The organism is Edwardsiella anguillarum ET080813 (assembly GCF_000264765.2).
GTDB lineage: Bacteria > Pseudomonadota > Gammaproteobacteria > Enterobacterales > Enterobacteriaceae > Edwardsiella > Edwardsiella anguillarum.
In genome coordinates, this window is sequence record NZ_CP006664.1 from 2,012,486 (window position 1) to 2,239,330 (window position 226,845).

Here is a 226,845-nt window from a genome sequence, read left to right on the forward strand (position 1 = left end):
AATAATAATTCTCCGGACCGTAGAAATAAAAAACATAAACAACAAAAAATATATCATGCCGCGTTTTTATAAAAAAAACTTTTATATCAACGCCGTCGCAGTGACACTGCGTAAAACTGAGCGCGCGCGATATCGGACTCAGGGAAGGGTAAAGTAGACATGGATCTTATTTTAGCGATCGAACACTGGCCGCTGCGTCAGGCGATAGTGGCGCTGTACCGGCGGCAGTTCACCATTATTTCGCTGCCGGACGCGGTTCCGTTTTCGCCCCGCACACTCAGCGCGCTGCATCGAACCGGCAGCCTGCTGGTCACGGATCGGCAGCGTAATCATTTGCTGCAGACCGTGGAGAGGGTGCGCCGTCATAGTCTGATTCCGGTGATCATCATTAATCGGCGGGAGAGCTACCTGACTCAGCTGATTGCCCGTTTTTTTAACGGTGCTCACGCGCTGAGCTATGACGCGTTTTACCACCATATTCAGCGGCGGACGTTTCATCCGTTGGATCTCTATTTTCTGCCCTATTCGCGTGGCGCGCCGGACGCTTGCTGGGGCGCGGGCGAGACGGTGTACGCTCGGCTAAATGCCTTTGGCCTGATGACGCTCTATCAGCGCGGGGTGACCCTGCGCGAAGCCGCGGTGCTGGTCAGTCTCTCTTTCCATAACAGTACGGCCATGACCGCTCGCCTACTGGGGATCCATGAGCAGGCGGTGGTACACTGCAAGCGGATGCTAGGAAATAAGCTGGGGCTGGACCATAACCGGCCCGATTTTATCAGCCACATTTTCCTCTCTTCGGGCGTGCGGTCGGGGCCGTGTGAGATGGAGTAGGGTGTGGCGCAGGGGCGCGGGCCCGATGTGCGCTTTTTGCACGCAGGGCTGGTATGCTAGAATCGCCGCCCCGCGCGCTACCCGGCGCGCCGGTGGGTAAATGAGGCACATCTATCATATGGGATACGGCGAACAAGCAATGACTCAGGCAGCACATATTGAACAAGCGACGGGTGCCCGCGGGCGGGATCAGGCGGGCGCATTTCCCTCACAGCGGTTCTCCATCGCCCCGATGCTGGATTGGACCGATCGCCATTGCCGCTATTTTCACCGCTTGCTGAGCCGTCAAGCCCTGCTGTATACCGAAATGGTGACCACCGGCGCGATTATCCACGGTAAGGGTGACTATCTGGCCTACAGCGAAGAGGAGCACCCGCTGGCGCTGCAGCTGGGCGGCAGCAACCCGATCGATCTGGCCCACTGCGCCCGGCTTGCCGAAGCGCGCGGCTACGATGAGATCAACCTGAACGTGGGCTGTCCGTCGGATCGGGTGCAAAACGGCCGCTTTGGCGCCTGCCTGATGGGTGAGGCGCAGCTGGTGGCCGACTGTGTGAAGGCGATGCGCGATGTCGTTTCAATCCCGGTGACCGTGAAGACCCGCATCGGTATCGATGAGCAGGATAGCTACCCGTTTCTGTGCGACTTTATCGGTACCGTTGCCGGACAGGGGGAGTGTGACACCTTTATCGTCCATGCGCGCAAGGCGTGGCTGTCGGGGCTGAGTCCCAAGGAGAATCGTGAGGTGCCGCCGCTGGACTATCCGCGGGTGTATCGCCTCAAGCAGGATTTTCCGCAGTTGACTATCGCCCTTAACGGCGGCGTAAAGTGTCTGGATGAGGCACAGACGCATCTACAGCATGTCGACGGGGTAATGATGGGGCGCGAGGCCTACCATAATCCGGGCATCCTGGCCCTGGTCGATCGCCAGCTGTTCGATACCGACGCGGCAGTGCCGCGCAGCGTGGCGGTGGTGCGGGCGCTCTACCCCTATATCGAGCGGGAGCTGGCGCAGGGGACCTACCTGGGCCATATCACACGCCATATTCTGGGGCTCTTTCAGGGGATCCCCGGCGCGCGCCAGTGGCGCCGCCACCTGAGTGAGAACGCCCATCGCCCGGGCGCCGGTGTTGACGTCGTGGAGCAGGCGCTGCGCTTCGTGGAGCGCCGCGCTGAGTAATTTGACCAACAGTTGGTTATTTTCATTACACTCTATCCCCCTCTGCCAGCGCAGTGTCGCTGGCATTTTTATTGAATCAATGGGTTAGCGTTGTTTTAAACATTGGCATGGATTTTGGATATTCTCGGAGAGACCGTCGTCGTGACGGAATGGAGAGAAGTCGATGCTGGAAGTGATGTTTGTCTTGGCTTTTTTTATGGCGCTGCTGCTGACCGGCATATCGCTGCTGGGGGTGATCGCCGCGCTGGCCGTCGCGGCGCTGCTGTTGGTATTTGGCGGGCTGTTTGTGCTGGTCATCAAGCTGCTGCCGTGGCTGGCCTTGGCGATCGTGGTGGTCTGGCTGTACCGCGCGCTGCGAAAACCCCAGCCGCACCGCTATTAGGCGAGGCGCTCCCCCGTGCTGCCGCGGCGCTGCGGCACGCATGGAGAGGGCCGCGCGCCTTTCCCCCCGCTTACCGTGAACGCCTATGACTTATCCATGCGCCGGGCGCCGGCATTGGTTATACTGTCGCGCGTCACAGGCTCACAACAGGTAAAGCATTTCCACTATGGCAGGAAACAATCCCGGCAGTAAATCCCGCGAGGCACCCCGCGATCGCCAGATGGAGGGGCTTAAGCTGCCCCCGCACTCTCTGGAGGCTGAACAGTCCGTTCTCGGCGGTCTGATGCTGGATAACGAACGCTGGGATCATGTGGCTGAACGGGTGGTCTCCAATGACTTTTACAGTCGCCCCCATCGTCTGATCTTCGGCGAGATGCAGCGCCTGCTGGAGCAGGGTCGCCCAATCGATCTGATCACCCTATCGGAGTCGTTGGAGCAGCAGGGACACCTGGATAACGTCGGCGGCTTCGCCTATCTGGCCGAGTTGTCCAAGAATACCCCCAGTGCCGCCAACATTAACGCCTACGCTGATATCGTACGTGAGCGCGCGGTGGTGCGGGAGATGATCGCGGTCGCCAATGAGATCGCCGACGCCGGCTACGATCCGCAGGGGCGCAGCAGCGAAGACCTGCTGGATCTGGCGGAGTCCCGAGTGTTTCAGATCGCAGAAAACCGCGCCAGCAAAGATGAGGGGCCGAAGAGCATCGACCGGATCCTGGAAGATACGGTGTCGCGCATTGAGCAGCTGTACCAGCGGCCCCACGACGGGGTGACAGGGGTATCGACCGGCTATCAGGATCTGGACAAAAAGACCGCCGGGCTGCAGAAGTCTGATTTAATCATCGTGGCGGCGCGCCCGTCGATGGGTAAGACCACCTTCGCGATGAACCTGTGTGAAAATGCGGCGATGACCCAGGAAAAGCCGGTGCTGATCTTCAGCCTGGAGATGCCCGGTGAACAGATTATGATGCGTATGCTGGCGTCGCTCTCCCGCGTCGATCAGACCCGTATCCGTACCGGACAGCTGGACGATGAGGACTGGGCGCGGATCTCCAGCACCATGGGGCTGCTGCTGGAGAAGCGCAATATGTATATTGACGACTCCTCTGGCCTGACCCCGACGGAGGTACGTTCGCGTGCGCGGCGCATCTTCCGCGAACATGATGGCTTAAGCCTGATCATGATCGACTACCTGCAGCTGATGCGGGTGCCGTCGTTGTCGGATAACCGCACGCTGGAGATCGCCGAGATCTCCCGTTCGCTCAAGGCGTTGGCCAAAGAACTGCAGGTGCCGGTGGTGGCTCTGTCGCAGCTGAACCGTTCATTGGAGCAGCGCGCCGATAAGCGCCCGGTCAACTCTGACCTGCGCGAGTCCGGCTCGATCGAACAGGACGCCGACCTGATCATGTTCATCTATCGTGATGAGGTCTATCACGAAAACAGCGATCTGAAGGGCATCGCCGAGATCATCCTTGGCAAGCAGCGTAACGGCCCCATCGGGACGGTGCGCCTGACCTTTAACGGCCAGTGGTCGCGCTTTGATAACTACGCGGGCCCGGCCTATAACGATGAAGATTAAGCGCCCGATGCGGATCGCGTCTCTGCCTGTGGGACAATTTCATGAGCCGGGCGCCGCGCGCCCGACCCGATATCCAACCAAGCTCATTAATGGAACCAAGGAAGCAACATGAAAGCGGCAACCGCCATCATTGATCGCCGCGCTCTGCGACATAACTTTCAGCAGATCCGTAAGTTTGCGCCGCACAGTCGCCTTATCGCCGTGGTGAAGGCCAACGCCTACGGGCACGGCCTGCTGGAGACCGCCAAAATCCTCAACCAGGCCGATTGCTACGGCGTGGCGCGCATCGGCGAAGCGCTGATGCTGCGCTCCGGCGGGATCGTTAAACCGATCCTGCTGCTGGAGGGCTTTTTCTCCGCCAGCGATCTGCCGGTGCTGGTGGCCAATAACATCGAAACGGCGGTACACAGCGAAGAACAGCTGCAGGCGTTGGAGAATGCCTGTCTGGAGCGCCCGATTAAGGTATGGATGAAGCTGGACACCGGCATGCATCGCCTTGGGGTGCGCCCGGAGCAGGCCGAGGCGTTTTATCGCCGTCTGTGCGTCTGCCCTAACGTGGCTCAGCCGGTAAACTTTATGAGCCACTTCAGCCGGGCCGATGAGCCAGAGAGCGGGCGTACCGAGCAGCAGCTGGCCTGTTTCGACGACTTTGTGCAGGGGAAAGCGGGCGAGCAGTCTATCGCTGCCTCGGGCGGGATCCTGCTGTGGCCGCAGTCGCACCGTGACATGGTACGGCCGGGGATTATTATGTACGGCGTCTCGCCGCAGGCGGATTTGTCGCTGGCGGCCGATCACTACGGACTGCAGCCGGCGATGACCCTGCAGTCTAGCCTGATCGCGGTGCGCGAGCATAAGGTCGGCGAACCGGTGGGCTACGGCGGCGCCTGGGTGGCGCAACGTGATACTCGTCTCGGGGTGGTGGCGATCGGCTATGGCGACGGCTATCCGCGCAGCGCACCGTCGGGCACGCCGGTGCTGATCAATGGTCGAGAGGTGCCGATTGTGGGGCGGGTCTCTATGGATATGATCTCGGTCGATCTGGGGCCGCAGGCGGCGGATCGCGTGGGTGATAACGTGATCATGTGGGGACCAGGGCTGCCGGTTGAAAAAGTGGCCGCCTGTACCGGTATCAGCGCCTATGAGCTGATCACCAAGCTAACCTCACGCGTTGCGATGGAATATATCGGTGAAGAGGCGTAGCGCACCGTTGACGCACCATCGATAGCGCGGGCCGGCAAATGCCGGCCCGCGCTGTTTTTCGCGGCCAGGATCAGCGGGCCGCCTGATAGATCTGGCGGCTCTGCTCCAGCGTGATGTCGCCGTGCTCGCCCAGGGCGGTCATACGGTGCTCCTGCAGCTTATCGAGCAGCGCCGGAATGGTGCTGCCGTCCAGGCCGTAGTCGCTCAGGCGAGTTTTTACCCCCATCTGCTCAAAGAAGGCTCGCGTCGCGGCGATGGCGGCGTCAATGCGCTGCTCGTCGCTGCCGCTGTGGATATTCCAGACCCGCTCGGCGTACTGCAGCAGCTTGGCGTGTTTTTTATCACGCTTCAGCTGCAGCACGTTGGGCAGCACGATGGCCAGGGTCTGGGCATGATCCAGCCCGTGCATGGCAGTCAGCTCATGGCCAAGCATATGGGTAGACCAATCCTGCGGAACCCCGGCGCCGATCAGCCCGTTGAGCGCCATGGTGGCACACCACATGATATTGGCGCGCACCCCATAGTTTTCCGGCTCCTGCAGCGCTCGCGGACCCTCTTCGATCAGGGTCTGCAGCAGCCCTTCCGCGAAGCGATCCTGCACGCGGGCATCGACCGGATAGGTCAGATACTGTTCCACGATGTGTACAAAGGCATCCACGACCCCGTTGGCGATCTGACGCGGCGGCAGGGTGTAGGTGACTTGTGGATCCAGCACGGCAAAGCGTGGCATGACAAAGGGGGACATAAAGTGCAGCTTATCACCGGTTGCGCTGCGGGTGATCACGGCTCCCATATTCATTTCAGAGCCGGTGGCCGGCAGGGTGAGAACCACCCCCATCGGAATGGCACGGGTGACGTCGCTGCCGACGGTTTCCATGATATGCCAGGGATCGCCGACGTAGTCTGCGGCGGCGGCGATAAACTTGGTTCCGTCAATGACCGAGCCGCCGCCGACGGCGAGCAGGTAGTCGATCTTCTCGTTATGCACTATCTCCACCGCCTGCATCAGGGTTTCATAGTGGGGATTCGGCTCAATACCGCCAAACTCAAAAACATGACGGCCGTGTAGGGCGGCGTGTACCTGATCCAGTACGCCGTTGCGTTTAATGCTGCCGCCGCCGTAGGTGATCAGGACGCGCGCCTGTGGCGGGATCTCATCGCGCAGGTTGGCAATCTGATCTCGGCCAAACAGAATTTTGGTCGGGGTGTGAAGAACAAAGTTTTCCATGATGCAACCCTCACTCATATACCTAAAAAGCATGAATATGTCCGGCGTCAGCGCCGGTATGAAATTTGAGTGCTATTGTGGGCGCATTGCGTCATCGGCTCAATGCACATTTCTGTAGGTTGTTTGCCTATTCCTACAAAAAAATGTAGAAAAACATGTCAAACAGGCAGATTAATTGCCAATTAAGTTGGTTGGATGGAGACCGCTACATGGTTATCGACGATAGATGGAAACAGTTGGCCGCACAGGTTCAGCGCCTGCATCAACAGCCGGGGGTCAAGCCCTCGCCGGTCGAGCATGTTAACCTCATCTATGTCAACGCACATCAACCCCGCACGCCGGTCATGTACCAACCCAGTCTGATCATTATATTGCAGGGGCGCAAAGTCGGGTATCTGGGAGAGCGGGTGTTTCACTATGATCCGAGCAATTATTTGCTGATGACGCTGCCGTTGCCCTGCGAATGTGAGACCTTTGCCTCGCCGCAGGAGCCGTTGATCGGCCTGGCGCTGCGGGTTGACGTGCAGATGCTGCAGGATCTGCTGATGGATATCGGCGATGGGATGCGTACGGCGGTGCGCCCGCACGCTGAGGGGGTACGCTCGGTTGCGCTGGACGATGCCATGCTGTGCGCCTGCGAACGCCTGGTGGAGGTGATGGAGGATCCCCTGCATGCCCGGGTGCTCGGCCCGCAGATCGTGCGTGAGATGCTGTTCCATGCCCTGTGCGGGGCGGGCGGCGACGCCCTGCTGGCGCTGGCCAGCCGTCATAGCCACTTTAGTCAGATTGCCAAGGCGCTGCGTCTGATTGAGCAGAACTACGCCAGCAGTCTGAACGTCGACAGGCTGGCGCAGTCGGTCAATATGAGCATCTCGTCGTTTCACCACAACTTTAAGGCAGTGACGGCGACCTCGCCGCTGCAGTACATTAAATCGTATCGGCTACACAAGGCGCGCATGATGATCTTGCACGATGGGCTGAAGGCCAGCACGGCGGCGAGCCGGGTCGGTTATGAGAGCCCGTCGCAGTTTAGCCGTGAATACAAACGGTTTTTTGGCAATACCCCCAGCGATCAGGCCAGCCGCTACCGCAGCGGCGGACTGCGCATCGCGGAACTGTGAGTCTGGACAGACTGATGCCCGTAGGGAGGGTGGTCTGCATGCCAAGGAGTGTCGACAGATGATTGAACGAGCGTTTTTAGTACCGGGGATGGCGGTGCGGGAGTTCCGCACTGAGGTGCCTTTGAACTGGCGCGACCCCAGCGATGGGCGTCGGCTGACGCTGTTTGCCCGTGAGCTGTGCGCTCCGGGCCGCGAGGCGGATGAGATGCCCTGTCTGCTGTTCCTGCAGGGAGGCCCCGGCGGGAAATGCCCGCGGCCGACCTCCTGCAGCGGCTGGCTGGCGGAGGCGCTGCGCGATTATCGGGTGATCCTGATGGATCAGCGCGGCACCGGCAACAGCAGCCGGATTGAGGCCAGCGTCCTGCGCGATATGACCCCGCAGCAGGCGGCGGACTACCTGAGCCACTTCCGCGCCGATGCTATGGTGCGCGATGCGGAGCATCTGCGGCTGCGCCACTTTGGCGGACGGCGCTGGACGACGCTGGGCCAAAGCTACGGCGGTTTTATTACGCTGACCTACCTATCCCAGGCGCCGCAGGGGTTGCATGCCTGCTATATCACCGGCGGCCTGCCGGCGATAGCGCCGGATGCCACCCAGCTGTATGAAGCGACCTATCGCCGGGTGGCACAGCGCAATCAGCACTTTTTCACCCGTTACCCGCAGGCGCGCGAGCAGCTCGATCGTATCGTCGCCCTGCTGCGCGAACAGGCGGTATACCTTCCCGACGGCGATCTGCTCAGCGTAGAGCGTCTGCTGACGCTGGGGCTGGATATGGGCATGAGCGAGGGCTATGAACGCCTGCTGTGGCTGCTGGATGAGGCCTTCAACCCGGAGGGCGAGCTGAGCGATACCTTCCTGAACCAGGTGATGCAGCGCAGCGGTTTTGCCGACAATCCGCTGTATGCGGTGCTGCATGAGAGTATCTATGCCGATGACGCCAGCGGTGCGACCCGCTGGGCCGCTCAGCGGGTGCGCGATGGCCTGCCGGCGTTCTCTTTGGAGCGGAGTTCGCCCCTGCTGACCGGTGAGATGATCTACCCGTGGATGTTTGATCAGATGCAGTCACTGCGTCCGTTTCGCGCGGCGGCGGAGCTGTTGGCCCGGCGTGAGACGTGGCCGGTGCTTTACGATACCGTGCGTCTGCGCGACAACGACATACCGGTGATGGCGGCGGTGTATTACCACGACATGTATGTCGACGCCGACCTGTCGCTGGAGAGCGCGGCGCAGATCGGTAATCTCCAGACCTGGATCACCAGCGAGTACGATCACAACGGTCTGCGTGTGGCGCCGGTGTTTCGGCGGCTGCGGGAAATGATGGCCGAGCGCGGCGTCGCGGCCGAATAGCAAAACGGCTCCCATAGGGAGCCGTTGGTTTTCGTCACCGAACCACTTAGAAGTAGTAGTTCACACCCAGCGTAACGTCATGGGTGGTCACTTTGGCCTGGGAGTTACCGGCGCTGGCTTTGCCTGCGTCCAGGTATTTGTAGCCCAGATCCAGATCCAGACGTTCGTTAACGTTGTAGATCACACCGGTGCCGACGCTCCAGGCAAAGTTGTTGCTGTTGCTCTGTACGTTGTCGCCGTTCATGTCGTTTTTCAGGCTGACGTTAGCATAACCGATGCCGGCGCCGACGTACGGGGTGAAAGGTGTACCGGTTTTGATGTCATAGTAACCGTTAACCATCAGCGTCTGCAGACCCAGACGGCTGTCGTTGGTCTCTGCGGCATCGTTGGTATGGCTGGAGGTGGCGTTAGCGCGGAAGGTGTAGTCCAGCTCGGCGCGAACCGGCAGGCTGAACTGGTTTTCGAAGTTATAGCCGAAAACCAGGCCGGCGTTACCGACGCCTTTGTTATCGTTGCTCATGCCGTTGCCGTTAACATCTTTCTGATCGAACAGATGCTCGGCGCTGATACCCATTTTGGCACCGGCATAGTAACCGGTGTTGTTGATGCCGGCGGCGTTGACCAGAGTTGCGCCAGAGACCAGACCTACGAACAGGGCCAGTTTAGTGAATGCTTTCATGATGGATTCCTGATTATCAACTATCGCGTGACAGAGGACCTATCGGGTGACCTGTGTCACAAAAAAAGAACACGCGGCATAATGATAGCCAGCAATGAAGAAAATTTGAATTTATTTAATATGAATAAAATCAACGGGAAAAATAAAATTGTATCGAATGTTTTCCATTCGTTGAAAATAACAAGCGACGAGCGGGGATGAATGCGACAAAAACGGTTTACGAGCGCTCACTATTTATCCTGAAGAGTGTGTTGGCGAGACATAGAAATATGATCCGGTTAGCTTTTTAGAGAATTAAAATAAACTCCGATATAACTTATAAAGCTGAATTAGCCCATCTTATCGCCAGGCCGGCGTTTATTTTTGGACATAACGGGGCGTATTTCTGTTATTTCCTCTGCCGGTGCGGCGTCAAGAACACAGCGGCAGAGCGCTCCAGCATCCCCGCGAAGAGGGCTGGTGCTGACCTTGGCGGACGCACGGTTTGTTGATGGGATAGCTACGCTTTGTGCGGCAGGTCTATTGTCGTCGGTAAGCATGGGTAGCTATACGTCTATTTTTGCTTTGTCCAATACTTATTTCTTTTTGTTTTGAGCTGGTATAGAAAAATAATTTATTGCGCCTCGCCGGGTGGGTACCTATTCCATTTTTTCTCGCGCTGATAGCACAGGACGGCGGTATGGGCACGTGCCGAGCAAAGCAACGCATATTCGGAGTATTCTTTGCGCTGAGTCGAAAAAATAACGGCGCGGCTCTTTTTTATCTGTCATTTCATCGCGTCACACCGAGCGGTGGCGCGTGGGGGTGGGTGCGGGCAGAGTGACTTTTGTCACCCTTACGTCAATACGGCCTTTTTTTTGTTAGTAAACGGTTTTTTTTTGTTAGCATGAAAATGGAGTGCAGAGATTACAAGAAACAATATGGAGATAACGATATGAAAAAAATGAAAATATTGGTACTGGCCACCGCGTTGATGAGCGGGGCTGCCTACAGCGCCTCTGAGTCGATAACGCTGTATGAAGCGGGGCCGCAGGGGGCGGGACCGACGATCGGTGAGGTGACGGTCAGCGAAACGCCCTATGGCCTGCTGTTTACGCCCAGCCTGCGCGGTCTCCCGCAGGGGATCCACGGTTTTCATGTCCATGAAAACGCCAGCTGCCTGCCGGGTGTCAAAGAGGGTAAACCGGTGCCGGCCCTGATGGCCGGTGGTCACTGGGATCCCGAGAAGCGCGGTAAGCATATGGGGCCCTACAGCGATGCCGGGCATCTGGGCGATCTGCCGGGACTGGTGGTCAATGCGGACGGTACGGCGAACTATGCCGTGCTGGCACCGCGTCTGAAATCGCTCGCCCAGCTGAAGGGGCATGCGCTGATGGTGCACGTCGGCGGCGATAACTATGACGATCATCCGCACGCGCTGGGCGGCGGCGGTGCGCGTATGGCCTGCGGCGTTATTCAGTAACGTGGACGGCGGCGTCAGCGGGTTTAGGGCTGGCGCCGCGTCGAGGCGGAAAAGCGCGTTTAGCGCAGGGTTTTAACGACCTGGCGTCGCCGTAGGAGATAGCCCAGCGGCAGGCTGCAGATATGCACCAGACGGGTAAAGGGGAAGATCAGGAAAATGGTCAGCCCCAGCACCATATGCACCTTGAACAGCCAGTTGACCTCTTGCAGATACTGGGCAGGATCGGGACGGAAGGTCACGATCCCCTGGCTCCAGCTGATCAGGTTTTGCAGCGTGGCGCCGGAGGGGTGCAGCAGATCGACCGGGATCGTCAGCATGCCCAGGCAGATCTGGATCGTCAGCAGGATCAGGATCAGCTTGTCGGAAAACGGCGAGGTGGCGGCGACCCGGGCGCAGAAGAGGCGGCGGGCCAAGAGCATCAGCGCGCCGATCAGTAGCAGGGTGCCGAAGACGCTGCCGGCGATCAGCTCCAGGATCTGATGCGTCTGGCTGGAGATATAGGCATCATACCAAGAGCGTGGCGTCAGCAGTCCGGCCACGTGGCCGAAGAAAACTCCCAGCATGCCGACGTGAAACAGGTTAAGCGCATAGCGGCTATAGCGCCCGTTGGCCATCAGCAGCGAAGAGCCGCTTTTCCACGTGTATTGACCATAGTCGAACCGATAGAGACACCCCAGCAACAGCACCGTGATGGCGATATAGGGGTAGATGTTGAATAAAAAATAGGACAGTGCGGACATTCAATCCTCCTTATCGCTCAAGATCCAGGTAGTGAACCGGCGCCGAACGGCCCTGGGGCATGTCGGGGAGCTCAACGCGGGCCGGGGCGTGCGCGCGATCCCACTCCGCATCGATCGCCATCGTCGGCGCACCGTCGGCCTCCGGCGTCAGGCCATCGGTCTCTCTGCCGGCCAGCTGCAGCAGTAGCTGGAACAGTATGCTATAGATACCGTCGTGGGTGCGGCGGTATAGAATCTCCGCCACACCGGCAATTTGCGTCAGGATACGCCGGCCCTCCTCAGGCTGGCGCTGTGACTGCAGGTAGGCAAACTCCAGCACCATCGGCAGATAGTCGGGCAGCTCTCGCGGCGCGGGCTCCAGCGCGGCCTGGCGATAGTGGCTCAGGATATTGACCATCGCCTGCCCGCGGTTTTTGGACTCGGCTAGCTGGTGTTCGCACAGATACAGGGCGCAGCGGCGGGTGTGATCGAACTGCGTGATGTAATCGCTTTGACGGGTTGCCAGCGGGGCCTCCCAGTAATGGGCGATAAACGCCTGCAGGCGCCCCTGCTGCTGCGCCGTCATTTCGCGACACTGCGGCAGCGCCGCCTCCAGCTCACCGCGCGCCTGCCACAGCGCCTCATCGGGGTAGTCCAGTAGGCGGGCCAATATTAACAGGCTCAGCATGGCTTACTCCTTGCTATGGGTGTTGATCACCAGGCGATCGTCGGGGCGATAGCCGGTGAGGTTGGCGCCGTCGGTATCGTGGGGCGCATTGAAGCTGAAGCCACAGCTGCCGTGCTCAATATATTCGCGATCGCCTCCCGGGCGATGCATCCCGGTGGGGATCACGAAGCGTTCATGGTACGGCGCCAGCGCCAGAAGGCGGTACATGGCCTCGGCCTGCGGAGCGCTGAGATCGGCCTGCTGCAGCCACTGCGGCGCCTGTGGGCTGAGCAGGCTGCGGCGGTAGTGACGCAGTGCGATCAGGCGGGTCAACGCCGCCTCTACCGGCTTACGGTTACCGGCGCACAGCAGGTTGGCCAGATAGTCGATCGGAATACGCATCTGCGCCAGCTCCGCCAGGTGGATATCGTGGGGTTCGGCCAGGCCGGCGTCATCGAAGCGGATCGGCGACAGGGGCGGCACGTACCACACCATCGGCAGCGTACGGAACTCCGGATGCAGCGGCAGCGCCAGGCGCCACTCCTTAATCAGACGGTAGACCGGCGAACGTTGGGCATGCTCCAGGATCTCATCGCTGATGCCGTCGCGGCGGGCCTGCGCAATGACGTCCGGATCGCCGGGATCGAGGAAGATCTTCATCTGCGCCTCATACAGCGCCTGCGGATCCGCCTCTGCCGCCGCGGCGGGGATCGCCTCGGCATCGTACAGCATGACGCCGATATAGCGGATACGTCCGACGCAGCTCTCGGAGCACAGGGTCGGCAGTCCGGCCTCGATGCGCGGGTAGCAGAAAATACACTTCTCCGATTTCCCGCTTTTCCAGTTGTAGTAGATCTTCTTGTAGGGGCAGGCGCTGACGCACATGCGCCAGCCGCGGCACTGATCCTGATTGATCAGCACCACGCCGTCTTCGGCCCGTTTATAGATGGCGCCGCTGGGGCAAGAGGCGACGCAGGCCGGGTTAAGGCAGTGTTCGCACAAGCGCGGCAGGTACATCATGAAGGTCTGTTCAAACTGGGCATACCGCTGCTTGTCCAGCCCATCCAGATTGCGATCGCCCTGACGGACGCGGGCTTCGCCGCCCAGGTCATCCTCCCAGTTGGCGCTGCCCTCAATTTTCTCCAGCGTCTTGCCGGTGAGCAGCGAATAGGGGCGCGCCGTCGGCTGGTGGCGTGCGCCGGCGGGGGCGTTGTGCAAATGCGCGTAGTCGAAGGAGTAAGGTTCATAGTAGTCCCCTATCGCCGGCATATGCGGATTGGCGAAGATTTTGGCCAGCAGGCTGAGTTTGCCGCCCATGCGCGGCGTCAGTTGGCCGTTGACTCGCTGCCAGCCGCCGTGCCACTTATCCTGATCCTCCCAGTCGCGGGGAAAGCCGCGCCCCGGCTTGGTTTCTACGTTGTTGAACCAGCCGTATTCAATGCCCTCACGGCTGGTCCAAACGTTTTTGCACACCACCGAGCAGGTGTGGCAACCGATGCACTTATCGAGGTTTAGCACCATGGAAACCTGTGCACGAATTTTCATTTTTTTCTCCCTCTTCCCGATCGGTTTCAGTCCCACTCCACCCGGTTCAGTCTGCGGATAATCACAGTCTCATCCCGGTTGGAGCCGATGGTGCCGTAATAGTTGTAGCCCCATGACAGGTGGGCATAGCCGCCGATCATGTGGATCGGGTTGGGACAAATCCGGGTAATGGAGTTGTGGATCCCACCGCGTTCCCCGGTGACCTCCGACAGGGGCATGTTCAGCGTACGCTCCTGGGCGTGGTACATCAGCGCCAGCCCGGCGGGAATGCGCTGGCTGACCACCGCACGCGCCACCATGGCGCCGTTACCGTTAAACAGCTCTACCCAGTCGTTGTCGGCGATGGCGCCGCGCTGTGCATCGTGCTCGCTGATCCAGATCAGCGGGCCGCCGCGCGACAGGGTCTGCATGATCTGGTTGTCGGTATAGGTGGAATGGATCCCCCATTTCTGATGGGCGGTGCCAAAGTTCAGCACCAGCTCCGGCTGCCCGTTGGCCGTATGTTCGCGTACGCTGCGGCAGCTTTGGGTATCCAGCGGGGGTTTATAGCAGGCGAAGCCTTCGCCGAAGGCCTGCATCCAGGCGTGATCCTGATAGGCCTGCTGACGGCCGGTCAGGGTGCGCCAGGGGACGGCGTGGGTGATATTCAGGCTGCCGGCGGTGTAGGCGTGCCGATCGCTGTCAATACCCGACCACAGCGGGCTGGCGATCACCCGTCCCGGCTGGCGCTGAATATCGGCGAAACGGTAGTGCACGCCTTTCTTGTCGGCGGCCAGTCCGGCTATCTCTTGCTGGCCGGTTTTGGCGGCCAGATCGCGCCAGGCGCGATCGGCGACCTGGCCGTTGGTTTCCGGCGCCAGAGTGAGAATGGTCTCCAGCGCCTGGGTGGCATCCTGCATGTTGGCACAGGGGCCGACGCCGTCCAGCGTCTCGCTGCCGTGACGCGCGCACAGGCTGTCGATCTCTGGTCGGGTGTCCCAGTGTACGCCCTTGCCGCCGTTGCCGTGGACCGCCAGCGCCGGGCCGAGGTGGGTATATTTAAAATAGGTCTGCGGATAGTCGCGCTCCACGACGGCGATGGCGGGCGCGGTTTTTCCGGCGACAAAGGTCTGCGGATCGTTTTTCCAGTCGCTGACGCCGCAGGCCTGGCCCAGCTCTGCCGGCGAGTCATGCAGCAGCGGCGTGAGCATGACGTCGCGCTCTTTGCCCAGATGCCCCTCGCACAGCGCGGAGAACTGCCGGGCGATCCCTTTGAATATCTCCCAGTCCGAGCGCGCCTCCCACATGGGATCGATGGCGCGGGTAAAGGGATGAACGTAGGGATGCATGTCGGTACTGCTGAGATCTTCCTTCTCATACCAGGTGGCGGACGGCAGGATCACGTCTGAATAGAGGCAGGTGGTGGACATTCTGAAGTCGAGCGTCACCAGCAGGTCCAGCTTACCCTCTACGCTGTCGCGCCAGGCGACCTGCTGCGGCAGCGGTAGCCCCTTTTGCTGCAGATCCTGCTCCATGACGCCGTGGCTGGTGCCCAACAGATGTTTCAGAAAGTATTCATGTCCTTTACTGGAGGAGCCGAGCAGGTTGGCCCGCCAGACAAACAGTACGCGCGGATAGTTTCCCGGCGCGTCGGGATCTTCGCTGGCGATGCGTAGGGAGCCCTGTTTCAGCGCCTGCGCGACTCCGGCCTTGACATCGCCCTCCGCCGACCCGGCGGCCAGCGTGAGCGGGTTACGATCCAACTGGGGAGAGGAGGGCAGCCAGCCCAGGCGTTCGGCGATGACGTTGAAGTCGATCAGGCTATGGGGGAACCGGTCACGTTCGGCCAGCGGTGACAGCAGCGTATGGGCATCCACGTTTTCATAGCGCCACTGGCTGGTGTGATTGTAGAAGAATGAGGTGCCGTTCATCAGCCGCGCCGGGCTTTGCCAGTCTCCCGCCAGGGCGACCGGCGCCCACCCGGCCAGCGGCCGTAGCTTTTCCTGACCGACGTAGTGCGCCCAGCCGCCACCGTTGACGCCGATGGTTCCGCACATCATCAGCACGTTGATGATGCTGCGATAGGTCATATCGCTATGGAACCAGTGGTTGATCCCAGCGCCGACGATGATCAGCGAGCGGCCATGGGTTAAGCGGGCGTTGTTGGCAAACTCCTGCGCCAGACGGATGATCTGCTGGCGCGGCACGCCGGTAATGGCCTCGGCCCAGGCCGGAGAGCAGGGGGCATCTTCTGCGGGGCTCTCCCCTGTGCGCGGGCGCAGGCCGTAGTGGGCCAGCATCAGATCGAAGACGGTGGCGACGGCGATGCGCTCGCCGCTGACCGTGGTGATCCAGTGCACCGGCACCTGACCATGGGTATAGCGGTCGTTGGCGTTGTCATGGCTGAAGTCAGGCTGAACGACGCAGAGTTCGCCTTCATCCAGCGTCTGTAGGCTCAGTAGCGGATCGATCGCGGCGCCGCTGAGGGCATCCTGCTGTACGGTGTTCCACTGTCCCCCTTGATCCCAGCGAAATCCCGCCGAGCCGCGGGGAATGACGATCTGCCGTGAGTCCTGGTCGAATGCCAGCGTTTTCCACTGGGCCAACGGCTGGTCTCGCCATGCCGCCAGATCGGCGGCACGCAGGTAGCGTCCGGACTGATAGGTGTTCTCTTGGCCGGAGCAGGGCGTTAGCATCACCAGCATCGGAAAATCGGTAAAGCGTTTGGCATAGCGGACAAAGTAGTCGCAGGGCTGCCGTAGGTAAAACTGCTGCAGAATAACCTGCCCCAATGCCAGTGCCAGCGCGGAATCGGTGCCGGCCCGCGGTGCCAGCCACTCATCGGCGAACTTACAGTTTTCCGCATAGTCGGCGCTGATGGCCACCACCTTGGTGCCGTTGTAGCGCGCCTCGGTCATAAAGTGGGCGTCCGGCGTACGGGTCTGCGGCACGTTGGATCCCCACATCACTAAATACTGTGCGTTATACCAGTCGGCGGACTCCGGCACGTCGGTCTGTTCGCCCCAGGTTTGCGGAGAGGAGGGCGGCAGATCGCAGTACCAGTCGTAGAAGCTCAGGCAGGTGCCGCCGATCAGCGACAGGTAGCGGGAGCCGGAGGCGAACGAGAGCATGGCGTGAGCCGGGATCGGCGAAAATCCGGCGACGCGATCGGGGCCAAAGCGTTTGACGGTAGCGATATTGGACGCCGCGATCAGTTCGTTGGCCTCTTGCCATGAGACGCGGACCAGGCCGCCCATACCGCGCTCGCGCTTATAGCGCTGGCTCAGCTCGGGGTTGTCCAGAATGGCCTGCCAGGCGTCGACGGCGTCGGGGTGCTGCGCTTTCTGCTCACGCCACAGATCCCGCAGCGCCCTGCGCATTAGCGGGTATTTAATCCGGTTGGCGCTATAGATATACCAGGAGTAGCTGGCGCCGCGCGGGCAGCCGCGCGGCTCGTGATTGGGCAGATCGATGGGCGTTTCTGGGTAGTCGGTATACTGTGTCTCCCAGGTAATCAGCCCGCTTTTGACATAGATTTTCCAGCTGCAGGAGCCGGTACAGTTCACCCCATGGGTGGATCGCACCACCTTATCGTACTGCCAGCGGCTGCGGTAGCTCTGCTCCCAGTCGGAGCTGTCCTGCAGGTACAGCTCATGGGCATTGGCGGCCATGGGCTTGCCTGCGGTGAAGTAGCGGATCTTTTTTAGAAAGGTACTCATGTCCGTTTCTCCCGACGATTAATGGTGCCTTCCATAGGACAGCCAGGTGACGCCCATGCACAGCAGGTAAAAGACGCTGAAGCAAACCAGCGGCAACAGCACGGAGTGGGTCAGAGTAATGGCGCTGCCGAAGGTTTTGGGAATGATAAAGCCGCCGAAGGCGCCGATGGCGGAGGTAAAGCCGAGCGCCGCCGAGCTCATCACATCGGCATACTGCTCGACATGTTTACCCTGCATCCCCTGCTGCTGCGCTTCCTGCGCGGATTTTTGGTGGAAAATCTGTGAAATAAGCTGGAAGCTGGAGCCGCTGCCAAGGTTGGTAAAGATAAACAGCCCCATGAAGACGATGTAGAACAGAATAAAGGAGCCGCTGCTGCGCTCGCTCGGCAGGGTCGGCACGATCAGCAGGCTAAAGATAATCATGAAGAAGAAAGCCACCTGCGTGATGCGATAGCCGCTGAATTTATCAGAGAGGCGTCCGCCGATGGGACGGGCGATAGCGCCCAGCAGCGGACCGACAAACGCGTAGTCGATGATGTCGATATCCGGAAACTGGGTCTTGGTCAGCAGCGCAAATCCCGCGGAGAAACCGACGAAAGAACCGAAGGTGGCCAAGTAAATCAGGCTGGTTATCCAGGTATCTTTCTTACCCAAAATGACGAACTGGGAAGAGAGCGATGACTGCATACCCGCAATGTCGTTCATCATGAACCAGGAGAGCAGGCAGGCGATAATGATAAAGGGAACCCAGAGGAAGGCCGCATTTTGTAGCCAAATCATCGTATTATGATCAACATGCTGCGGTGCTCCGCCCAGGCTGCCGAACAGTCCGATGCCGATCACCAGCGGGACGCACAGCTGTACGACGCCGATCCCGCCATCGCCCAGCCCGCCGTTGATCCCCAGGCCATACCCCTGCAGGCGTTTAGGGAAAAAGAAGCTGATATTCGCCATGCTCGAGGCAAAGTTGCCGCCCCCGATACCGCACAGGATGGCGATACAGGCAAACGAATAGAACGACGTCTGCGGGTCCTGAATCGCGCAGCCCAGCCAAACGCTGGGGATTAGCAGCAGCGCGGTGCTGATCGTGGTCCAGCGGCGTCCGCCAAAAATGGGGACGACGAAAGAGAATGGAATACGCAGAATGGCGCCGGAGATCGAGGGTAAGGCCGCCAGCCAGAAGAGTTGATTGGTCGTAAAATTAAATCCGATGTGATTAAGCTTGATAACGACAGAACTGAATACCATCCAAATACAGAACGCCAGTACGAGACAGAATACGGAGACCCATAGGTTCCTTTTTGCAATACTGTTTCCCGTTGCTTTCCAAAAGTTTTCGTCTTCAGGATCCCAATTTTTTAATACGCGCGCGTTTTGGCTCTCTAACGGTTGATTACTCATATCGACACCTTTTTTTTGCATATCGATGATGCTTTTAGTCTGTGAAGCCGCGTAACAACCTGTTTAGCTACGAGCAGACCTGCCCGCATTCAGCGCCGCCCATTTATGTTTCCCCGACTTATCCGTTTCACAATATCGCGTTATACCGATGATTACAAAGTGACACCCATTTATGAAATAGCATAGATAGCGGAATTAGCCAGTGAGAAAAACAGTTATAATTTCAGTATGTTGATTGAGGATAATTGGTTTCTGTTTCGGCCTATAATAACCATGGGCTAACTGAGTGATTATATTAGGGTAAAATCATTGCCGCCGAATAAGCAAAGCAAATGCTTGGTTATTTAGTGGCTGATATCGATAGAGTACGCCGCGACATGGCAGTTTTTCTTTCCGCACAGATTGATCAGAACTGCGCAGCGACGTTGAGGAAAAAAGATATTAATGAAAATAAGAATTATTATTCTTTTCCATGAATGGGTGTGGCGTTATCATCGATATCAAATGAACCTGGGCGATCAGCGGAGGGGGGCACCGATATTTTATTGCGCTCCCCACGCTAACGCCCTCGTTCCGTAATCGCTGTGACCCCATTCACAGGCTTCCCGCTGAGTGGGCGCATCGCGCTGTCATGATGAATTAGATACAGATACCGCGATTAGTTTACAAATAGTTTCGGATTGTCACTGTCGCCAAGAGTAGGGTTAATAAATAACTATGCAGTCGAGGTGCGTTTAATCCGCATTTTATTGTCTGCACGTATGGAAATACGCCTTTATTTATTTCAGCAGAGCCACAGTCGGAGAGGGCGGATGTCCTCTGTCGCAATGTCTATTCCGCGGCACCATATCGCGCTGTCCTTTATTGGTCTCAACGAATAGGGTGAATATATATTGATTAATACTTGAGTAAATAGCTCTGGTATTGAACGGGGACGACAGGAACCGTGGTCCGTCAGGGAGGTTAGGGAGGTAATTGGCAAGTGGGGTTATTAAATTATATTTTCTGAGGATTAGTATGAAAAAGGGTTATTCTATCCTGATACCTTTTATCGTGGGCGGCGCATTGGCCTGTCTACCCGCTCCGGCGGGGCTCAGCCACCACGCATGGCTCTATTTTTCTATTTTTATCGGCTCAATTGTCGGTTTGATTATAGAACCCTTACCGGGCGCGGTTATTGGTCTGATCGCGATCGTTATTATTGCGGGGCTGGGGCGCTGGGTGCTGTTCTCTCCGGAGCAGCTGGCGCTGCCGCATTTTCATGCTGCGTCGGCGGCGTTTAGGTGGGCGGTCTCCGGTTTCTCCAATTCAACGGTATGGCTGATCTTCAGCGCCTTTATGTTTGCATTGGGATATGAAAAAACCGGGCTGGGTCGGCGTATTTCACTGCTGCTGGTCAAATCCCTGGGACGGCGCTCGCTGACCCTGGGGTATGCCATCGCCATTGCCGATTTGGTACTGGCGCCCTTTACTCCGTCGAATACGGCGCGTAGCGCCGGAACCATCTACCCGGTGATCAGTAACCTGCCGCCGCTGTATGACTCGAAACCCAACGATCCCAGCGCCCGGCGGATCGGCTCCTATCTGATGTGGGTTTCCATTTCGATCACCTGCGTTACCAGCTCCATGTTTCTTTCCGCCCTGGCACCCAATCTGCTGTCCAGCGCGCTGATTAACCAGATGACGGGGCTACAGATTTCCTGGGGCAGCTGGTTTATTGCCTTTTTACCGTGCGGGATTGTTCTGTGGCTGCTGACGCCGCTGCTGGGTTACTGGCTGTATACACCGGAGGTGAAAATCAATGATGAGGTGCCTAAATGGGCCAAACAGGAGCTGACGAATTTAGGGGGGCTGTCACGCCGAGAGAAGCTACTGCTCCTGTTCGTCGCGCTTGCGCTGTTGCTGTGGGTATTCGGCGGAGGATTAATCAACTCAGCCATCGCGGCGCTATTGGTTATTGCGCTGATGCTGATAACCAATGTGATTAGCTGGGATGATGTCATCGGCAATAAAGCGGCGTGGAATACGCTATTCTGGTTCGGCACGCTGGTCTCTCTGGCCTCAGGGCTGTCCACCGTCGGCTTTGTACATTGGTTTGGGCTCGTTATCTCTCATTATCTCAATGGGATGTCAGTGGTGGTTGCCAGCGTATCGCTGCTCCTGTGTTTTTATCTGTTGCACTACTTCTTTGCTAGCACGACGGCTCATGCCACGGCGCTGATCCCGGTGATGATCGCAGCCGCTATGGATATTCATGGGATTAATATGATGGAGTTCTCTCTGGCTATCTCTCTGTCATTGGGGATCATGGGGATTATCACACCCTATGGAACGGGGCCAAGCCCAATCTATTTTGGCAGCGGTTATCTGCCCTCTAAAGACTTCTGGCGGCTGGGGGCCATCTTCGGTCTGGTCAATCTGTTGGCATATCTATTTATCTGTTTACCTTGGATTAACTACCTTTATCGTTAATTTATGTCCCTTGGTTAAAAAGATAGGATAGATATAAATAGGCCGCCCTTGAGGGTGGCTTATTTGGTCTGTTGAGGCTAATTTCTGGTAATGATAAAAGCAAAAAACAAGCCATCATAATGAGGATTTTAAATCAGCTAGCCATACTCGCTGGCGCCATTGGCTTGTGTATTACCATTAGCTCCAGGGGGCCCAGTCTACGGGATCTTTCTGTGAAGAATGGCACGTTACTGCATAATTTTTCATGTTTATTCCGGCTATGGTACAGCCGTTTTGATGGGAGGCGATGGGGGGATGCGGCGCATCTTGCCAGTGATATGAGAGCCATGCCGGCCAGAATAGAAAAGATAGAACGCTTCATATAATTCGCCTTGCGGGTTGAATGGGAATGTTTAAATAGGGTGTTATCAGTAATGGAATATCGACTCCTGTACATCGCTGCCAATCTTGATATAGTACGGCATGTTTTTATAAAGCATACCAGGTATCTATCTCGGTTTGTTTATATAAGCGATGGCTTATATTTAACGCCTATGGATTAAAATTAACGATTGTATTTTGTAATATCTATCGCGGCTTAGTGAAAATACATTGCGACATATGAATGTATATCAAATTATACTCTGTTTTGGGGATGGCGCGTGCTGTGGCGGAGATAGATATAACGCAATCGGCTATGCGAATATTGGCATTCGCTTTTATAAAATATCGTGATGTAATTCGCAACAGGCAGCCCGGGATTTCTCGATAGCGCGCTGAACGCCTGGTCTTGCCGAGGGCAGTTGCCTCAATGGCCAATGAGTACGCCTGTTATACCGCTGGCCACATAGGCGTTCAATCCGCGCCGGTCCCAAGAGGAGGCTACAGCGTATGATGAAGGCAACCCGAGGGGCCTGGGGAAATAATATGAGCGAGCGAAGACGATCGGCCACAGGGATATGGGCGATGAGGGTGGCCAAAAAGCAAAAACCCCGCCATAAGGCAGGGTTTTCAGAAGAAGTGGTGCCCGGACTCGGAATCGAACCAAGGACACGGGGATTTTCAATCCCCTGCTCTACCGACTGAGCTATCCGGGCAACGAGGCGCATTAAACCTGATTCTGGCCTCGGCGTCAACGTTATTTCCCGCCGCGCCGTGCGAGTGCCTATTTATTGCACTGGCGCTCGCGGTGCGTGGCGGCTGCGTTTGCCAGCGGCGCACGGTGCATCGATGTCATAACGGCGATTTCTACGATCTTTATCACAGAATTGGATTGCGTATAAAATAATAAGCATGAATATTTATTCATTAAAAATGGTTTGATTGTCAATGGTGATCGTGTTTGTTTTTTGTTCTGCTTTTGTTGTTGTATGGTGAGGTGTGACAGGATTTGGCCGTTATGTGCAAGGTACGTGTGCGGCTAAAATGGCGCATATTTATGTTGTAAAATAGATCTATTCTCTGGTGCATTGCCATTTTTGAGTGAATTAATATGCTATGTCGATTGCTTTTTAGATCTATGTATCGCCATGGTGGCTGTCTGTTAGTGATATGTATCACAGCAGTCCGCCGGTAATTGATTACAATAGAACCAGTTTCCAGGTAAAAGGGGAAATTAAAATGGAAAATAACAATCGATTTTGGCCACATATCCGGCGGGTGACCCATATCATGATGATGGCGCACCGTAGCTGTTTTGATTTTCATCTGTTCAACGCAAGATAATTCTCTTCATGTCATGACATCCGTTGTCGCGGAGTGTCATGTCTCTTCTTCCGTTTGCGTATTTCTGCGCGTTAGCCGCAGGGTATTCATGCGGACAGATCTCTATTGACACACCACGATAAGCGTTTGTCGTCACGGTAGCCTCGTGCTGCTTGGCATGGCATATTTCCATTAATAACAATGATTTAATTATATAAATCGTTGCGGGAAAGTCTTGCCGTGAGAAAATGCTGTGGATGATGGATTTAATTACATTTAAATCCACGGGATTGTTTTGCTCAAAATAAATACATGAGAGTGAGTGATATGAATAGTTTAAAAATTGCAGTAAGTCTAAATGTCATTGCATATTTTAATACCTCACGTATGACGGTAGATATTAATGATAGCGATCTTACCGACGTTGCCGCCGTGGTGCTGTCGGTACAGGATGCGCTGGGCGGCGCGCTGGAGAAGGTCGAGCAGAGCGCCTTTGGCCTGCCCGTCTTTGTCGCCGAGGCGTGCGATCAGCGTCTGCCGGCCGAATATCTGCCGCGCCTGACCGGCGTATTTGCCTGCGGCGATGGCAATCAGGACTTTTATGGCAAGCAGCTGGAAAGCGCGGCGCAGAAATATGAGGCCGAGCTGCTGCCGCCGTTTTTCGGCAGCCTGCAGGCCTATGTCCAGCAGGGCAACGCTGCCTTTGACTGCCCGGGGCATCAGGGCGGGCAGTTCTTCCGCCGCCATCCCACCGGCCGCCGGTTCTTCGACTACTTCGGCGAGGCCCTGTTCCGCTCCGATCTGTGCAACGCCGACGTCTCCATGGGCGACCTGCTGATCCACGAAGGCGCCCCCTGCGCCGCCCAGCAGCATGCGGCCAAGGTGTTCAACGCCGACAAGACCTACTTTGTGCTCAACGGCACCTCCTCCTCCAATAAAGTGGTGCTCAACGCGCTGCTGGCGCCCGGTGATCTGGTCCTCTTTGACCGTAATAACCATAAATCTAACCACCACGGCGCATTGATTCAGGCCGGCGCTACGCCGGTCTACCTGGAAACCGCACGCAACCCGTTCGGTTTCATCGGGGGCATCGACGCACACTGCTTTGAAGAGAAATACCTGCGTGACCTGGTGCGTGAGGTCGCCCCGGCGCGCGCCGGGGAACAGCGGCCGTTCCGCCTGGCGGTTATCCAGCTCGGTACCTACGACGGCACTATTTACAATGCCCGCCAGGTGGTGGACAAGATAGGTCACCTGTGCGACTACATCCTGTTCGACTCCGCCTGGGTCGGCTATGAGCAGTTCATCCCGATGATGAAAGAGTGCTCGCCGCTGCTGCTGGAGCTGAACGAGAACGATCCGGGGATCCTGGTGACCCAGTCGGTGCACAAACAGCAGGCCGGCTTCTCCCAGACCTCGCAGATCCACAAGAAAGACCGGCATATCAAGGGGCAGGCGCGCTATGTCAACCATAAACGGCTGAACAACGCCTTTATGATGCACGCCTCCACCAGCCCGTTCTACCCGCTGTTCGCCGCCCTGGACGTCAACGCCCGCATGCACGCCGGCGACAGCGGCAAGCGCATGTGGATGGAGTGCGTCCGGGTGGGCATTGAAACCCGTAAGCTGCTGCTGAAGACCTGCCAGCACATCCGCCCCTTCATCCCGGAGACCGTGGACGGCCGCCCGTGGGACGCCTTCGACACCGAGGAGATGGCCAACGATCTGCGCTTCTTTAACTTCATCCCCGGCGATCGCTGGCACGCCTTTGAGGGCTATGCCGAGCATCAGTACTTTGTCGACCCGTGCAAGCTGATGCTGACCACTCCGGGCATCGACGCCAAGAGCGGCGAATACCAGGCCTTTGGGGTGCCGGCGACCATTCTGGCCAACTTCCTGCGCGAAAACGGCATCGTGCCGGAGAAATGCGACCTGAACTCGATCCTGTTCCTGCTGACCCCGGCGGAGGACATGGCCAAGATGCAGCATTTGGTGGCCCAGATCGCCCGCTTCGAGCGCCTGCTGGAGCAGGACGCCCCGCTGGTCGAGGTGCTGCCGTCCCTCTACCGCGCCAACGAGGCGCGCTACCGCGGCTACACCCTGCGTCAGCTGTGCCAGGAGATGCACGACCTGTACGTCAGCCACGACGTGAAGCAGCTGCAGAAGGAGATGTTCCGCAAGGCGCACTTCCCACGGGTGGCGATGAACCCGCAGCAGGCCAACATCGCGTTCGTGCGCGGCAACGTCGAGCTGGTCTCCCTGGCGCAGGCCGAAGGCCGCATCGCGGCGGAAGGGGCACTGCCGTACCCGCCGGGGGTGCTGTGCGTGGTGCCGGGCGAGATCTGGGGCGGCTCGGTGCAGCGCTACTTCCTGGCGCTGGAAGAGGGCATCAACCTGCTGCCGGGCTTCGCGCCGGAGCTGCAGGGGGTCTACATCCAGCAGGATGAGGATGGTCGCAAGCGCGCCTATGGCTATGTGATCAAGCAGTAACAGCCTTTAATCGACATTACCAATAAAACAAGGTTGGCGGGGGGCCGCGGCTCCTGGGTTGCTCCTGCCCGGCTCCCCGCATTTTGAGAGAGAGAAACTATGAGTACGTCTAGCGGCAATAAGATGGGCGTCGTGCAGTTAACCATACTGACGGCGGTGAACATGATGGGGTCCGGCATCATCATGCTGCCGACCAAGCTAGCGGAGGTGGGTACCATCTCCATCGTCTCCTGGCTGGTGACCGCCGTGGGTTCGATGGCGCTGGCCTACGCCTTCGCCAAGTGCGGGATGTATAGCCGCAAGTCCGGCGGGATGGGTGGCTACGCCGAGTATGCTTTCGGCAAGTCCGGCAACTTTATGGCCAACTATACCTACGGCGTTTCGCTTCTGATCGCCAACGTGGCCATCGCCATCTCCGCCGTCGGCTACGGCACGGAGCTTATCGGTGCCTCGCTGAGCCCGCTGGGGATCTGCCTGGCGACCATCGGAGTACTGTGGCTGTGTACCGCGGCCAACTTCGGCGGGGCGCGGATTACCGGGCGCATCAGCAGCGTGACGGTCTGGGGGGTGATCATCCCGGTGGTCGGTATCTCGGTGATCGGGTGGTTCTGGTTCAGCCCCACGCTGTACGTCGACTCCTGGAACCCACATCACCTACCGACCTTTGAGGCCATCGGCTCCTCTATTGCCATGACCCTGTGGGCGTTTCTGGGGCTGGAGTCCGCCTGTGCCAATACCGACGTGGTAGAGAATCCGGAGCGCAACGTCCCGATCGCCGTACTCGGCGGCACCCTGGGCGCGGCGGTGATCTACATTGTCTCCACCAACGTGATCGCCGGTATCGTACCGAATATGGATCTGGCCAACTCGACCGCGCCGTTCGGCATGGCGTTTGCCCAGATGTTTGATCCGACGGTGGGTAAGATCATCATGGCACTGATGGTGATGTCCTGCTGCGGCTCTCTGCTGGGCTGGCAGTTCACCATCGCGCAGGTGTTTAAGTCCTCCGCCGATGAGGGCTATTTCCCGGCGATCTTCCGCAGGGTAACTCAGTCCGGCGCGCCGGTGAAAGGGATGTTGGCCATCGTCGCGATCCAGAGCGTGCTGTCGCTGATGACCATCAGCCCGTCGCTCAATGCACAGTTTAACGTGCTGGTTAATCTGGCGGTGGTCACCAACCTGATCCCCTATATCCTCTCCATGGCGGCGGTGCTGATCATCCAGCGCGTCGCGGGGATCGATCCGGCCAGGGCGCGTCTGCCCAATATCCTGGCCTTTGTCGGCGCAATGTACAGCTTCTATGCGCTCTACTCCTCCGGCGAACAGGCGATGATGTGGGGGGCGATCGCCACCTTCCTCGGTTGGACGCTGTACGGTTTTGTCTCTCCGCGCTTTGAGATGCGTGACAGGCAGGCCTGAACCGCGGCGGGCATGTCGTGAACTCGTTCTTTCCGGCCGGCGTCGCGCGCTAGCGCACGCTGGTTTTTTCGCGCGCGGATCTTTGTCATACTGCAGCCATCAAACCGCGACAGGAGCCGAATGATGCAACGCGTAACCCTTTCTCTCGATGACGATCTGATGGCGGAAATCGATGCCATCATCAAGGCGCGCAACTACCAGAACCGCTCCGAGGCCATCCGCGATCTGGCGCGGGCCGGGCTACAGAGCATGACGGAGACGCCGTCCCAGAGCGGCCACTGCGTGGCGGCGCTGTTCTATGTTTACGATCATGAATCGCGCGAACTCTCCAAGCGCCTGACGCGCACCTTTCACGATCATCACGATCTTTCGCTGGCCAGCCTGCATGTGCACCTGGATCACGGCCGCTGCCTGGAGGTTTCGCTGCTGAAGGGGGCCGGGGGCGAGGTGACGCGCTTTGCCGAGCAGGTGATCGCCGAACGCGGGGTGCGTCACGGTAAGCTGGTGGTGGTGCCGGGGGACGACGGGGAGGCGCATGCGCATCCCCATCCCCACGCGCACGACTGAGGCGCCGCCGCGCCCTTAGCGGATGCGGCGGTAGTTTTTCTGGGTGCTGTTGACCTTGTACAGATAGCGTCGCGATTCGGCGGACGGGTGACGCTGGGTCAGCGCCTCATACACATCGCCGGGCGACATCTGGTTGATGATGTTGACCGCCTGCCCTTTATCGCTGGAGAAGACGCGCAGCACGCTGCCGGCGCCGCCGTTGTAGGCGGTGATCACCGCGTAGCGGCGTGAGGTGGCGTTCTGGATCCCGCCCAGATAGGTGTTCTGCAGGATAGCCAGATAGGCGGTGCCGGTATCGATGTTTTTCTCCGGGTCAAACAGATAGCTGCGGCTAGGAGTGCCCCACTTGCCTTTGGAGACGAACACATCCTTGCCGGCGGTGTGCTGCATCACCTGCATCAGCCCCAGCGCGTCGGAGCGGCTGACGGCGTAAGGGTTAAAGCTGGACTCCGTCTGCATAATGGCCAGGATCAGCGACTCGTCGACGCCATAGCGCTCCGAGGCGCGCCGTACCATCCCCAGATATTTGTGCGCCCGCTTATCCAGATGGTTGGGCACTAGCTGAATGGTGACGGAGTAGATGACATGCAGCCCGGAGGTGCGTTTCATCAGCTTGTTTTGCAAAAGGTAGCTGGCGAAGCTGTTGGCGCGGCCAGACCAGCGGATCGGCTGGCCGGTGTTGTCCAGGACCTGACCGTAGAGGAAGGGCTCCCGGCTGGGCTTGATGTCGTTGGCGTCGGAGTAGAGGTCGATCGAGCCGGGATCGTCGCCCATCAGCAGCGTGGTGACGATGGCCTGACGCAGGCTTTCCGCCGGGTCAAGGGTGGCGATGGTCTCGATGGTGATCTGCCCGGTCTCAAAGTTGATATGGCTACGGGTCAGATAGCGATCGCTGTATTTTACATAGTCCTTGGGCCCGGCGATCAGAACCTCGTTAATCCCCCAGATATTCTCAATATTGTGGGCAAATTGCCCCATGAGAATATCGAACCCGTTGGTATCTTTTATATATTCTTCACCGTTGCTATCGGGCTTCTTGCCGGAGCAGGAGATCAACAACGGGGCGATTAATGCCAGCGCAAGGACTTTCTTCATTGTAACAGCCATATCTGAATGACATCAGGGCGCGGCTGCGCCCGCTTTTACTGACTCGGCGGCGTATAGCCTTCGATGTGGACATCGTGGCCTTCGAACAGAAACTTCTCCATCTCCTGGGCCAGCAGGCTACGGTCATCAGGGTTCATCATATTCAGTTTCTTTTCGTTGATCAGCATGGTTTGCTTGGTCATCCACTGACCCCAGGCCTCTTTGGATATGTGGTCATAGATGCGCTTGCCCAGATCGCCGGGATAGCTTTGAAAGTCCAGCCCCTCGGCCTCGCGGTTGAGGAACGTACAAAACACGGTTCTGCTCATGCTTACTCCTTCTCTGTCGCATCGCCGGTCGTCGCGCTGGCCGGCGGCTGCTTGCGCAGCTGCTGTAAAAGACGCTCGGTTGGCGCCGCCAGCCCTACGGAGGGCGGCTGCGCTAAGTTATACCAGAGTCCGTCCCCTTCATCCATGCAGGCCGACGCCGTCGTGTAGGCTGACCATACCGGGATGATATCCAAATGAAAATGGCTAAACGTGTGGCGGAACGCCGTCAGGGTCTGGGCCGCGGCGGAATCCTGCCCCAGGCGGCGCAGCTGAGCGCGCAGCGCCGCCTCGCTGTCATATTGTGGAAAGCAGAACAGACCGCCCCACAGGCCGCTGGCGGGTCGCTGCTGTAGCCATACCGTCTCACCGTTCTGCAGCAGCAGCAGGTAGGCCTGGCGCTCGGGCAATGTCTGCTTAGGTTTTTTGCCTGGGAAGTCAGCCCAACTGCCGTCGGCATAGGCGAGGCAGCCTGGGTTGAGCGGACATAGCTCGCACTTGGGGCGGCTGCGGGTGCACACCAGCGCGCCGAGATCCATCATCGCCTGGTTAAACTGGCTGACGCCGTCGGCAGGAGTCACCTCGTCGCTCAGCTGCCACAGACGCGTTTCCACCTCTTTACGCCCCGGCCAGCCGGGGACGGCGTAGCAGCGGGCCAAAACCCGTTTGACGTTGCCGTCCAGGATGGGGTGATGCTGCCCCAGCGACAGTGAGAGAATGGCGCCGGCCGTCGAGCGGCCAATGCCCGGCAGCGCCGCAACTTGTTCGAAGTGGTGCGGAAACTCGCCGTGATGCAGCGAGACGATGAGCTGGGCCGCCTTATGCAGGTTGCGCGCCCGGGCGTAGTAGCCCAGTCCGGTCCACAGGTGCAGCACTTCATCCAGGGGCGCCGCCGCCAGCGCCTGCACATCGGGAAAGCGTTGGGTAAAACGCTGGAAATAGGGCAGCACCGTGGCGACCTGGGTCTGTTGCAGCATCACCTCGGAGAGCCATACCCGATAGGGGGTCTTGGGGTGTTGCCACGGCAGCGTTTTGCGCCCGAAGCGCGCGTACCAGGCCAGCACGGCGTGGGCGAACTGTTGCGCCTGCATCATAAATCCGTCATATCCTCAGTGTGTAGCGCCGAAAACGGGACAGGATTGCAGCACAGCCTGTCCGGCCTGTAAACCGGATCTTGCCAGTGCGAGGCGCCGGCGGCACGGAGAGGGGCGGGTTTCCACGTTCAGCGGGGGCGCCGTGGCACAAAATATGGGGGCGATGGCATGGATTTTCCCCGCTGGGTTAGCGTTGCTGGTAAAATCAGCGCTTGTGTAAACGGGGTAACTTTGCATAATGCCCTGACCTTGATTATCCAGACAGATGAAAACGCGACATGAATGATGTGATCACAGCGGAATTTGATGAAAACGGCCGGGCGATTCGCCGTATTCGCAGCTTTGTACGCCGTCAGGGGCGCCTGACCAAAGGGCAGCAGCTGGCGCTGGAGCAGCACTGGCCGCTGATGGGTGTCGAGTTTACGCCCGAGGCGCTGGATCTGCCGGCGCTGTTTGGGCGCCAGGCGCCGGTGGTGCTGGAGATCGGCTTCGGCATGGGGGCCTCGCTGGTCGCCATGGCACAGCAGCACCCCGAGCGTGATTTCCTGGGGATCGAAGTGCATTCGCCGGGCGTGGGCGCCTGCCTCTCCTCTGCCCATGAGGCCGGAGTAAACAACCTGCGCGTGATGTGTCACGACGCGGTAGAGGTGTTGGAGCGAATGATCCCGGACGCGTCGCTGGATATGGTGCAGCTGTTTTTCCCCGATCCCTGGCATAAGGCGCGTCACCATAAGCGTCGTATCGTGCAGCCGGCGTTTGCCGAGCGGATCCGCGGTAAGCTGAAGATCGGCGGCGTCTTCCATATGGCGACTGACTGGGAAAACTACGCCGAGCATATGCTGGAAGTAATGAATCATGCGCCGGGCTACAGAAATCTGTCCGACGATAATACCTATGTCCCGCGCCCTGACTCGCGTCCGGTCACCAAGTTTGAGCTGCGCGGTCAGCGTCTGGGGCATGGCAACTGGGACCTGATGTTTGAGAGGGTAGAGTAATGGCGAAAAATCGTAGTCGTCGTCTGCGCAAAAAGCTGCATATTGACGAGTTTCAGGAAGTGGGCTTCAGTGCCAGCTGGCGTTTTGCCGAGGGTACGCCGGTAGAGACGGTGGATACGCTGCTCGATCGTCTGATCGATGAAGTGATCGAGCCGAATGGCTTGGCGTTTGACGGCAGCGGCTACCTGCGCTGGGAAGGGCTGATCTGTCTGCAGCAGATTGGCCGCTGCACCGATGAACAGCGTCAGCTGGTGAAAGGCTGGCTGGAAAGCCAGGGTATGCTGGACGTTGTGGTCAGCGACCTGTTTGATGTGTGGTGGGAGTAACCTCCGCCTTTGGCGCCGCCGCACCGGCGGCGCAGTTTCCCCTTCGCTGTTCCGTTCTCCCTCATTGTCTCTCCTGCGTCTGGCGCTCTGCGTCGGGAGGCGCCGCATCGGGAAAATAGGGAGCGTCCGCCGGACGGCGTTGGTCGTAACCCTAGCGTGATGGCGCCCAAGGCGCCGCGTGGAGTCAATGGCCTTGCCATGCAAACTGAATTAAGCGATCAACTGTTAGACGAGATCTTGGATCAGGTTCGTCCGCTGCTCGGGCAGGGGCGGGTCGCCAACTATATTCCGGCGCTGGCCGAGGTTGCGCCGGGCAGGCTGGGTATCGCGCTCTGCACCGTAGACGGACGGATGTTCAGCGCCGGCGACGCCGGCGAACGTTTCTCCATCCAGTCGATCTCCAAGGTGCTGAGCCTGACGCTGGCGATGCACCGCTACAGCGAGGCAGAGATCTGGCAGCGGGTCGGCAAGGAGCCCTCGGGACAGCCATTTAACTCGCTGGTGCAGCTGGAGCTGGAGCAGGGCAAGCCGCGCAACCCCTTTATCAACGCCGGCGCGCTGGTGGTGTGCGATATGCTGCAGTCGCGCCTGAGCGCGCCGCGTCAGCGTATGCTGGAGGTGGTGCGGGCGCTGAGCGGTAGCACGGACATCTGCTATGATACCCGGGTGGCGCGCTCCGAGTTTGAGCATTCGGACCGCAATGCGGCGATCGCCTATCTGATGAAGTCGTTTGGTAACTTTGATAACGACGTGATTACCGTCCTGCATAACTATTTCCACTACTGCGCTTTAAGAATGAACTGTATGGAACTGGCGCGCACTTTTGTTTATCTTGCCAATCGGGGGCGGGCGTTGGTGCTGGATGAGCCGGTGATCGGCGAGCGTCAGGCGCGCCAGATCAATGCGTTGATGGTGACCAGCGGCCTGTATGACGGCGCGGGCGAATTTGCCTATCGCGTCGGGATGCCGGGGAAGTCCGGCGTCGGCGGCGGCGTGGTGGCCGTGGTGCCTCAGGAGATGATCATTGCCGTCTGGAGCCCGCAGCTGGATAGCTGCGGCAATTCACTGGCCGGAATCGCGGCGCTGGAGCTGTTGGCCCAGCGCATTGGCCGCTCAATATTTTAACGAGGTCATGATGGGTAAATGGGGATGCTCCCTGCTGTTGCTGCTGACCGCCGCGCAGGCGCAGGCCGCCTGGCAGTGCCAGGTTAAACCGCAGGACGATATCATTATCAGCGCGCAGCAGGTACAGATCGTCGGTGCCAGCGGTAATCTGCAGATATCCCGCGACGGCGCGGTGACGCGGGACGGCCATCCGTTGGCGCTGAGCGCCGATGCTCGCCGTCAGGCCGAGACGCTGCAGCGGGATCTGCGGCGCGATGTGCCGTGGATCGACCAAGGGGTGCAGACGCGCCTGGATCGCGCGCGCGGCGCGCTGGACAATATCATCGTCGAGCAGCTGGGCCGTGACAGCAACGTACGCAATCGTCTAAGTACGCTGGATACCCAGCTTAAGGCGCAGATGAACCGGGTGCTGGAGAAACGCAGCGACGGTTACGCCTTCCACCATCAGGCGATCGCCCAGGTCGAGAAAGAGGGGCAGACATTGGTGAATCAGACGCTGGGCGGCGTACTGCAGGACAGCATCAACGAGATGGGGGCCAAGGGGCTGCTGCAAGCTGGCAAGTCGGATAATCCGCTGCAGGCGGTGCTGGGCAACCTCGGTGGTCTGCAGCAGTCTATCCGCACGGAATGGGATAAGCAGGATAATGATCTGCGCGCCTTCGGCCAGCAGGCCTGTGAGCGAGTGCAGGCGTTGGACAGCCAGCGTAAGGCCTTGCTGAAGGCGCTGCCCGCCTCCTGAGCGTGATCGGTACTTCAGAATATGACCCGGCCCGCGCGCCGGGTTTTTTGTGCCATTTTTTGCCCTGCCGTACGCCTGGCTTTGCTGCTTTAATATTTGCCATGTCAGCCAAGGAGGGTAATTATATGAAAAATAAATATAATTTATTGTTTGGGTTCGGGGTTTTTATTCTTTCGCTCGGCGCGCTGCACGCCGCCGTGGTGCCGCCGGGGGTATCGCTGGCCCCGATCCAGACGCTGACGCGCAATAACGGCAGCGAGCCGGCCTCTCTCGATCCGCACCGGTCGGAAAGCGATGTCGAATTCAATATCCTTCGTGACTTCTTCGAGGGTTTACTGACGCTCGACGGCGAGGGGCAACTGCGCCCGGGGCTGGCCGAGCGCTGGCAGAGTGATGAGGGGCGGATATGGACCTTTTCGCTGCGTCCCGATCTGCACTGGTCTAACGGCGAGGCGCTGACGGCGCAGGATCTGGTGCTGAGCTGGCGGCGACTGATCGACCCGGCTACCGCCTCACCTTACGGGACCTATCTGGTCAACATGGGGGTGGAGAGCGCCGCTGCGATCCAGGAGGGTAAGCTGCCGCCCAGCGCGTTGGGTATCGCGGCGCCGGATGAGCGCACGCTGCGTATCACGCTGGCACAGCCGCTGTCCACCTTCCTATCGATGATGGTGCATCCGGCGCTAGTGCCGGTCAACTCACGGGCGATCGCTCGCTATGGTGACAAATGGACCCAACCGGGCAATTTTGTGGGCAACGGCGCCTACACCCTCGGCGATTGGATCGTGAACGAGCGGGTGAGCGGAGTACGCAACCCGCGCTACTGGGATGACGCCCACACGGTTATCGATCGGGTCACTTACCTGCCGATCGCCTCGGAGGCGGCGAGTTTTAACCGCTACCGCGCCGGGGAGCTCGACATTAGCAGCATCCCGAGCCCGCAGTTCGCCGCCCTGCGCCAGGCGCTGGGCGATGAGATTCAAATCTTCCCCAAGCTCGGCACCTACTATTACCACTTCAATACTCGCAAGGCGCCCTTCGATGACACGCGGGTACGCCTGGCCCTCAATCTGGGGCTGGACAAGGATGTCATTGCTGAGAAGGTGCTCGGCCAGGGACAGCGTCCGGCTTGGCTACTCAGCGCCGAGCATATCGGCGGCATGGCGCTCCATGGCCCGGATTACGCCAGTTGGCCGCGTGAGACGCGCTTTGCGCGAGCCAAGGCGCTGCTGGCTGAGGCCGGGTTTGGGCCCGGAAACCCACTGCGTTTTACGCTGCTGTATAACACCTCCGAGGGACATCAGCGTATCGCCATCGCCGCTGCCTCCATGTGGAAGAAGAACCTGGGTGTCGAGGCTAAGTTGAATAATCAGGAGTGGAAATCCCTGCTGGATACCATGCGCAATGGCGACTTCGAGCTGGTACGGACCTCTTGGATTGCCGACTATGACGATCCGGCGGCGATGCTGAACGCCTTTCGCCGCGGCGACAGCAACAACACCCCGCAGTACAGCAATCCCCGCTTCGATGCCGTGCTGGCACAGGCGTCAGCCAATCAGGATCCGGCGGCGCGTCAGCGGCTGTTCCAGCAGGCGGAGGCCATCCTCGCCGGGGATGTACCCACGATTCCACTCTATCACTACGTCAGCGTGCGGCTGGTGAAGCCCTATGTCGGTGGGTTTAATCCCGGCAATATGGACTATATCTACACGCGGGATATGTATATCCGTGCCCATTGAGTCCGCGCGCGGCGCCCCGCCACAGTGACGAGGGCGCCGGGGAGGGCGCGGGTTTAGAGGAACAGCTCCAGCAGCGAGTTGAGGAACAGCTTGCCGTGGGGGGTGACCTGCCAGTGGCTGGGGGTCTCGCTGATGTAGCCCTGCGCCAGCGCCGCCTCCAGCTGTGGGCGAATCGTGGCCTGGTCCACGCCGGTATAGGCGCTGAAATCGGCGCGCGGCGCTGGCTCCAGTAGGCGGAAACGGTTCATGAAGAACTCAAACGGCCTCTCCGCCATGGCCACCTGCTGTTGCTGATCCAGGTAGTTGCCCTGCATATAGCCGCGCGGGTGGCGGGTTTTGGCGCGTCGCTCGATGCGTCCGTCGGCGAAGGTCAGCTTGCCGTGTGCGCCGCAGCCGATCCCCAGATAGTCACCGAAGCGCCAGTAGTTGAGGTTGTGCTGACACTGGCGTCCCGGCAGGGCATAGGCGGAGGTTTCATACTGCTGGTAGCCTGACTCGCGCAGCAGGCGGTCGCCCTGCTCAAAGATCTCCCACAGCGCGTCGTCGTCCGGCAGGCGCGGCGGGCGCGATCCGAACAGGGTGTTGGGCTCGATGGTGAGCTGATACCACGACAGGTGCGGTGGGTTCAGGGCGATGGCCTGACGCAGATCGTCCAACGCCTCTTCCCGGCTCTGCTGCGGCAGGCCGTGCATTAAGTCCAGATTAAAGCTGCGCAGCCCTAACGCCTCGGCCAGCCGGGCGGCGGCGACGGCCTCCTGCGGCCCGTGAATGCGTCCCAGGCGCTGCAGTTTATCGGCGCTGAAGCTTTGCACCCCGATGGAGATACGGTTGACCCCGGCGCGCTGATAGGCGTCGAAGCGCTCGGCCTCGACGGTGCCCGGGTTGGCCTCCAGGGTGATCTCGGCATCGGCGGCCAGCGGCAGGCGGGCGCGTACGCCGTCCAGCAGGCGCTGCAGCGCTTCGCCGCTGAGTAGGCTGGGCGTTCCGCCCCCGATGAACAGGGTGCTCAGCGGCCGCCCGGCGGCCCGCGGCAGCTCCTGATCCAGATCGGCCAGCAGATGATCGACATAGGCCTGCTGGGGGATTTCGCCCTTCTGCGCATGGGAGTTAAAGTCGCAGTAGGGGCATTTCTGCACGCACCACGGGATGTGGATATACAGGCTCAGCGGCGGCAGCTTAAGCATGGCGCATCCGATCCAGCAGCTGCTGTAGGGCCTGGCCACGGTGGGAAATGGCGCGCTTTTGCTCTCGGCTCAGCTGCGCCGCGGTGCAGCCCTGCGCCGGGACGAAGAAGATGGGATCATAGCCAAAGCCGCCGTCGCCGCTGGGTGCCGCTGCTATCTCGCCCTCCCAGACGCCGTGGCAGACCAGCGGGGTCGGGTCGTCGGCATGACGCAGGTAGACCAGTACGCAGTGGAAGCGCGCCTGGCGCTGGCCGGCCGGAACATCGCGCAGCGCGTGCAGCAGCTTTTCTAGATTGGCGCGATCGCTGGCGTCTTCCCCGGCGTAGCGTGCGGAGTAGATCCCCGGCGCCCCGCCCAGGGCATCCACCGCCAGGCCCGAGTCGTCGGCGATCGCCGGCAGTCCGCTGAGGCGCGCGGCGTGGCGGGCTTTGAGGATAGCGTTTTCGATAAAGGTCAGCCCGGTCTCTTCGGCGCCCTCGATGCCCAGCGTGCTCTGGGCGACGATATCCAGGCCAAAATCGGTCAGCAGGGAGGCGAGCTCCCGAACTTTACCGGCGTTACCGGTGGCGAGTACCACGTGTTGCATGATTCGGATCCTATTGAGGACAGCGGCAGGCCGTAGTGGCCTGCCGCTGTGTCGTGTCAGAGTGCGGCGTCGGTGTCCCGCTTATTCGAGCGCCGCCGCCACCGCGTCGGGGATCTGCTGCGGCTGGCTGATGCGCAGTTGTTTATGGCGTCCCAGCTCACCCTTTTCCAGCGTGATGCGGCTTTTGGCGACGCGAAACTGCTTGGCGATGAATTTTAGCAGGTGGGCGTTAGCCTGACCATCGACCGGCGGCGCGGTGATGGCGACCTTTAGCTCATCGCCGTGCAGCCCGATGATGAGGTCCCGGCTGGCCTTCGGCTGAATATACAGTCGCAGGATCCAGTCGTCGCCCTCCCGGCTGACTGCGCTCACAGCAGGAACCACAGCTGGCCGAATAGATCGATACCCAGGTAGTTGAGCAGGTACAGCACCAGGATCACCACCATGGCGGAGAAATCCAGTCCGCCCATCGCCGGGATGATGCGCCGGATCGGCGCCATCATCGGCTCGGTCAGTTGGTAGAGCACGTAGTCCATCGGGCTGCGCCCCTGGCTAATCCAGCTCATGATCGAACGGATGATGATCACCCAGAACACCAGGTAGCCGGCAGACTTGACCACCGAGATCAGGCCAAACAGCAGGTTATAGGGGCTGAGGGAGAGGGAACCGCTCTGGATCAGCAGTAGCAGCGGGTATTTGACGGTCATCAGGATGAACGCCAGCAGCAGCGAGGCGGAGTCGATAGGCCCCAAAGGCGGCAGAATGCGGCGCAGCGGCGCCACCACCGGCTGGGTTAGCTTCACGATAAACTGCGAAAGCGGGTTGTAGAAATCGCTGCGCGCCCACTGCATCCAGATGCGCAACAGCAGCACCATGACATACAGATCGAGCAGCGTTTTGACCAAAAACGTCAGTGTTAGCATGAAAAGCCCTTTTTCCGTCGGTAGTAAAGCTTACCCGCCCGCGATCTGGCGCCGGGGGTAAGTAAAAAGCGCTGCCAGCGGCAGCCGTGGGTAGTCGCGCCGCGTTTAGGCCGTGCCGTAGTCGCGGGCGCCGAAAATGGCGGTACCGATGCGTACCAGGGTACTGCCGGCCGTAATGGCGGCCTCCATATCATGGGTCATCCCCAGCGACAGGGTATCCAGCTGGGGGTAGCGCCGCTGCAGGGCAGACAGCGCCTGCGCCATACGGGTACAGACCGCCAGCTGGCGGGCCGGATCGTCCTCCGGTGCCGGAATGGCCATCAGACCGCGCAGACGCAGGCGGGGCAGCTGACTGATGGCGTCGGCCAGCGCGTCGATCTGCTCCAGCGCGATGCCGGACTTGCTCTGCTCATCGCTGATATTCACTTGAATCAATACGTTAAGCGGCTCAAGCTGTGCCGGGCGCTGTTCGTTTAAACGCTGAGCGATTTTCACACGATCGACGGTGTGGATCCAATCAAAATGCTCGGCCACCGGGCGGCTTTTATTGGACTGCAGCGGCCCGATAAAGTGCCATTCCAACGCGTCGCCCTGCGGCTGCTGGCGGTAGTGCTGGATTTTACTGACGCCCTCCTGAACATAGTTTTCGCCAAAGGCGCGCTGCCCAGCGGCGATGGCGGCGTCGATGTCCTCAATGGGTTTAGTCTTGCTGACGGCCAGCAGGGTGATGTCCCGCGGGTTGCGTCCGCACTGTTCGGCCGCGCGGACAATGCGCTGCCGGACCGCGTCGAGATTGTGTTTAATGGTGGTATTCATGGTGCCTCGTCCCGGGGAGTGGGAAAAACGTCGCGGCCAGCGTCGTGACCGCGAACCGTGCCGTGTAGTGTAAAGCAAAACGGCGTCGCGCTGCACCTTTGCCGCCGGCGCCGCCCTGTGCAGTGTACATGGGGGCAATTATGGCAGAGTCAATCCGTGCCCGGCGCGCATCAGTATGCCTGGTGCTCGAACCAGCTCTCCAGGATCAGCGCGGCAGAGGCGGCGTCGACGCGGCCTTTCTCCAGTGCGCGGTAGCCGCCGCCGGCAAACAGGTGGGCGCGGGCCTCCACGGTGCTCAGGCGCTCATCCTGCAGGGCGACCTGTACGCCAAAGCGGCCGTGCAGGCGATTGGCGAACTTTCGCGCCATCTGCGTCAGCGGCTGCTCGCTGCCGTCCATGTTCAGCGGCAGGCCGACCACCACCAGATTCGGCTGCCATTCGCGCAGCACCTTCTCAATCTGCTGCCAGTCCGGAACGCCGTCGTTGGCCTTGAAGGATTGCAGCGGGCGGGCGCTGCCGGTGAGCTCCTGTCCGATGGCGCAGCCGATGCTGCGGGTGCCGAAGTCGAAGGCGAGAATAGTTCGGGGATTCATCAGGCGTGTCCTGCGTTACAAGGCATATTACGGATATCGACCCCCAGCTTTTTCGCCGCGCAAATCCAGCGGTCGGCCAGCGGGGTGCGAAATAGGATCTGACTGTCGGCCTCTACCGTGAGCCAGGCATTGTCCAGCAGCTCCTGCTCCAGCTGTCCCTTGCTCCAGCTGCAGTAGCCCAGGGTGACCAGAATCTCCTGCGGCTGGCGGTCGGTGCCCAGAGTCTCCAGCACGTCGCGTGAGGTGGTCAGCATACAGCCCGGACCAATGTCGGCGCTGGAGCCAAAGGTATCCGTCGGGCTGTGCAGGACAAAACCGCGATCCTCCGCCAGCGGGCCGCCGGCTAGCACCGGCTTGTCCAGGCGGATGGCGACATCGCGCGGGGAGGGGGTAATGTCGAGCTTTTCCAGCAGGCTGGACAGCGTGAGCTGCTCCAGGGGTTTATTGATGATCATGCCCATGGCGCCATCCTCATTGTGTTCGCACACATAGATGACGGTGCGTTTGAAGCGACTGTCCTGCATGGCGGGCATGGCAATCAGAAAATGGTGCGCTAGTTTCATGGTGATATTTTCAACTCGCTGTTTTTGTCGGTGTCAGTATGCGAATTTTTCCCGCTCAAGTCACGGGGGGCGCGGCGGCTATTCGACCTTGCGCATGTCTTGGCCGCCGGATCGTCCCGGCGGTAGCGACGCTGATAACGCGATAGACGGCGGTGCGCCGGAAAAGCGGGGGGACGATGATGCGGGGCACGCGGATACGCGCCCCGCCGGTCGGTGAATGCCGAGGGGATCAGCGGGCGGCCAGACGCGCCTCAATGGCGTCCATCAGCATACCGGTGATGGAGACCGGGAAGGCCGCTTCGATCTCGCGGGCGCAGGTCGGGCTGGTGACGTTGATCTCAGTCAGGCGGTCGCCAATGATATCGAGGCCGACGAAGATCAGCCCCTTCTCTTTGAGCACCGGGGCAACCTTACGTGCGATGGCCCAGTCGCTCTCGCTCAGGGGGCGTGCCTCGCCGCGGCCGCCGGCCGCCAGGTTGCCGCGGGTTTCGCCGCTTTTGGGAATGCGCGCCAGGCAGTAGGGCACCGGTTCGCCGTCGACCACCAGAACGCGCTTATCGCCGTCGACGATCGCCGGCAGGTAGTTTTGCGCCATGCAGAAGCGTTTACCGTGCTCGGTGAGGGTTTCGATGATCACCGACAGGTTGGGGTCATCCTGCTTGATGCGGAAGATGGAGGCGCCGCCCATGCCGTCCAGCGGCTTGAGGATCACGTCGCCGTGGCGGGCGTGAAAGTCACGCAGGTGCGCGGCGCTGCGGCTGACCAGGGTATCCGGCGTCAGGTCGGCGAACCAGGCGGTAAACAGCTTTTCATTGCAGTCGCGCAGGCTTTGCGGCTTGTTGACGATCAGTGTGCCGCGGGCCTCCGCGCGCTCCAGAATGTAGGTGGCGTAGATAAACTCGGTGTCGAACGGCGGATCCTTACGCATCAGGATCACGTCGAGATCGGCCAGGGCAATATCCTGTTTGCCGTCGAAGCGGTACCAGCTGGCCTTGTCATCGCTGACGCTGAGCAGACGGGTTTGCGCGCGCGCCTCTCCCTGCCGCAGATAGAGTGAGTCCATCTCCATATAGTGCAGCTGGTAGCCCCGGCGCTGGGCCTCCAGCAGCATGGCAAAACTGGTGTCTTTCTTGATGTTAATGGATGCGATGGGATCCATTACAATACCGAGCTTAATCATACTATTCTCCTGTCTCTTTCGCGGATTCTGCCTCAGCCCAAATCGCCAAAGCGGACCTGAAGTGCGGTGATGGCGGTGAGCGCCGTCGTCTCGGTGCGCAGTACGCGCGGCCCCAATAGGATATCAGTAAAGTGGTAGTCGGCGGTCATGGCAATCTCTGCCGCCGACAGGCCGCCTTCGGGGCCGATCAATAGCCGAACGCGGGTCAGGGGCTGCGGCAGGGTATTGATGCTGGCGCTGGCGCGCGGATGCAGGTTAAGACGCAGGCAGGCGTCTTCTTCAGCGCACCAGGCCTCCAGATCCATTGCCGGACGGATCTGGGGAATGCGGTTGCGCCCGCACTGTTCGCAGGCGGCGATGGCGATTTTCTGCCACTGCTGCTGTTTTTTGGCCATCCGCTCGGCGTCCAGACGCACCCCACAGCGCTCGGAGATCAGCGGCGTAATGACGCTGACGCCCAGCTCGATCGACTTCTGAATAGTGAACTCCATTTTTTCACCGCGCGACATCACCTGGCCTAGATGCAGGTGAAGAGGGGACTCGCGATCCTCCTCCTGCGCGTGAGTAAGACGTACGCGCACGCTTTTTTTGTCTGCGCTGATGATCTCGGCGTCGAAGACCCGGTTGCTGCCATCGAACAGCTGCAGGGCCTGGCTGGGCCCCATGCGCAGTACCCGGCCAACGTGGTTGGCGGCATCGTCGCACAGGCTGACTTCGCCGGGAATGCTCAGGGGCTGTGGGTGGTAAATACGGGGAATTCGCATGGGGGGATCCTCAGGCAGGGTGAAAGGCGTACGCCGGTACGCCGATAGATACAGGGTGCGATTATATACCCGCCCTGCGCCGAGTGGCAGAGGCGGGATCGGGCTACGGTTTACGCGCTGCGCAGGCTTGCTGTACGTAGGGGTTATGGTTTCCCTGCACCGCGGCGACGCGCGCTTCGCGCTGGCACTCCCAGGCGGTGACCGGATACTGGCGATCCCAGACCTCAAACAGGCGGGTCTGCTGCGGGGAGAGGCGGATATGGTAGCGATCGCGCATGTAGAAGTAAGTACGAGCGATAGCGCCGCGTGCGCGCTCCGGCGGTTCGGCCTGCTTGTTTTTGAAATCGACCTTCATGGTGCACTGGCCATACTGCCCCTCGCCGCCGCGCCACTGGCTGAAGGCGAAGTTATTGCGATCGCCGTTGACCTCGCCGATGGCCGGCTGCAGGTTGTGCAGATCGGTCTCGATACGCACATAGTCGGGGTTCTTGGCGCAGTTTTTTCGTCCACCCTCCTGCCAGCACTGCAGCTGGTGGCCGAATTGCCAGGCCGGCATGACGTGCTCCCACTCGATGCGTCCGGCGCGGTGGGCGTTTTTACGCACCTGGTAGCCGCAGCTGGCCAGGTCGGGAGTGCCTTTTTTCCCCCGCCAGTCGATGCGGCAGCCGCAGTAAAAGGTGCCGGGGGCGTCGCGGTTGATTTTGACCGCGGCGGCCTTGGCCTGGGAGAAGTTATGGATAGTTTCTGCCTGGGCGCCTGACGTCAGCAGCAGGCTGCCCAGCAGGGCGGAGAGAGCGATGAAGGATTTGGGCGACATATTCTAAAACGGTGTTGGAATGAGAAAGTCAGCAGAGTAGACAATACGCGGTTTGCGGGCAACCTTTTGCGCCCGGCGCGTTTAATTTTTAGAAAGTGTGGGAAAGCGTCGCGCGCCTACGCCGCGTCGGGGGTGAAGCTCAGCGCGGCGCCGCACTGGCGGCAGCGGTAGTTGGACTCGCCGCGCTGAACGCGGTTATGGCGGCGCAGGGTCAGCTGGTGCTGCTGGCAGGCGCAGCGGTAGGTGAAGGTGCGCCCGCGCACCGAATCGACGCTGAAGCGGTGGGTTCGCTGCGGCTCCACGCCCAGTATCTCCGCCATCATCCAGCGCCACTCTCTGCCGTGGGGCGCGACGCGGCCAAAGCGGCGGTAGACCAGCAGATGCGCCAGCTCATGGGGGATGACGCTGTCGATAAACGCCTGCCCGTTTTCCAGCAGCAGCACCGGGTTCAGCCGGATTTGCCACTGCTGTGGCCAGGCGGTGCCCGCGACGGTGCCGCGCTGGCGGTAATCAATCTGGGGCAGCGGGAGGGGGTGATTCAGGCGCTGTTCGGCCTGGCTAAGGCAATGGCGCAGGGTGTGCATGACGGCCTGCTGTAGGGCGATGGGGAGTCGTGGCGTGTTCATGGCGGCCAGCATAGCGATGACGGGGAGGATGTTCAAGGGGGAGGCGCGCCGTCAAAAAAATCGATTAATTAATGTACATCGTTCAGCGTGTCTTCACGTATTGACGGGAAATAGGACGCGTCGCCGGGAAAGCGCCTGCGGGGGGAAATAATTATCTTGATGATTATATTGTATATTTATTTTCATTTATTTTACGTGGAAATGTGTCCATGCAACACATTGAATTTAAAAGTAAAAAATGATTGTAAAAATATTGTTTATCACGGGAAAAGATGACTTTCTTTTCTATAATTATCTGCGGAGCCTGCCCGTTTACTGACATGCGCTCCAGTGGGCCTGCGTTATGGCCAGTCATCATCACAGGGGAGCGCAGACTATGGCTTCTGTAAAAAAAATCGGGCTTATCGCCTGTACCGGGGTGGTTGCCGGCAACATGATGGGCAGCGGTATCGCGCTGCTGCCCGCCAACCTGGCAAGCCTGGGGTCAATTGCCGTATGGGGCTGGCTGATCGCGCTGGTGGGCGCCGTTTCTCTGGCCTATGTGTATGCCCGACTGGCCACCAAAAACCCCCAGGAGGGGGGCCCGGTTGCCTACGCCGGTGAGGTCGGTGCCGCCTTCGGGTTCCAGACCGGGGTGCTGTACTACCATGCCAACTGGATCGGTAACCTAGCTATCGGTATTACCGCCGTCTCTTATTTATCGACCTTCTTTCCGGTGCTTAACAGCCCGGTACCGGCGGGTATCGCCTGTATCGCTATCGTGTGGATTTTCACCTTCGTTAACATGCTGGGGGGCGCCTGGGTCAGCCGCCTGACCACCCTGGGGCTGGTGTTGGTACTGATCCCGGTTATCGGGACCGGGATCGCCGGCTGGTTCTGGTTTGAGCCAACCACCTATATGGCGAACTGGAACACCTCCGGCGGCACGGATTATCACGCCGTTATTAAAAGTATTCTGCTCTGCCTGTGGGCGTTTATCGGGGTGGAGTCAGCGTCCGTCAGTACCGGGATGGTGAAGGATCCACAGCGTAACGTCCCGCTGGCAACCATGATGGGGACTTTCCTGGCCGGTATCGTCTATATTGCGGCGACTCAGGCTATTGCCGGGATGTATCCGGCCCATCAGATGGCCGCCTCCGGTGCACCGTTCGCCATCAGCGCCTCGACCATGGTGGGTAGCTGGGCCGGGCCTGTGGTGTCCGCCTTCACCGCCTTCGCTTGTCTGACGTCGCTGGGTTCCTGGATGATGCTGGTCGGTCAGGCCGGCGCGCGTGCGGCCCATGACGGCAACTTCCCGAAAATCTACGGTGAGCTGGACAAGAATGGCCTGCCGAAGAAAGGGCTGTTCCTGGCTGCGATCAAGATGACCGTCCTGATGGTGCTGATCACCGTGATGAATGCCAGCGGCGGTAAGGCCTCTGACCTGTTCGGCGAGCTGACTGGCATCGCGGTGCTGTTGACCATGCTACCTTACTTCTACTCCTGTATTGACCTGATCCGCTTTGATGGCGCCAACATCAAGAACGTACTGAGTCTGCTGGCGTCCATTCTCGGCTGTGTGTTCTGCTTTATCGCTTTGATGGGGGCCAACTCGATCGAGCTGTCCGGTACCTTTATCGTCAGCCTGATCATTCTGATGTTCTACTCACGTAAGCTGGGCTCCGCACAGGATAAAGGCAGTGCCCCGCGTACCTAACCTCAACCGTGGTTAACCCACCGGCGGCCTGGCGCCGCCGGTGAAGCCAGTGAATTGGTCTGGAGAGTTCGCATGAATATCATTGCCATAATGAATGACATGAGCGCGTATTTTAAGGAAGAGCCGCTGCGCGAGCTGCAACAGGAGCTGGAGAAGGCGGGCTTTCGCATCGCCTATCCGCACGATCGCAACGACCTGCTCAAGCTGATAGAGAACAACGCTCGCCTGTGCGGGGTGATTTTCGACTGGGACAAGTACAACCTGGCGCTGTGTGAGGAGATCAGCGCCCTGAACAAGATGCTGCCGATCTACGCCTTCGCCAATACCTACTCCACGCTGGACGTGAGCATGAGCGATCTGCGTCTGAACGTGCGCTTCTTTGAGTACACCTTAGGCAGCGCGCAGGACATCGCCCTGAAGATCCGCCAGAGCACCGATCAGTATATCGATGCGATAATGCCGCCCCTGACCAAGGCGCTGTTTAAGTATGTTCATGAGGAGAAGTACACCTTCTGTACCCCGGGGCATATGGGGGGGACCGCCTTTGAGAAAAGCCCGGTCGGCACCCTGTTTTATGATTTCTACGGCGAGAATACCCTGCGATCCGACATCTCTATCTCGGTCGCCGAGCTGGGATCGCTGCTGGATCACAGCGGCCCACACCGCGAGGCGGAAGAGTATATCGCCCGCACCTTTAACGCCGATCGCAGCTATATCGTCACCAACGGGACCTCGACGGCAAACAAGATCGTCGGGATGTATTCGTCGCCGGCGGGCGCCTCGATCCTCATCGATCGTAACTGCCATAAGTCGCTGACCCATCTGATGATGATGAGTAGCGTGGTGCCGCTGTATCTGCGCCCGACCCGTAACGCCTACGGCATTCTGGGCGGGATCCCGCGCCAGGAGTTTACCCGTGAGGCCATTGAGGAGAAGGTGCGTAATACCCCGAACGCCAGCTGGCCGGTGCATGCGGTCGTCACCAACTCGACCTATGACGGGCTGTTCTATAACACCGACTATATCAAGCAGACCCTGGACGTGAAGTCGATCCACTTCGATTCCGCCTGGGTTCCCTATACCAACTTCCACCCCATCTATCAGGGGAAGGCGGGGATGAGCGGTGAGCGGGTGCCGGGTAAAGTGATCTATGAAACCCAGTCGACCCATAAGCTTTTAGCGGCATTCTCACAGGCATCCATGATTCATGTGAAAGGGATCATCAATGAGGAGACCTTTAACGAAGCCTATATGATGCATACCTCCACCTCGCCTCACTATGGCATTGTGGCGTCGGCTGAGATGTCGGCGGCGATGATGAAGGGCAATACGGGTAAGCGACTGATCGCGAACTCGATCGAACGTGCGATCCGCTTTCGTAAAGAGATCAAGCGTCTGCGTACCGAATCGGAGGGATGGTTCTTTGATGTCTGGCAGCCGGATAACATCGATGAGGTGGCCTGCTGGCCGCTGAATTCGCGCAACGACTGGCACGGCTTTAAGAACATCGACGACGATCATATGTACCTGGACCCGATCAAGGTGACGCTGCTGACGCCGGGGATGAAGGCCGACGGCACCATGGACAGCTGGGGGATCCCGGCATCGATCGTTTCCAAGTATCTGGATGAGCACGGGATCATCGTAGAGAAGACCGGGCCGTATAACCTGCTGTTCCTGTTCAGTATCGGGATCGATAAGACCAAGGCGCTCAGCCTGCTGCGCGCCCTGACGGACTTTAAACGGGTGTACGATCTCAACCTGCGGGTGAAGAATGTGCTGCCGTCGCTGTATCAGGAGGCGCCGGAGTTCTATGAGAACATGCGCATTCAGGAGCTGGCGCAGGGGATCCATACGCTGACCAGCGAGTCTCGTCTGCCGGATCTGATGTACAGCGCCTTCGACGTGCTGCCGACGCTGGTATTGACGCCGCACGACGCCTTCCAGGAGGAGGTGCGCGGCAATATTGAAAGCTGTCCGCTACAGCAGATGATCGGCCGGGTCAGCGCCAATATGATCCTGCCCTATCCTCCGGGCGTGCCGCTGATCATGCCGGGCGAGATGATCACCGAGGCCAGTAAGCCGGTGCTGGACTTCCTGCAGCTGCTGTGCGACATCGGCGCCCACTATCCGGGCTTTGAAACCGATATTCACGGGGTGCAGTGTAACGGTAAGGGAGAATATGAGGTGGTGGTGCTGAAGAATCACGGCGCGCAGGGATAATCCGACGTCGCCGTAGCGAAAAAGGCACCGCCTGTTAGGGCGGTGCCTTTTTGATCGGCCGCGGTTCGCGGCGCTAGTCCAGAATGATGTGCGGGTAGTAGCGCGACAGATCCTGGGTGATGCGGCTGCGATCCTCGCGCAGGCCGATCCCGGCCGGGCTGTCGTTGACCAGCCAGCTGCCGATCAGGGTGTAGCTGTCGCCAAACCTGGGCAGCGGGTGGTACTGCTGCACAATCATGCCCTCTTCGCCGTAGGGGCCGTCGACCCGCTCGATCTCTTGACCGTTTTCGACGATGCGGATGTTGGCGCCCTCGCGGGAAAACAGCGGTTTCACTACATAGCGATCCAGCGGCGGCTGGCTGCCGTCGGCAAAGTAGGCCGGCAGCAGGTTGGGGTGATTGGGGAACATCTCCCACAGCATCGGCAGCAGGGCCTTGTTGGATAGAATGCTCTTCCAGGCCGGCTCCAGCCAACGTACTCCGGCGTCCTCCAGCTTGGTGGAGAAGATCTCGCGCAGCATAAATTCCCAGGGATAGAGCTTGAACAGGTTGCTGATCACCTGATCCTGGGGATCGGTAAACTGCCCCTTCTCGCCCAGGCCGATCTCGTCCATGTACAGGAACTCCGTGGCCAGCCCGGCCTCTGCGGCGCAGTCCTGCAGGTACTGTACCGTACCGCGATCTTCGTCGCTGTCCTGGCAGCAGGCCATGTGCAGCAGCTGGAAGCCGTGGTTAGCCTTCAGCTCGGCGAAGCGGGCGATCAGCTGCTCCTGCAGGCTGTTGAACTGATCCGCCGCCGCGGGCAGCTTGCCGGCGCGCACCTGATCCTCCAGCCAGATCCACTGGAAAAACGCGGACTCATACAGCGAGGTCGGCGTATCGGCGTTATTCTCCAGCAGCTTGGCCGGCCCCTGACCGTCGTAGGCCAGATCGAGGCGCGAATAGAGCGACGGCTGGCCGGAGCGCCAGGAGGCGCGCACAAAGTCCCAGGTATGTTTGGGGATCTGGAAGCGGCTCAGCAGCGCTTCGCTGTTGACGACCTTCTCGACCACCTGCAGACACATCTGGTGCAGCTCGGCGGTGGTCTCCTCCAGGGCTTCTACCTGCGCCATGGAAAACTGATAGTAGGCATCCTCACACCAGTAGGGCTCGCCGTACATGGTATGAAACTGGAAGCCGAACTCGCTGGCTTTGGCGCGCCAGTCCGGGCGCTCGCTGATGGCAATACGTTTCATGGCTTAGCCGCCCATGCTGCGTGAGCCGGTGCCCGTACCGGACGCGCTGCTGCGCTGCAGGCTGTTCTGCTTGGCGACTGTTTCGCCAAAGCCGCCGCGGGTGACCGTGGTGGTGGTCGCCGGCTTGGGCGCCATCGCTGTTTTAGGTACGTTCATGGTGCGGCCGCCGGCGGTGGCCGGGCCGTAGCTCTTGCCGCTGGCGTCGACGAACTGGCCGTTGGCCGGGCTGGCGGCGCCGCGCGGGGTAAACAGCGGCTGTTGGTTAAAGCCGCCGCCCATCAGACGCCCCATCATGTAGCCGGCCATCAGCGGCATCCAGAAGCTGCCGCCGCTCTGGGCGGCTTCGGCGTTGGTCGTGCCCGTTGTCGGCGCCATGCCCGCCTGCGCCGGTGTCTGAGTACACTGGCCCTCGCCGAACTCAGCGATGCAGTCCTCGCGCGTGGCGTACTTGGGTGCGGTTTTCGCCGCCTCTTTCAGCGCGTCGTCGTAAGAGGCCTTGCACTGCGCGCTCATGGAGGGGTTCGCCTTGCTGCAGTCGTCGGCGTTTTGATACAGCGATACCGTTTCATCGCTCTTTTCACAGCCGGCCAGCAGGAATACTGCGCTGACGGCCAGCGCTAGCGGTGCCATCTGCCAGCGCTTGCGAAATGCGCTGCGATTAATGTGTTTGGTCCGTTTCATGATGAGGTTCCCCGTTGCGGGTCAAGCAAAAGCCGTGCCCGTCTTTCCCAGATTGCCGATAGCATAGGGGAAAGCTGGTTACATTTAAAGCGCGCCGGGGCGGCGGCGGCGGGATTTACATACGCTGAAGCGGGAATGTGCCACAGCTCTCTCTTTCGCCCCGTCGCCGTTAGACGCCGCCGTCGTGCATATCGGAGATCACCTGCGCGACGTCGTCCAGCGTGCCGATTTGGATTTCGCCGGCGCGGTTGAACTTGCTCTTATCGATCAGCAGCAGGGACTGCGCGGCGCGCTTGAGCAGCAGCGCCTTGAAGTCGGCGTTATAGGCATTGGACTCCCACAGCCCGCCGCGTCCGTCGATCCCCTCACAGGAGAAGATGAACAGATCGATCTCCAGCGCCTTGAGCTGGGAGAGGATCGCCGGGTTGACGTAGCAGGCGTATTTGCGCTGCAGCAGGCCGCCGGAGCTGATCAGCTGAATACGCTGGCGTTTGGCGAGTTCCTGACAGATACGCAGGCTGTTGGTGAACACGGTGATCTCCACGTCGGGGAGCTGTTTGGCCAGGTAGTAGCAGGTGGAGCTGGCATCGAGGGCGAGGGTCATGCCGCTGTCTATCCACTCCAGCGCCTGACGAGCGATCTCCGCCTTGCCGGAGAGGTGGCTCTTGAGCCGGGCGTTGAACGGGTCGCCGCTGTCCTGGGTTTCCCCCCCGAGGCCCGTGGCGCGCCCGTGACGACGCACGATTTTCCCCTGCTTTTGCAGGGTATTCAGATCGCGGCGAATGGTTTCACGGCTGACGTCCAGGCGCTGCGCCAGCGCCTCGGTGCTTAGCGTTCCGTGCTCGGCCACCAGTTGGACGATGGCCTGATGACGATCGTGTTTCATCTTCTGCTCCCGGGAGAGGCCGCCCGCGTCATGGCGGGCGGCGACGGGGAGAGATTACGGGGTCACGCCTTTTTTTAACAGGATATTGCCATACTTGGCACGCTCTCCTGTGATAACGATCGCAAAGGCCTGCTGCGCGCGCTGGTAGAAGGCGAAGCGGTCGATGCGGGTCACCGGCTGCGCCGGCGCATCGCCAAACAGGGCAGTGAGGTAGCGCGCCTCAACGGCCGGATCGAGCGCGTCGCCCTCGACCGCCGCCATCATCACCAGCGGCGGCGCATAGCTGTCCAGCTCGAACAGCGGGATGATCGCCGCCAGCAGATCGCTGACGCTCAGGCCGTCGGCGCGGATCACCTGCGGCCCCATGGCGTGGGCCGGGAAGTGGGCGTCGGCGAAGATGATCTCATCGCCGTGGCCCATCTCGGCCAGGGTTTTCAGTAGCTGAGGGGAGATCAGCGGGGAGATATTTTTCAGCATGTGTGGCTCCTGATGGGCGCCGTGGGCTGCAGCGCCTGATACTGCGCCCGCTGTTCACCCGGGATATAGTCGTGATAGGTAAAGGTGACGGCCTCGCGCGCCCGATCGGCCGAGGCGTAATAGCCGGCGCCGCTCCAGGCGAACAGCGCCGCGCCCAGTACGGTGGTTTCCGCGTTGGCCAGCACGCGCACCGGAATGCCGAGAATATCGGCCTTAATCTGGTTCCATAGGGCGTTGCGGCTGCCGCCGCCCACCAGCAGCAGGCTCTGGGCCTGAAAGCCCCCCAGGGTCTGTAGGGTGTGCAGGTTGTGGCGCAGCTGCCAGCCCAGACTTTCCAGCGCGGAGCGGTAGAAGTGGCCGCGCCCGCTATGCAGACTCACCCCCTGCCAGCCGGCTTGACCGTCGGCTTGGAGTAGTTGGCTGTTCATGCGTAGCCCGTCGCAGCCGGGGGCGACGGCGGCGGCCTCGGCAATCATCCGGGTATAGGCGTCTTGGCGTGGCACGTCATGCCAGTAGAGCTGGCGGATCCACTCTAGGACGCCGGAGGCCAGCCACTGTAGTCCGGGGTTAAACAGCCCTTGGCAGCTGTCCAGCTCGCAGGTGGAGCCGCGGTGCTGCGGTAGCAGGGCGGTGTTGACCTGCGGGGTGCGTACCATCAGGATCTCCCAGGTCCCGGAGGAGAGCACCGGCTGCTCCAGCCCGGCGCCGGAGCCGAACAGGGCGAACTGGGTGTCGTGGCCGGCGGCGATCACCGGGATCCCCGCCGGCAGGCCGAGGAACTGCGCCATCGTCGGCAGCAGGTGGCCGATGGGCTCTCCGGCAGCGACCATGCGCGGGAACAGGTCGCTGCGCAGGCCGGTGCTGCGCAGAATGGTGTCGCTAAAGAGCTCGTTGCGCACGTCCAGCAGCTGACTGGTGCCGGCCATGGTGCGGTCGGTGGTGAACTCGCCGGTCAGGCGCTGGTTGAGCAGCGAGGAGATGAATAGCCAGGCGTGCGCTTTCTCCAGCAGCTCCGGGTGGTGGTGTTTGAACCACAGCAGCTTGTACAGGGTATTAAAGCTGAACTGCCCGATCCCGGACAGGGTTTGCAGCGTTTCGGCGGAGATATAGCGTTCGATCCCCTCCATTTCGGCGGTGGTGCGCGGGCATTTCCAGCTGATGACCGGGTAAAGCAGCTCGCCGTGGCGATCCACCAGGGCGCCGTCGACGCCAAAGGTGGTGACCGTCAGCGCATGTATGCGCGCGTGGGCGAGCTGCGGTGCAATCTGGCGGCAGCAGTCGGCGAAGCGCTGCAGAATGGCCTCCAGCGACCAGACATGCCAGCGGGCGTCTTCGGCTCCAGCCTGGCTGGCGTTGGCCTGCGCGGCCTGGGCGACGACGTTGCCGTGCGCATCGACGGCGATGGCGCGTACGTTGGTTGCGCCGCAGTCCAGAACCAAAACAACATCATGAGTCATACCGCCTCCTTGGCAAAAAAGCGGGCGGCATGGCGCCGCCCGGCAGCATCAGGCGCGCTTGTACAGCGGGCCGTAGTTCTGGCAGGCGCGATAGTCCTGACCCTCGCTGTCCATCCCGTGGGCGGCCCAGGCGGAGGGGCGGTAGATGGCGTCGTCGGTGACGTTGTGCATACATACCGGAATGCGCAGCATGGAGGCCAGGGTAATCAGGTCGGCGCCGACGTGGCCGATGGTCAGCACTCCGTGGTTGGCGCCCCAGTTGGCCATCACCGAATAGACATCCTTGAACGGGCCATTGCCGGTCAGGCGCGGCACGAACCAGGTGGTCGGCCAGGTGGCGTTGGTGCGGTTGTCGAGGATATCGTGCATCTCCTCCGGCAGCTCGACGCTCCAGCCTTCGGCGATCTGCAGCACCGGCCCGACGCCCTTGATCAGGTTGACGCGGCTCATGGTGAAGGGGACGCCGCCGCGGGTCAGGAAGCGCGAGGAGAAGCCACCGCCTCGGAAATATTCGTGGATAGCCGGGCACCACTCCGTGGCGGCCAGACAGGCGTCGGCCTCCCGCGGGCTGATCTGCCAGTGCGGTTTGATGGTCGGCTGTCCTGCGGCGTCCTGCTGACGGCAGGTGCCGTCCAGCGCGGCAGAGCCGGAGTTGATCAGGTGGATGATGCCGTGCTCGGCCAGCCCCTGCAGCGGTTGACCAGTGACGCGCTCGACCGCCTGCGGCGACCAGTAGGTGCGGACGTCGGCAAAAATCTGGGCGGTGCCGGTGAGCATGTGGCCGAACAGCATGGCGACGCCGTTGAGGCTGTCATTTTCGGTCGCCACCACCAGCGGACGACGTACGCCGTTCCAGTCAAAGGCGCTGTTGAGCAGCGCCTCGGCGGTGTCGCCGTTGGGGTATTGATCGGTCCAGTGGCGCTGCCCCTGGAACCCGGCGGCCACGGCGTTATAGCCCAGCGCCTCCTCCTCCCAGCCCTGTTCGGCCAGCTTCGGGTTGCCCTGCATCATGTCGCGGATACAGATAGCCATCAGCAGGCTTTCGCGCAGCACCCGGCGGTTCTCCTCCGGCGAGCGGCGATACTGCTCGGCGTTGAGATCCGGTCCGTAGCGGAAGTGCGCGTCAGCCCACTCAAGGGCCAGGGCCAGCTCATCCTGGTCATAGATGTGATTATCGATGCGGCGGCGTAGCTCGGTCATATCGACGGCCTGCACCTTCATGCCCAGCCAGGACTCAAAGAAGTCGTGATCGACGATGGAGCCGGCGATGCCCATCGACACGCCGCCCAGCGACAGGTAGCTTTTCCCTTTGATTCCGGCCACCGCCAGCCCGGCGCGGGTAAAGCGCAGCAGCTTCTGCTGCACGTCGGCCGGGATGCTGTCATCACCGGAGTCCTGCACATCATGGCCATAGATGGAGAAGGCCGGGATCCCTTTCTGGCTGTGGGCGGCCAGCGCCGCGGCCAGATAGACAGCGCCGGGGCGTTCGGTGCCGTTGAAGCCCCAGATCGCCTTCGGACGCAGCGGATCCATGTCGATGGTTTCGCTGCCGTAGCACCAGCAGGGGGTCACGGTAATGGTCAGACCCACGTTGCTGCGGCTGAATTTTTCTTCGCAGGCGGCGGCTTCGGCCATGCCGGCGATGCAGGTATCGGCGATCACGCATTCGACGGGGGTGCCGCAGGGGTGGCGCAGCTGTTCGCTGATCAGGCGGGCGGTCGCCTGCGCCATCTCCATGGTCTGTGCCTCCAGCGATTCGCGGACGCCCATACGGCGGCCATCGATGGCCGGACGGATACCTACTTTCGGCAGGCTGTGTTGCTGGTTCATACTGTTACCTCGTCGTAATCGGTGAGTGCTAATCAGGGTCGGCATCGCGGCGCGGGGCGGGGATGCCGGCAGAGTTGGAGTCAGGAGCGCTATGCCCGGTGGCCTTTAAAGCCAAAGTGAATCAGGTAGATAAATCCCAGCAGCGGGATAAGGAAAGCCATGCGGATCCCGGCCATGTCGGAGATCTGGCCCATCAGGGCGGTCAGCACCGCGCCGCCGAGGATCGCCATGATCAGGCAGCTGCCGCCGAACTGGGTGTCTTTACCCAGCCCGTGCACCGACAGGCCAAAGATGGTCGGGAACATCAGTGACATGCAGGCCGATACGGCGACCAGGCCATAGACCCCGGCGATGCCGCCGACGAACATCACCAGCAGCAGACTGGCGGAGGCCAGACTGGCCAGTAGGCCCAGCAGGATGGCCGGCGAGACGAATTTCATCAGGGCTGTACAGACGAAGCGGAAGGCCGAGAACAGTACGATGGAGAGCAGCAGGTAGGTGGAGGCCTCCGCCTCGTTGCCGCCCATTTCCGCCATAACGTAGCGGATGGTATAAGACCAGCAGCCGATCTGGGCGCCGACGTAGAAGAACTGCCCCACGACGCCGCGAACGAAGTAACCCTTGCTGAGCAGGCGGCTAAAGCTTTGCTTAAGCGTACTCTCTGCGCTGCTGCTGTCGTGGGCGGCCGGCATACGGGTAAAGGCGATGGCCAGCCAGACCATGATGATCACCAGGGCGACGACAACGTAAGGCCCCATCACCGCGGAGAGCTCGGCGGACTGGATAGAGGCCAGCGTATCGGGATCCATGACGGTGCGTTCGGCATCGGTAGCCGGGTTCAGCTGCGCCAAAATATAGAATTTGCCGATCAGTACGCCGGTGATCGAGCCGATGGGGTTAAAGGACTGCGCCAGATTGAGGCGACGGGTGGCCGTCTCCTGGGGGCCCATCGCGATGATGTAGGGGTTGGCGCTGGTCTCCAGAATGGATAGACCGCCGGCCAGGATAAACAGGGCCAGCAGGAAGGGGCCATAGGCCATGATCTGGCTGGCCGGGTAAAACAGCAGGGCGCCGCTGCAAAACAGCCCTAGCCCCAGCAGAACGCCGGCCTTGTAGCTGAAGCGTTTGATGAACAGCGCCGCCGGCAGCGCCAGGCAAAAATAGGCGCCATAGAATGCGGTCTGTACCAGGCCTGACTGCATGTCCGTCAGGGTGAAGACCTTACGGAACTGGGCAATCAGCACATCCGTCATATTATTGGCCAGGCCCCACAGGGCAAAGCAGCTGGTTAATAAGACAAAGGGGATTAAAATATTTTTAGGAACGACGGCGATTCGCTGTGCCGCCGATGCAATGTTTCCTGCGCTAGTACTCTTGCTCGTTATATCGGACATGACTAACACTCCACATTTGTATCGGGTAGGGTGGGTCTAATTATTTTGCGGAGATAGGATTAATCATCCGCTTCAGTATAATCGATATGGCTGCTAATGATTTGGCCAACAGGTGCGACGTTTGTTAAGCTGGGCTTACCTATTTTTCGCCTGTTCGATGTCAGCATGCCGTTCTCTTTGACATAAATAAGCGATGAAGCGGTTTTTGCGCAAAATACATTCGATAAAAAAGAGAATGTATTTAATAAATTAATACGCGATACCCTGACGTATAGTCTGAGGCGTGCCAACGCCGCGATGGCGGCGCTTTGGTCGATACGACGTAGAATAATGAGCAGGCTTATCAGCGCTATGCCCGGCATCGCCCGCGGCGCATTTTCGCCGTCGCTGATGACGGAACTATCCGCATAACATATTGATGATAATGCGCTTGCTCTCATTCTTCCCTCATCTATTGTGGCCTGAAAAACACAAGGTTTCTTTGGCCTGCACCGTTTATGGATATGCGGCATTGATTCGCTGATAAATGCGCCTACATCATGCCCTGTTGCCGTAACACAGAGCTATTTTCAAAATAAAAAAGGTTCGAAAATATGAATCAAATCACATTTGAACCCCTCGGTCGGGGAAGTGTGAAGGGAGTCACTGTATGTCGTTTAAATAGATGACCGTTTGCGCCGATATTTAATTTAAATACACATATCGAATGACCGAATAGGCATTTTTTATTTTAAACGGTCAATTGTTAAGAACGCGCGAATAATTGCCCGTTTAGTCATGCTTTGACTTAAACGGACATTTTTTTGTGGCTGGAATTGGCCTGTTTTTAATTAAGGCGGCAAATAGTCTTGATGACGGTCACAAAATAATGCGCCGTAGTTTCCTCTTCCGTTATTCAGGCGAAATATGTGCACAGACAAATAGCGAACTTACCGCGATAGGCCTCTGCCGATCCTCCTGCGTCCAGCGCAGGCGCAGGCAGGCGGATGTGTCCGGTATCACCCTGAGAGAGGTTAACCATGGAAAGAGAAACACTGGCGCGCGCCATTATTGATACCTGCCTGGAGATGACGCGTCTTGGGCTGAATCAGGGCACGGCAGGCAACGTCAGCGTGCGTTACCGCGAGGGCATGCTGATTACCCCGACCGGTATTCCCTATGAGCAGCTGCGCTGCGATCACATCGTCTATGTGGATGGCGAGGGGCAGCATGAAGAGGGTAAGCTGCCCTCCAGCGAGTGGCGTTTTCATCTGGCCGCCTATCAGGCTCGCCCCGATGCCAATGCGGTGGTCCATAACCACGCGATTCACTGCACTGCCGTGTCGATCCTGAATCGACCGATCCCGGCGATCCACTACATGATCGCCGCCGCCGGCGGCAACACGATCCCCTGCGCCCCCTACGCGACGTTTGGTACCCGTACCCTGTCGGATTACGTTACCGAGGCGCTGAAATACCGCAGAGCGACGCTGCTGCAGCACCACGGCCTGATCGCCTGTGGGGAAAACCTGCAGAAGGCGCTGTGGCTGGCGCATGAGGTCGAGGTGCTGGCCCAGCTGTATCTCACCACCCTGGCGATCGTCGATCCGGTGCCGGTGCTCTCCGATGAGGAGATCGCGGTGGTGCTGGAGAAATTTAAAACCTATGGCCTGCGTATTGAAGAGTGAGGGGGAGTGACCATGGCACATCGCATGATCCTGAACGAAACGGCCTGGTTTGGCCGCGGCGCCATCGCTGAACTGCCTGCGGAGATCCAGCGACGTGGCTACCGCAAGGCGCTGATCGTCACCGATGCCACGCTGGTCGCCTGCGGCGCCGTCGCCCGGGTGACAAAGCACCTGGATAGCGCCGGACTGGCCTACGCCCTGTTCGACGGGGTGGTGCCCAATCCGACGATCCGGGTGGTACAGCAGGGGCTGGCGGTATTTCGCGACAGCGGGGCCGACTACCTGATCGCTATCGGCGGCGGCTCGCCGCAGGATACCTGCAAGGCGATCGGGATCATCAGTAATAATCCGGCGTTCGAGGATGTACGCAGCCTGGAAGGACTGTCGCCGACCACGCGTCCGAGCGTGCCGATTCTGGCGGTGCCGACCACCGCGGGAACCGCGGCGGAAGTGACCATTAACTATGTGATCACCGATGAGGAGCAGCGGCGTAAGTTTGTCTGCGTCGATCCGCATGACATTCCCCAGGCGGCCTTTATCGATGCCGATATGATGGACGGTATGCCGCCGGCGCTGAAGGCGGCCACCGGCGTCGATGCGCTGACCCATGCGATAGAGGGCTATATCACCCGCGGCGCCTGGGCGCTGACCGACGCGCTGCACCTGAAGGCTATCGAGATGATCGGCGGTGCGTTGCGCGCATCGGTGAACGGCGATGCCGAGGCGGGCGCGACGATGGCGCTGGGGCAGTACGTCGCCGGTATGGGCTTTTCCAACGTGGGGCTGGGGCTGGTACACGGCATGGCACATCCGCTGGGCGCGTTTTATAACACGCCGCACGGCGTGGCCAATGCTATTTTGCTGCCCCACGTAATGCGCTATAACGCCGGCGCCTGCGGCGAGAAGTTTCGCGATATCGCCCGAGCGCTGGGGGTCGCTTGCGACGATCTGAGCCTGGATCAGGCTGCGGCGGCGGCGATCGCCGCGGTCGAGGCGTTAAACCGGGACGTAGGGATCCCGCCGAGCCTGCGTGAGGTCGGGGTATGCGAAGAGGATATCGCGCGTCTAGCGGAGGCCGCGCTGGCGGACGTCTGCACCGGCGGTAACCCGCGTAGCGCGACGCTGCGGGATATCGAGCTGCTTTACCGTCAGGCTTACTGAACCGGCACGTTTAACGCAGCGGGGCGCCCTCTGGCGCCCCGTTGGTTATGAGGGAGGGCGCTTAGCGTTGCTTCAGCAGCTGGGCGACCTGAAACAGGCTGAAAGAGCTGAACAGCATTTCGATACCGACGATCATGGTGACCAGCAGTATGGATCCCTGTGGCCCGGCGCTTATCAGCATCCAGGCGATCAGGAGATCCAGCAGGCCGATGATGACCTGCAGCCAGCCGCCGTGGGCGCCCTTGAGCTTAACGCCGGCCATCAGGCGGGCGATCCCCCCTAGGGCAAACAGGGTCGCGACCAGGACCGCGACGGTGAACAGGCCGACCTCTGGGCTGCGAATGAAGATAAAGCCCATCACTAGATAGGCGGCGCCCATTAATATCCCACCGATCATCGGCCAGAGGTTGTTGGCCCGATTGGCAATCATGCCGATGATAAGCCCTACGCCGCTGAGCAGCAGCAGAATGCCGACCACGGCGCTCAGAGCGTTGCCGGAGGCCAGCGGACGGAACAGGCAGAACAGGCCGCCGAGCAGCAGCAGCAGCGATAGGATCAGCAGCGAGACGCGCTGTTGCTTAAGGAAGCGCGGATCCAGCTGCAGCAGACGGTTGCGATCGAAGTAAATCATGGTGACTCCCTAACCCGCCAAACGGGCGTTCCTGACAGGGGACCCGGTGCCCCGCAGTCCCGTTAGATGGTGCATCACACCGTCACATACGTTAACGGTATGTTTGCTATTAATAATCCATGATCGGTCAGGCTGCAAAAAAAGAGTGCAGGTGCAGGATAATGACCCTGGCAACGGTGACGTCCAGCGCGTAACCGTGAAGCGACAGTATTTTCTGCCGGGAGTATAGGCAGTATGGCGTTTTTTTCCTCACCCGTTCGCCGCGAAAGGATCTGCCTGTTGCCGCTGCGCGTGACACAGGCGTACACTGGCGCGCCGCCGCCCCGTACCGCGCAGGGACGGCCGTCGTAGGGAAGTTCCCCCAGTCATGTGCGCGGTGTCGTTTTTCCGAGTAATTCAGAATGATCGTTAGACCCCCCCAGCACTGGTTCCGGCGCCTGTTCGTCTGGCACGGTTCGGTGTTGCCGAATATCCTTTTTCGTCTCAGCCTTAATTTCATGGTCTCTTGCCTGGCAGTGATGTGCTACCTCTGGCATGAGGACTTTAACGTTAACCTGACGCTGGGCCCTTTCAGCCTGCTGGGGGTGGCCATCGCCATCTTCCTCGGCTTTCGCAATAACGCCAGCTATGCCCGCTTTATTGAGGCGCGGGTGCTGTGGGGATCGCTGCTGATCACCACCCGCTCTCTGATGCGTCAGGCCATCAGCCTGATGCCGCACCCGGGCGGCGAGCACCGGCGTTTCGCCATGCTGCTGACCGCGTTCTCATATGCGCTGAAGCACCATCTGCGCCGTGAGCCGATGGCTATGGAGCTGACCCGTCTGCTGCCCTCGCAGGATAAGGCGGCGGTGCTCGGGAGCTGCTCCCCCTGCAACCGTCTGCTGCAGCTGATGGGGCAGTGGCTGGGAGAGCAGCGGCGGCGCGGCTACCTGAGCGATATCGACTTCCAGACCATCGACACCAATCTGAATCAGCTGTCGGTGATCCTAGGGGGCTGTGAGCGGATCTCCAATACGCCGATCCCGTTCGCCTATAGCCTGATAGTTCACCGCACGGTGTACGTGTTCTGCGCGCTACTGCCCTTTGCCCTGGTCTCCGATCTGCACTATATGACGCCGCTGGTATCGGTATTTATCTCGTATACCTTCATCGCCCTGGATGCCCTGGCGGAGGAGCTGGAGGATCCGTTTGGCATCGAGGCCAACGATCTGCCCCTTAACGCGATGGCTCATACGATAGAGTCGAACCTGCGCGACATGATCAACGATCATACCCACCTGGCGCGTATCTGCCCCGACAGCCACTGTCGGCTGGACTGAGCCTCTCCCGCGCAAAAAAAAAAACGGGCGGATAATTCCGCCCGAAATCGATTTTCTTCTGTGTTTATGGTTATCCGGCAACGAGCCCTGGTGTGGCGGCCGGTGATGCGCGTTCGACGGCGCTGAGGTCGGCATCCTGCTGAACCAGCGCCAGCAGCAGCTGGCTCAGGGCGCCATAGAAGCCAAACGGATCGTAGCGGACGCAGCTGGCGCTGAACGCCGGCAGCCAGCCGAGCAGCAGGCTCAGGGTGCTGCGGCGTAGCTGCATCCGTTTGCTCTCCTGGTGCTCCGGCTGCTCTGCGCTGGCGAAGCTCAGGAGGCTGAGCAGCTCCAGGAAGATGGACAGGTGATCCTCGGGCTCGTGAAAGTTGGCGTTCAGCTGCATGCCGGCCTGGCGCAGCAGGGACTGCATCTCCACGCAGATCGCCTGGTGAAAGCGCGGCGTCTCTCCTTGATAGCAGGAGGCATAGGGCAGCGCCGCCCGCTTCTGCGACAGCAAAAATAGACCGGCAAAGTCTGCCGCCAGCTCCAGACGGGCGTCCGGACGCACCTCCAGCGCGGCGAGCGCCGCCTGCAGGTGCTGCAGCGCCGGGCGCAGGGGCGTCTGTTGGCAGAGCAGATCGAGCCAGGCCTGCGTGTCGGTCGAACGCAGGCGGGCCAGCTGCGCCTCGTCCAGTTCGTGGGCGAACAGCCCGGCTAGCCAGGCGTACAGACAGGTATAGTGCTGCGTCGTCAATGGACTGACTGCGTTCATGACTTGTCCTCCGTCTGCAGCGGTACGTACTGACACTGCGCTACCATCTCCTGCGGGCCATTGAAGGCGGTGACCGGAGCCTGAGGGCCGCGGTACCTCTCCACCTCGACGATGGCGGTATGGGCGCTGGTGGCCTGGGCCAGCCGCGAAGAGCCGATATCCAGAGTCAGGACATTGGGGTTGCCGTATTTACACAGGGCCCCCGCCACGCCGCCGCGATCCGGGTCGTACCATGCGCCTTCGTGGATGCGGATCACCCCGGGCACATAGCGATCAGAGACCACGGCCCCGGCCAGAACCTGGCCGCGATCGTTGAATACCCGGACGATATCGCCGTTGCGGATCCCGCGCGCGTCGGCGTCCTGCGGGCTGATAAAGACCGGTTCGCGTCCGCCGACGCTGTAGTGCGCCCGCAGCGTCGGCGATTCGCACAGCTGCGAGTGCAGGCGGAAGTCAGGGTGCACCGACTGCAGATGCAGCGGAAAGCGCACCGAGCCGGGGCCGCCGTGGGAGCGTTCGGCCTTTTCGAACCACATCGGGTGGCCATGGCAGTCGCCGTAGTGCATATCGGCGATGCTCTTGGAGTAGATCTCGATCAGGCCGCTCGGGGTGCCCAGCGGCTCCAGATCCGGATCGTCGCGGAAGGCCTGATGACGCACGAACAGCTGCGGATCGCCAAACTCGATATAGCCGTTGCCGTTCCAGAAGGCGTCAAAGGTCGGCAGGTGGAGCCCGCGACCTTTGCCCTGCTGAGCGCCCTCCTGATAGATCCGCTTGATCCAGCCCATTTCGTCCAGCCCTTCGCTGAAGGCCTGTTCGCGGTTAAAGCGTCGGCACAGCTCGCGGAAGATATCGAAGTCGTTACGCGCCTCAAACTGGGGCGGCACCAGCTGCTTCATCGCCAGAATGCCGCGGTTGGAGTGGTTGCCGTACTGATCCAGATCGTTGCGCTCAAACTGGGTGGTGGCCGGTAGGACGATGTCGGCGAAGCGGCAGGTGGAGGTCCACTGGTTGTCGATGGCGACGACGGTCTCCAGCGTCTGCCAGCCGGCGATCATGCGGTTGATCTGCTGGTGACGGTGGAACGGGTTGGTACCGGCGAAGACGCACATCTTCAGCGCCGGCAGGGTCACCTGTTTGCCGTTCCAGTCGATTTTTTTGCCCGGTTCGAGCATGGCATCGATAAAGCGGGCGATGGGGATGGTGCTGCTGGCTCCGCGGTAGTCGCTGCTGTTGTGCAGCGGTGGGACGGCGGTGGCGCCGGAGAAGCCGCTGAGGATGATCCCTTTGCGGCTCGGGGTGCCCGCGCCGTTGTAGTGCCAGCCAAAGCCAAAGCCGCCGCCCGGCAGGCCGATTTGCCCCAGCATGGCGGCCAGCACTACGATCATCCACGACCACTGCTCGCCGTGCTGCATACGCTGTACACACCAGCCGGCGATGATCTGGGTCCGTCCGGCGGCCATCTGGCGCGCCAGGGCGCGGATGGTTTCGGCGTCGATGCCGGTCAGCTCGGCGGCCCACTCGGCATCCTTCGGCTGGCCGTCCTGGGTTCCCAGCAGATAGGGCAGGAACTGGTCGAAGCCGACGGTGTAGTTGTCCAGGAAGTGGACGTCGTACAGCTTCTCGCTGTACAGGGTATGGACCAGCGCCAGCTGTAGCGGCACATCGGTCTGGGGATTGACGGCGATATGCTGAACCCTGTCGCGCCCTAGGTACTCATGGGTGGAGGAGACCACGGTATCGATGCTGACGACGCGGATCTCACCGTTGGCGACCTTTTCTTTCAGCTGGGCATAGTACTGATAGACATCGTGATCCGGGCACCACCAGTTGGCCTGCTGGTTCTTCAGCAGATCGGATCCCCACAGAATAACGGTCTTGCTGTTTTTCAACACCAGCGGCCAGGAGGTCTGCTGCTCATAGACCTCCATGGAGCCGACGACCCGCGGCAGGATCACCTGCGCGGCGCCGGTTGAGTAGTCACCGCCGGTACCCACGCTGTTGCCGTGCAGCGCCAGCGCCCGTCCCATCATGCCAGCGGCGTTGTGGAACATGCCGGTCGACTGCCAGCCGCTGCCGCTCAGCAGGGCGCTGGGGCCATAGGTGGTCTGGATGCGCTCCAGCTCCTGATAGAACAGATCCAGCGCCTCGTCCCAGCTTACGCGGACGAAGCGGTTATCACCGCGCTGGCGCGTATCGCTGAGGTGGCGCTTGCGCATCCAGTCAATGCGTACCATCGGGTAGCGGATACGGGCCGTATTGTGTACATGATCCGGCAGGCCGGCCACCATCTTGGAGGGGTAGCTGTCCTTCTCAAAGGGTTTGGCGGCGACAAAGCGGCCATCCACCACCGTGGCGCGGATGGCGCCCCAGTGTGAGCCGGTCAGGATCCCTTCCTGTACGCCGCCTGCGGCGGCCTGCGCCTGCGCGCCACGGCTGACCAGCAGGGAGGGGCCAAACATGCCCAGGGCGGTCAGACCGCCGAGCTGCGACAGAAAACGGCGGCGTGATATGTGGACACTTTCGTTATGGTTCATCGATGGTCTCTCCCTTAGTGTTTCTGATCGGCGCCGCCGGTGTCTGAGGCGTTCATTTGCAGATATTTGAGCAGGGTGCGCTCTTCCCGCTTGTCCAGGCTGGTGAAGCCGATCATACCGTTGAGGGTGCCAATCCAGCCGTTGGCGTCAAAGTGCGCCTTCTCCGGCGCGCCGTGGCACTGGTTGCAGGTGCCGTTATACAGCGCATCGGCGTAGGCCCAGATCGGCTTGATGTTATTGACCAGGTCGCCCTTTTGTACCCAGGCGGTGGTCTGCAGCTTGCTCCACTCCACGCCGGTGGCGGCGACGGTGGTTTTCTCCAGCGTCTTGGCGTTCTGCTGTACCTGGTCACGGATTGAGGAGACGAAGATACGCTTGCCCGGCAGCAGGGACAGCACGCGCTGGCGGCCATTGGTTTCCGTCCAGCCTTCGATCTGCACCTGCAGCCAGTCGCCGTCGCGCTTTTGCACGGTGACTTCGGAGGCGGGCAGCAGGGATCCGGCCGGTTCTTTGTCGCCTTTGGCGGCGTAGATCGGCTTCATATCCAGGGTATACAGGGTGTTGCCATCATCGCTGGCCGTCTGACGCAGCTCGGCAAACTGCTTGCGGAAGCCACTGCTCATGTCCGGCAGCTGATGCGCAATGCCCTTATGGCAGTCGATACAGGACTGATTATCCTTAGCGGCGATGGCCATCTGCTTGGCGGCCTCCGGATGCTGCTTGGCGTGATCCATCGCATCATAGTTATGGCAGGAGCGGCAGGTCGCCGAGTTATTCTCTTTCATCCGCTTCCACTCCCGCTCGGCCAGCTCGGCGCGCTTGGCCTCGAACTTCTCCGGCGTGTCGATCGAATGGGCGATGAAGGTCTGGTAGATATCGTTACTGGCTTCCAGTTTACGTTTCACCATGCCCGGCACGTCGGGGGGAATGTGGCAGTCATGGCACTCGGCGCGCACGCCGGAGGCGTTTTTGAAATGCACCGACTGCTTATACTCCTGGTAGACCGGCTGCATGCTGTGGCAGCTGACGCAGAACTCGGTGCTGCTGGTCAGCTTGATGCCGACGTGCGGCAGAACGATCAGCGTCAGGCCGATGACGATGCCCAGCGCCAACAGCGCTAGTACCGACCAGCGCGCGCTGGGGCGGTTCAGCCTGTTCCATAGATTTTTCATCGCAAGATCCTGTCATGATGAGGGAATGGAGGTTATACGCGATCTTATTGTTTAAATATGAACAGGGTCACTGGTCAGCGTGAACACGATACGTCAGAATATGAACAGATATGAACAGATAACGGTGGGCCGTGGCCATGACGCACCACATTGTGATTGTGGAAGATGAGCCGGTGACGCAGGCGCGTTTGCGTGACTACTTTGTCCAAGAGGGATACCAGGTTTCCGTGACCGCCAGCGGCGCCGGGCTGCGCGAGCTGATGCTGTTGCAGCCGGTCGATGTGATCCTGCTGGATATCAATCTGCCTGACGAGAATGGACTGATGCTGACGCGCGCGCTGCGCGAGCGCTCGACGGTGGGGATCATCCTGGTCACCGGCCGCTGCGATCGCATCGACCGTATCGTCGGCCTGGAGATGGGGGCGGACGATTACGTCACCAAGCCGCTGGAGCTGCGCGAGCTGGTGGTGCGAGTGAAGAACCTGCTGTGGCGCATCGATCTGGCGCGCCAGGCGCAGCCTGCGGCGGATAACTGCTATCTGTTCGCCGGCTACTGTCTGAACGTGTCGCGCCATACGCTGACGCTGGACGACGAGCCGATCCGGCTGACGCGCGCCGAGTATGAGATGCTGCTGGCCTTTGTGACTAATCCCGGCGCAATTTTAAGCCGAGAGCGGCTGCTGCGTATGCTTTCATCGCATCGGGTCGACAGCCCCGATGTGCGCACGGTGGATGTCCTAATCCGCCGCCTGCGCGCCAAGCTGCGCCCCGATCTGTTCGTGACCCAGCACGGCGAGGGCTATTTTCTGGCGGCCGAGGTCGCCTGACTGCGCCTTACCCTGGCTTTGGCGCGGGCTGATAGAGATAGACCGGGCGAAAGCCCAGGGGGGAGAGCGAGCGGTGAACCTGTGCGCTGCTGACGTTGCGCTGGGTGAGCACCAGGATCGGCGGGCTGACGTTGTCCGGCACGCGCTCTCCCTGTAGCGTGCGCAGGGCCTGTTCGACGGCCAGCTCGCCCTGCCACACCATCTGGTCGCTGGCGGCGGCCAGAATGCGGCCGCGCTTCAGGCCGCGGTAAACCTGGTGCGAGAGATAGAATGAGACGATGGTCAGCGGTGTGGCACGGTTACGCCCTTCGCCCATGGCGACTTCGGCGGCGATGGCGGTACCGGCCACCACATCGATATCCGGGTGGCGCTCCAGCATGTCCTGTAGCAGATTGCGCTGCACCTCGATGTCATTGTCGCCGTAGGCGACCTCCACGATCTGCAGGCGGCTGCCGTCCAGCGCCGCCTTAAAGCCATCGCTCATCTCTCGGCTGCCGCCGGCGTCGCGCGGGCCGGGCATCAGCAGAACCTTGAGCGGGCGCTGGCCGAGGCGCTGCGCCAGGTAGCGTCCCGGCTGATAGCCCATCTGGAACCAGGGAACGCCGACCCGGGTGCGGATGGCGGGATCGTGCAGGGCGTTGACGACCTCGATCAGCGGGATCCCCGCGGTCAGCGTCGCCAGCGCCGGGAGGTGGGCCGTGCTGCTGCCGATCAGTATGGCGTCGGCTCCCCAGTCGCGGCATAGGGCCATCTGCTCGCGCTGGGTCGCTTGCTGACGATAGCCGCCGGCCTCGAATACCTTCAGCGTCACGCCCAGTCGGCCGGCGGCCTGGATCATCCCATCGTTGATCGAGAGCCAGTAGGCATCCTTCAGGCTGGGATAGAGGGCGCACAGCTTCCAGCGCTTAATGGCGTGCAGCGGGGGTTGGCGCAGCTGAACGGAGTGACGATCCGACGGCCAGCGCAGCAGCGGGGCATCGGCGTGCGCCGTCGCGGTGGACAGCCAAAGCAGACAGAGAAATAGGGTGCGCCGTCGGGACATAATAGCCTCGTGATGGGTAAGCCTTTATGCTAGTGCCTTATCACGGATTAACTCAACGTTTTTACGACGCGGGAGCGCTATGGGGACGCCTTCTCTGACTCGCCGGCTGTGGCTGGCTTTTGCGCTGATGGCGGCGTTAACCCTGGGCAGCGTGCTGGTGGGGTGGTTTAGCCTGCACTACGTTGGCCGGGTGGAGCAGGCCAATACGCAGGCCCTGCTGCCGACCATGAACATGGCGCGCCAGCTGAGCGAGGCCGGTGCCTATGAGCTGTTTTCGGCCCAGAGTCTGAGCAGTGCGGACAGCGAACGGGAGTGGTTGGCCCAGGGGCGGATGCTGACGGCGCAGAGCCTGAAGATCAGCCGTCTGCTGGATGAGCTGCGTCGCCAGGGATTCGATATCGAGACCATCGCCCGGCAGGAGACGGAGATCACCCGCTCGCTGGGAGAGCAGGGGGCGCTAGTGGGACAGCGCCTGCAGCTGCGTCTGCGCGCGCGGGCGCTCAGCGCGCAGGTGGCGGCGGCGGCAGAGCAGATTGCCGAGCTGGCCAAAGGACAGGCCAGCAACGCGGCGACGGCCGCCGGTGCGACCCAGGCGGGTATCTATGATCTGATTGAGCAGCGGCGGGTGGCGGCGGCGGAGCAGGCGCTGGACCGGCTGATCGATATCGATCTGGAGTACCTGAATCAGATGAGCGAGCTACGCCTGAGCGCGCTGCGGGTCCAGCAGATGATCATGGCGCTGGAGAGCGACAGCGGCCGTTTGGCGCTGAGCGAACAGGAGGAGCGCCTGGCGCAGGCGCTGCGCATCCTGCAGCGCCGCCAGCAGCGGGTTGAGGATCCGCGCATTCGCGCCCAGATAGCCCAGGCGCTGGGGCAGGTTGCGCAGTACCGTACGCTGGTTGACCTATATCGCCAGGATAATGATATTTACGCCCGTCTACAGGCGTTGTCACAGAACAACCTGGATCTCTTTACCCGCTTTAGCGCGGAGATAAGTCGCCAAGTGAGCGATATTGAGCGGCGCAATGCCGCCGCGCTAGAGCAGCTGCAGCAGGCGCGTCGTCTGGGGCTGACCTGGCTGACGCTGCTGGGGGGCGCCGGGCTGCTGGCGCTGTGTCTGATCCTGTGGCGCGTGGTTTACCGCTCGCTCTCTCAGCCGTTGGCCCATCAGACGGCCGCGCTGCAGCGCCTGCTGGACGGCGACTTCGACTCCCCCTTTCCCGATCGCGCTGGAGTGTGCGAGCTGGATACCATCGGACGTCTTATGGAGGCGTTCCGCACCAGCGTACGCGCCCTGCGTCACCAGCGTCAGCATCTGGCCGATCTGGTACAGATGCGCACCGCCGAGCTGCAGGCGCTGGTGGTTGAGCACCGTCAGGCCCGCGCGGAGGCGGAAAACGCCGATCGGGCCAAGTCGGCGTTTCTGGCGGCGATGAGCCACGAGATCCGCACGCCGCTGCACGGTATTCTGGGCACCGCCCAGCTGCTGGCGGAGCAGTCGATCTCTCCCCAGAGCCGTGGCTATGTCCAGGCGATCAACGACTCCGGTGAGTCGCTGCTGGCGGTGTTGAACGATGTGCTGGACTATTCGGCGATCGAAGCCGGCAGCAGTAGCGTGGTGCTAAACGATGAGCCGTTTTCACCGCGCCAGCTGCTGGATAGCCTGCTGCGGCTGGCGGAGGGGCGGCTGCGCGAGCGTCCGCTTCGCCTGGCGCATGACTACGCTGATGCGTTACCGACATGGCTGCAGGGCGATCCGCGCCGGATTCGCCAGATCGTCATGAACCTGCTGAACAACGCCCTGCGTTTTACCGAGCGCGGGGTGATTCGCGTGAGCTGCGGCTGCGATGAGATGCGCTGGTGGATAGCGGTTCAGGACAGCGGCTGCGGCATCGATCCGGCGCAGCAGGCGGCTATATTTCAGCCATTTGTGCAGCTGAGCGCCCGACGCGGCGGCACGGGGCTGGGGTTGGCCATCTGCCGCGGTCTGGCGCAGGCCATGACAGGAAGCCTGGCGGTGAGCAGCGCCCCGGGCAAGGGGAGCCGCTTCTGCCTGAGCTTACCGCTGCGACGGGCGGCGCTGCCGCCGCCGGAGGCGCCTGCGCAGGCATGGTTGCTGGCCGGGCGTCGCCTGCTGCTGATCGAGGATAATCCGCTTAGCCAGCGTATCAGCGCAGAGATGCTGCAGAGCGCTGGCGTTCAGGTTCGTATCGCCGGCAGCGCCGCGGAGGCGCTGGCCCTGCTGGCGCGGGATACGGCGTTCGATGCGGCGCTGGTGGATTTTGACCTGCCGGACAGCGACGGTCCTACGCTGGCGCGCCAGATGGCAGAGGCCTACCCGCAGCTGAAGCGCATCGGTTTTAGCGCGCATGTGCTGGATGAGGCTCAGCACCGTCGGATCCGTCCACTGTTTTGCGGCATGATCCAAAAGCCGGTGCCACGGGCAGAGCTGTGCCGCCTGATTGCCCATGCGCTAACCGACGGTGAGCGGAGCGCGGCGCAGCCGTCCCGCGTGGCGCAGCAGATCGCAACGCCGCTGGATGACGGACAGCTGGCGGAGGATTTGGCGGCCTTTGGCCAGCCGCGCCTGACGGAGTGGCTGGCGCTGTTTCGTCAGCACTCGCTACCGCTGCTGGCTGAGATGGCAGCGGCCCGCGCCGCGGGAGACGCCGACCTGGTGCAGGGGCTTGCGCACCGCCTGAAAAGCAGCTGCGCCAGCCTGGGAATGCGCGGCGCGGCGGATGCCTGCCTGGCGCTGGAGCGAGCCCCGCTGACGGCGGCGGCGGTTGACGGACCGATCCGGGAGGGGCTGGTGGCGCTGGAGGCATGGCTGGCGAAAGTCTCGGAATAGGATGACGGCAATATGGCGTGATTACCAGTATGATTAGAAGAGATATCGCGGGATTGGTGCCCGGCGCCGAAGTGCCATCACGGAGCGATGGCGAAGCGTCTACGGGATAAGGAGCAAAGGATGTGGCAGTTAAAGTGGCAGGCCCCGGCGCTGCATAAAAAAACGCGGCGGGTAAATCTTGGCTGGGCGATAGCCCTGCTGCTGTTGGGGGGCTGCATGGCGCTAGCCGCCGTGATCTACCTGATTATCAGCGCGCTATAGCGTCTGCGGGCCAATGTCCCTACCACGAGGTCGGGGCATTGGCCCACAACAGGAGACGATCGTGCTCTTCACGACGGACGAGCCTCCAGGATTTTGTATCCTCAAGGTGTTCTGTTCCATTGGCGCGTTTAAGCTCGCCTTTGCCGATAGCGGCGCGCCGCTCTTGGAGAACCGCTACGGATATAATCGGTATCGTTTCGGCCTTTGCCGGGCTGCATCATGATGCTTATTCTTTAGCACCGGGAAGCGGCGCTGGGGAAGGATAAGGATGCCAACGACAGAGGAGCCAACAATTTGCTGATTCAAAAAGCAAAAACCCCGCCATAAGGCAGGGTTTTCATAAGAAGTGGTGCCGGACTCGGAATCGAACCAAGGATTTGTTTTTATATCAATGAAATCACCGAATAACAGTAAGTTACCTTAACACTTCGATTTCGAACGTACCACTATTTTGTACCATGAACAACTTCATCGAAGATCTAAGTTTGAATCGCCTCGGATAATCTAGACACTTCTGAGCCGTTGATGGACTGACCCCACCCCTAATCGTTGGATGTCCAACTTTCGGGGGGCACTTCAGAAGTTCAGCAGCTTTTTTTGCCTTGTTTTTACTGTGCTTTTTGCGCTTCATCGGAGGCGCGAATCGCCGCCACTTTCTTACCAAAGGCGAGTTGCAGAACAGCCAATAAACCAAACGCCGGCAGCAGCGCACTGATAGCGGAGATACCGGTCGCGCCTTTAATTAGCATTGCGCCAGATGCGATCAGCAGCAGGAAGACCATAATGCGGAACGTTTTTACCGAGATCCGCTTGTGGACATACTGGCCGACAAGCGAGCCCAGCAGCATGGTTGGAATGCAGAAAATTACTAACTTAATGGTCGATATTGTCAAAATGCCGCTGGTGGCCAGGCCGCCAATAATCGCGATGTTGTTTGCAGTGAAGAAGGCGTTCAGCGTGCCGCGAAACGCAGCCGGGCCCAGATTACGCAGCATACCGTACATCACCACCGGCGGCCCGTTCGTGGAGAAGGCTGCGCCTAAGGCTCCGGCGATAGCGCCCATCGGTGCGGCAATCCAGCGTTTGTCGTAGACCGGCAAACGAGGAATAAACAGGCTGTAAAACGAGTAAATAATAATAAAGCCGCCAAGCCAGATTTTCATAATGTGATCAGGAAGATACGACAATGCATACAGCCCGACTGGGATACCCGCGAACGAAAAGAGGATCAGAACCGCCGCTGATTTCCAGTCCGTCTCTTTGCGCGAAAGCCACGTCGCATAAAGCGCGGTTGCGGTGCCGACCATCACCGATATCGGCGCAGCCATTTTCAGAGGCAGCACCATCGTAATCAGCGGCATGGCGGTCAGCCCACCGCCAAAGCCTGCGCAAATACCGATGAAGGTATAGAGAAACATGACACCGATAACAATCAGCATCGTGCTGGTTTCCAGCGGCGCACCGTCCGGGGTTAACAGGTTAAAGAAATCCATATTGGCCTCTTAGTTAAGCGAAAGTCCTGCATCAATAACGAAATCCTGGCCAGTACAGCCGCAGGATTCATCAGATGCGAGGAACAGAGCGAGCCGGGCGCAGTGCGTGCCGTCAAGACGCAGCTTCAGTGCCTGTAATTCAATAAACTGATTTACTGCGGCAGGGTCGAGTTTGGCCCACATGGCGTCCTGCTTCGCCGTACGGATAGCGCCCGGCACCAGGCTGTTAACGCGAATGCCACGCTCGCCCAGTTCCTGTGCCAGAGTGCGGGTAAAACCGTGGATAGCGGCTTTGGAAAGGGAATAGCACACGCGCCCCGGGCGGCCGCGCATCCAGTTAATGGAACCCATATTGATAATGCTGCCGGTACCTTTACGCGCCATGCCTGGGATCACTGCCTGAATTGCAAACAGGTGATGACGCAGGTTCACGTTGATACGGTTGTTGAAATACTCTTCGGTGAGTTCGTCAATCGTGTGATGATCGTCGCTACCGGCGTTGTTAATCAGCACATCGACGTCGCCAAGTTGTGCGATAATCGTCCCGAAGCAGCTTTTTAACTGAGGAATGTCGGTAACATTGCACGGTAAAAAGAGGCAGTTCAGCTCTTTTGCCAGCGCTTCGCCTGCGTCTTTATTGAAATCGAGGAACGCGACGCGCGCGCCCTGGTCAACAAAAGCGCGGACATACGCTTCACCGATACCGCTGGCGCCGCCGGTAATCGCGACGATTTTATCTTTCAGGCTGTTATAAATCGCACTTGCTTGCATGATGCTGTTTCCTTCTAATTTTATTTGCTGGAATGGTCTTTCACGACTTTGAATGTTGCGCAGAAATCTTCGCCGCCGAGGCCGCTTTCGATACCGCGGTCATAAACGGCTTTTACCACGTCGACGCCCGGCAGCGTTAACCCGGACTCCTGAAGTAGGGTTTTCATGATGTTGACGTCTTTCGCCATGTTCTGAAGGGAAAACGCGGTACGGTAATCCTCCGCGATCAGGCTGTTAATTTTGCTGTCGAGATACCAGTTGGTCGCGCCGCCATAGGAAATCGCCGTGTGAAAATCAGTTTTATCAATGCCGTAGCGATCGGCGGTGGTCAGCATCTCGTTGACGCTGTTCTGAATGCCCGCCACCATCAGGTTGTGTATAATTTTCATTACCAGCCCGCGGCCATTCTCACCCATATGGATTTGATTATTGCCCATCATTGCCAGCACCGGTTTTACTTTTCCCCACGCCGCTTTGTCGCCGCCGACGTAGATACCCAGCTCCGCTTTGACTGCTGCCGGAACGGATTTCACCACCGGCGCATCCAGCATCACCGCGCCGGTTTTCGCCACTTCAGCGGAAATGTCCATTGAGACAGACGGGTCGATAGTCGACATATCAATGGTGATTTGACCCGCGTGTAAATGGGGAAGCAACTGTTGGTATACATCGAGAACGTGCTCAGAGCGCGGCACCATGCTGATAATCACGTCTGCCTGCTGCGCAACATCCGCAATGGAGACGGCGGCTTGCGCGCCGTACGCGACCAGGCGATTCACGGCTTCTGGGTTGAGATCGTAAACCACGACATTGCCGGAGAAGGCGTTGACGATATTTTTCGACATGGCTTCGCCCATCAGGCCGAGACCGATAAATCCAATCGTATTCATTATTAACTCTCTTTAAATTTTGCTTTTGCTACCCCGGCGACAGCCACCTGCAGGGTAAAAATTGCCCCGGAAAGCGGGCGCTCGATAATTTCTTCTGCGGTCATGTTTTCCCGCGTGGTGGTGATAAACAGCGTTTTCAGATCGTCGCCGCCGAAGCAGACCATGGTCGGACAACGCACCGGTAGCGCGTACTCTTCGATAATCTCGCCCTGCGGTGAGAAACGTGCGATGCGCCAGCCATCAAACAGTGCGCTCCAGTAGCAACCTTCAGTGTCCATCGCAGCACCGTCAGGTCTACCGTTACCGCGCGGGAAGGTTTCCCACACCTGGCGCTGGCCGGGATTGCCGTCCGCATCCAGCGGTGTGCGATAAATCACATGATTCGGCGTATCGCTGGTGTACATCCACTTTTTGTCGGCGGAAAAAGCCAGTCCGTTTGCGCCAAGGATGTCGCACTGCACCACCGTGGTTTTTAACGCTGCGTCTACCCGGCACAGCAGTGCGCCGTTATAGTCGCGCGGCCCCCAATAAGTGCCGGCATAAAAGCGCCCCAGCCAGTCGGTACCTCCGTCGTTGAAGCGCGCCAGTTGCGGGTTATTCGGGTTATCGCAGACCTTTTGCGTCAGCGCGCCTATCTGGTCAGCTAGCCAGATGCCCGAGCGCATTGCCACGATAAAGCCGCCACGCTCGCGCAGAGCGAAACAGCCCACCTCTTCTTCAAAATGAAAAACAGTTTGCTCGCCGGTCTGCGGTTGATAGCGATGGATCTGCTTTTTAAGGATGTCGGTCCAGAATAGTGATTGGGTGTCGGCGTCCCAGGTAGGGCATTCGGGCAGCTCGCCCTGATAATCAAAAAGCGGTGTCGGGTTATTTTTCATCGGACATCCTTACTGTCATATGAAGTGATAACGAGCAGCCTGGGGCGACAACATCCATTGCCTGCTCGCCGTTGCCGGGAGAGAACAGATTAATCGCGTTGTTGATATGGCTGACCGGCTCAATGGCCACCACATTTCGCTCCGTACCGGGAATAAAAAATACGGCGTTGGGCACGTCGCTGGTTAATGTTGCGCGAATGCCGCGCCGTGGCCAGCGCACGATGGCTTCACCGCACCAGTGGGTAAAACAGTTATCCACGGAGTTGGGAACCGGCGCGCGAAAAGCGCGGTAATCCCATTTCTCAGGCGTCGGTATCTCTTTGTAAGGCAGGCTGTTGTCATCGTTCAGCCACACGCGCGCCGCGCTGAACTGCACCTCGCTATCGCTCGCATCGGCAAAGAAAGGATGAAAACCAAGCCCAGCCGGTACGGGAATGTCCGCCAGATTGTGATAGCGCAGGGTGAGGGTCAGGCTATCCGGTGTAAGGGCGAAAACCTGCGTGGCGCGCCACGGCCAGGGCCAGACCTCTGATGCCGGGCGTTCCAGAGTCAGCGTGACGGACTCTTCGCGGTCCTGTTCCTGCCATTCGCACTGCCAGCCGTTGCCGTGCAGCGCGTGTGGATGATTGCCGAAATTGCGCGCCACCTGCCAGCGGCGATCGGAAAAATGAAACTCTCCCTGCGCAATCCGGTTCGACCAGGGAACAAGTGGGTAGCTACCGCATAGATTGGCGCGCTTTTCCCCGCCCGGGTTGAAAGGGCGAAAAATATCGTGACCGCGCCAGCGTAGCCAGGCCAGTGCGCCACCCAGTTCAGGCGCAACGGCGATGGACACATCGCCGCAGGTGCGTTCAATCAGCCGGGTCATCTTAGTAGACCTCACCGCCGCTAATGCTCAGTTTCTCACCGCGGATCTCCGCCAGCTGTTCTTTCGCGCGCGCCAGCAGGAAGCTCATGTCAGAGGCCAGCGCCACGAAAGTAAAGCCCATCTGCTGGTATCTGTTGACTAGATTCGGGTTACCGCCGACGATGCCGCATGGTTTACCAAGACGCTGGCATGTTTCCAGCCCGCGCTTGATCATCGCCTGTACGTCCGGGTGTGATGGATTGCCAGGATGGCCCATCGCTGAGGAGAGGTCGCCTGGGCCAATGAAGAAACCTGTGATCCCGTCCACGTTGTTAATCGCGTCGATATTGTCGATGGCTTCCGGTGTTTCCAGTTGCAGGATCAGGCACAGTTCATCGCGGGCCTCCTGCACAAACTGCGCATTCCCACCCCAACCAGATGCTCGGTGCATGGCGGCGAAGCCGCGCTTGCCATACGGCGGATAATAGGCTGACTCTACGGCTTTTTTCGCTTCTTCCGGGGTGTTAATAAACGGGATCATCAGCGACATCGCGCCGCCGTCAAGCGCGCGTTTAATCAGCACCACGTCATTTCCAGCGAGACGGTACAGGGGCGTAGTTTCGGCGTTAACGCTGCGAATGGCGCGATCGATGCAAATAGCATCCAGCGTATCAACTGCGACATGTTCCTGATCCAGCACCAGAAAATCGAACCCCACGGTTGCCATCGCTTCTGCAACCGTATCGCTCCCGGTCATCATCCAGGTGCCGAACAGGCACTGCCCTGACAAAATCGCGTGCTTAAAGTTATTCATCATGACTCCTCAAAAAATGGGCGGTTCGGGGACATCGCTGCCGGATTGCAGGAAGTCGAAATCACAGCCTTCGTTCGCCTGGGTGACATGCTGCTGATAGAGTGCGGCCCAGGAGCGGCCAAAGACTTTATGTTGTGGGGTATACGCGGCACGGCGACGGTCGAGCTCGGCATCATCGACCAGCATATTCAGCGAACCCGCCGCGATATCCAGTTCGATCAAATCGCCGGTTTTCACCAGAGCGAGCGGCCCGCCAATCGCGGCTTCAGGCGCGACGTGCAGAATGCAGGTGCCGTAGTGGGTACCGGACATCCGGGCATCAGAGATGCGCACCATATCGGTGACGCCCTGCTGCAACAGCTTTTTCGGAATAGGCAGGTTGCCCCATTCCGGCATTCCCGGCGCGCCGACCGGCCCGGCGTTGCGCAGAATAATCACTGTGTCTTTGCTAACATCCAGCGCCGGGTCGTCAATCTGATCGGACAGGGCCTGGTGCGTATCAAACACCAGCGCCGGGCCGATATGTTTGCGCAGCTGCGGGCTGGCGGCAGAGGATTTCATGACCGAGCCGTTCGGGCAGAGGTTTCCGCGTAGTACCGCCAGTGCGCAGCCCTGTGAAAGCGGAATAACTGGATTGCTGAGATCGCGGATTACGTCGTCGTCAAAACACTCCGCCTGTTCAACCCACTGACTAATTGGGTAGTTGGTCACCCCGACAGCGTCGAGATGTAAAAATCCGCTGAGTTTTTTCATCAGCGCTTTCATGCCGCCTGCGAAGAAGAAGTCATCCATCAGGTTAGAGCCCGACGGGAAGAGATTCGCCAGAACCGGAATTTTTCGGGCAATGATTTCCATATCTTCCAGATTCAGCGGAATGCTCGCGCGGTTTGCCATCGAAATCAGGTGGATAGCGGCGTTGGTTGAGCCGCCCAGCGCCATGTACGCCACGATGCCATTGAGGAAGTTCTCTTTTTTCAGCCACGTAGACGGTTTATGGCCGTACCACACCATATCGACAATGGTCAGACCGCACTGCGCCGCCATCTGCGGGTGACGGCAGTCCGCCGCCGGAATGGAGCTGGCGCCCGGAAATGTGAAGCCCATCGCATCCGCGATAGAGGTCATGGTGGAGGCGGTTCCCATGGTGTTGCAGGTCCCGATTGAGCGCGTCATCGCGCCTTCCAGTTCGATCCAGTCGTGCTGGGTAATTGCGCCAAGGCGCAACTGGTCCCAGTATTTTTTGGTGTGCGTACCCGCGCCCGTTGCCTGGCCGTGCCATTTGCCAGTCGTCATCGGGCCTGCCGGGCAAAAAATCAACGGGATATCCATCGACAGTGCGCCCATCAGCAGCGCAGGCGTAGATTTATCACAGCCACCCAGCAGAACTACGCCGTCAATCGGATGCTGGCGCAGTAGCTCTTCCGCTTCCATCGCGAGGAAGTTGCGGTACAGCATGGTGGTGGGTTTCACCATCACTTCGCCCATCGACAGGGCTGGAAGTTCGACCGGGAAACCGCCCGCCGCCCAGACGCCGCGTTTGACTGCTTCCGCCCGTTCGCGCAGATGCGAGTGGCAGGCGCTCATGTCGCTCCAGGTGTTGATGATGCCGATAACAGGTTTACCGAGGAACTCTTCGCGGGCAAAACCCATCTGCTGTGTGCGTTGCCGATGCGCGAAAGCTCTGATCGTTTCTGGCGCGTACCAGCGTTGGCTGCGCAGTTCTCCGATCTCACGGCGAGTTAAGCGATCTTTGTTGAACATATTTTCAGTGCCCTACGATTAATGTGCTTTCACGTTAATATTGTAGCGCTACGATTATCAATATGGTGAAGATGAAATGTGTGACCAACAACACAATTAATACGCATAATGTCAAGGTTTTCTGGCGAGCTTCAAATTCTCATAATAGGCGAACTTCTTAGTCTGAAAGGCATATGTGATAGTGTCTAGATACTGAAATCGGCAGGGTACATTTATGAAAATGTTATTTTCCGTTGGTACTTTTTTTCTCTTCCTTATTTTCGTAGCGCTATATTCTTATCATAAAACGAAGGGGGTTTCAGAATCTGGCGTCGAGGGCTTTTTTCTCGCCGGACGCGGACTGTCAGGATATTTCATTGCTGGTTCGCTGCTGCTTTCTAATCTTTCTGCTGAACAGTTGGTAGGGCTGAACGGCAACGCCTACCGTTTTGATATCAGCGGAATGGCCTGGGAGAGCACCGCCGCCGTAGCAACGGTGGTGATGGCGATGTTTTTTCTGCCGCGCTTTTTGCGCCGTGGAATAACAACCATGCCGCAATTTCTGGAAAACCGCTTCGATCGCAACACCCGCCGCATGGTCAGCATCATGCTGCTGGTGGGGTACGCGGTGATGGCTAACCCTTGCAGCCTCTATCTTGGCGCTATCACCATGAATGAACTGTTTGATTTTCAGAAGATTTTTAATCTGCCTGCATGGGGCTCCATCGGTGTGCTGGCGTTTGCGATGGGGGCGGTAGGCGGTCTGTATGCTACGCTTGGCGGCCTGAAAGCGGTGGCGATCTCTGACACCATTAGCGGTATTATTTTGCTCATTGCCGCGCTGTTAATTCCGGTTTTAGGCCTGTTCGCGTTGGGGGATGGCTCGCTGCTGTCGGGGGGTAAAATCCTGCTAAATCACCCGGAACAGCTGAATGCGATTGGCAATGAAACGTCATCGGTTCCTTTTAGTACGATATTCACCGGGATGATCTGCGCCAACCTGTTTTACTGGTGTACCAACCAGATGATAATTCAGCGCACGCTGGGCGCGAAGTCTCTGGCGGAAAGCCAGAAAGGGGTGCTGCTGGCGGGCACGATTAAACTGCTGGTTCCGCTGGCGATGGTGCTACCGGGGTTAATCGCCTTCAACATGTTTGGCCCCGTGTTCAGCAACGCGGATTACACGTATCCGGCGCTGGTGAAGGCGGTGCTACCGTGGTGGCTTATCGGCATGTTCGCGGCGGCAATTTTCGGTACGGTCATCAGCCATTTCAACTCGATTATTAACTCCAGCGCGACGCTGTTTGTTATCGATCTCTATGGCCCACTGACCGGCTGCCAAGATGAGAAAAAGCTGGTTCGCGTAGGTAAAGTGGCCTCGGTGATTTTTTCGCTAGTGTCGATTATTATCGCGCCGCTGCTACTGCATACGCCCAACGGCATTTTTGATTTAATGCGGCGCTTCGCCGGGTTTTATAGCATCCCGATCATCACCATTGTGCTGGTGGGGTTCCTGACGTGTCACGTTCCCGCACGAGCGGCGAAATGCGTGCTGATTTTCCATATTATCGCTTACGGCCTGTACACGTTTACCGGTCTGAATAAACTGATCCCCGTGCATTTTATCCACGTGATGGGGATTTTGTTCGTGATTGAAGTCGCCCTCATGCTGCTAATCGGTAAGCTTCAGCCCGTTAACTGGGTGGATCTGCATGTATCGCCTGCCAAAATCCCCATGGAAAAATGGCGTTACGTGGAACGGGCAAGTATTATGATGTTGGCTGCTTTAATCAGCATATTTATCACGTTATCGCCACTTGGCCTAACTGCGAAAACCGGTATCCCTGAGAGTTTCGTCTGGCTTATCGCCGCCGTCTGGGGAGTGGCGCTTATATTCGTTCTGGTATTAACACAACGCCAGCGTTCCGGCCGGAACGCGCTAGGGGCGTGGGTAACTGAGGAAAGTGCGGGAGAGGAATGCGCCAGAGATCACGCCAAATCGTAAAACTTGATAATGTCGCGCAAAAGGCGGGGGTATCGCCTTCAACGGTTTCGCTGTATATCCGCCAGCCCGAACGCGTCTCTGACAAAACCGGTAAAAAAATTCAGGCCGCCATTGATGCCTTGGGTTATGTGCATAATAAAATTGCCAGCCAGTTTACCGGCGGGCAGAGTAGTAACATGGCCGTGGTGCTGCCTTCGCTAGCGAACATCTTTTTCAGCCATGTCGTGCAGCGCATCGAATCCACCGTTAGTGCGCAGGGCTTCCAGCTCTCGATTGCCTCTCACGATCACAGCCTCGACAAAGAAGAGGAACAGATCCGCTCAATTCTGCAATGGTCGCCTGCGGTGATTGCCATTGCCGGGGCGGATCACAAAACCTCGACGCTGAAAATGCTGCACAACAGCGGCGTCCCGGTGATTCAGATGTGGCAGGTTGACGGCGGAACGTTTGCCGCGCAGGTCGGCAATGATCACGAAAAAATCGGTTATGAGGCAGCCCGTTATCTACTTGAAACGGGGTGTCGCAAACTGGCTTATTTCACTACGCGTTTTGAAGATGACATCCGGGCACGCATTCGCTACACAGGTTTCTGCTGTGCACTGGAGGAGCAGGGTAAAACGCCTCTTCTGGTGGATATACCTAACGGTGAAAATATTTGGCAGGGGAGTCGGGAAATTTTGATGAAAACGCTGGTAAAAGAGCGCGGTCTGGATGGGATTTTCTGCACCAGCGATTCTATTGCGACCGCGTTGTTAATGGAAGCACAGGCGCGGGGCATTTCCGTTCCCGATAAGCTCAGTATTCTGGGTTACGGCGATTTCCCCTCCAGTGCCTGGTTGTCACCCGTCACTCTTAGTAGTGTGAACCTGAATGCAGATGAGATTGCGACACGTACAGCGGAGATGATGCTCAAAATGAGCGCCAACAGAGGCTATGTGGGGGATGTTGTTGATGTCGGTTTTGAGATCATGCCGCGCGGTAGCACCCGTTTGCCTTTCTGAAAAATGCCCGGTTGCCGGGTATTATCGCCTGTTTTATGAAATATATTTATCAGTGCTTGTGACCTGATGTACAACAGTGCTATCCCGTGGGAAAACAGCTATAACGCAACCAGCACAAGGGCTACCATTCAGTCGGGTATCGTGTTGCCGGCTACAGCAATGAATGGGGCGACAGTATCAGTGGGAGGCCTTTGCCGAGCTGCATCATGATGCTTATTCTTTAGCACCGGGAAGCGGCGCTGGGGAAGGATAAGGATGCCAACGACAGAGGAGCCAACAATTTGCTGATTCAAAAAGTAAAAACCCCGCCATAAGGCAGGGTTTTCAGAAGAAGTGGTGCCCGGACTCGGAATCGAACCAAGGACACGGGGATTTTCAATCCCCTGCTCTACCGACTGAGCTATCCGGGCAACGGGGCGCATTAAACCGTATTGCGCCCGGCGCGTCAACGATTTTATCGGCCAGGTGATTCATCTGGAGATAAAATCAGCGTTTCCCCAATAGTCAGGCGACAGAGGGTGGCCGCCGCGTCACCCGCGGCGTCTCGTTGCCAGAGCCTTAACGGGGGCTCTTCGCTACGGGACAGGGTACATTTCACTCGCCGACGTTTTGTCAACTTTTGTCTCTGGGGTGTCTGGACACGCTGTTTTTCAGGCTAATGGCGGCATCAACGCTGGCGTCGAACGCGGTGTTGGCGCCGCCAGGGTAGCTAAGCGCGCTATTCTGTCAACGTTAGAAATAAATAATATGCTTTAAAACATAGTGTTATTTATCCATGTAATGAAGATTAAATTTTGGGTCCGCGCTGTACGCGGCGCAGGCCGGGGAGTGTGCGCTTTTTTTGCCGCCGAACGGCAGGGGAGGCGATGCAATTGACATGACTTCGCCGGCGTCTATAACTAAGTGGGTCAGCGGGAGGAAAGTGTATAGCGCCTCCGCCGCAACGAGTGAGTTAACGATTTAACCAGTATGGGATAAACGGGCCAAGATTATGAAACGTATTTTGACAGCAACTGCTCTTTCTCTGGCGATGTTTTCTACCTTTACCTGGGCAGCCGACGCCGCGCCGACCGCGCCAGCGAGCGCCGCTGCTGCAGCCGCCGGTTTGTCTGCCCAACAGGTGCAGGATGTGGCTAAAGTGGCTCAGCAGGGCTTTACGGCAATGCGTGATATGCAGTATGCGCGCGTTGCGCTGTTCCGCGGCTATCCGGATGTGGCGACCAAGCTGACCGATCAGTCTGCGGCTCTGCTGGCCGACGATAGTACTGACTGGAAGTCCTTTATCAAGTCGGATAAAAAAGCGCCGCTGGCCGGTGATAACTATGTGATCATCAACGCATCTATTGCGCTTTCTGAAGATTTTGTGGCGACGCCGGAGAAACAGAAGGCGATCGCTAAGGCGAACGAAAAACTGAGCAAGGGCGATCATAAGGGTGCGCTGGAGGCGCTGCGCGTAGCAGGCGTGGGGATTACCGAAACCCAGTACCTGATGCCGCTGAAGCAGACCCGTCAGGCCGTAGCCCATGCGCAGAGCCTGCTGAAGGCGGGCAAGTACTATGAGGCCAACCTGGCGCTGAAGGGCGCTGAAGAGGGGATTATTACCGACAGCGTAACGCTGGTCGATGGCAAATAATCGCCCGTTGTTTCCGTAGTGTGTTGTGCATGCCACCTCCCTGTGAGGTGGCTTTTTTGTGTCTTGAAAACCTCCGGCTGTGCCGGGGGTATTTATTTTTTACGTGGGTTAACTCAGGGCGTCGTGTCGTCGGCAGTGGGCGATGTGCAGGATGTCCTGCGCCAGATGCAGCGCGATATCGACATCCTCACGTCGGCGGCTGACCAGCAGCCGGTTCAGACACCCCTCCTGCACTAGCTCCATCTGGTGTGCGACCAGCGAGGCATCGCCAATCTCACTCTCCTGCAGCAGCCGCAGCGTAAAATCAAACGACGCCTGCTTTTGTCGAGACGCCAGCTGATGGATCGGGTGGTCGGCGGCGGGGTATTGGATGCAGGCCGAAATAAACAGGCAGCCGGGGAAACGCCCCTGCTCAACATGCTCTGCCAGCACTGGATAGCGGGCCAGGATTTTGTCATCGTGGCTCAGGGTGTCATTCAGCAGGAGCTGTCGGCGCCAGGTATCGATCTGCTGGCCGTGGAAACGCAGACAGTCGTACAGTAGGGCCTCGCTGTCTGGCCAGTAGCGGCGTGCCTGATCGAGGGATAGCGTTTCGCTGTCGATCAGGGCGGGCAGCGTGGCGCCAGCTAGGCCATGTCGCTCCAGGCGCCGCAGCGCCTGCGTCAGGATTTGCTCCCGTTGCATTCGGTTCTCCTTATGATGAAGGGCGAGGCCCGTCACTGCACCTGCGGCAGCTGCCGCAGGTGCGCCAGAAAACGTTCGGCGTCCATAAAACCGGTGACGCGTGCGTCGTCTAACGGCTGCCCATCGGGAGTGAAAAACAGGATCGACGGCAGCCCCAGTACGTTAAGCTGCTGCAGCAGCTGGGCGTGCTGCTCGGTATTGGCGGTCACGTTTGCCTGCAATAGCAGGGTGCCCGCCAGCTGGCTACGCACGGCATCATTGCTGAAGGTATATTTCTCAAACTCTTTGCAGGCGGCGCACCAGTCGGCATAGAAGTCCAGCATCACCGGCTGCCTGCGGGCCTTGGCCTGCGCCAGCGCCTGAGCCAGCTGCCGTGGGGAGTCGATAGGCTGGAACGCCAGGGTTTCACTGACGTCGGTGCCGGCGCGCGGTGCGCCGTCGAAGATCCAATCCTGCAGCGGACGGGCGCAGATCAGCGCGGCGCCCAGCAGCAGGATCTGCCAAAGGCGGGTGCCGCGGCGCTGTGCGTGCAGGGAGAGGCTGAATCCCCACAGGAAGAAGGCGATGCCAAGCAGGCTCCACAGCCGTATACCCCAGACTTCGCCCAGTATACGCTCCAGCAGAAATACCGGCAGCGCCAGGATTACAAAGCCAAATCCCTCTTTCACATGCTGCATCCACGGCCCGCTGCGCGGCAGCAGCCGGTTACCAAACAGCGTGACCGCGATCAGCGGGATCCCCATTCCCAGCGCGTAGAGGTAGAGCGTACCGCCGCCGACCCACAGGTTACCGCTTTGGGCGATATACAGCAGAATGGCGCTGAGGGGCGCGGTGGTGCAGGGAGAGCAGATCAGGCCGGCGAGGGCACCCATCACGAAGACGCCGAGCAGCGACCCGCTGCGCTGGCGGTTGCTCCATAGCGTCAGCCGGGTTTGCAGCGAAGCGGGCAGCTGCAGAGTGAACGCCCCGAACATGGAGAGCGCCAGCAGGATAAACAGCAGCGAGAGACCGATCAGCACATAGGGGTGCTGAAACGCGGCCTGGAAGCGCAGCCCGGCGGCGGCTACCACCATACCAAGCACGGTGTAGGTGATGGCCATTCCCTGTACATAGACCAGCGCCAGCAGGGCGGTATGCCCCCAGCCGTGGCGCTGTTTCTGGCCCAGGATCAGCGCCGATATCAAGGGGTACATCGGCAGGACGCAGGGGGTAAAGGCGATGCCGATGCCGATCAGCAGCGCCCACAGCGCAGGAAAGGGCAGCGTTGGCGCGTGCTCCGTGTTCGCCGCCGCGCCGGGCGACGCGCCGGCGCCGTCGGTCGCGGTTATCGCCTCGAGGGGAATGCGCCGCGTCTCCGGCGGGTAGCAGAAGCCCGCGGCGGCACAGCCCTGATAGGTGACGCTTATCTCGCCCCCCGCCGCGGCGCTGAGCAGGGGCAGCCTCAGGCTGAGACCGTCGCGGAAGATGGCGGTTTCCCCCTGAAACTCGTCGTGATGGGGGATCCCCGGCGGTAGCTGCCAAGGACCTAGCTGGGCCTGATGGGGCGTAATCCGGATCTGTTGACGGTACAGGTAATAGCCGGGCTGGATCTGCCAGCGCAGCGTCAGATTTTCGCCCTGCTGCTGAAAGTCAAAGGCAAAGGCCTGATTGACCGGAACAAAGCGAGGATGCTCGCCGAACAGGGAGGCCTGGGCGGGCAGCAGGGTCGTCATAAACAGCGCAATCAGCGCAAAGATGCGTTGAGCCATGATAGGTAGTCTTGATCTCCTGCCTGCACCGGAATGACCAGTAGCTCCGGCGTTTGGTAAGGATGCTGGTGTTTCAGATAGGCGAGCAGCGCCTGCTGATGGCGCCGTTCGCTTTTGATGATCATCTGCACTTCATACTCCTGCTCAAGCTTTCCTTCCCAGTAGTAGAGGGAGGTGGCGCCGGGGATCAGGGTCACGCAGGCCGCCAGCTTTTCGCCGAGCAGGGCGGCGGCAAGCTCCTGAGCGCAGGCCTCGTCCGGCGCAGTGCACAGAACCACGACGGCATCGCTGTGGTCAGCGGGAACCGCCGCAGCGGCGGTAAAGGGAGTCACGTTCTGGGACATAGTGGACCTCGCGGCGTTGCCAGTGTTGATGATGATTTCGACACTATACCGTGAGGGGGGCGGGCTTGTCAGGCGTAAACGGGCGCAAAAATGACAACGGGGCGCAGCGCGCCCCGTTAACGTGAGGTGTGCGGGATTACAGCATAACGCTGCCCAGCAGGAAGCCGAAGCAAACTGACAGGGCCACACCCAGGGTACCCGGGATGAAGAACGGGTGGTTAAAGACCAGTTTACCGATGCGGGTGGTACCGGTGTCGTCCATCTGTACTGCGGCAACCAGCGTCGGGTAGGTCGGCAGGATGAACAGGCCAGACACAGCGGCGAAGGAGGCAACGGCGGTCAGCGGAGAGACGTTCAGGGCCAGGGCCATCGGCATCAGTGCCTTGGCGGTAGCTGCCTGAGAGTACAGCAGGGCAGAGGCGAAGAAGAAGATGACAGCCAGCAGCCACGGATGATTCTGGATAACGGTACCGGCGGTTTCTTTGATCCAGTCGATGTTGGCGGAGACGAAGGTATCGCCCAGCCAAGCCACGCCCAGGATACAGATACAGGCGCTCATACCGGCTTTGAACGTGCTGGAGTTCAGTACGTTATCGGTATCGACGCGGCAGATGATGGTGGTCAGGGTGGCCACGCTCAGCATGATGATCAGGATGGCGTTGGTGGTGTTCATCAGCGGTTTGGCAACCAGGCCCAGGCTCGGGCTGTTGATGATGGCATAGGCCACCACGGCAACTACGCCCAGCAGGAACAGCCATACAGAGGTCTGTGCGCCTTTTTTGATTTCAATCTGCTTGTCGCCGCGCAGCGTGATCAGACCCTCTTCCAGACGCTTGCGGTATACCGGATCGTTGGACAGCTTGGAGTCAAAGCACCAGGAGACGATCAGAGACATTACCAGGACCGCCAGGAAGGTGGACGGCAGCACAACCATCAGCAGATGCAGGTAGCTGATACCATGGCCTTCCATCACGGAAGACATGTAAACCACGGCGGCAGAGATCGGGGATGCGGTAATGGCGATCTGTGCAGATACCACGGCGGTAGACAGCGGACGGCATGGTTTGATGCCCTGCTCTTTGGCGACTTCGGCGATAACCGGCAGCGCAGACAGGGAGATGTTACCAGTACCGGCGAAAATGGTCAGGAGGTAGGTGACGATCGGCGCCAGAATGGTGATGTATTTCGGGTTCTTACGCAGAACTTTTTCAGTCTGGTGAACCAGGTAGTCCATACCACCGGCAACCTGCATCGCAGAGATCGCGGCGATAACGGCCATGATGATAGAGATTACGTCGAACGGAATTTTACCCGGTGCAACGCCGATGGCGGCTAGCACTAATACCCCGAGACCACCGGCGAAGCCGATCCCGATCCCGCCCAGTCTGGCCCCCAAGAAAATCGCCAGCAGAACAATTACCAGTTCTAGAACTAGCATAGTGTTTCTCCTTAAAATGTAATGATAATAATTCTTGTTTTACTCTCAACTCTGTCAATAAAAAGGCACGGCTGACCATGGGACCAGACGTGCCTTTAACAATCCGATGCGTTAATTATTTTTCGCTTTCATCGGTATAGCGTTTAGCTTTGTAAGCCGGGTGCATCAGGTTTTCAACAGAGAAGATGTCGTCCAGCTGCGCTTCAGTCAGCAGGCCGCGCTCCAGCACAACTTCGCGCACGCTCTTACCGGTTTCAGCACAGATTTTACCTACGATATCACCATTGTGGTGACCGATGAACGGGTTCAGGTAGGTAACGATACCGATAGAGTTGAAGACGAATTTTTCGCAGGTTTCTTTGTTGGCAGTGATGCCGTCGATGCATTTCTCACGCAGGTTGTAGCAACCGTTGGTCAGCAGAGAGATGGATTCGAACATGGCCTGGCCGATAACCGGCTCCATAACGTTCAGCTGCAGCTGACCGGCTTCCGCTGCCATGGTGACGCAGGTGTCGTTACCGATGACTTTGAAGCACAGCTGGTTAACCACTTCCGGCACAACCGGGTTAACTTTAGCCGGCATGATGGAGGAACCCGCCTGCAGCTCCGGCAGGTTGATTTCGTTCAGGCCAGCGCGCGGACCAGAGGAGAGCAGACGCAGGTCATTACAGATTTTGGACAGTTTAACCGCGGTGCGTTTCAGCGCGCCGTGAACCATGACGTAAGAACCGCAGTCAGAGGTGGCTTCGATCAGGTCTTCAGCCGGTACGCACGGCAGGCCGCTGACTTCTGCCAGCTTCTGCACGGCCAGTTTCTGGTAACCTTCCGGCGTGTTCAGACCGGTACCGATAGCGGTAGCGCCCAGGTTGATTTCCAGCAGCAGTTCAGCGGTGCGCTGCAGGTTTTTCACTTCTTCGTTCAGCAGTACGCTGAATGCGTGGAATTCCTGGCCCAAGGTCATCGGTACGGCGTCCTGCAGCTGGGTGCGGCCCATCTTCAGGATGTTTTTGAATTCGTCAGCTTTACGGTCAACGCCTTCACGCAGGTTTTTGATCGCTTCGATCAGCTTCATGATGGAAGCGTAAACGGCGATGCGGAAACCGGTCGGGTAAGCGTCGTTGGTAGACTGGCATTTGTTCAGGTGGTCGTTCGGGTTCAGGTACTGGTATTCACCTTTTTTGTGACCCAGCAGCTCCAGACCGATGTTGGCCAGCACTTCGTTGGTGTTCATGTTAACGGAGGTACCGGCGCCGCCTTGGAAAACATCTACCGGGAACTGGTCCATGCATTTGCCGTTGTTCAGCACTTCGTCGCAGGCCAGGAGGATGGTATCAGCAATTTTACGCGGGATAGTCTGCAGTTCACGGTTAGCCAGCGCTGCCGCTTTTTTAACCATTACCATGCCGCGAACAAATTCAGGAATATCGCTGATTTTGTTGTTGCTAATGTAGAAGTTTTCCATCGCACGCAGGGTGTGAACGCCATAATAAGCGTCTGCGGGAACTTCACGGGTGCCTAATAGATCTTCTTCAATACGGATGTTATTTGACATGAGAACCTTCTTTCATTGATGCCGAATAGTAAATTAGCTAATAAATTAATTTTCTTTAAGGAACAACAGAGAGAATTCACCGTTCTCTCTTTTATGGGCACGATCATATGCTGCTAGGAGGGAAAAGTATGAACCTAGATCACTATATGGTGTATCTTATCCCTTTGATTCTCATATCTGTGATAATACTCACAGATAGTGTAAATAACTAACAAGAGTTAGCGAAAAAACAGCGATTAAAATAACACCACACGAATTATATGGACGTTTTTTTTGACTCCAATATAATTTTATTTTTAAAGTACTCGTTTTTTATTTACATTCGTGTAAACAATGAAACAGTCGTTTAAATAGGAGACACCATTTGCGCTGGTTGCCCTTTATCCTGATATTTTTTTATGTCTATATTGAAATATCGATCTTTATCAAAGTCGCTGCCGTTTTAGGCGTTGCATTGACGCTGCTGCTGGTGATCTTGACCTCCTGCCTCGGCGCATCGCTGGTGCGTAATCAGGGAATGAAGACCCTGATGCAGATGCAGCAGAAGCTGGCGATGGGGGAGAGCCCCGCTGCAGAGATGATTAAAAGCGTGTCGCTGGTGATGGCGGGTCTGCTGCTGTTGCTGCCGGGGTTCTTTACGGACTTCCTCGGCCTGCTGCTGATGCTGCCGCCGGTGCAGAAGCGTCTGGCGCTGAAGCTGCTTCCTTATTTCCGTATTTACCGCGGCGGTGGGCCGGGCGACGGCGGCGGTTTCGACGGTGGACCGGGCGGCGGCGGCCATACCTTTGACGGTGAGTTTGAGCGCAAAGATGACGATCGTCAGCGTCTGGATAATAAATGAATCCCTTCGGCCCGCCTTTCCGGCGGGCCGCTGTCATTTCAGGGTTGCATCTTCGGCTTTCGCAGGTTAAAAAAAAGCGAATTTTTTTTTTCGCGCCCCCTTGAAGGCGGGAAGCGACGCCCCAATCTAGCAAAGCATGAGTCCGGAGCGTGGCGCCATCGCCCGTGTCTGGCTTTCAACCCTAAACGATATGGACTTTCTCAAAGGAGAGCTATCAATGAAAATTCGTCCATTGCATGACCGTGTGATCGTCAAGCGCAAAGAAGTTGAGTCCAAGTCTGCTGGCGGCATCGTTCTGACCGGTTCCGCAGCGGGCAAATCCACGCGTGGTGAAGTCATCGCCGTGGGTCATGGTCGCATTCTGGAGAATGGCGACGTGAAACCGCTGGACGTGAAGGTTGGTGACACCGTGATTTTCAACGATGGTTATGGCGTGAAAGCCGAGAAGATCGACAATGAAGAAGTGTTGATCATGTCCGAAAGCGACATTCTGGCCATCGTTGAGGCGTAATCGCCGTATCCGCATAGCGCTCGCAATATCCAATTGAACGAATTTAAGGGACAAAGATAATGGCAGCTAAAGACGTAAAATTTGGTAATGACGCCCGCGTAAAAATGCTGCGCGGCGTGAACGTTCTGGCAGACGCAGTGAAAGTGACCCTGGGCCCGAAAGGCCGTAACGTGGTCCTGGATAAATCCTTCGGGTCTCCGACTATCACCAAAGACGGCGTATCCGTTGCACGTGAAATTGAACTGGAAGACAAGTTCGAGAACATGGGCGCACAGATGGTGAAAGAAGTCGCCTCCAAGGCGAATGACGCCGCCGGTGACGGCACCACCACCGCGACCGTACTGGCGCAGGCTATCGTTAATGAAGGTCTGAAAGCCGTCGCCGCAGGTATGAACCCGATGGATCTGAAGCGCGGTATCGATAAAGCCGTGATCGCCGCAGTTGAAGAGCTGAAGGCGCTCTCTGTACCGTGCTCTGACTCTAAAGCCATTGCGCAGGTAGGGACCATCTCCGCCAACGCCGACGACACCGTGGGCCAGCTGATCGCTGAAGCCATGGAAAAAGTTGGTAAAGAAGGCGTTATCACCGTTGAAGAAGGCACCGGCCTGCAGGACGAGCTGGACGTGGTTGAAGGTATGCAGTTCGATCGCGGCTATCTGTCTCCGTACTTCATCAACAAGCCGGAAACCGGCGCCGTTGAGCTGGAAAGCCCGTTCATTCTGCTGGCTGACAAGAAGATCTCCAACATCCGCGAAATGCTGCCGGTGCTGGAAGCCGTTGCTAAAGCCGGTAAGCCGCTGCTGATCATCGCCGAAGACGTTGAAGGCGAAGCGCTGGCGACCCTGGTGGTTAACAACATGCGCGGTATCGTGAAAGTAGCTGCGGTGAAAGCGCCGGGCTTCGGCGATCGTCGTAAGGCGATGCTGCAGGATATCGCTACCCTGACCGCCGGTACCGTTATCTCTGAAGAGATCGGTATGGAGCTGGAAAAAGCGACGCTGGAAGATCTGGGCCAGGCTAAACGCGTGGTCATCAACAAAGACACCACCACCATCATCGATGGCGTGGGCGAAGAGTCTGCCATTCAGGGCCGTGTTACCCAGATCCGTCAGCAGATCGAAGAAGCGACCTCTGACTACGATCGTGAAAAACTGCAGGAGCGCGTGGCTAAACTGGCAGGCGGCGTAGCCGTTATCAAGGTTGGCGCGGCAACTGAAGTTGAAATGAAAGAGAAGAAAGCGCGCGTAGAAGACGCCCTGCACGCAACCCGTGCTGCGGTGGAAGAAGGTGTGGTTGCCGGCGGCGGCGTGGCGTTGGTTCGCGTAGCGGCCAAGCTGGTTGACCTGAAAGGCATCAACGAAGAGCAGAACGTCGGTATCAAGGTTGCGCTGCGTGCGATGGAAGCTCCGCTGCGTCAGATCGTGGCCAACGCCGGTGAAGAGCCGTCAGTGGTCACCAACAACGTGAAGGCTGGCGAAGGTAACTACGGTTATAACGCGGCGACCGAACAGTACGGCGACATGATCGAGATGGGTATCCTGGATCCGACCAAGGTAACCCGTTCTGCGCTGCAGTACGCTTCCTCCGTTGCCGGTCTGATGATCACCACCGAGTGCATGGTGACTGATCTGCCGAAGGAAGAGAAGGCTGATCTGGGTGCTGCCGGTATGGGTGGCATGGGCGGCATGGGCGGCATGATGTAATGCGCCGCGAGCCGCTGTTAACCTAGCGGACGGCACATCGTGACCATTGACTCTCATCGGTGGTGGTCACGGGGTTCCCGCTGAAACAGCACGTGAGAAAAATGAATCCGGGCCTGAATACAGGTCCGGATTTTTTTTGCCGTGTCGATGGCCCCAGGCCTAGGGGGTGGGGATAGGGGAAACCGAGCGCTTGGCATGGGGAGTGGCGTCACACAGCAAACGTTCTGTCTGTCACACACAGGCACACGCAGGCGGCGTCTATGCCACTTGCGCCCCGAGCGTGACGGCGGCTCTATAGCTCATAATGCTCCGCCTCAACGCTCATGTGATCCTTAACAATTTCGCTCAGCGCAGTCATCTCATGCGCCTGATAATCGTGATCCGGCGGCGTTTCGCTGATACCCGTAGGGGTGAAGGTACCGCTGGCGGTCGCTGTATTGCCGGCCGCGTCGGTCGCGGTGATGGTGTAGGGATTCTCGCCCGGTTTGACCTCCTGCGCCGGGAGAGTGACCTGCCAGCGTTCACCGTCGATGCTGGCCTGATAGTCATGGTCATCCACTGTCACTGTGATCTGTATACTGTCCTGAATCTCCACGGTACCTTTTAGGGTCACCGAGTCATCGATGGTGCTGACCCCAGCGCGCGCGTCGGCCTGCGTAGGGGAAAGGGGGATCGACGGTTAACTGATGATGCTGCTGAGGCTCATTACCCGCCGTGCCTCTAGCCGTAATCGTATCGTCATCGCTGGTGATGTTTTCCAGGGTGACGTTTTGGTTTCCCGCGATATCCGTTATGACCGCGCTGTAGCTTAGGGGGCCGTTTGGGAGCGTGTGTGACGGGCCTAAAAGTCAGTTGCCGTTTTGATCGGCTGCACGCTATCAATGATGAGGGGGACCGCTGCTCCCGGCTCGGTTTTATCGGTGAACTGGGGGCGTCGACTCCAGGTAATCATATCGCCTTTAATATAGCTGCCGCTTTCATCGGTTGATACAACTGTAGTGCCGGGAGAGAGTAGGTCAATAAAGATATTGCTATTGATGGTGGATAACAAGCCTCTGCTGGGATCGATGGCGACGACCGTATAGCCATTGTGGTCCTCGTTTAATAGCTGGGAAATATTGATAGACCAAGAGCCATCGGCGGCGGCCGTCATCGTGTAGCTGTTGCCCGTAATGGTGAGTAATATTGTTACGCTAGGCGTTGCCTGATCCACACTTCGGTGAAGTACTAATACGACTTGCTGCTCGGGGGGCAAGGATGACCGATACGAGCCGCATGTTGGAGCGTGTGACGGCTTCACAAATAGTTTCTGCATCCGCAGTATCGCGCTTATTGGTTTTAACATAGGGTTTGACGAACTGAGGAGCTATCAATTTGACGTTATGGTCCATCAACATCAGTTTGTTGGCTCAGAAATGAGCAGATGCACAGGCCTTTATGCCGATAAAACGGGAAAAAAGGAGGTCATTTGTGCCCGTCTGAGCTGTTTGTTAAACAATCGTTTGCCGTGCTCGTCAACCCCAGAGGATCTGGAGAACGTCTTTCGTCAAATCGATGCTAATAGGTTTAACGTTCATGATGCCGCGCGAAATTTTGTCATAGCATTGTGGCATAGCGGGTTTCAGATACACTAGTATGCGGTGATATACCGGGATCGGCCGGAGGGCTCCTGAGCCGTCTACGAGCCAGTACGCCACATTTATTCAGTGTTACCAACGGATTCTGGTATTATTCGGATAACATTTACACATCAAATGGGGAATAAGATGCGGATTAAAGGGTTACTGGGTCTGGCAGCCGTCATGCTGCTGGCAGGGTGCAGTACCATGACTCAGCTGTCTTCCGCCGGGCAGCAGGTGAAGTTTACCGATGCGAAGCCGGGCGCTGAATGCCAACTGCTGGGCGAAGCGGTGGGAACCCAGAGCAACTGGCTATCGGGTCAGGGCGGTGAAACCAGCTCTATGCGCGCTGCCGCTAACGATCTGCGCAATAAGGCAGCCGCAATGGGTGGAAACGTGGTTTACGGCGCGGTCAGCCCGAGCGAAAGCTTCTGGTCCAGCTTTGCACCGCTGGACAGCAAGATGAGCGGACAGGTTTATAAATGCCCGAACTGAGAGATTGGGACAGGAAGCATCGGTTCAAAAAAGCCGCGGCCTGAGGGCCGCGGCTTTTTTAGTGCGGGCACAGAGGCCGCTGTTTAGCAGTCCTCAACGATCAGATAGGCGGCGTTTACCGGCCCGTGCACCCCGACGACCTTAATCAGCTCGATATCCGCGGTCGAACTGGGCCCCCCGATCAGGTTGATGCAGGATGGCATCCGCTCTCCCTGCTGCGCGCGCTGGTGCAGCAGGCTGGCCAGCTGCGCCACCCGCGGCAGAATGGTGCTCTTACGCAGCACAAAGACAGAAGACTCCGGTAGCAGGCTCAGAGCGCGCCCGCGCAGCGCCGAGGAGAACAGCACCACGCCGCCGGATTCGGTCAGCCCGTATTCGGCGTAGACTACGCCAACCTTGGCCTGCTCCGCCATGCGCAGATTCTCTGCGCCGAGCGCCGGATCCCATACCGTCGCTGGGCACTCCCTCACCAGCGTTTCGGTGATCCCCAACTGCGCCAGACGGTCATCTCCGCTGACGATGGTCGGCGTCTGGCCATAGCGCTGACAGAGACGCAGTGCCGCTTGGGCCGCATCGGCTTCGCTGCAGCGCTCACAGTGCGCCAGCATGACATTGCTGGCGACGTCGATAAAGGCGTCGCAGCGCTGCTGTACGCTGAGCCCGGTCAGACGGGTTTGGGCATAGTCATTGATGGGCTGGGGACGAGGCTGTGGGGTATGGCGGACTTCGCGTCCCAGCTGGCGGGCGATCGTGGCCAGAAATTCATCGCGATTGTTCATTATTTATTCCCCTGCGCCTTGTGCTGTTTAAACCAACTGCGGAAGCTCTCGCCATCGGCCTGCGGCAGATCGCGCGCTGCGGTCCACTCCGCCAGCGCTCCTGCGTTGATAGGAGCCTTGCCGCCTTTAATAAACCAGCTGGCGGCCCTAGCACCGGCGATCATGCCGACCTTCCATAGCCCTGGATGGCTGTTGGCATACGTGAACAGGCGGGTGGCTCGCTGCTCCGCCTTCGGCGGCAGGCCGGCTTCGACCATCGCCCGGCGATGGCGCAGGATCAGCTTGGAGAGCGGGATATTGACCGGACAGACGCTGTCGCAGGCGGTACACAGCGAACAGGCGTAGGGAAGATCCTTAAAATTCGCATAGCCGCCCAGTAGCGGCGAGATCACCGCCCCAATCGGGCCCGGATAGATGGAGCCGTAGCCGTGGCCGCCAATGTGGCGATAGGCCGGGCAGGTGTTCATGCAGGCGCCACAGCGGATACAACGCAGGACGTCGCGGAAGGGTGAGCCGAGAATGCTGGAGCGGCCATTATCGACGATCACCAGGTGGAACTCCTGCGGACCGTCAAGGTTGTCCGCCTCGCGCGGGCCGGTCAGCCAGGTGTTGTAGCCGGTCAGCCTGGCGCCGACCGCACTGCGCGCCAGCATGGTGATCAGCACATCCACCTCTTCGAAGGTGGGGGCAATGCGCTCCATTCCCATCACGGCGATATGAGTCGGCGGCAGGGTCGTGCACATCCTGGCGTTGCCTTCGTTGGTGACTAGACAGACCGAGCCGGTTTCGGCGACGGCAAAGTTACAGCCGGTGACGCCGATATCGGCGCTGAGGAAGTCCTGGCGGATCTTCTGGCGGATAAACAGGGTCATCGCCTCCGGCGTCTCCGGACCATCATAGCCCAGGGTCTCATGAAGCACCCGGCGGATCTGGGTGCGCTCCTTGTGGATCGCGGGCACCACCACGTGGGAGGGCGGATCTTGATCCAACTGCAGAATGTATTCGCCCAGATCGGTCTCCACCACCTGGATTCCTGCCTGCTGCAGTGCGTGGTTCATGCCGATCTCTTCGGTGACCATCGACTTGGCTTTCACCACCTTTTTGGCGTTTTTGGCCTGGGCTACCTGCAGAATATAGCGGGTTGCGTCCTCTTTGGTCTTGGCAAAGTAGACCTTTCCGCCGTTCTCCGTCACCTTCTCCGCCAGCTGATACAGGTAGGCATCCAGGTTATCGAGCACGTGATCGCGGATCTGTTCGGCGCGCTCGCGCCACTCATCCCAGTGCCCCAGCTCATCCACCATTTTTTGCCGGTTGGCGCCGATGCGTTCTTGGGCATTGGCTACCGCCTTGCGCATGACCGCATCATCCAGCTGAAGCCGAATGCGATCCTTAAATTTTACATCGCTGGTTTTCAATGACATGGCATCCCCCTTAACGGCTCATCAGCACTTCGGCGATGTGCATCACCTTGACCGGTAGCCCTTCGCGCTGCAGGCGGCCGCCAATGTTGATCAGGCAGCTGATATCGGCACCAATCAGATACTCCGGCTGGGCCTCCATCATATGACTGACCTTTTCTTTTACCATCTCTCCAGAGATCTCGGCCATTTTTATGGAGAAGGTGCCGCCAAAGCCGCAGCAGGTCTCGGCGGCGGGGAACGGCAGCAGCTCCAGCCCCCGGACGTGGCTCAGCAGCGTCAGGGGCTCATCGCGGACCTTCATTTTACGCAGCAGGCTGCAAGAGGGGTGGTAGACCGCCCGCCCTGGCAGACGGGCGCCCACGTCCTGAACGCCGAGGGCGTTGACGATAAAGGAGGTGAGGTCGACCATCCGGTTGGCGACGCGCTCGGCGCGTAGCGCCCACTCGGGCTCGTCGCTCAGGTAGCTGGGATAGCTCTTGACCGCATAGGTGCAGGAGCCCGCCGGCGAGATGATCGGATCGTCGTTCTCCTCCAGCGCACGGATCAGGGTCTTCATGCCTGGAATGGCATCCTTAACGTAGCCGCCGTTGATGGCAGGCTGGCCGCAGCAGCCCTGCTTTTCTGGGAAGTGGACCGTACAGCCCAGCTGCTCCAACAGCAGTACGCTATCGCGCGCCATGCGCGACTTTAGGGCGTCTCCAAGACAAGTGACGAAAAAGTTGACGTTCACGACAAAAAATCTCCATTGCAGAAAATAAAATATTATTTAATTCAACCAATTAAGCCATAAATAAGTAATAGACCAGACCGACCTTCAGCCCCAGAATAACGATATAGGCGCAGCAGTACTTCAGGGTTCCAGACATGATGGCGCTGCCCTGGCCATCCATGCGGGTGGCTGAGACGGCAATGGCGATGCTCTGCGGCGAAATCATCTTGCCGCCGGTGGCTCCGGAGGTATTGGCGGCTGCCAGCCACAGCGGATCGACGTGCAGCTTTTCCGCCGCCATGGTCTGCAGCTTGCCAAACAGCACGTTGGAGTTGGTGTCGCTGCCGGTGACGAAGGTCCCCAGTGCACCGATGATCGGGGCAATGAACAGATAGCCGCCGCCGGTGACGTTAACCAGCGTCTGCGCAAGGGTGGCGATCAGCCCGCTGACGTCCATGACCGTCGCCATGGCGACGATGGCGCTGATGGCGATGATGGAGTTTTTCAGCTGCTTTACCGTGTCGACGAAAACCTGCAGCATCTGGCGCAGGGCCGCGCCCTGAATCACTCCGCCGATCAGGGTGGCGATGATGATCAGAACGCCTGGCGTCGCTATCCAGTCGATCTTCAGCTTCAGCACCTGGCCGTTGGCCAGCGGGAAGGGCAGAACGCTGGCGACCTGGGCAACGGTCGAGCGGATCGCCGGAAACAGCGGTGAGCACAGCAGAATGAAAATAAAGATCAGCAGATAGATTGCGCAGGCGCGCAGCAACTGCGGGGCGGAATAGCGGACGTTGCCCTTGAGATGGGCGCCGTCAATACGGTATTCGGCGGCGGTCTCGCCGCGCCGCGCCTTGGCCATCAGGGTGACGACGATCAGGCTGACCAGGCTACCGGCAAAGGCGGGCAGCTCGGCGCCCAGCTTGATGGCGACCAGATACTGTGGGATCAGGGTCGAGATGCCGCACAGCAGGGTCAGCGTGAAGACGCCGCGCAGGGCTTTGACGCCGCCGCCGATGATGGCGACGATGACAAACGGCAGCAGAATATTAAACAGGGCCAGCTGGGAGATGATGGTTCCGCTCAGCGCGGTGACCGGCAGATTGACCTGCTCGGCCAGAATAGAAACCGGGATGCCGACGGCGCCAAAGGCGGTCGGTACGGTATTGGCAACCAGTGAGGCGATGGCGGCCTTGAGCGGGTTAAAGCCCAGCGCGATCAGGATCCCGATGGGGATGGCCACCGCGGTACCGTAGCCGGCGGCCGCCTCCAGGAAGCCACCGAAGCACCAGGCGATCAGCAGAACCTGAATACGCTTATCATCGCTGACGGCGGCCAGTACGTCGCGCAGGATGTCCATGCTGCCGGTCTTCAGCATCAGGTTATAGCTGTAGATAGCGCCAAGGATCACGATGACGATCGGCCACAGCCCTTTTAAGGCACCGTAGATCAGCGCTGATCCTAGGGTTTGCAGCGGCGTATGCCAATACAGGCCGGTGACTGCCAGCGTCAGCGCCAGCGTGATCAGCACGGCGAGATGGATCGGGGTTTTCAGTTTCAGGATCAGGACGATCATGACAGCAAGCGGCAGGATACCCAGAAAAAATGGTAAGTATGCAGGCATAAATTTCCCTAACGAACGCAGATTAACATTATTGGTATGATGAATTATTGCGGTGTATTTATAACGTAAATGGCCGGTTAAAGCATATGGCTGGATCGCTTCAGTTTAACAAATAGTTAAAATTTATGGTTATTAGCACTATTTTGTTTCTGAAGTGTGATGTTTGTTGCCGCTTGCGTGGCTATGGAGAGGCGGCCTGCGCGCCGGGGGCGCAGGCCGATACAGCGTTTGCGGGGAATTACTGCTGGCGCAGATGCAGATCCAGCTGGGTTTTGCTCGGTTCACCGCCGATTTCGCGGGTTAGACGCGGTACCAGATAACCGGAGACCCGAGCCAGCAGCCCATGCATCAGGCGACGTGCCTCATCATCCGGCACCATAAAGTGGGCGCCGCCCTGCACCTTGTCCAGAACATGCAGATAGTAGGGGAGAATACCGGCGTCAAACAGCGCGTTGCTCAGGGCCGCCAGCGTATCGGCGCTGTCGTTAACGCCGCGCAGCAGAACGCTCTGATTCAGCAGGGTCACGCCGGCTTGCTTCAGTCGACCCATGGCCTCGCTCAGCGCTTCATCAATCTCGTTGGCGTGGTTAATATGGGTGACCAGCACCATCTGCAGACGGGAGTCCGCCATGCGCTGGCACAGCGCATCGGTCACGCGCGCCGGGATCACCACCGGCAGGCGGCTGTGGATACGCAGCCGCCGGAGGTGCTGCAGCTGCTCCAGCTGGGTGAACAGCCAGTCCAGCTCGTGATCTTTGGCCATCAGCGGATCGCCGCCGGAGAAAATGATCTCATCCAGCTCCGGGTGTTCACGCAGATACGCCACCGCCCGTTGCCAGTTGGCGCGGGTTCCCTGATTTTCTTGATAGGGAAAGTGGCGGCGGAAGCAGTAGCGGCAATTGACGGCGCAGCCGCCCTTGACCAACAGCAGCGCGCGGTTTTGGTATTTGTGCAGCAGACCGGGAACGACGCTGTGCTGCTCCTCCAGCGGATCGGTGGAGAAACCGGGCGTTTCAATAAACTCGGCGGCGTCACTCATCACCTGGCGCAGCAGGGGATCGAGAGGATCGCCGCGGCGGATCCGGCTGATGAAGGCGCGCGGTACCCGCAGAGGAAACAGGCGACGGGCCTCGCAGCCCGCCAGCCACTGTGGATGGGCAGAAAGGCCCAGCTGGGCCAGTAAGTCGGCGGGGTCGGTGACAACGTCGGCAAGTTGTTGCAGCCAATCTTCTCTCGGCTGCCCTTTTTGGGTTACAATATGTGCCATTTTTTTGGCTAAGCTACCAAGTAAATTATTCAGAGGGCCTTTATGGCAACGTATTCTAGCAACGATTTCCGCTCCGGTCTTAAAATCATGATGGACGGTGAACCTTACGCCGTTGAATCCAGTGAATTCGTCAAACCGGGTAAAGGCCAGGCCTTTGCCCGCGTTAAGCTGCGCCGTCTGCTGACCGGCAAGCTGATCGAAAAGACCTTCAAGTCTACCGATAGCGCCGAAGGTGCCGACGTGATGGATGTGAACCTGACTTACCTGTACAACGACGGTGAGTTCTGGCACTTCATGAACAATGACACTTTTGAGCAGCTGGCCGCCGATGCCAAAGCCGTTGGCGACAACGCGAAGTGGCTGCTGGATCAGGCCGAGTGCGTGGTTACCCTGTGGAACGGCCAGCCTATCGCGGTTACCCCGCCGAACTTCGTTGAGCTGGAAATCGTTGAGACCGATCCGGGCCTGAAAGGGGATACCGCCGGTACCGGCGGCAAGCCGGCAACTCTGACCACCGGCGCCGTGGTTAAGGTTCCGCTGTTCGTTCAGATCGGCGAAGTCATCAAGGTAGATACCCGCTCTGGCGAATATGTCTCCCGCGTGAAGTAATCTCCCACGCTGAAGAAAACCGCGCCAGGCGCGGTTTTTTTTTGCTCAGCGCGACGCATGCCGTTCCTATTCTTCACCGGGAGGGGTATGGTGGATAAACCACCGGGAGGCCGCCTACGGCTCCCCCTGTGCGGGACGACCCGCACATGCTGCTTTTTTCAGGGACGCCCCTGCCCGTCGTTGGACACCATTATGTCTTGGATAGTCTTGCTGATAGCCGGCCTGCTCGAAGTGGTCTGGGCCATCAGTTTAAAGTACTCCCATGGATTTACTCGCCTGTGGCCCAGCGTGGTTACACTGCTGGCGATGGCCGCTAGCGTGCTGCTGTTGGCCCATGCGATGAAAACCCTGCCAGCCGGTACCGCCTATGCGGTCTGGACCGGCATTGGCGCCGTCGGCGCCGCGATCATGGGGATAATACTGCTGGGTGAGTCGACCAGCCCTATGCGCCTGTTGAGCCTGGGGCTTATCCTCTGCGGGATACTGGGGCTTAAGTTTAGCTACGCCTAGCGTTGCCGCGCGGATGCGGGCTCGATAAAAAAGCCTCCCGCAGGAGGCTTTTCGTTACAGGGTGGATTACAGGGTAAAGATCCCGATCAGCGCCACCACGCTCAGAATGGCCGCCAGGCCATAGAATACCCAGCTGCCTGCCGGCACGTGGATCTTCAGATCGTGCATCATGTGATGTAGACGGTGCAGACCACACCACAGCGGCAGAATGATCATCAGCAGCCAGAAGATACGGCCGATGATGCTCTGGCTGAAGCTCAGGGCGCGCTCAAAGGTCAGCGCATCTGGGAACATCCCCAGCGGCAGCAGAATGCCGACGATCAGGATCACGGCCGGCGCGAAGATGGCTCCCCACATACCGCCCGCGCCAAACAAACCCCAAAAAACCGGCTCGTCAGAACGTTTGTAGACTTTATTGTTCATCATACTTTCTCCTCGGTTACAGCAGGGCCAGGCCCAGAACCACCACGGTAGCGACGATAGTGACAACCCACAGCGCCTTGATAATCGGTGCCGGGCCCATCTTCTCATCGTTTACCACGATGTTGGCCGCTTTCGGCGCCAGCTCAAACCAGGTCTTGGTATGCAGCACGGCCAGCAGCAGGGAGATGATATTGAGGACCAATACCAGCGGGTTTTGCAGGAACGCAACGAAGCTTTCCCAGCCTGCGGCACCGTCTTTCAGCGAGAATACGCCGTAGATCAGCACGATGCTGAACCAGACGTTTTCCAGCGCTGAACTTTCGCGCAGCATGTAGAACTTATAGAAACCCAGCTTTTGCCACCAGTTGGATGACATACCCCGCACATAGGGTTTGCGTTTGGTTGAAGTCGTCATTGCAATCGAGTCTCCCTTATTGCGGTTTCAGCATTGCGATCATGAAGTCTTTGGCACTTTCTACCTTGCCCTGCTGGATGGCCGCAGCCGGATCCACGTGTTTCGGGCAGACTTCAGAGCAATAACCGACGAAGGTACAGCTCCAAACACCGTTTTGGGTGTTCAGTACCGGCATACGCTCTTTCTTACCGTGGTCGCGGTTGTCTAGGTTGTAGCGGTGAGCCAGGGTGATCGCGGCCGGGCCGATGAACTCCGGATTCAGACCAAACTGCGGGCAGGCGGCATAGCACAGGCCACAGTTGATGCAGCCGGAGAACTGATGGTATTTCTCCATCTCCGCCGGGGTCTGCTTGTTAGTCCCGTCTTCCGGTTTACGATCGTTACCGATGACATACGGTTTGATCGCTTCCAGGCTCTCGATAAAGTGGGTCATATCGACCACCAGATCGCGCTCAACCGGGAAGTTGGCCAGCGCCTCGACGCGCATCCCGTTCGGGTGGTCGCGTAGGAAGGTTTTGCAGGCCAGTTTCGGTACGTTATCGACCATCATCCCACAGGAGCCACAGATAGCCATGCGGCAGGACCAGCGGAAGGAGAGGTCCGGCGCCAGATTGTCCTTCACATACAGCAGGGCATCCAGCAGGGAAGTTGCGTCATCATACGGAACCTCGTAAGTCACAAAGCGCGGCTCGGCATCCTGTTCCGGGTTGTAGCGCATGACTTCCATTTTCAGGTTTTTCATCTCAGCCATTCGCTTTTTCCTCTTTCTTCTTGGCTTCCTGAGCTTCTGCTTCGGCACCGTATACACGTTTGGCCGGCGGCAGCTTGGTGATCTTCACATCGCTGTACTCAATGCGCGGTGCGCCGCTCTCATTGAAGTAGGTCAGCGTATGCTTCAGGAAGTTTACGTCATCACGCTCGGTACAGCCTTCATCCAGACGCTGGTGAGCACCGCGGGATTCGCGACGGTTAATGGCGGAGTGCGCCATACACTCGGCGACGTTCAGACCGTGCTCCAGCTCGATGGCATATAGCAGTTCGGTGTTGAATACGCTGGAGGTATCGGTGATCTTGACGCGTTTGAAGCGCTCTTTCAGCTCGGCCAGTTTGTCGACCGTCTTCTGCATCAGATCGGTGGTACGGTAGATACCGCAGCCCTCTTCCATGGAGGTGCCCATTTCATCGCGCAGGGTCGCCCAGTTTTCGTTGCCTTCCTGGTTAACCAGTGCTTTGAGGTTGCCCTCGATGTCTTTCACCTGTGCGTCCAGCGCCGTGCCGTTCGCCGGGGTGACATTCTGCAGATGCTGCAGGGCGCTTTCGCCGGCGACGCGGCCAAAGACCACCAGCTCAGCCAGGGAGTTGGAGCCCAGGCGGTTGGCGCCGTGCAGACCGACAGAGGAGCATTCGCCGACGGCGAACAGACCCTTGATGCGGGTTTCGCAGTTCTGGTCGGTTTCGATACCGCCCATGGTGTAGTGTGCGGTCGGACGTACCGGGATCGGCTCATTGACCGGATCGACGCCGACGTAGGCCTTGGCCAGCTCACAGATGAACGGCAGGCGCTCGTGCAGCTTCTTGGCGCCGAGGTGACGCAGATCCAGATAGACCACATCGCCGCGCGGCGTGGAGATCGTGCGGCCTGCGCGCCATTCGTGCCAGAAAGCCTGAGACACTTTGTCGCGCGGCCCCAGCTCCATGTACTTGTTCTTCGGCTCGCCCAGCGGCGTTTCCGGCCCGAGACCGTAATTCTGCAGGTAACGGTAGCCGTCTTTGTTGACCAGAATACCGCCTTCGCCGCGGCAGCCTTCGGTCATCAGGATACCTGAGCCCGGCAGACCGGTCGGGTGATACTGAACGAACTCCATGTCGCGCAGCGGAATGCCGTGTTTGAAGGCCATGCCCATACCGTCGCCGGTGACGATGCCGCCGTTGGTATTGTAACGGTATACGCGGCCAGCGCCGCCGGTCGCCAGGATAACGGCGTTGGCGCGGATCTGCACCATGGTGCCTTCCATCATATTGATGGCGACGACGCCGCGGGCCTGGCCGTCATCCACCAGGATATCCAGCACGAAGTGCTCGTCGAAACGCTGGATCTGCGGATACTTCAGCGAGGTCTGGAATAGGGTGTGCAGCATGTGGAAGCCGGTCTTGTCCGCGGCAAACCAGGTGCGTTCAATCTTCATGCCACCGAAACGACGTACGTTGACCGAACCGTCAGGTTTACGGCTCCACGGACAGCCCCACAGCTCCAGCTGGGTCATTTCGCGCGGGCAGTTATGTACGAAGTGATCGACGACATCCTGCTCACACAGCCAGTCACCACCGGCAACGGTATCGTGGAAGTGGAAATCGAAAGAGTCATGAGCCTGAGTGACGGCCGCGGAACCGCCTTCCGCCGCCACGGTATGGCTGCGCATCGGGTACACTTTTGAGATTAAGGCAATCTTCAGTTGAGGGTTGGCCTCGGCGGCGGCAATCGCTGCTCGTAAGCCAGCACCCCCAGCCCCGACGATGGCAAGGTCTGCGTTAAAGGTTTGCACTGCATTCCTCCGGGTGTTCAATGGTAAAGTAACGTGTAAAAACGAATAACCATTCCAGAATACGTATTAAAGAAAGGTAGCATAGATGTAGCCGCTGTCTTTATTACGCATGGGAATGGTTATGTTTTATAAGTTCGAATCCAAAAATTATACCCATATTGAAGTAGTAGAAAATTGACGTGGTTGGGTGTTTTATCCTTTTTAGGGCGGGAAAAAATAGTAAAACGTGATCTTAATAATGTTTCTGTCGTTATATTCTATTTTTAATATGTTTTATTTGCTTTTTAGAACAATGTAAATAATGTGCGGCCGCATCTATTAGGAAGCTAGTCGCCCTCTATCGCCGTTGACGACGCGCCTTGGCCGATGAGGCGGGATTGGGGCCGGCGAGCCCCGGCGACGAAAACTGTCATCTGCGCTGAGAAGCGGGTAGACTGCCCATCCTGTTTTATTTCGGAGTTATCATCATGAGCGATACGGCAAGCTGGCAGCCCAGTGCACCTGTGGCCAATTTGTTGAAGCGCGCCAGCATCCTGTCCACCATCCGGCGGTTTTTCTCAGATCGCGGTGTGCTGGAGGTCGACACCCCGTCGATGAGCCAGGCCACGGTAACGGATGTTCACCTGGTCCCTTTTCAGACCCACTTTGTCGGTCCCGGGGTAGCGCAGGGGATGACGCTGTATCTGATGACCAGCCCGGAGTATCACATGAAGCGGCTGCTGGCTGCCGGCAGCGGCCCCATCTATCAGCTGTGCCGCAGCTTCCGCAATGAAGAGTCCGGGCGCTATCACAATCCAGAATTTACCATGCTGGAGTGGTATCGTCCGCATTACGATATGTATCGCTTAATGAATGAAGTGGATGATTTGTTGCAGCAGGTGCTTGAATGTGAAAGCGCTGAAACGCTCTCGTATCAGCAGGCCTTTATTCGTCACCTGGACGTCGATCCGCTCTCTGCCGATAAAACGCAGCTGCGTGAAGCGGCGGCGAAACTGGATTTAAGCAATGTCGCCGATAATGAAGAGGATCGCGATACGCTGCTACAGCTGTTATTTGCCTTTGGCGTCGAGCCTCATATCGGTAAAGATCGTCCGGCTTTCGTCTACCATTTTCCGGCCAGCCAGGCATCGCTGGCGCAGATCAGTACCGAGGACCATCGTGTCGCGGAGCGCTTTGAGGTGTACTACCGCGGTGTAGAGCTGGCCAACGGTTTCCATGAGCTGACCGACGCGGCGGAGCAGCGCCTGCGCTTTGAGCAAGATAACCGCAAGCGGGCGGCGGCGGGGCTGCCGCAGCAACCGATCGACGAACATCTGCTGGCGGCGCTGGAGCATGGAATGCCGGACAGCTCCGGGGTCGCGCTGGGCGTCGATCGCCTGATCATGCTGGCGCTGTCGGCCGAGCGTCTCAGCGAGGTGATCGCCTTCTCCGTCGATCGGGCCTGACCCTCACGGTGACTTCCCAGACCCGCGCCCGGCGCGGGTTTTTTATGCCAGTCATACGCCGCCGGCGCTAAAGCCGCGCCGCTGCCCTGCGCGCGCCTGACGCAGCGAGTCGCTGCCGATTTGGATCGGCGGGAACGGCAGCACCAGATCGTGCTGGCGGTAGGCGGCCAGGATCAGCTGGTGCAGCTCGTGGCGCAGCGGCATGCGGTGTGCCATCTCCGAGGCGTAGATACGCAGCTCGAAGATCTGGATCCCCTGCTGAATATCGACCAGATAGGCCTCTGGCGCCGGGGTAGCCAGTACCAGTGAACACTGTCCGGCCGCCTGCAGCAGCAGCTCGGTTACCCGCTGGCTGTTGGCGCTGGCCTCCGCGGGCACCGTCAGCACCACGCGGGTAATGGGATCGCTTAAGGACCAGTTGATAAACTGCTCCATGATAAAGGCCTTGTTGGGGACGATGATCTCCTTGCGATCCCAGTCAGAGATGGTCGTGGCCCGGGTGTTGATGCGGGTGATGGTCCCGGTCAGGTCGCGGATGGTCACCGTATCGCCGATACGGATCGGTTTTTCAAACAGGATGATCAGGCCGGAGATAAAGTTGCCGAAGATCTCCCCAAGGCCGAAGCCCAGGCCGACGGTCAGCGCTGCCACCAGCCACTGTAGCTTAGACCACTCGATCCCCAGCAGCGAAAAGCCGATCAGACCGCCGACGATCATCAGCAGGTATTTGGTGATGGTGGTGATGGCATAGCCAGTGCCGGGGCTCAGCTCTAAGTGCTGCAGTAGCCCCAGCTCCAGCAGGGCCGGCAGGTTTTTGACCAGTTGGATGGTGACCAGGATCACCAGAACGGCGATCAGCACCGCGCCCAAGGTGATCGGCTGCAGGGTCTCGCCGCCGGCGCTGCTGGCGGTGACGTCCCACAGGCGGATGTTCTCCAGGAAGGAGAAGGCTGAATGCAGCTCTGACCATAGCCAGATCAGCGAAACCAGCGCGATCATCGTCAGGATCGAGCGCACCAGGCGCAGGGAGCGATCGCTGATGGCGTCCAGATCCACCACGCTCTCTTCGGCCTCTTGGCTGCCTTTGACGCCGGCGGAATGCAGGCCGTCCTCATCATGGCGACTGCGTTTCTCCAGTCGTTCGGCGCGCCGCTGCTTGGCCCGTTCGAAGGCGATGCGCCGGCGTTGGATCAACATCCAGCGGCGGATCACCGAATAGACCATCAGCAGGCAGAACCAGATGGCGACGGAGGTCTCCAGGCGCGCCAGCAGTACCTGCGCCGAGCTGAGGTAGCCGAGCAGCGCGGCCAGGATCGCCGCCGCCGGCGCGCACAGCAGCCCGCCCCACAGCAGGTGGTTAAGCAAATTTTCACCGGATCCTGCACGATTGAGGTAGAGCGGAATACCGGCGCGGCGCAGGCTGGTGGTCAGCAGCAGCAGGGCTAGGCACAGCATGATGAAGCAGGCGCGCCCGAGGGTGGCGGTAAAGCTGCGATCGGCCAGATTGTTGAAGGTCACCACGGCCATCAGCAGCGGTACGATAAGCCAGATAGACATGCGGTAGTAGCGCATGGCGCGCCGCACCTGACGTTCGCCCCAGCCGAAGTGGACAATGAACAGCCCGCTGTCGCGGGAGAAGGCGGCGCTGATCATGAAGGCCCACAGCACCGGCAGCGCTGCGCTGACCCCCTCGCCGATGGCGACGGCCACCGGATAGGGCCAGGCGTTACTCAGCCCATAGCCTACGGCGGCCCACAGCACCGGCAGCGGCAGCGCGACCAGTATTGACCACAGCAGGGTACGCAGGGTTAGCGAGATATGATCCTGATTGACCTTGCCGACGCGCCCAGCGGCGCGTGCCAGAAACGCACTGTAGTAGCGGCGCGAATAGACGCTGAACCCGACGAGCAGCAGGGCAGCGCACAGCGGCAGCAGGGTGGTGCGGTCGGTTAGCATCATCATGGCGGCCTGGCTGAGCTGGGACAGGGTATCCAGCGACAGCAGGCGGTCCAGCGCACGCAGGGTGGTCAGCAGGTAGCCCAGTCCGACCGGGTCGATGTCCGCCGCCCAGAACAGGTAACGGTGGGTCGCCTCGCGGACCTCCGTCAGGGCTTCGATGAGCTGGGTATTGGCGACCTTGAGCTTGGTCAGCTCTAGAATTTGGCTATCGCAGCCTGACAGCAGGGAGTTGAGCAGCTCGCGCTGGGTCGCCAGCTGGGGAGCCAACAGGCGCTGCTGTGCGGCGCTGAGGGGCTCGCCGTCGTTCTGGCGATATTCGCTGGCGGGGGCGAGTTTGTCCAGCAGCGTCTCATAGCGTAGGCGCTGAACGCGCAGACGTGCCATATCGCTGTCCAGCTGCTGCGGCTTGGGCATCTCCGGCAGGCGCGCCAGGCGATCGCGTAGTGTCTCACCCAGCGCCGGTGAGACGCTCAGCCACTGCGCCTGCTCGCGCAGCGTGTTGAGGGCCTGGCGAACCTGTTGGGTCTGCCCGGCGATAGTGCGCTGGCGTCCGGCGATATCGTCCAGCCGCTGCGCCTGGTGGTTGAGATCGCGCGACAGGGTCTGGTTGATGGTGAGCTGCTCGACGATCGAGCGCGGCAGATTGTCGCTCTGTTCGACCAGACGGCGGGTGCGCTCCAGGGCCTCCTCGGCGTCGCGCTGGCGCTGGCTGTTGAGGCTGTTGCGTAGCCCCTGCAGCTGCAGATCGAGGCGCTCATGACGCCGGCTTAGCACCTCGCTCTGCAGACGGATCAGCTCCTGGCGGTTGTTGGCCGACAGCTGCTCCAGCTCCAGCTCATCGACCTGCGCCTTGCGGGCGGTGACTTCGGCCTGCAGCTGGGCGGACTGGGCCTGGGAGAGCGCCGTCTCCGTGACGGTCAGCGCCTGCAGGCGGCGCTCTGCCTCGCTCAGCGCTTTACGCGTCGCGGCCTGTTTTTGTGCCACCTGGCTCAGGGAGTCGCTGATGTCGCGCGCGCGATCCTGCTCCTGCTGGAGCTGACGGGCGACCTCCAGCAGCTGGCTGCTGATCTGTAGCATGCGCTGCTCCGCGTCGGCGGAGGGGGGCTGGGCGGCAGGGGCGGGCGGTTGGCTTTCATCGCTGAGCTGCTGGCGCAGTTCGCGGGTCAGGCGTGGAAAATCACTGATGGCTTTGCGGTATTGCTGGGTGCGCTGGGCGGAGGCCTTGGCCTCGTCTATCCATCCCAGGGCGCTTTGCAATGCATCGACGGTTTCGGCCTGTGCAGGCGCGCTTTTGGCCGCCTCGGCCTGCTTGAGATCCAACGCCAGCTGGCGCTCATTCAGCGTCGCCTGCGCCAGTCCCGGCAGCAGTAGTAGCAACAGGCCGTTCAGCAGAATACGTTGGAGGATCTGGCGCATGGTCGGCCCTCGCCGTTGCTGGGTACGGGCGCGGCGATGGGTGCCGCGCCGGGGGATTATGCGGACTCCGCGTGTGCTGCGGGCTCCTGCGCTGCGGCAGGCGCGTGGCCCAGCTCTCGACCCATCCGGGTGATGCAGCCGGCGCTCAGGGCGCGGTCAAGCTGGATGCGGCCGGGGGCGAACAGGTTGATCACCGTGGAGCCTAGCTTAAAGCGGCCCATCTCCTGGCCTTTTTTCAGCGCGACGGCGCGCTCGCCTTCGGCCGGGTAGGTCCAGCGGCGGATAATACCGGCACGCTCGCTGTTTACGCAGCCGCCCCAGACCGTTTCGATGCTGCCGACGATGGTGGCGCCGACCAGGATCTGCGCCAGAGGGCCGAAGGCGGTATCAAAGATACAGATCAGCCGCTCGTTGCGGGCAAACAGATTGGGCACATTGGCGGCGGTCAGCGGGTTGACGGAGAACAGATCGCCCGGGACATAAATCATTTCGCGCAGCTGACCATCGCAGGGCATATGCACCCGGTGATAATCGCGCGGCGACAGATAGGTGGTGATGAACTGACCGCCGCGGAAGGTTTCCGCCAGCGGATACTGCCCGGCCAGCAGCGCCTCCAGCGTATAGTCATGGCCTTTGGCCTGCAGGATGCGATCCCCGTCAATGAGGCCCAACTGGCTGATGGCGCCGTCGGCGGGCAATACTACGCCATCGTCAAACTCGGCGAGGGGGCGAACCCCGTAGCGCAGCGGGCGGACGAAGAAGTCGTTAAAGGTCTTGTAGTGCGCCGGATCGGGGTAAAGCGCTTCCTGCATATTGATGCCGTAATAGCGGGCAAAGCCCTTGATGGCGCTCTGGGTCAGCCAGCCGGCCGGTTTATCGGCGGCCCAGCCGGCCAGGCGCGTCAGCCCCTGTTTCGGCAGTAGATATTGCAGTCTGATTTTAATGCTATCGAGCACGTTAGCCTCTTTATCCAACAGAAGAATCTACCGGCTACGTTCAGCATAGCCGGATAATACATTGATAACGCCCGCGCTGGGCACCCGTGAAGTCATGCCGGCCACCGCGGGCCGGGCAGCGGCGTTAGCTGTCACCGTTGCCGAAGTTCTTGCGCAGTTTAACCTGTGCCATCCCCTCAAGAATACGATGATAGTTGTCAAAGCGCGTTTCTGCGATATCGCCGCGCTCTACCGCTTCTCGCAGGGCGCAGCCCGGATCGTTGCCGTGTTTACAGTCGCGGAACTTGCAGCCGCCCAGGTAGTCACGAAACTCAATGAACCCTTGGGTTATCTGCTCCGCGTCCAGATGCCACAGGCCAAATTCACGGACGCCGGGCGAGTCGATCACATCACCGCCGTGCGGAAAGTGATACAGCCGGGCTGCGGTAGTGGTGTGCTGGCCCAGTCCGGAGTTATCGGAGACGGCGCCGACCTCGATCTGGCTCTCCAGCGCCGGCAGCAACGCGTTGAGCAGGCTGGACTTACCCACGCCGGATTGACCGGCGAAGATGCTGATGCGCTGGGTGAGCAGATCCTGCAGCTGCGCCATGCCTTCGCCGCTGTGGCTGGAGACCAGCACGACCCGGTAGCCAATGTGACGATAGATCGCCATCGTCTGTTCGACAAACTCGCGCCCCTCTTCGTCCAGCAGATCGACCTTGTTCAACACGATCAGCGGCTCGACGCTGAGGGTTTCGCAGGCGACCAGATAGCGATCGATGATGTTCAGCGACAGCTCTGGCAGGATAGCCGAGACGATGACGATCTGATCGATATTGGCGGCGATGGGTTTCACCCCATCGTAGTAGTCCGGGCGCGTCAGTACGGAGCTGCGCGGATGAACGGCCTCGACGATCCCTTTGCTGCCGGCCTGCAGCGCGGCGCGCCAGACCACCCGATCGCCGGTCACCAGCGATGGCAGGGTACGGCGGATGTTGCAGCGCTGCTGAGTGCCATCGGCGGCCTCAACGTCGGCATGTTTGCCGAAACGGCTGACGACAATCCCGTCCTGGGCGTCACCGAACAGGCTGTCGTCCATCTCTGCGCTATTGTCCGTCTGCTGCAGACGACGCTGGTGATTGGCATGCACCCGTCGCTGCTGGCCGTGCGATAGTCTTTTCTTACTCAACTGCGCCTCACTCTGTTTTTGATGCGCTGCGGCGATCGCCCGCAGCGCGTAAAGTGTCTATGATACACGCTGGGCTGTGTCCCGCAATTGAGCGTCATCGCGATCGCGCGGACACGCCGTGCCATTGAATACTATTTGCCGGGGGAGCTATGAGTGCAAGTGAAACGCGTTTGATTTGGATCGATCTGGAAATGACCGGACTGGATCCGCAGCGCGACCGGATCATTGAGATCGCCACGCTGGTGACGGATGCCGATCTGAACGTGCTGGCGGAAGGGCCGGTGATTGCGCTGCATCAGGATGACGCCCAACTGGCGCTGATGGATGAGTGGAATGTGCGTACCCATACCGCCAGCGGGCTGGTGGCGCGGGTGAAGGCCAGTCAGTACGATGATGCGGCCGCCGAACAGGCGACCCTCGACTTTTTGCGTCAGTGGGTACCCGCGGGCGTCTCTCCGATCTGTGGCAACAGCGTCGGCCAGGATCGTCGCTTCCTGTTCCGCTATATGCCGGAGCTGGAGCGCTATTTCCACTACCGCTATCTGGATGTCAGCACCCTGAAAGAGCTGGCGCGCCGTTGGAAGCCGGAGATCTTGGAGGGGTTCAAGAAGAAGAATACCCATCAGGCGTTGGACGACATTCGTGAATCGGTGGCTGAGCTGGCGTATTACCGTACGCATTTTATCCAGCCATAGTGCCGCGACGCGCCCGGGCGTCGATAATCTGCGCATCCGGGCGTTTTTATCGTCAGTCAGGCGATTTATACGATTTTTTCGCGAAAGGGACTTGCGGGGGGCGAAAATCTCCGTATAATGCGCTCCCCGTACCGAGACGGAATTGTGAAGTTTTTCAAACGCACACCGTCCGCTATGCGACGCGGGAATAGCTCAGTTGGTAGAGCACAACCTTGCCAAGGTTGGGGTCGCGAGTTCGAGTCTCGTTTCCCGCTCCAAATTTAGAAGGCCGCCGTGCGGCTGGATGAAAAAAAGCAGTGCCATTGCGGGAATAGCTCAGTTGGTAGAGCACAACCTTGCCAAGGTTGGGGTCGCGAGTTCGAGTCTCGTTTCCCGCTCCAAACTTCTAAACACCATTACTGTTATGGTGTCGATGCCAGAAGCATCACTCTGCGGGAATAGCTCAGTTGGTAGAGCACAACCTTGCCAAGGTTGGGGTCGCGAGTTCGAGTCTCGTTTCCCGCTCCAATTTTCTTCTCTTGTTTTCCTCATCTGATTTATCAACAGCGTCGACAGACGGTGTCCGCCGTGACTGTTCATAATTTAATAAACAGACTTATCCACAGCTTTCCCGCATTTCTCCGCCATACACGCCGGCGTATAAAAAACGCGCTGTAATATAATTCATTGATATAAAAGAATAAATTAAAACAAAAATAGCGAAATGGAACGTTTGCGCACGCAGTGTGGATTGAATAACAAAAGAATTCTATTTTTATGCACAGCGCCGTGCCGACCGGGCCCGCGCTTTTTTGCCGTTAGGCGTCGCGCGGCAGCCCTTTCTCTACCGCACGAATAAGCCGGCGCTGCTGACTGCTGACGACCTCTACCGCCTGCGCCGCGCGTTTTTGCAGCTGCTGCGCCAGCGCCCAGTGAATATGGTCATCCAACAGCGCGCTGATGCCCAGGCGCTGCTGTAGCAGGGCGACGATATGGGCATCATAGGGCGCGTTGCCTAGGGCGACGCTCAGGTTGCGCAGCCAGCGCTGATAGCCGATGCGCCGAATGGGCGAGCCTTCGGTCATCCGCAGAAAGGTCGTCTCATCCCAGGCGAATAGGGCGGTTAGCGACGGCGCGTGCAGCGCCGCCCGCGGCAGGAAATCGGCCTCTTCGCTCAGCGGAGCTAGGCGGTTCCACGGGCAAATCATCTGGCAGTCATCGCAGCCGTAGATGCGATTACCGAGCAGGGGCCGCAGCGCCTCGGGGATGGCGCCCTCCAGCTCGATCGTCAGATAGGAGATGCAGCGGCGCGCGTCGACCTTATAGGGGGCGACGATGGCGTCGGTCGGGCAGGTGGTGATACAGGCGACGCAGCGGCCGCACTGCGCCGCCTGCGGCGTATCGACGGGCAGCGGCAGATCGATTAACAGTTCGCCGAGAAAGAACCAGGAGCCGGCCTGCGGGTTGAGCAGCAGCGAATGTTTCCCTGTCCAGCCCAGTCCCGCCTTGGCGGCCAGCGGGCGCTCCAGCAGCGGCGCCGAGTCCACGAAGGGGCGGAAATGGAGCTCACCACAGTACGCCTGGATCATCTCACCCAGTTTTTTGAGCCGGGCGCGCAGCACCTTGTGGTAGTCGCGACCCAGCGCATAGCGGCTGATGTAGCCCAGCGTTGGATCTTTCAGGGTCGAGGCAAAGGCGGCGCTGGGCGGCAGGTAATTCATGCGCACGCTGATCACCCGCAGCGTGCCGGGCAGCAGCTCGGCCGGCCGGGCGCGCATCATGCCGTGGCGCGCCATCCACGCCATATCTCCATGGTAGCCGCTGTCCAGCCACGCCTGCAGCGGCGCCTCTTCGGCGCGGAGATCCGTATCGCCGATCCCGACCTGCTGGAAACCTAGCGATAGACCCCATTGCTTGATATGTTGGGCTAACTGATGCAGATCGAGGGGATGAGTCATGATGGGCCATTCTTGCAACCGGAACGCCGATAGTTTATCACACTATGTGGCGCCAGCGGACTGGGTTCGCGACGCCGAGACGCGCGCGGTCGCGGCGCAGGGGATCGCGCTGGCGACGCTGATGCAGCGCGCCGGTCTGGCTGCCTTTAACCGCGGGCGCCAGTGCTACCCCACCTCCCGCCGCTGGCTGATCCTGTGCGGTCGAGGTAATAACGGCGGCGATGGCTATGTGATCGCGCGCCTGGCGCGCGCCAGCGGCCTGCAGGTCACGCTGATGGCGGTGGCGGGGGACTCTCCCCTGCCGCCGGAGACGCAGCAGGCCCGTGCGCAGTGGTTGCAGTGCGGCGGCAGCGAGATCGCGGCATCGCTGCCCCTGCCGGCGGCAGAGGTGATCGTGGATGCGCTGCTGGGCATCGGTCTGTCGTCCGCGCCGCGAGCCCCCTATGATGCGTTGATTAGCGCGATAAATGCCCATCCTGCGCCGGTGCTCTCCATCGATCTGCCCTCCGGGCTGAATGCTGATACGGGCGCGGCGGCCGGCGCCGTGGTGCGGGCCGATCATACCCAGAGCTTTATCTGTCTCAAGCCGGGGCTGTTGACCGGGCTGGCGCGTGCGGTCGTCGGGCAGCTGCACTGCGATCCGCTGGGGTTGACGGTGTGGCTGGCGCAGCAGGACTGGCCGCTGCTGCGCCTGGATGGGCACTGCCTGCCGCGTTGGCTGGTACCGCGGTCGCCGCTGGCGCATAAGGGGGATAACGGCCGGCTGCTGCTGATCGGCGGCGACAGCGGGATGGGCGGTGCGATTCGTCTGGCCGGGCAGGCTGCGCTGCGCAGCGGCGCCGGACTGGTCCGCGTATTGACCCGGGCGGAGCACGTGGCCCCGCTGCTTGCGGCGGCGCCGGAGCTGATGGTGAAAGCGCTGGGCCCGGATACGCTGAGGGAGGCGCTGAGCTGGGCCGAGGCGGTGGTCGTGGGCCCGGGGCTGGGGCAGGGCGAGTGGGGGCAGATGGCCTTGGCCGCGCTGGCATCGGTGCGTAAGCCGATGCTGTGGGATGCCGACGCCCTGAACCTGCTGTCCGGCGCGCCCAGCGCCTGTGAATGGCGGGTGATGACGCCGCATCCTGGCGAGGCGGCGCGTCTGCTCGGCTGCGACATCGCCGATGTGGAAAGCGATCGGCCCGCGGCGGTGCGGGCGCTGCAGCGTCGCTATGGCGGGGTGGCGATTCTCAAGGGCGCCGGTACGCTGATCGCGGATAACGCGCGCTGCGCAATTGCTGATATCGGTAATCCTGGGATGGCAAGCGGCGGTATGGGTGACATACTCTCTGGTATCATTGGCGGTTTGCTGGCGCAAAAGCTCACGCTGTATGATGCAGCCTGCGCCGGCGCCGTGTTACACGGCGTGGCGGCCGACGCCGCTGCGCGACGCGACGGCGAGCGGGGTATGCTGGCCAGTGACCTGCTGCCTGAGATCAGGCGTTGGGTTAACCCTTGAATTTGAACTACCAGAACGCACAACACAACTATGACAAGTATCGTACTGCAACTGCCGGATGAAGCGGCAACCATTGCCCTGGGCGGCGCGCTGGCGCGGGCCTGCCAGCGCGCCACTGTAATTTATCTGTACGGCGATCTGGGGGCGGGTAAAACCACCTTCAGCCGTGGTTTCCTACAGGCCATGGGGCATCAGGGAACGGTGAAAAGCCCGACCTATACGCTGGTGGAGCCCTATCTGCTCGCGCCGCGTCCGGTGTATCACTTTGATCTGTATCGCCTGGCCGATCCCGAAGAGCTGGAGTTTATGGGGATCCGCGACTACTTTGCCCAGGATGCGCTGCTGTTGGTGGAGTGGCCGCAGCAGGGCATGGGCTTTTTACCGGAGCCGGATATCACCCTGCATCTGACCTATACCGGCGGCGGCCGCCAGGCGGTGATTGAAGCACACAGCGTACACGGCCAGAGCGTTTTGGCCGCATTGAACGGGCAATAAGGGACGGGCACGGATGAGGGTGTTGCAGCGGTTTTTGCGTATTACGTTACCCCTGGCGCTGGGATGGTGTCTGGCTACGATGGCCGGTGCCGCCCAACTGACCAATATTCAGGTGAGCAACGGTGATCGTCAGGCGGTGGTGACGCTGACCTTTAATGCCCCCCCTGAGCTGAGTCACCGCGTCGAGCGTAGTCCGGATCGGGTGCTGGTTGAGATCGCCGACAGCAAACGGATCACCGGTGGGCTGCCGATGCAGTTTAGCGGAGAGAATATGCTCAGCCGGATCCGGGATGGCGGTGAGCAGCGCGCGGGCAAGGTGCTACTGGTGCTGGACACGACGCAGCGTCCCCGGGTTTCGGTGACGCGCAGCGGTAATCGCGCCGTGCTGACGCTGCGGGCGGAAAGCCGGGCGGCCGTCGCGCCGGTGTCCCCTCCCGCTTCGGCGAGCAAAAATCCATTTCACTCCCGTCCGCGTCAGGCGGCGGCACCCACGCCCGTGCCCGCAGCGGCACCGCTACCATCGGTACCGGTGAGCGCGGTAAAAAAATCCGGGCGCTATGACGGCTCAAAGATCGTCGTGGCGATCGATGCCGGACACGGGGGGCAGGATCCCGGCGCCATCGGCCAGGATGGGCTGCGGGAAAAAGAGGTGACGCTGGCGATCGCGCGTCGCCTGCGGGGGCTGATGGATGACGATCCGATGTTTCAGCCGGTGCTGACTCGCAGCGGCGACTATTTCATCTCCGTGATGGGGCGTTCGGATGTCGCCCGTCGCCAGAAGGCGAACCTGCTGATTTCGATCCATGCCGATGCGGCGCCCAATCGCAGCGCGAACGGCGCCTCCGTCTGGGTGCTCTCGAACCGACGAGCCAATAGCGAGATGGCCGGGTGGCTGGAGCAGCATGAGAAACAGTCCGAGCTGCTGGGCGGGGCCGGCGACGTGCTGGCTAACAGTAATCAGGATAAATACCTGAGCCAGACGGTGCTCGATCTGCAGTTCGGTCATTCGCAGCGGGTTGGCTATGACGTGGCGGTACAGGTGCTACGCCAAATGCAAAGCGTGGTGCGTCTGCATAAGCGCCATCCGGAGCATGCCAGCCTTGGGGTGCTGCGCTCGCCGGATATTCCCTCCCTGCTGGTGGAGACCGGGTTTATCAGCAACAGCGAAGGAGAGCGCCAGCTGGGAAGTGGCCAGCATCAGGAGCGGATTGCCCGGGCTATCTATATGGGGGTGCGCAGCTACTTCCTAGCGCATCCGTTGCAAAGCGGCCCAAAGGTGGAAAACCGGCCGCAGCAAGCCAGCGCGGCCGGTAACGCAGCGGCGGCCACGGCGGCAGCGTCTTCCGCCGGCGGGATCCACGTGGTGAAGCGCGGAGAGACGCTGCTGGGGATCGCCAATCGCTATGGTTCGACCCTGAGCGGGATGATGCGGCTCAACAACCTGAAAAAAGAGGGGGTCTGGGTCGGGCAGCGGCTGAAGGTGCCGAGCGCCGGCGGTAGTGCCCAGCCCGCCGCGGCCAGCGCCCCGCGTATCCATCTGGTGAAGCGCGGTGATACCCTGACGCGCATTGCGGCCCACTATGGGGTCAGCATGGATGCCCTGCGTCAGGCCAACAAAATGAAGAGTGACGAGGTGCAGCTGGGGCAACGGCTGCGCATCCCGTCGCGTTAACCCGAAGGAGATCCCTATGCCGATTCAGATCCTGCCGCCGCAGCTGGCGAACCAAATTGCCGCCGGCGAGGTAGTGGAACGTCCGGCATCGGTGGTCAAAGAGCTGGTCGAGAACAGCCTGGATGCCGGCGCGACTCGCATCGATATCGACATTGAGCGCGGCGGCGCCAAGCTGATCCGTATCCGGGATAACGGCGGCGGCATCGGCAAGGCGGAGCTGGCGCTGGCGCTGGCTCGGCATGCTACAAGTAAGATCAGTACGTTGGATGATCTTGAGGCGATCGTCAGCCTGGGGTTTCGCGGCGAGGCGCTGGCCAGCATCAGCTCGGTATCCCGCCTGACGATGACCTCGCGTCCCGAAGGGCAGGCGGAGGCCTGGCAGGCCTATGCCGAAGGGCGGGAGATGGCGGTGACGGTCAAGCCGGCGGCGCATCCGGTCGGTACCACGGTAGAGGTGCTGGATCTGTTCTACAACACCCCGGCCCGGCGCAAGTTCCTGCGCACCGAGAAGACCGAGTTTGCCCATATCGATGAGGTGGTGCGGCGGATTGCCCTGGCCCGCTTTGACATAACCCTGACGCTGCAGCATAACGGTAAAACGGTGCGCCAGTACCGGGCGGTCAGGGAGGGCGACGCGCGGGAGCGCCGCCTGGGCGCGATCTGCGGGACGGCGTTTGTGCAGCATGCGCTGGCGCTGGCGTGGCGCCATGACGATCTGGCCATTCACGGCTGGGTGGCCGCGCCGCAGGCTATCCGCCAGATAGGTGAGCTGCAGTATTGCTATGTTAACGGACGGATGATGCGCGATCGGCTGATCACCCATGCCATCCGTCAGGCTTACCAAGATCGCCTGAGCGATGAGCTGCCGCCGGCCTATGTGCTGTATCTGGAGATCGACCCCCGCCAGGTCGATGTCAACGTCCATCCGGCCAAGCACGAGGTGCGTTTTCATCAGGCGCGCCTGGTGCACGATTTTATCTATCAGGCCGTCGTCGAAGTGCTGCAGCAGGCGCAGGTTGCCAGCGCTCACGATGACCCGACGCCAGCGAGCCCGGGCGCGGCGCGGGACGAGGGCGCGCGAGGCGTCGAAAACCGGGCTTCCGCGGGGGAGAACCGGTTTAACCGCCCGGCCTCTTCGCCGGCCGCGTCAGCGCCCCGGCCGGCGCATGCGGCCGCGCCGCGTATGCCCGCCGGCGATATTTTCCGCCGCCGTGAGGGCGAACTGTATCAGCGTCTGCTGGCGGCAAACCCGGCCCCAGCGGCGGAGACGGATAGCGCGTTTGTCGCCGCGCCGGGCGCGGCGGCCGAGTCGCCCGCCGTGGCGGTCTCTACCGCCGCGGAAAACGGGGCGCCGGGCGACAGCCTTGGGCGGGTGCTGACGCTGTGCGCCGATGGTGTCGCCTTGACCGAATGCCGCCGCGGTGTGGCGCTGGTCAGCCTGCCCCATGCGCGCCGCTGCCTGCTGCGCGCCCAGCTGCAGCCATCGGCTGAGGGGCTGAAGGCGCAGCCTCTGCTGGTACCGCTGCGTCTGACCCTTGAGGCCGCGGAGCGGCAGGCGCTGCAGGCGCAGCAGCCGCTGCTGCAGCAGATGGGGATCTGCCTGCAGCCGGAGCGCCAGCACGCGCAGCTGCACGCGGTGCCGCTGCCGCTGCGACAGCAAAATTTGCCGCGCCTGATCCCCCAGATGCTGCGCTATCTGGCGACGTCCACTGCGTGCAACGCCGCATCCCTGGCGGACTGGCTCGCCGCTCACTGGCACAGCGCTGACGAGGCGCCTTGGACGCTGGCGCAGGCGGTGCAGCTGTTGGCCGATCTTGAACGACTCTGTCCTCAACTGGTACAGTCGCCGCCCCGCGCGCTGCTGCAGCCGCTGGATTTACAGCCCGGCGTCGAGCGATTGCGCCAGGAAGAACAACTGAATGAGTAACGACAAGCAGATGCAAAAACTCCCCCCGGCAATTTTCATCATGGGGCCGACCGCCTCGGGCAAGACCGCGCTGGCCATGGCGTTGCGCGAGCGTTTCCCGGTGGAGATCATCAGCGTGGATTCGGCGCTGATCTATCGCGGTATGGATATCGGCACCGCCAAGCCCAGCGCCGAAGAGCTGGCGCGGGCGCCGCACCGACTGATCGACATTCGCTCTCCGATGCAGAGCTACTCCGCCGCCGATTTTCGCGCCGATGCGCTGCGTGAGATGGCGCAGATCAGCGCTCAGGGGCGCATTCCGCTGCTGGTGGGCGGCACCATGCTCTACTATAAGGCGCTGTTGGAGGGGCTATCGCCGCTGCCGCCGGCGGATGCCGCGGTGCGGGCGCGCATTGAGCAGCAGGCGAGCAAGCGGGGCTGGGAGGCGCTGCACCGTGAGCTGGCGCAGATTGATCCGGTCGCCGCCGCCCGAATTCATCCGAATGATCCGCAGAGACTGAGTCGTGCACTGGAAGTTTTTTTCGTTTCGGGTAACACTTTAACTGAACTGACCCGCGTGAGTGGGGAGGCGTTGCCCTACGCCGTCAGCCAGTTTGCCATCGCGCCGTCGCGCCGTGAACTGTTGCACCAGCGTATCGCGCTGCGCTTTCAGCAGATGCTGGAGGCCGGGTTTGAGCAGGAGGCCCGCAGGCTGTTTGCCCGCGGCGATCTGCATCCGGATCTGCCTTCGGTCCGCTGCGTCGGCTATCGCCAGATGTGGTCCTATCTGGCCGGTGAAATTGATTATGATGAGATGGTTTATCGTGGCGTATGCGCCACTCGTCAGCTGGCGAAGCGGCAGATGACCTGGCTGCGCGGATGGGAGTCAGTGCAATGGCTGGACAGCGACAAGCCCGCTGAGGCGCTGGATTGCGTGGCACAGGTTGTTAGTGCATCGCTTGACTGATTGTGTACAATTGGGCTATGGCTGTGCGTTTGCCCGGCCCTGTGAACCAATTAGTACACCGTGCGCATTTTTTACGCAGTTTTTTTGATTAGAACCATCGGGTTCTTAGTACTGAACGATTGTTATATACAACAAGCAACTAGCAAATAAGGAAAAGATAGAATGGCTAAGGGGCAATCTTTACAAGACCCGTTCTTGAACGCGCTGCGTCGTGAACGTGTCCCAGTTTCGATCTATTTGGTGAATGGTATTAAGCTGCAAGGCCAGATTGAGTCTTTTGATCAGTTTGTCATTCTGTTGAAGAACACGGTCAGCCAGATGGTCTACAAACACGCGATCTCTACCGTTGTTCCGTCCCGCCCGGTTTCCCACCACAGTGGCAATGCGGGTACGGGCAGCGCAGGCAGCAGCTACCATCACGGTAGTCAGGCCGCGTCTCAGCCCACTCAGGGCAGCGATGACGCTGAATAAGGCGTATTGTTGGTCAGTCCCGTCGGGGAGCCGTGATGGCGTGCCGTCATCTGTGCTCTCCGTTCTCATCGGACTATGCCGTTTGAGAGGTTCCTCCTTTGTTTGACCGTTACGAAGCCGGTGAACAGGCCGTACTGGTTCATATCTATTTTTCTCAGGAAAAAGATAGCGAAGATCTGAGCGAGTTTGAATCGCTGGTCTCCTCCGCCGGCGTACAGGCGCTACGCGTAATTACCGGTAGCCGTAAGGCTCCCCATCCCAAATATTTTGTCGGCGAAGGCAAGGCGCAGGAAATTGCCCAGGCCGTCGCTGAAACCCAGGCCTCCGTCGTGCTGTTCGACCACCCGCTGTCGCCAGCGCAGGAGCGCAATCTGGAGCGTTTGTGCCAGTGCCGCGTCATCGATCGCACCGGGCTGATTCTGGATATCTTCGCCCAGCGGGCGCGTACTCATGAAGGTAAGCTGCAGGTTGAGCTGGCGCAGCTGCGTCATCTGGCGACTCGCCTGGTGCGCGGCTGGACGCACCTGGAGCGCCAGAAAGGGGGGATCGGCCTGCGTGGCCCGGGTGAGACCCAGCTGGAGACCGACCGTCGCCTGCTGCGCGATCGCATCCATTTGATCCTCGGGCGTCTGGAGAAGGTAGAGAAACAGCGAGAGCAGGGGCGCCGGGCGCGCGTGCGCGCCGAGATCCCGACGGTTTCGCTGGTAGGCTATACCAACGCGGGTAAGTCGACGCTGTTCAATACGCTGACGTCGGCGACCGTCTATGCCGCCGATCAGCTGTTTGCGACCCTCGATCCTACCCTGCGCCGCGTCGAGGTTAATGACGTGGGGCCGACGGTGCTGGCCGATACGGTCGGCTTTATTCGCCACTTGCCGCACGATTTGGTCGCGGCATTTAAGGCAACGCTATTGGAAACCCGTCAGGCTTCACTTTTATTACACGTAGTAGATGCATCGGACGCGCGGGTCGATGAGAATATTGACGCGGTCAATACCGTACTGGCGGATATCGGGGCCGATGAGATTCCGGTACTGCTGGTGATGAACAAGATCGACATGCTGCAGGACTTTGTCCCGCGCATCGATCGTGATGAAGAAAACCGTCCGCTGCGGGTCTGGGTTTCTGCCCAGCAGGCCAGCGGGATGGATTTGTTATTCCAGGCGTTAAGCGAACGTCTGGGCGGCGAGATTGCCAGCTATACGCTGCGTCTGCCGGCGGCGGCGGGGCGTTTGCGCAGCCGTTTTTACCAGCTTCAGGCAATCGAAAAGGAATGGATTGAAGAGGATGGCAGCATCGGACTACAGGTCCGTATGCCGGTCGTTGACTGGCGTCGTCTCTGCAAGCAGCAGCAGGAATTGATAAACTTTATCGTTTAGCAATTGCCTGATAGATTGAGTCCTGGGGAACACCAATCAATGAAGAATGGAGCGAAGCATGGCGTGGAATCAGCCCGGTAATAACGGACAGAACCGCGACCCGTGGGGGAGCAGCAATAATAATGGCGGCAACTCCGGCGGCAACAATAATAAAGGGGGGCGCGATCAGGGGCCCCCGGATCTGGATGATCTGTTCCGTAAAGTGAGTAAGAAGCTGGGCGGACTGGGCGGCGGCAAAAGCGGCGGCTCGGGCTCGGGCTCGGCAGGAACCCCGCGTTCATCTATCGGTGGTAAAAAAGTGGTGGGGCTGGCCGTCGCGGCGGTGGTGGTGATCTGGGCCGCCAGCGGCTTCTACACCATCAAGGAAGCGGAGCGCGGCGTCGTAACCCGCTTTGGCAAGTTCAGCCACCTGGTTCAGCCGGGTCTGAACTGGAAGCCGACCTTTATCGATGATGTCATTCCGGTGAACGTCGAGTCGGTGCGTGAGCTGGCCGCCTCTGGGGTCATGCTGACCTCCGACGAAAACGTCGTGCGCGTCGAGATGAACGTACAGTACCGGGTGACTAATCCGGAAGAGTATCTGTTTAACGTGACCAATGCCGACGACAGCCTGCGTCAGGCTACGGACAGCGCCCTGCGCGCGGTGATCGGCAAGTACACCATGGACACCATCCTGACGGAAGGGCGTACCGTTATTCGTAATGATACCCAGAAGGTGCTGGAGGAGATCATCCGTCCGTACCACATGGGGATCACCATTTTGGACGTGAACTTCCAGGCGGCCCGTCCGCCGGAAGAGGTGAAGGCAGCCTTTGACGATGCCATTGCCGCGCGTGAAAACGAACAGCAGTACATCCGTGAGGCGGAAGCCTACGCTAACGAAGTCCAGCCGCGCGCCAACGGTCAGGCTCAGCGTATCTTGGAAGATGCGAAGGCATATAAAGATCGTACCGTGCTGGAGGCTCAGGGTGAGGTGGGTCGCTTCTCCCGTCTGCTGCCGGAGTACAAGGCGTCGCCGGAGATCACCCGCGAGCGTCTGTATCTGGAGACCATGGAGCGCGTGCTGGGTCATACCCGCAAGGTGCTGGTGGATGATAAGAGCAACAACCTGATGGTGCTGCCGCTGGATCAAATCATGCGCTCGGGCGATAAAGGTGCCAGCCAGGCCGGAGACAGCAAAGATACCAGCCTGATCCGGCTCAATCCGCCGCAGGCCAGCAGCAAGTCGGTCAGCGCGGGCAGCAGCACGGACAGCAGCGTGATGGACCAGCGTCGCGTCAACGCACAGCGTAACGATACCACTCGACTGGGGAGAGATTATTAATGCGTAAGTCTTTGTTAGTGATTCTCATCGTCGTGCTGGTGGCGCTGTACGCTTCACTGTTTGTGGTTCAGGAGGGGCAGCGCGGCATCGTGCTGCGTTTCGGTAAGGTGCTGCGCGATGATGAAAACAAGCCGCTGGTGTATGCGCCGGGCCTGCATCTCAAGATACCCTTTATCGAGTCGGTCAAGATGCTGGATGCCCGTATCCAGACGATGGACAACCAGGCCGACCGCTTTGTGACCAAAGAGAAGAAAGACCTGATCGTTGACTCCTACATCAAGTGGCGCATCAGCGATTTCAGCCGTTACTATCTGGCGACCGGCGGCGGCGATGTGTCGCAGGCCGAGGTGCTGCTGAAGCGTAAGTTCAGCGACCGTTTGCGCTCCGAGATCGGCCGTCTGGATATCAAGGATATCGTTACCGACTCGCGCGGTAAGCTGATGGAAGACGTGCGTAATGCCCTGAACACCGGTACGGTGGACGATGCGGCGGCGCCGACCGAGGCCGATGACGCCATCGCCAGCGCGGCGGCGCGCGTGGCGCGGGAGACCAGCGGCAAGCAGCCGGCGGTGAACCCGAACAGTATGGCGGCCCTGGGGATCCAGGTGGTGGACGTGCGTATCAAGCAGATCAACCTGCCGACCGAGGTGTCCGACGCTATCTATCAGCGTATGCGCGCCGAGCGTGAGGCGGTAGCCCGTCGCCACCGTTCACAGGGGCAGGAAGAGGCTGAGAAGCTGCGCGCGACCGCAGACTATGAGGTGACTCGCACCCTGGCGGGCGCGGAGCGTGAAGGGCGCATCATTCGCGGTGAGGGTGATGCCGAGGCGGCGAAGCTGTTTGCCAATGCCTTCAGCAAGGATCCGGATTTCTTTGCCTTTATCCGCAGCCTTAAAGCCTATGAGAATAGCTTTAAGGGGGGCCAGGATGTGATGGTGCTGCGCCCGGACAGCGACTTCTTCAAGTATATGAAGTCGCCGGACGGCGGTAAAAACGCAAAGTAAGCGCGCAACGTTACGTGAGAAGGGATGCCGGTGCGGCATCCCTTTTTTTATCTCTAAAAAAGCGCCGGCGATGCCGGGGAATTTTTTTGTCTCTCAAAACCCGCGGCGACGTGGGGCGCGTTCTCGGTATCAACCCCATCGCCTGGGCTGCCCGGAAAGCGTCATTCTGTGTGGGGCGCTAGCGCCCGCGCCGGGGCGATGCGAGGGAGGAGGGGCGGTGGCCGCACGCTGCGCCCGTGTTCTGCCGGGCGGGCATCGGTGCCGCGATGAAAAAAGGGATACCCTTGGGTATCCCTCCTGTATGCCGGCGGCGGGCCTTCTGTCAGGCGGCCGGCATTTGCCCAGCGCTGCGGCGCAGCGTCTTGTTCATCAGCAGCCGTTCGGTTTTCACCGCCAGCGGTTTGAACAGAACCGATAGCCGCTCAATGGTGACCAGCACGATCAGGTACAGGGCGATTGCCTGGGTGGCGTTGAGCACCGACATGTCCATATTGACGCTGAGGAAGATCACGACCACGTGCTGCAACAGCATGATGATGTAGGCGCGGGAGGCCAGGCTGAGTAGTATCTGGCTGACCCGCGGCCGGATGAGCCACGGATGCAGCAGCTGATAGGTGCCCTGAACGATAAAGAAGAAGGCGACGGCGAACAGCAGGCTTACCGGCGCCAGTGGGAACAGCACCTCACGCACCGGCTGGTGGCTGATATGGGCCCAGCCGACGCCCGCGGCGATCAGCAGGGCGCCGATCAGCGCCAGCGGCCGCACATAGCGGGTGAACTGCGCCTGCAGATGGATAAACAGCATCCCGAAGGTAAAGTCGCTGATACGCACCTGGGCAGACCAGTAAGGATTGGTGACGCGGGTGTCATAGGCCATCAGTGTGATAGCGACGGTAGCCAGCATGGTCCACATCGGATAGCGTACAATGGCGCGGTAGATCAGCGGTGAAATGACATACAGCAGGATGATGCAGCCGATAAACCACTCTCCGGTAAAGTACACCGTCTTAATTTCATAAACGCCGTGCAGATAGTGGTCGAAGCCGAGCACCGAGGGCAGCATATCCAGCACCGAGCGGGTGCCGTTGGGGCCAACCTCGACCAGCGGATTGCCGGGATAGGTAAAGAACACCCCCAGAGCCAGCAGCAGCAGTGCCATGCCAAAGTAGGCGATGTTATAGGGGATCAGCACCGAGTAGACGCGGCGCAGATAGTATTCGTGAGCCGCGTATTTGCGCAGCGACAGGTAGGCGAGCGCGCCGGAGATCATAAAGAAAAACGAGACGCCCAGGCGGCCGATGCCCGCCGTCAGGTATTCGCGCGGGAACGTCAGGACGGTGCTGGTATCGAACATATAGCTGTAGTGCGAGGTGATCACAAAGAGCACCGATACGACGCGCAGAATGTCAAAGAAGTGGTTGCGCCCAGGTTTCATATCGCCTCCAAAAAAAGTTGGCGAATTATAGCGGATGTCGCGCGAGATTGGCTAAGGAGTGTTCTGAAAATTCCCCCCTATTGCGACATGCTGCGGATAGCGCAGGTTTTATTTTTGCATTCCACCGTGTCGATTATAGAATCGCGCTTTTATTCAGACACTCGGTCTGTGCGACCGTTCGCGGGGAAAAATGAATTCGACGATTTGGATGGCATTGGCGCTGGTTTTGGTCGTTGAAGGGCTAGGGCCGATGCTCTTTCCGCAGGCCTGGCGACGGATGATCGCCTCGATGGCGCAGCTGCCTGATGGTTTATTGCGCCGCTATGGCGGAGGTCTAGTGGTTGCAGGACTGGTTATCTACTACATGTTGCGTAGTCGCCTCGGCGGCTGATATGTCAGACAAAATTTGCGCAATCGTGTGCGAAAAAAGCTGAAAGCTGAAAAATGAGGTGGTAGAATCCATTTTTAACAACGTGGTGAATAGCTAAAATGGGCAAGAACGTCGTCGTACTGGGCACCCAATGGGGTGACGAAGGTAAAGGTAAGGTCGTAGACCTCTTAACTGAACGGGCCAAGTATGTTGTACGCTATCAGGGCGGGCACAACGCGGGCCATACGCTAGTCATTAACGGTGAAAAAACCGTTCTGCATCTGATTCCCTCAGGTATTCTGCGCGAAAATGTCGTCAGTATCATTGCCAACGGCGTTGTTCTGGCGCCGGATGCGCTGCTGCGCGAAATGACCGAGCTGGAAGCGCGCGGTATACCGGTGCGCGAGCGCCTGCTGCTCTCTGAAGCCTGTCCGCTGATCCTGCCGTATCACGTTGCGCTGGACAATGCGCGTGAGAAAGCACGCGGTGCCAAGGCTATCGGCACCACCGGTCGCGGCATCGGCCCGGCCTATGAAGACAAAGTGGCCCGCCGCGGTCTGCGCGTCGGCGACCTGTTTGATAAAGCCAGCTTCGCCGTTAAGCTGAAAGAGATTATGGAGTACCATAACTTCCAGCTGGTGAACTACTACCACGTCGATGCCGTTGATTACCAGAGCGTGCTGGATGAAGTGATGGCGGTTGCCGATCTGCTGACCAGCATGGTGGTTGACGTTGCCGATCTGCTGAACAAGGCCTATCGCAACGGCGAATATGTGATGTTCGAAGGTGCCCAGGGCACTCTGCTGGATATCGACCACGGTACCTATCCGTACGTGACCTCCTCCAACACGACCGCCGGTGGCGTGGCGACCGGCTCCGGTATCGGCCCGCGCTGCGTGGACTATGTGCTGGGTATCGTCAAAGCGTACTCTACCCGCGTGGGCGCCGGTCCGTTCCCGACCGAGCTGTTCGATAGCGTCGGTGAGTTCCTGTGCGAGAAGGGCAACGAGTTTGGTGCCACCACCGGCCGCCGCCGCCGCACCGGCTGGCTGGACGCCGTTGCCGTGCGCCGCGCCGTCGAGCTGAACTCGCTGTCTGGCTTCTGCCTGACCAAGCTGGATGTGCTGGACGGCCTGGATGAAGTGAAAATCTGCGTAGGCTATCGCCTGCCGGATGGCCGCGAAGTCGACGTAACGCCGCTGGCCGCCGAAGGCTGGGAAGGCATTGAGCCGATCTACGAAGTGCTGCCGGGCTGGAAAGAGAGCACCTTTGGCGTGAAGCTGCGTGACGGTCTGCCGCAGGCGGCGCTGAACTACATCAAACGCATTGAAGAGGTGACCGGTGTGCCGGTCGATATCATCTCTACCGGTCCCGACCGCGAAGAGACTATCGTTCTGCGTCACCCGTTCGACGCTTAATGACCCGATGCGTTATCCAATAAACCGGCCCTCTGGCCGGTTTATTGTTTTGAGCGACTTCCCACCGTTGTAATATCCACCGTTCTTATTAAATAAATTAGTCGCTTTCATCCGGCTGGTTTATTATCCAGTATAGGGTGTGCCTCGCCGCAGCGCCCGCCGCATGCGGCGATCGTGGGCAGACCGGGTGGGGCGCGTTTCCCGCATTGACGGACGAGGTGAGCGGGCCTGCGCGCCGCTCCCATCTTCGTTACCGGCCGGTAACGCGGCGTGATGAATAGAGGTATTCGTGCAGTTAACCAGTTTTACCGATTTTGGATTGCGCGCCTTGGTATACATGGCAGCGCTGCCGGAAGGGCAGATGACCAGTATCACCCAGGTGACGGAGGTCTATGGGGTGTCGCGCAATCATATGGTCAAGATAATCAACCAGCTGAGCCGGGCCGGCTTTGTGACCGCGGTGCGCGGTAAACATGGCGGAATCCGCCTGGGGCGGCCGGCTAGCGAGATCCGCATCGGCGACGTGGTGCGGGAGCTGGAGCCGCTGACGCTGGTTAACTGTTCGCAGGCGTTTTGCCATATTACCCCGGCGTGCCGTCTGAAGCAGGTGCTGCATCGGGCGACGGACGCCTTTCTGGCGGAGCTGGATTGCTGCACCCTGGCCGATCTGATCGAGCACAACCCACCGCTTTATAAACTGTTGCTGGTATAGCGCCGGCGGCAGAATGCTGATGACAACGGAGGAACCCCAATGTCACAAGATCCCTATCTGGAACGTGAAGCTGAAAAGTACGCCTCCCCGATCCCCAGCCGTGAATTTATCCTGATGCATCTGGCCAAGCGCAAGACGCCCGCCAGCCGAGAAGAGCTGGCCCAGGAGCTGTCGCTGAGCAGCGAGGAGGATCTGGAGGCATTGCGCCGTCGCCTGCGCGCCATGGAGCGTGACGGGCAGCTGATTTTTACCCGCCGCCAGTGCTATGCCCTGCCGGAGCGGCTCGATCTGATTAAAGGAACGGTGATCGGTCACCGCGATGGCTTCGGCTTCCTGCGCAGCGAGGGGCAGAAAGAGGATCTCTATCTGTCGCCGGAGCAGATGAAGATGTGCATGCACGGCGACGTGATCCTGGCGCAGGTGACCGGCACCGATCGGCGCGGGCGCAAAGAGGTGCGCGTGGTACGCGTGGTGGAGCCGCGCACCGGACTGATCGTCGGCCGCTACTTTACCGACGCCGGTACCGGTTTTGTGGTGCCGGACGATGGTCGTCTGAGCTTTGATATTCTGATCCCGTCGGATGCCATCGCCGGCGCCCGCATGGGCTATGTGGTGGTGGTCGAGCTGACCCAGCGTCCGACGCGGCGTACCAAGGCGGTCGGTAAGATCGTTGAGGTGCTCGGCGACAATATGGGCACCGGCATGGCGGTCGATATCGCCCTGCGCAGCCATGACATTCCCCACGCCTGGCCGGAGCAGGTCGAGCGCCAAGTGGCCGATCTGAGCGAAGAGGTTCCCGAGGCCGCGAAGGTGGGACGTATCGATTTGCGCGATCTGCCGCTGGTTACTATTGACGGTGAGGATGCGCGCGACTTCGACGATGCGGTGTACTGCGAGAAAAAACGCGGCGGCGGCTGGCGCCTGTGGGTCGCCATTGCCGACGTCAGCTACTACGTGCGACCCAATACCGCGCTGGACCACGAGGCGCGCAGCCGCGGCAACTCGGTGTACTTTCCCTCTCAGGTGGTGCCGATGCTGCCAGAGGTGCTCTCCAACGGGCTGTGCTCGCTGAACCCGCAGGTGGATCGTCTGTGCATGGTGTGCGAAATGACCATTGCCGCCAGCGGACGCCTCTCCTCCTATAAGTTTTATGAGGCGGTGATGAGCTCTCACGCGCGTCTGACCTACACCAAGGTGGCGCATATCCTGGCTGGAGATCCGGATCTGCGCGCGCAGTACCATGCGCTGGTCAAGCCGCTGGAGGAGCTGCACGCGCTGTATAAGGCGCTGGATCACGCCCGCGAAGAGCGCGGCGGCATCTCCTTTGAGACCGAAGAGGCTAAGTTTATCTTCAACGCCGAGCGGCGCATTGAGCGTATCGAGCCCACGGTGCGTAACGATGCCCATAAGCTGATCGAAGAGTGCATGATTCTGGCCAATATCTCGGCGGCGCGCTTTATGGAGAAAAACCACGAGCCGGCGCTGTTCCGTATTCATGACAAGCCCAGCGAAGACCATGTGATGGCGCTGCGTACCGTCCTGGCGGAGCTGGGGCTTTCCCTGGGGGGCGGAACTCAGCCGGAGCCGAAGGACTATGCTCTGCTGATGGATAAGGTGGCGGATCGCCCCGACCATGAGATGCTGCAAACGATGCTGCTGCGCTCCATGAAGCAGGCCGTATACGATCCAGAGAACCGCGGTCACTTCGGTCTGGCGCTGCAGGCCTATGCCCACTTTACGTCGCCGATTCGCCGCTACCCCGACCTGTCGCTGCACCGCGGCATTAAATACCTGTTGGCGCGCGAGCATGGTCACACCGAGCGCTGGACGCCGAGCGGCGGCTGGCATTACCACACGGAAGACATGCTGCAGCTGGGGGAGCACTGCTCTATGACGGAGCGGCGCGCCGATGAGGCGACGCGCGATGTCTCCGACTGGCTGAAGTGCGACTTTATGCAGGATCACGTCGGCCAGACCTACGGCGGCATCATCACCAGCGTTACCGGTTTTGGCTTCTTTGTCCGCCTCGACGATCTATTTATCGATGGGCTGGTGCATGTATCGACTCTGGATAACGACTATTACCGCTTTGATCAGATAGGTCAGCGTCTGATCGGGGAGTCCTCCGGTCAGGTCTATCGGCTGGGCGATAAGGTAGAGGTGAAGGTCGACGCGGTGCATCTGGATGAGCGTAAGATCGACTTCGCCCTGATCTCGACGGCGCGCGGCGTGCGCGGCGCGGGTAAGACGGCCCGGAACAAGGCGCGTCAGGCGAACGGCGGGACGGAGAAGAAGCCGTCGCGCAGCGCCCGGCGCGGTGGTAAGATGCCGGCCAATTTTGCGCCGGATAGCGTTCAGCGCCGCGGCGATGAGGCCGCACCCGCTAAGAAAGGCAGGGGAAAAGGCAAAGGTAAAAAGCCGTCGGTTCAGACGCGTAACATCGCCGCGTCGACCAAGGCCAAGCGGGCGCGGAAGAAAACGACCGACTAATGCGCGATACGGACGATATCCCTATTGTCGATTAACCCATCATAACGCCGGCCCCTTGGGGGTCGGCGGTGAGCAATAAACCAGATAATTATGAGTGAAATCATTTACGGTATTCATGCCGTTAAGGCCCTGCTGGAGCAGGATCCGCAGCGCTTCCTCGACGTATTCGTGATGAAGGGACGCGAGGATCGCCGGCTGCTGCCGCTGCTGCAGCAGCTGGAGGAGTGCGGTATCCGGGTACAGGTCGCCCAGCGTCAGTGGCTGGATGAGAAGGTCGAAGGGGCGGTACACCAGGGGATCGTGGCACGCGTGAAGCCGGGACGACAGTATCAGGAAAACGATCTGCCGGACCTGCTGGCCGGGCTCGAGCACCCGCCGTTCCTACTGATCCTCGATGGGGTCACGGATCCGCATAATCTGGGCGCCTGCCTGCGCAGCGCCGACGCCGCCGGTGTGGATGCGGTGATTGTGCCGCGTGACCGCTCCGCTCAGCTGAATGCGATCGCCAAAAAGGTTGCCTGCGGCGCGGCGGAAAACGTGCCGCTGATCCGGGTCACCAATCTGGCGCGCACGATACGTCTGCTGCAGCAGGAGAACATCTGGATCGTCGGCACCGCCGGTGAGGCGGATCACAGCCTGTATCAAAGCCGGATGACCGGCGCGATGGCGCTGGTGATGGGGGCGGAGGGCGACGGTATGCGCCGCTTAACCCGTGAGCACTGCGATGAGCTGATCAGCATCCCGATGGCGGGCAGCGTCTCGTCGCTTAACGTCTCGGTAGCGACCGGTATCTGCCTATTTGAGGCGGTGCGTCAGCGTAGCACCAAGGCCTAACGAGGCGCGTCGCGGGCGGCGGGCGGCTCAGCGGTAGAGCGCGGCCGTCGCCTGCCATCCCTGCTGACCGTCGCTTTCCCACATGTGTAGAATGCGGTAATAGCGGGCGCCGCGCTGGTCTGCCTGGTGAGCGATGCTCCGTTCGACATCCTGGGGATTGCCCAGGATCCCCCTGAGGGAGATCATCCCCATCCTACTGAGATCGGTGACGAGATCGGCTCGGGCATATTCGGCCGACTGCGCCGAGGTGCCGATCAGACCAATAGAGAAAAGCAGCGATGTGAGTAGCGGGGAACGGCTCATGGCAGCCTCCAGGTAAGGGTCCGTTATGGACATGGACTTTGGCTGCACCGTCCCTCCTCATTGCTTCACCGTGACGCGGTGAACGCGCGGCCAAAAAATCTACACAGCCGTTTTATAATGAAACAGTGGGTGTAGACTTTTATTGGCAGTATGTAAATTTTGTTAAAAACAGCGGCTTAGCGGTACAGCGTCGCCACGCTATACCACTGGCCCGGCACCCCGGTCTCCTGCAGCATCACAATATAGTAATAGCGGGCGCCGGCGGCATCCGCCCTCTGCTGAATAACCTCCTGAACATTCATCGGGCTGCCATAGACACTGGCGCTAATATTCCACATTTTACTCAGCCCTTCGGTCTGGTTACGGCGCAGCTCCTGCGCGTGGCCTGCGATCGGCGGCGGCGGCGGCATCGGCTTGCCGTCCATTACGCTGCAGGCCCCCAGCAGCAGGGTCAACAGAATGGTCAGGGTCAGTTTGCAGGTTTTCATCGGGCGGTCCGTTGGCTGGAAAAAGGATAGTGATGATTATCTTAGCGCTGTCTGATGCGGATTTCCCGGAGAAACGCCGCATTGCGCGCGCACGCGCAGAGGATACGAGAGCTTGTCTGAATGCGCTGGTCGGGCGATGATGCGTTTTTGCTATGTGTATCGAGAGGCTGTCGATGGTTGAAATGTTCGAACAGACGGTGGGCGGGATTCCGCTGCTGCACGCCGTACCCGCGGGTCAGCGCGACAGCGCTTTGCCGACGATCTTTTTTTATCATGGGTTTACCTCCTCTAAGGAGATGTACTCCTATTTTGGCTATGCCTTTGCCGCCGCGGGATTTCGCGTACTGCTGCCGGAGGCGGATATGCACGGTAGCCGTTATGACGGCGATGAGCGCCGCCGCCTGGCCCATTTCTGGGACATTCTAAAATCGAATATCGATGAGCTGCCGTCGCTGTATGACCATTTCCTGAGCGCGGGGCTGATTCTGGACGGGCGGGTGGGGGTCGCGGGCGCCTCGCTGGGCGGAATGACGGCGCTGGGCGCCAAGGCCCGCTATCCCTGGCTACGCGCCACCGCCAGCTTTATGGGATCGGGCTTTTATCTGTCGCTGTCGCAGCGCCTGTTTCCCCGTCAGCATCAGCCAACTGAGGATGAGCGGGAGTGGGTTCGCCAGCGGGTGAGTGCGCTGGCCGACTATGACGTCAGCGGCCGTCTGGCGCAGCTGGCGGATAGGCCGCTGCTGATTTGGCACGGTTTGGCGGATGATCTGGTGCCCGCGGCCGAGAGCCAGCGTCTGGTGCAGGCGTTGACGTCGCATCATCTGATGGATAACGTCAGCGTGGTGACCGAGCCGGGGATTGCCCATAAGATCACGGCGTCGGCGCTGGCCTGCGGTACGGCGTTTTTTAGTCGTCGCCTGTAAGATAGCGCCGCGCCCTGCGGCGCGGCGCTAAGGGGGCGTCAGTGGTAGAGTACGGCGCTGACGTGGATTTGCCCGTGAGAGAGCGGTTCATGAATCGCGATGATCTGGTAGTAGGCGGCGCTGTTAGCGTCGGCCTGCGCCCGAATATCGCCCATGGCATCCTGCACGTTAATGACATCGTGATTGACGCTGATGACGGCAAACTCACGGGCCGGCATGGCGTCTCCCTGGCTGGCGCTGATTTCAGTGGCCGCCGCGGCGCTGCCGCACAGCAGACACAGTGTGATGAAAGCGAAGGCAGATTTCATCGGAGGCTCCTTACGGATGGGATCCGTATTGTCTGATGAGCATCGTCCTGATGATATGTGATTTGTATCACGGTTTAACCCTCTACCTTAACTGTAGCAGCGCCACGACGGTTGTCCGTTCGTCTTTTGTATCCAATTGTCTCCGGCGGCGCAGAATTAATTTGCGCGATGGCTTGAGTTTCCCCCCCAGCATCAGTATTATGACGCGTCATTTTTCAGCCGCCCACAAATACGTTCCTTGCCTCCATGGGCTGCGGCTGACCCCGACAGGAGGCTGAATAATCCGTAAGGAGCAATTTCGATGCGTCATTACGAAATCGTTTTTATGGTTCATCCTGACCAGAGCGAACAAGTTCCGGGCATGATCGAGCGTTATACTGGTGCCATCACTGGCGCAGAAGGCAAGATCCACCGTCTGGAAGATTGGGGCCGCCGTCAGCTGGCTTACCCGATCAATAAACTGCACAAAGCCCACTACGTTCTGATGAACGTTGAAGCTTCGCAGGAAGTGATCGATGAGCTGGAAACTAACTTCCGCTACAACGACGCCGTTATCCGCAGCATGGTTATGCGTACTAAGCACGCCGTAACCGAAGCTTCTCCGATGGTTAAAGCGAAAGACGAGCGCCGTGAGCGTCGCGAAGATTTCGCTAACGAAACCAGCGAAGAAACTGAAGCTGGGGATTCTGAAGAGTAATTGTCGCAATGACCGTAAATCGTCTGGTGTTGGCTGGCACGGTGTGCAAGGTACCCATACGAAAGGTCAGTCCCTCCGGCATTCCTCACTGTCAGTTTGTGCTTGAGCACAGATCGCAACAGCAGGAAGCCGGATTCAGCCGACAGGCATGGTGCAGAATGCCCGTGATTGTCAGCGGAGCGGGACTCGAGGCAATGACCCACAGATTAACGGTCGGCAGCGCACTGCGAGTGCATGGCTTCGTCAGTTGCCATATGGGTCGAAATGGCCTGAACAAGTTAGTGCTGCATGCCGAGCAGATTGAATTGATTGATTCTGGAGACTAGCCAAATGGCACGTTATTTCCGTCGTCGCAAGTTCTGCCGTTTCACCGCGGAAGGCGTTCAAGAGATCGACTATAAAGACATCGCTACGCTGAAAAACTACATCACCGAAAGCGGTAAGATCGTACCGAGCCGTATCACCGGTACCCGTGCAAAATACCAGCGTCAGCTGGCTCGTGCTATCAAGCGCGCACGCTACCTGTCCCTGCTGCCGTACACTGATCGCCATCAGTAATCGGCCGCGTTGTCAATTAACGACTTTTGAGAGGATAAGGTAATGCAAGTTATTCTGCTTGATAAGGTAGCAAACCTGGGTAGCCTGGGTGATCAGGTTAACGTTAAAGCAGGTTACGCTCGTAACTTCCTGGTTCCGACGGGCAAAGCTGTCCCGGCAACCAAGAAAAACGTCGAGTTCTTTGAAGCACGTCGCGCAGATCTGGAAGCCAAACTGGCCGAAACCCTGTCTGCTGCTGAAGCACGCGCTGTCAAGATCAATGAACTGGCCACCGTTACCATCGCGTCCAAAGCGGGCGATGAAGGTAAACTGTTCGGTTCTATCGGTACTCGTGACATCGCCGATGCAGTGACCGCTGCCGGTGTTGCAGTCGCGAAAAGCGAAGTTCGCCTGCCGAATGGCGTGCTGCGTACCCTGGGTGATCACGAAGTTCACTTCCAGGTTCACAGCGACGTATTCGCACAGCTGAACGTCGTTGTTGTTGCTGAGTAATTTACTCGTGCAATAACCCAAAACGCCGGCCTTGCGCCGGCGTTTTGCTTTTCTGGCCGCCCTGCGGCATGTACCATGGTAGGTTCTGACGGGTGTCTCAACGACAGGGCGCGTCGCGGCGGAACGCAGGAGCTATCCCTGGCCATCTACGCCAGCGCGGCGGTGGGACACCGGATCTCATCTGCGGAGGCAATATCATGGCACCGATCGCGCTGCAGCGGGTGTATGACGTGCGGGCACCCTTTTCTCCCCATACTTTTCTTACCGACCGTCTGTGGCCGCGCGGTATCGCCAAGGCGCGCCTGGAGGGTGTCAGCTGGCTGAAAGAGGTCGCCCCGTCGACGGCGCTGCGTCAGGCGTTTCACCATGCGCAGTTGGACTGGCCCGCCTTCGTCGCTCGCTACCGAGACGAGCTGGCGGTCAATCCACGGGCCTGGCTGCCGCTGGTGCTGCTGCTGCGCCAGGGAGAGTCGCTGACGCTGCTGTACGGCAGCCGCGATAGCCAGTGCAATCAGGCCGTGGCTCTACGCGACTGGCTGCTGGAGCAGCTTAGCGCAGGCGAATAAAGCTGCCGTCGCTTTCCCGGCGGAAGGTGACTTGACGATCGTCCGTGGTCTCGAGTTTTAAGGCGAGGATTTGCCCCTGGGGGCCGCGGCGGATCATGACGTGCTGTCCTGCCTTGAGGTTGCTCAGCGGGCGATCATCGCCTTCGACCCGCGCCATGGCAAAGGCATCGGTGACGTCAAGATTATGCTCCCGCAGCAGCTGGGCCAGGGTTTGTCCCGGCAGGATCGGGTAGGCTTGCCAGTCGTTGACTTCCGGGGAGATTGGCGCTGCGCGCTGCGGCTGCAGCGTGGCCTGCATTGATGATTCCGTCGTCTGGATCGCGGGAGACGGCGTGGGCGGCGCCGCGTCATCGCTGGGCCACAGTAGCGCCAGCAGCAGCACGGCGCTGGCGACGGTGAGCCAGCGACGGTGGAAGGCAGGCAGCGGCGCCATCCAGTCGAATTGATCCGGACAGTGCCAGAGCGCGCGCAGCGCCGCCCGGCACTGCCGCGGTATGCAGCGCAGATCCTCTTTCCGCGGCCGCGCGGCGGGCAGGGCGATCCCCTGGCACAGACGCCGCCATATATCCTGGATAGCTACGCCGCTACAGGCGGGTACCTTGTGCTTTTTGGGCGCAATTCTGCCCATGTTAACCTCTCTACCATGACAGGCCGCTATCTCCGTGGCCACGCTTAGCCTATATGCTTTGGGTCGACAGAAACAGGATAACAATCCGAAAGATCCGGCCGGCTTAGGCGCGGCGGACGCGAGCGGTATGCTTACGGCTATTGTTTCTTTTTCGCTGACAAAAGTCACCCTTACGGCGACAAGATTTTACCCATTGCGGTCGCGCTGTTATGCTGCGCGTTCTACTTTCAGTGACTAAAGGAAACATCATGTCGACCCCTGCTTTTGACAGTATAGAAGCGCAAGCAAGTTATGGTATTGGCCTCCAGGTCGGTCAGCAGCTTAATGAGTCCGGTCTGCAGGGTCTGCAGCCGGAAGCGCTGCTGGCGGGGCTGCGCGATGCGATGGAAGGCAATGCGCCGGCGGTACCGGTCGAGACGGTTCACCGCGCGCTGCGCGAGATCCATGAGCGCGCTGACGCGGTGCGCCGTGAGCAGCAGAAAGCGCTGGCGGAAGCCGGGGAGCGTTTCCTGGCGGAGAACGCGCAGCAGGATGACGTAACCGTCACGGAGTCAGGGCTGCAGTTTAAAGTGCTGAAGCAGGGTGAGGGCGCGATTCCGTCCCGTCAGGATAAAGTCCGGGTACACTACACCGGTCGTCTGGTCGACGGTACGGTGTTTGACAGCTCTGAGCAGCGCGGTGAGCCGGCAGAATTTCCGGTGGGCGGCGTTATCGCCGGTTGGATTGAGGCGCTGAGCATGATGCCGGTCGGCTCGCGCTGGCAGCTGTATATTCCGCACCAGCTGGCCTATGGCGAGCGCGGCGCCGGCGCCGCTATCGCGCCGTACAGCGCGCTGGTTTTTGACGTCGAACTGCTGGATATTCTGTAATTTGAGTCTGTCGCGGGGCCGCACGCCGTGTGGCCCCGTTTTTTTTGGGTGCTTTCAGCCGTCGCCGAGCGCGCGTGGAAACAGCAGATTATTTTCCAGGCTGATGTGTTCCATGAGATCGTTAATCAGCTCGCTAATGCCGGCATACAGCGCGCGCCAGGTTGTACAGGCTCCCACCGGCGGCGTCATGTTGTCCGTCAAAAAGCGGATGACCTCCAGCTGTTCTCCCGCATCACGATGCTCATGCTCCATTACCGAGATGGGGCCCTGGCAGCGGGCTCCCTCCCCCTGGTCGATCAGTGGAAACAGGATGCGCTCTTCCTTCATCATGTGGCTGTCCAACTCCTGGCGCAGCGCATCGAGCTGCTTGGCGAGCCCCCGTGGGCAGCCCGTCTTGTCGGTATGCACCCGTTCGACCTTCTGCGCCATCAATACCAGTTCGGGCAGCTGCTCGCGGTGACGCTGATGATAGCGGGTGACGATGAAGGCCGTCAGTTCAGCCAGGGGCGCCTGTTGCCAGTCTCGACGCGGCTGTGGCGCGCTGTCCAGCTCGGCCAACTGACATTCCAGCATGGCGAGATCCAGCGATTGGCGGGCCGCCGCGCGCTGGAGCGTCTGCTTACCGCCGCAGCAAAAATCTAACGCGTGGTGGCGGAATAGACGTGCGGCGCGTGGAATGCTGATGGCCAGTTCACCGAGCGGCCGGTCGCGGTATGTCATGATGTACTCCTTGAGGTGCGTTCAATAAGATGTATTTTAAATGCAGTTTATCGTGTGCGCCATCTCTTTTGCGGCGTGTAGTGGAATTGTCGTATTTACCGGGGAAAATTGGCGCTTGCGCTGGCGTTTATCGGCGGCAAAATCCATGATGAGCGCAGTGGGGTACGCCTACACATTCCGCGAGCGTCGCATGGTGAAATGATGCAGGTGTATCGGTATCCGATCCAGGGGGAGGGAAGCGTATGTTAGAGCAGATTTGTCAGCTGGCGCGCGATGCGGGGGCGGCGATAATGGCGGTATATCAGGGCGATCAGCCGCTGGCGCTGGCCTATAAGGGAGATCAGTCTCCGGTCACGGCCGCCGATCTGGCGGCGCATGAGATAATCAAAGCGGGTTTACTGCGTATCACCCCGCCGATCCCGCTGCTGTCGGAGGAGGCACCGCCGGCCTGGCCGCAGCGGCGTGACTGGCAGTGTTATTGGTTGGTCGATCCGCTGGATGGTACCAAGGAGTTTTTGCAGCGCAACGGTGAGTTTACCGTCAACATTGCGCTGATCGAACGGGGAGTGCCCACGCTGGGGGTCGTCTACGTGCCGACCAGCGGCGTGCTGTACTGTGCCTGCGACGGTAAAGCCTGGAAAGAGCAGGATGGGGTGCGCATGGAGATCGGGGTACGCAACGCAATCCCCCCGCTGGTGGTGATCAGCCGTTCACACGGCGATGCGGAGCTGACGGACTATCTGCAGCAGCTGGGCGAGCACCAGACGATAATGGTGGGATCATCGCTGAAGTTTTGTCTGGTGGCGGAGGGGATCGCGCAGCTCTATCCGCGCTTTGGGCCGACGCATATCTGGGATACGGCGGCAGGCCATGCCATCGCCTTAGCCGCCGGAGCTCAGGTGCGGGACTGGCAGGGTAAAACGTTAAGCTATATACCAACTGAATCATTGTTGAATCCGGGATTCCGAGTGTCGCTGTATTAAGCCGCCGGCGGCGTCCGGTCGGGCGCCGCCGCACGCCGTCATCCGATCGTGCGCGAGTTCGCCTCTCTCCACAGATAAATCTTCCGATTTTTCACGATAAAACCTGACTAATTGCATATAAATTTCACTAACCCTATTACTTTTTGCATACCATTCTGTCAGCTAAGGTAAATTTAGAGAAATATTCGGTATCGGTTGCACTAACCGAAGGTAAAGCTGTCTATAGTTATCGTTCATCGTGCGCTGCGTTCGCATGCCGGTTTGGCCGGGGGGAAGTTGCCCCGCTGCGGACGTCACTGAGGGAGAGGTAGCAATGAAAATTTTTCAGCGGTATAACCCGCTGCTGGTGGCTAAATACGTGAAGACGCTGTTTCGCGGCCGCCTGTATATTCAGGGGATCGGTGCGTTTGAGTTTGATATGGGGCGTATTTTACTGCCCAAGGTGAGGGATAAGCGCCATCTTAGCGTCATGTCGGAGATCAACCGTCAGGTGCTGCGCCTGCAGGCAGAGATGGCCTGAGGCGCGGAACGGGCATGGCGGCTCGGCGTTAGCGTCACCGCCCGCCGATTATTTGGCCGCCTGCTGTGGCGCGTCTGCGTCGTCGCCCGCGTCCGGCGACACCGGCGGTAGCCGTTCGGCGAGACGCGTAACCAGCAGCTGATCGATCTTGTAGCTATCGATATCCACCACCTCAAATTTGTAGCCGGCGTATTTCACCGCATCGGTACGTTTGGGGATCTTACGCAGCATATACATCATAAAGCCGCCGATAGTTTCATAGTTGCTGGACTGGGGAAATTCTTCGATATCCAGCACCCGCATCACATCGTCAATGGGCGTCACGCCCTCTACCAGCCAAGAGTTCTCATCGCGGGCGATGATTTGTTCCTCCTGTCCCTGGCCGACCAAGTCCCCCATCAGGGTGGTCATCACGTCGTTCAGGGTGATCACCCCGACGACCAGCGCATATTCGTTGAGGATGACGGCAAAATCCTCCCCCGCGTTTTTGAAACTCTCCAGCGCCTCGGACAGCGTCAGCGTATCCGGGACGATCAGCACGTTACGGATCTGTACTCCGCTGCTGAGCACCAAGCTCTGGTTACCCAGCACGCGGTTGAGCAGATCCTTGGAGTCGACATAGCCGACGACATGGTCGATGGCGCCGTCGCAGACCAGAAACTTGGAGTGGGGGTGGGTGGAGACCTTCTCTTTAATGCTCTCTTCCGCTTCGCCCAGATCGAAATAGATGATGCTTTCACGCGGCGTCATTGAGGAGGGAACGGTGCGGGACTCCAGCTCGAACACATTCTCAATGATCTCATGCTCTTGCTTACGCAGTACGCCGGCTAGCGCGCCGGCCTCGACCACGGCATAGATATCGTCCGGGGTTATATCGTCCTTACGCACCATCGGGATCTTGAACAGGTGAAAGATCAGGTTGGCCAAGCCGTTAAAGAACCAGACCAGCGGGCGGAACAGCAGCAGGCAGAAACGCATCGGGTTGACAATCCGCACGGCAACCGCTTCGGGGGCTATCATACCGATGCGCTTCGGCGTCAGGTCGGCAAACAGAATAAAGCAGCCGGTGACCAGTACGAAGGAGCAGATAAAGCTGGCCTGCTGGGAGACCTCCAGCGGCATAAAACGGTCGAACAGCAGACGGAACGCCGGTGAGAATGCCGCATCGCCGACGATACCGCCGAGGATGGCGACGGCGTTGAGGCCGATCTGTACGACGGTAAAGAAATAGCCTGGCTGATCCTGCAGCGCCATGACGCGTGCCGCATTGATATCGCCCTCATCCGCCATGGTTTTCAGCTTTATTTTCCGCGAGGCTGCCAGGGATATTTCCGAGATCGAGAAAAAGGCACTGATCGCTATCAGTAAAATAATCAGTAATATACTGTTTAACATAATCTATCCGTATTAACCGGGAACAGTCCGGGAGGCCGGAGAGGCGGTATGACGCCATCGGGAGTATATCGGGGCCGGTAGAAGATCCCCCCGGAGTCTACCGGGCCGTCTTGGCTGGCCCGGGCTAGACGCTGCGCCGAGCCGGACAGGGTGGCTCGGCAGCGCATAACCCGGTTAGTATAGCAGGAGCAACAAGCAACCAGCTAGTGGTGAAAATGTGCACGCTACGCCGCTAACCCTTTGCTATGCCGCCAGTTAGCGGCGATAGCGCGCTTAGTCCGGCAGACAGACGCCGATGCCGCCCAGCCCACAGTAACCGTGCGGATGCTTGTGCAGGTACTGCTGGTGCTCCTCTTCGGCATAGTAAAATGGCCCGGCGGCGCAGATCTCAGTGCTGATCGGGCGCTGGTCGCCGGCCTGACGCATGGCCTGGGCAAAGCGGGCTTGACTGGCCTGTGCGGCCTGCATCTGCCGGGGCGTTACGGGGAACAGCGCAGAGCGGTACTGGGTGCCAATGTCGTTGCCCTGGCGCATCCCCTGCGCCGGATCGTGGTGCTGCCAGAACAGGCGTAGCAGATCGTCATAGTGGATAAGGGCGGGGTCAAACACCACCCGCACCGTTTCGGCGTGTCCGGTCTGTCCGCTGCACACCTCGCGATAGGTTGGGTTGGGGGTCAGGCCGCCGCTGTAGCCTGCCGCGGTGCTGTAGATCCCCGGCTGCTGCCAGAACAGGCGCTCGACACCCCAGAAGCAGCCCATGGCGAACAGGGCCTCCTCCATCCCGGCAGGAATGGCATACATATCGTGGCCGTTAAGCGCATGTTTGCCGGAGAGGCTCATGGCCTGTGCGCGTCCAGGAAGCGCCTGCGCAGGCGTGATCGGTGCAGGGTTACTGTCGTTGTGATGGTGCAAAATACCCTCCAGTCGTTAATAAATGAGCAGTTGATGGGTGAAAAATCTGAAAACGCAGGCTCAGATGTCATACGCTATATGTGAGTCGTTATAGTGTCGTAGAGAGTCTAACGTCGAATAATTGTTATTTTCCTGTTTCGTTGTATCCCACGCAGGCTTTACGCACAATATGTCCGTGTTGTGCGGCCGCAGTAGGAGAACGCATTTAGCCTGGCGGGTCACGCTGGGATGATGTACTGCGGCGGAAAGTGTTACCGATAAGTTTAATGCGGGAGTTTGCATGCCACGATTGCGCAGGATAGGCCTGCTGTGTCTGTTATTAGCGGCGCCGCTGGCGCATGCCGCTCAGGTCAGCTTGGTGGTAGAGGGGTTGAGCGGACAGCTGCAGCAGAATGTGCGTGCCACGCTGTCGACCATCGGCGAAGATGAGATCAGTAACGATGGCCGTTTTCGCGTGCGTGCGGCGGATGCCATCCGTCAGGGGCTGAGGGCGCTGGGCTATTTTCAGCCGACCATTGAATTTGAGTATCGGCCCGGCTCAACCTTTTCCCGCCCACAGCTGATCGCTAACGTCATGCCCGGTGAGCCGGTGCGTATCGCCGGGATCAATGTGCGTATCCGTGGGGCGGCTAAGGACGATCCTGCCTATCAGGCGCTGTTGGCTAAGTCTCTACCGCCGGTGGGCAGCGTGCTCGATCAGGGCGACTATGACAATCTGAAGAATGCCTTAAACTCGCTGGCGCTGCAGCGTGGCTACTTTGGTGCCACCATGCCGGTGCATCAGCTCGGGGTTATCGAAGATCAGCACAAGGCATTTTGGGATATCGAATTCGACAGCGGACCCCGCTATCGCTTTGGCGACGTACGGTTTAGCGGCTCGCAGATCCAGAGCGCCTATTTACAGAACCTGCGCCCGTTTAAGACCGGGGAGTACTACAGCGCCGATGACCTGGCCAAGTTCAGCGGTAACCTGTCGGCGACCAACTGGTTTAACTCGGTGGTGGTGTCGCCCGACTTTAAGGCGCTGGGGGCGGATCAGACATTGCCGCTCCAGGCGGTGGTGACGCCGCGCAGCCAGAATATGGTCGATCTGGGGGGCGGCTATGCGACGGACGTCGGCCCGCGGATGAAGGTCAGCTGGAAGCGCCCCTGGATGAACTCCTATGGACACAGCCTGGATACCTCGCTGAATCTCTCCATGCCGGAGCAGACGGCGGACTTCAGCTATAAAATTCCGCTGCTGAAGGCCCCGCTGGAGCAGTACTATCTGGTGCAGGGCGGTTTTCAGCGCACCGATCTGAACGATACTCAGTCCGATTCTACCACCCTAAATCTGGCGCGTTACTGGGAGCTCTCCAGTGGCTGGCAGCGCGGCATTAATATGCGCTGGAGCCTCGACCACTTTACGCAGGGCAATCTCACCGAGACCGCCATGCTGCTGTATCCCGGCGTCAGCGTAAACCGTACGCGCTCGCGCGGCGGGCTGATGCCGACCTGGGGCGATACCCAGCGCTACTCGGTGGACGTGTCCAACCGCTATTGGGGGTCATCGGTCGACTTTGCGGTGTTTCAGGCGCAGAACGTCTGGATCCGCACGCTGGCGGAGCGACACCGTTTCGTGGTGCGCGGCAACCTGGGCTGGATAGAAACCAATGACTTTAATAAGGTGCCGCCGTCCCTGCGTTTCTTTGCCGGGGGCGATCGCAGTATTCGCGGCTATAAATATAAATCGATCTCGCCGCGGGGCAGCGACGGTAAGCTGACCGGCGCCTCGCGTCTGGCGACCGGGTCGCTGGAGTACCAGTATAACCTGAGCGGCAAGTGGTGGGGCGGCGTGTTTGTCGACTCCGGTGAGGCAGTGAACGATTTTACCAAGAGTGACTTTCACACCGGGACCGGTGTCGGGGTGATCTGGGTATCGCCGGTCGGCCCCATCCGCCTTAACCTCGGCGTCCCGGTGGGGCGTGAAGATAAGCACGATGTGCAGATTTATATCGGACTGGGGCCTGAGCTATGAGGTGGTATAACATCCGGCGCTATGCGCTGATGCTCCTGCTGGGGCTGTTCCTGCTGCTGGCGTTGCTGCTGGGGGGGATGATGACCCAAAGTGGGCTGCATCTGGCACTCAATGCCGCCGCTCGCTGGGTCCCGGGGCTGGAGATTGGCCGAGTGGAGGGGGGCTGGCGCGATCTGACTCTGCGCGATGTCGGCTACCGCATGCCCGGGGTTGATGTCTCCGTGGGGCAGTTTCATCTCTCCTTGGATATCGGCTGTCTGAAGCGCAGCGAGCTGTGTCTGAATGTGCTGAGCGTCCAGCGGGTGCGGGTGAATGTCGATACCCAGGCGCTGCCGCCGAGTGAGCCGCAGGTGACGCCATCAGCTCCGCTGGGGCGCTTGAGTACCCCCTATCCCTTCGTGCTGCGCCTGCTGCGTCTCCACGACGTACAGGTGAATGTGGACGGCACGGCGATCACGCTGGATGCCTTGCGGAGCGGAGCGGAGTGGCGCGGATCGCTGCTGCGTTTACAGCCCAGCGATATTCAGGGGCTGCGGGTGTCGCTGCCGCCTTCGCCGGCTACTCCCGCGCCGGCGGAGGGCGCCGCACCGCAGGCTCCGTCAGCCCCGTTGGGGGAGACGCTGACGGCGCTGTTTTCCCGGCCGCTGCTGCCGGCGGCGATGACGCTGGATCTGCCGCTGGATATGCAGGTGAGCCGCATTTCCGCGCGCCAAGTGCAGATCCGGGCGGCGACCGATCTGGATATCGTGTCTCTTGAACTGCGTGCGGCGTTGGATCAACAGCGTCTGGCGCTGCATACCCTGAAGGTCCAGGCGCAGCAGGGGAGCCTGTCGGCGCGCGGCAGTGCGACGTTCAGCGGCCGCTGGCCGTTGGATCTGCAGCTGAATGCTAGCGTGAATCAGGCGCCGCTGAAGGGCGAAAAGCTGCGCCTGGCGCTGAAGGGGGCGATGTACGACACGCTGGCTCTCGATGCCAACCTGTCCGGTCCGCTGAGGGCGACCCTGAAGGGAGATACTCGTCTGGCTGACGCCGGTCTGCCGCTATCGCTGTCGCTGGATAGCCCCAGCCTGCGGTGGCCGCTGGGGGGAACCCCCGACTATCAGGTGAAAAATATGGCGCTGCGTCTGACGGGGAGCGCCCATGATTATCGGCTGCAGCTGCGCGGCGCGTTCAGCGGTCAGGGGCTGCCGGATGCGGCGCTGGATCTCGCGGGAAAGGGGAACGAACGTCAGTTTACCCTGAGTCAGCTGCAGCTGGCGACGCTGGGTGGCAAGGCTGATATGCAGGCGCTGGTCGACTGGAGCAAAGCGATAAGCTGGCGCAGTAGCCTGACGCTGACGGGGATCGATACCGGGCGTCAGTGGCCGGCGTGGCCGTCGAACCTGAACGGTAAAATAGAGACCCGCGGGAGTCTGTATGGCGGCAGCTGGCAGCTGCAGGTACCACAGCTGAAGCTGACGGGGCGAATCAAACAGAATGGGGTGGATGTTGGCGGTCAGCTGCGTGGCAATCAGGCCGGCCAGTGGCAGATCCCCCAGCTGCACATCGCGCTGGGACGTAATCGGATTGAGGTGAACGGCGATCTGGCGCAGAAGCTGTGGTCTTTGGACGCGCGTATCGATGCTCCACGCCTGGATGGAACGCTGCCGGGGCTGGCGGGGATCGCGCGTGGGACGTTGAAGCTGCGCGGTGATCGTCAGGCGCCCCAGTTGCTGGCCGATCTGCAGGCCCGCGGACTGCGTTGGCAGGCGTTGACCATTCAGCGCGTCGCTTTGCTGGGGGATATCCGCTCGGATCAACAGATCCAGGGGGCGCTGGATCTGCGGGTGGACAGCCTAAAGCAAGGCGATATTGATATCAGCCAGCTGACCTTGCGCGCCGCCGGTAATGAGCGTAAGCACCGGCTGCAGCTGGCGATGCAGGGGACGCCGCTGGCCGGCCGTTTGACCCTCAACGGCAGTTTGGCGCAAGATCGGGCGCGCTGGAGCGGCACGCTGACGGATACCGACTTTACGACGCCGATCGGCGAGTGGCGCCTTACCCGCCCCATCGCGCTGGAGTATGGCGTCGCCAAGCAGCAGATGGCCATCGGCCCCCACTGCTGGGATAACCCCAACGCTCGTCTGTGCGTTCCGCAGACCATTGAGGTGGGCGAGAGCGGTAATGTCAGCGTGGTGCTGGAGCGGTTTGATCTGGCGATGCTGCAGCCGTTCCTGGGGCCGGATACCCAGCTGCACGGGCGCTTCAGCGGACGGGCTCAGGCCCGTTGGCAGGCGGGACAAGGGCTGCCGCAGGCGCGGATTACGCTCAGCGGCGACGGCGTTAGGCTAGCGCAGCAGGTGCAGGGAAATACGCTGCCGGTGGCCCTGAGTACGGTCACGCTAGAGGCGAGCCTGGCCCAGGGGCAGGCTCGCCTTAACTGGCTGATCGGCATTGTGGGCAACGGCCAGCTGCGCGGCGACGTGCGCATCGCAAATCTGGAGGGGGCGCGTAATCTCTCCGGTAGTGTGGATATTCAGCGCCTGTCGCTGGCGCTGCTCAATCCGGCGCTGATGAAAGGGGAAAAGGCACAGGGCATGCTCAATGCGTCGCTGCGCCTGGGCGGCAGTACGCTGCATCCGCAGCTATATGGCCGTCTGGCGCTGGATGGTGTGGACATCGACGGGCAGTTCATGCCGTTCGATGTCACCGATGCGAACCTCGCGATCAACTTTGACGGCATGAGCTCGGTGCTGCAGGGGGTGATCAAGACCTCGCAGGGCCAGCTGAATCTGTCCGGTAATGCGGACTGGCGGAATCTGAATGCCTGGCGCGCCCGCATCGCCGCCAGCGGCACACGTCTGCGAGTGACGGTGCCGCCGATGGTTCGGCTGGATGTATCGCCGAATATTGTGTTCGATGCCTCTCCCAGCCAGCTGGCGCTGAGCGGCCGGGTTGATATTCCCTGGGCGCGCATCACGGTGCAGGAGCTGCCGGAGAGCGCGGTCGGCGTATCCTCCGACGAGGTGATGCTGAACAATGCGCATCAGCCGATCCGGTCGGTCACCGCCTCGATTCCGCTGCATACCGATCTGACCATTGCCATCGGAAACAACGTGCGTATTTCCGCCTTTGGCCTCAAGGCCGCGTTAAAAGGCGAGCTGAAGGTGAGCCAGAACCAGAATGGCTTAGGACTGAACGGGCAGATCATGATTCCGCAGGGGCGCTTTGCCGCGTATGGTCAGGATCTGTTGATTCGTCAGGGGGAGCTGGTCTTCGCCGGGCCGCCGGGAAATCCGCTGCTGAATATTGAGGCGATACGCAACCCGGAGTCGACGGCGAACAATGTTACTGTGGGCGTTCGCGTTACAGGGCTTGCCGAGCAGCCGAAACTGGAAGTATTCTCAGATCCGGCAATGTCACAACAAGAAGCCCTCTCTTACCTATTGCGCGGTCAGGGGCTGGACAGCAGCGGCGCGGACAGTAATGCGATGACGTCGATGCTGATAGGCCTGGGCGTCGCGCAGAGTGGTAAACTGGTAGGCAAAATCGGTGAAACCTTCGGCGTCAGCAATCTAACGCTGGATTCGCAGGGGGTGGGTGACAGTTCTCAGGTGGTAGTCAGCGGCTATGTCTTGCCGGGGCTGCAGGTGAAGTATGGCGTGGGGATCTTCGATTCGCTGGCCACGCTGACGCTGCGTTATCGCCTGATGCCGAATCTGTATCTGGAAGCGGTGTCTGGCGTAAATCAGGCACTTGATCTGCTCTATCAGTTTGAGTTTTAACCATGCGAGTGATTGTCTACGGAAGTCTGCGCCGTAAGCAGGGCAACAGCCATTGGATGACCAATGCCACCTGGTTGGGCGATTATGTGCTGGAGGGCTACGATCTGTACGATCTTGGCCATTATCCAGCGGTGGTTCCGGGAGAGGGAAGGGTTTACTGCGAAGTGTACCGGATTACCTCGTCGATCCTAGCGGAGCTGGATGAGCTTAAGAGCAACAGCAAGGATTATCGCCGCGAGCTGATCAAAACGCCCTATGGCTGTGCCTGGATCTACATCTACCTCAACGGGGTAGAGGGGCTGCCGCGCATTGCCAGCGGGGACTGGCTAAAGCGTGAGGAAGACTGAAGGAAAAACACCGCCATGAGGCGGTGTTTTTTTATCTGCGTCAAGGCATTACTTGTTCTTGGCGCGCTCGAAAGAGGCGATGATTTCCGCTTTGGCCGCGGTGGCATCAGCCCAACCCTCGACTTTGACCCACTTGCCCTTTTCCAGATCTTTGTAGTGCTCAAAGAAATGGGCGATTTGGGCGCGCAGCAGCTCAGGCAGGTCGTTAACGTCCTGAATGTGATCGTACTCTTTGGTCAGCTTGCTGTGGGGCACGGCAACCAGCTTGGCATCTTCGCCGGCTTCGTCGGTCATTTTCAGTACGCCGACCGGACGGCAGCGGATCACGGATCCCGGCTGCAGCGGATACGGCGTCGGGACCAGCACGTCTACCGGATCACCGTCCAGAGACAGGGTGTGGTTGATGTAGCCGTAGTTGCACGGATAGAACATAGCGGTAGACATAAAGCGGTCTACAAACAGGGCGCCAGTGTCTTTATCGATTTCATATTTGATCGGATCGGCGTTGGCCGGGATTTCGATCACTACATAGATATCTTCCGGCATATCTTTACCGGCCGGGACGTTGATCAAGCTCATGTCGGTTTCCTTTCATCAAACCAGAAATGGAGTGACGGCTATTATAGCCGCCACTCCAAAAATGAACAGCGCGCGACGCGCAATGCCGCGTGCCGACGCGGGGATTATGCGTCGGGGAACTGATGCATGAAACGTTCGGCGTCTTCCACCATGGCGCAGCTGCCGACAAAGAACGGGCAGCGTTGATGCAGCGCATCTGGCACGATATCCAGAATGCGGCGGAAGCCGTCGGTTGCCTTGCCTCCGGCCTGCTCCGCCAGGAACGACATCGGGTTGCACTCATACAGCAGGCGCAGCTTACCCTGCGGATGGCTGGCAGTGCTCGGGTAGATATAGATGCCGCCCTTCAGCAGGTTGCGGTGGAAATCCGCCACCAGGGAGCCAATATAGCGGGAGGTATAGGGACGCTGCGTAGCGCTGTCCTGCTCCTGACAATACTTGATGTACTTCTTCACCCCCAGCGGGAACTTAATGTAGTTGCCCTCGTTGATGGAGTACATGTTGCCGCTATGCGGGAAACGCAGCCGCTCGTGGGACAGGCAGAAGACCCCAAGGGAAGGATCATAGGTAAACGCGTGTACGCCGTTGCCGGTGGTATAGACCAGCATGGTGGAGGAGCCGTAGACCACATAGCCGGCGGCGACCTGGCGATTGCCCGGCTGCAGGAAGTCTTCGCGGGTGACCGGTGTGCCGAGCGGGGTAATCCGGCGATAGATGGAGAAGATGGTACCGACGGAGACGTTAACGTCGATATTGGACGAGCCGTCCAGTGGATCCATCAGCACCACGTATTTGGCGTTATTGGCACGATCGCCTTCGAAGATGACGATATCATCCTCCTCCTCTGAGGCGATGCCGGCCACTTCACCACGCGCTTTCAGCGCGGCCTTGAGCTTCTCGTTGGCGTACAGATCTAGCTTCATCTGCACTTCACCCTGAATATTTTCCGCACCGCTGGCGCCGATGATATCGACCAGCCCCGCCTTGTTGATATCGCGGTGGATAATTTTGGCACCCAGTTTGATTGCGGAGAGAAGAGCGGTAAGCTCACCGGTAGCGTGAGGAAAATCCTGCTGTTTTTCGACGATAAACTCGCCTAGCGTTTTCATGACACATTCCCTGATTGTGAGGAGCAGCGGTTTTTTTACAAACCACCAACGTTTTCGCAGCGCATTTTAGCTAATGTATCGGGGCATTCCTAGGCAATTTCCTTTCGCCTGCGCTGAACTCAGCGTTAGAATGTGAACTAAATCAATGCAATCTACTGGAAGTATTATGCGCATTCATATTCTTGGAGTCTGCGGCACGTTTATGGGGGGGCTGGCGCTATTGGCCCGCCAGCTGGGGCATGACGTTACCGGGTCGGATGCCAATGTCTATCCGCCGATGAGTACGCTACTGCAGCAGCAGGGAATTACGCTGCTGGAGGGCTATGATCCTGCCCACCTGGAGCCCCAGCCGGATCTGGTCATCATTGGCAATGCGATGGCGCGCGGTAACCCGTGCGTCGAAGCGATCCTGGAGCGCAATATTCCTTACGTTTCCGGGCCGCAGTGGTTACATGATGAGGTTTTGCGTCACCGTTGGGTGATCGCCGTTGCCGGTACCCACGGGAAGACGACGACCGCCGGGATGGTGAACTGGATCCTGGAGTCCTGTGGCTATGAGGCGGGGTTTGTGATCGGCGGCGTACCGGGGAACTTCAGCGTATCGGCGCGTCTGGGCAACAGTCCATTCTTCGTTATCGAGGCGGATGAGTATGACTGCGCCTTTTTTGATAAGCGCTCTAAGTTCGTCCACTACTGCCCCCGTACCCTGATCCTGAACAATCTGGAGTTTGATCATGCGGATATCTTCGACGATCTGCGGGCGATCCAGCGACAGTTCCACCATCTGGTGCGACTGGTTCCGGGGCAAGGGCGGATTATTCTACCGGCCAGCGACGCCAACCTGAAGCAGGTGATGGCGATGGGCTGCTGGAGCGAACAGGAGCTGTGCGGCGATGAGGCCGCCTGGAGCGCGACGCGTCTGTCGACCGATGCCAGCCGCTTCAGCGTCTCTCTGGATGGTGAATGCGTCGGCGAAGTTCAGTGGGCGCTGGTGGGGGAGCACAACATGCACAACGGGCTGATGGCGATTGCTGCGGCGCGTCATGTCGGCGTTCCTCCCGCGGAGGCATGCCGGGCCCTGGGGAGCTTTATTAACGCCCGCCGTCGCTTAGAGCTGCGTGGACAGGCCTATGGCGTCAGCGTGTACGACGATTTTGCCCACCATCCTACGGCGATACTGGCGACGCTGGCGGCGCTGCGCGGTAAGGTCGGCGGCACCGCTCGTATTCTGGCCGTTCTGGAGCCACGCTCCAATACAATGAAGATGGGGGTGTGTAAGAATGAGCTGGCGCCTGCGCTGGGCCGGGCCGATGAGGTGTTCCTTTATCAGCCACAGCATATTCCCTGGCAGGTGGCGGAGGTGGCGGAGGCCTGTGTGCAGCCCGCGCACTGGAGCGCCGATCTCGGTACGCTGGTGGAGATGATCGTGAAAAATGCGCAGCCGGGCGACCACATCTTGGTGATGAGCAATGGCGGCTTTGGCGATATTCACGATCGTCTGCTGCAGGCGCTGGCGCAAAAGTCCGCGGCGCATCAGGAGTGAGCCGCGCGACGCTGTGCGTCGCTATCGGATAAGCAAAACCGCAGTCCAGGCTGCGGTTTTGCTTTTTGGGGGCGAGCCCAGACGGTCTGGCTCGCGCTTCAGAGGGAGGTTCAGCGGTAGATCTGCGCCGTGGCGTGATAGTTGCCGTCGATACGCTACTCGATAATACGAAAGGCGCTGGCGCCCTGGGACTGGGCCTTGGCCGCCAGCTGCTGATCGATATCGGCGATGGAGCCGCCCAGCCCGCTGACCGAGATAACGCCGATCGGCTGCAGGCAGCAGGCCTGAGCCGTCGTAATTTCATGGGCTGGGAGCTGGGCAGCGGCGGTGCCGAACGAAAGGGCGCAAAGGGTAGCCAGCGTGGCGATAGTCTCTTTAATTTTCATTGTGTTATGCCTCTATTGTGACGTGGTGTCGTCGTAAAAATGTGATGTGCATCTCATCATCGAACATAGCGCAATAACATCATGAATTAATATCACACTAATTATTTGTTGTGTTATTTTACCGCTGCGTATGGAGTGGATAGATCATAATGCGCTAAAAACGGCCTAAAAAAGATACAGATATAAAAAACTAAATAAATAATAGATGGTTATCTTTATTTGGCGAAAAATGCGATTTACGCGGCGCAGGGCGGCGATGCGCGGTAGGGACCCTGAGAAGAAAGCCCGCGGGCGGGCTTTATAATGACATATGGCGGGGCGATTGCTGCCTGCAGCGGTGATTACAGCTCTTGTTCAAACAGCGCCAGAATGGCTGCATAAAGCTGTTCGACGGCAAATCCTTTGGCGGGCGTGGTAAAAATGGTGTCATCGCCGGCGATGGTGCCCAGAATTCCCTCAGATTTCCCCAGTGAGTCGAGCAGGCGAGCGATCAGCTGTGCCGCGCCGGGGCTGGTATGGATAACCACGATGGCGTCGTTGTGATCGACGTCGAGCACCAGATTCTTCAGCGGGCTGCTGGTGGTGGGAACCCCGAGTTCGGCCGGTAGGCAATAGACCATTTCCATTTTGGCATTGCGCGTCCGTACGGCGCCAAACTTGGTCAGCATACGCGATACTTTGGACTGATTGATATTGTCGAAGCCCAGCTCCTGCAGCGCCTGCACGATCTCTCCCTGAGAGCTGAATTTTTCTTCCTTGAGCAGCGCTTTGAATGCCTTGGTCAGGTCTTCTTGTTTGGTCGTGTTTCGCATTCTTCACCGTAAGGTAGCTATAGACCTCGTTATTATGCGTATTCGTGAATTTTTATGCAATTTAGTCTGTAAATATCCGTGTCATTCGCGCAGGGCCGGCGCAAACGGCGTAAAGCGGACGAATCATAACGCCGTCACCGCGCGTGGATCGGGAAAAAGAGAGCGAACGCACGGAAAAGGTAAATGAAATGTTATTAGTATGATGTTGTTGTAATGTAAAATACAGCGTGAATGTAACGCAGGCGTAATCCGAGGTAAAGTATGCGCGGATTTCACGCACAAATTATTGCTATATCTTTCATCAATAAGTCATTTTTTCTAGAAATCTTGCAGCAGAGCATGGAATTAGTGTGTCAGCTCGCAATCTGAGTGTTAACAGATTGTTTTTTATAAAGTGATCTACTAATGTGCGTAGTAATGCATTCACGGCATTCTCCATTTAAATAGTAACAAGGAGTATAGAATGAAAGTTGCGGTTCTCGGCGCAGCGGGTGGCATCGGCCAGGCGCTCGCTCTTCTGCTTAAGACTCAGCTGCCTTCAGGTTCAGAACTCTCCCTTTACGATATCGCCCCGGTGACGCCGGGCGTCGCCGTTGATCTCAGCCATATCCCTACGGCGGTCACGGTGCGCGGTTTCGGTGGTGAGGATGCCTCTCCCGCCCTGGAGGGCGCGGATATCGTGCTGATTTCTGCCGGTGTGGCCCGTAAGCCCGGGATGGATCGTTCCGATCTGTTCAACGTTAACGCCGGTATTATCCGTAACCTGATCGGACAGGTTGCGCGTACCAGCCCGGGTGCTTGTATCGGTATCATCACCAACCCGGTGAATACCATGGTGCCGATTGCGGCTGAGGTGCTGAAGAAGGCGGGGGTATATAACCCGAACAAACTGTTCGGCGTGACGACGCTGGACATCATCCGCTCCAACACCTTCGTGGGTGAACTGAAGCACCTGGATCCGGCAACGCTGGATATTCCGGTGATTGGCGGTCACTCTGGCGTCACGATCCTGCCGCTGCTCTCTCAGATCCCAGGCGTCAGCCTCAGTGAACAAGAGGTAGCTGATCTGACCAAGCGTATTCAGAACGCTGGCACCGAGGTGGTAGAGGCTAAGGCCGGTGGTGGATCGGCGACGTTGGCCATGGGTCAGGCGGCAGCGCGTTTCGCACTGTCGCTGGTACGGGCGATGCAGGGCGATGAAAACGTCGTGGAGTGCGGCTACGTAGAGAGCGACGGCGAATATGCCCGCTTCTTTGCGCAACCGCTGCTGCTGGGTAAAGAGGGGCTGGTACAGCGCCTGAATATCGGCACGCTGAGCGCCTTTGAACAGCATGCGTTGGAGAGCATGCTGGAGGTGCTGCGTAAAGATATCGCGCTGGGCGAAGACTTTATCAATAAGTAAGTCTGAGCGTGAGCCCGAGAAAACCGCAGGCATCGCCTGCGGTTTTTTTGTATCGGTAAGCGTGCGCGGAGGGCCGCGGGGCGGATGAGTGGGCGTGGCTCAGCCCTTTTTGACCGAGGTTGCGTCGCGTATTAGCCGTTTGCGATCCAGCAGTTCATGGGTGACGGGATCGTAGTAACGGCTGGGCCAGATCTCGCAGGGATGGATATTGAGGGCCTCAGCGATCAGCCATTCGCCTTTGGGCCAGGGACGCGTCAGGGCGTTGGCCAGCGTCGAGCTGGACAGACCGGCGTTGCGCGATACCTGAGTGAGCGTCAGCCTGCGCTTGTGCAATGCGGCAATGATCTCTGCCGGGTGCCAGTCTTCCGGGAGCGTTTTTTTCATCGGTGGTTTCCTTATCACTGAAAGTACCTTCATGGCGCCTGCTTAAAAAAACTCCTCGGTACTATCTGAAAACCTCTTCTGCTTTTCAATTGCTTTCTAACTAATGCGATTAATAGAAAGTTAAAATTGTGATGGTGGCTGCAGCGCCACATGCAAAAAAAAAGCGCCCGCAGGCGCTTAGACTCGATGGAACCCGCTTAGAAACTGCGGTTGACGGCCAGGTTCGCCAGCCCAATCAGAGCTTGCTTATGGGGGCTGTCCGGCAGCGGTGCCAGGGCGGCGATGGCTTTGTCGGCCTCTTCTTCTGCCCGGCTGCGGGTGTAGTCCAGCGAGCCAGCCTGCTGCATGGTTTCCAGCACCGGCTCCAGCAGATGACGGCCATTGCCCTGCTCGATCGCCTGACGGATCATCGCGGATCGCTCGGCGGATCCGTGGTGCATGGCGTGCAGCAGCGGCAGGGTTGGCTTGCCCTCATTGAGATCGTCACCGGTATTCTTGCCCAGCGTCTTTCCATCGGCATCGTAATCCAGCAGATCGTCGATCAGCTGAAATGCGGTGCCCAGATAGCGTCCATAGCCCTGTAGGGCCCGCTCCTGTGCGGTATCTGCCCCGGCGAGGATTGCCGAGCACTGCGCCGCCGCCTCGAACAGACGGGCGGTTTTGCTGTAGATCACCTGCATGTAGTTTTCTTCGCTGATATCGGGGTCATTGACGTTCATCAGCTGCTGTACCTCGCCCTCCGCGATGACGTTGGTGGCCTCCGACATCAGCGCCAGGATGCGCAGCGACTCCAGGCTGGTCATCATCTGGAAAGCACGGGTATAGATAAAGTCGCCGACCAGTACGCTGGCGGCGTTGCCGAAGGCCGCGTTGGCGGTGGCTTTACCGCGGCGCATATCCGATTCATCCACCACGTCGTCATGCAGCAGCGTGGCGGTGTGGATAAATTCGATCAGCGCGGCGATGGTGACGTGGCGATCGCCCTGATAACCGAGGGCGCGCGCGGCCAGTACGGCGATCATTGGGCGGATCCGCTTACCGCCGCCGCTGATGATGTAGTAACCAAGCTGGTTGATAAGCGCGACGTCCGAATTTAACTGGTGAAGAATTTTTGCGTTCACATCCGCCATATCCTGCGCGGTTAACTCAGTAATTTGTTCTAAATTCATTGTTTTATTTCAACTGTGTATGGATGTCCCGCCAGGCGGCAGCCCTTGCCAGGCTGCCATGGGCAGCCAACTATAGTATGATTGTACTTGAAAAATGATTTAGATAAACGGCGGGGAGAAAACTGTGCTTTTTTTCTTCTTTTCTCCTGATTCTACCCTTGTCTTCTGAATGATTTTTGCGTAGAATTCGCGCCCTATTGTGAATATTTATAGCGCGTATCGGACTATGAGCCATGCGTGCGGAAATGCGGAGTTTTATATGTACGCGGTTTTCCAAAGTGGTGGTAAACAACACCGAGTAAGCGAAGGCCAGACCGTTCGCTTGGAAAAGCTGGACATCGCAACTGGTGAAACTGTTGAGTTTGACCAGATTCTGATGGTCGCTAACGGCGAAGACATCAAGATTGGCGTTCCTTTTGTAGCTGGCGGTAAAGTTAAGGCTGAAGTTGTTGCTCACGGTCGTGGCGAGAAAGTGAAGATCGTCAAGTTCCGTCGCCGTAAGCATCATCGTAAACAGCAGGGTCACCGTCAGTGGTTCACTGACGTGAAGATCACTGGTATCAGCGCTTAATTTTAGGAGAGCGGATTAATGGCACATAAAAAGGCTGGCGGCTCCAGTCGCAACGGTCGCGATTCCGAAAGCAAACGCCTGGGCGTAAAACGCTTCGGCGGTGAATCAGTTCTGGCAGGCAGCATCATCGTTCGTCAGCGCGGTACCAAGTTCCACGCTGGTAGCAACGTAGGTTGCGGTCGTGACCACACTCTGTTCGCTTTGGCTGACGGTAAAGTTAAGTTCGAAGTTAAAGGCCCGAAAAACCGTAAATTTATCAGCATCGTTGCTGAATAAGTTTTTCGCGTCCTGAATGATGTAAGGCCCCGCAATACTTTGCGGGGCTTTTTTGCGTTATGAAGACAGAGAGGGACAGGGGCGTCCATGGAGAGTAAACAGAGTGCGGCTCTGGGTATCGCGTTGGCGCTGACGACGGCGATTTTCTGGGGTGCGCTGCCGATCGCGATGAAGCAGGTTCTGCCTGACATGGCGCCTGAGACCATCGTTTGGTACCGTTTCTCCATGGCGGCATTAGGGCTGGGCAGCGTGCTGTGCCTGCGCGGTCAGCTGCCGCCGCTGCGCGTATTTCGACAGCGTCGCTGGCTGCTGTTGCTGTCCGTTGCTACGGCGGGGCTGCTGGGGAACTTTATCCTGTTTAGCACCTCGCTACAGTATTTGAGCCCAACCACCTCGCAGGTGATTGGGCAGCTTTCGCCGGTCGGTCTGATGTTCGCCAGCGTACTGGTGCTGAAAGAGCGGATGCGGCCTGCGCAGGTGATTGGTGCGGTGCTGCTGATCGGTGGGCTGCTCCTGTTTTTTAATAACAGCCTGGCGGAGATTTTTACCCGTCTAACGGACTACACGCTGGGCGTGTTACTCGGGATGGCGGCGGCCGGGGTCTGGGTATGCTATGGCATCGCCCAGAAAGTATTATTGCGTCGCCTGGCCTCGCAGCAGATCCTGTGTCTGTTGTATGCTTTATGTGCGATCTGCCTGTGGCCGTTAGCGCATCCGGGCCAGATTTATCAGCTGAGTGGCTGGCAGCTGCTGTGCCTGTTGTTCTGCGGGGTCAATACACTGGTCGGCTACGGCGCGCTGGCCGAGGCCATGGTGCGCTGGCAGGTAGCGAAAGTGGGGGCGATCGTGACGCTGACCCCGCTGTTTACCCTGATGTTTTCTGACGTTTTGGCGTTAGCCTGGCCGGAAACCTTTATGACGCCCAGCCTGAATACGGTGGGGTATATCGGCGCTTTTGTGGTGGTTGCCGGCGCCATGTTTTCTGCGATTGGCCACCGTTGGTGGCCGCGCCAGCGCGCATAAACCGGATTGCCATCGGGCGGTCCGGTCACTGATTTACGGAGACAGTAAATGAAATTTGTAGATGAAGCCGTGATCCACATCGAAGCAGGTGATGGTGGCAATGGCTGCGTCAGCTTCCGCCGCGAGAAGTATATCCCGAAAGGGGGACCGGACGGCGGCGACGGCGGCGACGGCGGTGACGTATACCTGCTGGCCGATGAGAACCTGAACACGCTGATTGACTATCGCTTTGAAAAGTCTTTCCGCGCCGAACGCGGCCAGAATGGCCAGAGCCGTGACTGTACCGGTAAACGTGGCCAGGATGTGACGATTAAGGTCCCGGTCGGCACCCGGATAACGGACGTCGATACCGGCGAGGTGCTGGGCGATATGACGCGCCACCAGCAGAAGTTGATGGTCGGCAAAGGGGGATGGCATGGCCTGGGCAACACCCGTTTTAAATCCTCTGTTAACCGTACGCCGCGCCAGAAAACCAACGGAACCCCGGGGGATAAACGCGATCTGAGCCTGGAGCTGCTGCTGCTGGCCGACGTCGGCATGCTGGGGCTGCCCAACGCCGGTAAGTCCACCTTTATCCGCGCGGTCTCTGCCGCCAAGCCGAAGGTGGCTGACTATCCGTTTACCACGCTGGTGCCAAGCCTGGGCGTCGTGCGCATGGACAGCGAGAAGAGCTTCGTGGTGGCGGATATTCCGGGGCTGATCGAAGGCGCATCGGAAGGTGCCGGTCTGGGGATCCGTTTCCTGCGTCATCTGGAGCGTTGCCGAGTGCTGCTGCACCTGATCGATCTCGCGCCGATCGATGAGTCCGATCCGGTCGAGAATGCCCGGGTGATCATCGGTGAGCTGGAGAAGTACAGCGAGAAGCTGTCTCAGAAGCCGCGCTGGCTGGTGTTCAATAAGGCTGACCTGCTGGCGCCGGAGGAGGCGAAGGCGCGCGCTCAGGCTATCGCCGATGCGCTGGGCTGGGAAGGAGAGCACTATCTGATCTCTGCGGCCAACCGCGAAGGGGTGAACGCCCTGTGCTGGGATGTGATGAACTTCCTGGAAGCCCATCCGCGCGAAGCGGAAGTGGAAGAAGAGAAAGAGAAGGCCAAGAAAGCCGAGTTCATGTGGGATGACTACCATCGTGAACAGCTGGAGCAGGCTGAAGCCGAGTGGGAAGAGGAAGAGGATGATGACTGGGATGAAGACGACGACGAAGGCGTCGAAATCATCTATCAGCGTTAATCAATCCGCATGTAATACCGGGGCTGCCTGTAGGGCAGCCCTTTTTTTAACCGAATTCTTGCGGCGTCAGCGGCAGACGGCAGCAGGCATTGAGGCCTGGCCCCGGGCGGTTATTGCGTAGAGTGAGCTGTCCCTTGTGCAGCTGCAGGATGCGCACCACGATATTTAGTCCCAGGCCGCTGCCGCCGAAGCGCCGATCAAGGCGGTGGAAGGGCTCGGTCAGCTCGCTGGCCCGCGATTCATCGATACCGGGTCCGCTGTCGATGACCTGTAGAATGCAGCCGTGCCTGTCCGCGCTCAGCGTAACCCGCAGGAGAATATCGCTGCCCTCGGGGCTGTAGCGGTGGGCATTCTCCACCAGATTACGCAGCATCAGGCGCAGCAGCATCGCATCGCCGTGCATCGGTAGCCGTGACGGCGTCTCCAGCCGCAGGTGCTGTCCGCGCAGCGCCAGCATCTCGCTCAGCTCGTTGCGCTGGGCGAGCACCACCTCGCCTATCAGCTCCAGCTGCGGACAGTGGCCGCTGGCAAAATTCTGTCCGACGCGCGACAGCATCAGCAGCTGCTCGACCGTGTGCATCAGCTGATCGATGCGCTGCACTAGCGTAGTGGCCTCCGGCACGCCGCTCTGCTCCATCAGCTCAAGGTGTAGGCGTACGCCGGCGAGAGGGGTGCGTAGCTCGTGTGCGGCATCGGCCGTGAACAGACGCTCCTGGCGCAGGGTGTGCTGCAGGCGGCTAAATAGGTGGTTGAGGGTACGGGTGATCGAGGTGATCTCCGTCATACTGCTGTCGATATCGATAGGCGTCAGGTTACTGGGCGACCGTTTCTCTAACCGTGCCTGTAGCTGGTTAAGCGGGCGGACTATCCAACTGACGGCCAGCCAGGAGAGCAGCAACGTGACGGTCATCATCACCAGAGAGGGGATCAGCAGGGCGGCAATGGCTTCGCGGATCTCTTTGTCAACCTGCTCCGTGCGCACCTTGGCGCTGAGCGTTTCGTTAACCAGAAAGCTTATCTGCTCCCGGCTTTCGTGCCATAGCCACAGCGCGCTGACCAACTGGGTGACCAGCAGGATCAGCGCCAGCATGATCAGCAGCGTACGGCGCAGGCTGATCACAGGGTCTTCTCCAGGCGATAGCCGACGCCGCGCAGGGTTTTGATCCGGTTTTTCCCCAGCTTGCGTCGCAGGTTATGAATATGTACCTCCAGCGAGTTGGAGCTGAGCTCATCTTGCCAGGAGTAGAGATCCTGCTGGAGAACTTCGCGGCTGATAGTCTGCCCTGCGCGCATCATCAGACGTGCCAGGATAGCGAACTCTTTGGGGGTGATCTCCAACGCTAGGCCGCCGCAGTTGACCTGCTGGCTGGAGAGATCCAGGTGAATATCGTCGACCTGCAGAACGTTGTTGCACAGTCCCTGCATGCGGCGGATCAGGGCGCGGACGCGCGCCATCAGCTCGGCTAGCGCGAAAGGCTTAACCAGGTAGTCATCGGCGCCAGCGTCCAGCCCGTCGACCCGATCGCTGACGGTGTCGCGGGCGGTCAGGATCAGCACCGGTACGTCGATACCCTCGCGCCGCCACTGGCGCAGTGCGCTGGCGCCGTCCATGCCGGGCAGCCCCAGATCGAGGATGATCAGGCTGTAATGACTGCTTTGCAGCAGCGCGCTGGCGCCCGCCGCGCTGTCCGCACAGTCACAGGCATAGTTTTCTCGCGCCATCGCCTGGGCCAGTCCCTGCTGGATCAGGGTATCGTCTTCCACGATCAGAATTTTCATAGCGGCCCGTCAGTTATTGCGGTAAATATCGCGGTACAGGCGGCTCTCAAAGCGAACCAGCGGCTGACGGCGGGTCCGCTGATCCTGCGGTGGAACCGCATAGCCGGACAGGTACTGCACGAAGGCCATACGCTGTCCGCTGGCGGTGGTGATGAAACCGGCCAGGTTATACACCCCCTGCAAGGAGCCGGTCTTGGCGGAGACCTTGCCGTCAACGCCCGCTTCGTGCAGACCGCCGCGGTACTGCAGCGTTCCGTCGTAGCCGGCCAGCGGCAGCATGCTGATGAAGTTCAGCTGGCTGTCATTTTGGGCGATGTACTGCAGTACCGCCATCATGGTTGCCGGGGCGATCAGGTTATGGCGCGACAGGCCAGAGCCGTCGACCACCACGGAGTTGCCCAGGTTGACTCCTGCCTTTTTGCGCAGGATCTGACGCACCGCATCGGAGCCGGCGCGCCAGGTGCCGGGCACGTTAAAATAGCTGTGGCCAATGGTACGAAAGACGGTATCGGCAATCATGTTGTCCGATTTTTTTAACATCACGCGCAGCAGATCGTGCAGCGGCGCGGACTGGGTTTGCGCCAGAACGGTGCCCTGCGGGGATACCTGGGTTTCCCGGCGCAGATGGCCCGCAATATCGATGTTGGCCTGCTGCAGCTCGTCTTTGACGATGGCGCCGGCGTAGGCTGCGCCGTCCTGTACGGCGAAGGCCAGCGGCAACGGGTCGGCGCGCTGGGTCAGGCAGCCGGTCAGGGTGTAGCGGTTGAGTTCGCCCGGGACGACGTCCAGCTCGCAATAGGGGGCCTCCGCAGAGCCGCGAGCCAGGGTCTTAACCTCGCTGAACATGTGCACCGGATAATAGGATGCGACGCGGATAAACGCGCGATCGCCGGATTTCGGGGCGCTGTACAGCGAGATGGAGAAGCAGTTGCGATCGACGATGGCGGCGGCCGGCGGTGCGCTGAAACACTGGGTCAGATCGTTCCAGGGCCAGCCGGGGGCTTTGTCATGGCTGGCAAACACCGAGGTATCGATGAGAATATCACCGCTGATGCGCGTGACTCCCTGTTTTTTCAGGGCGGCGACCATGTTGCGGATATTCTGGCGGCGCAGCGTCGGATCGCCGTCAAAGCGTACGATGAGGTCGCCGTTTAGGGTGCCTGCGCTGATCTGCCCACGGGTTTCAAAGGTGGTATTAAAGCGGAAGTCCGGCCCCAGCTGTAGCAGCGCCGCCAGCGCCGTGATCACCTTCTGGGTGCTGGCGGGCAGCGCCATCTGCTGGCCGTGATAGTCGATGGTCGGCGTGGTTGAGCCGACTTTTTGCACCATCAGTGCCAGATTGGTGCCTTCTGGCAGATATTGGGCATAGTCTTGCACCGGTGTCGCTTGGACGCTGAACACCAGTGCACAGGCCAGTCCACTCAGTAATCGTGAAAATCGCATAGTTCCGCGGAAGCCGATAAGTGAATCGAATAAGTAACGTGCCTGTCATACTAAGGCTCAATGTGGGTCAAAGTAAACGATGATACTTCGCTGACTCTAGGCTAGAATGGCCGACAAAAGACAGCATAGTGCCTGACCGGGATCGCCGTTCTGGTCAGGTTTCTTTTGTATGGCGCCGGGTCGGACGGGTGCTCCCCGTGCCGTGGCTTTCGGGCGCCGACAAAGCAGATTTCGAGGTGACTAAAACAATGAATCAGATTCCGATGACGTTGCGTGGTGCAGAGAAACTGCGTGAAGAGTTAGATTTTCTGAAGGGAACCCGTCGTCCGCAGATCATTGCGGCCATCGCCGAAGCGCGCGAGCACGGCGACCTGAAAGAGAATGCGGAGTACCACGCCGCGCGTGAGCAGCAAGGTTTCTGCGAAGGCCGCATTCAGGAGATCGAAGCCAAACTGTCCAATGCCCAGGTGATTGACGTGACCAAGATGCCCAACAACGGCCGGGTTATCTTTGGAGCCACCGTCAGCGTGGAGAATCTGGATACGGAAGACCAGCAGACCTACCGCATCGTGGGCGACGATGAGGCGGACTTCAAACACAATCTGATTTCGGTCAACTCGCCGATTGCGCGCGGTCTGATCGGGAAAGAAGAGGGTGATGTGGTGACGATTAAAACGCCGGGCGGTGAGGTCGAGTACGAAATCCTGAAGGTTGCGTATCTCTGATAGGTTACCCGCGCTGCGTCCCCGTCCGTGCAGCAGCGTGCCCGCCAGTGTAAAGATAGGAAAAGGCCGCGCTGCGGCCTTTGCGTTATGCTGAGAAAGCACGTCTTTTTGTGTTATATCTTTTCTTTATACGAAAAGAGATTAACGGGGTAAACTGATCTTGCGTTCTTCGCTCGGGCGGTAAATCACCAGAATGTTACCGATCAGCTGAACGTTGCACGCACCGGTTTCACGGACGATGGCGTTGGCGATCAGGGTTTTGGTTTCGCGCTCTTCAGCGGCGATCTTTACCTTGATCAGCTCATGGTGCGCCAGCGCCTGTTCAATTTCTGCGAGCACCCCTTCGGTAAGGCCGTTCGCGCCGAGTTGCACAACAGGCTTCAGCGAATGGGCCAAGCTTTTCAGGTGCTGTTTTTGCTTGTTAGTCAGATTCATCGTCTTTTTTGCTTAGGTTGGGATTGAAAACGGTACATTCTAGCGCCATCTCAGCATTATCACCAAATCGGTCTTGCGCCGCCTCGGTGTTTTCAAAGCAGATGAACCTGTGATTTAGTGAGTATTCAAGATGGGTAAAAAACGTTCGGCCAGTTCGAGTCGCTGGTTACAGGAACATTTTAGCGATAAATATGTGCAGCAGGCACAGAAAAAGGGGCTGCGTTCGCGCGCCTGGTTTAAACTGGACGAGATCCAGGGCACGGATAAGATCTTCCGGCCAGGCATGGCCGTGGTAGATTTGGGTGCCGCTCCCGGGGGATGGTCACAGTATGTGGTCACACAAATCGGCGATAAAGGCAGGATAATTGCATGTGATCTTTTGCCTATGGATCCTATCGTCGGCGTCGATTTCCTCCAGGGGGATTTTCGTGATGAATTGGTGCTGGGCGCACTGATGGAGCGGGTTGGCGATGCTAAGGTTCAGGTGGTGATGTCGGATATGGCGCCGAACATGAGCGGCACGCCGTCTGTAGATATTCCGCGCGCCATGTATCTGGTTGAGCTGGCGCTGGAGATGGCCAAAGATGTTCTGGCACCCGGCGGTAGTTTTGTGGTGAAAGTCTTTCAGGGAGAGGGGTTTGACGAGTATCTGGGCCAGATACGCTCCCTGTTTACGAAGGTTAAGATTCGTAAGCCGGATGCTTCGCGCGCGCGTTCGCGGGAAGTATACATCGTAGCGACAGGGCGGAAACTGTAGTACCCTAACGCTGTTTGTTAACACAGTTGTAAAAAGAGGTTAATCCCTTGAGTGACATGGCGAAAAACCTAATTCTCTGGCTGGTCATCGCGGTCGTGCTGATGTCGGTTTTCCAGAGCTTTGGGCCCAGCGAATCAAATAGCCGTAGAGTGGACTATTCGACGTTCCTGACCGAGGTTAACCAGGATCAGGTGCGCGAGGTCAGTATCGACGGGCGTGCGATTAACGTTACCAAGAAGGATGGTAACCGTTATACAACCTATATCCCGATTAACGATCCTAAGCTGTTGGATTCCCTGTTAACCAAGAATGTAAAAGTGATCGGTGAGCCGCCGGAAGAGCCGAGCCTGCTGACCTCCATCTTTATCTCCTGGTTCCCGATGCTGTTGCTGATCGGGGTGTGGATCTTCTTCATGCGCCAGATGCAGGGCGGCGGCGGGAAAGGCGCCATGTCGTTCGGCAAGAGTAAAGCGCGCATGTTGACGGAAGACCAGATCAAAACCACCTTTGCCGATGTGGCCGGCTGCGATGAGGCCAAAGAGGAGGTGGGTGAGCTGGTGGAGTACCTGCGCGATCCGAGCCGTTTCCAGAAGCTCGGCGGCAAGATCCCCAAGGGTATCCTGATGGTGGGGCCGCCGGGGACCGGTAAGACCCTGCTGGCTAAAGCCATTGCCGGTGAGGCCAAGGTTCCGTTCTTTACCATTTCCGGTTCTGACTTTGTGGAGATGTTCGTCGGCGTCGGCGCCTCGCGCGTACGCGATATGTTCGAACAGGCCAAGAAGGCGGCGCCGTGCATTATCTTTATCGATGAGATCGACGCCGTGGGCCGCCAGCGTGGCGCAGGCCTGGGCGGCGGCCACGATGAGCGTGAGCAGACCCTGAACCAGATGCTGGTCGAGATGGATGGCTTTGAGGGTAACGAGGGGATCATCGTTATCGCTGCAACCAACCGTCCGGACGTACTGGACCCGGCGCTGCTGCGTCCCGGCCGTTTCGACCGTCAGGTGGTGGTAGGCCTGCCGGACGTACGTGGCCGTGAGCAGATCCTGAAGGTGCATATGCGCCGCGTTCCGCTGGCGACCGATGTTGATGCGTCGGTTATTGCGCGCGGTACGCCGGGCTTCTCCGGTGCCGATCTGGCTAACCTGGTCAACGAAGCGGCGCTGTTTGCCGCCCGTAACAACAAGCGAGTGGTGTCGATGGTCGAGTTTGAAAAGGCCAAAGACAAGATCATGATGGGGGCGGAGCGCCGTTCCATGGTGATGACCGAAGCGCAGAAAGAGTCGACGGCGTATCACGAAGCCGGACATGCGATCATCGGCCGCCTGGTGCCAGAGCACGATCCGGTGCATAAGGTCACCATCATCCCGCGTGGTCGTGCGCTGGGGGTGACCTTCTTCCTGCCGCAGGGCGACTCCATCAGCTACAGCCGTCAGAAGCTGGAGAGCATGATCTCCGTGGCCTACGGCGGCCGCCTGGCTGAAGAGCTGATTTACGGCACCGAGCACGTTTCTACCGGCGCCTCGCAGGACATCAAGCAGGCGACGACCATCGCCCGTAACATGGTGACCCAGTGGGGTTTCTCCGAGAAGCTGGGGCCGCTGCTGTATGCGGAAGAAGAGGGCGAGGTGTTCCTCGGTCGCTCTGTCGCCAAGACCAAACACATGTCCGATGAGACGGCCCGCATTATCGATCAGGAGGTCAAGGCACTGATCGAGCATAATTATCAGCGTGCCCGCCAGCTGCTGGTCGACAATATGGATATCATGCATGCCATGAAGGATGCGCTGATGAAGTATGAGACCATCGATGCGCCGCAGGTCGATGATCTGATGGCGCGTCGCGAAGTCCGCCCGCCGGCAGGTTGGTTGGACGAGCAGGCCAATCGCCAGGCGCAGGCCCAGCAACCGGCGGCACAGCCTGCCGCTGCGGAGCCGGTCGCGCCGGCCGCGGATAGCGACGCCGCGCGCAGCGATGACGATCGGCATAACGACGGCGAAAAGTAATTACGCCGTCGCGTATGAAAACCCCGGCTTGCCCGGGGTTTTTTTTTGCGTTCCAATAACGCATGATTTTTCTTTTGCACAGGTGTCATCGATGCTGCTTAGGTCACGTGAACTCACCCTGAATCTCAACTATCCCCAGGTGATGGGGATCCTGAACGTCACCCCCGACTCGTTTTCTGACGGAGGGCGTCATAACGCGCTGGATGCCGCGCTGCGACACGCAGAGTCGATGATCGTCGCAGGGGCGACCATCATCGATGTGGGCGGGGAGTCGACGCGGCCCGGCGCGGCCGAGGTGAGCGAGGCAGAGGAGCTGGCGCGGGTGGTGCCGGTAGTGGAGGCGCTGGCGCAGCGTTTTGAGGTCTGGGTCTCGGTCGATACCTCCAAGGCGGCGGTGATCCGCGCCTGTAGCGCCGCCGGGGCCGATATGATTAACGACGTCCGTTCTCTGAGCGAGCCGGGGGCGCTGGCGGCGGCGGCGGAGAGCGGCCTGCCAGTCTGCCTAATGCATATGCAGGGCGAGCCGAAGGGCATGCAGCATAGCCCCCACTACAGCGATGTGGTGGCGGAAGTGGACGCTTACCTCAGCGCGCAGATCGCGCGCTGCGTGGCCGCCGGGATCGCCCGGGAGCGGCTGCTACTCGATCCCGGCTTTGGCTTCGGTAAGAACTTGACGCATAATTACCGCCTTCTGGCTAACCTGGCGCACTTTCATCACCACGGTCTGCCGCTACTGGTGGGAATGTCGCGTAAGTCTATGGTCGGACAGCTGCTGAATGTGCCCCCCGCGCAGCGGGTGGCGGGCAGTGTCGCCTGTGCCGTGATCGCCGCCATGCAGGGGGCACAGATTATCCGCGTGCACGACGTACGTGAAACGGTGGATGCCATGCGCGTGGTGGAAGCCACGCTTTCAGCAAAGGAATAATAAAGAGATGAGCGAACGTAAATATTTTGGTACCGATGGCATTCGCGGCAAGGTGGGCAGCAGCCCGATCACCCCGGATTTCGTCCTGAAGCTGGGCTGGGCCGCAGGTAAGGTGCTGGCGCGTCACGGTTCACGCAAAATCATTATCGGTAAGGATACCCGTATCTCCGGCTATATGCTGGAGTCCGCGCTGGAGGCAGGACTGGCGGCGGCCGGTCTGTCTGCCGCCTTTACCGGGCCGATGCCGACCCCGGCGGTGGCTTACCTGACGCGTACCTTCCGCGCCGAGGCCGGTATCGTTATTTCAGCGTCCCATAACCCGTATTATGATAACGGGATCAAGTTTTTCTCCATCGACGGAACCAAGCTGCCGGATGAGGTCGAGGCAGCGATCGAGGCCGAGCTGGATAAGCCCCTGACCTGCGTGGAGTCCGCCGAGCTGGGCAAGGCGAGCCGTATCGTTGACGCCGCCGGGCGCTATATCGAATTCTGCAAGAGCACCTTCCCCAACGCGCTGAGCCTGAGCGGCCTGAAGATCGTCGCCGACTGCGCCAACGGCGCTACCTATCATATTGCGCCGAACGTGCTGCGCGAGCTGGGTGCGGAGGTGATCGCCATCGGCACCTCGCCGGACGGGATGAATATCAACAAAGAGTGCGGGGCGACGGATGTCCGCGCGCTGCAGGCCCGTGTCCTGGCGGAAAACGCCGATCTTGGCATGGCCTTCGACGGCGACGGCGATCGCCTGATCATGGTCGATCACCGCGGCGACAAGGTCGACGGCGATCAGATCCTGTATATCGTGGCGCGCGAGGCGCTGCGCCAGGGTAAGCTGCACGGCGGCGTGGTCGGCACCCTGATGAGCAATATGGGACTGGAGCTGGCGCTGAAGCAGCTGGGGATCCCCTTCGCGCGCGCCAAGGTGGGTGACCGCTATGTGCTGGAGACGATGCAGGAGAAGGGATGGCGCATGGGGGCTGAAAACTCTGGCCATGTCATCATCCTCGATCAGACCACGACCGGCGATGGGATCGTCGCTGGCCTGCAGGTGCTGGCGGCGATGGCGCGCAACCATATGAGTCTGGCCGATCTGTGCAGCGGCATGACCCTGCTGCCGCAGGTGTTGGTCAACGTCCGCTTTGCCGGACAGTGCGATCCGCTGCAGGATGCCGCGGTGCAGCAGGCCTGCGCCGAGGTCGAGCGGCAGCTGGCCGGGCGAGGCCGGGTGCTGCTGCGTAAATCCGGTACCGAACCGCTGATCCGCGTCATGGTGGAAGGCGAGGATTTGCAACAGGTTACCGATCTGGCGAACGCCATTGCCGACGCGGTGAAGGCGGTCGGCTAAGGGCGAACAGACCGGCGGAAGCGCGCTTTTGCCGGTTTTTTCTCCAATCACGTCGGCGTGGAAAATTTACCCTTGCGCCCTCTAACGGCATTGGGTAGTATTCACACCCGCTTCAGTGGATGTTTTATCCATGGGTTCGATGGAAGCTTTTGACTGCGGATGGGCCGCAAGGAATCAGGTACGACTATGTATGAAGCTCTTTTGGTAATTTTCCTGCTGGTGTCTGTGGCGCTGATCGCCCTGATTATGCTGCAGCAGGGTAAAGGTGCTGACATGGGCGCTTCATTCGGCGCAGGCGCCTCAGCGACGCTGTTTGGCTCCAGCGGTACCGGTAACTTTATGACCCGTACTACGGGCATCCTGGCCACGCTGTTTTTCGTACTGAGCCTGGTGCTGGGCAACCTGAGCGGTCATCAGAGCAAGCAGGGCAGTGAGTGGGATAACCTGGGTCAGCCTGTGAAGACTGAACAGCCTGCGACTCCGGCAGCGCCGGCTACGCCGAGCAGCGATATTCCGAACTGATCGTACCCACAGAGTTTTGCCATGACGCGTTAGGTGTCATGGTGCCAAAATGCCGAGGTGGTGGAATTGGTAGACACGCTACCTTGAGGTGGTAGTGCCCAATAGGGCTTACGGGTTCAAGTCCCGTCCTCGGTACCAATCCTAGATATGTTGTTTTTTCTACGCTGTTAGAGTAGAATTCGCCACGATTCGGACGCGGGGTGGAGCAGCCTGGTAGCTCGTCGGGCTCATAACCCGAAGGTCGTCGGTTCAAATCCGGCCCCCGCAACCAATTTCCTTAAGTATCTGTTTTCAAATATACTGTTAGCGCAGAGCCTCGGGCCGCGAAGTATCATTTGAAAAATATACTTGCGAGACTGGCTTCGAATCCCGCTTGGCGGTATATAGGGTCCAGTTGCATAAAGCCCCGATTATTCGGGGTTTTTTGTTATCTGACAACAGAATCACTGGGCTATAAGGCCCTTTTTTTATGTCTTGGGGGTGGGCTTGTCCACATTAGAGCAAAAGTTAACAGAGATGATTACGGCGCCGGTAGAAGCCCTGGGCTTTGAGCTGGTTGGCATTGAGTTCATCCGTGGTCGCCATTCAACGCTGCGAATCTATATCGATAGTGAAGAAGGCATCACTGTTGATAATTGTGCTGATGTTAGCCACCAGGTCAGCGCTGTTCTTGACGTAGAAGATCCGATTTCGGTCGCCTATTACCTGGAAGTCTCCTCTCCGGGGATGGATCGCCCCCTGTTTACCGCCGAACATTACACCCGTTTTCTGAATGAGGAAGTGACGCTGGTACTGCGGATGGCGATGCAGAACCGCCGGAAGTGGCAGGGTATCATCAAGGCGGTAGACGGCGAGATGATTACGGTCACGGTTGATGGCAAAGATGAAGTGTTCGCGCTGAGCAATGTCCAGAAAGCGAACCTGGTACCCCACTTTTAACGTTCGGATGAGGCAACTAGGATGAATAAAGAGATTCTGGCTGTTGTGGAGGCCGTTTCCAACGAAAAGGCGCTGCCGCGCGAGAAGATTTTTGAGGCGCTGGAAACCGCGCTGGCCACGGCCACCAAGAAAAAATATGAGCAGGAAATCGATGTGCGTGTCGCCATCGATCGTAAATCCGGTGACTTCGATACCTTCCGCCGCTGGCTTATCGTTGACGAAGTGACCCAGCCAACTCGTGAAATTACGCTGGATGCGGCGCGTTTTGAAGATCCTGCGCTGGATCTGGGTGACTATGTAGAAGATCAGATCGAGTCAGTGACCTTCGATCGTATCACCACCCAGACCGCCAAGCAGGTTATTGTGCAGAAAGTGCGCGAGGCCGAGCGCGCGATGGTGGTTGATGCGTTTCGCGAGCACGAAGGCGAAATCGTCACCGGCGTAGTCAAGAAAGTTAACCGTGACAGCATCTCCCTGGATCTGGGCAACAACGCGGAAGCGGTGATTGGCCGTGAAGACATGCTGCCGCGCGAAAACTTCCGCCCGGGCGACCGCATTCGCGGCGTACTGTATGCCGTGCGTCCGGAGGCCCGCGGTGCGCAGCTGTTCGTCACCCGCTCCCGTCCGGAGATGCTGATTGAACTGTTCCGTATCGAAGTGCCGGAGATCGGCGAAGAAGTGATCGAAATCAAGGGCGCCGCACGCGACCCGGGCTCCCGAGCCAAGATTGCCGTGAAGACCAATGATAAGCGCATCGATCCGGTCGGTGCCTGCGTTGGTATGCGCGGTGCGCGCGTGCAGGCGGTTTCCAGCGAGCTGGGCGGCGAGCGTATCGATATCGTTCTGTGGGATGATAATCCGGCGCAGTTCGTCATTAACGCTATGGCGCCTGCCGACGTGGCATCCATCGTGGTAGACGAAGACAAGCACACCATGGATATCGCCGTAGAGGCCTCCAACCTGGCTCAGGCCATCGGTCGTAACGGCCAGAACGTCCGTCTGGCGTCTCAGCTGAGCGGCTGGGAGCTGAACGTGATGACGGCGGAGGATCTGCAGGCCAAGCATCAGGCGGAAGCCCATGCGGCCATCGATACCTTCACCAAGCATCTGGATATCGATGAAGAGTTCGCTACGCTGCTGGTCGAGGAAGGCTTCTCCACGCTGGAAGAGCTGGCCTATGTACCGGAGCGTGAGCTGCTGTCCATCGACGGTCTGGATGAAGAGACCGTCGAGGCGCTGCGCACCCGTGCCAAGAACGCGCTGACGACGCTGGCGCTGGCGCAGGAAGAGAGCCTTGGCGACAACAAACCGGCGGACGATCTGCTCAATCTGCCGGGGATGGAACGCAGCGTGGCCTTTAAGCTGGCCGCACGCGGTGTATGTACGCTGGAAGATCTTGCCGAGCAGGGTGTCGACGACCTGACCGATATTGAAGGCCTGAACAATGAACAGGCGGGCGAGCTGATTATGGCTGCGCGTAATATCTGTTGGTTTGGCGATAGTGAATAATGAACTGTAGCAGGAAGGAACAGCATGGCAGAAGTAACGGTAAAATCACTGGCAGCAGAGATCCAAACTTCGGTTGAGCGCCTGGTACAGCAGCTGGCTGACGCAGGCATTAATAAATCACCCGACGACTCTGTGAGCCCCCAGGAACGCGAAGCGCTGCTGGCTCATTTAAACCGTGAGCACGGCGGATCTTCCGGTAAACTGACGCTGCAGCGTAAAACCCGCAGCACGCTGAGTGTCCCGGGCACCGGCGGTAAAAGCAAGTCAGTGCAGATTGAAGTCCGTAAAAAGCGCACCTATGTGAAGAGCGACGCGGCGGCCCAGCAGGCGGAAGCCGAGGCATCGGCGAAGCGCGAAGCGGAAGAACAGGCGAAACGCGAGGCAGAAGAGCAGACACAGCGTGAGATGGCCGAACAGGCCAAGCGTGAAGCTGCAGAGCAGGCCAAGCGTCAACAAGAAGAACAAGCCAAACGTGAGGCCGCTGAAAAAGCTAAGCGTGAAGCAGCGGAAAAAGAAAAAGTGACTAACCAACATACCGACGAAAAAACTAAAGCTGCGCAGGCGGAAAAGGCCAAGCGCGAAGCTGAAGCCGCTGAACTGAAACGCAAGGCTGAAGAAGAAGCGCGCCGCAAGCTGGAAGAAGACGCCCGTAAGGTGGCTGAGGAAGCTCGCCGTATGGCCGAAGCTAACGAAGGCAAGTGGACCGAAAACGCTAGCGAAGAAGATAACAGCGATTACCACGTGACCACCTCTCATCACGCTCGAGAAGCGGAAGATGAGAACGATCGCCAGGTTGAAGGCGATCGCCGTGCACGCGGCCGCGGTGGCAAAGCGGCCAAGCAGAAGAAAGGCAGCAAGCTGTCTGAGTCTAAGGCCGATCGCGAAGAGGCCCGCGCGGTCAACCGCGGCGGCAAAGGCGGTAAGCGCAAGCCGAGCTCGCTGCAGCAGGGCTTTACCAAACCGGCCCAGGCGGTTAACCGCGACGTGGTGATCGGTGAAACCATCACCGTGGCTGAGTTGGCTAACAAGATGGCGGTGAAAGGCTCCCAGGTCATCAAGTCGATGATGAAGATGGGCGCGATGGCGACCATTAACCAGGTTATCGATCAGGAAACTGCTCAGTTAGTCGCTGAAGAGATGGGCCATAAGGTGATCCTGCGTCGTGAGAACGAGCTGGAAGAGGCGGTGCTGAGCGATCGTGATACCGGCGCTGCGGCTGAGCCGCGTGCGCCGGTCGTGACCATCATGGGCCACGTTGACCACGGTAAAACCTCTCTGCTGGACTACATCCGCTCCACCAAGGTGGCGGCGGGCGAAGCCGGCGGTATTACCCAGCATATCGGTGCGTATCACGTACAGACCGATAACGGTATGATCACCTTCCTGGATACCCCGGGGCACGCCGCGTTTACCGCAATGCGTGCGCGCGGCGCCCAGGCGACCGATATCGTCGTTCTGGTGGTAGCGGCCGATGACGGCGTGATGCCGCAGACCATCGAGGCTGTCCAGCATGCCAAGGCCGCCGGCGTTCCGCTGGTGGTGGCGGTGAACAAGATCGATAAGCCGGAAGCCGATCCGGATCGCGTGAAGAATGAGCTGTCCCAGTACGGTGTTATGCCGGAAGAGTGGGGCGGTGAAGCCCAGTTCGTCCATGTCTCCGCGAAAGCAGGGACCGGTATCGACGACCTGCTGGACGCCATCCTGCTGCAGTCCGAAGTGCTGGAGCTGAAAGCGGTGCGTAACGGCATGGCCAGTGGCGTAGTGATCGAGTCCTTCCTGGACAAGGGCCGCGGCCCGGTGGCGACGGTGCTGGTACGTGAAGGTACCCTGCACAAGGGTGACATCGTGCTGTGTGGCTTCGAGTATGGCCGCGTGCGCGCCATGCGTGACGAACTGGGCCGTGAAATCACGGAAGCCGGTCCGTCCATTCCGGTTGAGATCCTCGGGATGTCCGGTGTGCCGGCTGCCGGTGATGAAGCGACCGTGGTGCGTGACGAGAAGAAAGCCCGTGAAGTGGCGCTGTACCGTCAGGGCAAGTTCCGCGAAGTGAAGCTGGCGCGTCAGCAGAAAGCCAAGCTGGAGAACATGTTCTCCAACATGGTGGAAGGCGAAGTGTCCGAGCTGAATATCGTGCTGAAAGCCGACGTTCAGGGCTCTGTCGAGGCGATTGCCGACTCTCTGCGCAAGCTGTCTACCGATGAAGTGAAGGTGAAGATCGTGGGCTCTGGCGTAGGGGGTATCACTGAAACCGACGCGACCCTGGCCGCAGCGTCCAACGCCATTCTGCTGGGCTTCAACGTCCGTGCCGACGCCTCTGCCCGCCGCGTGGTGGAAACCGAGAACCTGGATCTGCGCTACTACTCCGTGATCTATGATCTGATCGACGAAGTCAAGCAGGCGATGAGCGGTATGCTGGCGCCGGAGTACAAGCAGGAAATCATCGGCCTGGCGGAAGTTCGCGATGTGTTCAAGTCACCGAAGTTTGGCGCTATCGCCGGCTGTATGGTGACTGAGGGCGTAGTCAAGCGTCACAGCCCGATCCGTGTTCTGCGCGAGAACGTGGTTATCTACGAAGGCGAGTTGGAATCCCTGCGTCGCTTCAAGGATGACGTCAACGAAGTGCGTAACGGCATGGAGTGCGGTATCGGCGTGAAGAACTACAACGACGTCCGTCCGGGCGACGTGATCGAAGTCTTCGAGACCATCGAAGTGAAACGCTCTATCGACTAAGTCTGTCGCACCGCCCGGGTCGGGCGGTGGATACGCGTTACAACAGCATATGCTAATCGGGGGGCTCAGGCCCCCCTGTTTGTCTGGAGAAACTATCATGGCAAGAGAATTTAGCCGCACTCAGCGCGTGGCGCAGGAAATGCAGAAAGAGATCGCCATTATCCTGCAGCGTGAGGTCAAAGATCCGCGGGTTGGCATGGCGACGGTATCCGGCGTCGAAGTCTCACGCGATCTGGCCTATGCCAAGGTGTTTGTCACCTTTTTGAACGACGGTGAGCCGGAGACGGTAAAAACCGGTCTGAAGGCGTTGCAGGATGCGTCCGGTTTTATCCGCATGCTGCTGGGTAAAGCGATGCGTCTGCGCGTGGTGCCGGAGCTGACGTTTGCCTATGACGCCTCGCTGGTTGAGGGGATGCGCATGTCCAATCTGGTGAGCAACGTGGTGAAAGACGATGAGGCGCGCAGGACCGCCGCCGATCGCGATGAGGAGGCGTAATGTCTCGACCCCGTCGCCGCGGCCGCGATATTAACGGCGTCCTGCTGCTGGATAAAGGGCAGGGGATGTCCTCTAACGATGTGCTGCAGAAGGTAAAGCGCATCTATAACGCCAACAAGGCGGGGCATACCGGCGCGCTGGATCCGCTGGCGACTGGGATGCTGCCGATTTGCCTGGGTGAAGCGACCAAGTTTTCTCAGTTTTTGCTGGATGCCGACAAGCGCTATCGTGTCGTCGCCCGCCTGGGGCAGCGTACCGATACCTCCGACGCCGATGGTCAAGTGGTGTGTGAGCGACCGCTGACATTCAGCGAGGCCGAGCTAGCGCAGGCGCTGGAGGGGTTCCGCGGCCCTGGTCGCCAGGTACCCTCTATGTATTCGGCGCTCAAGTACCAGGGGCGCCCGCTGTACGAATATGCTCGTCAGGGGATCGATGTGCCGCGCGAATCGCGTGAGATCACGGTGTTTGAGCTGCGCTTTATCCGCTGGGAAGGGGATGAGCTGGAGCTGGAGATCCACTGCTCCAAGGGCACCTATATTCGCACCATTATCGACGATCTGGGCGAAGTGCTCGGCTGCGGCGCGCACGTTATCTATCTGCGGCGCCTGCAGGTTTCCGGCTATCCGAGCGAGCGGATGGTCACGCTGGAGCAGCTGCAGGCGCTGCTGGCGCAGGCGCAGCAGCAAGAGCGCGATCCCCGCCTGCTGCTCGATCCGCTACTGCTGCCGATGGATACGGCCGCCGCGCACCTGCCGGAGGTGAATCTGTCGGAGATCGTCGCTGGCTATATACAGCTGGGGCAGCCGGTACAGACGCCGGACCTGCTGCAAAGCGGCATGGTGCGCATCAGCGTCGGGGCGGCGCGCCGCTTTATCGGCGTCGGTGAGGTGGACGAGCTGGGGCGCCTGGCGCCGCGCCGTATGGTAGTGGCATCGCGCCTCTCCGAGGACGATCCGGTCTGAGATTTGCGGCGTGCCAACCGCGCTCAGAATCGGCTGATTTCTTGCCAATGGGCGGGGTGCAGAGTAGAATAGCGCGGCTTATACATTGGGTTGCTGAATTAGAGATCGGCGCCCGTTTTTTAAACTTTTCAAATTTGGAGTTCTATAATGTCTCTAAGCGTTGAAGCGAAAGCTAAAATCGTTGCTGAGTTCGGTCGTGATGCCAACGACAGCGGTTCCACCGAAGTGCAGGTTGCACTGCTGACCGCGCAGATTAACCACCTGCAGGGCCACTTCGCTGAGCACAAAAAAGATCACCACAGCCGTCGTGGTCTGCTGCGCATGGTTTCCCAGCGTCGTAAGCTGCTGGACTACCTGAAGCGTAAAGATGTAGCACGTTACTCCAGCCTGATCGAGCGTCTGGGTCTGCGTCGCTAATCTAACGATTTTCTGTAGCAAAGGGGCCAACGTTGGCCCCTTTCTTCTAGGAAGCAATGGCAAATCAGGTTAATGTATTGTCGTTGCAGATAAAAAGGGTGTAGCCGGCGTCTTGTTACAGAGGTTCGCGCGGCTAATGCAAGCCGCCGTCTGGGGACGGCGCTTTGCATTAGTCGCGAGAATGTGACAACGCCTCCGGTTATATAAAGGCACCGTTCCGCAGGGGCGGTGCGCGATAGATACAAGGAATATGACTTTGTTAACGCCAACCGTTCGCAAATTCCAATACGGCCAGCATACCGTTACGCTGGAAACCGGCATGATGGCACGCCAGGCTACCGCAGCCGTGATGGTGACCATGGATGACACCGCGGTATTCGTTACCGTGGTTGGGGCGAAAAAAGCCCGTGAAGGTCAGGACTTCTTCCCGCTGACCGTTAACTACCAGGAGCGCGCCTACGCGGCCGGTCGTTTCCCCGGCGGCTTCTTCCGCCGTGAAGGCCGTCCGGGCGAAGGTGAGACCCTGACCGCGCGTCTGATCGACCGTCCGATCCGCCCGCTGTTCCCGGAAGGCTTCCTCAATGAGGTGCAGGTCGTTGCGACCGTAGTTTCCGTGAATCCGCAGGTCAGCCCGGATATCGTGGCGATGATCGGTGCATCCGCGGCGCTGAGCCTGTCTGGGATCCCGTTCAACGGCCCGATCGGTGCCGCTCGCGTGGGTTACATCAACGATCAGTACGTGCTGAACCCGACTCAGGATGAGCTCAAACAGAGCCGTCTGGATCTGGTGGTGGCCGGTACCGACAACGCCGTGCTGATGGTGGAATCTGAAGCCGATCTGCTCAGCGAAGATCAGATGCTGGGCGCGGTGGTCTTCGGCCACGAGCAGCAGCAGATCGTCATCGAAAATATCAAAGCGCTGGCCGCCGAAGTCGGTAAACCGCGCTGGGAATGGCATGCGCCGGAAGTGAATGTTGCGCTGCAGCGCCGCGTGGCCGAGATGGCCGAGGCCCGCCTGGGCGAAGCCTATCACATCACTGAAAAGCAGTCCCGCTACGCGAAAGTTGACGAGATCAAAGAGTCCGTCATCGCCGATCTGCTGGCGGAAGACGATGCGCTGGATGCCGGTGAGATCAGCGATATCCTGGGTGCGTTGGAGAAAGCCGTGGTGCGTGGCCGCGTTCTGCGCGGTGAGCCGCGTATCGATGGCCGTGAGAAGGACATGATCCGTGCGCTGGACGTGCGTACCGGCGTACTGCCGCGTACCCATGGCTCTGCGCTGTTTACCCGTGGCGAAACGCAGGCGCTGGTGACTGCGACCCTGGGCACCGAACGCGATGCGCAGAATATCGATGAGCTGATGGGCGAGCGCACCGACCGTTTCCTGCTACACTATAACTTCCCGCCGTACTCCGTCGGTGAAACCGGGATGATGGGCTCACCGAAGCGCCGTGAAATCGGCCATGGCCGTCTGGCTAAGCGCGGTGTGCTGGCGGTAATGCCGTCTCAGGATGCGTTCCCGTACACGGTGCGTGTGGTCTCTGAAATCACTGAGTCCAACGGTTCCTCCTCTATGGCCTCTGTCTGCGGTGCCTCTCTGGCGCTGATGGACGCCGGTGTGCCGATCAAAGCTGCCGTAGCGGGTATCGCCATGGGTCTGGTAAAAGAGCAGGATAACTTTGTCGTTCTGTCTGACATCCTGGGTGACGAAGACCACCTGGGCGATATGGACTTTAAAGTGGCCGGTAGCCGCGACGGCGTGACCGCGCTGCAGATGGATATCAAGATCGAAGGCATCACCCGCGAGATCATGCAGGTTGCCCTGAACCAGGCCAAGGGTGCGCGTCTGCATATCCTGGGCGTGATGGAGCAGGCGATCAATGCGCCGCGCGGCGATATTTCCGAATTCGCCCCGCGTATCCATACCATTAAGATCAATCCTGAGAAAATCAAGGACGTGATCGGTAAGGGCGGTTCTGTGATCCGCGCGCTGACGGAAGAGACCGGTACCACCATCGAAATCGAAGATGACGGTACCGTGAAGATCGCAGCGACCGACGGTGATAAGGCCAAACACGCCATTCGCCGCATCGAAGAGATCACCGCCGAGATCGAAGTGGGCCGTATCTATCAGGGTAAAGTGACCCGTATCGTTGACTTTGGCGCCTTTGTGGCCATCGGCGGCGGTAAAGAGGGTCTGGTTCATATTTCTCAGATCGCCGACAAGCGCGTAGAGAAAGTGACCGACTACCTGCAGATGGGTCAGGAAGTGGCTGTTAAGGTGCTGGAAGTCGACCGTCAGGGTCGCGTACGCCTGAGCATCAAGGAAGCCAACGCCAGCGCAGCTGCGGGTCAGGACGCACCGACTGACGCAGAGTAATCTCGTTGGTATTACGGCTTCCCATTGTTGGGAAGCCGTTTGTTACGCTATCGCAGGATGCGATGGCACGTTGATGGATGATAGGAAGTTTATCCGTGTTGGTCTTCGGGAGTTGGGAAATGAAGCCTATCTTGCGCTGGTGTTATGTTGCGACAGCAATTCTGTTGGCAGGATGCAGCAACGCTGATTGGCGCCAAAACGAAGTACTGGCCATTCCTTTGCAGCCCTCGCTGCAGCAGGAGGTAATGCTGGCGCGCATGGAGCAGATCCTTGCCAGCCGAGCATTAACGGATGATGAACGCGCACAGCTTCTCTATGAGCGCGGAGTACTGTATGATAGTCTCGGACTGAGGGCGTTAGCGCGTAACGATTTTTCGCAGGCGCTGGCCATTCGTCCTGATATGCCAGAGGTTTTTAACTATCTGGGTATTTATTTAACGCAGGCGGGCAACTTTGATGCCGCCTATGAAGCGTTTGATTCTGTACTAGAGCTTGATCCAACTTACAGCTATGCGCGTTTAAATCGCGGTATTGCCCTCTACTACGGCGGGCGGTATTCGCTAGCGCAAGATGATCTGCAGGCGTTTTATCAAGACGATCCCAACGATCCGTTCCGGTCGTTATGGCTTTACCTGGCTGAGCGTGAGCTTAATCAGGAGCAGGCGCTTACGGCGCTAAGCCAGCGCTATAATAAAGCGAACCGGAGTCAATGGGGATGGAATATTGTCGAATTCTACCTGGGCAAAATCAGCGAGAAAACGCTGATGGAACGCTTACAGGCAGATGCAACGGATAACACTTCGCTCGCTGAGCATCTCAGTGAAACTGACTTCTATTTAGGTAAACATTACCTGAGTCTGGGGGAAAAGAGCAGTGCTTCTGCATTGTTCAAACTGACGGTGGCCAACAACGTTCATAACTTTGTTGAGAACCGTTACGCACTGTTGGAATTGGCCCGCTTGGGTCAAGAGCAAGACGACATACCAGAATCGGACCAGCAATAAGCTGACGGGCATTTATATCCTTAAATCATTGATTTAATCGTCCTAACGGGCGAGGTTTTTTTGTTCGTCATTTCATCTAATTTGAGCCGGTTCACACTTTTCAATGAAAAATGTTGTTCGTTTTCTAGACGAGTTATGCAGACTGGCCGCCATTGCACATGAGGCACGTTTACATGGCTGAGTTCGAAACTACTTTTGCTGACCTGGGGTTAGCCGCACCTATTATTGAAGCCCTGAATGATTTGGGCTATGAGAAGCCGTCACCGATTCAGGCGGCCTGTATTCCCCACCTGCTGAACGGGCGCGACGTGCTGGGCATGGCGCAGACCGGCAGCGGTAAAACGGCGGCGTTTTCCCTGCCGCTGCTGAACAATATCGATCCGTCCCTGAAAGCACCGCAGGTACTGGTGCTGGCGCCGACCCGCGAGCTGGCGGTACAGGTGGCTGAAGCCATGGCGGATTTCTCTAAGCATATGCACGGTATCAACGTGGTTGCCCTGTACGGCGGCCAGCGTTATGACGTTCAGCTGCGCGCCCTGCGTCAGGGGCCGCAGATCGTGGTCGGTACGCCGGGCCGTCTGCTGGATCATCTGAAGCGCGGTACGCTGAGCCTGACCAGCCTGCGCGGACTGGTGCTGGACGAAGCCGACGAAATGCTGCGTATGGGCTTTATTGAAGACGTTGAGACCATCATGGCGCAGATCCCGGCGGAGCATCAGACTGCACTGTTTTCTGCCACCATGCCGGAGGCGATCCGACGTATCACCCGTCGCTTTATGAATGAGCCGCAGGAAGTGCGCATCCAGTCTAGCGTGACGACCCGCCCGGACATCAGCCAGAGCTACTGGACGGTGTATGGGATGCGTAAAAACGAAGCGCTGGTGCGTTTCCTGGAAGCGGAAGACTTTGATGCGGCGATCATCTTCGTGCGCACCAAGAACGCCACCCTGGAAGTGGCCGAAGCGCTGGAGCGTAACGGCTACAGCAGCGCGGCGCTGAACGGCGACATGAACCAGGCGCTGCGTGAGCAGACCCTGGAGCGCCTGAAAGACGGTCGTCTGGATATCCTGATCGCGACCGATGTGGCCGCCCGTGGGCTGGACGTCGATCGCATCAGCCTGGTCGTCAACTACGACATCCCGATGGATGCCGAGTCCTATGTGCACCGTATCGGCCGTACCGGCCGCGCCGGTCGCGCCGGCCGTGCGCTGCTGTTCGTTGATAACCGTGAACGCCGTCTGCTGCGCAACATTGAGCGCACCATGAAGCTGACCATTCCAGAAGTGGAACTGCCGAACGCCGAGCTGCTTAGCACTCGCCGTCTGGCCAAGTTTGCTGCCCGTGTTCAGCAGCAGCTGGAGAGCAGCGATCTGGATCAGTACCGTGCGCTGCTGGCCAAGCTGCAGCCGGAAGATGAGCAGGATATGGAGACGCTGGCCGCCGCGCTGCTGAAGATGGCGCAGGGCGAACGTCCGCTGATCCTGCCGCCGGACCCGGTGGTTGAACGTCGTCCGCGTCGTGAATTCCGCGAGCGTGATGAGCGCGGTGGCGATCGCTTCGCCCGTCGCGAGCGCGATGAGCGCGGCGGTGAGCGCCCGCGTCGTGAGCGCCGCGAAGTCGGTGATATGGAGCTGTATCGCATCGAAGTGGGTCGTGACGATGGCGTCGAAGTTCGTCATATCGTGGGTGCAATCGCTAACGAAGGCGATATCAGCAGCCGCTATATCGGCAACATTCGTCTGTTCGGTTCGCACTCCACCATCGAGCTGCCGAAAGGCATGCCGGGCGATCTGCTGACGCACTTTACCCGTACCCGTATCCTGAACAAGCCGATGAATATGCAGCTGATCGGTGATGCGCCGGCGCGTGAGCCGCGTCGTGAGCGCGGTGGTGAGCGTCGCAGCTTCGGCGGTCGCGACGGCGGTCGTGATGGCGATCGCCGCAGCTTTGGCGGTCAGCGTCGTTTCTCTGACGATCGCCGCGGCGATCGCGGGTTCAATCGCGATAGTCGCAGCACCCGCTCAGACGACAATGGCCACAGCCGTCGTCGCTTCAACGATGCGTAATCGGCAGCGATAAGCGCATAGAAGGCCAGCCCTCGGGCTGGCCTTTTTTATGGCCCAGGCCTATGCGGTTCACTGGTTTTTTATTTTGAAATTTTCTTGAATAATAAAAAAAACAGCATAATCAACTAAAATGTGCGCTGTATCTATAAAAAAACGAGATCGGCGGCACACTTTTCTTCCCGACGCCTTTTTTCTTGTTCGTCCTCCCATCTTCGTCTCGATAGAAAAAGAAAATAGATATCAATAAGTTATTAATATATTCCTTATTCATATAAAAAATATTTTTACCTTTTCCTCTTTATGTAGGTAAATATTCAAAACATCCGCCTTTATGGAGAAAGTTTTTTATGTGACCTCCAATGGCAGAGCGATGAGTTGAAAAATTTTTCTCCCGCGACGGCGCTATGATCACATCACAATAATAATGCCTGCACCTCATGATGTTATTGCGCCATCGCTCTGCCGCGCGGCATCCGATTCTGTAAATCATAACGATGATAATTCCCTACAGGCGGCTCCGGCACGGTAGAGACAGACTCCTATTGGCCACGGATCCCGCCGTTGAAATGGCAAGTGAGAGCGACGATGGAAACGACACAAATGAGCAGTGTGGCACTGACAGATCATCCCGCCGTCCCCCGGGACGGTATGAGCGACAGCGAGTGGCGGGAGGCGACCCGTTTTGACAGTACCGATGTGGGCTGGGTGATTATGAGCATCGGGATGGCGATCGGGGCCGGCATCGTCTTTTTGCCGGTTCAGGTTGGGTTGATGGGACTGTGGGTTTTCCTGCTGTCGTCCGTCGTGGGTTATCCGGCGATGTATTTGTTTCAGCGCCTGTTTATCAATACCCTGGCCGAGTCGCCGGAGTGCCGTGATTATCCCAGCGTGATCAGCGGCTACCTGGGAAAAAACTGGGGGATTTTACTGGGAGCGCTCTACTTCGTGATGCTGGTGATTTGGATGTTCGTCTACTCCACCGCCATTACCAATGACAGCGCCTCCTACCTGCACACCTTCGGCGTGACGGAGGGGCTGCTCTCTGAAAACCCCTTTTACGGGCTGGCGCTGATCTGTGTCTTGGTGGCCATCTCCTCGCGCGGTGAGCAGCTGCTGTTTAAGCTTTCCAGCTTTATGGTGCTGACCAAACTGTTGGTAGTGGCCGCACTGGGGATTGCCATGGTCGGAATGTGGCATCTGTATAACGTGGGTGCGCTGCCGCCGCTGGGGCTGCTGGTGAAAAATGCGGTGATCACGCTGCCGTTTACCCTGACCTCGATCCTGTTCATTCAGACGCTCAGCCCGATGGTTATCTCATACCGGGCGCACTGCAAATCGCGCGAGGTGGCCCGCTACAAGGCGCTGCGTGCTATGAACATCGCCTTTGGCGTTCTGTTCGTGACGGTCTTCTTCTACGCGGTCTCCTTCACGCTGGCGATGGGGCATGACGAGGCGGTTAAGGCCTATCAACAGAATATCTCCGCGCTGGCTATCGCCGCGCAGTTCATCGACGGTGGGGCCGGCAACTGGGTCACCGTGGTGAGCGTTATCCTGAATATCTTCGCGGTGATGACGGCATTCTTTGGCGTGTATCTGGGCTTTCGCGAAGCCACTCAGGGAATCGTGATGAACCTGCTGCGGCGCATGATGCCGCCGGAGCGAATTAAGGGGCGTTGGGTTCAAAACGGCATCATGGTGTTTGCCGTTCTGCTGGCCTGGGGCGCGATTATCCTCAATGCGCCGGTGCTGAGCTTTACCTCCATCTGCAGCCCGATCTTCGGGATGGTGGGATGCCTGATCCCCGCCTATCTGGTGTACCGGGTTCCGGCGCTGCATAAGTATAAGGGCGTATCCCTGCTGGTGATTATCATCACCGGGCTGCTGCTGTGTATCTCGCCGCTGCTGGCCTTTTCCTGAGGGATAACGTGCAACGATAGCGGTAACAACCAAAGGTTTAAAGCATGAATACGATACAAAACGCCTGTGATACTGACGCGCTGTGGGCGGAGTTTATTCGCGCCGTGCGTCATGAGGTCAAGCCGGCCGTCGGCTGTACCGAGCCAGTCTCCCTGGCACTGGCCGCCGCCATCGCGGCGCGTCAGCTGGCTGCGCCGGTGGATCGCGTTGTCTGCCGCGTGTCGCCCAACCTGATGAAGAACGGTATGGGGGTCACGGTACCGGGTACCGGGATGGTCGGCCTGCCGATCGCCGCGGCGCTGGGAGCGCTTGGAGGGGACGCGGACGCTGGACTGGAGGTGATTAAACACGCCTCTGCCGAGTCGGTAGCCGCCGCCCGTGCGCTGCTGGCAGAGGGCCGCGTTAGCGTCGGTATGGAGCAGCCCTGTGAGCAGGTGCTGCTCTCCTGCGCCCGGGTTTACGCCGGTGAGGCGTGGGCCGAGGTGACCATTGCCGGCGATCATACCCGTGTGGTGCATATTGCGCATAACGATCGCGAGATCTTTCGCGCCGCCGATGTGGCGAACGCCGCGACGACGGCGGAATACTGTCTGGCCCGGGCCTCGCTGGCGCAGGTCTACCGCTTTGCCTGCGATGTCCCGCTGGCGCGTATCGCCTTTATTCTGGATGCGGCGGAGCTGAACGGTGCGCTGTCGCGTGAAGGGCTACGCAGTCGCTATGGTCTGCACATCGGCGCTACGCTGGCCCAGCAGCGTGAGCGTGGCCTGCTCTCTCACGATCTGCTCAGCGAGATCATGATCCGTACCTCTGCGGCCTCCGATGCGCGTATGGGAGGGGCGGTGCTGCCAGCCATGAGCAACTCGGGATCGGGCAATCAGGGGATCACCGCGACCATGCCGGTGGTGGTGGTCGCCGAGCACATGCAGGCTTCGCAGGAGCAGCTGGCGCGAGCGCTGATGCTGTCGCATCTGACGGCGATCTACATCCACAGTAAGCTGCCGACGCTGTCAGCCTTGTGCGCCGCCACGACGGCGGCGATGGGCGCTGCGGCCGGTATCGCTTGGCTGATCGACGGCCGCTATGAGGCGGTCGCCATGGCGATCGGCAGCATGATCGGCGACGTGAGCGGAATGATTTGTGACGGGGCTTCCAACAGCTGCGCGATGAAGGTCTCCACCAGCGCCAGCGCCGCGTTCAAGGCGGTGCTGATGGCGCTGGACGACAGCGCGGTGAGCGGCAATGAGGGGATCGTGGCCCACGACGTGGATCAGTCGATCGCCAACCTGTGCGCGCTGGCCAGCGGCGCGATGCGCCAGACGGATACCCAGATTATTGAGATCATGGCGCGCAAGGCCTCGTGAGTCACGGCGGTGAGACGAAGTCAAACGGGCGCTCAGTGCGCCCGTTTTGTCAGGCTGGCTCAGTTTGACAGGGTCAGCCCGGCCAGCTGGTGCCAGTAGCCGTTGCATTCGGCCTGACGCGCCAGCGTCAGCGGCGCTTCTCCCTGCTGGTTCGCTCGGAAACGGCTCAGCATCTCCAGCGTCTCGTCCCCCTGCGGAGAAAGGCGTACGATATCGACTAATCCCTGCATCTCCCGCAGCTGGTTGCCCAGATTGTAGCAATAGCCGCTCAGGGTCTGGATCCCGTTGAGGACAAAAACCTGCTGCTGCTCCTGGGACAGGACCCGTCGCCCTTGGGGATAGCGAATGCAGCAGGTGTCGCACTCATCCTTGGGCAGGTTTTCCGCGCGGGCGGTAAAGCAGCGGGCGGAGTAGGCCAGCGGCAGATGACCGTAGGCGAAGACTTCGGTCTCAAACTGCCCGAGGATCCCCAGCTCATCGCACTGTTGGCGAATGTTGCGTAGCCAGTCGCGCGACAGCTCTACCGGCATGCACCAGCGCACCATCCCTTGTCGCAGCAGCAGGCGCAGCGTGACGGCGTTATAGCAGTTGAGCGCGGGGCCAGCGACAAACGGCAGATGCCGCTCGGCGGCCATGTTGACTGCCGCCAGATCGTTGGCCTCGATCAGAAACTCTCCGTTCTCGATATAGCGGCGTAGCTCGCTCAGCTCCGAGGGCGCCTGCAGCAGCGCCAGGGTCGACAGAACCACCTGTTTTCCGCTGTCAGCCAGCGTGCGGGCCAGAGCCAGCCAGTCGCTGGACTTCATGGCCCGCCGTTTGCTGCAGACCGTCTCGCCCAGATAGATGATGTCGGCCTCGCTGACGGCGGCGGCCCGATAGAAAGCCTCCAGGCGGGCCTGTGGCCAGCAGTACAGTACTGCGCCGAGTGCGAATTGCATGGTCGGACTCCTTACTGCCATCGGCGGTGATAGGCGCCGAGGGTGGTCTGCGCACCTTCTGAAACGGCGCCGAGCGCCTCCATCCAGGCGGCGTCGGGGGTGAAGTGTTCGGGATCGCGGCGGCAGCGATCGATAGCCTGCCGCCATACCCGCGTTACCTGGCTGACATAGGCCGGGCTGCGCTGGCGACCCTCGATTTTAACCGAGGCGATATTGGCCTCCATTAGCGCCGGCAGCAGCGCAAGCGTATTCAGGCTGGTCGGCTCCTCCAGCGTATGGTAGCGCACGCCGTCAACCAGATAGCGTCCCTTGCACAGAGTGGGATAGCCCGCATTTTCGTCATTGGCATAGCGATCGATCAGGACGTCGTTGAGGCGGGACTCCATGCCCTGCGGTGTCTGCTGCCAGCGCACGAAGCGGGCGGGGGAACAGGCGCCGACGGTATTGGGAGACTCTCCGGTCAGGTAGGAGGAGAGGTAGCAGCGTCCCTCGGACATGATACACAGGCTGCCGAAGGCGAAGACCTCCAGCGGCACCGGGCTGCAGCGCGCCAGCTGCTTTACCTGATGCAGCGAAAGCACGCGCGGCAACACCACGCGTGCGACCGCAAAGTGGCGCTGGTAGAAGCGGATCGCCTCCTCGTTAGTCACCGATGCCTGCACCGAAACGTGGCGCTCAATGTGGGGATAGCGCTCGGCGGCGTACTCCAACATGGCCAAATCGGCGAGGATCAGCGCGTCAGCGCCCAGCTGGGCGGCCATATCTACCGCCCGCTGCCAGCGGATATAGCCGTCGGGATGGGCAAAGGTGTTGATCGCGATATGCAGCTTGCGGCCGCGTTGGTGCACATACTCCAGCGCTTCCTGCAGCTTTTTCTCATTAAAATTGAGGCCAGCGAAATGGCGGGCATTGGTATCGTCTTTCAGTCCAATATAGACAGCGTCGGCACCATTCTCTACGGCCGCCTTGAGGGCGGGCAGGTTGCCGGCGGGGCACAGCAGCTCCATAGGTGAATTCCTGAGTTTGGCCACGGATAGCGCCGGGCGTGGCGTGTTAGGGGATGGATATCGACACCGCGGCCCGGGCGGTGTCCTGTCCGCTAAGGTGTCATTCTAGATAAAATGTTATGTAATTGTTTTGATTTCAGGCAGTTTCCGGCGTGTTGAGTCACTGTTACCAGGTGGCCTGTGCAATGGCGGCGGCGGTGTATTAGTCCGTGACAATGACGGGCCTTTTTGTTGATATAAGACGCAGTCTGCATGGGCGGTTGTGGCAGAATAGACGCTGTCTGATCAGAAGGAGTCACTGCGGTGTTGGAACAATTGCGAGCACGCATCGTGCGTCAGGGGCCGGCATTTTTGAGCCTGCCGTTAAAAGTTACGCCGTTTGTCCTGCAGCGGCATGTGTTGGAGCAGCTGCTGGCCTGGCAGTTTCGCCAGGCGCTGGCCGAGGACGAGCTGGCGTTTCTCGACGGGCGCTGGCTGCAGGTTGACGTGCGCGATCTCGGTCTGCGCTGGTTTGTCACCGTGCAGCAGGGGACGCTGCACGTTGGTCGTCATCAATCGGCGGATGTCAGCTTCAGCGCGGATGCTAACGATCTGATCCTGATCGCCGCCCGCAAAGAGGATCCCGATACGCTTTTCTTCCAGCGTCGTCTGCGTATTGAGGGCGACACCGAGCTGGGGTTGCAGGTGAAAAATCTGATGGACGCCATCGATCCTGAGCTGATGCCGGCGCCGCTACGCCTGGCGCTGATACAGCTGGCTGATTTTGTCGAGGCCGGTCTGCGGGAGGGCACGCCGATCGCTGCGCGTGCGGTGACATCATGCTGATCCGGGCTGAGATCCCCGTCGATGCGCCAGGCATTGACAGGTTGCTGCGCCGCTGTTTTACGGGCGCTGACGAGGCCGAGCTGGTCTCTTGCCTGCGTGAGGACGGGCTGCTGACCCTCGGGGTCGTGGCCACGGATGATGAGGGGGGCGTGGTCGGCTATGCCGCCTTCAGCCCGGTGACGGTCGGCGGTGAGGAGTGCCAGTGGGTTGGACTGGCACCGTTGGCGGTGGATGAGGCCTACCGCTGTCAGGGGATCGCAGAGCGGCTGGTCTATGAGGGGCTGGATACCCTGAATGAGTTCGGCTATGCCGGTGTGACGGTGCTGGGGGAACCACACTACTATCAGCGCTTTGGCTTTGTTAATGCGGCGCAGCACGCTCTGCACTGTCGCTGGCCGGGATGCGATGCGCTCTTTCAGGTATACGCGCTGGCGCCGCAGGCGCTGGAGCAGGCCCGCGGGCGCATCGAGTACGCCGAGCCGTTTAACCGTTTTTAAGCCTGTGCGGCGGGTGCCGATCCCGCCGCTTATCTTCTGAACGCTTGTCGTTCTTCCCCGCTGGGTCTATCATGCTTCCCCCCGTTCGCCTGCCGGCGGGCGGGGGAGTAAGTCAGCCTGCTCCACGCATTTATCGCCATCGTCTGCGCCTCTCGCCGCGCCTGATCGCGTATTGGGCGTTTCACTGCCGTACTGCCGTACGCATCCGGGCCATAGCCCAGACAGCGGCGGTATCATCTGTGTTTCGCCCGCAGCTCCGCGCCGTGGACAGCGCCTCCTTTAACAACAAAAAAAACGGTGCGTGACACCGTGATGACAGGGGTACAGGATGAGTGTTAATACACCGACACTAATCACGTTTCTAATTTATATCTTCGGCATGATCTTGATCGGTCTGCTGGCCTATCGCGCCACCAATAACTTCTCTGACTATATTTTGGGGGGACGCCGTTTGGGCAGCGTGGTGACCGCGCTCTCCGCCGGGGCGTCGGACATGAGCGGCTGGCTGCTGATGGGACTGCCGGGTGCGATCTTTGTCGCCGGCTTGTCGGAGAGCTGGATCGCCATCGGACTGGTGCTGGGTGCCTACCTTAACTGGCGCATCGTGGCCGGGCGCCTGCGGGTGCACACCGAGCTGAACAATAATGCGCTGACGCTGCCGGACTACTTTACCCAGCGTTTTGAGGATAAGCAGCGTATTCTACGTCTGATTTCAGCGTTGATTATTCTGGTATTTTTTACCGTGTACTGTGCCTCCGGCGTCGTCGCCGGGGCCCGTCTGTTTGAAAGCACCTTTGGCATGAGCTACGAAAGCGCGCTGTGGGCCGGCGCGGCGGCGACGATTGCCTATACCTTTATCGGCGGTTTCCTGGCCATCAGCTGGACGGATACCGTACAGGCGACCCTGATGATTTTTGCCCTGATCCTGACGCCGGTGATGGTGGTGGTCAGCGTCGGCGGCTTTGACGATGCCATGAACGCCATTGCGCAGCGCAGCCCGGCCTATCTGGATCTGTTCCGTGGACTAGACTGGGTGGCGATCGTCTCCCTGATGGGATGGGGTCTGGGCTATTTTGGGCAGCCGCATATTCTGGCGCGATTTATGGCAGCTGACTCCCACCATACGATCCGTAAGGCACGTCGAATTAGCATCGTGTGGATGATCTTTTGTCTGGGGGGGGCGGTTGCGGTCGGCTTCTTCGGTATCGCTTTCTTCTCTACGCACTCGCAGCTGGCGCTGGAGGTGCACGAAAACAAAGAGCGGGTCTTTATCTCCCTCTCCAAGCTGCTGTTTAATCCATGGATTGCCGGGATTCTGCTGTCGGCTATTCTGGCGGCGGTGATGAGCACCCTGAGCTGCCAGCTGCTGGTAAGCGCCAGCGCGGTGACCGAAGATCTGTATAAGGCATTTTTGCGCAAGCATGCCAATCAGCGGGAGCTGGTGATCGTCAGCCGCACCATGGTGATGCTGATCGCGCTAATCGCCATCGGACTGGCGGCCAACCCGCACAACTATGTGCTCGATCTGGTGAGCTATGCCTGGGCCGGCTTCGGCGCCGCCTTTGGCCCGGTGATTATTATCTCCCTGCTGTGGCCGGGCATGACGCGTAACGGCGCGCTGGCCGGGATGCTGGTAGGGGCGGCCACCGTGGTCGTGTGGAAGCAATATGCCTGGTTCCACCTGTATGAGATCATTCCCGGCTTTATTCTGGCCTCGTTGGCTATCGTGCTGGTCAGCCTGGTGGGTAGGGGGCCGTCGCCGCAGATGCGGGAACGTTTTGCGCAGGCGAATAAGATTTACCTGACGAAGTAAGGTAGCCGCCGTTGGCTAACCACGGTAACAGATGGAGAGGCTGGTCGGCGACCAGCCTCTCTTTTTGTTTCTTGCTCAGCTGCTTAACGCAATACTCCAGCCGTGCGGCCAGCTCGCGCGAGAGCGCGCACTGGTATGCTAGCGTCAGCGGTCCTTTGCCGCGCAGTGCCTTGGCTCCCCGACCCGACTGATGCTGGCGGAGGCGGCGCGCGACGTCGGTGGTGATACCGGTATACAGCGCACCACCGGCGGTACGCAGCATGTACAGATACCATCCATTATGCGCTACAGTATTCTGCATTGGGATCTCTCGGTGGGAAACGGAGGGATCAGTGTACGCGACGGCGGCGCCGGGGACGAGCCCCGGCGCGGCGGTAGGAGAGGGAATGAGCAACGACGAGACGTTGGCGGCCATCCGGCGCTTCCTGACTCGCCAGCACATTGTGACGCTGGCCGCCGGGCAGGAGGAGGCGCTGTGGTGCGCCGACTGTTTTTATGCGCTGGATGCGCCGACGATGACGCTGTACCTGCTGACCTCGCCGGCGTCTCATCACGGGCAGCTGATGTCGGCCAACCCTCGGGTTGTCGGTACGGTGGCGCATCAGACGCGCAGCGTGGCGAAGATCCAGGGAATACAGTTTCACGGCCGGATCGCGTGCCTTGGCGGAGAGGCGGCAGCGGCGGCGTATGCTGCCTACTATCGCCGTTTTCCGCTGGCGAGGGCTAGGCCATCGCCGGTCTGGGGACTGCGTCTGATGCGGGTGAAGATGACCGACAATACCTGTGGCTTTGGCCATAAGCGTCACTGGGCCCGCGAGGGCGAGCCCGTGGGGGTATACTAAGAGTAGCTATCGCTGTGCGAGACGTCGGCGCGGAACGGGCGATCCTTTCCGGCGTTGACGGTGTATACCGTGGCGGAAGCCGCCAAAAAACAGGGAGGAGTCACCGATGAACGTATTGCTTCTTGGGGCGACCGGTCTTATCGGGCGTACGCTATTGACGCTGTTGGCGTCAGAGCCCCGCGTTACCCAGATCTATGCGCCGACGCGTACGGCGTTGCCGGCGTCGGCCAAGCTGATTAACCCCGTCGGCGCAGATATTTGCCGGGCTATGCTGGACTGGGATACCCCCTGCGACGTAGCCTTTTGCTGCCTGGGAACCACCCGCAAAGCGGCCGGCAGCGACAGCGACTTTCGCTACGTGGACTACTCGCTGGTGGTCGAGTGCGGCGCGGTCGCGCTGCAGCACGGCTGCCGCCACTATGTAGTGGTCAGCGCGCTGGGGGCCAATGCCCAATCGCCGTTTTTGTACAGCCGCACCAAGGGGGAGATGGAGCAGGCTTTAGAGCGGCAGGCCTGGCGACGGCTCTCTCTGCTGCGCCCTTCCCTGCTGCAGGGGGAACGGGCCAAGCCGCGTCTGCTGGAGCAGATCTCCGAGCCGCTGTTCCGCCTGCTGCCTGAAAAATGGAAGGCGATCGAGGCCGATAGCGTGGCGCGTGCCATGCTGCACTGTGCGTTGTACCCGGCGGGGTATCGCCTGCAGATCCTGGAATCTGAGCAGGTGCAGCGTCTGGGAGAGACGGCGGCGGGTGCCGTCTGAGCCCGGGGCGGCTCAGCGCAGGTAGTGGACGACTTGATTGCTGCTGCCGCGCCAGATCAGCATGGGATCTTTGAGATCCTGTACAAACTTGCCGTCCACCAAGACATTGATCAGCTTCACCACGGCCTGCTGTTCCGCCGTGAGCTCTTCCAGGCGATAGCCCGTCCACAGCCAGATGTCTTTACCGCGGCACTCGGCGCGTACCCGCTGTACCAGGCGTAGGATCGTCGCCACGTTGTGCGGGTGCAGCGGGTCACCGCCCGAGAGGGAGAGCCCCTGATGGTTAATCCGGGTATCGTTGAGATCGGCAATGATGCGATCCTCCAGCGCCGCCGTGAACGGTACGCCGGAGTCCAGGCGCCAGGTGGCTTTGTTATAGCAGCCGGGGCACTGGTGGACGCAGCCCGCAACGAACAGCGTGCAGCGGGTGCCCGGGCCGTTGACGACATCGACCGGATAATACTGATGGTAATTCATGATGTTTGTCCTGCGGGGCGCCCCCCGCAAAAGCAACCGGGCAGCGGACTGCCCGGGATGGGATGGCGATCGACCAGGCGCGTTTAGCCTATCTGACCGTTGTTCAGGTGCTTGATGCGGCGCTTCACTTCTTCCTGCTTGCCGGCGTTGAACGGACGCGCGTCCGGGCTGCCCAGATAGCCGCAGACGCGGCGGATAACCGATACCTTGGTTGAGTCATGGTTACCGCATTTCGGGCAGGTAAAGCCTTTGCTGGTACACTCAAACTCGCCGGTATAGCCGCATTCATAGCACTCATCGATCGGCGTGTTGGTTCCGTAGTAGGGAACCCGGCTATAGCTGTAGTCCCAGACATCCTCCAGCGCCTTCAGATTGTGCTGCAGGTTAGGATATTCGCCGTAGCAGATGAATCCACCGTTAGCCAGCGGAGGGTAAGGCGCCTCAAAGTCCAGCTTGTCGTAGGGATTGACCTGCTTCTCCACGTCCAGATGGAAGCTGTTGGTGTAATAGCCCTTGTCGGTGACCCCGTCAACGAGGCCAAACTCGGCGGTATCCAGGCGGCAGAAGCGGTCGCACAGGTTTTCACTCGGCGTACTGTACAGGCTGAAGGCATAGCCGGTCTCCTGTTTCCAGGTATCGGTAGCCTGACGCAGACGCTCAACGATGGCGATAGCCTTGGCGCGCAGCGCCGCATCGTCAAAAACGTGCGTCTGGGTGCCAAACAAGGCGTTGATGGTCTCATGGATCCCGATATAGCCTAGCGATACGGAGGCGCGGCCATTTTTAAAGATATCGGCGATGGCGTCATCCGCTTTCAGGCGTACGCCGCAGGCCCCTTCCATATACAGGATCGGCGCAACGCGGGCCTTCACCCCTTCCAGACGTGCGATGCGGGTCATCAGCGCCTTGCGGGCCAGCTCCAGACGGCGGTCGAGCAGCTTCCAGAAGGCCGTCTCATCACCCTGGGCCTCCAGCGCAATGCGCGGCAGGTTAAGGCTGATGACCCCCAGGTTATTACGCCCGTCGTGGATCATCTCGCCGTTCTCTTCGTAGACGCCAAGGAAGCTACGGCAGCCCATCGGGGTCTTGAAGGAGCCGGTGACGTTGACGACCTGATCGTAGTTGAGGATGTCCGGATACATGCGCTTGCTGGCGCACTCGAGGGCCAGCTGCTTGATATCGTAGTTCGGATCGCCGAACTTGTGATTAAGTCCGTCGCGAATGGCGAAGACCAGCTTGGGGAATACCGCGGTCTTACGGTTTTTACCCAGGCCTGCGATACGGTTCTTCAGAATCGACTGCTGGATCATCCGCGACTCCCAGCTGGTGCCCAGGCCGAAGCCGAAAGTGACAAACGGGGTCTGTCCGTTGGCGGTATGAAGGGTATTTACTTCATACTCCAGCGACTGGAACGCATCGTAGCACTCTTTCTCGGTGCGCGCGTGGGCATAGCCTTCTACGTCGGGGATATTCCACTGTTCGGCGATTTGGCGATGCTTGGCGAAGCTGGCGCTGACGAAGGGAGCCAGCACCTCATCGATACGGTTGATGGTCGTTCCGCCATAGATATGGCTGGCAACCTGCGCGATGATCTGTGCGGTAACGGCGGTGGCGGTAGAGATGGACTTCGGCCGCTCGATTTCTGCGTTGCCCATCTTAAAGCCGTTGGTCAGCATGCCTTTCAGATCGATCAGCATACAGTTGAACATGGGAAAGAACGGCGAGTAGTCGAGATCGTGATAGTGGATCTCTCCGCGCTCATGGGCCCGCACCACGTCACGCGGCAGCAAATGCTGTTTGGCATAGTGTTTGGCGACGATCCCCGCCAGCAGATCGCGCTGGGTTGGGATAACCTTACTGTCTTTGTTGGCGTTCTCATTGAGCAGGGCCGCGTTGCTCTGTTCGATCAGTCCGCGAATATCCTGATTAAGACGGCCACGCTGCTCACGGGCAACGTCACGATCGTGACGGTACTCGATGTAGGCGCGCGCAAGCTGCTTATAGTTGCCCGCCATCAGTTGGTTTTCTACGGCGTGCTGGATATCGTTGATATCCACACGCTCGCGATCGGCCATCTGCATAGCGACTACGCGGGCAACGGTTGCGCAGTAATCGGCATCATCCACGTCAGCTGCCTGCGCTGCACGCAGCACCGCTTCCTTGATACGCTGTTCGTTGAAGGGTACCTGACAACCGTCCCGTTTAATCACGATAGGTTTCACCGTTTTCTCGCTCCTGTGATTGTGGTGTGCATCCATCTACCGGTTATCCACAGCACAAAGCCGCGTGAAATCAGGCTTTACACGCGTTGTGTGGATGCTTTGTGGATAACTACTATATATAGGTGTTTGTTTACTTCAGAGACACTATATATGGGAATGGCGATTTGATAAAGCAAATTTTATTGACCTGAATCAATGATTTTTAGCATCGGTAGAATCGTTATACAGAGGGTGATCAGCACCATTTTTTAATAATGTAATAATAAATTTTTGTATAAAAAATGTGCTAATGGTCACATGGGATAATCTATGGATGCGTATATGCCGCCCGCGTCAGCGCGGGAGCACGTCGTCGATAAGAGGGCATCAGCGGCGCGCAGCGGGTCCGTACGCGAAGATGCCGGCGGCGATCATGGGTAGAACGTACGGCGTGCCAAACGCAGGGTGCTCCACAGGCCCACGGCCCGTTTTATACCGCTGAGCAGACGGGAGGGATGACGGGCTGCGTAAACGGCGGCCAGGCCAGCGGCCAGCGACAGGGCGCGACGCAGGCGCCACAGCGTGGTCAGGGTGCGGTCCACGTTGATGCACAGCCGCTCGGCGCGCAGCGACTCGGTATGCAGATCCACGCGTTGCTGCGCGATTTTTTGCAGCAGTCGCGCCTTTTCAGCGGCCAGGGCCTGACGTTGACGGTTCATGACTTCTCCCGGCGCTCCAGCAGCTGGCGATCGATCTCAAGCTGTTTGCGGGTGGCTAGCAAAAAAGTGGAACGGCGCGCTTTTGTCAGCGTCCAGATCGCACCGACGCAGGCCAGCAGCAGCAGCAGAGCGGTGGCTATCCCCAAGGCCATCAGGCGATAGGCTGGCTCGACGGCCCAAAACAGCAGTACCAGCAGGCACATCAAACCGAAGGCGGTGAACAAGAGCGTGACGCCAGCCATCAGCAGCAGCTGAATGAGGTTGGCTTTCTCCTCTTCCAGCTCGACAACCGCCAGACGTAAACGGGTTTCCGTCATACCGACCAGCAGGGTGACGATGCGCCGAGCTGTACCCAGGATCCCGGTGGCGGAATCCTGGGCGGGGGAGGTGTCGCCTGCCATTAGCGACGGGCCAGCAGCACGCCAAGCACTACGCCGACGGCGGCGCCGATGCCAACGCCGGTCCAGGGGTTATCCCGGACATAGTCATCGGCTCGCCCGGCCATTTCTCGTGTCTGGGTCGCCACGTTTTCACCGGCCTGACTCAGGCGCTCACGGCTGTTGTGCAGCGCATCATGGGCGCGGGCGCGCAGTTTTTCCAGTTCGGCCTTGGGCTTATCTGTGGATGAGTTGAGGACATCTTCCAGCGCGTCAGCCAGGGATTTCAGCTCGGCACGCAGATGTTCAGCGGTGGAATCGTTAGTCATTCTTACGCTCCTTCACGTTACTGATTAGGACCTTCAACATAGCGAGCTTTTACAGAGAGTGCAAAGGGTATAGCTACATAACATTCTGTAATAACTTAGCTTTGTCGTAACATATTGCAGACGGTCAGCGTCGCGCCGCAGGGATTCTGCCAGGCAGAGATCGCCCCTCCATCCTCTATCATAGTTGTTCCTGGGCACCCTATGGGCGGAAATAATCTCACTTTTAGCCCAAGCGGGATGAAAGGCGCGGGAAAGTCTCTTCCCGCCGAGGGTTAGCTGTTGCGGCCCGCGCTGTAAGAAAGGGCGGCGGCGGGGCGCTCGCTCTTATGAAACAGCGAACGATGCAGGATTTTATCGGCGATGCTATAGCCGGGCGGCAGCTCACGCTGCAGCACCTGCAACGCCAGCGCCTGCTGTTCGGGGCGTGCCAGACGTACCACCAGTCCCTCTCTGTCCGGCGTGATGCTGGTGATACTGACGCCGTTCTCGTCCAGCTTTTGATAGACAAAAAAGCCGTCGGGCGTGGCCAGGCCGCTGTGGGTTGCCCGGATCTGTAGGGAGACCTCTTTATGGCCCAGCTGCGGTAAGATCACCGCCGTGAGAGCGGCGACGATGAACAGCAGCAGGCCTAACATGCGTTTCCAGCCCGGCCGGCGGGTAAATGGCTGTGAGTTTGCCTGGTTCACGTCATTTCCTCGGGCTTTTACCGGTAGCATGGGCGTGCTTTTTTCGCCACAGCACCAGCAGAGAACCGCACAGGCCAAAGACCAGCAGCACCAGCGGCAGCAGCATCAGCAGGTTCATCAGCTGATCCTCATAGCGCAGGAACAGCGGCGTTTTGCCGAGCACATAGCCCAGGGAGCTCAAGATCAACACCCACAGCAGGCCGCTTATCCAGTTGAAGAACTGGAAGCGCGGACCGTTCAGCCCGGAGAGGCCGGCAATCAGCGGCAGAAGGGTGCGGACGAAGGCGAGAAAGCGCCCAATCAACAGCGCGGCCAGACCATGACGATGGAACAGCTGGTGGGCTCGCTGATGGTAGTGGGCGGGCAGATGTGAAAGCCATTTCTGAACTAAGTGGGTATTGCCCAGCCAGCGCCCCTGCAGGTAACCCACCCAGCAGCCGAGGCTAGCGGCAGAGGTCAGCACCAGCAGCGTCAGCGGAAAATCCATGGTATCGCGGGCGATCAGCACCCCGACCAAAATAAGCAGACTGTCCCCGGGCAGGAAGGCCGCCGGCAACAGGCCATTTTCCAGGAAGAGGATCACGAACAGAATGCCGTAAATCGTCCAGACCAGCGAAGGGTTCGCCAGCGTTTCATAGTCCTGATGCCACAGGGCAGTGATTAATTCTCTAATAATATCCATCGCGAATTCCTAGCAGAAACCTCGGAGAACGTTTGCCGGTCTGGCGCTGTGATAGCGCCGGGCGATCCGCTAACGTATCACCTGATACAACACTGTTAAGTTAGGCGAGCGTTGGGTGATAGGTGACCTGCCCGCGGTAAAGGATATTACTCTCCTTCCAGCCCCCCAGCCGATTTTGGTGGGGCGGTAGCTGTAGGGTTCGCAGCAGAATGCGTGATAGGCGCGCATAGTGGCCGTTGTTGCCTGGCGCCTGGGGGCGATAGGGCTGGCGGGTCTCCGGCGGCGGGACATCCGGTGGGATAAGGCCGTTGCGCACCACCTCGCTGCCGCCGCAGATATGCAGTCGGATCAGCGCGGTGATCTTACGATTGTGCGGTATTCGGCTCAGGCAGTGGCTTCCCGCCGGATCGCGGTAGTTTTCGCTGAAGACGGCCGTATTGCAGGGAAACTGGCTCAGCGGAAGCGTGGTGACGGCCTGGGAATGCCATGTCCCTATTTTGCCGATGGCCGTGGCGGCCCAGCAACACAGTAACAGCAGCAGAGAGGCAGAGGTTACACGCTTCAATATTTTGTCGTTTCCGGATACAGACAGAAAAACAGGCGCTCACTTTAGCAAAATCGCCCACCTGGAGACAGCACAAAATGGGGATTTCCTGGCCAAATCAGGTGAAATCCGATGTTTTTTATCCGGCGGTTTTGTCCTACAAATTCGCCGGAATGGACTGATATGGCGGGGATTATCCGCTGCCAGCGCGTCAGGCGCTGCGGGACAGTAACAGATAGTAACCTGCGCTCACGGCCGCCATACACAGGATCAGGTTAAGTACGACGTTCAGCATCGCCTTCACCAAAAAACCTTCGCTAAACAGGGCGAACGTATCGAAAGAGAAGGTGGAAAAGGTGGTCAGCGCGCCGAGAAAGCCAACGCCGATCAGTGGGCGCCAGTGTGGCGCGATCAGGGTACCGCTCTCCAGCATCGAGACCAGCGCACCCATGATGAAGCAGCCAATGATGTTGACCGTGAGCGTGGCGTAGGGGAAACCGCTACCAAACCACGAACCGAACCAATTGGTGATTTGAAAACGGCTAATGGCTCCGAGAGCGCCGCCGCAGGCGACGACCAGCAGCGTGAGACCATAATTCATGGCAGACTCCTTTACAAATCTAAGCTGGGGGAATGCGCAGGCCACGGAAAACGATCTCGCCGGGCAAACGCATGCCGCCCATTAATGGGAAACACACCTTTTGCCAGGCGTCATCAGCACAGGATTAGGCGAGGTCGCTCGCTACGACGGCAGTGCGACCCCTATCGGCTCGCGCTGCCGGCTATCCCCGGCGGTTTTTAATTCATTTTTCGAATTAAAGGTGGAACACCATCACCGGTGGATATTATAGGAGCCTATTTATCTCAGATACAATGGGAATTACTTACCGCCGTTGGCTACCGCGTCAAGATGCACGACGGGGTTCTCGGCAAATAGGTAGCGATCGACGTTGAACTCAAAGTCGTCTGTGGTGGCGTGGAACAGCATCTGCTTGGTGTTCTCCAAGTGTTGCCACATGGCGATCTTGGCGCCATAGGGATCTTTACGGATCAGCGCTTTGAGAATTTTATCGTGATCCTCGCACCAGCTTTCGATCGATTTGTCATCGATATGCTCGTGCAGCTTTAACCAGTAGGGATTATGGGTACGCTGGCTCCACATCTTTTCTACGATGGTGGCCATGGCGCTGTTCTGGGTCGCCAGCGCCACCTGAACGTGGAACTTGAGATCCCACTCCGAATCGCGGAATCGATCCTCCTGGCGCGCCCGCTCCTGAATCTCCATCAGCGCGACAATATCCTGTTTGGTGACCTGGGTGGCGGCAAATTCGGCGATATTGCTTTCAATAAGCTGGCGCGCCTGCAGCAGTTCGAACGGCCCGGCGCTGGCGAACTCAATGGCGTTGTCCGGCTGGATCAGCGATTTGGGTTGATTATTGATGACATGAATGCCGGAGCCTTTACGCACCTCAACGTAGCCTTCGACCTCCAGCATGATGATGGCCTCCCGCACGACGGTACGGCTGACGTCCATCTCTTCGGCGATAAAACGCTCGGCGGGCAGCTTATCGCCGACGGGATAAACGCCGCCTTCAACGCGCTGTTTCAGTTCGGCGGCAAGCTGTTGGTAGAGTCTCGTGCATTCCATATTCGTGCTCGGCTAGGGTTGGTAACGCGGGTGGCTCGCTGCCACAGTGCGAGTTGTTATACCACTTTCATCGTGCAGCCACCAGCGGCAAGGATACAGAGTGTGAGCCTTCGTGGACAAAACCCGTGGGGAGAAGGATCCGCCCGCGGGCGGATCCTGTGATATCGATAGGTTAGGCGTTTGAGTTAGCCGGACGGGGGATCGGCTGCAGATCGTTGGCGGTACGGTTTTGCAGTACGGTCCAGATGATCAGGGCGCCCAGCAGATCAAAGACGGCCAGGGCAGCGAACAGCGGGCTGAAGCCCAGGGTATCGGCCAACGCACCGACCACCAGGGCAAACAGGGTACTGGCGGTCCAGGCCGCCATGCCGGTCAGGCCGTTGGCCGTGGCGACCTCATTGCGGCCAAAGACATCGGAGGAGAGCGTGATCAGCGAGCCGGAGAGCGCCTGATGGGCAAATCCTCCGACACACAGAAGGGCGATCGCGATATACGGGCTGCTGAATAGACCGATCATGCCGGGGCCAATCATCAGTACGGCACCCATGGTGACGACCAGCTTACGGGAGACGATCAGGTTGACGTTGAAATACTTCTGAAACAGCGGCGGTAGGTAGCCGCCGATGACGCAGCCCAGATCGGCGAACAGCATCGGCATCCAGGCGAACATGGCGATCTCTTTCAGATTGAAACCGTAGGCCTTAAACATAAATAGCGGGATCCAGGCGTTAAAGGTGCCCCAGGCCGGCTCTGCCAGGAAGCGGGGCAGGGCGATGCCCCAAAACTGGCGGTTGCGCAGAATCTGCCAGGCTGACATGCGGGTGGCGTTATCGCCCTTATGCTGAGCCTCTTGGCCGCTCAGAATGTACTGGCGCTCTTGGTCGCTCAGGCGCTTTTGATCCTTGGGCTGCTTGTAGAAGATAAGCCAGCCGATCGCCCACAGCAGGCTCAGGCTACCGGTAATGATAAAGGCCATTTCCCAGCTGTGGATCATGATGGCCCAGACCACCAGCGGTGGTGCAATCATACCGCCGATAGAGGAGCCGACGTTGAAATAACCGACGGCTATCGAGCGCTCTTTGGCCGGGAACCACTCTGACGAGGCTTTCAGACCCGCCGGGATCATGGCGGCCTCGGCCATCCCTACCGCGCCGCGGGCGATGGCCAGCCCACCCCAGCTGTTGGCCAGCGCCGTTCCCATGCAGAACAGCGCCCAGAGTACAGCAAAGACCGCATAGCCGACTTTGGTACCCAATAGATCCAGCACATACCCGGCCACGGGTTGCATGATGGTATAGCAGGCAGAATAGGTCGCGATGATATAGGAGTACTGTTGGGTTGTGATATGCAGGGTGTCTTCCAGCGCGGGCGCGGCCACGGCAATGGCGTTGCGCGTCAGATAGCCTAGCACCGTACCAATGGTGACTAAGCCGATCATGTACCAGCGTAATCCTTTAATTTTACGCATTTAAACTCTCTCCCCGTTTAATGTATTACCGATAGTGCACGCATGACGGATACGGGGCGGCCGAGACCCATATCCGCATCGGCGGTGCGATCGTTCACTTTCCTGCTGGAAAGACATGGTTGGCGTATACCGAGCGCTCCCGTGGCCCTGACAGTGGCCGGGGGGCGTGCGGAGATCTCCTCGACGGTATGCCGGTGGATGATTGGCCAAACCACAATGGGCTAAATTGGTTGACCTACAGCCGAGTTAGTGCGACGGCTAAGATAACTTGTCATACAGATTCAAAGGTTGAGAGCTATCACAAAAACCATAATTGGATTGCTGAATAATAATTGGGAGGAACAACGGTAGTGAAAGTGAGCTGGATGGCGCTTTTAGCACCGTGATGTGACGTTTTTTGTCATGCAGTCCGCAATCCTGGATAAAGTTCTGGACTAACTTTAAAATTGGTGTGATAACTTCCGCTAGCGCACCCCGTGCGAGTGCATCAACCGCATCTGAGGAACCCCGATTATGTCTCCATTTTTGACCGAAGATTTTTTGCTTGATACCGAATTTTCCCGCCGTTTGTACCACGATTACGCGGCAGAACAGCCTATTTTCGATTATCACTGCCACCTTCCGCCGGAGCAGATCGCCGAAAACCATCGTTTCAAAAACCTGTATGACATCTGGCTGAAGGGGGACCACTACAAGTGGCGCGCGATGCGTACCAACGGGGTCGCGGAGCGTTTTTGCACCGGCGAGGCCAGCGATCGCGAGAAGTTTCAGGCTTGGGCCGAGACGGTGCCGCATACCATCGGTAATCCGCTATACCACTGGACCCATCTGGAGCTGCGCCGCCCCTTCGGCATCACCGATACGCTGCTGTCTGCCGCGACGGCCGAGGATATTTGGGCCCGCTGCAACCGAATGCTGGCGGAGGATAGCTTTACGGCGCGCGGCATTATGGGCCAGATGAATGTGAAGATGGTGGGCACCACCGACGATCCGATCGACGATCTGCGTCATCACCGGACGATCGCCGCCGACAGTAGCTTTACCACTAAAGTGCTGCCGAGCTGGCGCCCGGATAAAGCGTTTAACATCGATGCCGCGCTGTTCTCTGACTATATTGCGCAGCTGGGCGCCGTGGCCGACGTCGATATCACCCGCTTTGCCGATCTGTGTCAGGCGTTGAAGGTGCGCATGGATTACTTTGCCGCCCACGGTTGTAAGGTCTCTGACCACGCGCTGGATGTGGTGGTCTACGGCGAGGCGGATGATGCGACCCTGGATGGGATCCTGGCCCGCCGCCTGTGCGGTGGTACGCCGAGCGAGACCGAGGTTGCACAGTTCAAGACGGCTGTGCTGCTGTTCTTGGGCGGCGAATATCAGAAGCGCGGCTGGGTGCAGCAGTACCATATCGGCGCGCTGCGCAACAACAATACGCCGATGTTTGAGCGTCTGGGGCCGGATATCGGCTTTGATTCGATTAACGATGCGCCGGTCGCGCAGCCGCTGTCGCGCCTGCTGGATGCCCAGAGCCGTAACGGCGGACTGGCAAAAACGATTCTGTACTGTCTGAACCCGCGCGATAACGAAGTGCTGGGAACCATGATCGGCAATTTCCAGGGCGAGGGGATGCCTGGCAAGATGCAGTTTGGCTCGGGCTGGTGGTTTAACGATCAGAAGGACGGTATGCAGCGCCAGATGACGCAGTTGGCGCAGCTGGGGCTGCTGAGCCGCTTTGTGGGAATGCTTACCGATAGCCGCAGCTTCCTCTCCTATACCCGCCATGAGTATTTCCGCCGCATCCTGTGCCAGATGATCGGCCGCTGGGTCGCGCAGGGTGAGGCGCCAGCCGATATCGCCCTGTTGGGTAGCATGGTGAAAAACATCTGCTTCGACAATGCGAAAAACTACTTTGCCATTGAGCTGTAATCGCTGACCTACGGCAGCCGGCGTTCGCCGCCCGCTGCCGCTGAATCCAAATTTGACTGTTACGGGCCGCCGCAGGGCGGAGGGCCCGCTATTGAGGTGGCTCCTGATGCAAACCCTAAACCGTCGTGACTTTCCTGGCCGCCAGCACCCGGATAAAGTGATCCAGTTTGGCGAGGGCAACTTCCTGCGCGCCTTCGTCGACTGGCAGCTGGATCTGTTAAATGAACATACCGATCTGGATGCGGGGATCGTGGTGGTCCGCCCGATCGACGGTGATTTCCCGCCGTCGCTGAACCGTCAGGACGGCCTGTATACCACCATCGTGCGCGGCTTGAATGGACGGGGCGAGGCGGTATCGGTCAGCCGGGTGATCCGCAGCGTTAACCGAGAATTGAACGTCTATCGCGAGTTTGATGCATTTCTGGCGCTGGCACGCGATCCGAATATTCGCTTTGTCTTCTCCAATACCACGGAGGCGGGCATCAGCTATGCGCCGCAGGATCGCCTGGGCGATACGCCGCCTTCCAGCTTCCCGGCCAAGCTGACGCGTCTGCTGTATGAGCGCTTTTGCCACTTCGACGGCGCCGCGGATAGAGGCTGGGTGCTGCTGCCCTGTGAACTGATCGATTATAACGGTGGGGCCTTACACGAGCTGGTGCTGCGCTACGCCGAGCAGTGGGATCTGCCGCCGGCGTTCACCGTCTGGTTGAACGAGCACAATACGTTTTGCTCAACCCTGGTTGACCGCATTGTCACCGGATATCCGCGCGATGAGGCCTCGTCACTGTGCGATGAACTCGGCTACCAGGATAGCTTCCTGGATACCGCAGAATACTTCTATCTGTTTGTTATTCAGGGGCCGCAGTGGCTGGCGCAGGCGCTGTGCCTGGATGCCTATGCCGCCGCGCAGGGGCCGTTGAATATCCGTATCGTAGAGGATATTCGTCCTTATAAAGAGCGTAAGGTGGCGATTTTGAACGGTGCGCATACGGCGCTGGTTCCGGTGGCCTACCTGGCCGGCCTGGATACCGTGGGTCAGAGCATGGACGATGCCCTGGTGGCCGCGTTTGTGACGCAGACGATCGCTCAGGAGATCGTCCCGCAGCTGGATCTGCCCGCCGAGGAGCTGAACGCCTTTTCCGCGGCGGTGATTGCACGCTTTCGTAATCCCTATATTCAGCACCAGCTGCTGTCGATAGCGCTGAATGGGATGACCAAATTCCGAACCCGGATCCTGCCGCAGCTGCTCTCTTACCGCGCCTGCCGGAATGCGGTGCCGGTACGCCTGAGCTTTGCGCTGGCGGCGCTGATCGCCTTTTACCGCGGCGAGCGCGACGGCTTGCGCTATCCGCTGCAGGATGATGCCCATTGGCTGGATTTTTACGCCGCCGGCTGGCAGGCGGTGCGCGCAGGGGAGCAGACGCTGGAGCAGCTGGTCAGCGCGGTGTTGGCGCAGTCGGCGCACTGGGGCGAGGATCTCAACCGTATCCCCGGGCTGACGCAGCAGGTGAGTGGCGCGCTGCTGGCGATTGAACAGCAGGGAATGCGCGCCGCGCTGAGCGCGCTGCTGGCATCATCTTGTTAACGGAGCGGACCGAGTCATATGCAAAGCATCATTAAGATTCACCCTCAGGATAACGTGGCGGTCGCCCTGCGCGATCTCGCGTCCGGAGAGACGATAGCGCTGGACGACGGGGCGCTGACGCTGCGCGACGCGGTGCCGCGCGGGCACAAGGTCGCGCTGTGCCGCCTGGCGCCGCAGGCGATGGTGATTAAGTATGGTCTGCCGATCGGCCATGCGCTTACGGCCATCGCCGCCGGCGATCACGTGCATGCCCATAACCTGCGTACCAACCTCAGCGATCTGGACAGTTACCAGTATCAGCCGGACTTCGCCGCGCCGACGGTGCAGCCGGCGGATCGCGCGATATCCCTGTATCGGCGCGCCAGCGGCGAGGTGGCCATCCGCAATGAGCTGTGGATCCTGCCGACCGTCGGCTGCGTCAATGGCATGGCTCGCCAGATGCTGCAGCGCTTTCTGCGCGAAAGTGACGGGGCGCCGGAGATCGATGGCGTCCATCTGTTTACCCATCCGTTCGGTTGTTCACAGCTGGGCGATGATCACCAGAATACCCGCACCCTGCTGCAGAATATGGTGCGCCACCCGAACGCCGGCGGCGTTCTGGTGGTCGGGCTCGGCTGTGAGAATAACCAGATCGCGGCGTTTCGTGAGACGCTGGGCGACTATGATCCGGCGCGGGTGCGTTTTCTGGTATGCCAGCAGCAGGATGATGAGGTTGATGCCGGGACTGAGGCGCTGCATGAGCTGTATGGCGTCATGCGCGGCGATCGGCGGGAGCCGGGTCGCCTCAGCGAGCTGAGGTTCGGTCTGGAGTGCGGCGGCTCGGACGGCTTCTCCGGCATCAGCGCCAATCCGTTGCTGGGGCGCTTTTCCGACTATGTGATAGCCCACGGCGGTACCAGCGTACTGACCGAGGTCCCGGAGATGTTCGGCGCGGAGCGGATCTTGATGAGTCGCTGCCGCGATGGGGAAACCTTTGAAAAGACGGTAGCGATGGTCAACGATTTCAAACGCTACTTCATCGACCATCAGCAGCCGATCTATGAGAATCCCTCGCCGGGCAACAAGGCCGGCGGCATCACGACCCTGGAGGAGAAATCCCTCGGCTGTACGCAAAAGGCTGGGCAGAGCCAGGTGATGGATGTACTGCGCTACGGTGAGCGCCTGCGTATGCCGGGGCTGAACCTGCTCAGCGCGCCGGGAAACGATGCGGTCGCCACCAGTGCGTTGGCCGCTGCCGGGTGTCATATGGTGCTGTTTAGTACCGGCCGCGGTACGCCCTACGGCGGCTTTGTGCCGACGGTGAAGCTGGCGACCAATACGCCGCTGGCGGCGAAGAAACCGCACTGGATAGATTTTGACGCCGGTCAGCTGCTGCAGGGCAAGCCGATGGAGCTGCTGCTGAGCGAGTTTATCGATCTGATTGTGGCGATCGCCGACGGCAGACAGACCTGTAACGAGAAGAATGACTTTCGTGAGCTGGCCATCTTTAAAAGCGGCGTAACGCTGTAACCGCCGTCGGATCGCGGGAGGCGCTGCGGGGCGGGCTCCCGCCCCTTAAGGGATTAACGCTATGAACGGTGAGCTTCTGTTTGCCCAGGGGGTAGGCGTCGTCGCCTTTCTGGTCGGGATTACGACGTTCTTCAACCGCGATGAGCGTCGTTTCCGTCTGCAGCTGGCGCTGTACAGCGCGATCATCGGTGCCCATTTTTTTCTGATGGGCGCCAGCGCCGCCGGGATGAGCGCCGAGCTGAACGCGATCCGTTCGGTGGTGGCGACGCGCACACGCAATGTCTGGATTATGGCGCTATTTATTGCGCTGACCCTCGGGCTGGGCGGCTGGGAGCTGAAGCACCCGGTTGAAGTTCTGCCTATCGTGGGGACGATTGCTAGCACCTGGGCGCTGTTCCGCTGCCGCGGCCTGACCACCCGCTGTGTCATGTGGTGCTCCACCGCCTGCTGGGTGATCCACAATCTGTGGCTGGGCTCGCTGGGGGGCTCGCTGATCGAGGGCAGTTTCCTGCTGATCAATGGCTACAACATCGTCCGCTTTTACCGCATGCAGCGGCGCGGCATCGATCCCTTCCGCTCGTAGCCGTCAGTGAAACGTCTTCGGGCTAAACTCGAGATCCCACGGGCTTGCCGCGGCTTTCAGGCGGTGAAGAAACGGGCGCCGCGGCGCCCGTTATGCTATGCCATGGGGTGAGGTTATCCCAGCTCTGCGGCGCTATCGCCGGTGCTCTCCTCTGCCGCCATGCAGGCGGCCGCGGTGAACAGGACGTCCGTCGAGGAGTTGAGCGCGGTTTCGCAGGAGTCCTGCAGTACGCCGATAATAAAGCCGACCGCGACGACCTGCATGGCGATATCGCTACTGATGCCAAACAGGCTGCAGGCCAGCGGGATCAGCAGCAGGGAGCCGCCGGCAACCCCGGAGGCGCCGCAGGCGCAGACCGCCGCCACCAGGCTGAGCAGCAGCGCCGTCGGCAGATCGACGCTGATCTCCAGCGTATGCGCCGCCGCCAGCGTCAGGACGGTGATGGTGATGGCCGCGCCGGCCATATTGATGGTGGCGCCCAACGGAATGGAGACCGCATAGGTATCCTCATTGAGCCTCAGCTTCTTGCACAGCTCCATGTTGACCGGGATGTTGGCGGCCGAGCTACGGGTAAAGAACGCCGTCAGACCGCTTTCACGCAGGCAGGTGAAGACCAGCGGATAGGGATTCCGTCGGATTTTCCAAAACACGATGAGGGGGTTGAGGACCAGGGCGACCAGCAGCATGGCGCCGATCAGCACCATCAGCAGGTGGGCGTAGCCCCACAGGGCGTCAAACCCGGTTTCAGCCAGCGTCGAGGAGACCAGTCCGAAGATACCCAGCGGGGCAAAGCGGATCACCACGCGAACGATAAAGGTGACGCCGTAGGAGAGGTCGCCCACCACGCGTTTGGTGGTGTCTGAGGCATGGCGTAGGGCGACGCCCAGACCGATGGCCCAGGCCAGGATACCGATGAAGTTGCCGTTGGCCAGGGCGCGGAATGGGTTATCCACGACGTTCATCAGCAGGGACTGCAGCACCTCGACGATCCCGCCCGGCGGGGTGATATCGTTGGTGTGGCTGACGAGCGCCAGCTGCGACGGGAAGGCGAAGCTGACCACCACGGCTACCAGTGCGGCGGCGAATGTGCCAAGCAAATACAGCAGCACGATAGGCCGCATGTTGGTTTTCTGTCCCTGACGGTGGTTGGCGATGGAGGCCGCCACCAGAATGAAGACCAGCACCGGCGCGACGGCTTTCAGGGCGCTGACGAACAGCGTACCCAGCAGCCCGGCGGCGATGGCGCCGGATTGGGAGAACGAAGCCAGCGCGATCCCCAGTACCAGCCCTACCAGGATCTGTCCGACCAGGCTACCGCGCGTAATGAAACGCACGAATCCAGATTGTCTTTCCATAATCGATTACCCACTTGTTATATTTTTGGATTGCATGTCACGGATGCAATCTGTAACTAAATGTGTTTGCCACCCCAGTATAGGGAAATCGACCCAATAGGGAACGCTGAATTTATAAAATTCTGTCGCCGCACCGTAAATTTAACTCAAATTCTACTTTTTATTATATTTATTAACTATGGCGGCGAAATGCAGGGAAAAAAGCCAACCTTGCTCACATGGCAATTAGTGACATTAGAATAATTCACTAAAAAATTACCTATATATAAGAATTATTCTATAGGGGTTGGCGGGGTTTCTGACGTTTTGTCAGGGATAGCTCCCCGGTATTAGCATACCGGGGAAGATGAGTTATCGGGGGGAGTGCGCTGCGCGGCGATGGTTGACCCAGGCGTTAATCAGCAGGGTCAGCGCCAGGATTCCGGCGACGATACCCAGGGAGAAGGCGATGGGAATATGGTAGAAATCGACGATCAGCATCTTGATGCCGATGAAGGTCAGAATGGCCGCTAGCCCGTACTTTAACAGCGTAAAGCGCTCGGCCACGCCGGCCAGCAGGAAGTACATGGCACGCAGTCCCAGAATGGCGAACAGGTTGGAAGTCAATACCAGGAACGGATCGGTGGTCACGGCAAAGATCGCCGGAATGCTGTCGACGGCAAAGATCACGTCGCTCAGCTCGACCAGGATCAGCACCAGCAGCAGTGGGGTGGCGAACAGCGTACCGCTGCGGCGAGTAAAGAAGTGCTCGCTTTCAATGCTGTCGGTCATCCGCAGGTGGCGGCGCAGCCAGCGCACCAGCGGGCGGTCGCCGAGATCGCCTTCGTCATCGTGGGCCATGGCCATCTTAACGCCAGTAAATAGCAGGAAAGCGCCGAACAGGTAGAGGATCCACTGGAACTGGGTCACCAGCCAGCTACCGGCGAAGATCATTACGGTACGCAGGATGATTGCCCCCAGTACACCGTAGACCAGCACCCGGCGCTGCATGCTGGCCGGAACGGAGAAATAGCTGAACAGCATTAGCCAGACAAAGACGTTATCGACCGCCAGCGCCTTTTCGATCAAATAGCCGGTGAGGAATGCCAGCGCCTGCTGATCGGCGGCCGCGCGACCTAGGGTTTCACTCAGATAGAGCCAAAGACCGGCGTTGAACAGCAGCGCCAGGCTGACCCAGACCAGCGACCAGACGGCGGCCTGACGCATGGTCATCGCCTGGGCACCGCGCCGCCCCTGCAGCAGTAGATCGATAGCCAGCATAATCAGGATAATCAGGGCGAAGCTCCCCCATAGCCAGGGGGTGCCAACAGAGTTGAGCATGGAAGTCTCCTGTAAGGTTAATCAATAACGGGTGTCGGAGGGCGTACACCGTGCGTGCATTTATTAACCACGCGTTGCCTGTACCTCGCCTTCCGGCAAGGTCTCACTTACAACGCATCCACGGGCGGGAGCCCGCGGGGTTGCCCGGTAACCGGGTGCTGCGCACCGTAATGACGATTAACCGGCAAATAAGAAGTTACTCCCCTTTGCTGCGCAGAAAATAATGCAAAATGTGTCATTGGTCAATCCCTGTGCGCTGTTCCGGATAGGCATGAACCGCTGTTCTCTCAGATCGAGATGGCATAAGTAATCAGGGGGGCGCCCCATGCATCGCCAGGCGGAAGCCGCTATAGTGCCTGTTGGATAAGAGAAGGGTGGCAATGTCATGGCAGTTGCAAGAAAAACCAATCCACTGGCGATAGCGGGCCTGATCGCCCTGACGCTGATCTGGAGTTACAGCTGGATTGCGATGAAACAGGTAACACAGTATATCGGGGCGTTCGACTTTACCGCACTGCGCTGCGTCTGCGGCGCGCTGCTACTGCTGCTGGTGCTGCGATTGCGCGGGCGTGGTATGCGGCCGACGCCGTTTGGCTATACGCTGGCCATCGCGCTGCTGCAAACCTGCGGTATGGTCGGACTGGCCCAGTGGGCGCTCATGAGCGGCGGCGCCGGCAAGGTGGCGATCTTGAGCTATACCATGCCGTTTTGGGTGGTGATCATGGCCGCCCTGTTTCTTGGCGAACGGATGCGGCGCCTGCAGTATGCCGCGATTGCGGTGGCGGCCCTGGGATTGCTGCTGGTGCTGCAGCCGTGGAAGCTGGATCTCTCCTCGCTGCAAAGTGCGCTGCTGGCGGTGCTCTCCGGCATCAGCTGGGGGGCGAGCGCCATCGTGGCTAAGCGGATGTACGCCCGCTATCCGGGCGTTGATTTGCTGGGGCTAACGACCTGGCAGATGCTGTATGCCGCCGTGGTGATGAGCGTGGTGGCTTGGCTGGTGCCGCAGCGCAGCGTGGACTGGCAGCCCTATGTGTTCTGGGCGTTGGCCTACAGCGCGATTCTGGCGACGGCGCTGGCCTGGAGTCTGTGGCTGTTCGTGTTGAAAAATCTGCCGGCCGGGATCGCTAGCCTGAGCACCCTGGCGGTACCGGTCTGCGGGGTGCTGTTTTCCTGGTGGCTGCTGGGAGAGAACCCCGGTCCGGTCGAGGGGAGCGGTATTGTGCTGATCGCGCTGGCGCTGGCGGCGATTAGCATCAAGAGGCAGGGGCCCCAGGCGCAGAGCACCCGTCGATAGCGCTGGGCCGGCCGCCGTCGGCGGCCGGCGCGGCATCAGGCGCGATCGGCGGGAAATACCACCCCGGTTTGGCGGCGTATCTCGTCCAGCAGGCGGGCCGTGCTGAGCGCACGGGCGATCCCCGCGTGGGCCACCCGGCCCTCCCGTATCAGGCGGGCGAAGGCCTGCGCTTCATACTCCATGGTATTTTCACGCTGAACGACGCCTATCTCTTGCGCCGCGCCGCCGCGCGGGATCAGAGTTACCCGTTGGCATTGGGAGAGGTGCTCGATCACCAGGCTGCCCTCCTCGCCCTGGATCTCGCTGGGCAGCGCCGAATCGCTGACCTTGGAGTGAAACAGTACGACCTCAAAGCCGGGATAGCGCATGGCGACGTGGCCGTGGGCGTCAACGCCGGAGTCCAGCAGTACCGCTCCGGCGCTCACCCGCTGCGGCTCGCCGAACAGCGCGACGCCGCTGGCCAGGCAGTAAAAACCGATATCCATGATAGATCCGTTGGAAAAGGCCGGGTTAAAGGTATTGGGGTTTTCACCGTTGAGATAGCGGGGATAGCGGGAGGAGTATTGGCAGTAGTTGAGAAAGGCCTTGCGCAGGCGCCCAAGGCGCGGCAGCGCGCTACGGATGACGTCAAAGTTGGGCAGATAGGCGGTTTTAAAGGCTTCGAACAGAACGACGCCGTTGGCGCGGGCGCAGTCGAACGCGCGCTGGGCTTCCGCGTGGGTGGAGGCCAGCGGTTTCTCACAGATGACGTGCTTGCCATGGCGCAGCATCAGCAGCGTCTGGGCGCAGTGCAGGGCGTTGGGGCTGGCGATATAGACCGCGTCGACCTCCGGGCTGCAGGCCAGCGCCTCAAGGCTGTCGAAGCAGTGCACCGCTCCGTAGGGCGCGGCAAAATCGGCGGCCTGCTCCAGGCGGCGTGAATAGACGGCGCTGAGGCGATACTGGCCGCAGGCCAGCGCGGCATCGACAAAGCGCTGGGTAATCCAGTTGGTTCCGATGATAGCGAGGCGGATCATGACAGTCTCCCTGAGGATAAAAATTACCCGTCAGGCTAACACACTCGCTGTACGATCAATATACGCTTCCCTCAACATCCAGGCAGGTCAGGTAGAGCCGGGCATCAAACTCCAGCTGGTGATAGTCGGGCTCCATATGGCAACACAGGCTGTAGAAGGCCTTGTCGTGATTTTTTTCGCGCAGGTGGGCCAGTTCGTGCACCACGATCATCCGCAGCAGGGCCTCCGGCCCCTGACGGAACAGGCTGGCGATACGGATTTCTGCCTTGGCCTTCAGTCGGTTGCCCTGGACGCGGGATATGGCGCTGTGTAGGCCGAGCGCCTGTTGGATCACCTGAATGCGGCTATCGTACTGTACCCGGCTGAGGGGCGGGGTATTGCGCATGTAGCGATTTTTCAGGCTTTGTGCATAGTCATATAAGGCCCGGTCAGTCGTGATCGCATGGCGTTCGGGGTAGCGACGGCGCAGCGTATCGCCCAGGCGCCTGTGCTCCAACAGGGTACGAACCTGCGCCAGCAGGGGCTCCGGATAGCCGGCAAGGTAACTCAGGTGCGTCATTTGGCCCTCCTTCAGGTACAATGGCGGGCTATTGTACTTTATGCCCGCCTACGGCGGGGCACTTTTGCGGAGGGGCGATGAGCCAACTCGAATCCAGCGCCGGTTGTCCGGCTATCACCGGCCTGACGCTGGCGCGTTTTCCCCGTCAGTCTGACGATCCTTCCCTGCAGGCCTGGGAGGCCGCAGACGAATACCTGCTGCAGCAGATCGATCCGAGCCAGACGCAGGGACGCCCGACCATCATCTTTAACGATGCCTTTGGTGCGCTGGCCTGCGCTCTGCACGATCTGCGTCCCTACTCGGTGAGCGACTCCTACGTCAGCCAGCTGGCGACGCGCCATAATCTGCAGCTTAACGAGCTGGACGAGGATGCCATTACCCTGTTAGACAGCCTGAGCCCGCTGCCGGAGGCCCCCGCGCTGGTGGTGATTAAGCTGCCTAAAATGCTGGCGCTGCTGGAGCAACAGCTGCATGCGCTGCGGGCGGTGGTCGCGCCGGATACCCGCATTATCGCCGCGGCCAAGGCGCGCGATATTCATACCTCGACCCTACAGCTGTTTGAGTCGATCCTGGGGGAGACGCATACCTCTCTGGCGTGGAAAAAGGCCCGTCTGATTTACTGTCAGGTGGGCGAGCGTACGGTGGCGCCGGCGCCGGCTACGACCGTTTGGTCGCTGGAGGGGACGCCTTACACCATGCATAATCATGCAGGTGTCTTCTCCCGTGGCAGCCTGGATATCGGCGCGCGCTTTTTCCTGCAGCATCTGCCGGAGGGGCTACAGGGCGAGGTGGCCGATCTGGGCTGTGGCAACGGCGTGCTAGGGCTGGCGGCGCTGAGCGGCAGCCCGCAGGCGCGGGTGCTGTTTGCCGATGAATCCTATATGGCGGTGGCTTCGGCGCACCTGAACGTGCAGCATAACCGTCCGCAGGATTTGGCGCGCTGTGAGTTCTGGGTCGGTAACGGGCTGGCGGGGCGCGAAGGCGGCACGCTGGACGCCGTGCTGTGTAACCCGCCGTTCCATCAGCAGCATTCGATTACCGATCAGGTGGCGTGGGACATGTTCGTCGCCGCGCGTCGCTGTTTGAAGCGCAACGGGGCGCTGTATATCGTCGGTAACCGTCACCTGGATTATTATCCGAAGCTGCGTCGCCTGTTTGGCAACTGCGCTACCCTGGGAATGAACCGTAAATTTGTGGTGCTCAAGGCGGTGAAAACGGCCTGAATATCGCGTCAGAATTAAATAAACAATCATGGAAAGTGAATAGATATTGGTTGTAGTGTAACTTTTGGTTATGCTGAACGCGGTTATCCCCATTTCGCCGTTATCCCAATATTGTCTTCTGGCTCGACCGATCCGGGGCTGCCTTCGCATCGGTCGGGCCGGAAAAAGAAAAGGACTTTGCCATGGATCGTCGCACCCTGCTTAAATCCTCCGTCGCCCTGCTGGGCGCGCTGTCGCTCTCTGGCCCGGGCGCGCTGGCCCGGGCGCAGTCTGTCGCCCCAGGGCCCTCCGCGCCCGATGCTGACCATCCGCTGGCGCTGAATTTTAACGAGAATGCCCTCGGCATGTCGGCCCAGGCGCGCCAGGCGATCGCCGCCGCGTTGCCCGGGGCCTTTCGTTATCCCGATGCGGCGCGGGAGGCGCTGATTGCCGCGCTGGCCAGCGAGATGGCGCTGACGCCGGCCCACCTGTCGTTGGGCAATGGCTCCTCGGAGTGTATTCGTGCCATTCTGCAGGCGCAGGCGATCGCCGCACAGCGCCAGGGAAGGGCGGTGCAGCTGGTGGTGCCGGATCCCACCTTTAACTACGCAGAGCTGTATCTGCAGCCGCTGGGGGTCGAGGTGGTCAAGGTGCCGCTGGATGCGCAGCTGGGGTTCCCGCTGGCGGAGATGCAGCGGCGCACCCGCGCGTTTAATGGCCTGTCGCTGGTCTATCTGTGTAACCCGAACAATCCGACGGCGACCCTCACCTCGGCCGATGCGCTGGCGGCGTGGATCACTCAGGCGCCGCCGGATACCTTCTTTGTCATCGATGAGGCCTATGCCGAGTTTGTCAGCGATCCGGCCTTTCGCAGCGCCGTGACACTGGTGCAGGCGGGGCATGAGAATCTATTGGTGACGCGCACGTTCTCTAAGCTGTACGCGCTGGCCGGGCTGCGGGTGGGCTATGGGGTCGCGGCGCCGTCGGTCGCCGCGCAGAGTGAGGCGTTGATGTCGCTGGATAATACCAACAGCGCAGGCGCAGCTGCGGCGCTGGCCTCCCTGCAGGACCGCGTCTTCGTGGAGCACAGCCGCAAGACTATGGATCTCTCGCGGCAGATCGTGTGCGCGGCGCTGGATGAGCTGAAGCTGGCCTATCTGCCGTCGCAGGCCAACTTTATTTTTCATCAGGTTAACGGTGATGCCGCGCGTTACCAGGCGCGAATGAAGCAGCACCATATCCTGGTCGGCCGCCCCTTCCCTCCGTTAAATAACTGGAACCGTCTGACGCTGGGGACGCCGCAGGAGATGCAGCTGTTTGTCGCGCAGCTACACGCGTTCCGCCGTCAGGGATGGGTCTGAGCCCTGGAGAGACTTAGCGCGCGTCGGCGGGCGCGTCGCTTACCAGCGCAGCGTGACCTGAAACCCTCCGTCCGGCGCGTGGCTGAACTGTACCTGCATCCCATGCAGGGAGGCTATCTGACGGACGATGGAGAGACCCAGTCCACTGCCGGTTTTTTCCTGGCCCGGCGGACGGTAGAAGCGCTCGCCCAAGCGCTGCAGCACGGCGTCGCTGACGCCGGCGCCGTTATCGGTGATCTGCAGGCTGTGGCTGGTCAGCCGCAGGGTGACCTGGCTGCCCGCCGGGCTGTAGCGGATCGCGTTATCCAGTAGGTTGCGGAGCAGCAGAGAGAACAGCAGCGGCTGGATACGCCGGCATACCCTGGGATCGTCTACCGATAGCGCCAGGGCGACCCCTGCGGCATGGGCCTTCGCGTCCATGTCGATCACCGCCGTCTGTAGGAGCTCGGCCAGTGCCCGCGGCTGCACATCATCCAGCTGGGATAGCGAGTCGAGGCGCGATAGGGTCAACAGCTGATCCACCAGGCGGGTCGCGCGATCGATCCCCTGCTCCAGCTGGCCCAGCGCGCGCTGACGTAGGGCGATATCATCCTGCGCCAGCTGTACCACTTCGGCCTGAACTCGCAGCGCCGCCAGCGGGGTTCGCAGCTCATGGGCCGCGTCAGAGGTAAAGCGCCGCTCGCGCACCATCTGCGCGTTGGTACGGGCAAATAGGGTGTTGAGTGATTCGACCACCGGCCAGACCTCGCTGGGAATGGCATCGCGGGGTAACGGGGTGGCATCGTCCGGGCGCCGTCGCCCTAGCGCCGCCGCCAGGCGGTGCAAGGGCGCCAGCCCGCGGCTGACCACCAGCAGCAGCAGGATCACCATGACCGGTAGCGCAACCAGCCAAGGCACCATCTGCGCCCCGACGATGCTCAGCGCCATGTCGTTGCGATAGTCCCACTCCTGGCCGACTAAAATCCGGTAGCGTCCGTCCGGGGTGGTGAGCCACAGCAGCCGCCAGCTGTCATCGTCGTTATCCAGATAGCCATCGGTAAAGCCGTCCCCCTGGTAGCGATACACCAGATTATCGCCGTTGTCCCCGTCGTTGAGCAGCATGCGTCCATCGGCGTTGAAGATGGCGAAGGCCAGCGCGTCCTTATCCTGATCGCCGCGGTGTTTGCGTAGCAAATCATGGCTTTGTGGCAGCTGCAGCGGGTGCTTTAGCTGGCTGAGATCGAAGGCCAGCAGGCGTTTGGCAAACAGCATCTGCTGGGTGTCGAACAGCTCGTTGAGCGCGTCGCGCGTCTGATACCAGGTCAGGATGCTGGCGCTGCTCCAGACCAGCAGTACCAGGATCAAAAAGCCGCCGGTCAGCCTGGCGCGCAGGCTGTGGGTCAGCTGGCGGGACAGATGGCGCATCAGGCGTCTCCCAGCGTGTAGCCGACGCCGTGCACGGTGCGGATAAAGTGGCTGCCCAGCTTGCGGCGCAGATGGTGAATGTGGACCTCGACGGCGTTGCTGGAGACATCGTCATCCCAACTGTAGAGCTTCTCCTCGATCAGCGAGCGCGGCAGTACGCGCCCGGCGTTGCGCAGCAGCAGCTCCAGCAGGGCAAACTCCTTGGGTTTTAGCGGTAGCGACGCGCCGTCGAGGGTGGCGGTGAGGCTCAGGGGATCGAGGCTCACCGCGCCGTGGCTGAGCAGGGTTTGGGCCTGACCGTGGTTGCGGCGGATCAGGGCCTGCAGGCGTGCGGCGACCTCGATCAGGGCGAAGGGCTTACACAGGTAGTCGTCTGCGCCCTGCTGTAGCCCGATTACCCGCTGCTCCAGGGCATCGCGGGCGGTCAGGATCAGAACCGGCTCCGCGTGCCCCGCCTCGCGCCAGCGGCGCAGGATTTCCAGCCCATCGATGCCCGGCAGGCTCAGGTCGAGGATCACGGCGTCATAGGGCGCGCTCTCCAGCGCCGTCATACCCTGCAGCCCATCGGTAAACCAGTCCAAGCTAAATCCCATCTTACTCAATCCGGCTTTAATGCCGTCGCCGATCAGGCGATCGTCTTCAATTAACAGTACGCGCATATGCTCATTTTCCCTTGACTACTGCGCCTGATTTAACCGTGTGGCAAGCGTTTTGTACAGCGTTAGCGCTGCGTAATCGGGCACTATCGGCGGTGATAAAAAAAATTGGGCGCTATGATACATACTTAAGATCTTGTTAAGGACTGTTTGGTGTAATGCACTCATCGGCAGTCAGCGAGGCTGCTTTCTGAATTCCATAACGGGAGAACAATGATGAAAAAAAGTGCTGCTATTTTCGCTATTCTGGCCCTGTGCAGTGCACCGGTTCTGGCTCAGACAGGTGGATTCTCTGGCCCGGGTACGACGCAACAGGTTCAGAATACCCAGCAGAGCGGCGGCTTTGTCGGCGGCCAGCAGGCGGTGACTACCGTGGCGAAGGCGAAAGATCTCAACGATAACAGCTGGGTTGTGCTGCAGGGCAACATTGAACAGCGCGTGCGCGGCGACCACTACACTTTCCGCGATGCCACCGGTACCATTGAAGTTGAGATCGACCACAAGTACTGGAACGGGCAGACCGTAACGCCGAAAGACAAGGTGGAGATCCAGGGTGAGGTCGACAAAGATTGGAACACCACCAAGATCGATGTTAAGCGCCTACATAAGATGAACTGATTAATGCAGCGAAGGTGAGCATGGCGGCGCCGTCCCGGTTGGACGGCGCCGTTTTTTATTACAGCACGTGTTCGGTGCGGGCGATGATATCGTCCTGGGTATCCGGCGACAGCGCGGTAAAGAATGCCGAATAGCCGGCGACGCGTACCACCAGATCGCGGTAGCGCTCAGGGTGTGCCTTGGCATCGAGCAGGGTATCGCGTGAGATGATGTTGTACTGGATATGCCACCCCTTATGAACCTCAAAGAAGGTGCGCAGCAGCAGCATCAGCTTTTGGCGATCGCGCTCATTCTCTAGCGTTGCAGGGTTGAGCTTCTGGTTCAGCAGCACCCCGCCCAGGATGGCTCGGGTCGGCAGCTTGCCGACCGAGCCCATCACCGCCGTCGGTCCGATACGGTCGGTGCCGGAGGCGGGACTGGCGCCTTCCGCCAGCGGCGTATGGGCCTTACGGCCGTCCGGCGTGGCCAGCGTGGCGGCGCCGAAGGGGACGTTGGCCGAGATCGACGAGGTGCCGGCGTAGTAGCCGCCGCCGACCGGCCCGCGACCGTGACGTGGGTTGCAGTAGTGGGACAGCTCATCAATATAGCCGTCATAGGCCCGCACCAGCAGTGCGTCCACGCTGTCATCGTCGTTGCCGTACTTGGGCGCACCGTTGAGCAGGCGCTGGCGCAGCAGCTCATGCTGCGGGCCGTTAAAGTCCTGCGCCAGCGCGTCGGCCAGATCCTGCTGGCGGATACTGCCCTGCTCAAAGACCAGCTTTTTCACCGCGGCCAGACTGTTGCCCAGGTTGGCGATACCGACCTGTAGGCCAGAGACCCAGTCATATTTGGCCCCGCCCTGTTTGATACTCTTGGCGCGCTCGATACAGTCATCCACCAGTGCGGAGCAGAGAATGTCGTGGGCGTTCTCCTCCAGCACCGTATCAACCACGTATTCGATCTCGATAGATTTGCGCGTGTAGTAGCGGATCTGGTGCTCCCAGGCGGTCATCACCTGCTCGAAATCCGCGAAGTTCCCCTGTGACAGCGCCTGTGGCTGTGGTAGGAAAATGTCGCCGCTGGTGGCGTCGCGTCCCCCCTCTAGCGCCGCCAGCATGACGCGGGCAACGTTGATAAAGCTCATCCCGGTGCAGCGGTAGCCCCATTTTCCCGCCACGGCGGTCTCAATACAGCCGATGGCGGCGTACTGATAGGCATCCTGTGGTGCGACGCCAAGGTCGATAAAGGCCGGAATGACGATCTCATCGTTATTGAACGCCGGCATGCCAAAGCCGCAACGGATCACCTGAGTACAGGCCTCGAGGAAGTCGTCGCTGATCCCGGCATGGTAGCGTACGCTCAGATTGGGTTGGGTGGAGCGCAGGCGTCCGCAGGACTCCAGAATGGCGTAGGAGAGGGGATTCACCGCATCCTGCGGCGTGCCGTCCACCAGATTCTGACCGCCGATGGTGACGTTCTGGTATAGCGGGCTGCCCGCCGAGGCCTTGGAATGGGTGCCGGAACGGATCTTGTTGACCTCCAGCAGCTTCAGCCAGCAGCTTTGCAGCAGCTCAATGGCCTGCTCGCGGCTGAGGCGATGCTCCAGCTCGACATCGCGGCGATACCAGGGGTAGAGATACTGATCCATGCGGCCAAAGGAGACGGAGTGGCCGTTCGATTCGATCTGCAGCAGCAGCTGGATAAAGTAGCACAGCTGCAGCGCCTGCCAGAAGCTCTGCGGTGGTCGGTGGGCGATGTGTTCACAGCCGTCGGCGATGGTGAGCAGCTCGCTGCGCCGTTCGGCCCGCGGCTCATCGACGACCATGCGTCGGGCCAGGGCGGCGAAACGCAGGCAGTGCTGGCTAACCGCCTCGAGCGTGATATCGACGGCCTTGAGGAACTGTTCGCCGTGCAGATCGTCCAGCTGCGTCAGATCGATGCGACGACGACGCGCGGCAACCCGCTCGCGCAGCCCATCTAGACCGATCTCCAGCAGCAGCGGATAGTTGACCGCCAGGTGGGCGTCGCCGGAGGTCATGTTGCCCTCCGCCTTGATGATGCCGCTGGCCAGCAGCGCCTTCTGCTCATCGGTAAACATGCCGTAGCAGCGATCTTGCACGGTTTGCCCGCGCCACCATGGGCAGACGCGGTGCAGAACCGCTTTGTCCTCCTCCGTGACGTTGAAACCGGCGCCGGGGCGATCGGCCAGATCGTCGATCTCCTTCTCGATCCAGCTTACCGTATACTCCGGGAAGATCGGCGCCGCGCGTACCCGGCTGGCCTGATTACCCACGATCAGCTCATCATGGTTAATCCAGATGGTGCGACGGGTCAGGTGCTCCGCCAGCGCCAGCGCGCGGCGTACCGGCACAGGTTTGTCCAGATGACGCTGGTAGGCCTCGGTGTAGTGAACCGCCCGCTCGGTGCAGATCGGCGGCATGACGATATGGATCAGCGCCTCTTTATGCGCCCGGATACGCGCACTCAGGGTGTTCAGCTGCAGTATGGTCATCGTATTATCCTCCCAGAATCACGCTCAGACCGCGCTGGCACGCATACTCGCGCGCCGCATCGAGCAAAGCGGGATCGTTTAGTGGCTGCGCAGGTGCCAGATAAGGCTGACCGAGCAGACGGTATTTATTGCGCCCCAGTGTGTGGTAGGGCAGGAAATGAATCTCGCGGACGGTGAGCGCTGCGGCGGCAAAGTCGACGATCCGGCGGATATCGCCGAGGTTGGCGTTAAAGCCGGGGATCAGCGGCACGCGCAGGATCAGCGTCGCATCTGCGGCGGCCAGGCGCGCCAGATTATCCATAACCCGCCGCGCGCTGCCGCCGGTCCACTCACGGAAGCGCGCTTCATCGACGTGCTTGAGATCCGCTAGGAACAGATTGGTATGGGGCAGCGCCGGGGCGATATAGCGCCAGGGCACATGCAGACAGGTCTCAACGGCGGTGTGGATCCCCGACTGATGACAGCGCCGGAGCAGCGTTTCGGCCAGCGTCGGCTGCATAAAGGGCTCGCCGCCGGAGAGCGTGATGCCGCCGCCGCTGCGTTGATAGAAAGGGCGATCGCGCTCAGCCTGGCGCAGGATCTCATCGACGGGGAGTGCCTCACCGCAGACCGTCAGCGCCTGGCTGGGACAGCACTCGCGCAGGCGCTCAAGGGCGTCGGCATCGGCCCGTTGGCGCCGCAGTGTAAGCCCCTGGCCAGTGCGTATGGCGACCGCGGGGGCGGCCCGCTGGCATAGCGTGCACTCCGCCAGACAGCTGCGTTCGTCATACAGCAGCTGGGGCGTTCGGGTCAGACTCTCTGGATTCTGACACCAGCGGCATGCCAGGGAACAGCCTTTGAGGAAGATCACCGTGCGGATCCCCGGGCCATCGTGGGTGGAGTAACGCTGGATATTAAAGATCATCGTCAAGGCTCCGTTTTCTTCTTATGAAGATTAAATAACTTTCGAATGAAAGTTGATTTGATTTTAATCAATAATTGGAGCGCTTTTCGCCGCTATACTGAACAAAAATTAGCCCTGCGTCACCTTTGATTAAGGACATAAGCATGGAACTCTATCTCGACACAGCCGACGGCGCGGCCGTTCAGCGCCTGGCCCGTCTCCTGCCGCTGGCGGGTGTCACCACCAATCCCAGCATTCTGGCCCGCAGTGGCCTGTCGCCCGCGCAGGCGCTACCGCGCCTGTACGATGCGCTGGGCGGCCGCGGCCGTCTGTTTGCCCAGGTGATGGCGAACGATGCGCAGGGCATGGTGAGCGAGGCGCGCGCGCTACGCGCCATCGTGGACAATCTGGTGGTGAAGGTGCCGGTGACGGCGGAAGGATTAGCAGCAATTAAGTTGTTGAAACAGGAAGGTATTCCTACACTTGGTACCGCGGTATACGGGGCCGGGCAAGGGCTGTTGGCGGCGCTGGCCGGTGCCGACTATATCGCGCCCTACGTTAACCGGCTGGATGCGCAGGGGGGAGATGGGATTCAGACGGTAGAGGCGCTGCAGCGTCTACTGACCCTGCATGCGCCGCAGGCCACGGTGCTGGCCGCCAGCTTCAAGAATGCCCGTCAGGCGCTGGACTGTCTGTTGGCGGGCTGCGGCGCGATTACCCTGCCGGTGGAGGTCGCCGAGCAGTTTATCAGCGCCCCTGCCGTCACGGCCGCGGTTGCCCAGTTTGAGCAGGATTGGCAGGATGCCTTTGGCCGTCGCACGCTGTAATCCCTCCCTTCCGTGTGGACTATCGTCCGCCGCCGCGCGGACGGGAGCCCGCCCTTTAGCGCCTCTGCTTTCCTTTCCCGCCGCGTAGATAATATGGACTAGGCCGTTATACGCGTCGCTTGCGCGCGTGGGCGGGGGGGAGGAAAAGGGACAATATCGTTTACCAACAAAAAAGCCACCTCGTTGAGGGTGGCTTAATCGATTGAATCTAAAGCTAAAATTTGGTGGCCCCTGTTGGGTTTGAACCAACGACCAAGCGATTATGAGTCGCCTGCTCTAACCACTGAGCTAAGGGGCCGAATGGCGAGGATTATAGAGTAAATCAAGGGGGAAGATCCAGTGCTAGCGCAGCGGACGCCGCTTTTTTGAACATGGCTAGCTCGTTGTTATTACGGTAAGATTTCGGGTACGACGAGAATGCAAAGGCGACGTGATGAGCGTGGACATTTTGGCACCCGGGCTACGGGTGGTTTTTTGCGGCATCAACCCGGGGTTGAGCTCGGCCCATACGGGCTACCATTTTGCTAATCCGCATAACCGTTTCTGGTCGGTGATCCATCTGGCGGGCTTTACCGATCGTCAGCTGGCGCCCCAGGAGGAGCGTCATCTACTGGATACCGGCTGTGGGATCACCGCGCTGGTACAGCGCCCGACGGTAACGGCCGCCGAGCTGACGGCCGCGGAGCTGCGCGCCGGGGGGGATGCGCTACAGGCGAAGATCGCGCGCTATCAGCCACAGGCGCTGGCGGTGTTGGGTAAACAGGCCTTTACCCAGGCATTTGGGATTCGCCGCCCCGCCTGGGGACGCCAGGCGTTGGGTATCGGCGATACGATGTTGTGGGTGCTGCCTAACCCCAGCGGCCTGAATCGGGCGACGCTGACTGCGCTGGTAGAGCGTTACCGGGAGCTCTATCTGGCGCTGACGCCGCAGGATCGCTGAGCGGGTTGGCGGGAGCGGGGTGAACGCGCCGCGCGCTGAAAAAGAAAAACCCCGGCCAGCAGACCGGGGTGGGGAAGCGTCGCGTGGCCGAGACGGGTTTAGTCGTCCAGGAAGCTGCGCAGGACTTCAGAGCGGCTTGGGTGGCGCAGCTTGCGCAGCGCCTTGGCTTCGATCTGGCGGATACGCTCACGGGTAACATCGAACTGCTTACCGACCTCTTCCAGGGTGTGGTCGGTATTCATATCGATGCCAAAGCGCATGCGCAGGACTTTCGCCTCGCGGGCGGTCAGCCCGGCCAGCACGTCGCGGGTGGCGGAGCGCAGGCTTTCAGAGGTCGCGGAGTCCAGCGGCAGCTCCAGGGTGGTATCTTCGATAAAGTCACCCAGATGCGAATCTTCATCGTCACCGATCGGCGTTTCCATGGAGATCGGCTCTTTGGCAATCTTCAGCACCTTGCGGATCTTGTCTTCTGGCATCATCATGCGCTCGGCCAGCTCTTCCGGCGTCGGCTCTCGCCCCATCTCCTGCAGCATCTGGCGTGAAATACGGTTGAGCTTATTGATAGTCTCAATCATATGCACCGGGATACGGATGGTGCGCGCCTGATCGGCGATAGAGCGGGTGATCGCCTGACGGATCCACCAGGTCGCGTAGGTGGAGAACTTGTAGCCGCGACGGTATTCAAACTTATCGACCGCCTTCATCAGACCGATGTTGCCCTCCTGGATCAGGTCCAGGAACTGCAGGCCGCGGTTGGTGTACTTTTTGGCGATGGAGATAACCAGACGCAGGTTAGCCTCAACCATCTCTTTCTTCGCACGACGCGCTTTGGCCTCGCCGATGGACATACGACGGTTGATGTCTTTGACCTGTTCAATGGTCAGGCCGGTCTCTTCTTCAATCAGGTGCAGCTTCTGCAGGCTACGCTCAACGTCTTCACGCATATCCTTGAGCTTTTCGCCCCAGGGTTTGCCCATGGCCAGCGCGGCGTCAAACCAGGTGATGCTGGTTTCGTTGCCGGTAAACAGGGTGATGAAGTTCTTCTTCGGCATCTTGCTCTGCTCAACGCACAGCTTCATGATCAGGCGCTCCTGACCACGTACGCGATCCATCATTTCGCGCATGTTGCTGACCAGATAGTCAAACTGCTTCGGCACCAGGCGGAACTGTTTGAAGATTTCAGACAGATTCTGGATCTCTTCCTGCGCCTTACCGCTGCTGCGTCCTTCGGCCTTGATGGCCAGACGGGTTTTTTCGTACTGCTGGCGCAGCTCAACGAATTTTTGACGCGCCAGCTCCGGATCGATGCTGTTGTCATCGTCGCTGTCGTCGTCCTCGTCTTCGTCCTCATCCTCGTCGTCGTCCAGCTCCTCTTCCGGCAGCTCAGAACCCACGTGGGTTGCGGTCGGCGCCATCTCCTCTTCGGCGTTGGGATCGACAAAACCGGTGATCAGGTCGGACAGACGCGCTTCGCTGGCTTCAACACGATCATACTGCTCCAGCAGGTAGGTGATGGCCTCCGGGTATTCGGCGACGGAGCACTGAACCTGGTTGATACCGTCCTCGATACGCTTGGCGATATCGATTTCCCCTTCGCGGGTCAGCAGCTCGACGGTGCCCATTTCACGCATGTACATGCGCACTGGGTCGGTGGTACGGCCAATTTCGGATTCGACGCTGGACAGAACCTGTACCGCCGCCTCTGCGGCGTCTTCGTCGGCAATGTTCTCCGCCAGCATCAGGTCATCGGCATCCGGTGCTTCTTCCATCACCTGGATGCCCATGTCATTAATCATTTGGATGATGTCTTCGATCTGATCGGAGTCGACGATATCTTCCGGCAGATGGTCATTGACCTCAGCATAGGTCAGGTAGCCTTGCTCCTTGCCCTTGGTAACAAGAAGTTTGAGCTGTGACTGCGGGTTTTGCTCCATAAGACGGTATCCACACTTCAGAGTTTGAATTGGTGTTGGTCGGATTATCTATGACCGCCAACGATGCTTAAGGCCCGGATTATCAGGGCCGTACGCGGGTTACTTTCATTCGTCGCCGCTCCCCGGTATTGCGGCATGCAGGGGCTACATCCTGCGTGGTATCGGCAATCAAGCCGCTAAATTTACTATTAAGTTTAGTCACCGCCCTATTAATGCCGACGGTGTTTATTATGCGTTAGTTCTTTTTGGCCAGCGCCTCATTCAGTGAGCGCACCTCTTCGCGCTCCGCAGGCGTTAGCCCGTCGGTTCTGGCTCGGGCGATGAGCTGCTCCAGGCGCTGCTCCAGCACGGCGTCGTACAGACTGCCGAGGGTATCCACGAAGGTTTCGAGCACCATAGGCTCAATAATCATGTGGTTCCACGTTGCCAGCGTTTCAAGCTGTGACGCATATTTATTATCGCGATACAGCTCCAGCAATTGCCCGGTAGTCAGTCCCGGCTGTGCCAGGCAGGTTTCTACCAGCTCGATGAACAGCGGTAGGCCCGGCAACGGGTGCTGGCGTAATCCGTCCAGCGTCGGTACTTCGGCGGCTAACGCCGGGTTTTGTACCAGCAATGCGATAAGTATACGCATAGTCGTTGGTTTTAACCGCGGCGGCTGATAATTCTTTACCGCTTCGCTGCGCCGAGGCAGCAGCTTTTCCAGCTGGCTATCGTCGAGTATTCCCAGCTTCTGTCCCAGCGACTGGCGCAGGTACAGACGCAGCGTCTCGCCGGGTACCTGGCCGATAAGCGGCAGCGCCAGCGCACTCAGCTTGGCCCGGCCATCCGGGGTACTCAAATCGACCTGCGGCAGCAGGCTGTCGAACAGAAAGGTGGACAGGGGATGCGCATCGTTTATTCGCCGTTCGAAGGCCTCGGCCCCCTCTTTGCGGATCAGCGTATCCGGGTCTTCCCCTTCGGGTAAAAACATAAACTTTAGCTGACGGCCGTCGCTCAGGTAGGGCAGTGCGGTCTCCAGCGCGCGCCAGGCGGCCTCGCGCCCGGCGTTATCGCCATCGTAACAGCACACGACGCTGTCGGTATGGCGGAACAACAGTTGGATATGCTCGGCGGTCGTGGAGGTTCCCAGCGATGCCACCGCATAGTTGACGCCATACTGCGCCAGCGCGATGACGTCCATATAACCTTCGACGACCAGCAGACGCTCCGGCTGTGCGGCGTGCTGCAGCGCCTCATACAGGCCAAACAGCTGGCGGCCTTTATGGAAAATCTCCGTTTCGGGCGAGTTCAGGTATTTCGGCGTGCCGTTGCCCAGAACCCGACCACCAAAGGCGATCACCCGCCCGCGTTTGTCACGGATGGGGATCATGATACGGTCACGGAAGCGATCGTAGCTACGACCGTTCTCGTTATTCACCAGCATCCCGGCATCGTTGAGCGCCGTACGACCGCCCGCGTCGCGGCCAAAGCGTTTCAGGGCGTTGTCCCAGCCCTGCGGCGCGTAGCCGATGGCAAAGCTATCCATAATGGCCTGGCTCATGCCGCGCCCGGTCAGATATTGCTGCGCCTGCGTTGCGCCCGGCTGACGCAGGGACTGCTGATAGTAGCCGCACAGGCCATCCATCAGCTGATACAGGTTCTGGCGCTGATGCCGCTCCATCTGGCTCGGCCCGCTGCCGGACTCATAGGGCACTTCCAGCCCCGCCATGGTCGCCAGCTCTTCTATGCTTTCGACAAACTCAAGCCGATCATAGTTCATCAAAAAATCAATGGCGTTGCCGTGGGCACCGCAGCCGAAGCAGTGGTAAAACTGTTTGTCCGCGTTAACGGTAAACGAGGGCGTTTTTTCTGAGTGGAATGGACAGCAGGCGTGGTAGTTCTTCCCCTGCTTCTTAAGTTTCACACGCGCATCAACCAGCTCGACAATATCGGTACGAGCCAACAGATCGTTGATAAATACGCGTGGGATTCGTCCAGCCATAAGCCCTTTACAGTGGTTGTCCGCCGTCGGCGCTGAGAGGGCGACAGGCAAACAGTTTTACAGCCTCTAAACGAGAACAAGCCGCGCTTTCCTTTCGGAAGGCACGGCCTTCGTATGTCATTGCCCGTGCGATACAAACAACGACATGGTCTGTGACCTGGATTCGGCGGGGAAAACCCCGGTCAAATTAGTACAGACGAGTACGGCGTGCGTTTTCGCGAGCCAGTTTCTTGGCGTGACGTTTAACAGCAGACGCTTTAGCGCGCTTACGTTCGGTGGTCGGTTTTTCATAGAATTCACGACGACGAACTTCAGCCAGGATGCCTGCTTTCTCGCAGGAACGTTTGAAGCGACGCAGAGCTACGTCGAACGGCTCGTTTTCACGTACTTTAATTACCGGCATGTGCCTCTCACCTCGATAAAAATCGGTATTTTCGCTGGCCATGCGCCAGCTGTTCAAAAATGGTGCGGAATTTTAATCCGAACAGCACCCGCTTGTAAAGCGCTGTCTCATCCTTCAACGGCGATGGGCCGCAGTAAGAAAGCGAAGTAGTATAGCAGAATTGTGCTATTATGCGCCACTTTGAGTTGTACTGAACGTGTTGTTGGAGCCGCCATGCGTATTCTGGGGATCGAAACCTCCTGTGATGAAACCGGTATCGCCATTTACGACGATGAAAAAGGGATCCTGGCCAATCAGCTGTATAGCCAGATTAAGCTGCATGCTGACTATGGCGGCGTGGTTCCGGAGTTAGCGTCGCGTGACCATGTGCGGAAGACCGTGCCGCTGATTCAGGCGGCGCTGCGTGAGGCGGATCTGACCCCGGCGGATTTGGATGGCGTGGCCTATACCGCCGGTCCGGGGCTGGTCGGGGCGCTGCTGGTCGGGGCGACAGTCGGTCGGTCGCTGGCGTTTGCCTGGGGCGTGCCGGCGGTGCCGGTACACCACATGGAGGGGCATCTGCTGGCGCCGATGCTGGAGGAGAATCCTCCGGCGTTTCCGTTTGTCGCGCTGCTGGTCTCCGGCGGCCATACCCAGCTTATCAGCGTCACCGGCATCGGCGAGTATCGCCTGCTGGGCGAGTCGATTGACGACGCCGCAGGGGAGGCCTTTGACAAGACGGCTAAGCTGCTGGGGCTAGACTATCCCGGTGGGCCGGTTCTCTCCAAGATGGCGCAGCAGGGCGTGCCGGGGCGCTTCGTGTTTCCGCGTCCGATGACCGATCGCCCGGGGCTGGACCTCAGCTTCTCCGGTCTGAAGACCTTTGCCGCCAATACGATTCACGCCAACGGCGATGACGCGCAAACCCGCGCCGATATTGCGCGTGCCTTTGAAGATGCGGTGGTAGATACGCTGGCGATCAAGTGCCGCCGTGCGCTGGATCAGACCGGGTTTCAGCGCCTGGTGATGGCCGGCGGCGTGAGCGCAAACCGTGCGCTGCGCGGGCGTCTGGCGCAGATGATGCAGCAGCGCGGTGGCGCGGTGTTCTACGCCCGTCCGGAGTTCTGCACCGATAACGGCGCGATGATCGCCTATGCCGGCATGGTGCGTCTGAAGAGCGGCGTCGATGCCGATCTGTCTATTCGCGTACGTCCGCGCTGGCCGCTGGCGGAGCTGCCGCCGGCGGCGGTCGGCGGTTAACGCTCCGCGGCGTTCGCGTATTCAGCGCGGCGTTGGCGGTTCGTCATCGCGGGGAGGCGTAGGCGTGGCCTGCCCCTCGCTATCCTGGGCGTCTTTGGCGCCCTTTTTCTTCCAGATTTTTCCCTCTTTCCCACGCCACAGACGCTGGATATTGTCGTGGTGACGCACCAAAATCAGGCAGGAGAGCATGGCCACCGGGAAGGTAAACTGCGGCTTAAACCACCAGACGTAGAAGGGGGCGATCAGCGCGCTGACGATGGCGCCAAGCGAGGAGTATCCGCTCAATAGCACGGTCAGCAGCCAGGTGCCGATCATCAGCCCGGTCAGATCCCAGCCGATGGGGGCGATGGCGCCAAAGGCGGTCGCGACGCCTTTACCGCCGCGGAAGCGAAAGAATACCGGGTAAATATGGCCCAGGCAGGCCGCGATGGCCGTCAGGCCGAGGTAAAAGGGGGACACCTCTAGCTTATAGGCCAGCCAGACCGGGATCATCCCCTTAAGCACATCGAAGATCAGCACGGCGGCGGCGGCTAAGCGGCCGCCGATGCGCAGCACGTTGGTTGCTCCGGGATTACCAGAACCATTTTCCCTTGGGTCGGGGAGTCCGGCCGTTTTGCAAACCAGAATGGCGCTGGAGATGGAGCCGCACAGGTAGGCGAAAATGATCATGCCTAACGCAGTCGCACTCATGGATTCATCTCCGTCTTGAGTAAAAGAGAAATCAGGGTGTTGAGCCGCCGTACGCCCGCTGACCGGTCACCCGTGCCGCAGGATGGATTAGTGCGCGACAGCGTCGGATATCTGTGGATAATACGCACATTCTACAAGAAGTGGTATCCGAAGCAGGCTAAAAAACGGGAATCGCGTGATGGACATCGTATTTATCGAAGGGTTGACCGTCGTCACCACTATCGGGGTATTTGAGTGGGAACAGACGATCCGTCAGAGGCTGGTATTTGACGTCGAGCTGGGCTGGGACAACCGCCGCGCCGCACAGAGCGACGACGTGGCGCACTGCCTGAGCTATGCCGAGGTGAGTGAGGCTATCCTACAGCACGTAGAGCCGAATCGCTTTGCCCTGGTCGAGCGGGTGGCCGAAGAGGTTGCCGCCCTATTGATGGCGCGCTTTAACAGCCCCTGGGTTCGCCTGCGGGT

At 59.6% G+C, this 226,845-nt stretch carries 209 protein-coding genes, 8 tRNA genes and 1 pseudogene (1 of these 218 running past the window's edge); 109 read left to right on the forward strand and 109 right to left on the reverse strand.

The genetic code is table 11. The features are described from left to right. Positions 1-159: 159 nt before the first annotated feature. The 5 genes from ETEE_RS09015 to alr all read left to right on the forward strand — a co-directional run bounded on the left by ETEE_RS09015 (position 160) and on the right by alr (position 5,169). Entirely contained in the window at positions 160-831 is a 672-nt protein-coding gene (locus ETEE_RS09015; RefSeq protein ID WP_034163013.1) for a hypothetical protein, read from the forward strand. A 139-nt stretch (positions 832-970) separates the two neighbouring features. Then, on the forward strand, positions 971-2,008 hold the full coding sequence (dusA, locus tag ETEE_RS09020; RefSeq protein WP_049703646.1) for a tRNA dihydrouridine(20/20a) synthase DusA: 1,038 nt from the start codon (positions 971-973) through the stop codon (positions 2,006-2,008). Positions 2,009-2,171: 163 nt separating this feature from the next. Next, on the forward strand, positions 2,172-2,390 hold the full coding sequence (gene pspG / locus ETEE_RS09025) for an envelope stress response protein PspG (RefSeq protein WP_034163010.1): 219 nt from the start codon (positions 2,172-2,174) through the stop codon (positions 2,388-2,390). A 166-nt stretch (positions 2,391-2,556) separates the two neighbouring features. After that, entirely contained in the window at positions 2,557-3,969 is a 1,413-nt protein-coding gene (gene dnaB, locus ETEE_RS09030; protein WP_034163009.1) for a replicative DNA helicase, read from the forward strand. Positions 3,970-4,077: 108 nt separating this feature from the next. Next, a complete protein-coding gene (gene alr / locus ETEE_RS09035; protein WP_034163008.1) occupies positions 4,078-5,169 on the forward strand; it encodes an alanine racemase in 1,092 nt (363 codons plus the stop codon). Between the two features lie 70 nt (positions 5,170-5,239). Here the strand turns inward: alr and yqhD are convergent, their stop codons facing one another. Then, positions 5,240-6,397: an alcohol dehydrogenase gene (yqhD, locus tag ETEE_RS09040; protein WP_034163006.1), complete on the reverse strand. Its 1,158-nt coding sequence runs from the start codon at positions 6,395-6,397 to the stop codon at positions 5,240-5,242. Between the two features lie 209 nt (positions 6,398-6,606). Between yqhD and ETEE_RS09045 the strand changes: the two genes are divergently transcribed. Next, entirely contained in the window at positions 6,607-7,518 is a 912-nt protein-coding gene (locus ETEE_RS09045; protein WP_034163005.1) for an AraC family transcriptional regulator, read from the forward strand. Between the two features lie 58 nt (positions 7,519-7,576). Further along, positions 7,577-8,866 carry an alpha/beta fold hydrolase gene (locus tag ETEE_RS09050; RefSeq protein WP_034163004.1) on the forward strand — a complete coding sequence of 430 codons (1,290 nt, stop codon included), beginning with the start codon at positions 7,577-7,579 and terminating at the stop codon, positions 8,864-8,866. A 46-nt stretch (positions 8,867-8,912) separates the two neighbouring features. Here ETEE_RS09050 and ETEE_RS09055 read toward each other — a convergent pair whose 3' ends face one another. Then, entirely contained in the window at positions 8,913-9,545 is a 633-nt protein-coding gene (locus tag ETEE_RS09055) for an outer membrane protein (RefSeq protein WP_034163002.1), read from the reverse strand. Positions 9,546-10,479: 934 nt separating this feature from the next. Here ETEE_RS09055 and sodC point away from each other — a divergent pair. Then, the gene (sodC, locus tag ETEE_RS09060) at positions 10,480-11,007 is read left to right on the forward strand and encodes a superoxide dismutase family protein (RefSeq protein WP_034163000.1); all 528 of its coding nucleotides are present in this window, start codon (positions 10,480-10,482) and stop codon (positions 11,005-11,007) included. A gap of 59 nt (positions 11,008-11,066) precedes the next feature. On the opposite strand, the gene narI is transcribed toward sodC, so the two are convergent. Genes narI through ETEE_RS09085 form a run of 5 tightly spaced genes read right to left on the reverse strand, consistent with a single transcriptional unit; the run spans position 11,067 to position 19,037 of the window. Continuing rightward, the gene (gene narI / locus ETEE_RS09065; RefSeq protein WP_034162999.1) at positions 11,067-11,747 is read right to left on the reverse strand and encodes a respiratory nitrate reductase subunit gamma; all 681 of its coding nucleotides are present in this window, start codon (positions 11,745-11,747) and stop codon (positions 11,067-11,069) included. 10 nt (positions 11,748-11,757) lie between these two features. Beyond that, the gene (narJ, locus tag ETEE_RS09070; RefSeq protein WP_034162997.1) at positions 11,758-12,414 is read right to left on the reverse strand and encodes a nitrate reductase molybdenum cofactor assembly chaperone; all 657 of its coding nucleotides are present in this window, start codon (positions 12,412-12,414) and stop codon (positions 11,758-11,760) included. Positions 12,415-12,417: 3 nt separating this feature from the next. Continuing rightward, positions 12,418-13,938, reverse strand: a complete 1,521-nt coding sequence (gene narH / locus ETEE_RS09075; RefSeq protein WP_034162995.1) for a nitrate reductase subunit beta — start codon at positions 13,936-13,938, stop codon at positions 12,418-12,420. Positions 13,939-13,964: 26 nt separating this feature from the next. Then, entirely contained in the window at positions 13,965-17,636 is a 3,672-nt protein-coding gene (locus ETEE_RS09080; protein ID WP_034162994.1) for a nitrate reductase subunit alpha, read from the reverse strand. A gap of 18 nt (positions 17,637-17,654) precedes the next feature. Further along, on the reverse strand, positions 17,655-19,037 hold the full coding sequence (locus tag ETEE_RS09085) for a NarK family nitrate/nitrite MFS transporter (protein WP_034162993.1): 1,383 nt from the start codon (positions 19,035-19,037) through the stop codon (positions 17,655-17,657). A 1,017-nt stretch (positions 19,038-20,054) separates the two neighbouring features. Here ETEE_RS09085 and ETEE_RS09090 point away from each other — a divergent pair. Continuing rightward, positions 20,055-21,509 (forward strand): anion permease, encoded by a 1,455-nt coding sequence (locus ETEE_RS09090; RefSeq protein WP_034162991.1) that lies wholly within the window; start codon positions 20,055-20,057, stop codon positions 21,507-21,509. A gap of 1,000 nt (positions 21,510-22,509) precedes the next feature. Here ETEE_RS09090 and ETEE_RS09095 read toward each other — a convergent pair. After that, positions 22,510-22,585, reverse strand: a tRNA-Phe gene (locus ETEE_RS09095). 523 nt (positions 22,586-23,108) lie between these two features. On the opposite strand from ETEE_RS09095, the gene speFL reads away from it, so the two are divergent. From speFL to nikR, 4 genes are all read left to right on the forward strand, one after another. Further along, positions 23,109-23,213 carry a leader peptide SpeFL gene (speFL, locus tag ETEE_RS20840; protein ID WP_015460746.1) on the forward strand — a complete coding sequence of 35 codons (105 nt, stop codon included), beginning with the start codon at positions 23,109-23,111 and terminating at the stop codon, positions 23,211-23,213. 306 nt (positions 23,214-23,519) lie between these two features. Next, positions 23,520-25,682, forward strand: coding sequence for an ornithine decarboxylase SpeF (gene speF, locus ETEE_RS09100; RefSeq protein WP_038631389.1), 2,163 nt, complete (start codon positions 23,520-23,522; stop codon positions 25,680-25,682). A 99-nt stretch (positions 25,683-25,781) separates the two neighbouring features. After that, a complete protein-coding gene (gene potE / locus ETEE_RS09105; protein WP_038631392.1) occupies positions 25,782-27,101 on the forward strand; it encodes a putrescine-ornithine antiporter in 1,320 nt (439 codons plus the stop codon). 123 nt (positions 27,102-27,224) lie between these two features. Next, positions 27,225-27,668 (forward strand): nickel-responsive transcriptional regulator NikR, encoded by a 444-nt coding sequence (nikR, locus tag ETEE_RS09110; RefSeq protein ID WP_174434946.1) that lies wholly within the window; start codon positions 27,225-27,227, stop codon positions 27,666-27,668. A 15-nt stretch (positions 27,669-27,683) separates the two neighbouring features. On the opposite strand, the gene mltC is transcribed toward nikR, so the two are convergent. Genes mltC through mutY form a run of 3 tightly spaced genes read right to left on the reverse strand, consistent with a single transcriptional unit; the run spans position 27,684 to position 30,174 of the window. Then, on the reverse strand, positions 27,684-28,763 hold the full coding sequence (gene mltC, locus ETEE_RS09115; protein ID WP_034165601.1) for a membrane-bound lytic murein transglycosylase MltC: 1,080 nt from the start codon (positions 28,761-28,763) through the stop codon (positions 27,684-27,686). A gap of 47 nt (positions 28,764-28,810) precedes the next feature. After that, positions 28,811-29,083: an oxidative damage protection protein gene (locus ETEE_RS09120; protein ID WP_034165603.1), complete on the reverse strand. Its 273-nt coding sequence runs from the start codon at positions 29,081-29,083 to the stop codon at positions 28,811-28,813. A gap of 2 nt (positions 29,084-29,085) precedes the next feature. Next, positions 29,086-30,174 carry an A/G-specific adenine glycosylase gene (gene mutY, locus ETEE_RS09125; RefSeq protein WP_034165605.1) on the reverse strand — a complete coding sequence of 363 codons (1,089 nt, stop codon included), beginning with the start codon at positions 30,172-30,174 and terminating at the stop codon, positions 29,086-29,088. Between the two features lie 278 nt (positions 30,175-30,452). Between mutY and trmB the strand changes: the two genes are divergently transcribed. From trmB to ETEE_RS09150, 5 genes are all read left to right on the forward strand, one after another. Next, complete coding sequence (gene trmB / locus ETEE_RS09130; protein ID WP_015460753.1) at positions 30,453-31,169, forward strand: tRNA (guanosine(46)-N7)-methyltransferase TrmB; 717 nt, start codon at positions 30,453-30,455, stop codon at positions 31,167-31,169. Further along, positions 31,169-31,495: a YggL family protein gene (locus ETEE_RS09135; RefSeq protein WP_034165606.1), complete on the forward strand. Its 327-nt coding sequence runs from the start codon at positions 31,169-31,171 to the stop codon at positions 31,493-31,495. The genes trmB and ETEE_RS09135 overlap by 1 nt, the downstream gene beginning before the upstream one ends. 198 nt (positions 31,496-31,693) lie before the next feature. Continuing rightward, entirely contained in the window at positions 31,694-32,620 is a 927-nt protein-coding gene (gene glsB / locus ETEE_RS09140; RefSeq protein ID WP_034165607.1) for a glutaminase B, read from the forward strand. 10 nt (positions 32,621-32,630) lie between these two features. Further along, a complete protein-coding gene (locus ETEE_RS09145) occupies positions 32,631-33,359 on the forward strand; it encodes a YggN family protein (RefSeq protein ID WP_081854079.1) in 729 nt (242 codons plus the stop codon). Positions 33,360-33,484: 125 nt separating this feature from the next. Then, on the forward strand, positions 33,485-35,098 hold the full coding sequence (locus tag ETEE_RS09150) for an ABC transporter substrate-binding protein (RefSeq protein WP_081926409.1): 1,614 nt from the start codon (positions 33,485-33,487) through the stop codon (positions 35,096-35,098). A gap of 53 nt (positions 35,099-35,151) precedes the next feature. Here the strand turns inward: ETEE_RS09150 and hemW are convergent, their stop codons facing one another. From hemW to ETEE_RS09205, 11 genes are all read right to left on the reverse strand, one after another. After that, entirely contained in the window at positions 35,152-36,282 is a 1,131-nt protein-coding gene (gene hemW, locus ETEE_RS09155) for a radical SAM family heme chaperone HemW (RefSeq protein ID WP_034165611.1), read from the reverse strand. Continuing rightward, positions 36,275-36,868 (reverse strand): XTP/dITP diphosphatase, encoded by a 594-nt coding sequence (locus tag ETEE_RS09160; RefSeq protein ID WP_034165612.1) that lies wholly within the window; start codon positions 36,866-36,868, stop codon positions 36,275-36,277. The genes hemW and ETEE_RS09160 overlap by 8 nt, the downstream gene beginning before the upstream one ends. Positions 36,869-36,949: 81 nt before the next feature. Further along, positions 36,950-37,240, reverse strand: a complete 291-nt coding sequence (gene yggU, locus ETEE_RS09165; protein ID WP_012847151.1) for a DUF167 family protein YggU — start codon at positions 37,238-37,240, stop codon at positions 36,950-36,952. Then, the gene (locus ETEE_RS09170) at positions 37,237-37,791 is read right to left on the reverse strand and encodes a YggT family protein (RefSeq protein WP_005296070.1); all 555 of its coding nucleotides are present in this window, start codon (positions 37,789-37,791) and stop codon (positions 37,237-37,239) included. Before ETEE_RS09170 ends, yggU begins: the two co-directional genes overlap by 4 nt. A gap of 105 nt (positions 37,792-37,896) precedes the next feature. Then, entirely contained in the window at positions 37,897-38,607 is a 711-nt protein-coding gene (locus tag ETEE_RS09175; protein WP_034165613.1) for a YggS family pyridoxal phosphate-dependent enzyme, read from the reverse strand. A gap of 170 nt (positions 38,608-38,777) precedes the next feature. Continuing rightward, entirely contained in the window at positions 38,778-39,200 is a 423-nt protein-coding gene (gene ruvX / locus ETEE_RS09180) for a Holliday junction resolvase RuvX (protein WP_034165614.1), read from the reverse strand. Next, complete coding sequence (locus ETEE_RS09185) at positions 39,200-39,763, reverse strand: YqgE/AlgH family protein (protein ID WP_034165615.1); 564 nt, start codon at positions 39,761-39,763, stop codon at positions 39,200-39,202. Before ETEE_RS09185 ends, ruvX begins: the two co-directional genes overlap by 1 nt. 229 nt (positions 39,764-39,992) lie before the next feature. Then, on the reverse strand, positions 39,993-40,943 hold the full coding sequence (gene gshB / locus ETEE_RS09190) for a glutathione synthase (RefSeq protein WP_034165616.1): 951 nt from the start codon (positions 40,941-40,943) through the stop codon (positions 39,993-39,995). 32 nt (positions 40,944-40,975) lie between these two features. Beyond that, positions 40,976-41,707, reverse strand: coding sequence for a 16S rRNA (uracil(1498)-N(3))-methyltransferase (gene rsmE, locus ETEE_RS09195; RefSeq protein WP_034165618.1), 732 nt, complete (start codon positions 41,705-41,707; stop codon positions 40,976-40,978). 103 nt (positions 41,708-41,810) lie between these two features. After that, positions 41,811-42,524 carry a deoxyribonuclease I gene (gene endA / locus ETEE_RS09200; RefSeq protein WP_034165619.1) on the reverse strand — a complete coding sequence of 238 codons (714 nt, stop codon included), beginning with the start codon at positions 42,522-42,524 and terminating at the stop codon, positions 41,811-41,813. 116 nt (positions 42,525-42,640) lie between these two features. Further along, on the reverse strand, positions 42,641-43,150 hold the full coding sequence (locus ETEE_RS09205; protein ID WP_144242846.1) for a SprT family zinc-dependent metalloprotease: 510 nt from the start codon (positions 43,148-43,150) through the stop codon (positions 42,641-42,643). Positions 43,151-43,526: 376 nt separating this feature from the next. Here ETEE_RS09205 and cadB point away from each other — a divergent pair, with 376 nt between their 5' ends. After that, on the forward strand, positions 43,527-44,846 hold the full coding sequence (gene cadB / locus ETEE_RS09210) for a cadaverine/lysine antiporter (protein ID WP_034165622.1): 1,320 nt from the start codon (positions 43,527-43,529) through the stop codon (positions 44,844-44,846). Between the two features lie 72 nt (positions 44,847-44,918). After that, positions 44,919-47,069, forward strand: a complete 2,151-nt coding sequence (locus ETEE_RS09215; RefSeq protein WP_034165623.1) for a lysine decarboxylase CadA — start codon at positions 44,919-44,921, stop codon at positions 47,067-47,069. 73 nt (positions 47,070-47,142) lie between these two features. Here ETEE_RS09215 and ETEE_RS09220 read toward each other — a convergent pair whose 3' ends face one another. The 8 genes from ETEE_RS09220 to ETEE_RS21515 all read right to left on the reverse strand — a co-directional run bounded on the left by ETEE_RS09220 (position 47,143) and on the right by ETEE_RS21515 (position 55,468). Then, the gene (locus ETEE_RS09220; RefSeq protein WP_034165624.1) at positions 47,143-48,303 is read right to left on the reverse strand and encodes a glutathionylspermidine synthase family protein; all 1,161 of its coding nucleotides are present in this window, start codon (positions 48,301-48,303) and stop codon (positions 47,143-47,145) included. A 3-nt stretch (positions 48,304-48,306) separates the two neighbouring features. Further along, a complete protein-coding gene (locus ETEE_RS09225) occupies positions 48,307-48,984 on the reverse strand; it encodes a DUF1190 family protein (protein ID WP_034165625.1) in 678 nt (225 codons plus the stop codon). A gap of 169 nt (positions 48,985-49,153) precedes the next feature. Then, complete coding sequence (gene fucR, locus ETEE_RS09230) at positions 49,154-49,870, reverse strand: L-fucose operon activator (protein WP_034165626.1); 717 nt, start codon at positions 49,868-49,870, stop codon at positions 49,154-49,156. A 54-nt stretch (positions 49,871-49,924) separates the two neighbouring features. After that, positions 49,925-50,347, reverse strand: coding sequence for an L-fucose mutarotase (gene fucU / locus ETEE_RS09235; RefSeq protein ID WP_034165627.1), 423 nt, complete (start codon positions 50,345-50,347; stop codon positions 49,925-49,927). Next, entirely contained in the window at positions 50,341-51,804 is a 1,464-nt protein-coding gene (gene fucK / locus ETEE_RS09240) for an L-fuculokinase (RefSeq protein ID WP_034165628.1), read from the reverse strand. Before fucK ends, fucU begins: the two co-directional genes overlap by 7 nt. Before the next feature lie 48 nt (positions 51,805-51,852). Next, positions 51,853-53,634, reverse strand: a complete 1,782-nt coding sequence (locus ETEE_RS09245) for an L-fucose isomerase (protein WP_034165630.1) — start codon at positions 53,632-53,634, stop codon at positions 51,853-51,855. An 89-nt stretch (positions 53,635-53,723) separates the two neighbouring features. After that, positions 53,724-55,028 carry an L-fucose:H+ symporter permease gene (fucP, locus tag ETEE_RS09250; protein WP_034165631.1) on the reverse strand — a complete coding sequence of 435 codons (1,305 nt, stop codon included), beginning with the start codon at positions 55,026-55,028 and terminating at the stop codon, positions 53,724-53,726. Between the two features lie 59 nt (positions 55,029-55,087). Continuing rightward, complete coding sequence (locus ETEE_RS21515) at positions 55,088-55,468, reverse strand: hypothetical protein (RefSeq protein ID WP_034165632.1); 381 nt, start codon at positions 55,466-55,468, stop codon at positions 55,088-55,090. A 579-nt stretch (positions 55,469-56,047) separates the two neighbouring features. On the opposite strand from ETEE_RS21515, the gene fucA reads away from it, so the two are divergent. Both fucA and fucO read left to right on the forward strand, forming a co-directional pair. Continuing rightward, entirely contained in the window at positions 56,048-56,695 is a 648-nt protein-coding gene (gene fucA / locus ETEE_RS09260) for an L-fuculose-phosphate aldolase (protein ID WP_034165633.1), read from the forward strand. A gap of 12 nt (positions 56,696-56,707) precedes the next feature. Continuing rightward, complete coding sequence (fucO, locus tag ETEE_RS09265; RefSeq protein WP_034165634.1) at positions 56,708-57,856, forward strand: lactaldehyde reductase; 1,149 nt, start codon at positions 56,708-56,710, stop codon at positions 57,854-57,856. Between the two features lie 61 nt (positions 57,857-57,917). On the opposite strand, the gene ETEE_RS09270 is transcribed toward fucO, so the two are convergent. Then, positions 57,918-58,487: an HdeD family acid-resistance protein gene (locus ETEE_RS09270; RefSeq protein WP_012847172.1), complete on the reverse strand. Its 570-nt coding sequence runs from the start codon at positions 58,485-58,487 to the stop codon at positions 57,918-57,920. A 401-nt stretch (positions 58,488-58,888) separates the two neighbouring features. Between ETEE_RS09270 and ETEE_RS09275 the strand changes: the two genes are divergently transcribed. Then, the gene (locus ETEE_RS09275) at positions 58,889-59,806 is read left to right on the forward strand and encodes a bestrophin family protein (RefSeq protein ID WP_034165636.1); all 918 of its coding nucleotides are present in this window, start codon (positions 58,889-58,891) and stop codon (positions 59,804-59,806) included. Positions 59,807-59,876: 70 nt separating this feature from the next. Here ETEE_RS09275 and torD read toward each other — a convergent pair whose 3' ends face one another. Genes torD through torC form a run of 3 tightly spaced genes read right to left on the reverse strand, consistent with a single transcriptional unit; the run spans position 59,877 to position 64,269 of the window. Then, positions 59,877-60,560 carry a molecular chaperone TorD gene (gene torD, locus ETEE_RS09280; RefSeq protein ID WP_034165637.1) on the reverse strand — a complete coding sequence of 228 codons (684 nt, stop codon included), beginning with the start codon at positions 60,558-60,560 and terminating at the stop codon, positions 59,877-59,879. Further along, a complete protein-coding gene (gene torA / locus ETEE_RS09285) occupies positions 60,557-63,097 on the reverse strand; it encodes a trimethylamine-N-oxide reductase TorA (RefSeq protein WP_034165638.1) in 2,541 nt (846 codons plus the stop codon). Before torA ends, torD begins: the two co-directional genes overlap by 4 nt. Before the next feature lie 14 nt (positions 63,098-63,111). After that, a complete protein-coding gene (torC, locus tag ETEE_RS09290; protein WP_034165640.1) occupies positions 63,112-64,269 on the reverse strand; it encodes a pentaheme c-type cytochrome TorC in 1,158 nt (385 codons plus the stop codon). A gap of 137 nt (positions 64,270-64,406) precedes the next feature. On the opposite strand from torC, the gene torR reads away from it, so the two are divergent. Beyond that, entirely contained in the window at positions 64,407-65,096 is a 690-nt protein-coding gene (gene torR / locus ETEE_RS09295; protein WP_015460770.1) for a two-component system response regulator TorR, read from the forward strand. Between the two features lie 7 nt (positions 65,097-65,103). Here torR and torT read toward each other — a convergent pair whose 3' ends face one another. Then, the gene (gene torT, locus ETEE_RS09300) at positions 65,104-66,138 is read right to left on the reverse strand and encodes a TMAO reductase system periplasmic protein TorT (RefSeq protein ID WP_034165641.1); all 1,035 of its coding nucleotides are present in this window, start codon (positions 66,136-66,138) and stop codon (positions 65,104-65,106) included. A gap of 79 nt (positions 66,139-66,217) precedes the next feature. On the opposite strand from torT, the gene torS reads away from it, so the two are divergent. Beyond that, the gene (gene torS, locus ETEE_RS09305; RefSeq protein ID WP_034165642.1) at positions 66,218-68,989 is read left to right on the forward strand and encodes a TMAO reductase system sensor histidine kinase/response regulator TorS; all 2,772 of its coding nucleotides are present in this window, start codon (positions 66,218-66,220) and stop codon (positions 68,987-68,989) included. A gap of 120 nt (positions 68,990-69,109) precedes the next feature. Then, positions 69,110-69,250, forward strand: coding sequence for a hypothetical protein (locus ETEE_RS21605; protein WP_167549808.1), 141 nt, complete (start codon positions 69,110-69,112; stop codon positions 69,248-69,250). Between the two features lie 608 nt (positions 69,251-69,858). On the opposite strand, the gene ETEE_RS09310 is transcribed toward ETEE_RS21605, so the two are convergent. From ETEE_RS09310 to ETEE_RS09340, 7 genes are read right to left on the reverse strand one after another with little or no spacing between them, the layout of a single operon-like run. Continuing rightward, positions 69,859-70,743 carry a sulfite exporter TauE/SafE family protein gene (locus ETEE_RS09310; RefSeq protein ID WP_034165938.1) on the reverse strand — a complete coding sequence of 295 codons (885 nt, stop codon included), beginning with the start codon at positions 70,741-70,743 and terminating at the stop codon, positions 69,859-69,861. A gap of 9 nt (positions 70,744-70,752) precedes the next feature. Beyond that, positions 70,753-71,514 (reverse strand): SDR family NAD(P)-dependent oxidoreductase, encoded by a 762-nt coding sequence (locus tag ETEE_RS09315; protein ID WP_034165939.1) that lies wholly within the window; start codon positions 71,512-71,514, stop codon positions 70,753-70,755. 20 nt (positions 71,515-71,534) lie between these two features. Continuing rightward, the gene (locus tag ETEE_RS09320) at positions 71,535-72,404 is read right to left on the reverse strand and encodes an NAD(P)-dependent oxidoreductase (RefSeq protein ID WP_034165940.1); all 870 of its coding nucleotides are present in this window, start codon (positions 72,402-72,404) and stop codon (positions 71,535-71,537) included. 2 nt (positions 72,405-72,406) lie between these two features. Further along, on the reverse strand, positions 72,407-73,282 hold the full coding sequence (locus ETEE_RS09325; RefSeq protein WP_034165941.1) for an SMP-30/gluconolactonase/LRE family protein: 876 nt from the start codon (positions 73,280-73,282) through the stop codon (positions 72,407-72,409). Continuing rightward, positions 73,272-74,150 carry an aldose 1-epimerase gene (locus ETEE_RS09330; RefSeq protein WP_034165942.1) on the reverse strand — a complete coding sequence of 293 codons (879 nt, stop codon included), beginning with the start codon at positions 74,148-74,150 and terminating at the stop codon, positions 73,272-73,274. Before ETEE_RS09330 ends, ETEE_RS09325 begins: the two co-directional genes overlap by 11 nt. 1 nt (position 74,151) lies before the next feature. After that, complete coding sequence (locus ETEE_RS09335; protein WP_034165943.1) at positions 74,152-74,943, reverse strand: HpcH/HpaI aldolase family protein; 792 nt, start codon at positions 74,941-74,943, stop codon at positions 74,152-74,154. A 9-nt stretch (positions 74,944-74,952) separates the two neighbouring features. After that, positions 74,953-76,704: an IlvD/Edd family dehydratase gene (locus tag ETEE_RS09340; protein ID WP_034165944.1), complete on the reverse strand. Its 1,752-nt coding sequence runs from the start codon at positions 76,702-76,704 to the stop codon at positions 74,953-74,955. Between the two features lie 214 nt (positions 76,705-76,918). On the opposite strand from ETEE_RS09340, the gene ETEE_RS09345 reads away from it, so the two are divergent. Together ETEE_RS09345 and ETEE_RS09350 are read left to right on the forward strand one after the other, a co-directional pair. Further along, the gene (locus ETEE_RS09345; protein WP_045425489.1) at positions 76,919-78,688 is read left to right on the forward strand and encodes a solute:sodium symporter family transporter; all 1,770 of its coding nucleotides are present in this window, start codon (positions 76,919-76,921) and stop codon (positions 78,686-78,688) included. Then, positions 78,661-79,689, forward strand: coding sequence for a LacI family DNA-binding transcriptional regulator (locus ETEE_RS09350; RefSeq protein ID WP_034165945.1), 1,029 nt, complete (start codon positions 78,661-78,663; stop codon positions 79,687-79,689). Before ETEE_RS09345 ends, ETEE_RS09350 begins: the two co-directional genes overlap by 28 nt. A 334-nt stretch (positions 79,690-80,023) precedes the next feature. Here the strand turns inward: ETEE_RS09350 and ETEE_RS09355 are convergent. Then, positions 80,024-80,099, reverse strand: a tRNA-Phe gene (locus ETEE_RS09355). 581 nt (positions 80,100-80,680) lie between these two features. Between ETEE_RS09355 and ETEE_RS09360 the strand changes: the two genes are divergently transcribed. Next, positions 80,681-81,322 carry a YfdX family protein gene (locus ETEE_RS09360; protein WP_034162968.1) on the forward strand — a complete coding sequence of 214 codons (642 nt, stop codon included), beginning with the start codon at positions 80,681-80,683 and terminating at the stop codon, positions 81,320-81,322. A gap of 108 nt (positions 81,323-81,430) precedes the next feature. Here ETEE_RS09360 and dicD read toward each other — a convergent pair whose 3' ends face one another. The 5 genes from dicD to aspA all read right to left on the reverse strand — a co-directional run bounded on the left by dicD (position 81,431) and on the right by aspA (position 87,088). After that, complete coding sequence (dicD, locus tag ETEE_RS09365) at positions 81,431-82,006, reverse strand: division control transcriptional repressor DicD (protein WP_034162967.1); 576 nt, start codon at positions 82,004-82,006, stop codon at positions 81,431-81,433. Positions 82,007-82,038: 32 nt separating this feature from the next. Next, positions 82,039-83,754, reverse strand: coding sequence for a protein-disulfide reductase DsbD (locus ETEE_RS09370; RefSeq protein ID WP_034162966.1), 1,716 nt, complete (start codon positions 83,752-83,754; stop codon positions 82,039-82,041). Further along, complete coding sequence (gene cutA, locus ETEE_RS09375) at positions 83,730-84,098, reverse strand: divalent cation tolerance protein CutA (RefSeq protein WP_045425482.1); 369 nt, start codon at positions 84,096-84,098, stop codon at positions 83,730-83,732. Before cutA ends, ETEE_RS09370 begins: the two co-directional genes overlap by 25 nt. A 136-nt stretch (positions 84,099-84,234) precedes the next feature. Further along, positions 84,235-85,536 (reverse strand): anaerobic C4-dicarboxylate transporter, encoded by a 1,302-nt coding sequence (locus ETEE_RS09380; RefSeq protein ID WP_012847187.1) that lies wholly within the window; start codon positions 85,534-85,536, stop codon positions 84,235-84,237. A 115-nt stretch (positions 85,537-85,651) separates the two neighbouring features. Beyond that, complete coding sequence (gene aspA / locus ETEE_RS09385) at positions 85,652-87,088, reverse strand: aspartate ammonia-lyase (protein WP_034162965.1); 1,437 nt, start codon at positions 87,086-87,088, stop codon at positions 85,652-85,654. A 364-nt stretch (positions 87,089-87,452) separates the two neighbouring features. On the opposite strand from aspA, the gene ETEE_RS09390 reads away from it, so the two are divergent. The 3 genes from ETEE_RS09390 (at position 87,453) to groL (ending at position 90,143) form a co-directional block, all read left to right on the forward strand. Beyond that, positions 87,453-87,929 carry an FxsA family protein gene (locus tag ETEE_RS09390; RefSeq protein ID WP_034162964.1) on the forward strand — a complete coding sequence of 159 codons (477 nt, stop codon included), beginning with the start codon at positions 87,453-87,455 and terminating at the stop codon, positions 87,927-87,929. 217 nt (positions 87,930-88,146) lie between these two features. Beyond that, entirely contained in the window at positions 88,147-88,440 is a 294-nt protein-coding gene (locus tag ETEE_RS09395) for a co-chaperone GroES (RefSeq protein ID WP_005296032.1), read from the forward strand. A 59-nt stretch (positions 88,441-88,499) separates the two neighbouring features. Continuing rightward, complete coding sequence (gene groL, locus ETEE_RS09400; protein WP_034162963.1) at positions 88,500-90,143, forward strand: chaperonin GroEL; 1,644 nt, start codon at positions 88,500-88,502, stop codon at positions 90,141-90,143. 292 nt (positions 90,144-90,435) lie between these two features. Here the strand turns inward: groL and ETEE_RS09405 are convergent, their stop codons facing one another. From ETEE_RS09405 to ETEE_RS21880, 3 genes and pseudogenes are all read right to left on the reverse strand, one after another. After that, positions 90,436-90,816 (reverse strand): Ig-like domain-containing protein, encoded by a 381-nt coding sequence (locus ETEE_RS09405; protein WP_330935805.1) that lies wholly within the window; start codon positions 90,814-90,816, stop codon positions 90,436-90,438. Positions 90,817-90,984: 168 nt separating this feature from the next. Then, on the reverse strand, positions 90,985-91,356 hold the full coding sequence (locus ETEE_RS21520; protein ID WP_156119366.1) for a hypothetical protein: 372 nt from the start codon (positions 91,354-91,356) through the stop codon (positions 90,985-90,987). Next, a pseudogene (locus tag ETEE_RS21880) lies at positions 91,357-91,720 on the reverse strand (IS110 family transposase); the annotation flags it as partial. A 189-nt stretch (positions 91,721-91,909) separates the two neighbouring features. On the opposite strand from ETEE_RS21880, the gene ETEE_RS09415 reads away from it, so the two are divergent. Continuing rightward, positions 91,910-92,257, forward strand: a complete 348-nt coding sequence (locus tag ETEE_RS09415; RefSeq protein ID WP_034162985.1) for a DUF4156 domain-containing protein — start codon at positions 91,910-91,912, stop codon at positions 92,255-92,257. A gap of 83 nt (positions 92,258-92,340) precedes the next feature. Here the strand turns inward: ETEE_RS09415 and ETEE_RS09420 are convergent, their stop codons facing one another. From ETEE_RS09420 to epmB, 5 genes are all read right to left on the reverse strand, one after another. Continuing rightward, the gene (locus ETEE_RS09420; protein WP_034162961.1) at positions 92,341-93,036 is read right to left on the reverse strand and encodes a LutC/YkgG family protein; all 696 of its coding nucleotides are present in this window, start codon (positions 93,034-93,036) and stop codon (positions 92,341-92,343) included. Continuing rightward, positions 93,036-94,457 (reverse strand): LutB/LldF family L-lactate oxidation iron-sulfur protein, encoded by a 1,422-nt coding sequence (locus ETEE_RS09425; RefSeq protein WP_034162960.1) that lies wholly within the window; start codon positions 94,455-94,457, stop codon positions 93,036-93,038. The genes ETEE_RS09420 and ETEE_RS09425 overlap by 1 nt, the downstream gene beginning before the upstream one ends. A 10-nt stretch (positions 94,458-94,467) precedes the next feature. Next, positions 94,468-95,187 carry a (Fe-S)-binding protein gene (locus ETEE_RS09430; RefSeq protein WP_034162959.1) on the reverse strand — a complete coding sequence of 240 codons (720 nt, stop codon included), beginning with the start codon at positions 95,185-95,187 and terminating at the stop codon, positions 94,468-94,470. 49 nt (positions 95,188-95,236) lie between these two features. Next, complete coding sequence (locus ETEE_RS09435; RefSeq protein ID WP_034162958.1) at positions 95,237-96,790, reverse strand: L-lactate permease; 1,554 nt, start codon at positions 96,788-96,790, stop codon at positions 95,237-95,239. Positions 96,791-97,028: 238 nt separating this feature from the next. After that, on the reverse strand, positions 97,029-98,057 hold the full coding sequence (epmB, locus tag ETEE_RS09440) for an EF-P beta-lysylation protein EpmB (protein ID WP_034162957.1): 1,029 nt from the start codon (positions 98,055-98,057) through the stop codon (positions 97,029-97,031). Positions 98,058-98,099: 42 nt separating this feature from the next. Between epmB and efp the strand changes: the two genes are divergently transcribed. Then, complete coding sequence (gene efp, locus ETEE_RS09445) at positions 98,100-98,666, forward strand: elongation factor P (protein ID WP_015869834.1); 567 nt, start codon at positions 98,100-98,102, stop codon at positions 98,664-98,666. A gap of 192 nt (positions 98,667-98,858) precedes the next feature. Next, positions 98,859-99,176: a quaternary ammonium compound efflux SMR transporter SugE gene (gene sugE, locus ETEE_RS09450; RefSeq protein WP_034162984.1), complete on the forward strand. Its 318-nt coding sequence runs from the start codon at positions 98,859-98,861 to the stop codon at positions 99,174-99,176. Between the two features lie 66 nt (positions 99,177-99,242). Here sugE and frdD read toward each other — a convergent pair whose 3' ends face one another. From frdD to frdA, 4 genes are read right to left on the reverse strand one after another with little or no spacing between them, the layout of a single operon-like run. Beyond that, the gene (frdD, locus tag ETEE_RS09455) at positions 99,243-99,599 is read right to left on the reverse strand and encodes a fumarate reductase subunit FrdD (RefSeq protein ID WP_005281123.1); all 357 of its coding nucleotides are present in this window, start codon (positions 99,597-99,599) and stop codon (positions 99,243-99,245) included. 16 nt (positions 99,600-99,615) lie between these two features. Next, a complete protein-coding gene (gene frdC / locus ETEE_RS09460) occupies positions 99,616-100,014 on the reverse strand; it encodes a fumarate reductase subunit FrdC (RefSeq protein WP_014524167.1) in 399 nt (132 codons plus the stop codon). Positions 100,015-100,030: 16 nt separating this feature from the next. Then, positions 100,031-100,765, reverse strand: a complete 735-nt coding sequence (locus ETEE_RS09465) for a succinate dehydrogenase/fumarate reductase iron-sulfur subunit (RefSeq protein ID WP_034162956.1) — start codon at positions 100,763-100,765, stop codon at positions 100,031-100,033. After that, positions 100,758-102,557: a fumarate reductase (quinol) flavoprotein subunit gene (gene frdA, locus ETEE_RS09470; protein WP_034162955.1), complete on the reverse strand. Its 1,800-nt coding sequence runs from the start codon at positions 102,555-102,557 to the stop codon at positions 100,758-100,760. Before frdA ends, ETEE_RS09465 begins: the two co-directional genes overlap by 8 nt. 467 nt (positions 102,558-103,024) lie before the next feature. Here frdA and epmA point away from each other — a divergent pair, with 467 nt between their 5' ends. Continuing rightward, positions 103,025-104,002, forward strand: coding sequence for an elongation factor P--(R)-beta-lysine ligase (gene epmA / locus ETEE_RS09475; RefSeq protein WP_034162954.1), 978 nt, complete (start codon positions 103,025-103,027; stop codon positions 104,000-104,002). Between the two features lie 51 nt (positions 104,003-104,053). On the opposite strand, the gene mscM is transcribed toward epmA, so the two are convergent. The 3 genes from mscM to rsgA form a co-directional block, all read right to left on the reverse strand. Beyond that, complete coding sequence (mscM, locus tag ETEE_RS09480) at positions 104,054-107,377, reverse strand: miniconductance mechanosensitive channel MscM (RefSeq protein WP_034162953.1); 3,324 nt, start codon at positions 107,375-107,377, stop codon at positions 104,054-104,056. Between the two features lie 56 nt (positions 107,378-107,433). Then, entirely contained in the window at positions 107,434-108,333 is a 900-nt protein-coding gene (gene asd, locus ETEE_RS09485; RefSeq protein WP_049703922.1) for an archaetidylserine decarboxylase, read from the reverse strand. Between the two features lie 124 nt (positions 108,334-108,457). Beyond that, the gene (rsgA, locus tag ETEE_RS09490) at positions 108,458-109,501 is read right to left on the reverse strand and encodes a small ribosomal subunit biogenesis GTPase RsgA (RefSeq protein ID WP_034162951.1); all 1,044 of its coding nucleotides are present in this window, start codon (positions 109,499-109,501) and stop codon (positions 108,458-108,460) included. A gap of 149 nt (positions 109,502-109,650) precedes the next feature. On the opposite strand from rsgA, the gene orn reads away from it, so the two are divergent. From orn to ETEE_RS09510, 4 genes are all read left to right on the forward strand, one after another. Continuing rightward, positions 109,651-110,196 carry an oligoribonuclease gene (orn, locus tag ETEE_RS09495; RefSeq protein WP_015460793.1) on the forward strand — a complete coding sequence of 182 codons (546 nt, stop codon included), beginning with the start codon at positions 109,651-109,653 and terminating at the stop codon, positions 110,194-110,196. Between the two features lie 181 nt (positions 110,197-110,377). After that, positions 110,378-110,453 (forward strand) — tRNA-Gly (locus tag ETEE_RS09500). A gap of 47 nt (positions 110,454-110,500) precedes the next feature. Further along, a tRNA-Gly gene (locus ETEE_RS09505) sits at positions 110,501-110,576 on the forward strand. A gap of 51 nt (positions 110,577-110,627) precedes the next feature. Then, positions 110,628-110,703, forward strand: a tRNA-Gly gene (locus ETEE_RS09510). Positions 110,704-110,993: 290 nt separating this feature from the next. Here ETEE_RS09510 and queG read toward each other — a convergent pair. Further along, positions 110,994-112,133, reverse strand: a complete 1,140-nt coding sequence (gene queG, locus ETEE_RS09515) for a tRNA epoxyqueuosine(34) reductase QueG (RefSeq protein ID WP_034162950.1) — start codon at positions 112,131-112,133, stop codon at positions 110,994-110,996. Between queG and nnr the strand changes: the two genes are divergently transcribed. The 9 genes from nnr (at position 112,132) to hflC (ending at position 122,846) form a co-directional block, all read left to right on the forward strand. After that, positions 112,132-113,628, forward strand: a complete 1,497-nt coding sequence (gene nnr / locus ETEE_RS09520) for a bifunctional ADP-dependent NAD(P)H-hydrate dehydratase/NAD(P)H-hydrate epimerase (RefSeq protein ID WP_034162948.1) — start codon at positions 112,132-112,134, stop codon at positions 113,626-113,628. The genes queG and nnr overlap by 2 nt on opposite strands. A 30-nt stretch (positions 113,629-113,658) precedes the next feature. Further along, positions 113,659-114,123, forward strand: coding sequence for a tRNA (adenosine(37)-N6)-threonylcarbamoyltransferase complex ATPase subunit type 1 TsaE (gene tsaE, locus ETEE_RS09525; protein WP_012847224.1), 465 nt, complete (start codon positions 113,659-113,661; stop codon positions 114,121-114,123). A 79-nt stretch (positions 114,124-114,202) separates the two neighbouring features. After that, positions 114,203-115,795, forward strand: a complete 1,593-nt coding sequence (gene amiB, locus ETEE_RS09530) for an N-acetylmuramoyl-L-alanine amidase AmiB (RefSeq protein ID WP_174434947.1) — start codon at positions 114,203-114,205, stop codon at positions 115,793-115,795. A 16-nt stretch (positions 115,796-115,811) separates the two neighbouring features. Further along, positions 115,812-117,722, forward strand: a complete 1,911-nt coding sequence (gene mutL / locus ETEE_RS09535) for a DNA mismatch repair endonuclease MutL (protein WP_034162946.1) — start codon at positions 115,812-115,814, stop codon at positions 117,720-117,722. Further along, positions 117,715-118,668: a tRNA (adenosine(37)-N6)-dimethylallyltransferase MiaA gene (gene miaA / locus ETEE_RS09540; protein ID WP_034162944.1), complete on the forward strand. Its 954-nt coding sequence runs from the start codon at positions 117,715-117,717 to the stop codon at positions 118,666-118,668. Before mutL ends, miaA begins: the two co-directional genes overlap by 8 nt. A 162-nt stretch (positions 118,669-118,830) precedes the next feature. Next, a complete protein-coding gene (gene hfq, locus ETEE_RS20075; protein ID WP_071881899.1) occupies positions 118,831-119,139 on the forward strand; it encodes an RNA chaperone Hfq in 309 nt (102 codons plus the stop codon). A 98-nt stretch (positions 119,140-119,237) separates the two neighbouring features. Further along, positions 119,238-120,518: a ribosome rescue GTPase HflX gene (hflX, locus tag ETEE_RS09550; protein ID WP_034162942.1), complete on the forward strand. Its 1,281-nt coding sequence runs from the start codon at positions 119,238-119,240 to the stop codon at positions 120,516-120,518. A gap of 58 nt (positions 120,519-120,576) precedes the next feature. Further along, on the forward strand, positions 120,577-121,842 hold the full coding sequence (gene hflK / locus ETEE_RS09555) for an FtsH protease activity modulator HflK (protein WP_034162941.1): 1,266 nt from the start codon (positions 120,577-120,579) through the stop codon (positions 121,840-121,842). Then, positions 121,842-122,846, forward strand: coding sequence for a protease modulator HflC (gene hflC, locus ETEE_RS09560; protein ID WP_034162940.1), 1,005 nt, complete (start codon positions 121,842-121,844; stop codon positions 122,844-122,846). The genes hflK and hflC overlap by 1 nt, the downstream gene beginning before the upstream one ends. 322 nt (positions 122,847-123,168) lie before the next feature. Here hflC and ETEE_RS09565 read toward each other — a convergent pair whose 3' ends face one another. Continuing rightward, a complete protein-coding gene (locus tag ETEE_RS09565; RefSeq protein WP_034162939.1) occupies positions 123,169-124,281 on the reverse strand; it encodes an acyltransferase family protein in 1,113 nt (370 codons plus the stop codon). A 190-nt stretch (positions 124,282-124,471) separates the two neighbouring features. Here ETEE_RS09565 and ETEE_RS09570 point away from each other — a divergent pair, with 190 nt between their 5' ends. The 5 genes from ETEE_RS09570 (at position 124,472) to rlmB (ending at position 130,105) form a co-directional block, all read left to right on the forward strand. Further along, on the forward strand, positions 124,472-124,672 hold the full coding sequence (locus tag ETEE_RS09570; protein WP_034162938.1) for a DUF2065 domain-containing protein: 201 nt from the start codon (positions 124,472-124,474) through the stop codon (positions 124,670-124,672). 98 nt (positions 124,673-124,770) lie between these two features. Beyond that, positions 124,771-126,069, forward strand: a complete 1,299-nt coding sequence (locus ETEE_RS09575) for an adenylosuccinate synthase (protein WP_034162937.1) — start codon at positions 124,771-124,773, stop codon at positions 126,067-126,069. Between the two features lie 289 nt (positions 126,070-126,358). Continuing rightward, entirely contained in the window at positions 126,359-126,781 is a 423-nt protein-coding gene (gene nsrR, locus ETEE_RS09580; RefSeq protein WP_034162936.1) for a nitric oxide-sensing transcriptional repressor NsrR, read from the forward strand. A 39-nt stretch (positions 126,782-126,820) separates the two neighbouring features. Next, complete coding sequence (gene rnr, locus ETEE_RS09585) at positions 126,821-129,271, forward strand: ribonuclease R (protein ID WP_034162935.1); 2,451 nt, start codon at positions 126,821-126,823, stop codon at positions 129,269-129,271. Between the two features lie 90 nt (positions 129,272-129,361). After that, positions 129,362-130,105, forward strand: coding sequence for a 23S rRNA (guanosine(2251)-2'-O)-methyltransferase RlmB (rlmB, locus tag ETEE_RS09590; protein WP_034162934.1), 744 nt, complete (start codon positions 129,362-129,364; stop codon positions 130,103-130,105). Positions 130,106-130,132: 27 nt separating this feature from the next. Here rlmB and ETEE_RS09595 read toward each other — a convergent pair whose 3' ends face one another. Together ETEE_RS09595 and bsmA are read right to left on the reverse strand one after the other, a co-directional pair. Next, a complete protein-coding gene (locus ETEE_RS09595; RefSeq protein ID WP_034162983.1) occupies positions 130,133-130,408 on the reverse strand; it encodes a YdgH/BhsA/McbA family protein in 276 nt (91 codons plus the stop codon). 176 nt (positions 130,409-130,584) lie between these two features. Then, a complete protein-coding gene (gene bsmA / locus ETEE_RS09600) occupies positions 130,585-130,896 on the reverse strand; it encodes a biofilm peroxide resistance protein BsmA (RefSeq protein WP_034162933.1) in 312 nt (103 codons plus the stop codon). Between the two features lie 173 nt (positions 130,897-131,069). Between bsmA and yjfP the strand changes: the two genes are divergently transcribed. Then, on the forward strand, positions 131,070-131,819 hold the full coding sequence (yjfP, locus tag ETEE_RS09605; protein ID WP_034162931.1) for an esterase: 750 nt from the start codon (positions 131,070-131,072) through the stop codon (positions 131,817-131,819). 38 nt (positions 131,820-131,857) lie between these two features. Here the strand turns inward: yjfP and ETEE_RS09610 are convergent, their stop codons facing one another. Beyond that, positions 131,858-132,127 (reverse strand): YdgH/BhsA/McbA family protein, encoded by a 270-nt coding sequence (locus tag ETEE_RS09610; protein WP_034162929.1) that lies wholly within the window; start codon positions 132,125-132,127, stop codon positions 131,858-131,860. A 301-nt stretch (positions 132,128-132,428) separates the two neighbouring features. On the opposite strand from ETEE_RS09610, the gene rpsF reads away from it, so the two are divergent. From rpsF to ETEE_RS09635, 5 genes are all read left to right on the forward strand, one after another. Next, on the forward strand, positions 132,429-132,824 hold the full coding sequence (gene rpsF / locus ETEE_RS09615) for a 30S ribosomal protein S6 (RefSeq protein WP_012847242.1): 396 nt from the start codon (positions 132,429-132,431) through the stop codon (positions 132,822-132,824). Between the two features lie 8 nt (positions 132,825-132,832). Next, positions 132,833-133,150: a primosomal replication protein N gene (gene priB / locus ETEE_RS20080; RefSeq protein WP_071844093.1), complete on the forward strand. Its 318-nt coding sequence runs from the start codon at positions 132,833-132,835 to the stop codon at positions 133,148-133,150. A 4-nt stretch (positions 133,151-133,154) separates the two neighbouring features. Then, on the forward strand, positions 133,155-133,382 hold the full coding sequence (gene rpsR, locus ETEE_RS09625; RefSeq protein WP_000135199.1) for a 30S ribosomal protein S18: 228 nt from the start codon (positions 133,155-133,157) through the stop codon (positions 133,380-133,382). A 42-nt stretch (positions 133,383-133,424) separates the two neighbouring features. Continuing rightward, on the forward strand, positions 133,425-133,874 hold the full coding sequence (rplI, locus tag ETEE_RS09630) for a 50S ribosomal protein L9 (protein ID WP_015460802.1): 450 nt from the start codon (positions 133,425-133,427) through the stop codon (positions 133,872-133,874). 197 nt (positions 133,875-134,071) lie between these two features. Next, entirely contained in the window at positions 134,072-134,440 is a 369-nt protein-coding gene (locus ETEE_RS09635; protein WP_034162911.1) for a DUF488 domain-containing protein, read from the forward strand. Here ETEE_RS09635 and ETEE_RS09640 read toward each other — a convergent pair. After that, positions 134,424-135,068 (reverse strand): LysM-like peptidoglycan-binding domain-containing protein, encoded by a 645-nt coding sequence (locus ETEE_RS09640; protein ID WP_034162910.1) that lies wholly within the window; start codon positions 135,066-135,068, stop codon positions 134,424-134,426. The genes ETEE_RS09635 and ETEE_RS09640 overlap by 17 nt on opposite strands. A 248-nt stretch (positions 135,069-135,316) precedes the next feature. On the opposite strand from ETEE_RS09640, the gene ETEE_RS09645 reads away from it, so the two are divergent. After that, entirely contained in the window at positions 135,317-135,937 is a 621-nt protein-coding gene (locus ETEE_RS09645; protein WP_012847246.1) for a BamJ family beta-barrel-assembly machinery protein, read from the forward strand. 54 nt (positions 135,938-135,991) lie between these two features. On the opposite strand, the gene ytfE is transcribed toward ETEE_RS09645, so the two are convergent. Further along, positions 135,992-136,657, reverse strand: a complete 666-nt coding sequence (gene ytfE, locus ETEE_RS09650; RefSeq protein WP_034162909.1) for an iron-sulfur cluster repair protein YtfE — start codon at positions 136,655-136,657, stop codon at positions 135,992-135,994. Positions 136,658-136,899: 242 nt separating this feature from the next. On the opposite strand from ytfE, the gene cysQ reads away from it, so the two are divergent. Both cysQ and ETEE_RS09660 read left to right on the forward strand, forming a co-directional pair. After that, complete coding sequence (cysQ, locus tag ETEE_RS09655) at positions 136,900-137,640, forward strand: 3'(2'),5'-bisphosphate nucleotidase CysQ (protein WP_034162908.1); 741 nt, start codon at positions 136,900-136,902, stop codon at positions 137,638-137,640. Between the two features lie 313 nt (positions 137,641-137,953). Further along, entirely contained in the window at positions 137,954-138,160 is a 207-nt protein-coding gene (locus tag ETEE_RS09660; protein ID WP_034162907.1) for a DUF1107 domain-containing protein, read from the forward strand. A gap of 48 nt (positions 138,161-138,208) precedes the next feature. Here the strand turns inward: ETEE_RS09660 and paeA are convergent, their stop codons facing one another. Together paeA and msrA are read right to left on the reverse strand one after the other, a co-directional pair. Then, on the reverse strand, positions 138,209-139,555 hold the full coding sequence (gene paeA, locus ETEE_RS09665; protein WP_034162906.1) for a polyamine export protein PaeA: 1,347 nt from the start codon (positions 139,553-139,555) through the stop codon (positions 138,209-138,211). 273 nt (positions 139,556-139,828) lie between these two features. Next, positions 139,829-140,395, reverse strand: coding sequence for a peptide-methionine (S)-S-oxide reductase MsrA (msrA, locus tag ETEE_RS09670; RefSeq protein WP_225865191.1), 567 nt, complete (start codon positions 140,393-140,395; stop codon positions 139,829-139,831). Between the two features lie 352 nt (positions 140,396-140,747). Here msrA and tamA point away from each other — a divergent pair, with 352 nt between their 5' ends. The 3 genes from tamA to ETEE_RS09685 are packed head-to-tail and all read left to right on the forward strand — an operon-like array spanning position 140,748 to position 146,595. Further along, positions 140,748-142,484: an autotransporter assembly complex protein TamA gene (gene tamA, locus ETEE_RS09675; RefSeq protein WP_034162905.1), complete on the forward strand. Its 1,737-nt coding sequence runs from the start codon at positions 140,748-140,750 to the stop codon at positions 142,482-142,484. Beyond that, positions 142,481-146,248 (forward strand): autotransporter assembly complex protein TamB, encoded by a 3,768-nt coding sequence (gene tamB / locus ETEE_RS09680; RefSeq protein ID WP_051905084.1) that lies wholly within the window; start codon positions 142,481-142,483, stop codon positions 146,246-146,248. Before tamA ends, tamB begins: the two co-directional genes overlap by 4 nt. Before the next feature lie 2 nt (positions 146,249-146,250). Further along, on the forward strand, positions 146,251-146,595 hold the full coding sequence (locus ETEE_RS09685; protein WP_012847254.1) for a gamma-glutamylcyclotransferase family protein: 345 nt from the start codon (positions 146,251-146,253) through the stop codon (positions 146,593-146,595). Between the two features lie 48 nt (positions 146,596-146,643). On the opposite strand, the gene ppa is transcribed toward ETEE_RS09685, so the two are convergent. Then, positions 146,644-147,174 carry an inorganic diphosphatase gene (ppa, locus tag ETEE_RS09690; RefSeq protein ID WP_034162904.1) on the reverse strand — a complete coding sequence of 177 codons (531 nt, stop codon included), beginning with the start codon at positions 147,172-147,174 and terminating at the stop codon, positions 146,644-146,646. Between the two features lie 104 nt (positions 147,175-147,278). Further along, positions 147,279-148,283 (reverse strand): class 1 fructose-bisphosphatase, encoded by a 1,005-nt coding sequence (gene fbp, locus ETEE_RS09695; protein ID WP_015460810.1) that lies wholly within the window; start codon positions 148,281-148,283, stop codon positions 147,279-147,281. Positions 148,284-148,449: 166 nt separating this feature from the next. Here fbp and mpl point away from each other — a divergent pair, with 166 nt between their 5' ends. Continuing rightward, positions 148,450-149,826: a UDP-N-acetylmuramate:L-alanyl-gamma-D-glutamyl-meso-diaminopimelate ligase gene (gene mpl / locus ETEE_RS09700; protein ID WP_034162902.1), complete on the forward strand. Its 1,377-nt coding sequence runs from the start codon at positions 148,450-148,452 to the stop codon at positions 149,824-149,826. 155 nt (positions 149,827-149,981) lie between these two features. On the opposite strand, the gene ETEE_RS09705 is transcribed toward mpl, so the two are convergent. Together ETEE_RS09705 and argR are read right to left on the reverse strand one after the other, a co-directional pair. Next, a complete protein-coding gene (locus ETEE_RS09705) occupies positions 149,982-150,212 on the reverse strand; it encodes a YdgH/BhsA/McbA-like domain containing protein (protein WP_045425419.1) in 231 nt (76 codons plus the stop codon). A 341-nt stretch (positions 150,213-150,553) separates the two neighbouring features. After that, on the reverse strand, positions 150,554-151,024 hold the full coding sequence (argR, locus tag ETEE_RS09710; RefSeq protein WP_012847259.1) for a transcriptional regulator ArgR: 471 nt from the start codon (positions 151,022-151,024) through the stop codon (positions 150,554-150,556). Between the two features lie 463 nt (positions 151,025-151,487). Between argR and mdh the strand changes: the two genes are divergently transcribed. After that, positions 151,488-152,426 (forward strand): malate dehydrogenase, encoded by a 939-nt coding sequence (gene mdh, locus ETEE_RS09715; protein ID WP_034162901.1) that lies wholly within the window; start codon positions 151,488-151,490, stop codon positions 152,424-152,426. A gap of 99 nt (positions 152,427-152,525) precedes the next feature. Here the strand turns inward: mdh and ETEE_RS09720 are convergent, their stop codons facing one another. Next, the gene (locus ETEE_RS09720) at positions 152,526-152,810 is read right to left on the reverse strand and encodes a helix-turn-helix domain-containing protein (RefSeq protein WP_034162900.1); all 285 of its coding nucleotides are present in this window, start codon (positions 152,808-152,810) and stop codon (positions 152,526-152,528) included. Between the two features lie 197 nt (positions 152,811-153,007). Continuing rightward, entirely contained in the window at positions 153,008-153,979 is a 972-nt protein-coding gene (gene ispB, locus ETEE_RS09725; protein ID WP_034162899.1) for an octaprenyl diphosphate synthase, read from the reverse strand. A gap of 259 nt (positions 153,980-154,238) precedes the next feature. Between ispB and rplU the strand changes: the two genes are divergently transcribed. The 4 genes from rplU to cgtA all read left to right on the forward strand — a co-directional run bounded on the left by rplU (position 154,239) and on the right by cgtA (position 157,076). Then, on the forward strand, positions 154,239-154,550 hold the full coding sequence (rplU, locus tag ETEE_RS09730) for a 50S ribosomal protein L21 (RefSeq protein WP_005281302.1): 312 nt from the start codon (positions 154,239-154,241) through the stop codon (positions 154,548-154,550). 18 nt (positions 154,551-154,568) lie between these two features. Then, the gene (gene rpmA / locus ETEE_RS09735; protein WP_012847264.1) at positions 154,569-154,826 is read left to right on the forward strand and encodes a 50S ribosomal protein L27; all 258 of its coding nucleotides are present in this window, start codon (positions 154,569-154,571) and stop codon (positions 154,824-154,826) included. An 87-nt stretch (positions 154,827-154,913) separates the two neighbouring features. Continuing rightward, positions 154,914-155,849, forward strand: coding sequence for a DMT family transporter (locus ETEE_RS09740; protein ID WP_034162898.1), 936 nt, complete (start codon positions 154,914-154,916; stop codon positions 155,847-155,849). 48 nt (positions 155,850-155,897) lie between these two features. Continuing rightward, the gene (gene cgtA, locus ETEE_RS09745) at positions 155,898-157,076 is read left to right on the forward strand and encodes an Obg family GTPase CgtA (RefSeq protein WP_034162896.1); all 1,179 of its coding nucleotides are present in this window, start codon (positions 155,898-155,900) and stop codon (positions 157,074-157,076) included. A 46-nt stretch (positions 157,077-157,122) separates the two neighbouring features. Here the strand turns inward: cgtA and pmrB are convergent, their stop codons facing one another. The 3 genes from pmrB to dacB are packed head-to-tail and all read right to left on the reverse strand — an operon-like array spanning position 157,123 to position 160,298. Then, entirely contained in the window at positions 157,123-158,196 is a 1,074-nt protein-coding gene (gene pmrB, locus ETEE_RS09750; RefSeq protein WP_034162895.1) for a two-component system sensor histidine kinase PmrB, read from the reverse strand. After that, positions 158,193-158,855 carry a two-component system response regulator PmrA gene (pmrA, locus tag ETEE_RS09755; RefSeq protein ID WP_034162893.1) on the reverse strand — a complete coding sequence of 221 codons (663 nt, stop codon included), beginning with the start codon at positions 158,853-158,855 and terminating at the stop codon, positions 158,193-158,195. The genes pmrB and pmrA overlap by 4 nt, the downstream gene beginning before the upstream one ends. A gap of 9 nt (positions 158,856-158,864) precedes the next feature. Continuing rightward, on the reverse strand, positions 158,865-160,298 hold the full coding sequence (gene dacB / locus ETEE_RS09760) for a serine-type D-Ala-D-Ala carboxypeptidase (protein ID WP_034162892.1): 1,434 nt from the start codon (positions 160,296-160,298) through the stop codon (positions 158,865-158,867). 248 nt (positions 160,299-160,546) lie between these two features. Between dacB and greA the strand changes: the two genes are divergently transcribed. After that, complete coding sequence (greA, locus tag ETEE_RS09765; protein ID WP_034162890.1) at positions 160,547-161,023, forward strand: transcription elongation factor GreA; 477 nt, start codon at positions 160,547-160,549, stop codon at positions 161,021-161,023. 141 nt (positions 161,024-161,164) lie between these two features. Here greA and yhbY read toward each other — a convergent pair whose 3' ends face one another. Next, entirely contained in the window at positions 161,165-161,458 is a 294-nt protein-coding gene (gene yhbY, locus ETEE_RS09770) for a ribosome assembly RNA-binding protein YhbY (RefSeq protein ID WP_012847271.1), read from the reverse strand. A 130-nt stretch (positions 161,459-161,588) separates the two neighbouring features. Here yhbY and rlmE point away from each other — a divergent pair, with 130 nt between their 5' ends. The 19 genes from rlmE (at position 161,589) to ETEE_RS09860 (ending at position 182,794) form a co-directional block, all read left to right on the forward strand. Continuing rightward, positions 161,589-162,215 (forward strand): 23S rRNA (uridine(2552)-2'-O)-methyltransferase RlmE, encoded by a 627-nt coding sequence (gene rlmE, locus ETEE_RS09775; protein ID WP_034162889.1) that lies wholly within the window; start codon positions 161,589-161,591, stop codon positions 162,213-162,215. Between the two features lie 56 nt (positions 162,216-162,271). Continuing rightward, a complete protein-coding gene (ftsH, locus tag ETEE_RS09780) occupies positions 162,272-164,221 on the forward strand; it encodes an ATP-dependent zinc metalloprotease FtsH (protein ID WP_034162888.1) in 1,950 nt (649 codons plus the stop codon). 91 nt (positions 164,222-164,312) lie between these two features. Then, positions 164,313-165,146 carry a dihydropteroate synthase gene (folP, locus tag ETEE_RS09785; protein WP_034162887.1) on the forward strand — a complete coding sequence of 278 codons (834 nt, stop codon included), beginning with the start codon at positions 164,313-164,315 and terminating at the stop codon, positions 165,144-165,146. A gap of 7 nt (positions 165,147-165,153) precedes the next feature. Continuing rightward, positions 165,154-166,491 (forward strand): phosphoglucosamine mutase, encoded by a 1,338-nt coding sequence (gene glmM, locus ETEE_RS09790; protein WP_034162885.1) that lies wholly within the window; start codon positions 165,154-165,156, stop codon positions 166,489-166,491. Between the two features lie 186 nt (positions 166,492-166,677). Continuing rightward, positions 166,678-167,013, forward strand: coding sequence for a preprotein translocase subunit SecG (gene secG, locus ETEE_RS09795; RefSeq protein ID WP_012847276.1), 336 nt, complete (start codon positions 166,678-166,680; stop codon positions 167,011-167,013). 51 nt (positions 167,014-167,064) lie between these two features. Next, a tRNA-Leu gene (locus ETEE_RS09800) sits at positions 167,065-167,151 on the forward strand. Positions 167,152-167,207: 56 nt separating this feature from the next. After that, positions 167,208-167,284: transfer RNA gene (locus ETEE_RS09805), tRNA-Met, on the forward strand. Between the two features lie 215 nt (positions 167,285-167,499). Continuing rightward, on the forward strand, positions 167,500-167,952 hold the full coding sequence (gene rimP / locus ETEE_RS09810) for a ribosome maturation factor RimP (protein ID WP_071844209.1): 453 nt from the start codon (positions 167,500-167,502) through the stop codon (positions 167,950-167,952). Positions 167,953-167,973: 21 nt separating this feature from the next. Further along, complete coding sequence (gene nusA / locus ETEE_RS09815; RefSeq protein ID WP_012847278.1) at positions 167,974-169,461, forward strand: transcription termination factor NusA; 1,488 nt, start codon at positions 167,974-167,976, stop codon at positions 169,459-169,461. A gap of 24 nt (positions 169,462-169,485) precedes the next feature. Continuing rightward, on the forward strand, positions 169,486-172,191 hold the full coding sequence (infB, locus tag ETEE_RS09820) for a translation initiation factor IF-2 (protein ID WP_034162882.1): 2,706 nt from the start codon (positions 169,486-169,488) through the stop codon (positions 172,189-172,191). Between the two features lie 97 nt (positions 172,192-172,288). After that, positions 172,289-172,687 (forward strand): 30S ribosome-binding factor RbfA, encoded by a 399-nt coding sequence (gene rbfA, locus ETEE_RS09825; protein WP_034162881.1) that lies wholly within the window; start codon positions 172,289-172,291, stop codon positions 172,685-172,687. Then, positions 172,687-173,649, forward strand: a complete 963-nt coding sequence (gene truB / locus ETEE_RS09830; protein ID WP_034162880.1) for a tRNA pseudouridine(55) synthase TruB — start codon at positions 172,687-172,689, stop codon at positions 173,647-173,649. The genes rbfA and truB overlap by 1 nt, the downstream gene beginning before the upstream one ends. Before the next feature lie 147 nt (positions 173,650-173,796). Continuing rightward, positions 173,797-174,066, forward strand: a complete 270-nt coding sequence (gene rpsO / locus ETEE_RS09835) for a 30S ribosomal protein S15 (RefSeq protein ID WP_005281373.1) — start codon at positions 173,797-173,799, stop codon at positions 174,064-174,066. A 256-nt stretch (positions 174,067-174,322) separates the two neighbouring features. Beyond that, the gene (pnp, locus tag ETEE_RS09840; RefSeq protein ID WP_034162879.1) at positions 174,323-176,446 is read left to right on the forward strand and encodes a polyribonucleotide nucleotidyltransferase; all 2,124 of its coding nucleotides are present in this window, start codon (positions 174,323-174,325) and stop codon (positions 176,444-176,446) included. Positions 176,447-176,565: 119 nt separating this feature from the next. Continuing rightward, positions 176,566-177,450: a lipoprotein NlpI gene (gene nlpI / locus ETEE_RS09845; protein WP_012847283.1), complete on the forward strand. Its 885-nt coding sequence runs from the start codon at positions 176,566-176,568 to the stop codon at positions 177,448-177,450. 103 nt (positions 177,451-177,553) lie between these two features. Then, positions 177,554-177,631, forward strand: coding sequence for a protein YrbN (gene yrbN, locus ETEE_RS22330; RefSeq protein WP_107775295.1), 78 nt, complete (start codon positions 177,554-177,556; stop codon positions 177,629-177,631). Beyond that, the gene (locus ETEE_RS09850; protein WP_034162878.1) at positions 177,624-179,516 is read left to right on the forward strand and encodes a DEAD/DEAH family ATP-dependent RNA helicase; all 1,893 of its coding nucleotides are present in this window, start codon (positions 177,624-177,626) and stop codon (positions 179,514-179,516) included. Before yrbN ends, ETEE_RS09850 begins: the two co-directional genes overlap by 8 nt. Before the next feature lie 585 nt (positions 179,517-180,101). After that, positions 180,102-181,433 (forward strand): SLC5/6 family protein, encoded by a 1,332-nt coding sequence (locus tag ETEE_RS09855; protein WP_034162877.1) that lies wholly within the window; start codon positions 180,102-180,104, stop codon positions 181,431-181,433. Between the two features lie 44 nt (positions 181,434-181,477). Continuing rightward, entirely contained in the window at positions 181,478-182,794 is a 1,317-nt protein-coding gene (locus ETEE_RS09860; protein WP_034162876.1) for an L-cysteine desulfidase family protein, read from the forward strand. Positions 182,795-182,853: 59 nt separating this feature from the next. Here ETEE_RS09860 and ETEE_RS09865 read toward each other — a convergent pair whose 3' ends face one another. Next, on the reverse strand, positions 182,854-183,732 hold the full coding sequence (locus ETEE_RS09865) for a U32 family peptidase (RefSeq protein ID WP_034162875.1): 879 nt from the start codon (positions 183,730-183,732) through the stop codon (positions 182,854-182,856). An 11-nt stretch (positions 183,733-183,743) separates the two neighbouring features. Beyond that, positions 183,744-184,739, reverse strand: coding sequence for a ubiquinone anaerobic biosynthesis protein UbiU (gene ubiU / locus ETEE_RS09870; RefSeq protein ID WP_034162874.1), 996 nt, complete (start codon positions 184,737-184,739; stop codon positions 183,744-183,746). A gap of 303 nt (positions 184,740-185,042) precedes the next feature. Here ubiU and ubiT point away from each other — a divergent pair, with 303 nt between their 5' ends. From ubiT to putP, 3 genes are all read left to right on the forward strand, one after another. Continuing rightward, positions 185,043-185,564: a ubiquinone anaerobic biosynthesis accessory factor UbiT gene (ubiT, locus tag ETEE_RS09875; protein WP_034162872.1), complete on the forward strand. Its 522-nt coding sequence runs from the start codon at positions 185,043-185,045 to the stop codon at positions 185,562-185,564. Beyond that, entirely contained in the window at positions 185,558-186,061 is a 504-nt protein-coding gene (locus ETEE_RS09880; RefSeq protein ID WP_034162870.1) for a GNAT family N-acetyltransferase, read from the forward strand. The genes ubiT and ETEE_RS09880 overlap by 7 nt, the downstream gene beginning before the upstream one ends. A gap of 328 nt (positions 186,062-186,389) precedes the next feature. Then, complete coding sequence (putP, locus tag ETEE_RS09885) at positions 186,390-187,874, forward strand: sodium/proline symporter PutP (RefSeq protein ID WP_034162869.1); 1,485 nt, start codon at positions 186,390-186,392, stop codon at positions 187,872-187,874. Here the strand turns inward: putP and ETEE_RS20085 are convergent. Next, positions 187,795-188,175: a GIY-YIG nuclease family protein gene (locus ETEE_RS20085; protein ID WP_071881945.1), complete on the reverse strand. Its 381-nt coding sequence runs from the start codon at positions 188,173-188,175 to the stop codon at positions 187,795-187,797. The genes putP and ETEE_RS20085 overlap by 80 nt on opposite strands. Before the next feature lie 85 nt (positions 188,176-188,260). Between ETEE_RS20085 and ETEE_RS09890 the strand changes: the two genes are divergently transcribed. Together ETEE_RS09890 and ETEE_RS09895 are read left to right on the forward strand one after the other, a co-directional pair. Then, positions 188,261-188,716 (forward strand): YhbP family protein, encoded by a 456-nt coding sequence (locus ETEE_RS09890; RefSeq protein WP_034162868.1) that lies wholly within the window; start codon positions 188,261-188,263, stop codon positions 188,714-188,716. 106 nt (positions 188,717-188,822) lie between these two features. Further along, positions 188,823-189,473, forward strand: a complete 651-nt coding sequence (locus tag ETEE_RS09895) for an NAD(P)H-binding protein (protein WP_034162866.1) — start codon at positions 188,823-188,825, stop codon at positions 189,471-189,473. 12 nt (positions 189,474-189,485) lie between these two features. Here the strand turns inward: ETEE_RS09895 and nrdG are convergent, their stop codons facing one another. From nrdG to ETEE_RS09950, 11 genes are all read right to left on the reverse strand, one after another. Then, complete coding sequence (gene nrdG / locus ETEE_RS09900) at positions 189,486-189,950, reverse strand: anaerobic ribonucleoside-triphosphate reductase-activating protein (RefSeq protein ID WP_034162865.1); 465 nt, start codon at positions 189,948-189,950, stop codon at positions 189,486-189,488. 83 nt (positions 189,951-190,033) lie between these two features. Further along, entirely contained in the window at positions 190,034-192,172 is a 2,139-nt protein-coding gene (nrdD, locus tag ETEE_RS09905) for an anaerobic ribonucleoside-triphosphate reductase (protein ID WP_034162864.1), read from the reverse strand. Between the two features lie 410 nt (positions 192,173-192,582). Beyond that, positions 192,583-192,870: a YqjK family protein gene (locus ETEE_RS09910; protein ID WP_034162862.1), complete on the reverse strand. Its 288-nt coding sequence runs from the start codon at positions 192,868-192,870 to the stop codon at positions 192,583-192,585. Further along, entirely contained in the window at positions 192,867-193,271 is a 405-nt protein-coding gene (locus ETEE_RS09915) for a phage holin family protein (RefSeq protein WP_034162861.1), read from the reverse strand. Before ETEE_RS09915 ends, ETEE_RS09910 begins: the two co-directional genes overlap by 4 nt. Then, positions 193,271-193,576: an ElaB/YgaM/YqjD family protein gene (locus ETEE_RS09920; RefSeq protein ID WP_012847301.1), complete on the reverse strand. Its 306-nt coding sequence runs from the start codon at positions 193,574-193,576 to the stop codon at positions 193,271-193,273. Before ETEE_RS09920 ends, ETEE_RS09915 begins: the two co-directional genes overlap by 1 nt. 272 nt (positions 193,577-193,848) lie before the next feature. Next, positions 193,849-194,262 carry an EnvZ/OmpR regulon moderator MzrA gene (mzrA, locus tag ETEE_RS09925; RefSeq protein ID WP_071844091.1) on the reverse strand — a complete coding sequence of 138 codons (414 nt, stop codon included), beginning with the start codon at positions 194,260-194,262 and terminating at the stop codon, positions 193,849-193,851. 1 nt (position 194,263) lies between these two features. Beyond that, the gene (locus ETEE_RS09930) at positions 194,264-194,944 is read right to left on the reverse strand and encodes a DedA family protein (RefSeq protein ID WP_012847303.1); all 681 of its coding nucleotides are present in this window, start codon (positions 194,942-194,944) and stop codon (positions 194,264-194,266) included. A gap of 100 nt (positions 194,945-195,044) precedes the next feature. Then, positions 195,045-195,509 (reverse strand): hypothetical protein, encoded by a 465-nt coding sequence (locus ETEE_RS09935; RefSeq protein ID WP_034162860.1) that lies wholly within the window; start codon positions 195,507-195,509, stop codon positions 195,045-195,047. A gap of 190 nt (positions 195,510-195,699) precedes the next feature. Then, positions 195,700-196,089 (reverse strand): fluoride efflux transporter CrcB, encoded by a 390-nt coding sequence (gene crcB, locus ETEE_RS09940; RefSeq protein ID WP_034162859.1) that lies wholly within the window; start codon positions 196,087-196,089, stop codon positions 195,700-195,702. 279 nt (positions 196,090-196,368) lie between these two features. Next, positions 196,369-197,136, reverse strand: coding sequence for a transcriptional regulator ExuR (gene exuR, locus ETEE_RS09945; protein WP_012847307.1), 768 nt, complete (start codon positions 197,134-197,136; stop codon positions 196,369-196,371). 172 nt (positions 197,137-197,308) lie between these two features. Beyond that, positions 197,309-198,604: an MFS transporter gene (locus tag ETEE_RS09950; RefSeq protein WP_034162858.1), complete on the reverse strand. Its 1,296-nt coding sequence runs from the start codon at positions 198,602-198,604 to the stop codon at positions 197,309-197,311. Between the two features lie 513 nt (positions 198,605-199,117). On the opposite strand from ETEE_RS09950, the gene uxaC reads away from it, so the two are divergent. The 4 genes from uxaC (at position 199,118) to ETEE_RS09970 (ending at position 204,204) form a co-directional block, all read left to right on the forward strand. Beyond that, a complete protein-coding gene (uxaC, locus tag ETEE_RS09955; RefSeq protein ID WP_034162857.1) occupies positions 199,118-200,527 on the forward strand; it encodes a glucuronate isomerase in 1,410 nt (469 codons plus the stop codon). A 106-nt stretch (positions 200,528-200,633) separates the two neighbouring features. Further along, on the forward strand, positions 200,634-202,112 hold the full coding sequence (locus ETEE_RS09960; protein WP_034162856.1) for a tagaturonate reductase: 1,479 nt from the start codon (positions 200,634-200,636) through the stop codon (positions 202,110-202,112). Between the two features lie 18 nt (positions 202,113-202,130). Continuing rightward, on the forward strand, positions 202,131-203,621 hold the full coding sequence (locus tag ETEE_RS09965; protein ID WP_034162855.1) for a UxaA family hydrolase: 1,491 nt from the start codon (positions 202,131-202,133) through the stop codon (positions 203,619-203,621). Positions 203,622-203,682: 61 nt separating this feature from the next. Beyond that, positions 203,683-204,204: a YgjV family protein gene (locus ETEE_RS09970; RefSeq protein ID WP_034162854.1), complete on the forward strand. Its 522-nt coding sequence runs from the start codon at positions 203,683-203,685 to the stop codon at positions 204,202-204,204. 113 nt (positions 204,205-204,317) lie between these two features. Here ETEE_RS09970 and sstT read toward each other — a convergent pair whose 3' ends face one another. Both sstT and ETEE_RS09980 read right to left on the reverse strand, forming a co-directional pair. Continuing rightward, positions 204,318-205,559, reverse strand: a complete 1,242-nt coding sequence (gene sstT / locus ETEE_RS09975; RefSeq protein ID WP_034162853.1) for a serine/threonine transporter SstT — start codon at positions 205,557-205,559, stop codon at positions 204,318-204,320. A 351-nt stretch (positions 205,560-205,910) separates the two neighbouring features. Continuing rightward, positions 205,911-206,879, reverse strand: coding sequence for a TerC family protein (locus ETEE_RS09980; protein WP_034162852.1), 969 nt, complete (start codon positions 206,877-206,879; stop codon positions 205,911-205,913). 385 nt (positions 206,880-207,264) lie between these two features. Here ETEE_RS09980 and ETEE_RS09985 point away from each other — a divergent pair, with 385 nt between their 5' ends. Next, entirely contained in the window at positions 207,265-208,173 is a 909-nt protein-coding gene (locus ETEE_RS09985) for a DMT family transporter (RefSeq protein ID WP_034162851.1), read from the forward strand. Between the two features lie 35 nt (positions 208,174-208,208). Here the strand turns inward: ETEE_RS09985 and ETEE_RS09990 are convergent, their stop codons facing one another. Beyond that, positions 208,209-209,189 (reverse strand): Gfo/Idh/MocA family protein, encoded by a 981-nt coding sequence (locus ETEE_RS09990; protein ID WP_034162850.1) that lies wholly within the window; start codon positions 209,187-209,189, stop codon positions 208,209-208,211. Between the two features lie 55 nt (positions 209,190-209,244). Beyond that, the gene (locus ETEE_RS09995; RefSeq protein ID WP_034162848.1) at positions 209,245-209,748 is read right to left on the reverse strand and encodes a M48 metallopeptidase family protein; all 504 of its coding nucleotides are present in this window, start codon (positions 209,746-209,748) and stop codon (positions 209,245-209,247) included. Positions 209,749-209,825: 77 nt separating this feature from the next. Here ETEE_RS09995 and rlmG point away from each other — a divergent pair, with 77 nt between their 5' ends. Beyond that, positions 209,826-210,971 (forward strand): 23S rRNA (guanine(1835)-N(2))-methyltransferase RlmG, encoded by a 1,146-nt coding sequence (gene rlmG / locus ETEE_RS10000; RefSeq protein WP_034162847.1) that lies wholly within the window; start codon positions 209,826-209,828, stop codon positions 210,969-210,971. A 182-nt stretch (positions 210,972-211,153) separates the two neighbouring features. Then, the gene (locus ETEE_RS10005; protein ID WP_034162846.1) at positions 211,154-212,311 is read left to right on the forward strand and encodes a pyridoxal phosphate-dependent aminotransferase; all 1,158 of its coding nucleotides are present in this window, start codon (positions 211,154-211,156) and stop codon (positions 212,309-212,311) included. Positions 212,312-212,350: 39 nt separating this feature from the next. On the opposite strand, the gene qseC is transcribed toward ETEE_RS10005, so the two are convergent. Continuing rightward, positions 212,351-213,715 (reverse strand): quorum sensing histidine kinase QseC, encoded by a 1,365-nt coding sequence (gene qseC, locus ETEE_RS10010; protein ID WP_034162845.1) that lies wholly within the window; start codon positions 213,713-213,715, stop codon positions 212,351-212,353. Then, positions 213,715-214,374 (reverse strand): quorum sensing response regulator transcription factor QseB, encoded by a 660-nt coding sequence (qseB, locus tag ETEE_RS10015; protein WP_034162844.1) that lies wholly within the window; start codon positions 214,372-214,374, stop codon positions 213,715-213,717. Before qseB ends, qseC begins: the two co-directional genes overlap by 1 nt. 213 nt (positions 214,375-214,587) lie before the next feature. On the opposite strand from qseB, the gene ETEE_RS10020 reads away from it, so the two are divergent. Further along, positions 214,588-214,989 carry a YgiW/YdeI family stress tolerance OB fold protein gene (locus ETEE_RS10020; protein WP_034162843.1) on the forward strand — a complete coding sequence of 134 codons (402 nt, stop codon included), beginning with the start codon at positions 214,588-214,590 and terminating at the stop codon, positions 214,987-214,989. 58 nt (positions 214,990-215,047) lie between these two features. Here ETEE_RS10020 and ETEE_RS10025 read toward each other — a convergent pair whose 3' ends face one another. Both ETEE_RS10025 and ETEE_RS10030 read right to left on the reverse strand, forming a co-directional pair. Next, entirely contained in the window at positions 215,048-217,480 is a 2,433-nt protein-coding gene (locus tag ETEE_RS10025; protein WP_034162842.1) for a formate C-acetyltransferase/glycerol dehydratase family glycyl radical enzyme, read from the reverse strand. A gap of 4 nt (positions 217,481-217,484) precedes the next feature. Further along, a complete protein-coding gene (locus tag ETEE_RS10030) occupies positions 217,485-218,384 on the reverse strand; it encodes a glycyl-radical enzyme activating protein (RefSeq protein WP_034162841.1) in 900 nt (299 codons plus the stop codon). Positions 218,385-218,527: 143 nt separating this feature from the next. Here ETEE_RS10030 and fsa point away from each other — a divergent pair, with 143 nt between their 5' ends. Then, positions 218,528-219,190 carry a fructose-6-phosphate aldolase gene (gene fsa / locus ETEE_RS10035; protein ID WP_034162840.1) on the forward strand — a complete coding sequence of 221 codons (663 nt, stop codon included), beginning with the start codon at positions 218,528-218,530 and terminating at the stop codon, positions 219,188-219,190. A gap of 222 nt (positions 219,191-219,412) precedes the next feature. On the opposite strand, the gene ETEE_RS10040 is transcribed toward fsa, so the two are convergent. Further along, a tRNA-Ile gene (locus tag ETEE_RS10040) sits at positions 219,413-219,488 on the reverse strand. Positions 219,489-219,623: 135 nt separating this feature from the next. Between ETEE_RS10040 and mug the strand changes: the two genes are divergently transcribed. Then, the gene (gene mug, locus ETEE_RS10045; protein WP_034162839.1) at positions 219,624-220,130 is read left to right on the forward strand and encodes a G/U mismatch-specific DNA glycosylase; all 507 of its coding nucleotides are present in this window, start codon (positions 219,624-219,626) and stop codon (positions 220,128-220,130) included. 98 nt (positions 220,131-220,228) lie between these two features. Here mug and rpoD read toward each other — a convergent pair whose 3' ends face one another. The 3 genes from rpoD to rpsU form a co-directional block, all read right to left on the reverse strand. Beyond that, the gene (gene rpoD / locus ETEE_RS10050; RefSeq protein ID WP_034162838.1) at positions 220,229-222,064 is read right to left on the reverse strand and encodes an RNA polymerase sigma factor RpoD; all 1,836 of its coding nucleotides are present in this window, start codon (positions 222,062-222,064) and stop codon (positions 220,229-220,231) included. A gap of 235 nt (positions 222,065-222,299) precedes the next feature. Beyond that, positions 222,300-224,048, reverse strand: coding sequence for a DNA primase (dnaG, locus tag ETEE_RS10055; protein ID WP_034162837.1), 1,749 nt, complete (start codon positions 224,046-224,048; stop codon positions 222,300-222,302). A gap of 187 nt (positions 224,049-224,235) precedes the next feature. After that, positions 224,236-224,451, reverse strand: a complete 216-nt coding sequence (gene rpsU, locus ETEE_RS20090; protein WP_005295814.1) for a 30S ribosomal protein S21 — start codon at positions 224,449-224,451, stop codon at positions 224,236-224,238. Between the two features lie 213 nt (positions 224,452-224,664). Here rpsU and tsaD point away from each other — a divergent pair, with 213 nt between their 5' ends. Beyond that, a complete protein-coding gene (gene tsaD / locus ETEE_RS10065) occupies positions 224,665-225,690 on the forward strand; it encodes a tRNA (adenosine(37)-N6)-threonylcarbamoyltransferase complex transferase subunit TsaD (RefSeq protein ID WP_034162836.1) in 1,026 nt (341 codons plus the stop codon). 21 nt (positions 225,691-225,711) lie between these two features. On the opposite strand, the gene plsY is transcribed toward tsaD, so the two are convergent. After that, on the reverse strand, positions 225,712-226,380 hold the full coding sequence (gene plsY / locus ETEE_RS10070; RefSeq protein WP_034162834.1) for a glycerol-3-phosphate 1-O-acyltransferase PlsY: 669 nt from the start codon (positions 226,378-226,380) through the stop codon (positions 225,712-225,714). A gap of 178 nt (positions 226,381-226,558) precedes the next feature. Between plsY and folB the strand changes: the two genes are divergently transcribed. Continuing rightward, positions 226,559-226,845 carry the 5' portion of a bifunctional dihydroneopterin aldolase/7,8-dihydroneopterin epimerase gene (gene folB, locus ETEE_RS10075; protein WP_034162833.1) on the forward strand. Its footprint extends 79 nt past the window's final position, so the window shows 287 of its 366 coding nt (coding positions 1-287); the start codon lies at positions 226,559-226,561; its stop codon lies off the right edge, out of view.

What these genes read in the sequence shown, in the direction of transcription:
- ETEE_RS09015 (WP_034163013.1), top strand. Translation starts at nt 160, where the DNA reads ATGGATCTTATTTTAGCGATCGAACACTGGCCGCTGCGTCAGGCGATA.
- dusA (WP_049703646.1), top strand. Translation starts at nt 971, where the DNA reads ATGACTCAGGCAGCACATATTGAACAAGCGACGGGTGCCCGCGGGCGG.
- pspG (WP_034163010.1), top strand. Translation starts at nt 2,172, where the DNA reads ATGCTGGAAGTGATGTTTGTCTTGGCTTTTTTTATGGCGCTGCTGCTG.
- dnaB (WP_034163009.1), top strand. Translation starts at nt 2,557, where the DNA reads ATGGCAGGAAACAATCCCGGCAGTAAATCCCGCGAGGCACCCCGCGAT.
- alr (WP_034163008.1), top strand. Translation starts at nt 4,078, where the DNA reads ATGAAAGCGGCAACCGCCATCATTGATCGCCGCGCTCTGCGACATAAC.
- yqhD (WP_034163006.1), bottom strand. Translation starts at nt 6,397, where the DNA reads ATGGAAAACTTTGTTCTTCACACCCCGACCAAAATTCTGTTTGGCCGA.
- ETEE_RS09045 (WP_034163005.1), top strand. Translation starts at nt 6,607, where the DNA reads ATGGTTATCGACGATAGATGGAAACAGTTGGCCGCACAGGTTCAGCGC.
- ETEE_RS09050 (WP_034163004.1), top strand. Translation starts at nt 7,577, where the DNA reads ATGATTGAACGAGCGTTTTTAGTACCGGGGATGGCGGTGCGGGAGTTC.
- ETEE_RS09055 (WP_034163002.1), bottom strand. Translation starts at nt 9,545, where the DNA reads ATGAAAGCATTCACTAAACTGGCCCTGTTCGTAGGTCTGGTCTCTGGC.
- sodC (WP_034163000.1), top strand. Translation starts at nt 10,480, where the DNA reads ATGAAAAAAATGAAAATATTGGTACTGGCCACCGCGTTGATGAGCGGG.
- narI (WP_034162999.1), bottom strand. Translation starts at nt 11,747, where the DNA reads ATGTCCGCACTGTCCTATTTTTTATTCAACATCTACCCCTATATCGCC.
- narJ (WP_034162997.1), bottom strand. Translation starts at nt 12,414, where the DNA reads ATGCTGAGCCTGTTAATATTGGCCCGCCTACTGGACTACCCCGATGAG.
- narH (WP_034162995.1), bottom strand. Translation starts at nt 13,938, where the DNA reads ATGAAAATTCGTGCACAGGTTTCCATGGTGCTAAACCTCGATAAGTGC.
- ETEE_RS09080 (WP_034162994.1), bottom strand. Translation starts at nt 17,636, where the DNA reads ATGAGTACCTTTCTAAAAAAGATCCGCTACTTCACCGCAGGCAAGCCC.
- ETEE_RS09085 (WP_034162993.1), bottom strand. Translation starts at nt 19,037, where the DNA reads ATGAGTAATCAACCGTTAGAGAGCCAAAACGCGCGCGTATTAAAAAAT.
- ETEE_RS09090 (WP_034162991.1), top strand. Translation starts at nt 20,055, where the DNA reads ATGAAAAAGGGTTATTCTATCCTGATACCTTTTATCGTGGGCGGCGCA.
- speFL (WP_015460746.1), top strand. Translation starts at nt 23,109, where the DNA reads ATGGAAAATAACAATCGATTTTGGCCACATATCCGGCGGGTGACCCAT.
- speF (WP_038631389.1), top strand. Translation starts at nt 23,520, where the DNA reads ATGAATAGTTTAAAAATTGCAGTAAGTCTAAATGTCATTGCATATTTT.
- potE (WP_038631392.1), top strand. Translation starts at nt 25,782, where the DNA reads ATGAGTACGTCTAGCGGCAATAAGATGGGCGTCGTGCAGTTAACCATA.
- nikR (WP_174434946.1), top strand. Translation starts at nt 27,225, where the DNA reads ATGCAACGCGTAACCCTTTCTCTCGATGACGATCTGATGGCGGAAATC.
- mltC (WP_034165601.1), bottom strand. Translation starts at nt 28,763, where the DNA reads ATGAAGAAAGTCCTTGCGCTGGCATTAATCGCCCCGTTGTTGATCTCC.
- ETEE_RS09120 (WP_034165603.1), bottom strand. Translation starts at nt 29,083, where the DNA reads ATGAGCAGAACCGTGTTTTGTACGTTCCTCAACCGCGAGGCCGAGGGG.
- mutY (WP_034165605.1), bottom strand. Translation starts at nt 30,174, where the DNA reads ATGATGCAGGCGCAACAGTTCGCCCACGCCGTGCTGGCCTGGTACGCG.
- trmB (WP_015460753.1), top strand. Translation starts at nt 30,453, where the DNA reads ATGAATGATGTGATCACAGCGGAATTTGATGAAAACGGCCGGGCGATT.
- ETEE_RS09135 (WP_034165606.1), top strand. Translation starts at nt 31,169, where the DNA reads ATGGCGAAAAATCGTAGTCGTCGTCTGCGCAAAAAGCTGCATATTGAC.
- glsB (WP_034165607.1), top strand. Translation starts at nt 31,694, where the DNA reads ATGCAAACTGAATTAAGCGATCAACTGTTAGACGAGATCTTGGATCAG.
- ETEE_RS09145 (WP_081854079.1), top strand. Translation starts at nt 32,631, where the DNA reads ATGGGTAAATGGGGATGCTCCCTGCTGTTGCTGCTGACCGCCGCGCAG.
- ETEE_RS09150 (WP_081926409.1), top strand. Translation starts at nt 33,485, where the DNA reads ATGAAAAATAAATATAATTTATTGTTTGGGTTCGGGGTTTTTATTCTT.
- hemW (WP_034165611.1), bottom strand. Translation starts at nt 36,282, where the DNA reads ATGCTTAAGCTGCCGCCGCTGAGCCTGTATATCCACATCCCGTGGTGC.
- ETEE_RS09160 (WP_034165612.1), bottom strand. Translation starts at nt 36,868, where the DNA reads ATGCAACACGTGGTACTCGCCACCGGTAACGCCGGTAAAGTTCGGGAG.
- ETEE_RS09170 (WP_005296070.1), bottom strand. Translation starts at nt 37,791, where the DNA reads ATGCTAACACTGACGTTTTTGGTCAAAACGCTGCTCGATCTGTATGTC.
- ETEE_RS09175 (WP_034165613.1), bottom strand. Translation starts at nt 38,607, where the DNA reads ATGAATACCACCATTAAACACAATCTCGACGCGGTCCGGCAGCGCATT.
- ruvX (WP_034165614.1), bottom strand. Translation starts at nt 39,200, where the DNA reads ATGAATCCCCGAACTATTCTCGCCTTCGACTTCGGCACCCGCAGCATC.
- ETEE_RS09185 (WP_034165615.1), bottom strand. Translation starts at nt 39,763, where the DNA reads ATGAAACTAGCGCACCATTTTCTGATTGCCATGCCCGCCATGCAGGAC.
- gshB (WP_034165616.1), bottom strand. Translation starts at nt 40,943, where the DNA reads ATGATTAAGCTCGGTATTGTAATGGATCCCATCGCATCCATTAACATC.
- rsmE (WP_034165618.1), bottom strand. Translation starts at nt 41,707, where the DNA reads ATGCGAATTCCCCGTATTTACCACCCACAGCCCCTGAGCATTCCCGGC.
- endA (WP_034165619.1), bottom strand. Translation starts at nt 42,524, where the DNA reads ATGTCGCCCAAATCCTTCATCGCTCTCTCCGCCCTGCTGGGCAGCCTG.
- ETEE_RS09205 (WP_144242846.1), bottom strand. Translation starts at nt 43,150, where the DNA reads ATGAACACGCCACGACTCCCCATCGCCCTACAGCAGGCCGTCATGCAC.
- cadB (WP_034165622.1), top strand. Translation starts at nt 43,527, where the DNA reads ATGGCTTCTGTAAAAAAAATCGGGCTTATCGCCTGTACCGGGGTGGTT.
- ETEE_RS09215 (WP_034165623.1), top strand. Translation starts at nt 44,919, where the DNA reads ATGAATATCATTGCCATAATGAATGACATGAGCGCGTATTTTAAGGAA.
- ETEE_RS09220 (WP_034165624.1), bottom strand. Translation starts at nt 48,303, where the DNA reads ATGAAACGTATTGCCATCAGCGAGCGCCCGGACTGGCGCGCCAAAGCC.
- ETEE_RS09225 (WP_034165625.1), bottom strand. Translation starts at nt 48,984, where the DNA reads ATGAAACGGACCAAACACATTAATCGCAGCGCATTTCGCAAGCGCTGG.
- fucR (WP_034165626.1), bottom strand. Translation starts at nt 49,870, where the DNA reads ATGAAACACGATCGTCATCAGGCCATCGTCCAACTGGTGGCCGAGCAC.
- fucU (WP_034165627.1), bottom strand. Translation starts at nt 50,347, where the DNA reads ATGCTGAAAAATATCTCCCCGCTGATCTCCCCTCAGCTACTGAAAACC.
- fucK (WP_034165628.1), bottom strand. Translation starts at nt 51,804, where the DNA reads ATGACTCATGATGTTGTTTTGGTTCTGGACTGCGGCGCAACCAACGTA.
- ETEE_RS09245 (WP_034165630.1), bottom strand. Translation starts at nt 53,634, where the DNA reads ATGAACCAGCAACACAGCCTGCCGAAAGTAGGTATCCGTCCGGCCATC.
- fucP (WP_034165631.1), bottom strand. Translation starts at nt 55,028, where the DNA reads ATGTCCGATATAACGAGCAAGAGTACTAGCGCAGGAAACATTGCATCG.
- ETEE_RS21515 (WP_034165632.1), bottom strand. Translation starts at nt 55,468, where the DNA reads ATGAGAGCAAGCGCATTATCATCAATATGTTATGCGGATAGTTCCGTC.
- fucA (WP_034165633.1), top strand. Translation starts at nt 56,048, where the DNA reads ATGGAAAGAGAAACACTGGCGCGCGCCATTATTGATACCTGCCTGGAG.
- fucO (WP_034165634.1), top strand. Translation starts at nt 56,708, where the DNA reads ATGGCACATCGCATGATCCTGAACGAAACGGCCTGGTTTGGCCGCGGC.
- ETEE_RS09270 (WP_012847172.1), bottom strand. Translation starts at nt 58,487, where the DNA reads ATGATTTACTTCGATCGCAACCGTCTGCTGCAGCTGGATCCGCGCTTC.
- ETEE_RS09275 (WP_034165636.1), top strand. Translation starts at nt 58,889, where the DNA reads ATGATCGTTAGACCCCCCCAGCACTGGTTCCGGCGCCTGTTCGTCTGG.
- torD (WP_034165637.1), bottom strand. Translation starts at nt 60,560, where the DNA reads ATGAACGCAGTCAGTCCATTGACGACGCAGCACTATACCTGTCTGTAC.
- torA (WP_034165638.1), bottom strand. Translation starts at nt 63,097, where the DNA reads ATGAACCATAACGAAAGTGTCCACATATCACGCCGCCGTTTTCTGTCG.
- torC (WP_034165640.1), bottom strand. Translation starts at nt 64,269, where the DNA reads ATGAAAAATCTATGGAACAGGCTGAACCGCCCCAGCGCGCGCTGGTCG.
- torR (WP_015460770.1), top strand. Translation starts at nt 64,407, where the DNA reads ATGACGCACCACATTGTGATTGTGGAAGATGAGCCGGTGACGCAGGCG.
- torT (WP_034165641.1), bottom strand. Translation starts at nt 66,138, where the DNA reads ATGTCCCGACGGCGCACCCTATTTCTCTGTCTGCTTTGGCTGTCCACC.
- torS (WP_034165642.1), top strand. Translation starts at nt 66,218, where the DNA reads ATGGGGACGCCTTCTCTGACTCGCCGGCTGTGGCTGGCTTTTGCGCTG.
- ETEE_RS21605 (WP_167549808.1), top strand. Translation starts at nt 69,110, where the DNA reads ATGTGGCAGTTAAAGTGGCAGGCCCCGGCGCTGCATAAAAAAACGCGG.
- ETEE_RS09310 (WP_034165938.1), bottom strand. Translation starts at nt 70,743, where the DNA reads ATGGATTTCTTTAACCTGTTAACCCCGGACGGTGCGCCGCTGGAAACC.
- ETEE_RS09315 (WP_034165939.1), bottom strand. Translation starts at nt 71,514, where the DNA reads ATGCAAGCAAGTGCGATTTATAACAGCCTGAAAGATAAAATCGTCGCG.
- ETEE_RS09320 (WP_034165940.1), bottom strand. Translation starts at nt 72,404, where the DNA reads ATGAATACGATTGGATTTATCGGTCTCGGCCTGATGGGCGAAGCCATG.
- ETEE_RS09325 (WP_034165941.1), bottom strand. Translation starts at nt 73,282, where the DNA reads ATGAAAAATAACCCGACACCGCTTTTTGATTATCAGGGCGAGCTGCCC.
- ETEE_RS09330 (WP_034165942.1), bottom strand. Translation starts at nt 74,150, where the DNA reads ATGACCCGGCTGATTGAACGCACCTGCGGCGATGTGTCCATCGCCGTT.
- ETEE_RS09335 (WP_034165943.1), bottom strand. Translation starts at nt 74,943, where the DNA reads ATGAATAACTTTAAGCACGCGATTTTGTCAGGGCAGTGCCTGTTCGGC.
- ETEE_RS09340 (WP_034165944.1), bottom strand. Translation starts at nt 76,704, where the DNA reads ATGTTCAACAAAGATCGCTTAACTCGCCGTGAGATCGGAGAACTGCGC.
- ETEE_RS09345 (WP_045425489.1), top strand. Translation starts at nt 76,919, where the DNA reads ATGAAAATGTTATTTTCCGTTGGTACTTTTTTTCTCTTCCTTATTTTC.
- ETEE_RS09350 (WP_034165945.1), top strand. Translation starts at nt 78,661, where the DNA reads ATGCGCCAGAGATCACGCCAAATCGTAAAACTTGATAATGTCGCGCAA.
- ETEE_RS09360 (WP_034162968.1), top strand. Translation starts at nt 80,681, where the DNA reads ATGAAACGTATTTTGACAGCAACTGCTCTTTCTCTGGCGATGTTTTCT.
- dicD (WP_034162967.1), bottom strand. Translation starts at nt 82,006, where the DNA reads ATGCAACGGGAGCAAATCCTGACGCAGGCGCTGCGGCGCCTGGAGCGA.
- ETEE_RS09370 (WP_034162966.1), bottom strand. Translation starts at nt 83,754, where the DNA reads ATGGCTCAACGCATCTTTGCGCTGATTGCGCTGTTTATGACGACCCTG.
- cutA (WP_045425482.1), bottom strand. Translation starts at nt 84,098, where the DNA reads ATGTCCCAGAACGTGACTCCCTTTACCGCCGCTGCGGCGGTTCCCGCT.
- ETEE_RS09380 (WP_012847187.1), bottom strand. Translation starts at nt 85,536, where the DNA reads ATGCTAGTTCTAGAACTGGTAATTGTTCTGCTGGCGATTTTCTTGGGG.
- aspA (WP_034162965.1), bottom strand. Translation starts at nt 87,088, where the DNA reads ATGTCAAATAACATCCGTATTGAAGAAGATCTATTAGGCACCCGTGAA.
- ETEE_RS09395 (WP_005296032.1), top strand. Translation starts at nt 88,147, where the DNA reads ATGAAAATTCGTCCATTGCATGACCGTGTGATCGTCAAGCGCAAAGAA.
- groL (WP_034162963.1), top strand. Translation starts at nt 88,500, where the DNA reads ATGGCAGCTAAAGACGTAAAATTTGGTAATGACGCCCGCGTAAAAATG.
- ETEE_RS09415 (WP_034162985.1), top strand. Translation starts at nt 91,910, where the DNA reads ATGCGGATTAAAGGGTTACTGGGTCTGGCAGCCGTCATGCTGCTGGCA.
- ETEE_RS09420 (WP_034162961.1), bottom strand. Translation starts at nt 93,036, where the DNA reads ATGAACAATCGCGATGAATTTCTGGCCACGATCGCCCGCCAGCTGGGA.
- ETEE_RS09425 (WP_034162960.1), bottom strand. Translation starts at nt 94,457, where the DNA reads ATGTCATTGAAAACCAGCGATGTAAAATTTAAGGATCGCATTCGGCTT.
- ETEE_RS09435 (WP_034162958.1), bottom strand. Translation starts at nt 96,790, where the DNA reads ATGCCTGCATACTTACCATTTTTTCTGGGTATCCTGCCGCTTGCTGTC.
- epmB (WP_034162957.1), bottom strand. Translation starts at nt 98,057, where the DNA reads ATGGCACATATTGTAACCCAAAAAGGGCAGCCGAGAGAAGATTGGCTG.
- efp (WP_015869834.1), top strand. Translation starts at nt 98,100, where the DNA reads ATGGCAACGTATTCTAGCAACGATTTCCGCTCCGGTCTTAAAATCATG.
- sugE (WP_034162984.1), top strand. Translation starts at nt 98,859, where the DNA reads ATGTCTTGGATAGTCTTGCTGATAGCCGGCCTGCTCGAAGTGGTCTGG.
- frdD (WP_005281123.1), bottom strand. Translation starts at nt 99,599, where the DNA reads ATGAACAATAAAGTCTACAAACGTTCTGACGAGCCGGTTTTTTGGGGT.
- frdC (WP_014524167.1), bottom strand. Translation starts at nt 100,014, where the DNA reads ATGACGACTTCAACCAAACGCAAACCCTATGTGCGGGGTATGTCATCC.
- ETEE_RS09465 (WP_034162956.1), bottom strand. Translation starts at nt 100,765, where the DNA reads ATGGCTGAGATGAAAAACCTGAAAATGGAAGTCATGCGCTACAACCCG.
- epmA (WP_034162954.1), top strand. Translation starts at nt 103,025, where the DNA reads ATGAGCGATACGGCAAGCTGGCAGCCCAGTGCACCTGTGGCCAATTTG.
- mscM (WP_034162953.1), bottom strand. Translation starts at nt 107,377, where the DNA reads ATGCGCCAGATCCTCCAACGTATTCTGCTGAACGGCCTGTTGCTACTA.
- orn (WP_015460793.1), top strand. Translation starts at nt 109,651, where the DNA reads ATGAGTGCAAGTGAAACGCGTTTGATTTGGATCGATCTGGAAATGACC.
- nnr (WP_034162948.1), top strand. Translation starts at nt 112,132, where the DNA reads ATGATGGGCCATTCTTGCAACCGGAACGCCGATAGTTTATCACACTAT.
- queG (WP_034162950.1), bottom strand. Translation starts at nt 112,133, where the DNA reads ATGACTCATCCCCTCGATCTGCATCAGTTAGCCCAACATATCAAGCAA.
- tsaE (WP_012847224.1), top strand. Translation starts at nt 113,659, where the DNA reads ATGACAAGTATCGTACTGCAACTGCCGGATGAAGCGGCAACCATTGCC.
- amiB (WP_174434947.1), top strand. Translation starts at nt 114,203, where the DNA reads ATGGCCGGTGCCGCCCAACTGACCAATATTCAGGTGAGCAACGGTGAT.
- mutL (WP_034162946.1), top strand. Translation starts at nt 115,812, where the DNA reads ATGCCGATTCAGATCCTGCCGCCGCAGCTGGCGAACCAAATTGCCGCC.
- miaA (WP_034162944.1), top strand. Translation starts at nt 117,715, where the DNA reads ATGAGTAACGACAAGCAGATGCAAAAACTCCCCCCGGCAATTTTCATC.
- hfq (WP_071881899.1), top strand. Translation starts at nt 118,831, where the DNA reads ATGGCTAAGGGGCAATCTTTACAAGACCCGTTCTTGAACGCGCTGCGT.
- hflK (WP_034162941.1), top strand. Translation starts at nt 120,577, where the DNA reads ATGGCGTGGAATCAGCCCGGTAATAACGGACAGAACCGCGACCCGTGG.
- hflC (WP_034162940.1), top strand. Translation starts at nt 121,842, where the DNA reads ATGCGTAAGTCTTTGTTAGTGATTCTCATCGTCGTGCTGGTGGCGCTG.
- ETEE_RS09565 (WP_034162939.1), bottom strand. Translation starts at nt 124,281, where the DNA reads ATGAAACCTGGGCGCAACCACTTCTTTGACATTCTGCGCGTCGTATCG.
- ETEE_RS09570 (WP_034162938.1), top strand. Translation starts at nt 124,472, where the DNA reads ATGAATTCGACGATTTGGATGGCATTGGCGCTGGTTTTGGTCGTTGAA.
- ETEE_RS09575 (WP_034162937.1), top strand. Translation starts at nt 124,771, where the DNA reads ATGGGCAAGAACGTCGTCGTACTGGGCACCCAATGGGGTGACGAAGGT.
- rnr (WP_034162935.1), top strand. Translation starts at nt 126,821, where the DNA reads ATGTCACAAGATCCCTATCTGGAACGTGAAGCTGAAAAGTACGCCTCC.
- rlmB (WP_034162934.1), top strand. Translation starts at nt 129,362, where the DNA reads ATGAGTGAAATCATTTACGGTATTCATGCCGTTAAGGCCCTGCTGGAG.
- ETEE_RS09595 (WP_034162983.1), bottom strand. Translation starts at nt 130,408, where the DNA reads ATGAGCCGTTCCCCGCTACTCACATCGCTGCTTTTCTCTATTGGTCTG.
- bsmA (WP_034162933.1), bottom strand. Translation starts at nt 130,896, where the DNA reads ATGAAAACCTGCAAACTGACCCTGACCATTCTGTTGACCCTGCTGCTG.
- yjfP (WP_034162931.1), top strand. Translation starts at nt 131,070, where the DNA reads ATGGTTGAAATGTTCGAACAGACGGTGGGCGGGATTCCGCTGCTGCAC.
- ETEE_RS09610 (WP_034162929.1), bottom strand. Translation starts at nt 132,127, where the DNA reads ATGAAATCTGCCTTCGCTTTCATCACACTGTGTCTGCTGTGCGGCAGC.
- rpsF (WP_012847242.1), top strand. Translation starts at nt 132,429, where the DNA reads ATGCGTCATTACGAAATCGTTTTTATGGTTCATCCTGACCAGAGCGAA.
- priB (WP_071844093.1), top strand. Translation starts at nt 132,833, where the DNA reads ATGACCGTAAATCGTCTGGTGTTGGCTGGCACGGTGTGCAAGGTACCC.
- rpsR (WP_000135199.1), top strand. Translation starts at nt 133,155, where the DNA reads ATGGCACGTTATTTCCGTCGTCGCAAGTTCTGCCGTTTCACCGCGGAA.
- rplI (WP_015460802.1), top strand. Translation starts at nt 133,425, where the DNA reads ATGCAAGTTATTCTGCTTGATAAGGTAGCAAACCTGGGTAGCCTGGGT.
- ETEE_RS09635 (WP_034162911.1), top strand. Translation starts at nt 134,072, where the DNA reads ATGGCACCGATCGCGCTGCAGCGGGTGTATGACGTGCGGGCACCCTTT.
- ETEE_RS09640 (WP_034162910.1), bottom strand. Translation starts at nt 135,068, where the DNA reads ATGGGCAGAATTGCGCCCAAAAAGCACAAGGTACCCGCCTGTAGCGGC.
- ETEE_RS09645 (WP_012847246.1), top strand. Translation starts at nt 135,317, where the DNA reads ATGTCGACCCCTGCTTTTGACAGTATAGAAGCGCAAGCAAGTTATGGT.
- ytfE (WP_034162909.1), bottom strand. Translation starts at nt 136,657, where the DNA reads ATGACATACCGCGACCGGCCGCTCGGTGAACTGGCCATCAGCATTCCA.
- cysQ (WP_034162908.1), top strand. Translation starts at nt 136,900, where the DNA reads ATGTTAGAGCAGATTTGTCAGCTGGCGCGCGATGCGGGGGCGGCGATA.
- ETEE_RS09660 (WP_034162907.1), top strand. Translation starts at nt 137,954, where the DNA reads ATGAAAATTTTTCAGCGGTATAACCCGCTGCTGGTGGCTAAATACGTG.
- paeA (WP_034162906.1), bottom strand. Translation starts at nt 139,555, where the DNA reads ATGTTAAACAGTATATTACTGATTATTTTACTGATAGCGATCAGTGCC.
- msrA (WP_225865191.1), bottom strand. Translation starts at nt 140,395, where the DNA reads ATGAGCCTCTCCGGCAAACATGCGCTTAACGGCCACGATATGTATGCC.
- tamA (WP_034162905.1), top strand. Translation starts at nt 140,748, where the DNA reads ATGCCACGATTGCGCAGGATAGGCCTGCTGTGTCTGTTATTAGCGGCG.
- tamB (WP_051905084.1), top strand. Translation starts at nt 142,481, where the DNA reads ATGAGGTGGTATAACATCCGGCGCTATGCGCTGATGCTCCTGCTGGGG.
- ETEE_RS09685 (WP_012847254.1), top strand. Translation starts at nt 146,251, where the DNA reads ATGCGAGTGATTGTCTACGGAAGTCTGCGCCGTAAGCAGGGCAACAGC.
- ppa (WP_034162904.1), bottom strand. Translation starts at nt 147,174, where the DNA reads ATGAGCTTGATCAACGTCCCGGCCGGTAAAGATATGCCGGAAGATATC.
- fbp (WP_015460810.1), bottom strand. Translation starts at nt 148,283, where the DNA reads ATGAAAACGCTAGGCGAGTTTATCGTCGAAAAACAGCAGGATTTTCCT.
- mpl (WP_034162902.1), top strand. Translation starts at nt 148,450, where the DNA reads ATGCGCATTCATATTCTTGGAGTCTGCGGCACGTTTATGGGGGGGCTG.
- ETEE_RS09705 (WP_045425419.1), bottom strand. Translation starts at nt 150,212, where the DNA reads ATGAAAATTAAAGAGACTATCGCCACGCTGGCTACCCTTTGCGCCCTT.
- argR (WP_012847259.1), bottom strand. Translation starts at nt 151,024, where the DNA reads ATGCGAAACACGACCAAACAAGAAGACCTGACCAAGGCATTCAAAGCG.
- mdh (WP_034162901.1), top strand. Translation starts at nt 151,488, where the DNA reads ATGAAAGTTGCGGTTCTCGGCGCAGCGGGTGGCATCGGCCAGGCGCTC.
- ETEE_RS09720 (WP_034162900.1), bottom strand. Translation starts at nt 152,810, where the DNA reads ATGAAAAAAACGCTCCCGGAAGACTGGCACCCGGCAGAGATCATTGCC.
- ispB (WP_034162899.1), bottom strand. Translation starts at nt 153,979, where the DNA reads ATGAATTTAGAACAAATTACTGAGTTAACCGCGCAGGATATGGCGGAT.
- rplU (WP_005281302.1), top strand. Translation starts at nt 154,239, where the DNA reads ATGTACGCGGTTTTCCAAAGTGGTGGTAAACAACACCGAGTAAGCGAA.
- rpmA (WP_012847264.1), top strand. Translation starts at nt 154,569, where the DNA reads ATGGCACATAAAAAGGCTGGCGGCTCCAGTCGCAACGGTCGCGATTCC.
- ETEE_RS09740 (WP_034162898.1), top strand. Translation starts at nt 154,914, where the DNA reads ATGGAGAGTAAACAGAGTGCGGCTCTGGGTATCGCGTTGGCGCTGACG.
- cgtA (WP_034162896.1), top strand. Translation starts at nt 155,898, where the DNA reads ATGAAATTTGTAGATGAAGCCGTGATCCACATCGAAGCAGGTGATGGT.
- pmrA (WP_034162893.1), bottom strand. Translation starts at nt 158,855, where the DNA reads ATGAAAATTCTGATCGTGGAAGACGATACCCTGATCCAGCAGGGACTG.
- dacB (WP_034162892.1), bottom strand. Translation starts at nt 160,298, where the DNA reads ATGCGATTTTCACGATTACTGAGTGGACTGGCCTGTGCACTGGTGTTC.
- greA (WP_034162890.1), top strand. Translation starts at nt 160,547, where the DNA reads ATGAATCAGATTCCGATGACGTTGCGTGGTGCAGAGAAACTGCGTGAA.
- yhbY (WP_012847271.1), bottom strand. Translation starts at nt 161,458, where the DNA reads ATGAATCTGACTAACAAGCAAAAACAGCACCTGAAAAGCTTGGCCCAT.
- rlmE (WP_034162889.1), top strand. Translation starts at nt 161,589, where the DNA reads ATGGGTAAAAAACGTTCGGCCAGTTCGAGTCGCTGGTTACAGGAACAT.
- ftsH (WP_034162888.1), top strand. Translation starts at nt 162,272, where the DNA reads ATGGCGAAAAACCTAATTCTCTGGCTGGTCATCGCGGTCGTGCTGATG.
- folP (WP_034162887.1), top strand. Translation starts at nt 164,313, where the DNA reads ATGCTGCTTAGGTCACGTGAACTCACCCTGAATCTCAACTATCCCCAG.
- glmM (WP_034162885.1), top strand. Translation starts at nt 165,154, where the DNA reads ATGAGCGAACGTAAATATTTTGGTACCGATGGCATTCGCGGCAAGGTG.
- secG (WP_012847276.1), top strand. Translation starts at nt 166,678, where the DNA reads ATGTATGAAGCTCTTTTGGTAATTTTCCTGCTGGTGTCTGTGGCGCTG.
- nusA (WP_012847278.1), top strand. Translation starts at nt 167,974, where the DNA reads ATGAATAAAGAGATTCTGGCTGTTGTGGAGGCCGTTTCCAACGAAAAG.
- infB (WP_034162882.1), top strand. Translation starts at nt 169,486, where the DNA reads ATGGCAGAAGTAACGGTAAAATCACTGGCAGCAGAGATCCAAACTTCG.
- rbfA (WP_034162881.1), top strand. Translation starts at nt 172,289, where the DNA reads ATGGCAAGAGAATTTAGCCGCACTCAGCGCGTGGCGCAGGAAATGCAG.
- truB (WP_034162880.1), top strand. Translation starts at nt 172,687, where the DNA reads ATGTCTCGACCCCGTCGCCGCGGCCGCGATATTAACGGCGTCCTGCTG.
- rpsO (WP_005281373.1), top strand. Translation starts at nt 173,797, where the DNA reads ATGTCTCTAAGCGTTGAAGCGAAAGCTAAAATCGTTGCTGAGTTCGGT.
- nlpI (WP_012847283.1), top strand. Translation starts at nt 176,566, where the DNA reads ATGAAGCCTATCTTGCGCTGGTGTTATGTTGCGACAGCAATTCTGTTG.
- yrbN (WP_107775295.1), top strand. Translation starts at nt 177,554, where the DNA reads ATGAAAAATGTTGTTCGTTTTCTAGACGAGTTATGCAGACTGGCCGCC.
- ETEE_RS09850 (WP_034162878.1), top strand. Translation starts at nt 177,624, where the DNA reads ATGGCTGAGTTCGAAACTACTTTTGCTGACCTGGGGTTAGCCGCACCT.
- ETEE_RS09855 (WP_034162877.1), top strand. Translation starts at nt 180,102, where the DNA reads ATGGAAACGACACAAATGAGCAGTGTGGCACTGACAGATCATCCCGCC.
- ETEE_RS09860 (WP_034162876.1), top strand. Translation starts at nt 181,478, where the DNA reads ATGAATACGATACAAAACGCCTGTGATACTGACGCGCTGTGGGCGGAG.
- ETEE_RS09865 (WP_034162875.1), bottom strand. Translation starts at nt 183,732, where the DNA reads ATGCAATTCGCACTCGGCGCAGTACTGTACTGCTGGCCACAGGCCCGC.
- ubiU (WP_034162874.1), bottom strand. Translation starts at nt 184,739, where the DNA reads ATGGAGCTGCTGTGCCCCGCCGGCAACCTGCCCGCCCTCAAGGCGGCC.
- ETEE_RS09880 (WP_034162870.1), top strand. Translation starts at nt 185,558, where the DNA reads ATGCTGATCCGGGCTGAGATCCCCGTCGATGCGCCAGGCATTGACAGG.
- putP (WP_034162869.1), top strand. Translation starts at nt 186,390, where the DNA reads ATGAGTGTTAATACACCGACACTAATCACGTTTCTAATTTATATCTTC.
- ETEE_RS20085 (WP_071881945.1), bottom strand. Translation starts at nt 188,175, where the DNA reads ATGCAGAATACTGTAGCGCATAATGGATGGTATCTGTACATGCTGCGT.
- ETEE_RS09890 (WP_034162868.1), top strand. Translation starts at nt 188,261, where the DNA reads ATGAGCAACGACGAGACGTTGGCGGCCATCCGGCGCTTCCTGACTCGC.
- ETEE_RS09895 (WP_034162866.1), top strand. Translation starts at nt 188,823, where the DNA reads ATGAACGTATTGCTTCTTGGGGCGACCGGTCTTATCGGGCGTACGCTA.
- nrdG (WP_034162865.1), bottom strand. Translation starts at nt 189,950, where the DNA reads ATGAATTACCATCAGTATTATCCGGTCGATGTCGTCAACGGCCCGGGC.
- ETEE_RS09910 (WP_034162862.1), bottom strand. Translation starts at nt 192,870, where the DNA reads ATGAACCGTCAACGTCAGGCCCTGGCCGCTGAAAAGGCGCGACTGCTG.
- ETEE_RS09915 (WP_034162861.1), bottom strand. Translation starts at nt 193,271, where the DNA reads ATGGCAGGCGACACCTCCCCCGCCCAGGATTCCGCCACCGGGATCCTG.
- ETEE_RS09920 (WP_012847301.1), bottom strand. Translation starts at nt 193,576, where the DNA reads ATGACTAACGATTCCACCGCTGAACATCTGCGTGCCGAGCTGAAATCC.
- ETEE_RS09930 (WP_012847303.1), bottom strand. Translation starts at nt 194,944, where the DNA reads ATGGATATTATTAGAGAATTAATCACTGCCCTGTGGCATCAGGACTAT.
- crcB (WP_034162859.1), bottom strand. Translation starts at nt 196,089, where the DNA reads ATGAATTATGGTCTCACGCTGCTGGTCGTCGCCTGCGGCGGCGCTCTC.
- exuR (WP_012847307.1), bottom strand. Translation starts at nt 197,136, where the DNA reads ATGGAATGCACGAGACTCTACCAACAGCTTGCCGCCGAACTGAAACAG.
- ETEE_RS09950 (WP_034162858.1), bottom strand. Translation starts at nt 198,604, where the DNA reads ATGCGTAAAATTAAAGGATTACGCTGGTACATGATCGGCTTAGTCACC.
- uxaC (WP_034162857.1), top strand. Translation starts at nt 199,118, where the DNA reads ATGTCTCCATTTTTGACCGAAGATTTTTTGCTTGATACCGAATTTTCC.
- ETEE_RS09960 (WP_034162856.1), top strand. Translation starts at nt 200,634, where the DNA reads ATGCAAACCCTAAACCGTCGTGACTTTCCTGGCCGCCAGCACCCGGAT.
- ETEE_RS09965 (WP_034162855.1), top strand. Translation starts at nt 202,131, where the DNA reads ATGCAAAGCATCATTAAGATTCACCCTCAGGATAACGTGGCGGTCGCC.
- ETEE_RS09970 (WP_034162854.1), top strand. Translation starts at nt 203,683, where the DNA reads ATGAACGGTGAGCTTCTGTTTGCCCAGGGGGTAGGCGTCGTCGCCTTT.
- sstT (WP_034162853.1), bottom strand. Translation starts at nt 205,559, where the DNA reads ATGGAAAGACAATCTGGATTCGTGCGTTTCATTACGCGCGGTAGCCTG.
- ETEE_RS09980 (WP_034162852.1), bottom strand. Translation starts at nt 206,879, where the DNA reads ATGCTCAACTCTGTTGGCACCCCCTGGCTATGGGGGAGCTTCGCCCTG.
- ETEE_RS09985 (WP_034162851.1), top strand. Translation starts at nt 207,265, where the DNA reads ATGGCAGTTGCAAGAAAAACCAATCCACTGGCGATAGCGGGCCTGATC.
- ETEE_RS09990 (WP_034162850.1), bottom strand. Translation starts at nt 209,189, where the DNA reads ATGATCCGCCTCGCTATCATCGGAACCAACTGGATTACCCAGCGCTTT.
- ETEE_RS09995 (WP_034162848.1), bottom strand. Translation starts at nt 209,748, where the DNA reads ATGACGCACCTGAGTTACCTTGCCGGCTATCCGGAGCCCCTGCTGGCG.
- rlmG (WP_034162847.1), top strand. Translation starts at nt 209,826, where the DNA reads ATGAGCCAACTCGAATCCAGCGCCGGTTGTCCGGCTATCACCGGCCTG.
- ETEE_RS10005 (WP_034162846.1), top strand. Translation starts at nt 211,154, where the DNA reads ATGGATCGTCGCACCCTGCTTAAATCCTCCGTCGCCCTGCTGGGCGCG.
- qseC (WP_034162845.1), bottom strand. Translation starts at nt 213,715, where the DNA reads ATGCGCCATCTGTCCCGCCAGCTGACCCACAGCCTGCGCGCCAGGCTG.
- qseB (WP_034162844.1), bottom strand. Translation starts at nt 214,374, where the DNA reads ATGCGCGTACTGTTAATTGAAGACGATCGCCTGATCGGCGACGGCATT.
- ETEE_RS10020 (WP_034162843.1), top strand. Translation starts at nt 214,588, where the DNA reads ATGAAAAAAAGTGCTGCTATTTTCGCTATTCTGGCCCTGTGCAGTGCA.
- ETEE_RS10025 (WP_034162842.1), bottom strand. Translation starts at nt 217,480, where the DNA reads ATGACCATACTGCAGCTGAACACCCTGAGTGCGCGTATCCGGGCGCAT.
- ETEE_RS10030 (WP_034162841.1), bottom strand. Translation starts at nt 218,384, where the DNA reads ATGATCTTTAATATCCAGCGTTACTCCACCCACGATGGCCCGGGGATC.
- fsa (WP_034162840.1), top strand. Translation starts at nt 218,528, where the DNA reads ATGGAACTCTATCTCGACACAGCCGACGGCGCGGCCGTTCAGCGCCTG.
- mug (WP_034162839.1), top strand. Translation starts at nt 219,624, where the DNA reads ATGAGCGTGGACATTTTGGCACCCGGGCTACGGGTGGTTTTTTGCGGC.
- rpoD (WP_034162838.1), bottom strand. Translation starts at nt 222,064, where the DNA reads ATGGAGCAAAACCCGCAGTCACAGCTCAAACTTCTTGTTACCAAGGGC.
- dnaG (WP_034162837.1), bottom strand. Translation starts at nt 224,048, where the DNA reads ATGGCTGGACGAATCCCACGCGTATTTATCAACGATCTGTTGGCTCGT.
- rpsU (WP_005295814.1), bottom strand. Translation starts at nt 224,451, where the DNA reads ATGCCGGTAATTAAAGTACGTGAAAACGAGCCGTTCGACGTAGCTCTG.
- tsaD (WP_034162836.1), top strand. Translation starts at nt 224,665, where the DNA reads ATGCGTATTCTGGGGATCGAAACCTCCTGTGATGAAACCGGTATCGCC.
- plsY (WP_034162834.1), bottom strand. Translation starts at nt 226,380, where the DNA reads ATGAGTGCGACTGCGTTAGGCATGATCATTTTCGCCTACCTGTGCGGC.